The sequence below is a fragment of the Pseudomonas prosekii genome (genome assembly GCF_900105155.1).
Lineage (GTDB): Bacteria > Pseudomonadota > Gammaproteobacteria > Pseudomonadales > Pseudomonadaceae > Aquipseudomonas > Aquipseudomonas prosekii.
Genome location: NZ_LT629762.1, coordinates 3,984,450 through 4,215,135, shown reverse-complemented (window position 1 = coordinate 4,215,135; position 230,686 = coordinate 3,984,450). Strand labels below are relative to the sequence as shown.

General features: G+C 57.9%; 204 protein-coding genes, 1 tRNA gene, 1 other RNA gene and 10 pseudogenes (1 of these 216 running past the window's edge). 91 read left to right on the top strand and 125 right to left on the bottom strand.

Annotated features, from left to right (window positions below):
- The first annotated feature begins 542 nt into the window (after nt 1–542).
- The 9 genes from lon to cmoB all read left to right on the top strand — a co-directional run bounded on the left by lon (nt 543) and on the right by cmoB (nt 8,451).
- Entirely contained in the window at nt 543–2,960 is a 2,418-nt protein-coding gene (lon, locus tag BLU01_RS19295; RefSeq protein ID WP_092278521.1) for an endopeptidase La, read from the top strand.
- A gap of 194 nt (nt 2,961–3,154) precedes the next feature.
- Nucleotides 3,155–3,655 (top strand): hypothetical protein, encoded by a 501-nt coding sequence (locus BLU01_RS19290; protein ID WP_092278519.1) that lies wholly within the window; start codon nt 3,155–3,157, stop codon nt 3,653–3,655.
- A gap of 118 nt (nt 3,656–3,773) precedes the next feature.
- Nucleotides 3,774–4,214, top strand: a complete 441-nt coding sequence (locus BLU01_RS19285) for a hypothetical protein (protein ID WP_092278517.1) — start codon at nt 3,774–3,776, stop codon at nt 4,212–4,214.
- A gap of 163 nt (nt 4,215–4,377) precedes the next feature.
- Entirely contained in the window at nt 4,378–4,785 is a 408-nt protein-coding gene (locus BLU01_RS19280) for a protease inhibitor I42 family protein (RefSeq protein WP_092278515.1), read from the top strand.
- A gap of 2 nt (nt 4,786–4,787) precedes the next feature.
- The gene (locus BLU01_RS19275; RefSeq protein WP_197675564.1) at nt 4,788–5,444 is read left to right on the top strand and encodes a lysoplasmalogenase; all 657 of its coding nucleotides are present in this window, start codon (nt 4,788–4,790) and stop codon (nt 5,442–5,444) included.
- 112 nt (nt 5,445–5,556) lie between these two features.
- Nucleotides 5,557–6,003 carry a hypothetical protein gene (locus BLU01_RS19270; RefSeq protein ID WP_092278511.1) on the top strand — a complete coding sequence of 149 codons (447 nt, stop codon included), beginning with the start codon at nt 5,557–5,559 and terminating at the stop codon, nt 6,001–6,003.
- 78 nt (nt 6,004–6,081) lie between these two features.
- Nucleotides 6,082–6,558: a hypothetical protein gene (locus tag BLU01_RS19265; RefSeq protein WP_092278509.1), complete on the top strand. Its 477-nt coding sequence runs from the start codon at nt 6,082–6,084 to the stop codon at nt 6,556–6,558.
- 160 nt (nt 6,559–6,718) lie between these two features.
- Entirely contained in the window at nt 6,719–7,498 is a 780-nt protein-coding gene (cmoA, locus tag BLU01_RS19260; RefSeq protein ID WP_178076565.1) for a carboxy-S-adenosyl-L-methionine synthase CmoA, read from the top strand.
- A complete protein-coding gene (cmoB, locus tag BLU01_RS19255; RefSeq protein ID WP_092278507.1) occupies nt 7,495–8,451 on the top strand; it encodes a tRNA 5-methoxyuridine(34)/uridine 5-oxyacetic acid(34) synthase CmoB in 957 nt (318 codons plus the stop codon). The genes cmoA and cmoB overlap by 4 nt, the downstream gene beginning before the upstream one ends.
- A gap of 130 nt (nt 8,452–8,581) precedes the next feature.
- Here the strand turns inward: cmoB and tadA are convergent, their stop codons facing one another.
- The 7 genes from tadA to treP all read right to left on the bottom strand — a co-directional run bounded on the left by tadA (nt 8,582) and on the right by treP (nt 18,278).
- Complete coding sequence (gene tadA, locus BLU01_RS19250; RefSeq protein WP_092278504.1) at nt 8,582–9,079, bottom strand: tRNA adenosine(34) deaminase TadA; 498 nt, start codon at nt 9,077–9,079, stop codon at nt 8,582–8,584.
- Nucleotides 9,079–10,455 carry a multicopper oxidase family protein gene (locus BLU01_RS19245; protein WP_092278502.1) on the bottom strand — a complete coding sequence of 459 codons (1,377 nt, stop codon included), beginning with the start codon at nt 10,453–10,455 and terminating at the stop codon, nt 9,079–9,081. Before BLU01_RS19245 ends, tadA begins: the two co-directional genes overlap by 1 nt.
- 357 nt (nt 10,456–10,812) lie before the next feature.
- Nucleotides 10,813–11,115, bottom strand: a complete 303-nt coding sequence (locus BLU01_RS19240; protein ID WP_092278500.1) for a PTS transporter subunit EIIB — start codon at nt 11,113–11,115, stop codon at nt 10,813–10,815.
- A gap of 2 nt (nt 11,116–11,117) precedes the next feature.
- Nucleotides 11,118–13,661: a phosphoenolpyruvate--protein phosphotransferase gene (gene ptsP, locus BLU01_RS19235; RefSeq protein ID WP_092278498.1), complete on the bottom strand. Its 2,544-nt coding sequence runs from the start codon at nt 13,659–13,661 to the stop codon at nt 11,118–11,120.
- A gap of 62 nt (nt 13,662–13,723) precedes the next feature.
- On the bottom strand, nt 13,724–14,947 hold the full coding sequence (locus BLU01_RS19230) for a maltoporin (protein WP_092278496.1): 1,224 nt from the start codon (nt 14,945–14,947) through the stop codon (nt 13,724–13,726).
- Between the two features lie 106 nt (nt 14,948–15,053).
- Nucleotides 15,054–16,703, bottom strand: a complete 1,650-nt coding sequence (gene treC / locus BLU01_RS19225; protein WP_092278494.1) for an alpha,alpha-phosphotrehalase — start codon at nt 16,701–16,703, stop codon at nt 15,054–15,056.
- A gap of 132 nt (nt 16,704–16,835) precedes the next feature.
- Complete coding sequence (treP, locus tag BLU01_RS19220; protein WP_092278492.1) at nt 16,836–18,278, bottom strand: PTS system trehalose-specific EIIBC component; 1,443 nt, start codon at nt 18,276–18,278, stop codon at nt 16,836–16,838.
- Nucleotides 18,279–18,515: 237 nt separating this feature from the next.
- On the opposite strand from treP, the gene treR reads away from it, so the two are divergent.
- A complete protein-coding gene (treR, locus tag BLU01_RS19215; RefSeq protein WP_092278490.1) occupies nt 18,516–19,220 on the top strand; it encodes a trehalose operon repressor in 705 nt (234 codons plus the stop codon).
- A gap of 111 nt (nt 19,221–19,331) precedes the next feature.
- Here the strand turns inward: treR and guaA are convergent, their stop codons facing one another.
- From guaA to BLU01_RS19195, 4 genes are all read right to left on the bottom strand, one after another.
- The gene (gene guaA / locus BLU01_RS19210; RefSeq protein WP_092278488.1) at nt 19,332–20,909 is read right to left on the bottom strand and encodes a glutamine-hydrolyzing GMP synthase; all 1,578 of its coding nucleotides are present in this window, start codon (nt 20,907–20,909) and stop codon (nt 19,332–19,334) included.
- 98 nt (nt 20,910–21,007) lie between these two features.
- Nucleotides 21,008–22,477: an IMP dehydrogenase gene (guaB, locus tag BLU01_RS19205; protein ID WP_092278486.1), complete on the bottom strand. Its 1,470-nt coding sequence runs from the start codon at nt 22,475–22,477 to the stop codon at nt 21,008–21,010.
- 209 nt (nt 22,478–22,686) lie between these two features.
- Nucleotides 22,687–23,235 carry a sugar ABC transporter ATPase gene (locus BLU01_RS19200; RefSeq protein ID WP_092278484.1) on the bottom strand — a complete coding sequence of 183 codons (549 nt, stop codon included), beginning with the start codon at nt 23,233–23,235 and terminating at the stop codon, nt 22,687–22,689.
- A gap of 162 nt (nt 23,236–23,397) precedes the next feature.
- Nucleotides 23,398–24,165 (bottom strand): sulfite exporter TauE/SafE family protein, encoded by a 768-nt coding sequence (locus tag BLU01_RS19195; protein WP_092278482.1) that lies wholly within the window; start codon nt 24,163–24,165, stop codon nt 23,398–23,400.
- A gap of 184 nt (nt 24,166–24,349) precedes the next feature.
- Between BLU01_RS19195 and xseA the strand changes: the two genes are divergently transcribed.
- The 3 genes from xseA (at nt 24,350) to leuA (ending at nt 28,667) form a co-directional block, all read left to right on the top strand.
- A complete protein-coding gene (gene xseA, locus BLU01_RS19190) occupies nt 24,350–25,729 on the top strand; it encodes an exodeoxyribonuclease VII large subunit (protein ID WP_092278480.1) in 1,380 nt (459 codons plus the stop codon).
- Nucleotides 25,730–25,732: 3 nt separating this feature from the next.
- On the top strand, nt 25,733–26,566 hold the full coding sequence (locus BLU01_RS19185; protein WP_092278478.1) for a peptidoglycan DD-metalloendopeptidase family protein: 834 nt from the start codon (nt 25,733–25,735) through the stop codon (nt 26,564–26,566).
- A gap of 421 nt (nt 26,567–26,987) precedes the next feature.
- Complete coding sequence (gene leuA / locus BLU01_RS19175; protein ID WP_092278475.1) at nt 26,988–28,667, top strand: 2-isopropylmalate synthase; 1,680 nt, start codon at nt 26,988–26,990, stop codon at nt 28,665–28,667.
- A 204-nt stretch (nt 28,668–28,871) separates the two neighbouring features.
- On the opposite strand, the gene BLU01_RS19170 is transcribed toward leuA, so the two are convergent.
- The 21 genes from BLU01_RS19170 to trmJ form a co-directional block, all read right to left on the bottom strand.
- The gene (locus tag BLU01_RS19170) at nt 28,872–29,663 is read right to left on the bottom strand and encodes an amidohydrolase (RefSeq protein WP_092278473.1); all 792 of its coding nucleotides are present in this window, start codon (nt 29,661–29,663) and stop codon (nt 28,872–28,874) included.
- Entirely contained in the window at nt 29,651–30,799 is a 1,149-nt protein-coding gene (locus BLU01_RS19165) for a pyridoxal phosphate-dependent aminotransferase (RefSeq protein ID WP_092278471.1), read from the bottom strand. Before BLU01_RS19165 ends, BLU01_RS19170 begins: the two co-directional genes overlap by 13 nt.
- A gap of 160 nt (nt 30,800–30,959) precedes the next feature.
- Nucleotides 30,960–32,429, bottom strand: coding sequence for a ribosome biogenesis GTPase Der (gene der, locus BLU01_RS19160; protein WP_092278469.1), 1,470 nt, complete (start codon nt 32,427–32,429; stop codon nt 30,960–30,962).
- Nucleotides 32,430–32,564: 135 nt separating this feature from the next.
- On the bottom strand, nt 32,565–33,716 hold the full coding sequence (bamB, locus tag BLU01_RS19155; protein WP_092278467.1) for an outer membrane protein assembly factor BamB: 1,152 nt from the start codon (nt 33,714–33,716) through the stop codon (nt 32,565–32,567).
- Nucleotides 33,709–34,350 carry a tetratricopeptide repeat protein gene (locus BLU01_RS19150; RefSeq protein ID WP_092278465.1) on the bottom strand — a complete coding sequence of 214 codons (642 nt, stop codon included), beginning with the start codon at nt 34,348–34,350 and terminating at the stop codon, nt 33,709–33,711. The genes bamB and BLU01_RS19150 overlap by 8 nt, the downstream gene beginning before the upstream one ends.
- Before the next feature lie 40 nt (nt 34,351–34,390).
- Nucleotides 34,391–35,680, bottom strand: a complete 1,290-nt coding sequence (gene hisS, locus BLU01_RS19145; protein ID WP_092278463.1) for a histidine--tRNA ligase — start codon at nt 35,678–35,680, stop codon at nt 34,391–34,393.
- Nucleotides 35,681–35,716: 36 nt separating this feature from the next.
- Nucleotides 35,717–36,826, bottom strand: coding sequence for a flavodoxin-dependent (E)-4-hydroxy-3-methylbut-2-enyl-diphosphate synthase (gene ispG / locus BLU01_RS19140; protein ID WP_092278461.1), 1,110 nt, complete (start codon nt 36,824–36,826; stop codon nt 35,717–35,719).
- Between the two features lie 3 nt (nt 36,827–36,829).
- Nucleotides 36,830–37,846: a RodZ domain-containing protein gene (locus BLU01_RS19135; protein WP_092278459.1), complete on the bottom strand. Its 1,017-nt coding sequence runs from the start codon at nt 37,844–37,846 to the stop codon at nt 36,830–36,832.
- Nucleotides 37,846–38,604: a type IV pilus biogenesis/stability protein PilW gene (gene pilW / locus BLU01_RS19130; RefSeq protein ID WP_092278457.1), complete on the bottom strand. Its 759-nt coding sequence runs from the start codon at nt 38,602–38,604 to the stop codon at nt 37,846–37,848. Before pilW ends, BLU01_RS19135 begins: the two co-directional genes overlap by 1 nt.
- A gap of 12 nt (nt 38,605–38,616) precedes the next feature.
- A complete protein-coding gene (gene rlmN / locus BLU01_RS19125; RefSeq protein ID WP_092278455.1) occupies nt 38,617–39,765 on the bottom strand; it encodes a 23S rRNA (adenine(2503)-C(2))-methyltransferase RlmN in 1,149 nt (382 codons plus the stop codon).
- A gap of 28 nt (nt 39,766–39,793) precedes the next feature.
- Nucleotides 39,794–40,219: a nucleoside-diphosphate kinase gene (gene ndk / locus BLU01_RS19120; protein ID WP_007916882.1), complete on the bottom strand. Its 426-nt coding sequence runs from the start codon at nt 40,217–40,219 to the stop codon at nt 39,794–39,796.
- 87 nt (nt 40,220–40,306) lie between these two features.
- On the bottom strand, nt 40,307–40,507 hold the full coding sequence (iscX, locus tag BLU01_RS19115) for a Fe-S cluster assembly protein IscX (protein ID WP_092278453.1): 201 nt from the start codon (nt 40,505–40,507) through the stop codon (nt 40,307–40,309).
- Nucleotides 40,508–40,521: 14 nt separating this feature from the next.
- Nucleotides 40,522–40,863, bottom strand: coding sequence for an ISC system 2Fe-2S type ferredoxin (gene fdx / locus BLU01_RS19110; RefSeq protein WP_092278450.1), 342 nt, complete (start codon nt 40,861–40,863; stop codon nt 40,522–40,524).
- 2 nt (nt 40,864–40,865) lie between these two features.
- On the bottom strand, nt 40,866–42,728 hold the full coding sequence (gene hscA, locus BLU01_RS19105; protein WP_092278448.1) for a Fe-S protein assembly chaperone HscA: 1,863 nt from the start codon (nt 42,726–42,728) through the stop codon (nt 40,866–40,868).
- Nucleotides 42,729–42,779: 51 nt separating this feature from the next.
- Nucleotides 42,780–43,301, bottom strand: coding sequence for a co-chaperone HscB (gene hscB / locus BLU01_RS19100; protein WP_092278446.1), 522 nt, complete (start codon nt 43,299–43,301; stop codon nt 42,780–42,782).
- An 8-nt stretch (nt 43,302–43,309) separates the two neighbouring features.
- Nucleotides 43,310–43,633 carry an iron-sulfur cluster assembly protein IscA gene (gene iscA / locus BLU01_RS19095; protein WP_007903589.1) on the bottom strand — a complete coding sequence of 108 codons (324 nt, stop codon included), beginning with the start codon at nt 43,631–43,633 and terminating at the stop codon, nt 43,310–43,312.
- A 34-nt stretch (nt 43,634–43,667) separates the two neighbouring features.
- Nucleotides 43,668–44,054: a Fe-S cluster assembly scaffold IscU gene (gene iscU, locus BLU01_RS19090; protein WP_007929523.1), complete on the bottom strand. Its 387-nt coding sequence runs from the start codon at nt 44,052–44,054 to the stop codon at nt 43,668–43,670.
- A gap of 83 nt (nt 44,055–44,137) precedes the next feature.
- Nucleotides 44,138–45,352 carry an IscS subfamily cysteine desulfurase gene (locus BLU01_RS19085; protein ID WP_092278444.1) on the bottom strand — a complete coding sequence of 405 codons (1,215 nt, stop codon included), beginning with the start codon at nt 45,350–45,352 and terminating at the stop codon, nt 44,138–44,140.
- Between the two features lie 50 nt (nt 45,353–45,402).
- Nucleotides 45,403–45,894, bottom strand: a complete 492-nt coding sequence (iscR, locus tag BLU01_RS19080) for a Fe-S cluster assembly transcriptional regulator IscR (RefSeq protein WP_092278442.1) — start codon at nt 45,892–45,894, stop codon at nt 45,403–45,405.
- Nucleotides 45,895–46,160: 266 nt separating this feature from the next.
- Nucleotides 46,161–46,937, bottom strand: a complete 777-nt coding sequence (gene cysE / locus BLU01_RS19075) for a serine O-acetyltransferase (RefSeq protein ID WP_092278439.1) — start codon at nt 46,935–46,937, stop codon at nt 46,161–46,163.
- 2 nt (nt 46,938–46,939) lie between these two features.
- Nucleotides 46,940–47,710, bottom strand: coding sequence for a tRNA (cytosine(32)/uridine(32)-2'-O)-methyltransferase TrmJ (gene trmJ, locus BLU01_RS19070; RefSeq protein WP_092278437.1), 771 nt, complete (start codon nt 47,708–47,710; stop codon nt 46,940–46,942).
- 146 nt (nt 47,711–47,856) lie between these two features.
- Here trmJ and suhB point away from each other — a divergent pair, with 146 nt between their 5' ends.
- A complete protein-coding gene (suhB, locus tag BLU01_RS19065) occupies nt 47,857–48,675 on the top strand; it encodes a type III secretion system regulator SuhB (RefSeq protein WP_092278434.1) in 819 nt (272 codons plus the stop codon).
- Nucleotides 48,676–48,927: 252 nt separating this feature from the next.
- On the opposite strand, the gene BLU01_RS19060 is transcribed toward suhB, so the two are convergent.
- The 6 genes from BLU01_RS19060 to queA all read right to left on the bottom strand — a co-directional run bounded on the left by BLU01_RS19060 (nt 48,928) and on the right by queA (nt 55,031).
- On the bottom strand, nt 48,928–49,476 hold the full coding sequence (locus BLU01_RS19060; RefSeq protein WP_092278432.1) for a glycine zipper 2TM domain-containing protein: 549 nt from the start codon (nt 49,474–49,476) through the stop codon (nt 48,928–48,930).
- Nucleotides 49,477–49,598: 122 nt separating this feature from the next.
- A complete protein-coding gene (secF, locus tag BLU01_RS19055; protein ID WP_092278430.1) occupies nt 49,599–50,513 on the bottom strand; it encodes a protein translocase subunit SecF in 915 nt (304 codons plus the stop codon).
- A gap of 9 nt (nt 50,514–50,522) precedes the next feature.
- Nucleotides 50,523–52,391 carry a protein translocase subunit SecD gene (secD, locus tag BLU01_RS19050; RefSeq protein ID WP_092278428.1) on the bottom strand — a complete coding sequence of 623 codons (1,869 nt, stop codon included), beginning with the start codon at nt 52,389–52,391 and terminating at the stop codon, nt 50,523–50,525.
- Nucleotides 52,392–52,454: 63 nt separating this feature from the next.
- Nucleotides 52,455–52,793 carry a preprotein translocase subunit YajC gene (gene yajC / locus BLU01_RS19045; RefSeq protein WP_003185175.1) on the bottom strand — a complete coding sequence of 113 codons (339 nt, stop codon included), beginning with the start codon at nt 52,791–52,793 and terminating at the stop codon, nt 52,455–52,457.
- A 43-nt stretch (nt 52,794–52,836) separates the two neighbouring features.
- Entirely contained in the window at nt 52,837–53,952 is a 1,116-nt protein-coding gene (tgt, locus tag BLU01_RS19040) for a tRNA guanosine(34) transglycosylase Tgt (protein ID WP_163019375.1), read from the bottom strand.
- A 14-nt stretch (nt 53,953–53,966) separates the two neighbouring features.
- Nucleotides 53,967–55,031 carry a tRNA preQ1(34) S-adenosylmethionine ribosyltransferase-isomerase QueA gene (queA, locus tag BLU01_RS19035; protein ID WP_092278426.1) on the bottom strand — a complete coding sequence of 355 codons (1,065 nt, stop codon included), beginning with the start codon at nt 55,029–55,031 and terminating at the stop codon, nt 53,967–53,969.
- A gap of 108 nt (nt 55,032–55,139) precedes the next feature.
- On the opposite strand from queA, the gene BLU01_RS19030 reads away from it, so the two are divergent.
- The 11 genes from BLU01_RS19030 to BLU01_RS18975 all read left to right on the top strand — a co-directional run bounded on the left by BLU01_RS19030 (nt 55,140) and on the right by BLU01_RS18975 (nt 64,675).
- Nucleotides 55,140–55,224 (top strand) — tRNA-Leu (locus BLU01_RS19030).
- A 165-nt stretch (nt 55,225–55,389) separates the two neighbouring features.
- Nucleotides 55,390–56,631 (top strand): tyrosine-type recombinase/integrase, encoded by a 1,242-nt coding sequence (locus BLU01_RS19025; protein WP_092278424.1) that lies wholly within the window; start codon nt 55,390–55,392, stop codon nt 56,629–56,631.
- A gap of 245 nt (nt 56,632–56,876) precedes the next feature.
- Complete coding sequence (locus BLU01_RS19020; RefSeq protein ID WP_092278422.1) at nt 56,877–57,815, top strand: hypothetical protein; 939 nt, start codon at nt 56,877–56,879, stop codon at nt 57,813–57,815.
- A gap of 83 nt (nt 57,816–57,898) precedes the next feature.
- The gene (locus BLU01_RS19015; RefSeq protein ID WP_092278420.1) at nt 57,899–58,153 is read left to right on the top strand and encodes a helix-turn-helix transcriptional regulator; all 255 of its coding nucleotides are present in this window, start codon (nt 57,899–57,901) and stop codon (nt 58,151–58,153) included.
- Complete coding sequence (locus BLU01_RS19010) at nt 58,150–58,758, top strand: hypothetical protein (RefSeq protein WP_092278418.1); 609 nt, start codon at nt 58,150–58,152, stop codon at nt 58,756–58,758. Before BLU01_RS19015 ends, BLU01_RS19010 begins: the two co-directional genes overlap by 4 nt.
- The gene (locus BLU01_RS19005; RefSeq protein WP_092278416.1) at nt 58,755–59,060 is read left to right on the top strand and encodes a hypothetical protein; all 306 of its coding nucleotides are present in this window, start codon (nt 58,755–58,757) and stop codon (nt 59,058–59,060) included. Before BLU01_RS19010 ends, BLU01_RS19005 begins: the two co-directional genes overlap by 4 nt.
- Nucleotides 59,061–59,594: 534 nt before the next feature.
- Nucleotides 59,595–59,879, top strand: a complete 285-nt coding sequence (locus BLU01_RS19000; protein WP_092278414.1) for a hypothetical protein — start codon at nt 59,595–59,597, stop codon at nt 59,877–59,879.
- Nucleotides 59,876–60,148: a DUF3077 domain-containing protein gene (locus BLU01_RS18995; protein ID WP_092278412.1), complete on the top strand. Its 273-nt coding sequence runs from the start codon at nt 59,876–59,878 to the stop codon at nt 60,146–60,148. The genes BLU01_RS19000 and BLU01_RS18995 overlap by 4 nt, the downstream gene beginning before the upstream one ends.
- Nucleotides 60,145–63,051 (top strand): DUF927 domain-containing protein, encoded by a 2,907-nt coding sequence (locus BLU01_RS18990; RefSeq protein WP_092278410.1) that lies wholly within the window; start codon nt 60,145–60,147, stop codon nt 63,049–63,051. Before BLU01_RS18995 ends, BLU01_RS18990 begins: the two co-directional genes overlap by 4 nt.
- A gap of 93 nt (nt 63,052–63,144) precedes the next feature.
- On the top strand, nt 63,145–64,089 hold the full coding sequence (locus BLU01_RS18985) for a coiled-coil domain-containing protein (RefSeq protein ID WP_092278408.1): 945 nt from the start codon (nt 63,145–63,147) through the stop codon (nt 64,087–64,089).
- Nucleotides 64,090–64,309: 220 nt separating this feature from the next.
- A complete protein-coding gene (locus BLU01_RS18975) occupies nt 64,310–64,675 on the top strand; it encodes a histone-like nucleoid-structuring protein, MvaT/MvaU family (RefSeq protein WP_092278404.1) in 366 nt (121 codons plus the stop codon).
- Between the two features lie 332 nt (nt 64,676–65,007).
- Here BLU01_RS18975 and BLU01_RS18970 read toward each other — a convergent pair whose 3' ends face one another.
- The 3 genes and pseudogenes from BLU01_RS18970 to BLU01_RS28345 all read right to left on the bottom strand — a co-directional run.
- Nucleotides 65,008–65,547 (bottom strand): DUF7673 family protein, encoded by a 540-nt coding sequence (locus BLU01_RS18970; RefSeq protein WP_092278402.1) that lies wholly within the window; start codon nt 65,545–65,547, stop codon nt 65,008–65,010.
- Nucleotides 65,548–65,747: 200 nt separating this feature from the next.
- Nucleotides 65,748–66,185, bottom strand: a pseudogene (locus tag BLU01_RS28350) (methyl-accepting chemotaxis protein); the annotation flags it as partial.
- A gap of 99 nt (nt 66,186–66,284) precedes the next feature.
- Nucleotides 66,285–67,058 (bottom strand): annotated as a pseudogene (locus tag BLU01_RS28345) (PAS domain-containing protein); the annotation flags it as partial.
- Between the two features lie 851 nt (nt 67,059–67,909).
- Between BLU01_RS28345 and BLU01_RS18960 the strand changes: the two are divergent.
- Nucleotides 67,910–69,919, top strand: coding sequence for a putative bifunctional diguanylate cyclase/phosphodiesterase (locus BLU01_RS18960; protein ID WP_092278398.1), 2,010 nt, complete (start codon nt 67,910–67,912; stop codon nt 69,917–69,919).
- A gap of 328 nt (nt 69,920–70,247) precedes the next feature.
- Here the strand turns inward: BLU01_RS18960 and BLU01_RS18955 are convergent, their stop codons facing one another.
- Both BLU01_RS18955 and BLU01_RS18950 read right to left on the bottom strand, forming a co-directional pair.
- Nucleotides 70,248–70,502 (bottom strand): bacteriocin immunity protein, encoded by a 255-nt coding sequence (locus tag BLU01_RS18955; protein ID WP_092278396.1) that lies wholly within the window; start codon nt 70,500–70,502, stop codon nt 70,248–70,250.
- Between the two features lie 7 nt (nt 70,503–70,509).
- Complete coding sequence (locus BLU01_RS18950; protein WP_092278395.1) at nt 70,510–71,835, bottom strand: S-type pyocin domain-containing protein; 1,326 nt, start codon at nt 71,833–71,835, stop codon at nt 70,510–70,512.
- A gap of 1,480 nt (nt 71,836–73,315) precedes the next feature.
- Between BLU01_RS18950 and BLU01_RS27610 the strand changes: the two genes are divergently transcribed.
- The 3 genes from BLU01_RS27610 (at nt 73,316) to BLU01_RS18940 (ending at nt 74,918) form a co-directional block, all read left to right on the top strand.
- Entirely contained in the window at nt 73,316–73,750 is a 435-nt protein-coding gene (locus BLU01_RS27610) for a hypothetical protein (protein WP_157720172.1), read from the top strand.
- A 287-nt stretch (nt 73,751–74,037) separates the two neighbouring features.
- Nucleotides 74,038–74,370, top strand: coding sequence for a hypothetical protein (locus BLU01_RS18945; RefSeq protein ID WP_092278393.1), 333 nt, complete (start codon nt 74,038–74,040; stop codon nt 74,368–74,370).
- 2 nt (nt 74,371–74,372) lie between these two features.
- On the top strand, nt 74,373–74,918 hold the full coding sequence (locus BLU01_RS18940; protein ID WP_092278391.1) for a hypothetical protein: 546 nt from the start codon (nt 74,373–74,375) through the stop codon (nt 74,916–74,918).
- 370 nt (nt 74,919–75,288) lie between these two features.
- Here BLU01_RS18940 and BLU01_RS18935 read toward each other — a convergent pair whose 3' ends face one another.
- The 3 genes from BLU01_RS18935 to BLU01_RS18925 form a co-directional block, all read right to left on the bottom strand.
- Nucleotides 75,289–75,651, bottom strand: coding sequence for a DUF7079 family protein (locus tag BLU01_RS18935; RefSeq protein ID WP_092281664.1), 363 nt, complete (start codon nt 75,649–75,651; stop codon nt 75,289–75,291).
- Between the two features lie 118 nt (nt 75,652–75,769).
- The gene (locus tag BLU01_RS18930; RefSeq protein WP_092278389.1) at nt 75,770–76,267 is read right to left on the bottom strand and encodes a DUF4411 family protein; all 498 of its coding nucleotides are present in this window, start codon (nt 76,265–76,267) and stop codon (nt 75,770–75,772) included.
- Nucleotides 76,264–77,400, bottom strand: a complete 1,137-nt coding sequence (locus BLU01_RS18925; RefSeq protein ID WP_092278387.1) for an ImmA/IrrE family metallo-endopeptidase — start codon at nt 77,398–77,400, stop codon at nt 76,264–76,266. Before BLU01_RS18925 ends, BLU01_RS18930 begins: the two co-directional genes overlap by 4 nt.
- Before the next feature lie 693 nt (nt 77,401–78,093).
- Between BLU01_RS18925 and BLU01_RS18915 the strand changes: the two genes are divergently transcribed.
- Nucleotides 78,094–78,411, top strand: coding sequence for a DUF3077 domain-containing protein (locus BLU01_RS18915; RefSeq protein ID WP_092278383.1), 318 nt, complete (start codon nt 78,094–78,096; stop codon nt 78,409–78,411).
- Between the two features lie 152 nt (nt 78,412–78,563).
- Here BLU01_RS18915 and BLU01_RS18910 read toward each other — a convergent pair whose 3' ends face one another.
- Nucleotides 78,564–78,932, bottom strand: a complete 369-nt coding sequence (locus tag BLU01_RS18910; protein WP_092278381.1) for a PH domain-containing protein — start codon at nt 78,930–78,932, stop codon at nt 78,564–78,566.
- A gap of 32 nt (nt 78,933–78,964) precedes the next feature.
- Nucleotides 78,965–79,453: a hypothetical protein gene (locus BLU01_RS18905; protein WP_092278379.1), complete on the bottom strand. Its 489-nt coding sequence runs from the start codon at nt 79,451–79,453 to the stop codon at nt 78,965–78,967.
- A gap of 373 nt (nt 79,454–79,826) precedes the next feature.
- On the opposite strand from BLU01_RS18905, the gene BLU01_RS18900 reads away from it, so the two are divergent.
- Genes BLU01_RS18900 through BLU01_RS18885 form a run of 4 tightly spaced genes read left to right on the top strand, consistent with a single transcriptional unit; the run spans nt 79,827 to nt 84,941 of the window.
- On the top strand, nt 79,827–80,303 hold the full coding sequence (locus BLU01_RS18900; protein WP_092278377.1) for a formate dehydrogenase subunit gamma: 477 nt from the start codon (nt 79,827–79,829) through the stop codon (nt 80,301–80,303).
- The gene (locus BLU01_RS18895) at nt 80,300–81,844 is read left to right on the top strand and encodes a formate dehydrogenase beta subunit (RefSeq protein WP_092278374.1); all 1,545 of its coding nucleotides are present in this window, start codon (nt 80,300–80,302) and stop codon (nt 81,842–81,844) included. Before BLU01_RS18900 ends, BLU01_RS18895 begins: the two co-directional genes overlap by 4 nt.
- Nucleotides 81,841–84,723, top strand: a complete 2,883-nt coding sequence (gene fdhF / locus BLU01_RS18890) for a formate dehydrogenase subunit alpha (RefSeq protein WP_092278372.1) — start codon at nt 81,841–81,843, stop codon at nt 84,721–84,723. Before BLU01_RS18895 ends, fdhF begins: the two co-directional genes overlap by 4 nt.
- Nucleotides 84,720–84,941 (top strand): formate dehydrogenase subunit delta, encoded by a 222-nt coding sequence (locus tag BLU01_RS18885; protein ID WP_092278369.1) that lies wholly within the window; start codon nt 84,720–84,722, stop codon nt 84,939–84,941. The genes fdhF and BLU01_RS18885 overlap by 4 nt, the downstream gene beginning before the upstream one ends.
- A 61-nt stretch (nt 84,942–85,002) precedes the next feature.
- On the opposite strand, the gene BLU01_RS18880 is transcribed toward BLU01_RS18885, so the two are convergent.
- On the bottom strand, nt 85,003–85,752 hold the full coding sequence (locus tag BLU01_RS18880) for a tetratricopeptide repeat protein (RefSeq protein ID WP_092278367.1): 750 nt from the start codon (nt 85,750–85,752) through the stop codon (nt 85,003–85,005).
- A gap of 202 nt (nt 85,753–85,954) precedes the next feature.
- Here BLU01_RS18880 and BLU01_RS18875 point away from each other — a divergent pair, with 202 nt between their 5' ends.
- Complete coding sequence (locus BLU01_RS18875; protein WP_092278365.1) at nt 85,955–87,226, top strand: VWA domain-containing protein; 1,272 nt, start codon at nt 85,955–85,957, stop codon at nt 87,224–87,226.
- A 71-nt stretch (nt 87,227–87,297) separates the two neighbouring features.
- Here the strand turns inward: BLU01_RS18875 and BLU01_RS18870 are convergent, their stop codons facing one another.
- The 13 genes from BLU01_RS18870 to BLU01_RS18810 all read right to left on the bottom strand — a co-directional run bounded on the left by BLU01_RS18870 (nt 87,298) and on the right by BLU01_RS18810 (nt 98,820).
- Complete coding sequence (locus BLU01_RS18870) at nt 87,298–87,876, bottom strand: TerD family protein (RefSeq protein WP_092278363.1); 579 nt, start codon at nt 87,874–87,876, stop codon at nt 87,298–87,300.
- 30 nt (nt 87,877–87,906) lie between these two features.
- On the bottom strand, nt 87,907–88,482 hold the full coding sequence (locus tag BLU01_RS18865; RefSeq protein ID WP_092278361.1) for a TerD family protein: 576 nt from the start codon (nt 88,480–88,482) through the stop codon (nt 87,907–87,909).
- Nucleotides 88,483–88,515: 33 nt separating this feature from the next.
- Nucleotides 88,516–89,550 (bottom strand): TerC/Alx family metal homeostasis membrane protein, encoded by a 1,035-nt coding sequence (locus tag BLU01_RS18860; protein WP_092278359.1) that lies wholly within the window; start codon nt 89,548–89,550, stop codon nt 88,516–88,518.
- Between the two features lie 12 nt (nt 89,551–89,562).
- Nucleotides 89,563–90,012 (bottom strand): tellurite resistance TerB family protein, encoded by a 450-nt coding sequence (locus BLU01_RS18855; RefSeq protein ID WP_092278357.1) that lies wholly within the window; start codon nt 90,010–90,012, stop codon nt 89,563–89,565.
- A 47-nt stretch (nt 90,013–90,059) separates the two neighbouring features.
- Nucleotides 90,060–91,244, bottom strand: coding sequence for a TerD family protein (locus BLU01_RS18850; RefSeq protein WP_092278355.1), 1,185 nt, complete (start codon nt 91,242–91,244; stop codon nt 90,060–90,062).
- Entirely contained in the window at nt 91,241–91,828 is a 588-nt protein-coding gene (locus tag BLU01_RS18845; protein ID WP_092278353.1) for a TerD family protein, read from the bottom strand. The genes BLU01_RS18850 and BLU01_RS18845 overlap by 4 nt, the downstream gene beginning before the upstream one ends.
- Nucleotides 91,809–92,588, bottom strand: coding sequence for an HAD-IB family hydrolase (locus tag BLU01_RS18840; RefSeq protein WP_092281662.1), 780 nt, complete (start codon nt 92,586–92,588; stop codon nt 91,809–91,811). The genes BLU01_RS18845 and BLU01_RS18840 overlap by 20 nt, the downstream gene beginning before the upstream one ends.
- Nucleotides 92,585–93,535, bottom strand: coding sequence for an HpcH/HpaI aldolase/citrate lyase family protein (locus tag BLU01_RS18835; protein ID WP_092278351.1), 951 nt, complete (start codon nt 93,533–93,535; stop codon nt 92,585–92,587). The genes BLU01_RS18840 and BLU01_RS18835 overlap by 4 nt, the downstream gene beginning before the upstream one ends.
- Nucleotides 93,535–94,629 carry a cysteine protease StiP family protein gene (locus tag BLU01_RS18830; RefSeq protein ID WP_092278349.1) on the bottom strand — a complete coding sequence of 365 codons (1,095 nt, stop codon included), beginning with the start codon at nt 94,627–94,629 and terminating at the stop codon, nt 93,535–93,537. The genes BLU01_RS18835 and BLU01_RS18830 overlap by 1 nt, the downstream gene beginning before the upstream one ends.
- A complete protein-coding gene (locus BLU01_RS18825; protein ID WP_092278347.1) occupies nt 94,622–95,380 on the bottom strand; it encodes an HAD family hydrolase in 759 nt (252 codons plus the stop codon). The genes BLU01_RS18830 and BLU01_RS18825 overlap by 8 nt, the downstream gene beginning before the upstream one ends.
- A complete protein-coding gene (locus BLU01_RS18820) occupies nt 95,370–96,506 on the bottom strand; it encodes a phosphoribosyltransferase domain-containing protein (RefSeq protein ID WP_092278345.1) in 1,137 nt (378 codons plus the stop codon). The genes BLU01_RS18825 and BLU01_RS18820 overlap by 11 nt, the downstream gene beginning before the upstream one ends.
- Nucleotides 96,507–96,574: 68 nt before the next feature.
- Nucleotides 96,575–97,714, bottom strand: a complete 1,140-nt coding sequence (locus BLU01_RS18815; protein WP_092278343.1) for a trypsin-like peptidase domain-containing protein — start codon at nt 97,712–97,714, stop codon at nt 96,575–96,577.
- A 107-nt stretch (nt 97,715–97,821) separates the two neighbouring features.
- Complete coding sequence (locus BLU01_RS18810; protein WP_092278341.1) at nt 97,822–98,820, bottom strand: ATP-grasp domain-containing protein; 999 nt, start codon at nt 98,818–98,820, stop codon at nt 97,822–97,824.
- 151 nt (nt 98,821–98,971) lie between these two features.
- On the opposite strand from BLU01_RS18810, the gene BLU01_RS27605 reads away from it, so the two are divergent.
- Together BLU01_RS27605 and BLU01_RS18805 are read left to right on the top strand one after the other, a co-directional pair.
- Nucleotides 98,972–99,133: a hypothetical protein gene (locus tag BLU01_RS27605; RefSeq protein WP_157720171.1), complete on the top strand. Its 162-nt coding sequence runs from the start codon at nt 98,972–98,974 to the stop codon at nt 99,131–99,133.
- Nucleotides 99,134–99,217: 84 nt separating this feature from the next.
- A pseudogene (locus BLU01_RS18805) lies at nt 99,218–100,192 on the top strand (alkaline phosphatase family protein); the annotation flags it as partial.
- Nucleotides 100,193–100,403: 211 nt separating this feature from the next.
- Here BLU01_RS18805 and BLU01_RS18800 read toward each other — a convergent pair.
- Nucleotides 100,404–101,554, bottom strand: a protein-coding gene (locus BLU01_RS18800) for an IS3 family transposase (protein WP_092271200.1) whose coding sequence is annotated in 2 segments (ribosomal slippage) — nt 100,404–101,320 and nt 101,320–101,554 — 1,152 coding nt in all. Because the reading frame shifts where the segments join, the coding sequence is not laid out codon by codon here.
- An 11-nt stretch (nt 101,555–101,565) separates the two neighbouring features.
- On the opposite strand from BLU01_RS18800, the gene BLU01_RS18795 reads away from it, so the two are divergent.
- The 7 genes from BLU01_RS18795 (at nt 101,566) to BLU01_RS18765 (ending at nt 112,860) form a co-directional block, all read left to right on the top strand.
- Nucleotides 101,566–102,927 carry an AAA family ATPase gene (locus BLU01_RS18795; RefSeq protein ID WP_092278339.1) on the top strand — a complete coding sequence of 454 codons (1,362 nt, stop codon included), beginning with the start codon at nt 101,566–101,568 and terminating at the stop codon, nt 102,925–102,927.
- Between the two features lie 196 nt (nt 102,928–103,123).
- A complete protein-coding gene (locus BLU01_RS18790) occupies nt 103,124–104,422 on the top strand; it encodes a hypothetical protein (protein WP_092278337.1) in 1,299 nt (432 codons plus the stop codon).
- 675 nt (nt 104,423–105,097) lie between these two features.
- On the top strand, nt 105,098–105,613 hold the full coding sequence (locus BLU01_RS18785) for an Hcp family type VI secretion system effector (protein WP_054051032.1): 516 nt from the start codon (nt 105,098–105,100) through the stop codon (nt 105,611–105,613).
- Nucleotides 105,614–105,744: 131 nt separating this feature from the next.
- Complete coding sequence (gene tssI / locus BLU01_RS18780; protein ID WP_092278334.1) at nt 105,745–107,790, top strand: type VI secretion system Vgr family protein; 2,046 nt, start codon at nt 105,745–105,747, stop codon at nt 107,788–107,790.
- Nucleotides 107,763–108,653 (top strand): DUF4123 domain-containing protein, encoded by an 891-nt coding sequence (locus BLU01_RS18775; protein WP_092278332.1) that lies wholly within the window; start codon nt 107,763–107,765, stop codon nt 108,651–108,653. The genes tssI and BLU01_RS18775 overlap by 28 nt, the downstream gene beginning before the upstream one ends.
- Nucleotides 108,650–111,925 (top strand): toxin VasX, encoded by a 3,276-nt coding sequence (locus tag BLU01_RS18770; RefSeq protein WP_092278330.1) that lies wholly within the window; start codon nt 108,650–108,652, stop codon nt 111,923–111,925. Before BLU01_RS18775 ends, BLU01_RS18770 begins: the two co-directional genes overlap by 4 nt.
- Entirely contained in the window at nt 111,922–112,860 is a 939-nt protein-coding gene (locus tag BLU01_RS18765; protein WP_092278328.1) for a DUF6708 domain-containing protein, read from the top strand. The genes BLU01_RS18770 and BLU01_RS18765 overlap by 4 nt, the downstream gene beginning before the upstream one ends.
- Nucleotides 112,861–112,969: 109 nt before the next feature.
- Here BLU01_RS18765 and BLU01_RS18760 read toward each other — a convergent pair whose 3' ends face one another.
- From BLU01_RS18760 to BLU01_RS18740, 5 genes are all read right to left on the bottom strand, one after another.
- Nucleotides 112,970–113,170 carry a hypothetical protein gene (locus tag BLU01_RS18760; protein WP_197675563.1) on the bottom strand — a complete coding sequence of 67 codons (201 nt, stop codon included), beginning with the start codon at nt 113,168–113,170 and terminating at the stop codon, nt 112,970–112,972.
- A 56-nt stretch (nt 113,171–113,226) separates the two neighbouring features.
- Nucleotides 113,227–113,640, bottom strand: a complete 414-nt coding sequence (locus BLU01_RS18755) for a nuclear transport factor 2 family protein (protein WP_092278326.1) — start codon at nt 113,638–113,640, stop codon at nt 113,227–113,229.
- A gap of 82 nt (nt 113,641–113,722) precedes the next feature.
- The gene (locus BLU01_RS18750) at nt 113,723–114,322 is read right to left on the bottom strand and encodes an NADPH-dependent F420 reductase (RefSeq protein ID WP_092278324.1); all 600 of its coding nucleotides are present in this window, start codon (nt 114,320–114,322) and stop codon (nt 113,723–113,725) included.
- Nucleotides 114,323–114,415: 93 nt separating this feature from the next.
- Nucleotides 114,416–115,183: an SDR family NAD(P)-dependent oxidoreductase gene (locus BLU01_RS18745; RefSeq protein ID WP_092278322.1), complete on the bottom strand. Its 768-nt coding sequence runs from the start codon at nt 115,181–115,183 to the stop codon at nt 114,416–114,418.
- 82 nt (nt 115,184–115,265) lie between these two features.
- The gene (locus tag BLU01_RS18740) at nt 115,266–116,000 is read right to left on the bottom strand and encodes an SDR family NAD(P)-dependent oxidoreductase (RefSeq protein WP_092278320.1); all 735 of its coding nucleotides are present in this window, start codon (nt 115,998–116,000) and stop codon (nt 115,266–115,268) included.
- Nucleotides 116,001–116,140: 140 nt separating this feature from the next.
- Here BLU01_RS18740 and BLU01_RS18735 point away from each other — a divergent pair, with 140 nt between their 5' ends.
- Nucleotides 116,141–117,127: a LysR family transcriptional regulator gene (locus BLU01_RS18735; protein WP_092278318.1), complete on the top strand. Its 987-nt coding sequence runs from the start codon at nt 116,141–116,143 to the stop codon at nt 117,125–117,127.
- Nucleotides 117,128–117,545: 418 nt separating this feature from the next.
- On the opposite strand, the gene BLU01_RS18730 is transcribed toward BLU01_RS18735, so the two are convergent.
- Nucleotides 117,546–118,439: a LysR family transcriptional regulator gene (locus BLU01_RS18730; RefSeq protein ID WP_092278316.1), complete on the bottom strand. Its 894-nt coding sequence runs from the start codon at nt 118,437–118,439 to the stop codon at nt 117,546–117,548.
- 132 nt (nt 118,440–118,571) lie between these two features.
- On the opposite strand from BLU01_RS18730, the gene BLU01_RS18725 reads away from it, so the two are divergent.
- From BLU01_RS18725 to BLU01_RS18690, 7 genes and pseudogenes are all read left to right on the top strand, one after another.
- Nucleotides 118,572–118,994, top strand: a complete 423-nt coding sequence (locus BLU01_RS18725; RefSeq protein ID WP_092278314.1) for an ester cyclase — start codon at nt 118,572–118,574, stop codon at nt 118,992–118,994.
- A gap of 342 nt (nt 118,995–119,336) precedes the next feature.
- A complete protein-coding gene (gene umoC / locus BLU01_RS18720) occupies nt 119,337–119,768 on the top strand; it encodes a lysozyme inhibitor LprI family protein (protein ID WP_092278312.1) in 432 nt (143 codons plus the stop codon).
- 376 nt (nt 119,769–120,144) lie between these two features.
- On the top strand, nt 120,145–121,857 hold the full coding sequence (locus tag BLU01_RS18710; RefSeq protein WP_092278308.1) for a peptidoglycan D,D-transpeptidase FtsI family protein: 1,713 nt from the start codon (nt 120,145–120,147) through the stop codon (nt 121,855–121,857).
- A 256-nt stretch (nt 121,858–122,113) separates the two neighbouring features.
- Nucleotides 122,114–123,274, top strand: a complete 1,161-nt coding sequence (locus tag BLU01_RS18705; protein ID WP_269457987.1) for a D-alanyl-D-alanine carboxypeptidase family protein — start codon at nt 122,114–122,116, stop codon at nt 123,272–123,274.
- Nucleotides 123,275–123,509: 235 nt separating this feature from the next.
- Nucleotides 123,510–124,373: pseudogene (locus BLU01_RS28455) on the top strand (D-alanyl-D-alanine carboxypeptidase family protein); the annotation flags it as partial.
- A gap of 256 nt (nt 124,374–124,629) precedes the next feature.
- Nucleotides 124,630–126,296, top strand: a pseudogene (locus BLU01_RS18695) (BCCT family transporter).
- A gap of 90 nt (nt 126,297–126,386) precedes the next feature.
- Nucleotides 126,387–127,535 carry a mechanosensitive ion channel family protein gene (locus BLU01_RS18690; protein ID WP_092278304.1) on the top strand — a complete coding sequence of 383 codons (1,149 nt, stop codon included), beginning with the start codon at nt 126,387–126,389 and terminating at the stop codon, nt 127,533–127,535.
- Nucleotides 127,536–127,559: 24 nt separating this feature from the next.
- Here BLU01_RS18690 and BLU01_RS18685 read toward each other — a convergent pair whose 3' ends face one another.
- Together BLU01_RS18685 and BLU01_RS18680 are read right to left on the bottom strand one after the other, a co-directional pair.
- Nucleotides 127,560–128,279: a 3'-5' exonuclease gene (locus BLU01_RS18685; protein ID WP_092278302.1), complete on the bottom strand. Its 720-nt coding sequence runs from the start codon at nt 128,277–128,279 to the stop codon at nt 127,560–127,562.
- Complete coding sequence (locus BLU01_RS18680) at nt 128,276–130,156, bottom strand: DUF294 nucleotidyltransferase-like domain-containing protein (RefSeq protein WP_092278300.1); 1,881 nt, start codon at nt 130,154–130,156, stop codon at nt 128,276–128,278. Before BLU01_RS18680 ends, BLU01_RS18685 begins: the two co-directional genes overlap by 4 nt.
- A 331-nt stretch (nt 130,157–130,487) precedes the next feature.
- Between BLU01_RS18680 and BLU01_RS18675 the strand changes: the two are divergent.
- Nucleotides 130,488–130,652, top strand: a pseudogene (locus BLU01_RS18675) (cation:proton antiporter); the annotation flags it as partial.
- A 28-nt stretch (nt 130,653–130,680) separates the two neighbouring features.
- Here BLU01_RS18675 and BLU01_RS18670 read toward each other — a convergent pair.
- Both BLU01_RS18670 and nhaA read right to left on the bottom strand, forming a co-directional pair.
- The gene (locus tag BLU01_RS18670; RefSeq protein ID WP_092278296.1) at nt 130,681–131,949 is read right to left on the bottom strand and encodes a DUF2254 domain-containing protein; all 1,269 of its coding nucleotides are present in this window, start codon (nt 131,947–131,949) and stop codon (nt 130,681–130,683) included.
- Nucleotides 131,950–131,999: 50 nt separating this feature from the next.
- A complete protein-coding gene (gene nhaA / locus BLU01_RS18665; RefSeq protein ID WP_092278294.1) occupies nt 132,000–133,349 on the bottom strand; it encodes a Na+/H+ antiporter NhaA in 1,350 nt (449 codons plus the stop codon).
- Nucleotides 133,350–133,562: 213 nt separating this feature from the next.
- Between nhaA and BLU01_RS18660 the strand changes: the two genes are divergently transcribed.
- A protein-coding gene (locus tag BLU01_RS18660) for an IS3 family transposase (protein WP_092271200.1) occupies nt 133,563–134,713 on the top strand; the annotation gives its coding sequence in 2 pieces (ribosomal slippage) (nt 133,563–133,797 and nt 133,797–134,713; 1,152 coding nt in all).
- Here the strand turns inward: BLU01_RS18660 and BLU01_RS18655 are convergent.
- Entirely contained in the window at nt 134,649–135,203 is a 555-nt protein-coding gene (locus BLU01_RS18655; protein WP_167370412.1) for a hypothetical protein, read from the bottom strand. The two genes, BLU01_RS18660 and BLU01_RS18655, sit on opposite strands and share 65 nt — an antisense overlap.
- 45 nt (nt 135,204–135,248) lie before the next feature.
- On the opposite strand from BLU01_RS18655, the pseudogene istA reads away from it, so the two are divergent.
- Together istA and istB are read left to right on the top strand one after the other, a co-directional pair.
- A pseudogene (gene istA / locus BLU01_RS18650) lies at nt 135,249–136,733 on the top strand (IS21 family transposase); the annotation flags it as partial.
- 7 nt (nt 136,734–136,740) lie between these two features.
- Nucleotides 136,741–137,544, top strand: coding sequence for an IS21-like element ISPsy20 family helper ATPase IstB (istB, locus tag BLU01_RS18645; RefSeq protein WP_092278289.1), 804 nt, complete (start codon nt 136,741–136,743; stop codon nt 137,542–137,544).
- Between the two features lie 170 nt (nt 137,545–137,714).
- Here istB and BLU01_RS18640 read toward each other — a convergent pair.
- Nucleotides 137,715–138,080, bottom strand: a pseudogene (locus BLU01_RS18640) (transposase); the annotation flags it as partial.
- 238 nt (nt 138,081–138,318) lie between these two features.
- Here BLU01_RS18640 and BLU01_RS18635 point away from each other — a divergent pair.
- Complete coding sequence (locus BLU01_RS18635; RefSeq protein ID WP_092278287.1) at nt 138,319–139,164, top strand: AraC family transcriptional regulator; 846 nt, start codon at nt 138,319–138,321, stop codon at nt 139,162–139,164.
- 43 nt (nt 139,165–139,207) lie between these two features.
- On the opposite strand, the gene BLU01_RS18630 is transcribed toward BLU01_RS18635, so the two are convergent.
- From BLU01_RS18630 to BLU01_RS18610, 5 genes are all read right to left on the bottom strand, one after another.
- On the bottom strand, nt 139,208–139,717 hold the full coding sequence (locus BLU01_RS18630; protein WP_092281660.1) for a YkgB family protein: 510 nt from the start codon (nt 139,715–139,717) through the stop codon (nt 139,208–139,210).
- 1,209 nt (nt 139,718–140,926) lie between these two features.
- The gene (locus BLU01_RS18625; RefSeq protein WP_092278285.1) at nt 140,927–141,400 is read right to left on the bottom strand and encodes a DoxX family protein; all 474 of its coding nucleotides are present in this window, start codon (nt 141,398–141,400) and stop codon (nt 140,927–140,929) included.
- A 20-nt stretch (nt 141,401–141,420) separates the two neighbouring features.
- The gene (locus BLU01_RS18620) at nt 141,421–142,188 is read right to left on the bottom strand and encodes an HvfC/BufC N-terminal domain-containing protein (RefSeq protein ID WP_092278282.1); all 768 of its coding nucleotides are present in this window, start codon (nt 142,186–142,188) and stop codon (nt 141,421–141,423) included.
- The gene (gene bufB, locus BLU01_RS18615; RefSeq protein WP_092278280.1) at nt 142,185–143,039 is read right to left on the bottom strand and encodes an MNIO family bufferin maturase; all 855 of its coding nucleotides are present in this window, start codon (nt 143,037–143,039) and stop codon (nt 142,185–142,187) included. Before bufB ends, BLU01_RS18620 begins: the two co-directional genes overlap by 4 nt.
- A 29-nt stretch (nt 143,040–143,068) precedes the next feature.
- Complete coding sequence (locus BLU01_RS18610; RefSeq protein WP_010461569.1) at nt 143,069–143,341, bottom strand: BufA1 family periplasmic bufferin-type metallophore; 273 nt, start codon at nt 143,339–143,341, stop codon at nt 143,069–143,071.
- Nucleotides 143,342–143,591: 250 nt separating this feature from the next.
- Between BLU01_RS18610 and BLU01_RS18605 the strand changes: the two genes are divergently transcribed.
- Both BLU01_RS18605 and BLU01_RS18600 read left to right on the top strand, forming a co-directional pair.
- Nucleotides 143,592–144,164 (top strand): sigma-70 family RNA polymerase sigma factor, encoded by a 573-nt coding sequence (locus BLU01_RS18605; protein ID WP_092278277.1) that lies wholly within the window; start codon nt 143,592–143,594, stop codon nt 144,162–144,164.
- Nucleotides 144,161–144,802, top strand: a complete 642-nt coding sequence (locus BLU01_RS18600) for a DUF1109 domain-containing protein (protein WP_092278274.1) — start codon at nt 144,161–144,163, stop codon at nt 144,800–144,802. Before BLU01_RS18605 ends, BLU01_RS18600 begins: the two co-directional genes overlap by 4 nt.
- Before the next feature lie 314 nt (nt 144,803–145,116).
- Here the strand turns inward: BLU01_RS18600 and BLU01_RS18595 are convergent, their stop codons facing one another.
- Both BLU01_RS18595 and BLU01_RS18590 read right to left on the bottom strand, forming a co-directional pair.
- Complete coding sequence (locus tag BLU01_RS18595; protein ID WP_456238998.1) at nt 145,117–148,671, bottom strand: Ice nucleation protein; 3,555 nt, start codon at nt 148,669–148,671, stop codon at nt 145,117–145,119.
- Nucleotides 148,672–149,328: 657 nt separating this feature from the next.
- Nucleotides 149,329–149,613: a hypothetical protein gene (locus BLU01_RS18590; RefSeq protein WP_092278268.1), complete on the bottom strand. Its 285-nt coding sequence runs from the start codon at nt 149,611–149,613 to the stop codon at nt 149,329–149,331.
- A gap of 186 nt (nt 149,614–149,799) precedes the next feature.
- On the opposite strand from BLU01_RS18590, the gene argP reads away from it, so the two are divergent.
- From argP to BLU01_RS18560, 6 genes and pseudogenes are all read left to right on the top strand, one after another.
- Nucleotides 149,800–150,699, top strand: coding sequence for an HTH-type transcriptional regulator ArgP (gene argP, locus BLU01_RS18585; protein WP_092278266.1), 900 nt, complete (start codon nt 149,800–149,802; stop codon nt 150,697–150,699).
- 358 nt (nt 150,700–151,057) lie between these two features.
- Complete coding sequence (locus BLU01_RS18580) at nt 151,058–153,442, top strand: PAS domain-containing protein (RefSeq protein ID WP_092281658.1); 2,385 nt, start codon at nt 151,058–151,060, stop codon at nt 153,440–153,442.
- A gap of 377 nt (nt 153,443–153,819) precedes the next feature.
- A pseudogene (locus BLU01_RS18575) lies at nt 153,820–154,770 on the top strand (alkaline phosphatase family protein); the annotation flags it as partial.
- 116 nt (nt 154,771–154,886) lie between these two features.
- Nucleotides 154,887–155,471, top strand: coding sequence for a DedA family protein (locus tag BLU01_RS18570; protein WP_092281656.1), 585 nt, complete (start codon nt 154,887–154,889; stop codon nt 155,469–155,471).
- A 125-nt stretch (nt 155,472–155,596) separates the two neighbouring features.
- Nucleotides 155,597–156,610, top strand: coding sequence for a sensor domain-containing diguanylate cyclase (locus tag BLU01_RS18565; protein ID WP_092278264.1), 1,014 nt, complete (start codon nt 155,597–155,599; stop codon nt 156,608–156,610).
- A 165-nt stretch (nt 156,611–156,775) separates the two neighbouring features.
- On the top strand, nt 156,776–157,480 hold the full coding sequence (locus BLU01_RS18560) for a hypothetical protein (RefSeq protein ID WP_092278262.1): 705 nt from the start codon (nt 156,776–156,778) through the stop codon (nt 157,478–157,480).
- A gap of 103 nt (nt 157,481–157,583) precedes the next feature.
- Here the strand turns inward: BLU01_RS18560 and BLU01_RS18555 are convergent, their stop codons facing one another.
- Both BLU01_RS18555 and BLU01_RS18550 read right to left on the bottom strand, forming a co-directional pair.
- The gene (locus tag BLU01_RS18555) at nt 157,584–158,078 is read right to left on the bottom strand and encodes a RidA family protein (RefSeq protein WP_092278260.1); all 495 of its coding nucleotides are present in this window, start codon (nt 158,076–158,078) and stop codon (nt 157,584–157,586) included.
- Between the two features lie 145 nt (nt 158,079–158,223).
- Nucleotides 158,224–158,709: a RidA family protein gene (locus BLU01_RS18550; RefSeq protein WP_092278258.1), complete on the bottom strand. Its 486-nt coding sequence runs from the start codon at nt 158,707–158,709 to the stop codon at nt 158,224–158,226.
- Nucleotides 158,710–158,833: 124 nt separating this feature from the next.
- Between BLU01_RS18550 and BLU01_RS18545 the strand changes: the two genes are divergently transcribed.
- Nucleotides 158,834–160,252 (top strand): aminotransferase-like domain-containing protein, encoded by a 1,419-nt coding sequence (locus BLU01_RS18545; protein ID WP_092278256.1) that lies wholly within the window; start codon nt 158,834–158,836, stop codon nt 160,250–160,252.
- Nucleotides 160,253–160,398: 146 nt separating this feature from the next.
- Here BLU01_RS18545 and BLU01_RS18540 read toward each other — a convergent pair.
- The 8 genes and pseudogenes from BLU01_RS18540 to hmpA form a co-directional block, all read right to left on the bottom strand.
- A pseudogene (locus BLU01_RS18540) lies at nt 160,399–160,485 on the bottom strand (transcriptional regulator); the annotation flags it as partial.
- A 1,237-nt stretch (nt 160,486–161,722) separates the two neighbouring features.
- Nucleotides 161,723–162,610: a heme o synthase gene (gene cyoE, locus BLU01_RS18535; protein ID WP_092278254.1), complete on the bottom strand. Its 888-nt coding sequence runs from the start codon at nt 162,608–162,610 to the stop codon at nt 161,723–161,725.
- 11 nt (nt 162,611–162,621) lie between these two features.
- A complete protein-coding gene (gene cyoD, locus BLU01_RS18530) occupies nt 162,622–162,957 on the bottom strand; it encodes a cytochrome o ubiquinol oxidase subunit IV (protein ID WP_092278252.1) in 336 nt (111 codons plus the stop codon).
- Nucleotides 162,957–163,583: a cytochrome o ubiquinol oxidase subunit III gene (locus tag BLU01_RS18525; RefSeq protein ID WP_092278250.1), complete on the bottom strand. Its 627-nt coding sequence runs from the start codon at nt 163,581–163,583 to the stop codon at nt 162,957–162,959. Before BLU01_RS18525 ends, cyoD begins: the two co-directional genes overlap by 1 nt.
- A gap of 3 nt (nt 163,584–163,586) precedes the next feature.
- Nucleotides 163,587–165,617: a cytochrome o ubiquinol oxidase subunit I gene (gene cyoB / locus BLU01_RS18520; RefSeq protein WP_092278248.1), complete on the bottom strand. Its 2,031-nt coding sequence runs from the start codon at nt 165,615–165,617 to the stop codon at nt 163,587–163,589.
- A gap of 3 nt (nt 165,618–165,620) precedes the next feature.
- On the bottom strand, nt 165,621–166,565 hold the full coding sequence (gene cyoA / locus BLU01_RS18515) for a ubiquinol oxidase subunit II (RefSeq protein WP_092278246.1): 945 nt from the start codon (nt 166,563–166,565) through the stop codon (nt 165,621–165,623).
- An 810-nt stretch (nt 166,566–167,375) separates the two neighbouring features.
- Nucleotides 167,376–167,885: a disulfide bond formation protein B gene (locus BLU01_RS18505; RefSeq protein ID WP_092278244.1), complete on the bottom strand. Its 510-nt coding sequence runs from the start codon at nt 167,883–167,885 to the stop codon at nt 167,376–167,378.
- A gap of 256 nt (nt 167,886–168,141) precedes the next feature.
- Nucleotides 168,142–169,323: an NO-inducible flavohemoprotein gene (hmpA, locus tag BLU01_RS18500; protein WP_092278242.1), complete on the bottom strand. Its 1,182-nt coding sequence runs from the start codon at nt 169,321–169,323 to the stop codon at nt 168,142–168,144.
- Between the two features lie 148 nt (nt 169,324–169,471).
- Here hmpA and norR point away from each other — a divergent pair, with 148 nt between their 5' ends.
- The 5 genes from norR (at nt 169,472) to BLU01_RS18475 (ending at nt 173,916) form a co-directional block, all read left to right on the top strand.
- Nucleotides 169,472–171,022 (top strand): nitric oxide reductase transcriptional regulator NorR, encoded by a 1,551-nt coding sequence (gene norR, locus BLU01_RS18495; RefSeq protein ID WP_092278240.1) that lies wholly within the window; start codon nt 169,472–169,474, stop codon nt 171,020–171,022.
- A gap of 216 nt (nt 171,023–171,238) precedes the next feature.
- On the top strand, nt 171,239–172,141 hold the full coding sequence (locus BLU01_RS18490; protein WP_092278238.1) for a chemotaxis protein CheV: 903 nt from the start codon (nt 171,239–171,241) through the stop codon (nt 172,139–172,141).
- A gap of 27 nt (nt 172,142–172,168) precedes the next feature.
- Entirely contained in the window at nt 172,169–172,627 is a 459-nt protein-coding gene (locus BLU01_RS18485) for a GNAT family N-acetyltransferase (RefSeq protein ID WP_092281654.1), read from the top strand.
- A gap of 128 nt (nt 172,628–172,755) precedes the next feature.
- Nucleotides 172,756–173,082 carry a hypothetical protein gene (locus BLU01_RS18480; RefSeq protein ID WP_092278236.1) on the top strand — a complete coding sequence of 109 codons (327 nt, stop codon included), beginning with the start codon at nt 172,756–172,758 and terminating at the stop codon, nt 173,080–173,082.
- 84 nt (nt 173,083–173,166) lie between these two features.
- Entirely contained in the window at nt 173,167–173,916 is a 750-nt protein-coding gene (locus tag BLU01_RS18475) for a YkgJ family cysteine cluster protein (RefSeq protein ID WP_092278234.1), read from the top strand.
- Between the two features lie 203 nt (nt 173,917–174,119).
- Here the strand turns inward: BLU01_RS18475 and BLU01_RS18470 are convergent, their stop codons facing one another.
- Complete coding sequence (locus BLU01_RS18470) at nt 174,120–175,262, bottom strand: transporter substrate-binding domain-containing protein (protein WP_092281652.1); 1,143 nt, start codon at nt 175,260–175,262, stop codon at nt 174,120–174,122.
- Nucleotides 175,263–175,404: 142 nt separating this feature from the next.
- The gene (locus BLU01_RS18465) at nt 175,405–175,659 is read right to left on the bottom strand and encodes a hypothetical protein (protein WP_092278232.1); all 255 of its coding nucleotides are present in this window, start codon (nt 175,657–175,659) and stop codon (nt 175,405–175,407) included.
- A 369-nt stretch (nt 175,660–176,028) separates the two neighbouring features.
- On the opposite strand from BLU01_RS18465, the gene BLU01_RS18460 reads away from it, so the two are divergent.
- The 9 genes from BLU01_RS18460 (at nt 176,029) to BLU01_RS18425 (ending at nt 188,031) form a co-directional block, all read left to right on the top strand.
- Nucleotides 176,029–177,189, top strand: coding sequence for an efflux RND transporter periplasmic adaptor subunit (locus BLU01_RS18460; protein WP_092278230.1), 1,161 nt, complete (start codon nt 176,029–176,031; stop codon nt 177,187–177,189).
- Nucleotides 177,186–180,290, top strand: coding sequence for a multidrug efflux RND transporter permease subunit (locus BLU01_RS18455; protein WP_092278228.1), 3,105 nt, complete (start codon nt 177,186–177,188; stop codon nt 180,288–180,290). Before BLU01_RS18460 ends, BLU01_RS18455 begins: the two co-directional genes overlap by 4 nt.
- A 9-nt stretch (nt 180,291–180,299) precedes the next feature.
- Complete coding sequence (locus BLU01_RS18450) at nt 180,300–180,977, top strand: heavy metal response regulator transcription factor (RefSeq protein WP_092278226.1); 678 nt, start codon at nt 180,300–180,302, stop codon at nt 180,975–180,977.
- On the top strand, nt 180,967–182,331 hold the full coding sequence (locus tag BLU01_RS18445; RefSeq protein ID WP_092278224.1) for a heavy metal sensor histidine kinase: 1,365 nt from the start codon (nt 180,967–180,969) through the stop codon (nt 182,329–182,331). Before BLU01_RS18450 ends, BLU01_RS18445 begins: the two co-directional genes overlap by 11 nt.
- Before the next feature lie 483 nt (nt 182,332–182,814).
- Complete coding sequence (locus BLU01_RS28035; protein WP_231987094.1) at nt 182,815–183,117, top strand: transposase; 303 nt, start codon at nt 182,815–182,817, stop codon at nt 183,115–183,117.
- Nucleotides 183,114–183,950: an IS3 family transposase gene (locus tag BLU01_RS18440; protein WP_331716149.1), complete on the top strand. Its 837-nt coding sequence runs from the start codon at nt 183,114–183,116 to the stop codon at nt 183,948–183,950. The genes BLU01_RS28035 and BLU01_RS18440 overlap by 4 nt, the downstream gene beginning before the upstream one ends.
- A 617-nt stretch (nt 183,951–184,567) precedes the next feature.
- Nucleotides 184,568–184,792 carry a hypothetical protein gene (locus tag BLU01_RS18435; protein WP_092278222.1) on the top strand — a complete coding sequence of 75 codons (225 nt, stop codon included), beginning with the start codon at nt 184,568–184,570 and terminating at the stop codon, nt 184,790–184,792.
- 244 nt (nt 184,793–185,036) lie between these two features.
- Nucleotides 185,037–186,305: an OprD family porin gene (locus BLU01_RS18430; RefSeq protein WP_408003144.1), complete on the top strand. Its 1,269-nt coding sequence runs from the start codon at nt 185,037–185,039 to the stop codon at nt 186,303–186,305.
- Between the two features lie 226 nt (nt 186,306–186,531).
- Nucleotides 186,532–188,031 (top strand): sensor domain-containing diguanylate cyclase, encoded by a 1,500-nt coding sequence (locus BLU01_RS18425; RefSeq protein ID WP_092278218.1) that lies wholly within the window; start codon nt 186,532–186,534, stop codon nt 188,029–188,031.
- A 175-nt stretch (nt 188,032–188,206) separates the two neighbouring features.
- Here the strand turns inward: BLU01_RS18425 and lpxC are convergent, their stop codons facing one another.
- The 18 genes from lpxC to rsmI all read right to left on the bottom strand — a co-directional run bounded on the left by lpxC (nt 188,207) and on the right by rsmI (nt 207,772).
- The gene (gene lpxC, locus BLU01_RS18420) at nt 188,207–189,118 is read right to left on the bottom strand and encodes a UDP-3-O-acyl-N-acetylglucosamine deacetylase (protein WP_054045542.1); all 912 of its coding nucleotides are present in this window, start codon (nt 189,116–189,118) and stop codon (nt 188,207–188,209) included.
- A gap of 112 nt (nt 189,119–189,230) precedes the next feature.
- Nucleotides 189,231–190,433: a cell division protein FtsZ gene (ftsZ, locus tag BLU01_RS18415; RefSeq protein ID WP_092278216.1), complete on the bottom strand. Its 1,203-nt coding sequence runs from the start codon at nt 190,431–190,433 to the stop codon at nt 189,231–189,233.
- Between the two features lie 75 nt (nt 190,434–190,508).
- The gene (ftsA, locus tag BLU01_RS18410) at nt 190,509–191,768 is read right to left on the bottom strand and encodes a cell division protein FtsA (RefSeq protein ID WP_046048247.1); all 1,260 of its coding nucleotides are present in this window, start codon (nt 191,766–191,768) and stop codon (nt 190,509–190,511) included.
- 15 nt (nt 191,769–191,783) lie between these two features.
- Nucleotides 191,784–192,653 carry a cell division protein FtsQ/DivIB gene (locus tag BLU01_RS18405; RefSeq protein WP_092278214.1) on the bottom strand — a complete coding sequence of 290 codons (870 nt, stop codon included), beginning with the start codon at nt 192,651–192,653 and terminating at the stop codon, nt 191,784–191,786.
- A 4-nt stretch (nt 192,654–192,657) separates the two neighbouring features.
- On the bottom strand, nt 192,658–193,617 hold the full coding sequence (locus tag BLU01_RS18400) for a D-alanine--D-alanine ligase (RefSeq protein WP_092278212.1): 960 nt from the start codon (nt 193,615–193,617) through the stop codon (nt 192,658–192,660).
- Nucleotides 193,614–195,074, bottom strand: a complete 1,461-nt coding sequence (murC, locus tag BLU01_RS18395) for a UDP-N-acetylmuramate--L-alanine ligase (RefSeq protein WP_092278210.1) — start codon at nt 195,072–195,074, stop codon at nt 193,614–193,616. Before murC ends, BLU01_RS18400 begins: the two co-directional genes overlap by 4 nt.
- The gene (gene murG, locus BLU01_RS18390; protein WP_092278208.1) at nt 195,067–196,137 is read right to left on the bottom strand and encodes an undecaprenyldiphospho-muramoylpentapeptide beta-N-acetylglucosaminyltransferase; all 1,071 of its coding nucleotides are present in this window, start codon (nt 196,135–196,137) and stop codon (nt 195,067–195,069) included. Before murG ends, murC begins: the two co-directional genes overlap by 8 nt.
- On the bottom strand, nt 196,127–197,344 hold the full coding sequence (gene ftsW, locus BLU01_RS18385) for a putative lipid II flippase FtsW (protein WP_092278206.1): 1,218 nt from the start codon (nt 197,342–197,344) through the stop codon (nt 196,127–196,129). The genes murG and ftsW overlap by 11 nt, the downstream gene beginning before the upstream one ends.
- Nucleotides 197,341–198,687, bottom strand: coding sequence for a UDP-N-acetylmuramoyl-L-alanine--D-glutamate ligase (gene murD, locus BLU01_RS18380; RefSeq protein WP_092278204.1), 1,347 nt, complete (start codon nt 198,685–198,687; stop codon nt 197,341–197,343). Before murD ends, ftsW begins: the two co-directional genes overlap by 4 nt.
- 5 nt (nt 198,688–198,692) lie before the next feature.
- Complete coding sequence (gene mraY / locus BLU01_RS18375; protein ID WP_092278202.1) at nt 198,693–199,775, bottom strand: phospho-N-acetylmuramoyl-pentapeptide-transferase; 1,083 nt, start codon at nt 199,773–199,775, stop codon at nt 198,693–198,695.
- Nucleotides 199,775–201,142 carry a UDP-N-acetylmuramoyl-tripeptide--D-alanyl-D-alanine ligase gene (locus BLU01_RS18370; RefSeq protein ID WP_092278200.1) on the bottom strand — a complete coding sequence of 456 codons (1,368 nt, stop codon included), beginning with the start codon at nt 201,140–201,142 and terminating at the stop codon, nt 199,775–199,777. The genes mraY and BLU01_RS18370 overlap by 1 nt, the downstream gene beginning before the upstream one ends.
- The gene (locus BLU01_RS18365) at nt 201,135–202,598 is read right to left on the bottom strand and encodes a UDP-N-acetylmuramoyl-L-alanyl-D-glutamate--2,6-diaminopimelate ligase (RefSeq protein ID WP_092278197.1); all 1,464 of its coding nucleotides are present in this window, start codon (nt 202,596–202,598) and stop codon (nt 201,135–201,137) included. Before BLU01_RS18365 ends, BLU01_RS18370 begins: the two co-directional genes overlap by 8 nt.
- Nucleotides 202,598–204,337, bottom strand: a complete 1,740-nt coding sequence (locus BLU01_RS18360; RefSeq protein WP_178076543.1) for a peptidoglycan D,D-transpeptidase FtsI family protein — start codon at nt 204,335–204,337, stop codon at nt 202,598–202,600. The genes BLU01_RS18365 and BLU01_RS18360 overlap by 1 nt, the downstream gene beginning before the upstream one ends.
- Entirely contained in the window at nt 204,337–204,630 is a 294-nt protein-coding gene (gene ftsL / locus BLU01_RS18355) for a cell division protein FtsL (RefSeq protein WP_092278193.1), read from the bottom strand. Before ftsL ends, BLU01_RS18360 begins: the two co-directional genes overlap by 1 nt.
- Nucleotides 204,627–205,574: a 16S rRNA (cytosine(1402)-N(4))-methyltransferase RsmH gene (gene rsmH / locus BLU01_RS18350; protein WP_167370437.1), complete on the bottom strand. Its 948-nt coding sequence runs from the start codon at nt 205,572–205,574 to the stop codon at nt 204,627–204,629. The genes ftsL and rsmH overlap by 4 nt, the downstream gene beginning before the upstream one ends.
- Entirely contained in the window at nt 205,571–206,026 is a 456-nt protein-coding gene (gene mraZ / locus BLU01_RS18345) for a division/cell wall cluster transcriptional repressor MraZ (RefSeq protein WP_092278191.1), read from the bottom strand. Before mraZ ends, rsmH begins: the two co-directional genes overlap by 4 nt.
- A 409-nt stretch (nt 206,027–206,435) precedes the next feature.
- Nucleotides 206,436–206,790, bottom strand: an RNA gene (gene rnpB, locus BLU01_RS18340) — RNase P RNA component class A.
- Between the two features lie 76 nt (nt 206,791–206,866).
- Entirely contained in the window at nt 206,867–207,772 is a 906-nt protein-coding gene (gene rsmI, locus BLU01_RS18335) for a 16S rRNA (cytidine(1402)-2'-O)-methyltransferase (protein ID WP_167370436.1), read from the bottom strand.
- Nucleotides 207,773–207,949: 177 nt separating this feature from the next.
- Between rsmI and BLU01_RS18330 the strand changes: the two genes are divergently transcribed.
- The 4 genes from BLU01_RS18330 to BLU01_RS18315 all read left to right on the top strand — a co-directional run bounded on the left by BLU01_RS18330 (nt 207,950) and on the right by BLU01_RS18315 (nt 211,417).
- Nucleotides 207,950–209,782 (top strand): penicillin-binding protein activator, encoded by a 1,833-nt coding sequence (locus BLU01_RS18330; RefSeq protein ID WP_092278189.1) that lies wholly within the window; start codon nt 207,950–207,952, stop codon nt 209,780–209,782.
- A complete protein-coding gene (locus BLU01_RS18325; protein ID WP_092278187.1) occupies nt 209,782–210,144 on the top strand; it encodes a YraN family protein in 363 nt (120 codons plus the stop codon). Before BLU01_RS18330 ends, BLU01_RS18325 begins: the two co-directional genes overlap by 1 nt.
- A gap of 104 nt (nt 210,145–210,248) precedes the next feature.
- Nucleotides 210,249–210,842: a phosphoheptose isomerase gene (locus BLU01_RS18320; RefSeq protein WP_003216190.1), complete on the top strand. Its 594-nt coding sequence runs from the start codon at nt 210,249–210,251 to the stop codon at nt 210,840–210,842.
- Entirely contained in the window at nt 210,839–211,417 is a 579-nt protein-coding gene (locus BLU01_RS18315) for a BON domain-containing protein (protein ID WP_092278185.1), read from the top strand. The genes BLU01_RS18320 and BLU01_RS18315 overlap by 4 nt, the downstream gene beginning before the upstream one ends.
- Before the next feature lie 114 nt (nt 211,418–211,531).
- Here BLU01_RS18315 and BLU01_RS18310 read toward each other — a convergent pair whose 3' ends face one another.
- The 7 genes from BLU01_RS18310 to rplM form a co-directional block, all read right to left on the bottom strand.
- Entirely contained in the window at nt 211,532–211,945 is a 414-nt protein-coding gene (locus BLU01_RS18310; protein WP_092278183.1) for a ClpXP protease specificity-enhancing factor, read from the bottom strand.
- A gap of 16 nt (nt 211,946–211,961) precedes the next feature.
- Nucleotides 211,962–212,579 (bottom strand): glutathione S-transferase N-terminal domain-containing protein, encoded by a 618-nt coding sequence (locus BLU01_RS18305; protein WP_047303097.1) that lies wholly within the window; start codon nt 212,577–212,579, stop codon nt 211,962–211,964.
- Between the two features lie 148 nt (nt 212,580–212,727).
- On the bottom strand, nt 212,728–213,507 hold the full coding sequence (locus BLU01_RS18300; RefSeq protein WP_092278181.1) for a cytochrome c1: 780 nt from the start codon (nt 213,505–213,507) through the stop codon (nt 212,728–212,730).
- Nucleotides 213,507–214,718 carry a cytochrome b gene (locus BLU01_RS18295; protein ID WP_092278179.1) on the bottom strand — a complete coding sequence of 404 codons (1,212 nt, stop codon included), beginning with the start codon at nt 214,716–214,718 and terminating at the stop codon, nt 213,507–213,509. The genes BLU01_RS18300 and BLU01_RS18295 overlap by 1 nt, the downstream gene beginning before the upstream one ends.
- Nucleotides 214,718–215,311 carry a ubiquinol-cytochrome c reductase iron-sulfur subunit gene (gene petA / locus BLU01_RS18290; RefSeq protein ID WP_092278177.1) on the bottom strand — a complete coding sequence of 198 codons (594 nt, stop codon included), beginning with the start codon at nt 215,309–215,311 and terminating at the stop codon, nt 214,718–214,720. Before petA ends, BLU01_RS18295 begins: the two co-directional genes overlap by 1 nt.
- Nucleotides 215,312–215,578: 267 nt before the next feature.
- Nucleotides 215,579–215,971: a 30S ribosomal protein S9 gene (rpsI, locus tag BLU01_RS18285; protein WP_003216038.1), complete on the bottom strand. Its 393-nt coding sequence runs from the start codon at nt 215,969–215,971 to the stop codon at nt 215,579–215,581.
- 14 nt (nt 215,972–215,985) lie between these two features.
- Nucleotides 215,986–216,414, bottom strand: a complete 429-nt coding sequence (gene rplM, locus BLU01_RS18280) for a 50S ribosomal protein L13 (protein WP_092278175.1) — start codon at nt 216,412–216,414, stop codon at nt 215,986–215,988.
- A 248-nt stretch (nt 216,415–216,662) separates the two neighbouring features.
- Here rplM and BLU01_RS18275 point away from each other — a divergent pair, with 248 nt between their 5' ends.
- Nucleotides 216,663–217,703, top strand: a complete 1,041-nt coding sequence (locus BLU01_RS18275; protein ID WP_092278173.1) for an NADP(H)-dependent aldo-keto reductase — start codon at nt 216,663–216,665, stop codon at nt 217,701–217,703.
- A gap of 102 nt (nt 217,704–217,805) precedes the next feature.
- Here BLU01_RS18275 and BLU01_RS18270 read toward each other — a convergent pair whose 3' ends face one another.
- Nucleotides 217,806–218,942: an acyl-CoA dehydrogenase family protein gene (locus tag BLU01_RS18270; protein ID WP_092278171.1), complete on the bottom strand. Its 1,137-nt coding sequence runs from the start codon at nt 218,940–218,942 to the stop codon at nt 217,806–217,808.
- A 244-nt stretch (nt 218,943–219,186) separates the two neighbouring features.
- On the opposite strand from BLU01_RS18270, the gene BLU01_RS18265 reads away from it, so the two are divergent.
- From BLU01_RS18265 to BLU01_RS18245, 5 genes are all read left to right on the top strand, one after another.
- Entirely contained in the window at nt 219,187–220,083 is an 897-nt protein-coding gene (locus BLU01_RS18265; RefSeq protein ID WP_178111799.1) for a GlxA family transcriptional regulator, read from the top strand.
- 259 nt (nt 220,084–220,342) lie between these two features.
- Nucleotides 220,343–222,286, top strand: a complete 1,944-nt coding sequence (locus tag BLU01_RS18260; RefSeq protein WP_092278167.1) for a flavin monoamine oxidase family protein — start codon at nt 220,343–220,345, stop codon at nt 222,284–222,286.
- Between the two features lie 153 nt (nt 222,287–222,439).
- Nucleotides 222,440–223,327 (top strand): nitrilase family protein, encoded by an 888-nt coding sequence (locus BLU01_RS18255; RefSeq protein ID WP_092278165.1) that lies wholly within the window; start codon nt 222,440–222,442, stop codon nt 223,325–223,327.
- Between the two features lie 16 nt (nt 223,328–223,343).
- Nucleotides 223,344–224,546 carry a hypothetical protein gene (locus BLU01_RS18250; protein ID WP_092278163.1) on the top strand — a complete coding sequence of 401 codons (1,203 nt, stop codon included), beginning with the start codon at nt 223,344–223,346 and terminating at the stop codon, nt 224,544–224,546.
- A 77-nt stretch (nt 224,547–224,623) separates the two neighbouring features.
- The gene (locus BLU01_RS18245; RefSeq protein WP_092278161.1) at nt 224,624–225,601 is read left to right on the top strand and encodes an asparaginase; all 978 of its coding nucleotides are present in this window, start codon (nt 224,624–224,626) and stop codon (nt 225,599–225,601) included.
- Between the two features lie 195 nt (nt 225,602–225,796).
- On the opposite strand, the gene zapE is transcribed toward BLU01_RS18245, so the two are convergent.
- The 3 genes from zapE to BLU01_RS18230 all read right to left on the bottom strand — a co-directional run bounded on the left by zapE (nt 225,797) and on the right by BLU01_RS18230 (nt 228,992).
- Nucleotides 225,797–226,891, bottom strand: coding sequence for a cell division protein ZapE (gene zapE, locus BLU01_RS18240; protein ID WP_092278159.1), 1,095 nt, complete (start codon nt 226,889–226,891; stop codon nt 225,797–225,799).
- Between the two features lie 91 nt (nt 226,892–226,982).
- Nucleotides 226,983–228,338, bottom strand: coding sequence for a tryptophan--tRNA ligase (locus BLU01_RS18235; protein ID WP_092278157.1), 1,356 nt, complete (start codon nt 228,336–228,338; stop codon nt 226,983–226,985).
- 24 nt (nt 228,339–228,362) lie between these two features.
- Nucleotides 228,363–228,992 (bottom strand): alpha/beta hydrolase, encoded by a 630-nt coding sequence (locus tag BLU01_RS18230; RefSeq protein WP_092278155.1) that lies wholly within the window; start codon nt 228,990–228,992, stop codon nt 228,363–228,365.
- Nucleotides 228,993–229,136: 144 nt separating this feature from the next.
- Between BLU01_RS18230 and BLU01_RS18225 the strand changes: the two genes are divergently transcribed.
- A complete protein-coding gene (locus BLU01_RS18225) occupies nt 229,137–229,571 on the top strand; it encodes a YhcB family protein (RefSeq protein WP_092278153.1) in 435 nt (144 codons plus the stop codon).
- Between the two features lie 252 nt (nt 229,572–229,823).
- Here the strand turns inward: BLU01_RS18225 and BLU01_RS18220 are convergent, their stop codons facing one another.
- Together BLU01_RS18220 and BLU01_RS18215 are read right to left on the bottom strand one after the other, a co-directional pair.
- Entirely contained in the window at nt 229,824–230,555 is a 732-nt protein-coding gene (locus BLU01_RS18220; protein ID WP_092278151.1) for an OmpA family protein, read from the bottom strand.
- A 97-nt stretch (nt 230,556–230,652) separates the two neighbouring features.
- A protein-coding gene (locus BLU01_RS18215; protein WP_092278149.1) for an MBL fold metallo-hydrolase crosses the window boundary here: on the bottom strand, nt 230,653–230,686 show its 3' end. It continues 623 nt past the right edge of the window; the window shows 34 of its 657 coding nt (coding positions 624–657); its start codon lies off the right edge, out of view; it ends in the stop codon at nt 230,653–230,655.

Below are 230,686 nucleotides of genomic sequence, written 5' to 3'. Positions count from 1 at the left end.
TGAACGTGTCCTCCTCGATGAGCACACCACCCAAATCTGCGGTACCCCAGGAAAGCTGTCTACTGTCATAAATAACAGCACATTCGTGCACGGGCCTCGCAAGGAACCGTCAATTGTTCGAACTGGGCACACTGACCGGCAACATCACCTTCGACGATCTCTCAGCGCTTACCGAGCAGCCCTGGCCGAGCAGATTGTTGAGGCAGAACGCGAGTTGCAGAGGATGATTCCCGGTTGCATACGAACTGTTTGAATTATCAGCAGACATTGAATGAAGGCGTTTCCGGAGAGGGAGTCGGCTTTTTTGTGGGCGCTGGATTTATGGGGGGCGGCGGAAGGGGTGTGTCAGGTGGATGGATTTTGGGGGATCGATTGCTATCGCGAGCAGGCTCACTCCTACAGGGGATTGGGGGAATACATACCCACCCCCCAAGAACATGGTCGGCCCAAAGGCCGCCACGCCCCCAAGAAAAACCAACAGCCATTGAAACCACCCCCCACCTGCCCCATCTAAGACCCATACTCCATTGCGCAGGTGCCCCATGAGCGACCAGCAAGAATTCCCCGAAGACCCCACCGAATTCAGCGAAACAGACCACATCGAACACCACTCCACCGGCAAAGGGCTCGCCCTGCCTGGCCAGAACCTGCCGGACAAGGTTTACATCATCCCGATCCACAATCGCCCGTTCTTCCCGGCCCAAGTGCTGCCGGTGATCGTTAATGAAGAACCGTGGGCTGAAACACTGGACCTGGTAAGCAAATCCGATCACCACTCCCTGGCCCTGTTCTACATGGACACGCCACAGGAAGATCCGCGCCATTTCGATACGGGCGCGCTGCCCGAATACGGCACCCTGGTCAAAGTGCACCACGCCAGTCGCGAAAACGGCAAACTGCAATTCGTCGCCCAAGGCCTGACCCGCGTCCGCATCAAAACCTGGCTCAAACACCATCGCCCGCCGTACCTCGTCGAAGTCGAATACCCGCACCAGCCCACCGAGCCGACCGACGAGGTCAAGGCCTACGGCATGGCGCTGATCAACGCGATCAAGGAACTGCTGCCGCTCAACCCGCTGTACAGCGAAGAGCTGAAAAACTACCTCAACCGCTTCAGCCCCAACGATCCGTCGCCGCTGACCGACTTCGCCGCCGCGCTGACCTCCGCCACCGGCAGCGAACTGCAAGAAGTGCTCGACTGCGTGCCGATGCTCAAGCGCATGGAAAAAGTCCTGCCGATGCTGCGCAAGGAAGTCGAAGTCGCGCGCCTGCAGAAAGAAATCTCCGCCGAAGTGAACCGCAAGATCGGCGAGCACCAGCGCGAGTTCTTCCTCAAGGAACAACTCAAAGTCATCCAGCAAGAACTCGGCTTGACCAAGGATGATCGCAGCGCCGACATCGAACAGTTCCAGCAACGCCTCGAAAGCAAGAAACTGCCCGCGCAGGCGCAGAAACGCATCGAAGAGGAAATGAACAAGCTGTCGATCCTCGAGACCGGATCGCCGGAGTATGCGGTCACGCGCAACTACCTCGACTGGGCGACCTCGGTGCCGTGGGGCGTTTACGGCGACGACAAACTCGACCTCAAGCACGCGCGCAAAGTGCTCGACAAACACCACGCCGGCCTCGACGACATCAAGGACCGGATCCTCGAATTCCTCGCGGTCGGTGCTTATAAAGGTGAGATCAGCGGTTCCATCGTGCTGCTGGTCGGCCCGCCAGGCGTGGGCAAAACCAGCGTCGGCAAATCCATCGCCGAATCGCTGGGCCGGCCGTTCTACCGCTTCAGCCTCGGCGGTATGCGCGACGAAGCCGAGATCAAGGGCCACCGCCGCACCTACATCGGCGCGCAGCCGGGCAAACTGGTGCAGGCGTTGAAAGACGTCGAAGTGATGAACCCGGTGATCATGCTCGACGAAATCGACAAGATGGGCCAAAGCTACCAGGGCGACCCGGCCTCGGCGCTCCTGGAAACCCTCGACCCGGAGCAGAACGTCGAATTCCTCGACCACTACCTCGACCTGCGCATGGACCTGTCGAAAGTCCTGTTCATCTGCACCGCCAACACCCTCGATTCGATTCCCGGCCCGTTGCTCGACCGCATGGAAGTGATTCGTCTGTCGGGCTACATCACCGAAGAAAAGATCGCCATCGCCAAGCGTCACCTGTGGCCGAAACAGCTTGAGAAGGCCGGCGTGTCGAAAGGCAGCCTGAGCATCAGCGACAGCGCATTGAAAGCCTTGATCGACGGTTATGCCCGCGAAGCCGGGGTGCGCCACCTGGAAAAAGAGCTGGGCAAACTGGTGCGCAAAGCCGTGGTCAAGTTGATCGACGAGCCAAAAGCGGTGATCAAGATCGGCCCGAAAGACCTCGAAGCGTCACTCGGCCATCCGGTGTTTCGCAACGAACAAGTGCTGTCCGGCACCGGCGTCATCACCGGGCTGGCGTGGACCAGCATGGGCGGCGCGACGTTGCCGATTGAAGCGACGCGGATTCACACGCTCAACCGTGGCTTCAAACTCACCGGGCAACTGGGCGACGTGATGAAAGAGTCGGCGGAAATCGCCTACAGCTACGTCAGTTCGAACCTGAAGTCGTTTGGCGGTGACCCGAAATTCTTCGACGAAGCCTTCGTTCACCTGCACGTCCCGGAAGGCGCGACCCCGAAAGATGGCCCGAGCGCCGGCGTGACCATGGCCAGCGCCCTGCTCTCGCTCGCACGTAATCAGGCGCCGAAAAAAGGCATCGCCATGACCGGCGAGCTGACGCTGACCGGGCATGTGCTGCCGATCGGCGGGGTGCGCGAAAAAGTCATCGCCGCGCGGCGGCAGAAGATTTTCGAATTGATCCTGCCGGAGCCGAACCGTGGCAGTTTCGAAGAATTGCCGGACTACCTGAAAGAGGGCATCACCGTGCACTTCGCCAAGCGCTTTGCGGATGTGGCGAAGATCTTGTTCTGATCCTGATACGCCCCCACAAAAAATGGCCAAATTAAAACTTGGCCATTTTTTATTTCAGTGACGAAATATAGGCACATTTGGTTGAACCTATAGCAAAACGGCCTATTCAACTGTTAGTTCTGACAGTAGACGCTCACCCCACCAAGCCTTCCAATAAGCATCGACTCTTCTTATCAGTGCCAGGCAGAAAAAAAATGAGCAACTTCGCCGTTTCTACCTATCGCGCCACTCAGTTCGCCAACATTACAGGTGAATTCAACGCCAGTTTTCCTCGCAAGGACGACACTGGAGTAACAAAACGCCGGGCGAATTTTCATACTCAACAAGTAGAGTACGTGTCGGACGGCAAGGAGTTCATGGTAACGGCTATTGCGGAGCGCGGAGGCCGCCACAGCGAGCGGCGAATTTCCTTGCATCTTAGCGGCGACATCACTTCCGGCACCTATTCCTTCAACAAAGACGATACGAGCGGGCCGATCATTCAGTTGGCTTACTCTGAAATGCAAAATATCGGAAACCAGCATTTTCTCGTGCCATTCGAAACAACAGAGGGAACGCTTGAGCTGGAAGTATCGGAGAATTTCGAATACTACACCGCCAGACGCCTGAACTTTACCGCTGCCTCTAGAACAGGACTCAAGCTGGAGGTTGAAGCCGATTTTGAAGTTTGGCTGGCAGTCATTCTCATTGGTTGAGTCATCCTCGCTCTTTGTCTCAACTTCAGTTTTGCTCGACGCTCGTCGTGAATACCTGAATTTCTCACCTGCGGGCGCCAGCTCGCTCCCCCTTAACCACCTATGAGATTGATTGTTCATGGACACGAATATCAACGGCAAAATAAGCTTCAACACGAACCATCGAGTCCCGTTCGAATCAACGGACTTATTCATTCATACGCTGTTTGACCCGCAAGACTACTCGCTGACGTTTTATGTCAACCAAGGACAACCCTACAGCGAGAGGCATATTTCATTTTCTCTTCTTGGCAACATTGCCAGCGGAACATACCCGCTCCAACAGGGTTCGGCATTCTCCTCCGCCGGTTACACGGAGCATACTTATGACGGGACAAAGCAACGGCCTAATCAATACACCATCACATCAGGTGCCTTGAGGATCAAGGTGACAGGCGCGGGAACACCAAAGCGCACTTATGAAGTTGAAGAGTTCACCATTGTGGCGAAGTCCGGGCTCGGCACCGCCACTCGGGAGTTGAAGGGTAACTTCACGTTTTATATTGAAGGGATGAATTAAGCCGCCCGGAGAGTTATGGCATACCTGCATCACCGCTGTGGCAGAAAACCAAACGCGGCGATGCGGCAATCCGGCTCGCCGCCCATCCCTGACTGACTGTCACACTTTGTCTCATCTTCAGTTATGCTCGCCGTTCGTCGTGAATGCCGGAGCCTCTGACCTTATGTCCCCCACCCGCCTGTTTGTTCCCCTCGCTGCCGCGCTGATGGCAGTCGCTTTGCTGGCCGGTTGCGCCTCGCAGACCAGCCAGAACGTGACCGTGGAAAAACAAAGCGAATGCCCGGCGAAACTGCACAACGGGCAAAACCTGATCGTGATGCTGCCGAGCAACCCGACCACGGGTTATCGCTGGTCGATCCAGGATTCCGCCGGTGGCGTGTTGCGCGCATTGAGCCCCGAGGTCTACAGCAATCCGGAAGACGCCGGCATCGTCGGCAGCGCCGGGGTTTCGACCTGGCGTTTCCAGTCGTTCGCCAGCGGCACCGGCCGTTTGCGCCTGACGTACTCACAACCGTGGGCACCAGAGGTGCCAGCGGTGCAAACTTTCGACTGCGCCATTTCGGTTAACTGATCGTGGGTTGGCTGATCCTCGCGCTGATGGGCGCGGTGACTTTTCTCTACGGTTTGAGCGTGCACGCCGCGCTGCTTTGCCTGCTGGTCAAGCCATTGCCGGTGCTGGCCCTGCTCGGTTGGCTGCACGACGCGCCGCCCACCGAATATCGGCGCTGGATCAGCCTCGGGTTGATTTTCTCGCTACTCGGCGACGTGCTGCTGGCATGGCCGGGGGATCTGTTTGTGTTTGGGCTCGGGGCGTTTCTGGTCGCGCATCTGGCGTACCTCAAAGCCTACTTGAGCGATTGCCGGCGCCTGGCACTCTTGCCGCTGGTCATCGCCCTCGGCGTCGGTGCGCTGCTGCTCGGCATTCTCATATCGAACGGCCTCGGCCCCTTGCTGGTGCCAGTGATCGTCTACGCCATGGCGATCAGCGCGATGCTCTGGCGCGCCCTCGCCCGGCTCGGCACCGACGTGCCGAAACGCTCTGCGCTGCTGGCGGCGGCGGGCGCGCTGGCGTTCGTCTTCTCCGACAGCGTGATCGGTATCAACCGCTTCGTCACGCCGTTCAACGCCGCGCCGTACGTCATCATCCTCAGTTACTGGTTGGGCCAGTGGGGCATCGCCGCCTCGGCATTCTCGAAAAGACTGCCACGCGATACCGGCAACACTGCCTGAAACAGCAACCCTCCTGACGACATTTGCAACTGGTATTTCTGACAGTAGCGGCCTTGAAGCAACCACCCTATCCTCCCGGTAATGGCGAACACCGTTATCAGGGAGATGTTCTGTGCAAATCGCTTCAGAAGACCAGGAAAGGGAAGCGGCGGGCCGCTGGCTGATGACGACCAGCACCGGCGAAAGCTTTTCGACGTCCAGATTGATCATCAGTGAAACCAACTGGCTGAAACTCGAGTGCCGCGCCTGGGAAGAACGCCTTCCCGGCGACACCACCGTGTGCAGTGTCCTGCTGAAGAAGGACGGCTCGCAGTTGCCGGCAAACGGCTTTCACCCTTATCCCAATGACTATCTGTTGCTGGGATACGCAGGACTCAGAAACTACACATTCTTTCGGACCCGACCACTGACGGGCTCGGTTTATCTCAACCTGGATCCGCACAGCAACGTGTATTCCGCCACGTTCGATGTCGATTTCGAATTGGACGATGTCGAGGATGCGGCTCCCGAAGTCTTCAAGGTTGAGTGTGCGTTTACCCTGCGAGCCTGTCAGATCTGACAGTACCCATGAACCTTCACGCAGCCTAGTATCCGGCGTGGCACTCAAGCCACACTGATTTCTACAGGGAAGGTACTCATGAATATCTTTAACGAAGCGCCAGTCACACGCAGTGTCTCCGTCAGCGCCGAATTTACTGCCGTCGTTTCCGACCGTGTGCCCTTTTTCAGCCAGGCTGTCCAATTCGACGCCGACCCCAACAGTTCACTGATTTCTTTTATCGCCTGCGCCAACGCCGAAGAAATCTCCGGGGCATCGAAAAAAGGCTTCAGCCTGGTCTTCGACAAAAACATCAAATCCGATACCTACCAGGTCGGCGATGCCAACTTTCCGTTTAATACCGTCGACTACTTCGAGACCGCCGCGCTCCCGGGCCTGATCACCTCGTTGCAGTACAAACCGAAGAGCGGCTCGTTCTCGGTGATGTCGATCGAGAGCAGCGAGAGCAAACTGCATTACACACTGAGTTACGACTTCAAAGGCGTTAACGCGAGAAACGAAGAATTAAAAATCGTCGGCAAAGCGACCCTGATCGTATTGCTGCGCCCACTGTAAAAATCAGCTGTGAATGGCCAGATCTGGTTTCGGGTTTAGCCATTCCGCCATTTTGACCCTTGCAATACGCTGTCCGCCGCTCTCGCCCCACGAGTACCCCCATCGACTTTCCCCACGGTTTATCAGACAACCCGCGCATCCCCCGGGCAATTTGGCTAAAATGCCGGCCTTTTCCACCTATGCCGCTGGAACCGCCGTGAGCAAAGAACCCGATCGCCTATTCGCCCAGCCTTTGGCCCAGGTGCCTGACTTCGCCTTCAACGAGGACGTGGTGCGGGTGTTCCCGGACATGATCAAGCGCTCGGTGCCGGGTTACCCGACCATCGTTGAAAACCTCGGCGTGCTCGCCGCGCAATTCGCCCAGCCGAACAGCGTGCTCTACGACCTCGGCTCGTCGCTGGGGGCGGTGACTCAAGCGTTGCGCCGGCATGTGCGCACCGACGGTTGCCGGGTGATCGCTGTGGATAACTCGGCGGCGATGGTCGAGCGCTGCCGCGAATACCTTAATGGTCAGGACTCGATGTTCCAGGAGTTGCTGCCGGTCGAGGTGATCGAAGGTGACATTCTGGCCCTCGACTTTCAGCCGGCCTCGGTGGTGGCGCTGAACTTTACCCTGCAATTCATCGCCCCGGAGCAGCGCACCGCGTTGCTCAGCCGCATCCGCCAATCGCTGTTGCCGGGCGGCGCGCTGATTCTGTCGGAGAAGCTGCGTTTCAATGATCTGGAAGAGCATGCGCTGCTCACCGATTTGCACGTCGCGTTCAAGCGCGCCAACGGCTACAGCGAACTGGAAATCGCCCAGAAACGCAGCGCCATCGAAAACGTCATGAAGCCCGACAGCCTCGAAGAACACCGCGAACGCCTGTTGGCCGCCGGGTTCTCGAAAGTCGTGCCGTGGTTCCAGTGTCTTAACTTTGCCTCGTTGATTGCCTTGCCATGATTGATCTGTCCCCCCTCGCCCGCCGTCTGGCCGGCACGCCGCTGGCCGATTGGGCCAACACGTTGCAGGCGCAACTCGACAAGAAAATGGAAAAGGGTCACGGCGATCTGGAGCGCTGGCAAAGCGCGCTGGACGCGTTACCGAAGATTCAGCCGAGCGAAGTCGATCTGCTTAACGGTCTGACGCTCGATACCGATTGCGACGATGCCACCCGCGCGCAAATGCGCACGGCGCTGATGGGGCTGTCGCCGTGGCGCAAGGGACCGTTCGACCTGTTCGGCGTGCACGTCGACACCGAATGGCGCTCGGACTGGAAGTGGTCGCGGGTCGCGCCGCATCTGGACTTGCAGGGCAAACGCATCCTCGATGTCGGCTGCGGCAATGGTTATTACATGTGGCGCATGCTCGGCGCCGGCGCTGACAGCGTGATCGGCGTCGATCCGAACTGGTTGTTCTTCTGCCAGTTTCAGGCGGTTCAGCGTTACTTGTCAGAGCCGAATGCCTGGCATCTGCCGTTCCCGTTCGAAGACTTGCCGCCGAATATGGAAGGCTTCGACACGGTGTTTTCGATGGGCGTGTTCTATCACCGTCGCTCACCGATCGAGCATTTGCTGGCGCTCAAGGATTGCCTGGTCAAGGGCGGCGAACTGGTGCTGGAGACATTGGTGATTGCCGGCGATCAGCAGCAAGTGCTGGTGCCGGAGGACCGTTATGCGCAGATGCGCAACGTGTGGTTCCTGCCATCGGTGCCGGCGCTGGAATTGTGGCTGCGCCGCGCCGGATTCAGCGACGTGCGCTGCGTGGATGTGAGCACGACGACGGTCGAGGAGCAGCGCGGGACGGAATGGATGAAGTATCAGTCGCTGAGTGATTTTCTTGATCCGGACGATCACAGCAAAACCGTCGAAGGACTGCCGGCGCCGATGCGTGCCGTGATCGTTGCCCGTAAATAAACCCCGATCTCCCAGTCACCAAAAAACCTGTGGGAGTGAGCCTGCTCGCGATAAGGACCTTTCAGCCAACAAAGATGTTGAAGGTTGGTCCGCTATCGCGAGCAGGCTCACTCCCACAGTAATTCGGTGTTTACTCTGCGGGTTTAGCCCTTCGGGCCTTGAAGAATTCGCTCAGCACTGCCCCACACTCATCCGCCAATACCCCGCCTTCAAACACCACCCGATGATTCAAAAAGCTTTGGGTAAAGAACTGCCCCTGGCTCTGCACGATCCCGGCTTTTGGCTCCAGCGCGCCGTACACCACCCGCGCAATCCGCGAGTGCACGATCAGCCCGGCGCACATGCTGCACGGTTCGAGTGTCACGTAGAGCGTGCTGCCCGGCAGGCGATAGTTGCTGGCGGCGGTGGCGGCGGCGCGGATCGCGACCATTTCGGCGTGGGCGCTGGGGTCGCTGCCGCTGATCGGGCAGTTGAAGCCGCGCCCGATGATCTCGCCGTTTTGCACCAGCACCGCGCCGACCGGCACTTCGCCGAGGGCCGCGCCTTGAGCGGCGAGCGCCAGGGCTTCGCGCATGAAATCGCGGTCACGGCTGCGGTCGATGATCGCCGCGGGACGAATCTGCCGCATCACGCCACCTCGATGGCGGCCATCAGGCCGGTTTCCATGTGGTCGATCACATGGCAGTGGAACATCCAGACGCCGGGGTTATCCGCCACCAACGCCACTTGCGCGCGCTCGTTTTTGCCCAACAGATAGGTGTCGGTGAAATACGGAATGACCTTGTGCCGATTCGACGCGATGACTTTGAAACTCATGCCGTGCAGGTGAATCGGGTGCTGGTATTGCGTCATGTTTTTCAATTCGAAAATGTAGCTTTTGCCCTTTTCGAGCTTGGCAATCGGGCGGTCGGCGCAGGTCTTGTCAGTGATGTCCCAAGCCTTGCCGTTGATCTGCCACAGGCTCGGCGGCTTGCCGTTGTCGACGTTGACCGAAACCGAGCCGACCCATTCGAAATTGAAGTTGAGTTTCTCGGCATTCGCCAGGTCCGGCTCGGACACCGGATTGGCCGGCAGCGCCGGTGGCCACTGGGTCGGCGCGTCATTGTTGGCCACCGAACGCAGGGTGCCCAGTCGCACCGGGCCGTTGCGCAACGACAATTCTTCACCGGCCGCCGGGGCCTTGATTGCCAAGCAAATGCGCATGCCCGGGCCAAGCCAGTATTCCTTGCCCAGCGGGCGCGGTGTGATCGGGTTGCCGTCCAGCGCGTAGATCTGCGCTTCGACGCCGGGAATGTTCAGGCGATAAGTCAGGGTGTTGTCGAGGTTGAGCACGCGCACGCGAGTGATCTGCCCGGCGGGCAAATCGATCACAGGCACCGGCACACCGTTGATGGTCGACAGCCGCCCGGCGGTGCCGCCGCGCGCCGCTTCACGGGGAATGCTGAACGCGACGAACGCGCCCTCTTCATCGACGTGCCAACTCTTCAGGCTCAGGGTTTTTTCGTACTGGAAACCGGTGGGCTCGCGCTCTTCGACGATCAACGGACCGACGAGGCCGCGCCCGAGTTCTTCGCTGCTGTTGACGTGCGGGTGATACCAATAGCTGCCAGCGTCGGGCACGCGGAATTGGTAGTCGAAGTATTCGCCCGGCAGCACTGGGAGCTGCGAGACGTACGGCACGCCGTCCATTTCCAGCGGCAGGCGAATGCCGTGCCAGTGGATGGTGGTCGCGACCGGCAAGTGATTGATGAAGCGCACCCGCAGCCATTCACCCTGACGCACACGCAACTCGGTGCCCGGCGCCGACGGGCCGAACGCCCAGGCTTGGGTTGTGTGCCCGGCGACCAGTTCGACGTCGAGCGGCGCGGCGATCAGTTCATAGTCGTGGCCGGCCTCTGCGTCGGCCATCTTGCCCAGCCAATAACGCGACGCACCCCCGGCCCCCACGCCAACCACCACAAGACCGGCCAGACCACCGAGTATTTGTCGACGGGTAAAGGACATGAACTCAACTACCTCACGTATCAGCGACAGACCTGGGGCCTGCAAAAGGCGAATACGATACACCTGCGGTTGAGAAACAGTAAGGGCCACCCCTCACCCTAACCCTCTCCCCAGAGGGTAGAGGGGACTGACCGAGTTGATCTTGGAGCTGCATCGACCTGAAAAACCGAGTCGAACTCAGGTTTGTCAGAGTTGATCCTGGAGCTACATCGACCTGAAAAACCGAGTCGAACTCAGGTTTGTCTTCGCGATTTAATGTCGAACTCTGAACCTGAAAACCATGGAGATCTGCTCCCTTTCCCCCTCTCCCCTCTGGGGAGAGGGCTGGGGTGAGGGGTCGCTCTTGACCCTGCCCACCTAACGCCCAGCAACCACCAATCCCATCAACAAATGCACCACCCCGTTATCCAGTGTCATCACCCCCGCCACACCCGCCGCGTCCAGCGCCAAGCGATCCATCCGCGCCACATCGCGCAACTCCACGCGTACTCGGGTCAGCGCCACCGGCTGTTGCGATTTGAGGTTATCCGCACCACCCAACGCCGCGACAATCGCCGGCGCCAAGCCCTCTTTCATCACCGGTGCCACAACCTTCGGCTCATCCGCTATCAGGTCCGGCGTCAGCGCTTTCCAGAACGCCAGCTGCATTTTCTCGAACATGTTCAGTCCTCCAGAACCAGTGAAGTATCGACCGTCGCCGCGTGGTAGACGCGCAACGCTTCGCGCACCTGTTCAGCGCTTTCCAGCCCCAGCACTTGCTGGGCAAGCGCCTGGCAATCGACCCGATTGACCTCGCGCACCGCCGCTTTTACCGCTGGAATCAGCGGCACGCTCACCGACAATTCATCGACCCCGAGCCCCAGCAACAGCGGCGTCGCCAGTGTTTCCGAAGCCAGCGCACCACACACGCCGACCCACTTGCCGTGCGCATGCGCAGCGGTGACGGTGCTCGCGATCAAGCGCAGCACGGACGGATGAAAACTGTCGGCCTGACTGGCCAGACGCGGATGATCGCGGTCCATGGCCAAGGTGTATTGGGTCAGGTCGTTGGTGCCGATCGAGAAAAAATCCACTTGCGGCGCAAACAGATCCGCCATCAACGCCGCCGCAGGCACTTCGATCATGATCCCCAGCTTCGGCAACTCCGCGAGGCCCAGCGCCAGCGCTTCTTCCTCCATCAACTGCCGAGCCATTCGCAGCTCTGAAAGCTGCGTGACCATCGGCAGCATGATGTGCAAACGGCTCAAACCGGCGCTGGCGAGGATCGCCCTGAATTGCTCGCGCAGCAATTGCGGGCGCTCCAGGCACAGGCGAATCCCGCGCATGCCGAGGAACGGATTGCTCTCGGCGGCCATCGGCACGTAGGCCAGCGGTTTGTCGCCGCCGACGTCCAGGGTGCGCACCACCAGATTGCGCGTCGGCCCCAAGGCGCGGGCGATGGCGCTGTAAGTGGAGGCTTGCTCGTCATGGCTCGGCGCGTGATTGCGATCCAGGTACAGGAACTCCGAACGCAACAGCCCGACGCCCTCGCCGCCCAACGTCAGCGCCTGCTCGGTTTCGCTCAACGAGGCGACGTTGGCCGTCACTTCGATGCGATGACCGTCGCGGGTACACGCCGCGAGCGCAGCGTTGGCCAATTCGTGTTGCTGGCGTTTTTGTTGTAGCTGACGGTCGGCTTGCAGTTGTTCGATGGCCGCCAGATCCGGGGCGAGGTGCAATTCGCCCTTATCGGCGTCGAGCAACACCTGTGTGCCGTCGGCCAGGTCCAGCACTTGCAGCGGCAAACCGCAGATCGCCGGCAGGCCAGCGGCGCGCGCAAGGATCGCGACGTGGCTGGTCGCGCCGCCGCCGACCGTGGCAAACCCCAACACTTTGCGCGTATCGAGCCCGGCAGTCTGCGACGGCGTCAGTTGTTCGGCGATCAGGATCGCGCCGTCCGGCAACGCCAGCGCGCGATCCTCGACCCGGAGAATGCGCTTGAGCACCCGTTGGCCGACGTCCGCCAAATCCGCCGCGCGCTCGGCCAGCAGCGCGTTGCCGAGGCTTTTGAACAAGCTTGCGGTGGACTCGGTGGCCGCGCGCCAGGCAAACCCGGCGCTCTTGCCTTCGTTGATCAGCACGTGCGCCACTTCCAGCAGGCTTGGGTCTTCGAGCAATTCCTGATGAGCCTTGAAGATATCGGCCTGGGCCTCGCCCACTGCGTTGTCGCGCAATTGCTGCAAGTCCGCCAGCGCTTCGGCCAAGCCCCGCGCGAGGTCATCGCGCTCAACCTGCGGCGTGGCGCCGAGCTCGGTGACCGGCAGCGGTGGCTCGGCGATCTGCACCACTTGGCCAAACGCCGAACCGGCCGACGCGCACACCCCACGCAGCACAGTCGAGGATTGAGCTTCGCTAGCGCTCGGCATCATCGGCACCAGCGGCGCCGGACCTGCCCCGGCTTCGCCGCAGCCATTGTTCAGCAACTCGCTGAGTATTTCGATGGCCGCTTCGGCGTCCGCACCCGCCGCGCTGACGTGCACGACATCACGGTGCGCGGTCTGCAACGTCATGATTGCTACCAGCGATTTCGCGTTCACCCGCTCATGCTGCTTATGCAGGAACACACTGGCGGCGAACCGTTTCGCCGCTTGCGCAAACACCGCCGCTGGACGCGCGTGCAAGCCGTTGGGGTTGCTCAGCGTTATCGGTTTGGACAGCAGCGCCTCGCCTTCTCCCGGCAACGATTCGTCCGTGGTTTGCGCATTAGTCTGCAAGCTCAACAATGGCTGACCGCTGTCCACCGCGCCCGTTTCCGCTACCAGCCAGGTAAACGGCTCGCCGCTGACCACCACTATCAACGTCAGCAGGCTGCGGGCATTCAATGCGAGAAAATCGGCGTCGAATTCGATCAGCGACTGACCAACGTCAACCTGCTCGCCCTCCTCGACCAAACGGGTAAAGCCCTTGCCCGCGAGGTTCACCGTGTCGAGGCCAATGTGCATCAACACTTGCAGGCCATTTTCCCCGGTGACGGTAATCGCATGCCCGCTGGCCTGCACATTGCTGACAACCCCGGCCACTGGCGCGCACAAGGTGCTTGAAGTCGGATCGATACACACGCCGTCGCCGATCACCCGACTTGAAAACACCGGATCCGGCACCTGGTCCAGCGGCATCAATACGCCGGACAACGGCGCGTGCAATTGCAAAGGTTGGGGTGTTGCCATGACGTCACCTGCTGTTTTGTTCTTTGAAGTGCCGAGAGAGCGCGAGGCCCCGACAGCATCGCTTATTTCCACCAATACTCGACCTGCATGCCGACGTTCGCGCCGTGGCGCGCCGTGCCGAACGTGCCGGTGTCGGACAGCGCCGAGCCTGCGGCCAATTGATTCGCCGCGCGTTTGGCGGCCTGGTTCCAGGTCGCATAGGTGTAATACAAACGCACCTCCGGGCGTTCCCAGAATTCCGGGCCTTTGGGTGACCAGGTCGGCGCGAAGGTGAACTTGCTCAGCTTGCGCGTACCACCCGGCGCCTGCACTTGATCGTGGCCCAACTCGGTCACCAGTTTGAACTGATCGGTGATCGCGTAGGCCGGCCGAACGCCGAGGGATAACCAGTTCTGGTCGTTGCCGTCCGGGCGAATGTCTTTTTGATAAACCGCTTCGATCTGCCCGCCAAACCGTGGGGTTACTTGCCAGTCGAAAAACTCCACCACGCGATAACTTTTGTTGCTGTCATCAAGCTTCACGTTACCGGTATAGCCCAATCCGGTGCCGGGGCCTTCGCCGTACTGGAAGGCGAGTTTGTTCTTGCCGCCGAGAAAGCCTTTTTGCACATGTTGCGCGGTAACCGCCCAGCCACGGTGGGCGTCGCGGCTGTCGGGTTTGTCGATATAGCTGAGGCCCAATTCCAGTTCACCGCCGGGGTTGGTGTTGAAGCCGCCGACGTTGAAGTCATGCCGATTGATGTAGTCCTTTTGGTAAAGGTTGTCCTTGCGTGAATAGGCGTAGCTGTATTTCAGATCGCCGATCAACACATCTTCGACACCGCCGCCGGTGGCGCTCTGATTCCAGTAATAGAAGTCGGAAATATGGATGTCGTTACGTTTGTAGTAACGCCGACCGGCCCACAACGAACCGCCGTTCAAACTCGGCATGTTTGACCATTGCGCGTACAGCTGCGGCAAACGCACCGAGCCGTTATCGCCGTTGAATGTCAGGTCTTTGTCGTACTGGTTATACAACGACGCCATGCCGTCGACGCTGAGGACTGAGCCGTCGTCAAAGGTGCGCAAATCCTGACGAAGTTCAAGTTCACCGTACTGTTCACATTCGTTGCCCAACCGGTATTTGGTCTGTGCGCCGGGTAATTGGAAACACTGTTGTTTGCCGCTGTTGAGCGATGTGCCAACGCCGCTGCGCAAGTAACCGCCGAACTCCAACGCCTGGGCCGAGAACGGCAACGCCAGGCACACGCCCGCTGTTGCCAGGCTGCGATTTATCATTGTTTTCATGAGCCACTCCATTATTTTTATTGTGTCTCGCAGCAAAAACAGCGCGCAAAACTCCCCCGCGCAGTGTTCTGCGTGTTTTTTGAAACGGTGTTGTTGAGCGCTGTTTTTAGTGGTCGGTCAGGTGCAGTACCAACGACTCAAAGGGCCGTAGAAATACCTGCCGGGTTCGCGGCGGATTGTCCGGGTAGTTGCTGATCAGCAAGCGTTGCGTCATTGCTGGGCTGATGACTTGCTCTGGCAATTCAACTTCACACGGTGTGCCGTAGAAGTTGTTCAGCACCAGCAAACGCTCCCCGTCACCTTCACGCACATACGCCCAGACTTGCAGATGTTCGGGCAGCAGTTGCCGGTACACGCCATCGGAAATCAGAGCTTCGCTGCGGCGCAAGGCAATCAGCTGGCGGTAGTGATGCAACACTGAATCCGCGTCATCGAGCTGGCTGGCGACGTTGATCTGCGCGGCGTTGGCCGGCACGCTGATCCACGGTTCGGCGACGCTGAAACCGGCGTTCGGCTCGGCATTCCAGTGCATCGGCGTCCGCCCGTTGTCCCGCGATTTCTGCATGATCGCCGCCATGTTGTCGGCGTCGCTGACCCCGGCGTTGCGTTGCAGGCGATGAATGTTCAGCGTCTCGACATCGCGGTATTGATCGATGTGATCGAAGCCCGGATTGGTCATGCCCAACTCTTCGCCCTGGTACACAAACGGCGTGCCCTGCAGGAAGTGCAGCGCCGTGCCGAGCATCTTCGCCGACACCACGCGATGTTCGCCGTCATGGCCGAAACGCGAGACCACGCGCGGTTGATCGTGGTTACACCAGAACAACGCGTTCCAGCCGCCACCGGCCTGCATGCCGGTTTGCCAATCGGAAAGAATGCGCTTGAGTTGCAGGAAGTCGAAGTCGGCGCGAATCCACTTTTGCAGGTTCGGGTAGTCAACTTTCAAGTGATGGAAGTTGAAGGTCATCGACAACTCTTTCGACTGCGGCCGCGAGTAGCGAATGCAGTGTTCGAGGCTGGTGGAAGACATCTCGCCGACATTGATCAGGTCGTGCCCTTCAAACACTTCGCGGTGCATCTGCTGCAAGTAGTCGTGGACGTTCGGGCCGTCGGTGTAGAAGCGTCGACCGTCGCTGTTGTCTTCGGGGAAATCTGCCGGTTTCGAGATCAGGTTGATCACATCGAGACGGAAACCGCCGACGCCTTTGTCGCGCCAGAAGCGCATCATCTTGAACACTTCGGCGCGCACGTTCGGGTTGTCCCAATTGAGGTCAGCCTGGGTGTGGTCGAACAGGTGCAGATAGTACTGGCCGGTCTGCGCTTCATATTCCCACGCCGAGCCGCCGAACTTGGATTCCCAGTTATTCGGCTGGTCGCGCCAGATATAGAAGTCGCGGTAAGGGTTGTCGAGACTGCTGCGCGCCTGCTGAAACCATTCGTGCTCGATGGAGGTGTGGTTGACCACAATGTCGAGCATCAACTTGATCCCGCGCTTGCCAGCCTCGGCGATCAGCAACTCGCAGTCAGCCATGGACCCGTAGCTCGGATCGATGGCGTAGTAATCGCTGATGTCGTAACCGTTGTCGCGTTGCGGCGAACGCAGGAATGGCGTAATCCACAGGCAATCGACGCCCAGCCAGTGCAGGTAATCGAGCTTGGCGACCACGCCGAGCAAATCCCCGGTCGGATTGCCGGCGTGGCTGTGAAAGCTTTTCGGGTAGATCTGGTAGATCACCGAACGTTGCCAGTCTTGCATGGCTGAGTTCCTTCAATTGGTTGTGTATTGGCCTTTATGACCTCTTCGCGGGCAAGTCGGAACGCCGCCCGCTCGCTCCTACATTGGAACGCGTACTCCCGTGGGAGCGAGCTTGCTCGCGATAGCGATCTATCAGGCGACCCGAAACCCCGGCCGAACAATCTTCATGCTCAACCCACACGTCAGAACAAACGGCACAACCATCGCGATGATCATCCCGATCACGAACATCGGGATGAATTGCGGAATGATCGAGATGAAACCGGGCAAACCACCGACGCCAATCGCCGAGGCCTGGATCTTGTTTAACGAGAGGAAAATGCAGCCCATCGCCGAGCCGATCAGCGCGGCATAAAAAGGAAATTTGTAGCGCAGGTTGACGCCGAACATTGCCGGTTCGGTGATGCCGAAATAAGCGGAAATCGCCGAGGTCGAAGCCATGCTTTTATCGCGCGCATTGCGGGTCATGTAGAACACCGCCAGCGCCGCGCTGCCCTGAGCGAGGTTGGACATGACGATCATCGGCCAGATGAAGGTGCCGCCCTGCGTCGAGATCAACTGCAAGTCGACGGCGAGGAACATGTGGTGCATGCCGGTGATCACTAGCGGCGCATACAGCAGCCCGAAAATCATCCCGCCGACCATTGGCGCCAAGTCAAACAGCGTGACCACGCCTTCGGTGATCAGAATCCCCAGATGCCGGGTCACCGGGCCAATGATCGCCAGCGCCAGCACGCCGGTGACGACGATGGTGGTGATCGGCACCACGAGCAATTGAATCGCGTTCGGCACTCGCGCCCGCAGCCATTTTTCGATGACGCTCATGACGTAGGCCGCCAGCAATATCGGCAGGATCTGCCCCTGATAACCCACCTTTTCGATCTGGAACAGGCCGAGGATGTCGAAGTACGGCAGGCTCTGGCCGTCGAGCCCGGCGACCGCTTTGCCGTAGTTCCAGGCGTTGAGCAGGTCCGGGTGAACCAGCATCAAGCCGAGCACAATGCCGAGGATTTCGCTGCCACCAAAACGCTTGGCCGCCGACCAGCCGACCAGCGCCGGGAGGAACACAAACGAGGTGTTGGCCATCAGGTTGATCAGGCTCCAGAGGCCGTCGAGGCTCGGGTACGCCTCGAGCAAGGTCTGGCCTTCGATGAACATGCCCTTGGCGCCGATCAGGTTGTTGAACCCCATCAACAGGCCGGCGACGATCAGCGCCGGCAGGATCGGCATGAACACGTCGGAAAACACCCGCACCAGCCGCTGCATGGCGTTGATCTTGTCCGCGCTCTTCTGTTTGACGTCGGCAATCGTCGAGGCCGCCAGACCGGTCTGTCGACGCAGTTCGGCATAGACCTTTTCCACTTCGCCGGGGCCGATCACCACCTGGAACAGGCCGCCGGTGAAGAACGAACCCTTGACCAGATCAATCTGGTTCAGCGTGGCACTGTTGACCAGGCTTGGGTCCTTGAGGGCCAGGCGCAAGCGCGTCACGCAATGCGCGGCCTGCTCGAGGTTGTCGCTGCCACCGAGACTCTGCAGCAGCTCGCGGGCGATATTCGGATAGTCGTGGCTCATGCTTGATCTTCCGCTGTAGTTTTTTGTTATTGGCAGCACGCCGATACGAAACGTACTCGTCTGTACGAGTTAATGCAACAACTCGTACAGACGAGTTTGGTTTTAATGTGTGTCGAGCTTGATCGCCGAAGAAACTTCCTACCTGCAAAGTCAAAGAAACCTCGCCTCGCATGGACAAACTCCTACCCTGCCCTTAAGGTTCAAAACCTTGAGTGCAGCGCGGCATAGAGCCATCCCATGAGTAAATACAACCAGATCTACACCGATCTGCTTGCCAGCATCACCACCGAACGTCTGGAACGTGGCGCGCGGTTACCTTCCGAAACCGAGTTGATGGACAGCTACCAGGCCAGTCGCGGCACCGTGCGCAAGGCTATCGAGCAATTGCAGGAACGCGGCTTCGCGCAGAAAGTCCACGGCAAGGGCACCTTCGTACTGTCGACCAACCCGATCGAATTTCAATTGGGCGGCATCGTCAGTTTTCAGGAAACCTACCCGCGACTGGGCAATGACGTCAGCACCGAAGTGGTCGAGTTCGAGCAGATGCCGCTCGAAGGCGCGTTGCTTGAACACATCCAGGCCGAAGCAGGCAGCCTGATCACGCGGATCAAACGCGTGCGGCGGATCGACGGCAAACGGGTGATCCTCGACATCAACCATTTCGTCAGCGACGTGATCCCCGGCCTGTCCCGCGACATCGCCGAGCACTCGATCTACGCCTTCATCGAACAAACCCTGCAACTGCAAATCGCCTACGCCCAGCGCACCATCGAAGCGGTGCCGCGCGGCAAGGACGACCAGACACACCTCGACCTCGACGGCCAGAGCCATGTGATCGTGGTCAGCAACCAGACGTTTCTGCAGGATGGCCGGCAGTTCGAATACACCGAATCGCGGCATACGCTGGACAAGTTCTACTTCTCGGACGTGGCGCGGCGCTGAAACGCAAAAGGCCCCGTGAATTCGCATTCACGGGGCCTTTCAGGTGTTGCGGACAGATGTTACGAACCGGTGCTACGAACTGGTGCTACGGACGATCAGTGAAGACCGGGATCACTCCCACTCAATCGTCGCCGGCGGCTTGCTCGACACGTCATAAGTCACGCGCGAGATACCTTCGATTTCATTGATGATGCGACCGCTGACAGTTTCCAGCAGTTCGTAAGGCAGGTGTGCCCAACGCGCGGTCATGAAGTCGATGGTTTCTACCGCACGCAGGGCCACGACCCAGGCGTAACGACGGCCATCGCCTACAACGCCAACCGATTTCACCGGTTGGAACACTACGAAGGCCTGGCTGACTTTGTGGTACCAGTCGGCTTTGCGCAGTTCTTCGATGAAGATGTGGTCAGCGCGACGCAGCAGGTCGGCATATTCCTTTTTCACTTCACCGAGGATCCGCACGCCCAGGCCTGGGCCCGGGAACGGGTGACGGTAGACCATGTCGTACGGCAGGCCGAGTTCCAGGCCCAGACGACGGACTTCGTCCTTGAACAGTTCGCGCAGCGGCTCGACCAGTTTCAGGTTCATTTCTTCCGGCAAGCCACCCACGTTGTGGTGCGACTTGATCACGTGGGCCTTGCCGCTCTTGGCGCCAGCCGACTCGATCACGTCCGGGTAGATGGTGCCTTGGGCGAGGTACTTGATGTTGTCCAGTTTGTTGGACTGGGCATCAAACACGTCGATGAAGGTACGGCCGATGATCTTGCGCTTCTTTTCCGGGTCGCTTTCGCCAGCCAGATTGTTCAGGAACTGATCTTCAGCATTGGCGCGGATCACTTTGACGCCCATGTTCTCGGCGAACATGGCCATCACTTGCTCGCCTTCGTGCAGACGCAGCAGGCCGTTGTCGACGAAGACGCAGGTCAGTTGGTCGCCGATGGCTTTGTGCAGCAGCGCGGCAACTACCGACGAATCGACGCCGCCGGACAGACCGAGCAGAACGTTGTCGGTGCCGACCTGGGCGCGAACGTTGGCGATCGCATCTTCGGCGATCTTCGACGGCGTCCACAGGGCTTCGCACTCGCAGATGTCGAGGATGAAGCGCGACAGGATGCGGCCGCCCTGCTTGGTGTGGGTCACTTCCGGGTGGAACTGCACGCCGTAGTAGCCGCGAGCGTCGTCGAACATGCCGGCAATCGGGCAGCTCGGGGTGCTGGCGAGGATGTGGAACTCCTGCGGCATCTTGGTGACTTTGTCACCGTGGCTCATCCACACGTCGAGGCCGAACAGGCCGTCGGCGTCGATGTGGTCTTCGATGCCGTCGAGCAGGCGGCTCTTGCCGACTACGTCAACGCGGGCATAACCGAACTCACGCAGCTCGGAGCCTTCGACCTTGCCACCCAGCTGTTCAGCCATGGTTTGCATGCCGTAGCAGATACCGAAAACCGGTACGCCCAAGTCGAACACCGCTTGCGGCGCGCGCGGGCTGTCAGCAACGTGTACCGACTCGGGGCCGCCGGCGAGGATGATCCCCTTCGGTGCGAATTCGCGAATCGCTTCGTCGTCCATGTCGAACGGATGCAGTTCGCAGTACACGCCGATTTCGCGCACGCGGCGGGCAATCAGCTGGGTGTACTGGGAACCGAAATCGAGGATCAGGATGCGGTGAGCGTGAATGTCGAGGGCCATGATTCAGTCTCGTCTAAGTAATTCAGAAACAGTCGTGATTCAGAAACAACTCGGGGCTGAATAAAACAGCCCCGGTTATGTAACGTTTGCTTGAAGCCTCAACCTACGCGGTAGTTTGGCGCTTCTTTGGTGATTTGTACGTCGTGCACGTGGGACTCGGCCATGCCAGCGCCGGTGATCCGCACGAATTCAGGCTTGGTGCGCATTTCTTCGATGTCGGCACTGCCGGTGTAGCCCATCGAGGAACGCAGACCGCCCATCAGTTGATGGATGATCGCGCTCAGGGTGCCTTTGTAAGGCACGCGGCCTTCGATGCCTTCCGGAACCAGTTTCTCGGCGCCTGCCGAGGAATCCTGGAAGTAACGGTCGGAGGAACCTTGAGCCTGGGACATGGCGCCCAGCGAACCCATGCCACGATAAGCCTTGTACGAACGACCCTGGAACAGTTCGATCTCGCCCGGCGCTTCTTCAGTACCGGCAAACATCGAGCCCATCATCACGCAGGAAGCACCGGCCACGATGGCCTTGGACAGGTCACCGGAGAAACGGATGCCGCCGTCGGCGATCAACGGCACGCCGGTGCCTTCAAGGGCGGCGGCGACGTTGGCGATGGCGCTGATTTGCGGCACGCCGACACCAGCGACGATGCGCGTGGTGCAGATCGAGCCTGGGCCGATACCGACTTTGACCGCGTCGGCGCCAGCTTCGGCCAGTGCCTTGGCGGCAGCGCCAGTGGCAATGTTGCCGCCGATAACCTGCACGTCAGGGAAATTCTGTTTGACCCAGCGAACGCGGTCGATCACGCCTTTGGAGTGACCGTGTGCGGTGTCGACCACCACCACGTCGACGCCGGCATGGACCAGGGCGGCAACACGATCACCGGTGTCTTTACCGGTGCCGACTGCAGCGCCTACGCGCAGACGACCTTGATCGTCCTTGCTGGCCAGCGGGTAAGCCTTGGCTTTTTCGATGTCGTTGACGGTCATCATGCCTTTGAGGGCGAATTTCTCGTCGACGATCAGCACGCGTTCGATGCGGTGTTTGTGCAGCAACTCGCGGACGTCGTTTTTGTCGGCGCCTTCCTTGACCGTGACCAGACGCTCTTTAGGCGTCATCACTTCACGGACGCTGACGTCCATGCGGTTTTCGAAACGCACGTCACGGGAAGTGACGATGCCGACCAGGTCGCCATCGTGCAGTACCGGAACGCCGGAGATGTTGTGCATGCGGGTCAGTTCGAACAGTTCACGCACCGAAGCGTCAGCCTCGATGGTGATCGGGTCCTTGACCACGCCGGCTTCGTAACGCTTGACCTTGCGCACTTCGGCAGCTTGCTGCTCGATGGTCATGTTCTTGTGGATGATGCCGATGCCACCTTCCTGAGCCATGGCGATTGCCAGTCGGGCTTCAGTAACGGTGTCCATTGCGGCAGAAACCAGAGGAATATTCAGCTCGATGCCACGGGTTAGGCGGGTCTTGAGACTGACTTCGTTAGGAAGCACCTCGGAATAACCGGGCACTAGGAGAATGTCGTCGAATGTCAGAGCTTCTTGGCTGATACGCAGCATCGCGGGGGCTCCCGAGCGGGAAAATGGAAGCGCGCCATTATAGTCAGACACCCCCTCGGGTTCAATGTAAAACTCTGCCTATTATCGAAGCAGTGATCGACGGGTTCATTCGCAACAAAATCGGTGGGAGCAAGGCTTGCCCGCGAAGGCGTCCGTGAGATCGCTATCGCGGGCAAGCCTTGCTCCCACAGCCACAGTTCCAGCGACCGCTACAACTCGACTTTGACCAGGCTCACGGGCTGATCCAGCCAATCGGCGAATTCGTCGATGAAGCTCTGCTTGAACCCCGCCTCCGCCCAGTTGTTGAAGATGAAACCGAGGTTGGAGAAACCGCATTCCTGCAGGAACAGAAATCCGTTGATGTCGTCTTCGTGCCCGCATTCCGGGCAGGTGAAGTTGTCGGTGCGCCCGGGCATCCACTCTTCCAGGCTCTCGAACAGCGCTTCGCCGACTTCCTTGCGGCACTCGGCGCAGCCCGCTTCGCCGAGAAAACCCTTGGCCGGGGTATAGATGCAGCGCTTGGTGATGATTTCCAAGCCATTGATGGCCTCACCGAACGGCAACGCTTCCGGGTGCAGGACCACCGCCCGCGCGCCGTCCGCGAGGGCGTAACCCATGCGATTGCCGGTGCGCCCGCAGGTGCTCAGGTCTTCCTTGACGATGTTCTTGCGCACCAGCCACCGCACGATCGCCCGGGCCCGGGGTTCGTGCACCGGCAAAGTGGAGATTTTCGGGACGATGATGCTTTGGGAATTCATGCTGCAAGCCTACTGCGTCAAATGGGGAGTTTTGCGGCGTGGCGGGTGGCGCTTTCGCGGGCAAGCCTCGCTCCTACAGGTTTCGCGCAGATCCTTGTAGGAGCGAGGCTTGCCCGCGAAGACGTCAGAACGGCCGGCAGCTTAATCCCTGAGACACTCAGGTCAAGTACTCAAATACCGCACGATCAAGGCAATCCCGCTGGCCAGCACCAGCCAGGTGACCAGCCGCACAAACGCTTCGCGGGACAACTTCATCACCAGTTGCCGACCCAGCCACAAGCCCAGCGCCATCGCCGGCAACAAACACGCGGCCAGCATCAACAAGGGTAGCTCGGCATACACCCCGGCGACGACGAACAGGCTCAAACGCACCACCGTGCTGCAACTGATCAACGCACTTTGCGTCGCCCGCGCCGCGTCTTTGGGCAAGCGACTGTTCAGATAGATCGCATATAAAAAACCGCCACTGCCGAACAACGCGCCAAACATCCCGCCAACTGTGCCCATCGGCAGCGCCCACGCCGCGGACAATTGTGCTGGCCGGGCTTTTACCCACAGGCTGTAAATCGCATAGGCGCTGATGAACAGGCCCATCAATAGCAGCAACAGCTCGGAATGCAGGCTCAGCAGAAAGATCACCCCCAGCGTGCAACCCACCGCCATGCACGGCAGCAGACGCAGCAATTCGGGCTTCGACACATCGCGCCGCGACGGCAACAAATTGCCGAATGCCGCGACAAAATCCAGCAACACCAGCAACGGCACGATCTTCGACAGCGGCATGAACAGAATCAGAATCGGCCCCGCCACCAGCGCCGTCCCAAACCCGGCGACACCGAAGACGACGTAGGCCAGGACGATGGCCATCCCGATCACCACCCAGTCCACCACGCCGAATGGCCATTGATTCATCAGTTCAAACACATTCATCTGCACTTCTTCCTTGAATACAGGCGCTGACTTTAAACCTGTGGGAGCGAGCTTGCTCGCGATAGCGGTGTATCAGTCACAAGAATATTGGATGTCACGCCGCAATCGCGAGCAAGCTCGCTCCCACAAGGGATTTGTGCGCGCGCATGGAGATTGTTCATCGAATGCCTTTAAACTGCGCCCCATGATTAAAGATCCCTTTGCAAGACTCGGCCTGGACCGTGAAGTCCTGACTGTCAGCCAGCTCAACGGCCGCGCGCGGGTGTTGCTGGAAGACGTGTTCAGCAACATCTGGGTCGAAGGCGAAATCTCCAACCTCGCCCGCCCGGCGTCGGGCCACGTGTATTTCACCCTCAAGGACAGCGGCGCCCAAGTGCGTTGCGCGCTGTTTCGGCAGAACGCTGCGCGGGTTCGCCAGGCGCTGAAGGACGGCTTGGCGGTCAAAGTGCGCGGCAAGGTCTCGTTGTTCGAGGGCCGTGGCGACTATCAGTTGATCCTCGATACCGTCGAACCGGCCGGTGATGGCGCCTTGCGCCTGGCCTTCGATGCGCTGAAAGAAAAACTCAGCGCCGAAGGCCTGTTCAGCGCCGAGCGCAAAGTACCGCTGCCGGCGCATCCGCAACGCATCGGCATTATCAGTTCGCCGACCGGCGCGGTGATTCGCGACATCATCAGCGTGTTCCGCCGCCGCGCGCCGCAGGTGCAATTGACGCTGATCCCGACCGCCGTGCAAGGTCGCGAAGCCACCGCGCAAATTGTCCGCGCGCTGAAACTGGCCGATGCGCGAGGTTTCGACGCACTGATTCTGGCGCGTGGCGGCGGCTCGCTGGAAGACCTCTGGTGTTTCAACGAAGAAGCCGTGGCCCGCGCCGTGGATGCGTGTGTGACGCCAATTGTCAGCGCGGTCGGACATGAAACCGATGTGTCGATCAGCGACTTCGTGGCTGACGTGCGCGCGCCAACGCCTTCTGCCGCCGCCGAACTGCTGGCCCCGGATTCCAACGATCTGGTGCGCCGCGTCGAAAGCCTGCATCGGCGTTTGGTCATGCGCATCCGCGACCGATTGATGCGTGATCGCCTGCGCCTGGAAGGCATGGCGCGCCGTTTGCGGCATCCCGGCGAACGCCTGCGTCAGCAAGCGCAACGCCTGGACGACCTGGACATGCGCATACGCCGCGCTTTCGAGCGCAGCCTCAATACTCGGCGCGAACGCTTGATTCGTCTCGAAACCCGTCTCGCCGGGCAACATCCCGGACGGCAACTGGCGATGCTCCGCCAGCGCCTCGACAGCCTCGCCGAACGTTTGCCACGCGCCATGCGCGACGGGCTCAAGGGCCGTCGTCTGCAACTGCACAGTCAGATGCAAACACTGCACGTGGTCAGCCCGTTGGCGACCCTCGGACGTGGTTACAGCATTTTGCTTGACGAGCGCGGCCACGCGATTCGCAATGCCGCCCAGACTCATCCCGGCCAGCGCCTCAACGCACGGCTCGGCGAGGGCGAACTGCAAGTGCGCGTCGAAGACAATCACCTGACGCCTGTCACCCTTTCTCTACTGGATTGACCCATGCCGCGTTTTCTCGCTTCACTGTTATTGCTGGGCCCGCTGCTATGCCTGACCGTCAACGCGCACGCCGACAGTTACATCACTCGACTGCTGAACAAACCGGTGCCGGGCGGCGTTGCCGTGGTGGATCTGGGCGCCGCCGCCCAGGCGCCGAAAGCCACGTATCAGGGCAAACCGGTGCTGGTGGTCAAGGAACAGAACAATTGGCTGGCGATTGTCGGCGTGCCGCTGACGGTTAAACCGGGCACTCAGCAAATCAGCAGCGCTGGCCGCGAGTTGAGTTTTATCGTCGGCAGCAAGAAATACCCGGAACAACGCATCACGTTGAAGAACACCCAGCAGGTCAATCCGAACCCGGCGAACCTCAAGCGCATCGAGGGCGAACTGGCCGAGCAGGTTCAGGCGTATCGCAGTTTCAGCCCGAATACCCCGAGCAATCTGCTGCTGGACAAACCGGTCAACGGACCGCTGTCGAGCAAGTTCGGCGTGCGCCGCTTCTTTAATGGCGAGGAGCGCAATCCGCACGCGGGCCTCGACTTCGCGGTGCCGGCCGGAACGCCGATCAAGACCCCGGCGGCGGGCAAGGTGATTTTGATTGGTAACTACTTCTTTAATGGCAACACGGTATTTGTCGACCACGGGCAAGGTTTTATCAGCATGTTTTGCCACATGTCGAAGATTGACGTGAAGGTTGGCCAGCAGATGGCGCGTGGCGGCGTGGTTGGCAAGGTTGGCTCGACGGGCCGCGCGACCGGGCCGCATATGCACTGGAATATCAGCTTGAATGATGCACGGGTGGATCCGGCGATATTTATCGGCGCGTTTCAGCCCTGAACCGATCCGTAGGAGCAAAGCTTGCTCGCGATGGCCGTTACGCGGTCTGAATGGGGCGTCGCGTCATCGTTCATCGCGGGCAAGCCATGCTCCCACAGGAATTGCGCACCAGGAATAGACAGCGCAATCTGATTGATTAATAGCGATCATAACCAGCACACAATCTCGCAAAACCAACCTTTTCGACTATTCCTCTCAATTTTTTTCGACTGCTTGCCAACCTCAATCCCGGCGGTTAGGGTTGAGGGCATGAAAATCTCTCACACCCTTATTCAGCTTCGCCAGCACCGTAGTCTGTGCCTCGTCAGTGCACGACTATCGGGCTGAATTGCGGTGCCTCGCCTTACACGTTTTCCCAAACACTTTTGATCCACCGGCAGGCCGCCTCTTTTCGGCCCACACCAAAAATAAGGATTTCCCGATGAGCATGCTCAAAGACCCGTCTTCGAAGTACCGCGCGTTCCCGACCATCGATATCCCGGACCGTACCTGGCCGTCGAAGACCATCACCGCCGCGCCGATCTGGTGCAGCTCGGACCTGCGTGACGGCAACCAGTCGCTGATCGAGCCGATGGACGCGGTGAAAAAGCTGCGCTTCTGGAAAACCCTGGTGCAGGTCGGCGTGAAAGAAATCGAAGCGTCGTTCCCGGCGGCGTCGCAAACCGACTTCGACTTCGTGCGTACCCTGATCGAAGACGGCCACATCCCGGACGACACCACCATTCAGGTGCTGACCCAGGGTCGTGAAGATTTGATCGAACGCACTTTCGAATCGTTGCGCGGCGCCAAGAAAGCCATCGTGCACTTGTACAACGCGACCTCCCCTTCCTTCCGCCGCATTGTCTTCAATCAGGACAAGGACGGAATCAAGGCCATCGCGGTCAACGCGGCCAAGCTGTTCGTCAAATACGCCGCGCAGCAACCGGACACCGAGTGGACGTTCGAATACTCGCCAGAAACCTTCAGCGCCACCGAACTCGAGTTCGCCAAAGAAGTGTGCGACGCGGTGATTGAAGTCTGGAACCCGACGCCTGAGCACAAGGTGATCCTCAACCTGCCGGCCACCGTCGAATGCGCCACCCCGAACATTTACGCTGACCAGATTGAATGGTTCGGCCGTCACATCAACCGTCGCGACAGCGTGATCATCAGCCTGCACACCCACAACGACCGGGGTACTGGCGTGGCCGCCACCGAGCTGGGCCTGATGGCCGGCGCCGACCGTGTCGAAGGTTGCCTGTTCGGCAACGGCGAGCGCACCGGTAACGTCGATCTGGTCACCGTGGCGCTGAACCTCTACACCCAGGGCATTCACCCGGAGCTGGATTTCTCCGACATCGACGGCGTGCGCAAAGTCGTCGAAGAGTGCAACCAGATTCAGGTGCACCCGCGTCACCCTTACGTCGGCGACCTGGTTCACACCGCGTTCTCCGGCTCGCACCAGGACGCTATCCGCAAAGGCTTTTCGCAGCAGAAACCGGACACCTTGTGGGAAGTGCCGTACTTGCCGATAGACCCGGCCGACATTGGCCGCAGCTACGAGGCGGTAATCCGCGTCAACAGCCAGTCGGGCAAGGGCGGGATCGCCTATCTGCTGGAACAGGAATACGGCATCAGCTTGCCGCGCCGCATGCAGATCGAATTCAGCCAAGTGGTGCAGCGTGAAACTGATCGCCTCGGCCTGGAGATGACGGCGCAGCAGATCCACGCGTTGCTGCACAGCGAGTACTTGCAGGCGAATACGCCTTACGCGCTGGTCAGCCATCGCTTGCAGGAAGAGAACGGCAACAGTGCGGTGGAAGTCGAAGTTTCGGGCAAAGGCCAGGGCGAAACCAACCTGCACTGGCGCGGCAAGGGCAACGGCGCACTCGAAGCGCTGGTGGCCGGCCTGCCGATTCCGGTGGAAATCATGGACTACAACGAACACGCAATCGGTGCCGGCACCAACGCCAAGGCTGCGGCCTACATCGAACTGCGGGTTGATGGTCAGCGTGCGGTGCACGGCGTCGGGATCGATGAAAACATCACCACGGCGAGCTTCAAGGCCCTGTTCAGCGCACTTAACCGCTCGCTGAGCCAACCGGAAGCGAAAGCGGCGTAAGTCTTCGCGGCAATGCAAAAGGCCCCACGGTGCGAATCTTGGGGCCTTTTTGTTTGCCTGATGTTTATGCGGAGACCGCAAGTCCGCTATCGCGAGCAAGCTCCCTCCCACAGTGAATCTGGGTGTACATCCAACTTGTGTTCACATTGATCAAATGTGGGAGCGAGCTTGCTCGCGATAGCGGCAGGTCAGCCAGCGAAGATCTCAGGTGAACTCGAACGTGTCGGCATCCAGATTAGCCGGGAATCGGGTCCGGTACGCTTGCAGGTCGGCAGCATTCAGAACGGCGTGAAACACCCCATCCGCCTCCCCCGCGCTGAGCAAGGTCTCGCCCTGGAAATCCAGCACCTGACTGTCGCCGGTGTAGGCAAAGCCCTTGCCGTCCGTGCCGATCCGGTTCACCGCCGCCACATAACACAGGTTCTCGATAGCCCGCGCCGGCAACAAACGGTTCCAGTGCAAGCGCCGCGCGCCTGGCCAGTTCGCCGTGTACAGCAGCAAATCAGTGTCCTGCGCATCACGGCTCCACACCGGGAAGCGCAGGTCGTAACAAATCAGCGGCCGAATGCGCCAGCCCTTGAGCTCGAACTGCACCTGGCGCTCGCCGGGGGTGTAGTGGTTGTGCTCGCCAGCCATGCGAAACAGATGGCGTTTGTCGTAATGCAGCACTTCGCCGTCCGGCCGCGCCCACAACAGGCGGTTGCGGTGACTACCATCGGCCGCTTGGACGATGATGCTGCCGGTGATCACCGCGTCATACTTCGCCGCTTGAGCCCGCAGCCATTTGCTGGTCGGCCCGTGTTCGGCCTCGGCCAGCGTCTCCGATTCCATCGAGAAACCGGTGGTGAACATCTCCGGAAGGATGATCAGGTCAGCGCCGCGAGCCTGTTCCAGCAACTGCTCGAAATGCTCCAGATTAGCCAGGCGGTCGTGCCAGGCCAGAGTGGTCTGGATCAGCGCGATGTTCAGATTGGGCAGCGCAGTCAAATCACGCATAGTTTTTCCGCTGCTTCACGCAGGGTCTCCTCGCGTTTGGCGAAGCACAGGCGCACCAGGCGCTGGCCTTCGGGCGGCGTCTGGTAGAACACCGAAATGGGGATGCTGGCCACTCCGTGTTCGCGGGTCATCCACAGCGCCATATCGACGTCATTGAGGTCCGGGCGAATCTGCGAATAATCGACCAACTGGAAGTAGGTGCCGGCCACGCGATTGAAACTGAAACGCGACGGCGCCAGCAGATCACAGAACAAATCGCGCTTGGCCTGATAGAAACCCGGCAGCTCTTCGACGTGCTCCGGGTGGTCGGCCATAAAGTCGGCCAACGCAAACTGCAGCGGCGTCACGCAGCAGAAACTCACGTATTGGTGAACCTTGCGCAGCTCGGCGGTAAGGGCCGGCGGCGCGACCACGTAACCGGTTTTCCAGCCAGTGACGTGGTAGGTCTTGCCGAACGAACTGATCACGAAAGCCCGCTGATACAGCTCTGGGTGATTGAGCACGCTGACATGCGCCACGCCGTCGAACACCAGGTGTTCGTAGACTTCGTCGCTGATCAGGTAAATGTCGCGATCACGGATCAGTGCCGCCAGTTGATCCAGCTCGGCGCGGCTGATCAGCGCGCCGCTCGGGTTGTGCGGGGAATTCAGCACGATCATCCGCGTGCGCGGGGTGATCGCGTCGGTGAGCTTCTGGAAATCGATGGAAAAATCGTTCAGCCCCAGTTGCACATGCACGCATCGACCGCCGGCCAGTTCCACCGAGGGTTCGTAGCTGTCGTAGCACGGATCAAAAACGATGACTTCGTCGCCGGGCTGGATAACCGCCTGAATCGCGCAGAAGATCGCCTGGGTGGCGCCGGGGGTGATGGTTACTTCGTGATCGGCATCGACATTGACGCCATAGCTGCGAGCGATTTTCGCCGCCACTTGCTGGCGCAGCACCGGCAGGCCGGTCATCGGCGAATATTGGTTGTGGCCCTTGGCGATGTGCTGGCCGACCGCATCGCACAAGGCTTGCGGGGCATCGAAATCGGGAAAGCCCTGGGACAGGTTGATCGCCCCAGTCTGCGCCGCGAGCTGAGACATCTGCGTGAAGATAGTGATGCCGACATTCGGCAGCTTACTGGTGATCATCGGTAGCCCCTTGCAGGTGAGCCGCAAGTTTCAAGCCGCAAGCGGCAAGAGGTCAAGCGGCAAGACCTCACGCAGCAAACCCTCAGACGCAAAAAAGGGCCCTGATCAGGACCCTTTCCGCTGTTACTCGCAGCTTGTGGCTTGCCGCTTGCAACTGCTTTTATCGCTTGTCGCGGCGCTTTTTGTCGGCTTTCTTGTGGTGCGACATCATGCGGCGCTTCTTGTTGACCTGACGGTCGGTGAGCGAGGTCTTGTTACCTTCGTACGGGTTCTCGCCGCCCTTGAACTCGATGCGGATCGGCGTACCGACCAGCTTCAAGACACGACGGTAAGTGTTTTCCAGATAACGCACGTAAGACTTCGGCACCTTCTCGATCTGGTTACCGTGGATCACGATGATCGGCGGGTTGGCACCACCCAAGTGGGCATAACGCAGCTTGATCCGGCGGTTGTTGACCATCGGCGGCGCGTGCTCGCTGACCGCATCTTCGAGGATCGTGGTCAGGCGGTTGGTTGGCCAGCGGGTAACCGCGGACTTGAACGAGTTCTGTACGGAGGCGTAGAGGTTGCCCACGCCCGTGCCGTGCAGCGCCGAGATGAAGTGGATGTCGGCGTAGTCGACGAAGAACAGCCGACGTTGCAGTTCAACCTTGACGAACTCGCGCTCGCTAGGGGTCATGCCGTCCCACTTGTTGATCGCGATCACCAGCGCACGACCCGACTCAATGGCGAAGCCCAGCAGGTTGAGGTCGTGGTCGACCACGCCTTCGCGGGCGTCCATCACGAAGATCACCACGTTGGCGTCTTTGATCGCCTGCAGGGTTTTGACCACGGAGAACTTTTCAACTTCTTCGTGGATCTTGCCGCGCTTGCGCACACCAGCGGTGTCGATCAGCGTGTACTTCTCGTCGTTACGCTCGAACGGGATGTAGATACTGTCGCGGGTGGTGCCAGGCTCGTCATAGACGATCACCCGGTCTTCACCGAGCATGCGGTTGACCAGGGTCGACTTGCCGACGTTCGGCCGGCCGATGATGGCGATCTTGATCCCGTCTTTTTCGCTAGGGCCAGGAATGCGCTTGGCTTCCTCGCCTTCGGCAACGATCTCTTCCTCGCCTTCTTCCAGCTCGTCATCGTCTTTCGGGAAGTCGCTCAGGGCGATTTCCAGCATCTGCGTGATGCCACGACCATGTGCACCGGCGATCGGGATCGCGTGGCCCATGCCCAACGGAGCGAACTCGGCGCGGGCCATTTCCGGGTCGATGTTGTCGACCTTGTTGGCAACCACGTAGGAACGCTTGTTACGTTTGCGCAAATGCTCGGCGATCATCTGGTCGGCGGCGGTAAAACCGGCCTTGGCATCTACCAGGAACAGAACGACATCGGCTTCTTCAATGGCCAGCAGCGACTGCTCGGCCATTTTTTCGTCCATACCGTGCTCATCACCGGAGATACCGCCGGTGTCGACCAGAATGTAGGAACGCCCTTGCCACTTGGCCTCACCGTATTGGCGATCACGGGTCAGACCGGACAAGTCGCCGACGATGGCGTCGCGAGTCCTGGTCAGGCGGTTGAACAAGGTGGACTTGCCGACGTTCGGTCGGCCCACCAGGGCGATTACGGGAACCATGCGGCTCTCCACTTCGTTATTTCAGAAAATACAAAAGCCGCTGCGAGGCAGCGGCTGGTGCTCGGGGCAACGCTTGAAAGCGCTGCGAGCCTTGCAGAGCAAGGCCGCTTGGGGGTTAAACCCCAAGCATAGTTGTTACTTGATGGTCAGGGCTTCCAGTTTGCCACTGTTGCCATACACATAAATCGTGTCACCCACCACCAGCGGACGAGCGCGCAGGCCGTCGCTGTCGATGCGTTCGCGGCCGACGAAGCGACCGTCCACCTGGCTCAGCAGGTGCAGGTAGCCTTCCATGTCGCCGACTGCAACGTAGCTGGAGAACACTTCCGGAGCCGACAGTTGACGGCGAGCCAGCGAATCGTTGCTCCACAAGGCTGTGGTGGAACGTTCGTCGACGCCTTCAACGGTGCCCGAAGACAGGCTTACGTAGACGCTGCCAAAACCCTGGGCGACACCGGCGTAGCTGGAAGCATCACGCTGCCACAGCTGACGACCGCTTTGCAGGTCCAGTGCCGCAACGCGACCCTGATAGCTGGCGACGTACAGCGTTTCGCCGGACAACAGCAAGCCGCCGTCGATATCGACTACGCGCTCCAGTTCCGAGCGACCTTGCGGGATCGCCACTCGTTGTTCCCACACCGGCACGCCGTTGGAAATATCGAGCGCAACCACTTTACCGGTCGACAGGCCAGCCACCGCGAGGCGGTTGGTGACGATTGGCGCACTGGTGCCGCGCAATGTCAGGACCGCTGGCGTGCTGTCATACAACCAGCGCTGCGTACCGGTCGCCGCGTCCAGGCCGATCAGGCGATCGTCCTGAGTCTGGATCACCACAACGTCGCCGTTGTTGGCCGGCGGTGCGAGCACTTCGCTGGACACGCGAGCGCGCCATTTCTCTTCACCGCTGCTGGAATCCAGCGCGACGATTTCGCCCTTGAGCGTACCGATCATGACCAGACCGTAACCCACACCCACGGCGCCGGAAACGGGCAGATCAAGATCCTGTTCCCACTTCACGTTGCCGGTGCTGCGATCCATCGCCATGACGACGCCAGTGACGTCGGCCGCGTAGATGGAATCGCCTTCGATTGCCGGAACCAGCATGTTGTAGGTTTCGCCCTGACCGTCACCGATCGAACGACTCCACTGCTTTTGCAGGACCACTTCTTCTTTGAAGTCGACCAGCTCAGCCGGCGGCAATTCTTTTTTGCTGTTGCTGCTGCAACCCGCGGCCAAAATGGCCAGAGCCAGCAATGCTGCATGTTTCCAACGGATCACGTCACGCATCCCCTTTGGCCAGGTCGTCCAGCTTGATTTGGAGGCCGCCGACTGCCGCTTCGTCCGACAGTGCTGCCTTGGCTTTTTGATACGCCGCGTTGGCTTCATCAGTACGACCCAACTGCACCAGCAGGTCGCCCTTGAGTTCTTCGCGAGTGGCCAGGAACGACTTGTCGGCATCGCCTTCAAGCAGTTTCAGGGCCTCTTCGACCTTGTTCTGCGCAGCCAGCACTTGGGCCAGACGCTGACGGGCGATTTCGCCCAGCGCCGGGTTGGCTGGTTTGTCGTGGACCGCTTTCAGCTCGGTAGCGGCGTCATCCAGCTTGCCGCTGTCGACCGCAACTTTGGCCACGAACAGGCTGCCGTATTGCGCGTAGGCAGAACCGCCGTACTCGCTGTTGAGCTTGCCAGCCAGTTCCGAAACCCGCGCCGCATCAGGCTTGCCGTCAGGCGTCAGCGTGGTTTCCAGCAGTTGCTGATAGAGAATCGAGGCGCCTTGCGACTGGTTGCCCTGATATTTGTGCCAGGCCTGCCAGCCGAACACGATGACCAGCGCCAACAGGCCGCCAGTGACCAGGGGCTTGCCGTTGCGTGTCCACCAGTCCTTCAAATCCGCCAGTTGTTCGTCTTCGTTACTCGACACCCCAATACTCCTTAATCGCTAAATCGGCTGTTTGACAGCTTCAACCCTGCACGACGCAGGTGGCCAGGTGTGCAGCGAGCGCATCCCAGGCAATGCTTTGTTGTTCGCCTTGGCCACGCAAGGGTTTGAAACCTACCACTTGCTGGGCCATCTCGTCGTCACCGAGGATCAGCGCAAACAGCGCACCGCTCTTGTCGGCTTTCTTGAACTGGCTTTTGAAACTGCCGGCGCCAGCATTGACTTGCAGGCGCAGGTTGGGCAATTGGTCACGAACGCGTTCACTCAGGGCCAATCCGGCCAGCTCGGCGGCTTCACCGAAGGCGCAGAGGTAGACGTCGACCTGACGGGAGATCTCTTGCGGGATCTGCTCCAGGGTTTCCAGCAACAGCACCAGACGCTCGATGCCCATGGCGAAACCAACGCCCGGGGTCGGCTTGCCGCCCATCTGCTCGACCAGTCCGTCGTAACGTCCACCGGCACACACGGTGCCTTGAGCGCCCAACTTGTCGGTAACCCATTCGAAAACGGTCTTGCTGTAGTAATCGAGCCCGCGAACCAGCTTCGGGTTGATCACGAAAGGTACGCCGGCCGCATCGAGGCGCGCCTTGAGGCCCTCGAAATGCACGCGCGATTCGTCGTCGAGGTAGTCGGCCATTTTCGGCGCATCGACCAGAATCGCCTGAGTATCAGCGTTCTTGGTGTCGAGCACGCGCAGTGGATTGGTCTTCAGACGACGCTGGCTGTCTTCGTCGAGCTTGTCCAGGTGCGCGGACAGGAACTCGACCAGCGCTTCGCGATAACGGCCGCGCGACTCGCTGGTGCCCAGGCTGTTGAGTTCAAGCTTGACCGCATCACGGATACCCAGCTCACCCCACAGGCGCCAGGTCAGGATGATCAGTTCGGCGTCAATGTCCGGACCGTCGAGGTTGAACACTTCGACGCCGATCTGGTGAAACTGGCGATAACGGCCTTTCTGCGGACGTTCGTGGCGGAACATCGGGCCGATGTACCAAAGCTTCTGCACTTGGCCGCCGCCGGTGATGCCGTGTTCGAGCACCGCACGCACGCAGGCCGCCGTGCCTTCAGGGCGCAGGGTCAGCGAATCGCCGTTGCGGTCGTCGAAGGTGTACATCTCTTTTTCGACGATGTCGGTCACTTCACCGATGGAGCGTTTGAACAGCTCGGTGAACTCGACGATCGGCATGCGGATCTGCTTGTAACCGTAGTTATCCAGCAGACGCGAGACGGTGCCCTCGAAATGACGCCACAGGGGCGTCTGCTCGGGCAGGATGTCGTTCATGCCACGAATGGCTTGCAGAGACTTGCTCACTATAAATCCTTAAATTCGTTCGGCTCTTCAGTCGGCTCAGCCGCGCACGATAACCGCTGCGTCAGCTTCGACCTTCTCGGCCGCTTTCTGGCGGATCAAGCGTTCAAGCTCATCCACCAGATTTTCATTCGTCAGTTTCTGCGACGGCTTGCCGTCGATGTAAATCAGGTTGGGCGTGCCGCCGGTCAAGCCGATATGGGCTTCCTTGGCTTCACCCGGCCCGTTGACCACGCAACCGATAACCGCGACATCCAGCGGCACCAGCAGATCTTCGAGGCGCCCTTCCAGCTCGTTCATGGTTTTGACCACATCGAAGTTCTGCCGCGAGCAGCTAGGGCAGGCGATGAAGTTGATGCCACGGGAACGCAAGTGCAGGGATTTGAGAATGTCGTAGCCGACTTTCACTTCCTCGACCGGGTCAGCCGCCAACGAGATGCGAATAGTATCGCCAATCCCTTCGGCGAGCAGCATACCGAGGCCCACGGCGGATTTCACCGTGCCTGAACGCAAACCACCGGCTTCGGTGATGCCCAAGTGCAGCGGCTGGACGATTTCCTTGGCCAGCAAGCGGTAGGCGGCGACGGCCATGAACACGTCGGAAGCCTTCACGCTGACCTTGAAGTCCTTGAAATTCAGGCGTTCCAGGTGTTCGACGTGGCGCAACGCCGATTCCACCAGCGCGGCTGGCGTCGGCTCGCCGTATTTCTTTTGCAGGTCTTTTTCCAGGGAACCGGCGTTGACGCCGATGCGGATCGGAATCCCGCGGTCACGGGCGGCATCGACCACCGCACGCACGCGATCTTCACGCCCGATATTGCCCGGGTTGATGCGCAGGCAGTCAACGCCCAGTTCGGCTACGCGCAAAGCGATCTTGTAGTCGAAATGGATGTCGGCCACCAACGGCACTTTGACCAGTTGCTTGATCTTGCCGAAAGCCTCGGCAGCGTCCATGTCCGGCACCGAAATGCGCACGATATCGACGCCGGCAGCTTCCAGGCGGTTGATCTGGGCCACGGTGGCGGCCACGTCATTGGTGTCGCTGTTGGTCATGCTCTGCACAGCGATGGGCGCATCGCCGCCAACAGGCACGTTACCGACCCAAATCTTGCGGGATTCGCGACGTTTGATTGGAGATTCGCCGTGCATGACTTATTGACCCAACTTCAGGCGAGCAGTCTCGCCACTGGTGAACGGAGCGACATCAACCACTTGACCGTTGTAACTGACCTGCGCGCCACGGGCGAAGCCCAGACGCACAGCAAACGGCGGTTTGCCGCTGACGGAAACGTTTTCGCCTTTGCGCTTAAGACCGCTCAACAGCACTTTGCCGTTGCCATCGGTCACTTGCGTCCAGCAATCAGCAGTGAATTGCAATTGAACCTGACCTTCGCCGGCCACTGGGGCGGCGGCAGGTGCAGAGGGTGCAGCAGGTGTCGTAGCGACGACCGGAGCGCTCGCTGCCGGTGCAACAGGTGCGGCCGGAGCCGGTGTCGCAGGAGCGGCAGCAACCGGAGCAGTCGGCGCGGCGGCCGGCGTAGTCGGTGCAACTGCTGGCGCGGTCGCTTCAGCTTCGGTCGACGATTCGGTTGATGCTTCGGATTGCGGCAGCGCCAGCGCGGTGCCGGCCTCGGTCTGACCTTCGACGACGGCCTGATCCTCCGGCTCGTCGAGCGGATGCGATTGCGTGGTGCCGTCAGCGCCTTCGATTTCGACATGCGCCGGGGTGGTGCTGGCGATGTCCTGATTGCGCTGGGAGGTTTGATCCTGCCACCAGAAAAAACCGCCGACGACCACGGCGACCAGCAACAGCAGGCTGACAATGCGCAAAATAGTGTGGGAAACCCGCACCGGCTCTTCGATACGGCCCAGGCTGTGGACGTTGCTGCCTTGGGAGTCGGTGCCGGTGGACTGGTCGAATTGCTGAACCAGAACGGTCTGGTCCATGCCGAGCAATTTGGCGTACGCGCGAATGTAACCGCGAGCGAAGGTATGCCCCGGCAGCTTGTCGAAAGCGCCGGCTTCCAGATTGCTCAGGGAATTGACGGTGAGGTTGAGCTTGAGGGCCACTTCGGCCAGCGACCAGCCATTGCTTTCGCGGGCCTGGCGCAGTGTTTCACCGGGATTAACGCGATTCGCTGCTACAACTTCGGGATGCGCCGCTTTCATCATTGCTCCGACAGGTATTGCTGATATTCCGGCGTACCGGGATAGAGTCGTTTTAATTGCAGGCCAAAACTGGCGGCCTTGTCGCGATCTTCAAACACTTTTGCCAGCCGAACGCCGAGCAATAGACTACGTGCATTTTGTTCGGTGAGCAGGCTAAAACGGTCGTAATAGTCACGCGCGGGCACATAATGCCTGTCTTCGTAAGACAACTCAGCCATTTCCAGCAATGCGCGTGGTTGTTGGCGGTTCAAACGCAGGGCTTTTTCCAGTTGCTGCTGCGCCAGATCACGCTGGCCAAGCCTGGAAGCGGTCATGCCGAGGTTCTCGAAAACCCGCGAACGCTCAGGATACAGGGTATCGGCGGCGGCTTGCTCAAAGCGCTCGTAAGCTTCCTTGTAACGCTTTTCTTCGAAAAGAAAACTGCCGTAGTTGTTGAGGATGCGAGCGTCTTTGGGGCGCGAGGACAGCGCCTTGCGAAAATGCTGATCCGCCAGCTCCGGTTCCATTTCGGCCTGAAACACCAGACCCAGCGCCGCGTTGGCGTCCGGGTCGGAATCATCCAGCTCCAGCGCCTTTTTCAATGGCACTTTCGCCCGTTCAGTCATCCCTTGCTGCAAGTATCCCAGCCCCAGCTGCACGTAGGCGGCACGCGCTTCGTCGCGGCCCTTGCTGGTCTTCATCGGGTTGAAATCGCCCGACAGGACACAACCAGCACACAGGCTGGCCAACAGCACAAGCAGCGCAAAGCGCAGGGACATAGAGACCCTCTCTTAGTTATTGTTCGCTGCGTTTTGCGCCATATCGTTGTCGGCGCTCAATTCACGCACCGCGATATAACGTTCGCTGCGACGGGTGCGATCCAGCACCTGTCCTACCAATTGGCCACACGCGGCATCAATGTCTTCACCACGCGTGGTGCGCACGGTGACGTTGAAGCCGGCATGGTGAAGCTGATCCTGGAAACGGCGAATGGCGTTGTTGCTTGGGCGCTCATAGCCGGAATGCGGGAACGGGTTGAACGGAATCAAGTTGATTTTGCACGGGACATTTTTCAGCAGTTCGATCATCTCGACCGCATGCTCAACCTTGTCGTTGATGTCCTTGAGCATGGTGTACTCAATGGTCAACACACGCTTCTCGCCCAAGGTCGCCATGTAGCGCTGGCAAGATTCGAGCAGCATCTTAAGCGGATACTTCTTGTTGATCGGCACCAATTGGTTACGCAATGCGTCATTCGGTGCGTGCAGCGACAACGCCAGGGAGACGTCGATGTGCTTGGCCAGCTCATCGATCATCGGCACCACGCCCGAAGTGGACAGGGTCACGCGGCGCTTGGAAATCCCGTAGCCCAGGTCATCCATCATCAGATGCATGGCGGCCACGACGTTGTCGAAGTTCAGCAGCGGCTCACCCATGCCCATCATCACCACGTTGGTGATGGCACGGTCGGCGGTCGCCGGGATGCTGCCGAACGATTTATTGGCAATCCACACTTGGCCGATGACTTCGGCGGCGGTGAGGTTGCTGTTGAAACCTTGCTTGCCGGTGGAGCAGAAACTGCAATCCAGGGCACAGCCTGCCTGGGACGAAACGCACAATGTGCCGCGTTTGCCCTGGGGAATGTAAACGGTCTCGACGCAGCTGCCGGACGCCACGCGCACCACCCATTTACGGGTGCCGTCGGTGGAAATGTCCTCGCTGACGACTTCAGGACCGCGAACTTCAGCAATCGCCTTGAGCTTGTCGCGCAAGGCTTTGCTGACGTTCGTCATGGCGTCGAAATCATCGACGCCAAGGTGGTGAATCCATTTCATTACCTGACCGGCACGGAAACGCTTCTCCCCGATTGAGTCGAAGAATTTTTCCATTTCCAGCTGAGTCAGACCCAGCAGGTTAGTTTTTACAGTCGATGTAGTCATGGATTCACCTTCACTCATAAGCCAATGCTTAGCGAGTGGTTACTTCAGTAGCTGCGAAGAAGTACGAGATTTCGCGAGCAGCAGCGGCTTCGGAGTCCGAACCGTGCACAGCGTTGGCGTCGATGGAATCAGCGAAGTCAGCGCGGATGGTGCCGGCAGCAGCTTCTTTAGGGTTGGTAGCGCCCATCAGCTCACGGTTCAGAGCGATAGCGTTTTCGCCTTCCAGAACCTGAACAACAACCGGGCCGGAGATCATGAAAGCAACCAGGTCGCCGAAGAAACCACGAGCGCTGTGCTCAGCGTAGAAGCCTTCAGCTTCAGCTTTGGACAGTTGCTTGAGTTTCGAAGCTACAACGCGCAGGCCAGCTTTTTCGAAACGAGTGGTGATCTCGCCGATGACGTTTTTTGCAACAGCGTCAGGCTTGATGATGGAGAAAGTACGTTGAACAGCCATGGTGTAACTCCAGAAACGGTAATTTGCGAAAAATTAAACCCGCGAATTATACGCGGGTTCTTGGGTATTGCCTAACCTGCGGGACGATCAGTCCAATTCTTTGGCCCAGAGCTCCTGAACCGCTTCCAGCACCTTCTCGCCGACACGGCCAGAGGTGCCATCGAAGTCAGGCAGTTCCAGGATCATCTGCTGCAGACGAACGAACCCTACAGAATACGGATCGACATCGGAGTGGGCCTCGGCCAACTCTTCTGCAATACGTTGAACATCATTCCAACCGTAGCTCATGACAGTCTTACCAGTCAGTGCGGCGCTTCGGCCGCATGGTTAAGCGAATATTTCGGAATCTCAACGGTCAGGTCTTCAGTCCCGACAATCGCCTGACAAGCCAGGCGCGACTGCGCTTCCAGGCCCCACGCACGATCGAGGAAGTCTTCTTCCAGCTCGTCGGCCTCTTCCAGCGAGTCGAAACCCTCGCGAATCAGGCAATGGCACGTGGTGCACGCGCAGACGCCGCCGCAAGCGTTTTCCATTTCGATATGGTGCTCGTGCGCCAGATCAAGAATAGACGTTCCTGGCTCAGCTTCGACAACCATGCCGTCCGGGCAAAACTTCTCGTGTGGCAGAAAAATGACCTGCGGCATCGTTATTCCTCAATCTCATTCAGGTTGCGCCCCGCCAGCGCGGCTTTCACCGTCGAGTCCAGGCGGCGGGCAGCAAAGGCATCGGTCACTTGCGACAGACGCTTGGTCTGCTGCTCGATGGCGAAACCATCGGTGCCTTTCATCAATTCGGTCAGTTCCTGCATCTGCATTTCGATGACCATGCGCTCTTCGGCGTCGAGCAGGCTTTCGCCATCGACATCGAGGGCGCCCTGCACGGCTTCGAGCAGACGCTGGGCATCGACTTGCTGCTCGCGCAATACGCGGGCGACTTTGTCGTCGTTGGCGTATTCGAACGAATCCTTGAGCATCTTGGTGATTTCGCCGTCGGTCAGGCCGTAGGACGGCTTGACCTGAATGCTGGCTTCAACACCCGAGCCCAATTCACGCGCCGCGACACTGAGCAGGCCGTCGGCATCGACCTGGAAGGTCACGCGAATCTTCGCTGCACCGGCGACCATTGCTGGAATGCCACGCAATTCGAAGCGTGCGAGGGAGCGGCAGTCGCTGATCAGCTCGCGCTCACCCTGCAGAACGTGAATCGCCATGGCCGACTGGCCATCTTTATAAGTGGTGAAGTCCTGGGCGCGAGCGACGGGGATGGTGGTGTTGCGCGGAATCACCTTCTCCATCAGGCCGCCCATGGTTTCCAACCCGAGGGACAACGGAATCACGTCGAGCAGCAGCAATTCGCCGCCATCGCGCTTGTTGCCCGCCAGCGTATCGGCCTGGATCGCGGCACCGATGGCCACCACTTGATCCGGATCGATTTCAGTCAGCGGCTGGCGACCAAACGCTTCAGCCACCGCATCGCGAACGCGCGGTACACGGGTCGAACCGCCAACCATGACCACCGCGTGCACTTCATCCAGTTCGATACCGGAATCACGCACGGCGCGACGGCAGGCTTTCAGGCTGCGGGCGACCATTGGCTCGATCAGCGCATCAAAGGCTTCGCGAGTCAGTTGGGCTTTCCAGTCACCGTAAGCGACTTCAACGCTGGCGACCGTGGTCAGCGCTTCTTTGGCCGCGCAGGCGGTTTGCAGCAAATGGCGTTGCGCGCCGGGATCGAGATCAGCGGACAACCCGGCGCTCTCGATGATCCAGCCAGCAATGGCGTGGTCGAAGTCATCGCCGCCCAGGGCGCTGTCGCCACCGGTGGCCAGCACTTCGAAGACACCGCCGGTGAGGCGCAGAATCGAAATATCGAAGGTGCCGCCGCCCAAGTCGTAAATCGCGACCAGGCCTTCAGCGTGTTGATCCAGACCGTAAGCCACGGCAGCAGCGGTCGGCTCATTGAGCAGACGCAGCACGGTGAGGCCGGCCAGTTTGGCGGCATCCTTGGTGGCTTGGCGCTGAGCGTCGTCGAAATAGGCCGGAACGGTAATCACCGCGCCGACCAGCTCACCACCCAACGTCGCCTCGGCGCGCTGACGCAGCACCTTGAGGATTTCGGCGGAGACTTCGACCGGGCTTTTCGGGCCCTGCACGGTGTCGATGAACGGCATGTGCGATTCGCCGCCGACAAAGCGGTACGGCAGTTGATCGCCCAATTGCTTGACGTCGGACAGACCACGACCCATCAAGCGCTTGACCGACAGCACGGTATTCAGGGGATCGCCGGCGGCAGCCAGTTTGGCGGATTCGCCAACTTCGACGTGATCGGCGTGATAGCGCACCGCCGACGGCAGGATGACCTGCCCGTCGGCGCCGGCCAAAGGTTCGGAAAGACCACTGCGCAATGCAGCGACCAGCGAATTGGTAGTGCCCAAGTCGATCCCCACAGCCAGACGACGCTGGTGCGGTTGAGGACTTTGGCCGGGTTCGGCGATCTGCAGTAGGGCCATCGTGATCAGGACTTATCTGTATATCAGGCGTGCGACCGGAGCGGCACTGGGTTAATCGTCGAGGCGCTCTTCTAACTGGCGCACTTCGTAGGTGAGCTTGTCGAGGAACTGCATGCGCCGCATCAGGCGTTCGGCCTGTTCACGTTGCGCTGCGTCATCCCAACAGGCTGCGAAGCTTTCGTTCAGTTCATCCTGCGCGACCTTCAAGCGGCGCTTGAAAACGACAATGCCGTCCATGTCCGCGCTGTCTTGCAGGTCTTCGAGCTCTTCGCGCCATTGCATCTGCTGCAGAAGAAACTCCGGATCATGCACCGTGACTTCCAGCGGCAACTCGCGACCACCCATGGCGAGCAAGTAGCGCGCGCGTTTCGGGGGGTTTTTGAGCGTCTGGTAAGCCTCGTTGAGGTTCGCGGATTGCTCGAGCGCCAGCCGCTGCTCACGCTCGGAAGCGTCGGCAAAGCGGTCCGGATGAACACCACGCGCCAACTCACGATAGCGCGTAGCCAACTGCTCGAGATCCAGACGGAAGCTCGGCTGCAGTTCAAATAAGGCGAAATGACAAGGAGTACCCACGCGCAGCCTCAGATGTTGAAGCTTTCGCCGCAGCCACATTCACCGCGTACGTTGGGATTGTTGAACTTGAAGCCTTCGTTCAACCCTTCCTTGACGAAATCGAGCTCGGTGCCGTCCAGGTAAGCGAGGCTTTTCGGGTCGATGATCACTTTCTCGCCGTGACTTTCGAACACCTGATCCTCTGCCACTACCTCGTCGACAAACTCCAGCACGTAGGCAAGGCCGGAACAGCCTGTGGTGCGAACACCCAGGCGAATCCCTTCACCTTTGCCGCGCCCGTTGAGGGAGCGTCGCACGTGTTGAGCTGCCGCTTCTGTCATGCTGATAGCCATCGGTGACTCCTTACTCGTCGCCAAATCTTGAAAGTCAGATCAAGCCTTTCTTCTGCTTGTAGTCGCGAACGGCCGCCTTGATAGCGTCTTCAGCGAGTACGGAGCAGTGAATTTTCACTGGCGGCAAGGCCAGTTCTTCGGCCAGCTGAGTGTTCTTGATGGTCTCTGCTTCATCCAGAGTCTTGCCTTTCATCCACTCGGTCGCCAGGGAGCTGGAGGCGATTGCCGAACCGCAGCCGTAAGTCTTGAACTTGGCGTCTTCGATGATGCCTTGCTCGTTGACCTTGATCTGCAGACGCATCACGTCGCCGCACGCCGGAGCGCCGACCATGCCAGTGCCGACATCCGGGTCTTCCGCGTTCATCTTGCCGACGTTGCGCGGGTTCTCGTAGTGGTCGATGACCTTTTCGCTGTAAGCCATGATTCTTAATCCTCACTCATCAGAGAGTCGCTCTTGAGCCTTGAAAACCTGGGTTTACAAGGCCGGTTTGCGGCGACTTGAAATCAGTGTGCCGCCCACTCGATTTTCGAAATGTCGACACCGTCTTTGTACATGTCCCACAGCGGCGACAAGGTGCGCAGCTTGGTAACGGCCTCGCAGACTTTCTGCGCGGCGTAATCGATTTCTTCTTCGGTGGTGAAACGGCCGAAGGTGAAGCGGATCGAGCTGTGTGCCAGTTCGTCGTTGCGGCCCAGGGCGCGCAGTACGTACGAAGGCTCAAGGGACGCCGAGGTGCAGGCCGAACCGGACGAAACCGCCAGATCCTTGAGCGCCATGATCAGCGACTCGCCTTCGACGTAGTTGAAGCTCAGGTTCAGGTTGTGCGGTACGCGGGCGGTCATGCTGCCGTTGATGTACAGCTCTTCGAGGTCTTCGACCTGTTTGAAGAAGCGGTCGCTCAAGGCTTTGATGCGCACGTTTTCGGCAGCCATGTCTTCCTTGGCTACACGGAAGGCTTCACCCATGCCGACGATCTGGTGAGTTGCCAGAGTACCGGAACGCATGCCACGTTCGTGACCGCCGCCGTGCATGCCCGCTTCGATGCGAACACGCGGCTTGCGGCTGACGTACAGCGCGCCGATGCCTTTAGGGCCGTAGGTTTTGTGTGCGGAGAACGACATCAGGTCGACTTTCAGCTTCGACAGGTCGATTTCGACTTTGCCGGTGGACTGAGCAGCGTCGACGTGGAACAGAATGCCCTTGGAACGGGTCAGTTCGCCGATCGCTTCGATGTCGTTGATGGTGCCGATTTCGTTGTTCACGTGCATGACCGACACCAGGATAGTGTCTTCACGCAGTGCGGCTTCGATCATGGCCGGAGTAACCAGGCCATCGGTCTGAGGCTCGAGGTAGGTCACTTCGAAACCTTCACGCTCCAGTTGGCGCATGGTGTCGAGGACAGCCTTGTGCTCAATCTTGGTGGTGATCAGGTGTTTGCCCTTGGTCGCATAGAAATGCGCCGCACCCTTGATTGCCAGGTTGTCGGACTCGGTGGCACCGGAGGTCCAGACGATTTCACGCGGATCGGCGTTGACCAGGTCGGCGACCTGACGACGAGCGTTTTCGACGGACTCTTCAGCTTTCCAGCCGAATACGTGGGAACGGGACGCCGGGTTACCGAAGTTTCCGTCGACCAGCAGGCATTCACTCATCTTTTGCGCGACGCGCGGATCAACCGGGGTTGTCGCAGAGTAATCAAGGTAAATCGGCAATTTCATGGACTATCTCCTAAATCAGGCTGGCTGGCGTGCCGCTAGCTCTTTGGCTGTCATTCGACGGCGGACGCTTCAATCTTGTCCAGGCGTGGCGCCTTGCCATTGCAACGGCGCTGGTCCTGACGCTGGGCTACTTCTTGCACCTCACGGCGAGTCACAAGGTCAGCCAAGCTGATACCACTCAGAAATTCGTGAATCTGCAGGCTCAGATCACACCACAAGTGGTGGGTCAGACAGGTGTCGCCGGAATGGCAATCGCCCTGCCCCTGACATTTGGTCGCATCGACCGATTCGTTTACTGCATCGATCACCTGGGCGACCTGGATGCCCTGCATCTCGCGGGACAGCTGGTAGCCGCCGCCGGGGCCACGAACGCTGGAAACCAGATTGCTGCGGCGCAATTTGGCGAAAAGCTGTTCGAGGTAGGACAGGGAGATGCCTTGGCGCTCGGAGATATCGGCCAGGGACACCGGCCCGTGCTGCGCGTGCAACGCCAGGTCAAGCATGGCGGTCACGGCGTATCGGCCTTTTGTAGTCAGTCTCATGGACAATTACCACGGAGTTCGGAATGGGGGCGAGTATGCAATTCCCGAGTATTTAAGTCAACTATAAGACCTAGTACTTTAGTCAGGTTTACCCGCAAAAGAGCGCGCGCATCATAGCAAAGGCTGGCTGTGGACAGCCAGTGGAACCGAGTTATCGCTCATCGCGAGCAGGCTCGCTCCCACAGGGTCTCGGTTGAAACAACGATCGGGTGAACACCAAAAATCCCTGTAGGAGCGAGCTTGCCCGCGAACGGAACAACTCGGTCTCAGCTGGCCTGGCTCTGATCCTTGCCCTTGACGCAGTCGAAGTCTTCTTCGCGCAATTCAGGCAGGTCCTTCGCGCAGTAATTGCTGCCCAGGTCCTTCAACGCCCCGCACATCCCTTCCAGGCGCCCGTCGACCGCCTGCAAATGATCCAGCAACTGGCCAATCGCGCGAGCCACCGGGTCGGGCATGTCTTCGCCGACGCCGTAAGCATCAAAACCGATCTTCTCGGCCATGGCTTTGCGCTTGGCGTCCTGCTCGTCATCGGACTTGACGATGATCCGCCCCGGAATCCCGACGACTGTCGCGCCCGGCGGAACAGCCTTGGTCACCACCGCGTTGGAGCCGACCTTGGCCCCGGCGCCGACAGTGAACGGGCCGAGCACCTTGGCGCCCGCGCCCACCACAACACCATCTTCCAGCGTCGGGTGGCGCTTGCCTTTATTCCAACTGGTGCCGCCCAGCGTCACGCCTTGATACAGAGTGACGTCATTGCCGATTTCAGCAGTTTCGCCGATGACGATGCCCATGCCGTGATCGATAAAGAAGCGCCGACCAACCTTGGCGCCGGGGTGAATCTCGATCCCGGTCAACCACCGACCGAAGTTCGACACCAGCCGCGCCAGCCACTTCCAGCCGAAGCCCCACAGGGCGGCCGACAAGCGATGAATCCAGATGGCATGCAGGCCGGGGTAGCAAGTCAGGACTTCAAAAGCGTTACGCGCTGCCGGATCACGGTGGAAAACACTTTGGATATCTTCACGCAAACGCTCGAACATTTTTAATCCTTCCGCTTAAGAAGCTCACCACGGGCCGCTTTCTGGGTTTCCGTGAGGATGCCACGCAATATATTCATTTCCGCCCGGCTGACCGAGCTTCGTCCGTACAACCGGCGCAGGCGCGCCATCAAGTGCCGTGGTTTTTCCGGATCGAGGAATTCGATGGCCACCAGGGTTTGCTCCAGGTGCTCATAGAAGCGCTCCAGCTCATCCATGGTCGCCAGCTCAGCGCTTTTGACGGAGGCCACTTCTTCCTTCTCGACCTTGCTCGGCTGGCCTTGGGCCGCCAGCCAAGACATGCGCACTTCATAACTCAACACCTGCACCGCCGTCCCAAGGTTCAGCGAACTGAACTCAGGGTCTGATGGGATGTGCACGTGATAATGACATCGCTGCAGCTCTTCATTGGTCAGGCCGGAGTCTTCACGACCGAACACCAGAGCGATCTCTGCGCCACCCGCCGCTTCCTCGACGACTTTCGTACCGCATTCGCGCGGATCGAGCAGCGGCCACGGAATACGCCGGTCGCGGGCGCTGGTGCCGAGCACCAGATTGCAGCCGACCAAGGCATCTTCGAGGGTGGCGACGACTTGCGCGTTTTCAAGGATGTCGCCGGCACCGGAGGCGCGGGCGTCAGCCTCGTGGTGCGGGAACAGCCGCGGCTCGACCAGCACCAGCCGCGACAGGCCCATGTTCTTCATGGCACGCGCAGCCCCGCCGATGTTGCCGGGATGGCTGGTATTGACCAGGACGACACGAATGTTATGCAGCACGGGCAGCGCTCTCGAACACAATAAAGGGGAGCCGAATCTTACAGCTCAACCTACCGTTAAGCTATGAAAGCGAACACCGACCTTCTCCTGAACAAACTTTCTGATAGAATGCCCGGCTTTCTTTAACAACCTTAGGTGACACATCCATGCAGCCCATGCTGAATATCGCGCTGCGCGCCGCCCGCAGCGCCAGTGAATTGATCTTCCGCTCCATCGAGCGCCTGGATACCATCAAGGTCGACGAAAAAGACGCCAAGGATTACGTATCCGAGGTGGACCGCGCCGCTGAACAGAAAATCATCGACGCGCTGCGCAAGGCTTACCCGAACCACTCGATCCTCGGTGAAGAAACCGGCATGCACGCCGGCAACGGCATCGAAGGCGAAGAGTACCTGTGGATCATCGATCCGCTGGACGGCACCACCAACTTCCTGCGCGGCATTCCACACTTTGCTGTCAGCATCGCCTGCAAATACCGCGGTCGCCTGGAACACGCAGTGGTTCTGGACCCGGTTCGCCAGGAAGAATTCACCGCCAGCCGTGGTCGCGGCGCTCAACTGAACGGTCGTCGTCTGCGCGTCAGCGGTCGCACCAGCCTCGACGGCGCCCTGCTCGGCACCGGCTTCCCGTTCCGTGACGACCAGATGGACAACCTCGACAACTATCTGGGCATGTTCCGCGCTCTGGTTGGCCAGACCGCCGGCATCCGCCGTGCTGGCTCGGCTAGCCTGGACCTGGCTTACGTGGCTGCCGGTCGTTTCGACGCGTTCTGGGAGTCGGGCCTGTCCGAGTGGGACATGGCTGCAGGCGCCCTGCTGATCCAGGAAGCTGGTGGCTTGGTGAGCGACTTCACCGGCGGTCACGACTTCCTTGAGAAAGGTCACGTTGTTGCCGGTAACACCAAATGCTTCAAAGCAGTGCTGACGGCGATCCAGCCGCACCTGCCGGCTTCGCTGAAACGCTAAGCGAACAGCCCCAAAAAAAAGCACCTTTCGGGGTGCTTTTTTTATGCCTGGGATTTGCACCTGCCACACCGCTGCCCCCATGTAGGAGTGAGCCTGCTCGCGATAGCAATCTTTCATTCGAAACCAGTGGTGACTGATACATGGCTATCGCGAGCAGGCTCACTCCTACAAGGGTTTTGCTGTGTCGCTCAAATTGCGGGCACAAAAAAGCACCCTTTCGGGTGCTTCTTGTTAACGCTCGCAATCAGCCGATCAGTTTGCCGGCTCGTTCTGCGACAGGACCAGTTTGCCTTCCTTATCCACCGGAATCTGGTTACCCGGATCGCGATCCATGCGCACTTTGCCTTCCTTGCCATCCAGCGAATAACGCACGTCGTAACCTACTACCTTGTCGCTGATGTCATTCACGGTGTTACACCGGGTCTGCGTCGTGGTGTAGGTGTCGCGATTCTGCATGCCTTCCTGGACCTTGTTACCTGCGTAACCACCGCCGACTGCACCGGCCACGGTCGCAATCTTCTTGCCCGTGCCGCCGCCGACCTGGTTACCGAGCAGGCCGCCCGCCACAGCACCAATGGCCGTGCCGAGAATCTGGTGTTGATCCTTGACCGGCGCTTGCCGCGTCACTGCAACGTCCTTGCACACTTCACGTGGAGTCTTGATCTGTGTTTTAACCGGTTCAACGGCCAATACTTGCGCATACTCAGGGCCGCTTTTAACCAGGCTGTAGGTGGCAACAGCGCCCCCGGCAGTCACACCGACAGCACCCAATACCGCACCAACCAGCAACGACTTGTTCACATGAACCTCCTGATCATCACATGCGGGTCAATGCCCGCGCTTCTCCCAGCCTTGGAGCATAAAAAAAGGCGCGAGTTCAATACTCGCGCCTTTTCGGCCGACAGCTGGAGCGACGATTGCCGTTATGGGCGGTCGTCGACTTCCTTATCGGTCGCCGCAGGAGGAATCAAATCCTCGCTGCTCAGGTTAAGCCAGATCAGCACCACGTTGGCGATGTAGATCGACGAGTAAGTACCCGCCAATACACCGATAAACAGGGCGATGGAGAAGCCGAACAAGTTATCGCCACCGAAGAACAACAGCGCCGCAATCGCCAGCAAGGTGGAGATCGAGGTGGCCATGGTCCGCAGCAGGGTTTGCGTGGTCGAAATGTTGATGTTGTCGATCAAGCTGGCCTTGCGCAGTACACGGAAGTTCTCACGAACTCGGTCGAATACCACAATGGTGTCGTTCAGCGAGTAACCGATGATCGCCAATACCGCCGCCAGCACTGTCAGATCGAAGGTGATCTGGAAGAACGACAGGATACCGATGGTCACGATCACGTCGTGGATCAGCGAAACAATCGCGCCGACCGCGAACTTCCACTGAAAGCGGAAAGCCAGGTAGATCAGGATCCCGCCGAGCGCCATCAGCATGCCGAGGCCGCCCTGGTCGCGCAGTTCTTCACCGACCTGCGGGCCAACGAACTCGACGCGCTTGACCGTTGCCGGGTTATCGCCGCCAACCTTCAACAGCGCTTCGGCAACCTGGTGACCCAGTTGCGGGTCTTCGCCAGGCATACGCACCAGCAAGTCGGTAGTTGCACCGAAACTCTGCACGATGGCTTCGTGGTAACCCGACTCAGTCAGTTGGGTACGCACCTTGGTCACATCGGCCGGACGCTCGTAGGTCAGCTCGATGAGCGTACCGCCGGTGAAGTCCAGACCCCAGTTCATGCCCTTGGTGGCGACACTGAACAATGCCAGTACGGTAAGAAACAATGTGACGCCGAACGCGAAGTTGCGAACGCCCATGAAGTTGATTGTACGTAACATGGCAGCCCCTTAAATCCACAACTTCTTGAAGTCACGACCGCCGAAGATCAGGTTGACCATCGCGCGGGTCACCATGATGGCCGTGAACATCGAGGTAAAGATCCCGAGGGACATGGTCACTGCGAAACCTTTGACCGGGCCGGTGCCCATCGCAAAGAGAATCCCGCCGACCAGCAACGTGGTCAGGTTGGCGTCGAGAATTGCGGTGAATGCCCGGCCGAAGCCTTCGTTGATTGCACGCTGGATGGTCATGCCCGCCGCAATCTCTTCACGAATCCGCGAGAAGATCAGAACGTTTGCGTCGACCGCCATACCCATCGTCAAGACGATACCGGCGATACCCGGCAGGGTCAGCGTTGCACCCAGCAGCGACATCAGCGCCAGCAACAGCACCATGTTCACACCCAGCGCGACCGTAGCGATGACGCCGAAGAAACGGTAGATGGCAATGATGAACAGCGAGACAAACAGCATGCCCCACAGCGAAGCATCGATACCTTTGGTGATGTTGTCCGCACCCAGGCTCGGGCCAATGGTGCGCTCTTCAGCGAAGTACATCGGCGCGGCCAGACCACCGGCACGCAGCAACAGCGCCAGCTCGGACGATTCGCCCTGACCGTTGAGGCCAGTGATGCGGAATTGAGCACCCAGCGGCGACTGAATGGTCGCGAGGCTGATGATGCGCTTCTCTTCCTTGAACGTCTGAACCGGTACGTCTTTCTCGACACCGTTGACCATCTGCTTGGTGTAGGTGGTGATCGGACGTTGCTCGATGAAGATTACCGCCATGCTGCGACCGACGTTGCTGCGAGTCGCACGACTCATCAGCTCGCCACCGTGGCCATCCAGACGGATGTTCACTTCAGGCGTACCGTGTTCGCCGAAACCAGCCTTGGCGTCAGTGACCTGGTCGCCAGTGATGATCAAGCCACGCTCGATCTGCGCTGGAGGACGATTGCCCTCGCGGAATTCGAAACTTTCGGAAGTGGCTTTCGAAGCACCCGGCTCTGCAGCCAGACGGAATTCGAGGTTGGCCGTCTTGCCGAGAATACGCTTGGCTTCTGCGGTGTCTTGCACGCCCGGCAGCTCAACCACAATGCGGTTGGCGCCCTGACGCTGAACGATCGGCTCGGCAACACCCAGCTCGTTGACGCGGTTACGTACCGTGGTCAAGTTCTGCTTGATGGAGTATTCACGGATTTCCGCCAGCTTGGCCGGGGTCATCGCCAGACGCAGTACCGGTTGGCCATTGAGGTCGGCCGGAACAATGTCGAAATCGTTGAAGTTCTTGCGGACCAGCGCACGGGCCTGTTCGCGGGCAGCTTCATCGGTGAAGCCCAGCTGAATGGCACCGTTGAGTTGCGGCAGGCTGCGATAGCGCAGTTTCTCTTTACGCAACAGGCTTTTCACATCGCCTTCGTACACTTTCAGACGTGCGTCGAGGGCTTTGTCCATGTCCACTTCCAGCAGGAAGTGCACACCACCGGACAAGTCCAGACCCAGCTTCATCGGGTGCGCGCCAAGGCTGCGCAGCCATTGCGGGGTGGTTTGTGCCAGGTTCAGTGCAACGACGTAGTCATCACCCAATGCCTTGCGCACGACGTCTTTGGCCGGCAATTGATCTTCAGCCTTGACCAGGCGAATCAGACCGCCCTTGCCGCCCGCCGTCAGCGAAGTCGCCTTGACGTCGATCCCGGACTCTTTGAGCGCAACGCTCACACGGTCCAGATCAGCCTGATTGACTTGCAGCGCAGTGCTCGCACCGCTGACCTGAATGGCCGGGTCATCAGGGTATAAATTGGGAGCGGAATAAATCAGACCGACCGCCAGCACCGCCAGGATCAGAATGTATTTCCACAGAGGGTATTTGTTCAGCATCACGCCGCCCGCTTATGACGCGGGGCGCCTTGCGCGCCCCGTCGATTGAGTAGAAGTTGAAACTTAGATCGCTTTGAGCGTGCCTTTTGGCAGCGTGGCGGCGATGGCGCCTTTCTGGAACTTCATTTCGACAGTGTCGGAAACTTCCAGAACCACGAAATCGTCTGCCACTTTAGTGATCTTGCCGGCGATACCACCGGTGGTCACAACTTCGTCGCCTTTTTGCAGGCTGCCGAGCAGGTTTTTCTGTTCTTTGGCGCGCTTGGCCTGTGGACGCCAGATCATCAGGTAGAAGATGACCAGAAAGCCAACCAGGAAAATCCACTCAAAGCCGCCGCCCATCGGGCCTGCAGCTGCCGGTGCAGCAGCGTCGGCCATGGCATTAGAGATAAAAAAGCTCATTTAGCACTCCAGTTGCAAATGTTGAATCTTGGGGTCAGAAAACTCAGTCCAAAGGCGGAACAGGTAGCCCGCGTTTGGCGTAGAAGGCATCGACAAAGGCGGCCAATGTACCCTGTTGAATAGCCTCGCGCAAACCAGCCATAAGCACCTGGTAATGGCGCAAATTGTGGATGGTATTCAACATGCTACCCAGCATTTCGCCGCACTTGTCCAGATGGTGCAGATAAGCACGGGAGAAGTTCTGGCAGGTGTAGCAATCGCAGGTCGGATCCAGCGGCGAATCATCATGGCGATGGAACGCGTTACGGATCTTCAGCACGCCTGTATCAATGAACAGATGCCCATTGCGGGCATTACGGGTTGGCATCACGCAATCGAACATGTCCACACCGCGGCGCACACCCTCAACCAGATCTTCCGGTTTGCCAACGCCCATAAGGTAACGAGGTTTGTCAGCCGGCATCTGGCCCGGCAGGTAATCCAGCACCTTGATCATTTCGTGCTTCGGTTCGCCCACCGACAGACCGCCAATCGCCAAGCCATCAAAGCCGATCTTGTCGAGGCCTTCGAGCGAGCGCATGCGCAGATCCTGGTGCATGCCGCCCTGGACGATGCCGAACAGCGCCGCCGTGTTGTCGCCATGCGCGTTTTTCGAACGCTGGGCCCAACGCAACGACAGTTCCATGGAGATACGCGCGACGTCTTCGTCAGCCGGGTACGGCGTGCATTCGTCGAAAATCATCACGATGTCGGAGCCGAGATCGCGCTGAACCTGCATCGATTCTTCCGGGCCCATGAATACTTTGGCGCCGTCGACCGGAGAGGCGAAGGTCACGCCCTCCTCCTTGATCTTGCGCATCGCGCCGAGGCTGAACACCTGGAAGCCGCCGGAGTCGGTCAGAATCGGGCCTTTCCACTGCATGAAATCGTGCAGGTCGCCGTGCTTCTTGATCACTTCGGTGCCAGGACGCAGCCATAAGTGGAAGGTGTTGCCCAGAATGATTTCCGCGCCAGTGGCGGTGATATCCCGCGGCAACATGCCCTTGACCGTGCCGTACGTGCCCACCGGCATGAAAGCCGGGGTCTCGACGGTACCGCGCGGGAAGGTCAAACGACCGCGACGAGCCTTGCCGTCGGTAGCAAGTAACTCAAACGACATACGACTTTGGCGACTCATTCTGTTTCCTCGGGGCCCGATTCTTTAGGGGCAGTCGGCGCGGGATTACGCGTGATGAACATCGCATCACCGTAGCTGAAAAAGCGGTAACCGTGCTCCACCGCTGCTTTGTAGGCGGCCATGGTTTCGGGATAACCGGCGAACGCCGAAACCAGCATCAACAATGTGGATTCGGGTAAATGGAAGTTGGTGACCAAGGCATCGACTACATGAAACGGTCGGCCCGGGAAGATAAAGATGTCGGTGTCGCCACTGAACGGCTTGAGCACGCCATCGCGCGCGGCACTTTCCAGCGAACGCACGCTGGTGGTCCCCACCGCCACCACACGACCACCGCGCGCGCGGCACGCAGCAACCGCATCGACCACGTCCTGGCCGACTTCCAGCCATTCTGTGTGCATGTGGTGATCTTCAAGCTTTTCGACGCGCACCGGCTGAAACGTGCCGGCGCCGACGTGCAAGGTCACAAACGTGGTCTCGATGCCTTTGGCGGCAATTGCCTCCATCAGCGGCTGATCGAAATGCAGCCCCGCAGTCGGCGCCGCCACCGCGCCCAGGCGCTCGGCGTACACGGTCTGATAACGCTCGCGGTCCGAGCCTTCATCCGGGCGGTCTATATAAGGAGGCAACGGCATGTGCCCAACGCGATCGAGCAGCGGCAACACCTCTTCGGCGAATGCCAACTCGAACAACGCATCGTGCCGCGCGAGCATTTCTGCCTCGCCGCCGCCGTCGATCAAGATCTTCGAACCGGGCTTGGGCGACTTGCTGGAACGCACGTGCGCCAGTACGCGATGACTGTCGAGCACGCGCTCCACCAGAATTTCCAGCTTGCCGCCGGAAGCTTTCTGGCCAAACAGCCGCGCCGGAATCACCCGGGTATTGTTGAACACCATCAAATCGCCCGGGCGCAAATGCTCGAGCAAATCAGTGAATTGACGGTGTGCCAGGGCGCCGCTGACCCCATCAAGGGTCAACAGGCGACTGCCGCGTCGCTCGGCCAAAGGATGGCGAGCAATCAGCGAATCAGGGAGTTCGAAAGTAAATTCAGCAACGCGCATGATGGAGTTCGTCTAGCAGGGGCCGGAAGTCTAGCGGAAATAGTGAAAATAGACCATGAAAGGTGATTGACCAACGGTAATCTCATCTCTATACTTCGCCGCCATTGAGCCCTGATGGCGGAATTGGTAGACGCGGCGGATTCAAAATCCGTTTTCGCAAGAAGTGGGAGTTCGAGTCTCCCTCGGGGCACCATATAGCAGTATCTGAAAGTCTCTACCAGACTATCAGACCCAGAGAAACCGGCCACTTGAGCCGGTTTTTTTGTGTCTGGCTATCTACCCCTGTATCCCTTTATCCGTTGTATCCCTGTATCCCTGCTTGTATCCTGAGAAAAATACCGAACTTTGGGATACAAGGATGAAGCGCGCAGACATCAAGCGTCGCCCTCTCGCTGACACAACACTTGCGGGATTGGAGCCGGAATCAAAGGAATACCGAGAACTGGACGGCAACGGCCTCTACTTCAGGGTTAAACCTGATGGTGGAAAATCTTGGCAGCTCCGCTACAAACGTCCGACGGGCAACTGGGCTTGGATGGGGCTCGGGGGTTACCCAGAAGTAAGTGGTGCGTTGGCACGGGACAAAGCTGCCGAACTACGCAAGGTAGTTAGCAGCGGCGCCGATCCTCTCGAGCAGAAACGCTCCGCCAAAGCTGCCATTGACGCTGCCAGGACTCGGACCTTCAGAGCTGCTGCTGAAGCTTGGCTCAAGGCCAAAGAAGAAAAAGGCCTCGCTCCCTCCACTCTTAACAAAATCCGCACTTACCTCGACAAGGACATCCTCCCGGCATTGGGGGATAAGCCCCTCGACGAAATCACCCGTACCGACTGCGCAGAACTCCAGGCATCCCTCGAAGCCCGAAACGCACACAACGTGGCGGAAAAGTGCCGCACTTGGATCAATCAAATCTTCGGCCGAGCCATTGGCCTAGGGCTCACCGAAAACGATCCGGGCAGCCGCCTACGTGATATTGCAGCACAGGCTCCTAAGACCCAGCAGCATCCACATTTGCTGGAGCCTGAGCTGGCTGAATTCCTCCAAGCGCTCAGAAACACACCAAGCAGACTGACAGCCCGCACCGCTGCATGGCTTTGTATATGGACTGCATCACGACCCGGCATGGTTCGATTGGCTGAATGGAAAGAATTCGACTTTGAGAAAGCCATTTGGATCACACCTGCTGCCAAGATGAAGATGCGCCGGGATTTTGTATGCCCGCTTCCTCACCAAGCCGTTACGGCACTGAAAGAGCTGTACTGCTTAACCGGTCGCAACCGCTGGCTCTTCCCAGGAGTCGGAGCAAAAAATCCGACCATTAGTGAAAACACAATCAACAAGGTTTTCGCCACCATAGGCTACAAAGGTCGTCTTGTTGGACACGGGACTCGCCACACAGCGAGCACGTTGCTTCGCGAACATGGCTGGCCTAAAGAACACGTTGAGGCGCAGCTTGCCCACAAAGAGGAAGGTATTTCAGGGGTATATAACAAGGCTCAATATCTTGAACAGCGTGTTGTGATGATGCAGTGGTATGCCGACCACCTTGAGCAAATGGCAGCGGGTAATGTGGTGCAGGGACAGTTTGGAAAGGCAGTATGAATGCACGTAATCGCCCCCCCTCAAAAATCGGTGTAACTGGTGTTACAGGTGTAACGACTCAAGCTAAATCGTTGATAATCATGAGTTATTTATCAGTTACACGTTGTCCGCGTCTCGAACACCTCAAGTGTAACGACACGAGGTCGTGTAACAGAAATATCCTCGAGCACTTCCTGTCGGCAGTCGCTTTACCCAATCCACGACGCTGGAACAGCGCGCCGGTCTCGGGGCGAGGGGCAGCCTAAATGGATATCGAGCTAGGCATTGAAGCTGAAGAACTAGAAATCGCAGGGACTGACGTGAAGTGCCTAGTTTGGGACCTCGATGAGGTTGAACTAGCTGTGCGTGAGCTAGCGTTGTATCCCCATTTCCAGGAACATTTCCGAGAAGCTTTCTACCTCATCGACACTGCAACTTCGTTCTGGCTGGAGGATGGCTCCTATGTACCCTGCGCGGAATCCGTAACAAGAACCTTGTTCCGGCTCCGTAATGAAGTCAATGACCGTGCAAGCTCTGCGGAGGCCGCATCATTGCCTAACGTGATTCGAGGTTTTCTTGGGGTCGATCATCCAGCTACAAATTCACAACTCGCTGCAGCTTTTGCGCTGGTACTAGGCGTACAAGCTGTGGAAATACTTGCAAATTGGCTCTTCGAGCTGGAGCTCGCTACCTACGATATGGACGCGGATCTGATAGAGGGGCTAAGAAAAGACTCACCACGCCAATACGCGACCTTAATCGATAAAGAACGACATCGCCGCGCGGGGCTTGAAATAGAAGCGAGAGAGCAGTTTGCCACCTTAAAAGGTGAGGCTAATCAGACATTGTTGATGGCAAACCTCTATCGCCAGGTGGAGAGCATCGACGTATCCAAGAATGGCTTCAACACATCGAGTCTGATTCTCCAACTACTGGACGACGCTTTCTCAGCGAAGGCATCTAAGCGGGGACAAGAGGCTGGCAGAGGTAATCAAGATGCCAGCTCTAAAATACAAACAGAGACAATGTATCGGCGCTTGACCATAAAGGCAGCCGCTGAGCAAATTATTGCAGGTCGGCGAATCGAGAAACGAAACCTTACAGATGCAGAGCTAACCAACCTGCTGTTCGACCAGACCGTTCACGGCACCAAGAAAACCATCCGTGATCATTTGACTGCACTAGGTCTTCGACCACTCAAATAAAAAAAGGGAATGGACACAGTCCGCTCCCCTCCCTCTCCGTAGCGTATGGCCTGTCGTCTCAATAAACGCAGGTTTGGATCGCTATGACTACCGCAATAAGACACCTTGCTTCACACGACCCCGCCACGACTCTCATCCGCATGCCCGAGGTGGTATCAATCGTTGGGCTTGCTCGCCCGACTATCTACAAGCTCATGCGCCAACCTGAGAGTGGATTTCCGCTTCCAGTGAAGCTGAGTACCAGCAACGCCCGAAGTGCTCCGGTTGCATGGGTATTGGGAGAGGTACAGGCATGGACACGAGCGCGCATCGCTGCGCGTGATTTGGTGGCCGCATGAAGCGCAATTATTGCCCTTTCAAAGGGCCGTTTCTCGACTCGTACAGCATCGGATTCCGCCTCTATCAACCCGGCGCTATCAACTGGCGTCATCGGACCATCGCGGGCTTGAGTTGGAACGGCGAAGAGCAGGAAGCGTTCTTTTTCAGCCCTGACGGCCTCGTTCTACCGCTGAAAGCCAATCCTTGGGAACTCCCCGAACTGATCCGCAAAAACGCGGTGCGCAGAGAATTTTCGAGCGTCCACGGCACCGGTTATTTCGCGATGAGCCATAGCCGCCTCGCCTCACTGAAAACGCGAGGTATAACCGACTGGGTCACCTACTGGCTGGTGGATCAATCGGCTGGATACGCGAACGATCCGGCGGTCTGGCAGCGCATTACGGATGCGGATCTCGCAGTGGAAAAGACCGCTACCGAGAACCTTCACCACAGCTTGCGCTTGACCTCGGATCTGACCGAGTACGTGGACGAATGTCTGGCACAACGTCGCGATGTGATGGCCGTCAAATACCGCCGACGTTGCGCCGAGGACAGCAAGATACTGGCTTGGCTCAAAGGCGAAACACCAGCGCCGCTGTTTGCCTTGGCGCAGGAGGCAGCATGAGCCAAAAGAACGCCGACAACACCCTGATGCACCCATTTTCAGTACTGCGCCGAATTGGCTTTTCGCCCCGCCTCATGCAGCGCCTTGAGCGCTACCGCAGCCAGCAGGATAAACAAGGCCGTGTCGTTAGCGTACTCAGCTGGGCCGACGGCACCTGGTGCGCCCTCTCCCTCCACTGCGAAAAGACCGGAGCCGTGATCGTTGATGAAGGCCAGCAAACGCAAGCCTACGAAGACGCACGATCCATGCTCAACGGCGGCTTCCTGCCCCTCCTGTCCCTGCGCTGGGAAGCCCACGCCTGAAACGAAAACGCCTCCGGGGGCGATCCGAAGGCGTTGAGGTAAATCTACATGCACGAACAATTTATGCCGCACCTGAAAAAACCGCAAGTCATCAACGCAGTTGCACTTTCAAAAATCGGACGTTACTCTCTGGTCGTCGCTGCAAATTCAGCGATTGGGCTTGGCGGTCCAAACAGTACAAGGCGCAACAGCGCCCCCATTACGATTGCAGGCGCTTTTTTTGTGCCCGCATTCCCGTGTTATGGCGGGTTGCGTAGGAGCACCCTCGGGTGCGCCGGTCTCCTTGTACGCCGGTCCGCCAATCCTGCGCAATCCGTCACCCTAATCTGCTTGGCGGCAGACGGTGGCGGTTCCTCAGTACAAGGAGCCTTCACAAATGCAACACGCCCTCAATCCGTTCAAAAATCGCGCCGCTGCACATCGTGCAATGGCTCTCGCCGCTTTACACGCCAACTCCAGCCTCGCTACGCGCCTCTCCCGTTACAACGCTCACATGGCCAAAGCCCGCGCACTCGAAACCGCAGGCGGTGCCCAATGAACAACGCCTTGAGCTTTTCACTTCCTGAAGATTTGCTATGCGTTAATCCAACTGTTGAAGCCGGTGTACCGATCGACGCCATCACCTGCGCCATTGCTCGCGCCGACTCGGTGCTGACGCTGCTTGAGGAGCACTTCGAAAACGAATCCTCGCGCCTCGCCAATCATGTGATCGCAGCCGTCCTTTGGGACGTACGCGGCACCCTCGGCCTGATCAAAACCCTCGCTTTGCACGCTGACAACACCTCGACGCCTGCCATGCAAAAAGGCGGTGCGCTATGACCACTTCCACCACCCGTGGCCACGCCACATTCACTCGCGTAAATGCCACCGATTTGAAGCTGTTTCGGGTCAATGCCGGTGTTCCGGTCGAGGATGCACTGGAGATGGTTTCCCTGCTCCAGCATCACGCTAACCAGCTCAACTTCGACGCTGCCATGAGCGACCAAGGTGACCGTTTCAGTTGGCCTGCTCTGTACCTCGGCGAGATGGCCAAAGCCCTGATCGACGACATCAACGACGCGCTGTTTTTGTCGAGGGCTGACGCATGAGCCAACGCCCAAGCAACTCCGTGAAACGCCCGAGCTTTGCTGATGTGAAAAGCGCCGCGCTGAAAGATATTGGTCGTGTGCTGTCGCACTTGCTGCCCAATGGCAAGCGTGTGGACGGCGGCAAGGAATACACCGCTCCCAATCCGACCCGCAGCGACAAGCGCGCCGGTTCGCTGAAGATCAATTTGAGCAAAGGCACGTGGGCCGACTTCGCCACCGGCGACAAGGGTGGCGACCTGATCGATTTGGTGCGCTATCTGGACGGCGGCACCGACGTCGAGGCCTGCAACAAACTGGCAGACCTGCTCAAAGTTTCGCCCGGTGCCGCCAACTCAAATCCCGCGCCCGCCAAGTCGAAAGCGCCTGAGTGGAGTGCCATTCAGCCGATCCCGGCTGAGGCCATGAACAAGTGCCTGGTCAAGCACCGGCAGCACGGCGCGCCGTCCAAGGTGTGGATCTACCGTGATGCGCAAGGCCAACCGCTCATGGCGCTCTACCGCTTCGACCTCGCCCTTGACGAGGACGGCAAAACGAAGAAGGTGTTTGCACCCCTGACATGGTGTCAGCGTGCCGATGGCCAGACCACGCAATGGCGCTGGCAGGGCCTGCCGGATCCGCGTCCACTGCTGCGCCTTGACGAACTGACCCGGCGCAGTGACGCACCGGTTATTCTCTGCGAAGGCGAGAAAGCTGCCGATGCCGCCGCAGAACTGATGCCCGGTTACGTGGCCACCTGCTGGCCGAACGGTTCCAACTCCTGGCACAAAGCCGACCTGACACCGCTCAACGGCCGCGACGTATTGTTGTGGCCAGACAACGACGCCAGCGGCAAAGCCTGCATGGAAGCCGTCGCCGACAAGCTGCGCGAAATCGGCGCCGCCTCGGTTCGAGTCATCGCGCTGGAAGTGTTCAAACGCAAGCCCACGCTGAAGAACGAACGCGCTGCCTTTGCCAAAGGTGGTCAATGGGACGAAGGCGACGACGCCGCCGATGCGCTCGCTAAAGGCTGGACGGCGGCGCACTTCGCCGAGCTGGAAAGCAGCGGAGAACTGTTCGGTTTGGATATCCAAAAGACGGAGCCTGAGCAGGCCGAAACCAAGCCGGAACCGAAGACAAAAATAGCCACCAAGCGTCCCGCCAAACCGAAAAATGACCTGATGCCCGGTGGCTTTCGCCTCACGTCAGAGGGTGTATTTTATTCCGGCGATGATGGCGAGGCGCGGCCGGTGTGTTCGCCTCTGGAAATCCTGGCTCGTACCCGCGACGACAAAGGCCAGAACTGGGGTCTGCTGGTCGAGTTCGACGACCCCGACGGCGCAAAAAAACGCTGGAACATTCCGGCGCGCACCATGACCGGCGACTTCGGCAAGGATGTACTCGGCCCGCTGGTGGACATGGGTCTGCGTCTTGCCGGTAGTCGGTCAGGGCGCAATGCACGCAACGACCTGCAAAGTTACCTCGGCGGTTTCGACAGCGCGCAACGGGCACGATTGGTTACCCGGTTGGGCTGGCATGACAGCGCGTTTCTGCTGCCCGAGCAACAGGTCGGCGCGCACAGCGAACACCTGCACTTCTACGAGGCGGGCTCTCAGCTTCCGCCGATCAGCGAAGCAGGCTCCCTTGAGCAGTGGCAAGAGCAGATCGGCGCCTTGTGCATCGGCAACCATCGTCTGGCGTTTGTCGTCGGCGTGGCCTTTGCGGGGCCGCTGCTGCACATGCTCGGCCATGAGTCGGGCGGCTTCCACTTGTACGGCGACAGCTCAGGCGGCAAAACCACGCACCTGCAAGTCGCCGCCTCGATCTACGGCGGGCCGCGTCTGGTACGTTCGTGGCGCTCTACGGATAACGCGCTGGAATCCATCGCCGCCGCGCATTCCGACGGCCTTCTGGTGCTCGATGAAATCGGCATGTGCGATCCGCGCATCATTGGCGAGACGGTGTACATGCTCGGCAACGGCACCGGCAAGGCACGCGCCAATGATCGAGGGCAAGCAGGCCGACAGGTACAGGAGTGGCGTTTGCTGTTTCTCTCCACCGGCGAGAAGACACTGGCTCAGCACATGGCCGAAGCCAACAAGGAGCTGAAAGCGGGCATGGAAGTACGCATGCTCGCGGTCCCGGCCGATGCGAGCAAAGGCCTCGGCATGTTCGACGCACTCAACGGTTTTGAGGATGCGGCGGCACTCGCCGACGCCCTCAAAGCACGGGTAGCCAAATACTACGGCACACCGCTTACTGCCTTTTTGACCGCGCTGTGCGAACCGGGCAAACGTCACGGTTGGTCCGCCATCCTGCGCCACACGCTGGAAGGCTTTATCGCCCAGTCACTACCGGCCTCGGCCAGTGGGCAGGCACACCGCGCGGCTGCTCGCTTCGGCCTCGCGGCCGCAGCAGGTGAGCTGGCCACGGCGATGGGGATCACTGGCTGGCCTGATGGAACTGCGACCACCGCCGCTCGCGTGTGCCTCAACGCCTGGATGAATGAGCGTGGCGGCGCCGGGAACTTTGAAGGTGATGCGATCTTGGCGCGGCTGCGCCAGGTCATCGAGCGCTTCGGCGAAAGCCGTTTCACCCGCTGGGAATCGGCGGCGGCAAAAATCGACGAGCACGGCCCGCGCACCATCGACCGCCTCGGTTTTCGCAAGACGCTGGAGCACGGCTTGGGTGACGCCCTGCACACCACCAACACCTACTACGTGCTGCCCGAAGCATGGCGCTCGGAGATCTTCCGAGGGATGAACATCAATGCCGTGAACAAGGAACTGCTACAGCGCGGCGTACTGGAACCGGGAGGCGATGGCAAAGCGTCGAGTTTGATCCGGTTACCCGGTTTGGGCACGCAACGCTGCTACATCGTGAAAACAATTCCGGGATTGGCTGAGAGCGAGGCTCGGGCTGCCTGAGGGCATCTCTGCTGATCGAGGTAGCGCCGGCTGATTCCCGGCCTCGCCAGCCATGCAACCAACCCACATTCGAATTAGACAGAGGCAAGACAAATGAACGAGATTCAAGAGCTGAAAAACAGTCGCGACCAACTGCTGAGCGAGGCAGAACGACTGCACGCCGAAATGCTGCCACTTGAGGCCGTACTGGAAAGTGAAGACCTCATCGAGCCGGATCGCAAGCGCGAACTACGGAACAAGTACGACGAGCTGAAACGGAATTTTGATTCCCGCAACAACAATGCCGATCTTCTAAATCGGAAGATCATCCGCCGTGAAGACCTCGCCAATTGCGATTCCTTGATGGTGGGTTACATCGAGGCGATGGATAACTGGAAAGCGGATGAGCAGGAGCTCAACGAAAAGCGGCAGAGCCTCAGCACCCGCCTGGCACAGATCCAACAACAAGCAGTTGAGGACATGGCCAAAGCCCGTCAGGCCGAAACGGACGCAGCCACTGCGTACGCGCAGGCCGTCGCTTGGGGCGACACCGAAGGCGAGCAGACCGCCAACGCCGACGCACAAAAGGCCGCGAAGAATCTGACAGCCGCCGCCGAACATAACCGTCGGCAACACCTGATCATGGCTGCTCTGGAGCAGGAGCTGGTCACCGTAGATAAATACATCGCCGAAGCACAAGAAAAGCATCAAGGGATAGAACGTACCGCGCTCTGGCTTTCGCAGACAGTGCTGGAGGAGCAATGGAACGAGGCCGCAAAAGCGTTGTTAGAGGTGGGTGGCAAGCTGTGGGCCAACTACAACCTGCTGGGACATGACCCGGTAGGGCTTATGAAACTGGCCGTACCCGAGCGAGGCGAAAATCATGGGCGGTGGGGGTGGCACGAGCTAATAGACCGCTCTCGTCAATACAGCGCGCGGGACTTAGTCCAGCTCAACAGTCTGCCAATACCGCGACAGCCCGAAGATCTGAGCAATGCAGAACAACGCAAGGATGAACACAATGAACAAGCCACTACAGAACAGCGCGAGCTGGTCTGACACACTCAATACTCGGAAGGCTTACCTCAATGCCCTGCTAAAGACCATTAACGCGGGAGCGGGTCAAACCAATCAGATACAAACACTGACCATCAACGCGATTAACGCGGAAATGGCGCATATTGAGAGCCAGCTGAATCGCCGGAAATAGCGCTGATTTTGTAACGAGCACAACCTATCTTAATAACCACGCATGACCACTCTGAGCAAAGGAAACACAATGTCCAAAATCGCAGAATTTCGCCAACTGGAAAAACATCTCGCCGAGCAACTCCAGGCACTGGAAGCACTGAAAGGTGATGAAGGTCTGAAGAAAGAAATCGAGTTCGACACAAAGCTGCGCAAGCTGCTCGAGCACTATGGCTTCAGCCTGAAGCACATCATCAATTTGTTGGATCCGCAGCCAACGGCTCGTCGCCAAGCCGCAGCTCCGGCCGCCAGCATACGCAAGCCACGCGAACTGAAGATCTACAAAAACCCGAATACCGGTGAAGTCATCGAAACCAAAGGTGGGAATCACAAAGCTTTGAAAGAGTGGAAAGAAGAACACGGCGCCGACGTCGTCGAGGGATGGCTGAAGAAGTAAAAATAGCTTCACCTGAAAAAGGGCCCAGTCGGGCCCTTTTTGTTGCTGGCCCATAACCCAAAAATATCCACGTTGTCTGATAGCTTGGTGGCGACAATGTTCCGCAATTATAGCTTTCCCCGCGAGAGGGATTAACGAAAGTCTTCGGCCATATCGACCTTCGCGAAAGGCTGCTATCGGCCAAAAGCTGCCCTTCGCGAGACCGCACACGAACCTCTCATTCCGATGATTGAACGGAGGCTCACGAAGAGGCCCCCGCACCTGGCATAAGTTTGGGGGCCTTTTGAACATAAGCGACGTTATTGGTAACGCCTGATTGGAAAACACGTCATTCAGGCAGAGTCGCCGAACGCAGTCCCTAGGATCGCCGCCAGATCCCGCAACGGGTAGTGAAAGTCGCTAATCTCACAGCCATCGCAGTGTTCCAACGGAACGTGGGCATTGCTGGGCAATTGGGTGGCCAGGCAATAACTACAGCGTACGGCTTCGTCACTCATAAGCCACCTGTCATTCCACAGTCCCAGCGCAAAATTGCTTGTCGCCCTATCATCCACCGGCGACGCCAAATCGCGATTTAAAGTCATACTCCACCTTGCCAAGCGCTGGACAGCGCTTCCACTGGCGCCCGGGCTGCCAAATTGTTCGGCGAAAACTTTATTATTGTTCAGCCACGTAAATAGCTGGGCGCATGCGCGGGTGATCTCTGGATCCAACCCCCACAAGTCGGTCACGGCGGAGCGAACATCCCTTCCGGCGTTCCACAAGGTGAATAGAAAACTGGCTACCATGCGGCCCTGCTTGGTGTCGTTCTGAGCGGCAATCATCAGTTTCTCAAATGCCTGTTGAGTTTCTGGATCGAGAGTAAGTGACACAGCGTAATTTCCTTCTTACGTGAGCGATGGACGTGCGTAGAGCCGTTATGTGGGGGGGCTGGTGAATCCCTTGTCAGCAGCCTGCTTTCCGGTCAGACCTAAAAAAGGCCCTACCTCTAATTTAAGTGTAGGAGCCTTTTTGACAAAAGCGACGTTAAAATAGGTGAACGTGACGCTAATGAGTTTGGCCCCTACAGCCTTTATTTAAGCTGACTGGCGAAACGACCTACTGCGCTCACCACTTGCTTTGCACCCTCCTGAATCTCAACGATAACCAAGCCCGCTTGGTTCGCTAATTTCAGACCTTGCTCCGCTTGTTGCTTACTGCTTGCCATGTCCTGTATCGCTTTATTTACCAAGTCTTGGTTCTTGCCCACAACAGTGACAATCTCTTCTGTTGCAGCGCTAGTACGCCCCGCTAACTGCCTAACCTCATCGGCGACCACTGCAAACCCTCGACCTTGCTCTCCTGCTCGAGCAGCTTCTATCGCAGCATTAAGCGCTAATAGATTTGTTTGTTGTGCGATGCTTCCAATAGTTTGAACCATTGAGCTAATAAGCAGAGATTGTTTGCCCAGATCCTCGATACCCTGAGAAGCCGAGAGCATTACCTTTGATATACGCTGCATCGTGTCGACAGTTTCTCGAACTACCGAGGCTCCCTCCTGAGCAGTAGCATCGGTTTTCTGGGATATTTCGTAAGCGATACTAGCTGCGTCATTGACTTCTGCTTCGCGATTCACTTGATCAGTGATGACCGTGGCGAATTTCACGAATTTATAGAGTTTGTTTTGTGCGTCATACACAGGATTGTATGAGGCCTCTAGCCATACGGTAGCGCCATGGCTATTGATACGTTTGAAGCGACCGGTGGCAAACTGCCCCCTATTGAGTGAGTTCCAAAACTCAGTATAAGCCGGCATTGACGTTTCTTCAGGCTCACAAAAAATCCTATGATGTTTCCCCTTGATCTCATCAATTCTGTAATCCATAACTCTCAAAAATGGTTCATTCGCGCTCAATACCACACCATTAAGATCGAATTCAATCACTGCAGTCGAGCGGGACAATGCGCTTATCAATGCCTCATTTTCACGTGCTAAATTCATCGAATTGGTAATGATATTCCCAAAACATTTTATATTTATTAATTTCCCACTTGCGTCTCGGATAGGCTGCCAGACACCTCTTATCCATGCCAAGCTACCGTCGCCATGTAAAAAACGATAGTTATCACTAACCGAAGTTCCGTTCTTTACAGCGCTACGTAAATTTTTATAACATGGCAAGTCCACCACGTAGGCCGGAACAATCTCGCCGAGAGGGCGGCCTATATCTTTACTAGTGTAACCAAGCTCGCTGAGAAACTTTGAATTAGCATCTATAATTATAAAGTTCTCGTCAACTGTCAGCGCCATGGTTTCCTCATTAAGCGCATCAATTATCTGCTTATAGATCGCTAACTCTTTTTTGTTTTGCTCTAGTTCATTTCTTATAGCGCTATTAAACATGACTAACGTCCTTGATATTCAGCTGGTACTAGGCTATGTATTTATTTTTCCTGCATGAAGCTTTATGTATAGCGCAAAATATCTGCTTTGGACATTAGACTGAGAAAAGACGTCCCCCACCACAAACGTTCGCATTATTGCCATATTTTTACTGAAATGAGTAAATCTGCCCTCCTCGAAAGGCTGCTTCTGGCCGGTTGCTGCTCGTGGCGAAGGGCTGCAACCGACCCACACCCGCCCTCCGCGAAAAATAGCATTTCGGCGAAATGCCGATGTCGGGACAGTCAAAGAGTTCATTAAATGGGTAAAAACTCATTAATGAATCAGCTGAGACTTTGGAGGCGCTCACGATATTTCTGGTTGGATCCGTGCATTTTAGTACAGTCGGTGGGAGGGAATAGTGCTTTTTAGGAGTTCTTTCATCCTCGGAAAATTTTTCTATCAGTAGAGGACTATGCGTAATTAACTTATTACGAAAAAATACAGGATGACAACTCACGGAAATGTTTCCAAAAATCCTCAGTTCAAATATCAACGGAATAAATTATAAGAAATAACTTGCAGTTCTAGAATGAGAGTCGCATTCGGTCCGTTTGTCCGTTGGTCTCCAGAATACGGCTTAAGTCCAATAGAATCCATGGCGTAGACAAAATAGGTTTTGGGGGTTGGAATTAATCTAAATAAAAACTATTAATAAATGACTCTTATCAAATAGTTATTATTAATTGCAATGAATATCATGCGAAAAATTTCGCAGCATTTCAGCGTTAATTGCATTCTTCGTCTAAACTTAAATTTTGGTGGAAATTGCCAATAAGAATGGAATCATTCACGACTACGTGAGGTAACGCATGAGCAATTTACCGCCGGCAGGTTCGCAGGTTCCTGAAACCCTTGTGCAAGTGAGTGACACGCCTAATTTCCTCCGTTGGAGTAAAGCAATTCCCAGTAAGTGGGCGCGCCATGGTCTGGTTGGCGTGCTGCTAGTAATTAGCAGCTTCGCGGTATGGTCTTCCATTACCACCGGACGTCTGGGGGAGCAGGCGATTGCCTCGAGCGTTCTGTCTGACCACTACTCAGCGGCTGCGACTGCCGTGCTGGCCCTCGAGTCTTTAGAACACAAGTATCGGCTGGACCCCGGGCCTTCCATATTGCATAACTTCAACGATAGCCTAGCTCAACTCGGCACTGCGCTAGAGCGTGTTCACCGCTCCGGAACGCCTCCCGACCATCTGCTTGTCGAGGATGTTCGCACGTCACTGACTCCCTATCTGGAAAGCATCTACAAAATGTTCGATGCCGTAGATCATGGAGATGCCTTGCGGGCGCGCCGCATTGACAGCGAGGAGGCCGACCCGCTGTTCGAAAAGATTGAAAACGCCGTCCTGCAAGCAGCAGCCGCTCACCACCAGGAGTCGATCGTGGCGCTGGAGAAGCTGCGTTCACGGGAGTCCTTCAACGCCAGTACCACGCCCATCGTTTTTATCGCGGGACTGCTATTGGCCGGCTTGTTCGCCGAAGTGCTGCGGCGCACACGATTCGAACTCGACAGTCAACGCAAGAACGCCTTGCACGCTTCGTTGCATGACAAGCTGACAGGGCTCGCCAACCGAACACTGCTGGCGGACCGTTTCGAGCAGGCGATGCGCCTTGGCCGTCGCCAAGGGTCAACCACGGGCCTGTTGCTTATTGACCTGGATCGGTTCAAGGAAGTCAACGACACCCTGGGGCATCACTATGGAGACCGCCTGCTCGACCTGATCGGCAAGCGACTGATCAACGAAGCTCGGGAAATCGACACGGTCGCCCGGTTGGGTGGCGATGAGTTTGCAATTTTGCTTCCCTGCGTCGAAGGCTTGGAAGGCGCGTTGAAAGCAGCGCAACGGCTGCATACGGCGATTACCGCAGCGTTCGAAATCGATGGGGTCGAACTGGATGTCGAGGCCAGCTTCGGGGTAGTGGTGTCCGGGCTGCACGGTGACGATCCATCGACGCTCCTGCAGCGTGCCGACATCGCTATGTATGCCGCCAAAAAACAGGGAAAGTGTGTCCTCGCCTACGACCCGGGAACGGATCGGCGTTCTCCGGAACGCCTGGCCATGCTTGGCGAACTACGGCGAGGTCTGGAGCGCCGCGAATTGTTCTTGGAGTACCAGCCCAAGGTCAGCCTGAGCACAGGAAAAGTGACTGGCGTCGAAGCCTTGGTGCGCTGGCAGCATCCAGTGCGCGGCCTGGTGAATCCGGATGAGTTCATTCCGTTTGCCGAATTGACCGGGATCATCGGCACCCTGACTCAATACGTGCTGAACCTCGCGCTGTCCCAGGCGCGGGCCTGGATTGATGCGGGGCTATGCATACCGGTCGCCGTGAACATTTCTGCACGCAACCTGCTGGACGACAAATTGGTGGTTCAGATAATCGATCTGCTTGAGCATTATAATCTGACGCCGAACATGCTCATGCTCGAAGTGACCGAGTCCGCGATCATGCTCGATTCCTACGCGGCCCGGACCATCCTGAGACAGTTACATGGGATGGGCATCCACATCGCCATCGATGATTTCGGCGTCGGCTACACGAGCCTGGCTCAGTTGAAGGATTTGCCCATCAGCGAACTCAAGATCGACAAATCCTTTGTACTGGCGATGCAAAGCGATCAAGCCAACGAGCTCATCGTACGGAGCGTCGTCGATCTGGGTCACAACCTTGGCATGACGGTCATTGCTGAAGGCGTAGAAACTGCCGACGTGCTCGATGCGCTGGGCGATTATCATTGCGACATGGCCCAAGGGTTTCATGTCTGCCGACCGGTAAGTGCCGAAGCGTTCACGCAGTGGTATGTACAGCGAGAGCGCAAGTAGCTCGATCGCGTTTCACCATTAAAAAATTCTCGCCGATTTCGGCCTGCCACGTTCGGCGCATTCGAACGGCTCCTAAACCACAAATACCGGTCACTGTCCGTTATTGGCCGCTATCTGCCGGTCGCGACAGAGAGTCGTCCGCGAAACGGATGCACCTCCCTTGCAGGGGGATCGGGTGCATTAACGCGAGCGTGAATGCACTGTCTGCTGCCGCTGTTGCCACCAGTGCGCCCTACCCCAATCCGTGCATGTTGCAATCCTTCTGAATAAACGCAGCATTTACCGGGTGGTCTGGCAGCTAACGTCGCGTAATGGGCCAGGATCTGAATCAGTCCTCTTTGAATGCCGATAGCCCGTTAGCAGCGCGCCATTCCTTCACCGTCTTAGTGATACCTTCGGCAGAGTTGTCTGCACCGGGTTCTGGGTGAAAAATAAGGTCGTAACCATCTGGATGGCCCGCGAGCTTGCTGAACTGCACAAGCAATTCACCTAGCTCATCGTCCGTGCCGCCCTTGTTAACGACTCGTATGTTTTTGATGAAGGCGATGAATTCGACTTCGGTAAAATCAGAAATATCTTCCATGTTGTGCCTACTTTCTCTTGTGAAGGTCAATGTGGTTTCGTGGAGTATTCACCCTCAAGTTATCCGCGTCGTACACCGCCCCACCGTCTACGATTCGTTCGACATGGTGTATTTCGAACGTCACTCGTTTTCCTACCGAATCTCTGAATCGAACCGTAGGCGCATTACCAGTTAGCACACGCGCCTGATCGTCCTCGCTCAGTTGGCTGAGTAACTCCGGATCGTTACTTACAGCTTTCCAAAAAGCCCGCCTGAAGCTATCGAACGTTCCGAAACTTTGGCCTCGCAATGCGTCCGCTATCCGCGTAGGGATCGGCGCACCTAGCCCGACACTAGCATCTGCGAGCCAGACACCTGTTACATCCTCGCCCCTCCCTGTAGCTATCCCCGGCGCATGACGGGCACTGATAACGATGTATAGCGGCGAGATACCGGAGTCAGGCGGGAACACAAGGATGAAGTCTTTGTATTCATCGGGGTAGATCGGGCTGACGATGATGTTATCTGCCTGTTCCGTAGGCGGATAAATCCATATTTGGGGTGTTTGGGGTGCGCCCTCTAACGGTGGAATTCCTGAGGTGCTGGATGGGTCAATGGCTGGCGTCCAAATCAGCGTTACCCCGTTGCCAAAATCTGCCACCTGCTGAGAACTTTGCTCAACGAATTGCACCACCGGAATCATCTCCCAGTCGGCGCGCTTCTGAGTGTTGTACCCGTATCCCTTCAAGGTGCCATCTGCTTGCTGTTCGACATGTATCCGAACGCGTGTGCGGCCTTCTTTAAGGGATTTGAGCTGCTCGTCTGTATACAGGCTGCTATCGCCCAGGCTCGACGGCCACATCATGGCAACAATACCTGCCAAAGTACCTGCAGCCACACCCGCAGTGAGAACCCCGGTTCCACCAGCCGCCCCAGTTGCAGCAGATTCAGTGGCTACAGCAGCACCAGCAGTGCACAAACCACCACAGGAGACAGTAGCGGCTGATGCGGCAACCCCGCCTAAAATAAGTGTTCCCAGCGTTGCAGGTAGTGAACCGCTGATTTTCTTGAGTGGAATGTTTCCCTGTGCGTCCGTTTCATGGCCACCGAGAATGGCTAACTCACCGTAATTGCCTACCTTCTCAACAGGGATGAAGCCAGACGGCTTTTTGTGATCGATCACACCGTCAGGCAGATCGCAGCTCTTGGCGAACACACATCCCAAACTGTTTGGTTTGGGGTGGTCTTTGGTGGGAATGTCCTTGTACTCAGCCCAACGCCGGGCATGAGTGTCTTCAGGTTCTACACCGCTGTAGCGGAGGCCCTTGGGCGCGTTTGGCACGTAGCCGCTCAATCCTTGATTCCTTTTCTGTGTATGTGCAATTCCTTAGATCGCAAATGATACCCGGTACAGCCCGCCCCCATGAATGCCGGCAGAAGGCCATAGGGATGCATAGATAACCTTCGTAGGATTAATTGGACTTACCGCCGATCCGTGATGGGAGAACAGATCTCGTTTTGCTCGGTTGATCGATCAGCGCCATGCCCGCCAGTAACACGATCAGGTATGAAGAGAAAGCAAAAAGCACCTGTATTTGGCTGTCCGCTCAATGAGTCGCTCAGTGCCGTGGGACCGGATGCGGACCATGTCCGATTAAGCACGCAAGCTAAAAACGTTACACCTTTTGTAATTGTTACACCGAGAACCTCAGAAAGCGCGAGCAAGTGTAACGCTTACTTTATTCAATAAAATCAATAGTTTGAATTGAACCGCTACACCTGTAACACCAGTTACACGTCGTTTTCTGTACATCCGCCCCGCCCCCCTTAGGCAACGCGTTCCACCAGCGAAGATATTCCCTCAGAAGCCGGGGGCCCCTGAGCGAATGAGAGAGACACGGGGTCGGAAACCCGCGTGATCGTGTTAGCGGAAAAGTGCACAGCTTAGTGAACAGGTGAACCCGGTGAACTGCTGTTCACCTGTGCATTTGCCCTATCCCTTGGTAGCTCGCTGGGGACCCTGGGCATTTCGAATGGGTACGGGGCAAAGAACCCGCGTGATCTCGGTAGGGGCTGATTTTTTTACATTGGTTGACAGGTTGACCGGTTGACGGCCCAAGGTGTCCATAATCATCAACACAAAAGACCATCGTTACCGGTGCGGTAACGATGGCCTTTTTTCAGCAGAATTCTTTCGATTTCAATGGCTGAAATTTCAGTAACTTTGAAATCCTTCCACTAACGCAGTCCCGCGGGTTTCCGACCCCGTGTTGAGATAAAAGCCTCAGGGGCCCCGGCAGCTTTTTGTAGGACTGAAGCATGTTAAGTTACGGAAAGACTACGATTTTTGGAGAGGCAGGATGGAATCAGCTCGGGATAGGTACACAAAGGAAATTGTAGAGGCTGAAGACTTATGGATGCTTCCACACGTTGACCGGGATGGCTATGAATGTAGCGGGTGCAAGAAGCCCGTTTACCCGGCGTCGTATCTCAAAACTAATCTAAAGCGGCCGCACTTCAGCCTATTCCCTAAAACGGATCATGTAGAGGGTTGCGACGTAGATGGGGAACGGAAAACGGTTGCAAGCGGGCGCAAAGGCAGCGTTCGCAATGAATTGGAAACGAGCCCAGGCTTGTCCCCTTCGAGATTGATCCTTAAGGACGAACGTACTTCAGTAGACCCTACCTTGCCGAAGTCACCTGCACAGACTGGTAGCAAGAGCACCACCCGTACCAATTCGGATGATGGTACGACGAGGCCAGCCGGGCGAAGACCGTCCAACACGATCCGGCCGATTTGTCGTGCGTTCATCAATTTCCCCTTCGACAGAAACATGTCATTAGACATTCCCGGGATCGAGGATAAGACGTATCTGACTGCCTTTAAAAAATTGGGGGCTGCAAACGCAGGCATCGAGCAATTTTCTCGTTCAAAAGTTTTCTATGCGGAGCTTGCCTGGGCAAAGGCTCAAGCAATAGATGATTCATTGGTGATCCAGCTTTCTGCTGGTGAATGGAACTCCGAGCGACAGCTAGTGCGCAAATACATGCTTCGCATCTGTTGGTCCCAGTGGTCCAATTACAAACGGACGAAGGTACAGAATGAGATGGAGGTCGTGCGCGAGGAAGGTATCAAGGAGAAAAAAAGCAAATCCAAAAAACGCGCCTACGCATTTTTCATCGGAGAGCAAGACGAACAAGATCCGACTTATTTCAACGTCACCGATCATCGCCTCATCTGCGGGCTGGTCGCTGAACTCAGCTGGTAAGCACCGAGCTGATCGGGCATCATCAGGGCAGCAAAACTGAATTTGTATCCCTGCTTGTATCCCTAGGTGCATAACTTAGCTGCAAGCCACGGATTATATGGATGCCTACAGTCTCCCTCGGGCACCAAAATTAAGAAAGGTCTTGCTTTGCAAGGCCTTTTTTTTCGCCTGTAGAAAAGTGGATTGGCGGTGATTCGCTCCCTGAGGTGCTGGCCGGCGAGATTTTCAAGTCTCGCTTGCGCACCCCGCCCCTGAACCGCTCGGCTGATAAATCGAGGATTCACTCAATGGAACTGCTGCTGGAAACTGTCGCCCTTTTCGCACTTAAGCTGGCTTATGAGACCGAGGATGGGAGCCCGATACTGCGGGACGATCCGATCATGAGTGATTACGAGCGCGAGGTTTTTGGGTTGCTGGTGCGGCGGGGGGATGTTGAGGGGATTCGGTTTCGGGTGATGCATTGTGTTGGTGTGGCGCTGGAGGCTATCGGTGGTGTTGATACGCCGCTGGGTCGGGAGTTGGATCGGTTGGCTACTGATTTTGGTAATGTGCGGACGATGGTGGAGTTTGAGGCGCCGCTGGTTGCGTTAAAGGACTATCTGAAAGACATACAGTGGTGAGCATGCCCCTTGCACAACGGGCGTTTCCATCTTGTCTTGAACGAGAGGCGAAGGCTCTCGATCAGGTTATGGGCCGGTTTCGTCAGGCGCGATTGGCGACGGATCGATTCATACAGGTCAGCGTAGGTAGAGACGAGTTATTCATTCCCTACCGGGTTTATGACCAGAGTTATGACGGCGTCTTTGCCCACCTGACTGAAACTCAGAGCATTTTGTATTCCTGTCTTTTGACGCGACACCACGATGGCCATGTGCGCCAACAACATTTGGAACGGGTTATCTCAATCCGTGAAGCATGGGTGGTTCCGTTTGTGATGCAGCTGACGGGTGAGTACGTTATCCAGATTCTTGAGACAGTCGAGGCGCATCTGCCGACGCTTGACCCGGAGCTTTACGGTCGGTTCGTTCGGGATAATCAGGCGTACTTCCAAACGACGGAAGCACGCATGATCAGTTATTGGGATTGCTACTACCGACGTCTATATAAATATCCATCTGACTATGTCGGGCTTCGCGTGTTTGCCAAACTTCTTGAGTTTTCGAGATAGATGGCACCCGCATGGACTCATGCCAGAGTGTGTACGGAACAGTTTTGGAGGGGCTAGTGTAGGTAACTTCCATGTTCCACAAACAAGAAGGCCCGAACGTAATGCCGGACTAAGCCAGCACCAGAGGATCGGGCGCAATTTGGATGAATGCTGCCGTAGCCTGATGACTATGTCAAATCCGCATGTTATATAAAACTCAATAAACACTGGGCTTAAAGCGGATGCGACAGACGAGACAGCGCGCTTATGCGCAGCCTAGAATAGTGAAGTAGAAATTGTTGTCAGGGGGGGTCCGAGAGTGCGGTAGGAATATTCTCTTCGATACCAAGATCAGGTTTCCGGAGACCACAACATACAAGAACGGGACGGATTATTGTTCTAACCTTTTAAGAATCTCCGCCCAAACATACCCGTAGTTATATTTCAGCCAGCGTACAAGCACCTTATCAAACAACCTACGGAACCCATTATCCTCGCGGGCTAGACGCCTTTCTTCGATCATCGCATTGAGCGAGTCTGGATCGAAGCCGGTCCAGACAGTAGGCACTGCAGCCGCAATATTAGTGAAGCAAACGGGCGCCACTTCTGAATAGAGGATTTCGTAAAGTGTTTGATGGCCCACTCCGCTGACTTGCTCGGCGATGTAGTCGTAATCAACTGGAAAATCATTAAACGGCTCTGATAGAGCGGCTCTGACGCGTGTCAGTTCGGTTTGGCTTAGAGGATAGTTCAAACTGAGATCCCTCACATTTCTCATAAATCACCTCATCGCGCCGATGGTGTCTTAAACCATCGCGCAAACCAGGCAGCTGACCGAAGTAACACAAACCTCAGCAAAAATACAAACCATATCAAGCAGGCAAAACAAACCTGGCCTCAAGCCTGTGCAACAGCTCAAACGTATTCAGAAACTCAACACCTAATTCCCTGCAAATATTGGGAATAATAAATTTTCGCTTCGCATCAAGATTTAATACTTCATGCGTAACAACCACCGCCCCTGTAGTCATCGCTTTCGCAATCAGCCAGGGATCAGCACCCGCTAAAAACTCTTCCATGGCGCCGATTTTCATTCTGTGCGCCCGATCTGCTACAAGCTCGGCAATTTGCCCGAAGGCCAGTTGCGTCTCTTCATCTGTAGTGGAATGAAAGAAACCGGAGTTACCTTTCGCCCAGCCCGCCAAATCGTCATTGCCTTTGGTCAGCTCTTCCATAACCGGCGTAATACTGGCTAACGCCAATGCTTCATTTTTGAGTAACAGCCATTGCCAAAATCCAGGACAGATTGCCATCCCGTAGTAACGATTCTTTGCTTCGATCAGCGTGTTAGCGTCGAGTAAATGATTCATTCCGAGATCTTATTGGCGAGGGTCCTTAATTTGGCAGGTTGCACACCGAGCAAATTCCCTGCCTCGCGTAGCAGCATCCTGCCGCTCATTGCTTCAGTCAGCACTGCCTTGCTCAGGCGCGGACTGTTTTTTGCGGTGGCGTTACGGTAGTAGTCGCCCGCGCCACCCTTTTCATTCTGGAAAGCCTTGAGGATCATTCGATAGTAAGCGCTGTATTGTGCTTGGCTTATGTAACCCAAATCACAGGCGCGGCGACCGATCGCTAATTTACTGATGTGAAACCGAGTGGCTAGCGGCGCCAGGTTCTCTTCCCAATCTATTTCTGCGTTCCACAGCGCGCGGAATTGGACTTCAGGGGCGAGAAACTCACCGGCCACTGCGTTGCAGAATCGTTCTTCGTCACGACCATTTGCGCTGTTTCCGTCCGATACGCCACTGCTACCTATCCAGATATGGGCAAGTTCGTGGAGTAAGGTGAAGAGCCTGGCAGTGGGAGCATCGGAACTATAAATAAATACCACTGGCGCGAAGACATTGCTGATCGCAAAACCGCGGAATTCGCTGACTTCAAGTTTGCGATGAGTACTGCCCAGCGCAATGCCGCTGCGCATGACCAATAGGCCCGCCGCCTCTGCTGCTTCAATCAAGGCGCGGGTGTACTTGTCGTAATCCAGTCGAGCGATGTCGGGGTGAACGCCCAATGTCTGGCGGATATCGGCCACCACTTCTGCGACGCTGGAGCGGCTGTTGAAACGGCCGACAAATGCCAGCGGCTGATGCTCTTGGTGTTGCAGGTATTCCAGGTACCAGTCTCGTTTGCGAATGGAATCTCTCACGGTGTCCAACAGTTCCAGACTGGGACGTTGCGGAGCAATTCCACCGACGGTGCGCAGGTCCGGCAACGGCAGTTGTTCGGCGGGAGGTTGCTTGAGGAACAGGAAGCCGAACGGGATGTGCGCGAGGCTCGCCCACTTCTGCGCTTGTAGGAATGTTGGCTTGGCCTCGCCCGCCTCCCACTCTTCGACGCGATCCGGTTTAACTGGCAGCTTTTTAGCGACCTGCTCGGTGGAGAGGCCGGCGCGCTCACGCGACCATGTGAGCAGGCTTGGATTGACGAGCGCGGCTTGGCTCATAAGGTTGCAGACAAAGCAGATGGGGCCAGCAGACGTTCTACCGCATCCTTCGCAGAGGCAGCCGATTGACGCTGGTTCCAGATATCTGTCATTGCCTTTCTCCTTGGCTGTTTAAGTTGGGTTGCAGCGAATGAAGATTAGTCGAGAAGCTGAACTACCGACGATTGGAGCGCGGGATTATGGGGTAAATGCCCATCGAGCCGAAGCGTAAATATGTAACCCAAGACCAATGGTATTAACCTGTTTCAGCGCGTTTCGGACGCCAGTATTTACTGGGGTTGAGCACAATCACCCAGGTTTTCGAAGGTTGCGCTAAGAAGATCTCCACGATAACCTCCCCACCGTCGCTGCCAATTCAGCGACCGGGTGTGGTAACCCGTGTTATTCAAGGCGCTACAGCGCCCCATCACGATTGCAGGCGCTTTTTTTGTGCCTGCACGCGTGAGTTATGGCAGCTGTGCGTGGGACGTCTTCGGACGTGCCGGTTTCCTTGATTCCCGGTTTACCACCCTGCGCACAGCTGTCACCCATTCGTGTGGTAACGAAAGCGTGGCAGCTCCCGACATCAAGGACGTTGACCATGAAAACCACCAGCAATCCGTACAAATTTTGCCCTTCCCCACTACGCAATCCCCGATCGCGTATCGCCTCACCCGCCCTACCCCTTTGCCTCTCCACCACCGGAGAAGCCCAATGACTAACCCATCCGAGCTCAAAACCATCGGCCTCACTCCGGCCATTTACTGTTCCGATCAACCGCTGTTCCACATTACTCGCGGCGTGCCCATGGTCGACGCGTTGGCGATGGCTTCGGACTTTCTGTCCCTGGCTAAAGCGCTGACTAAGGATGCGGCTTATGCCAGCCATCCCGACCGGCAGGCGTGGGCGGCGCATTATTTGACGTCGTTGAGTAAGGCGGTGGTTGATGATGCGGTGAAAGTGATGGAGCGGGATCGGGATCGAGCGGGGACTGTGGCGCCGGAGCGGGCGGCGGAGGTGGTTGGGGGGTAGCCATTGGGGGATGGGGTTGCTTGCGAGGGGGTGTCAGTCGGGTTCGGTGTTGGCTGATGTATCGCTTTCGCGAGCAAGCTTTGCTCCCACAGATGTCGCCCCACCCCTATAGAGTATTTAGCCCCGAGTTTTCGGGGCTTTTTGCGTTGGGGTCAGAGCACGTGTTGGGAGATGAGTTTGGAGATGGCGACCGTTGATGTTCTGCCGGTGAATTCGAATTTCACTTTGCCCAGCGACGAGAAGTAGATCTCCAGCTCTGAATCCAGATCGAAGGTGCCGGAGGTTTCCACCGAGTACGCGACGATGTTTTTGTACGGCAGCGAGGTGAAGTCTTTTTTGCTGCCGGTGATGCCCTGCACGTTGACGGCGATGATGCGTTTGTTGGTGAACACGACGCCGTCGCGCATGGATTTGTAAGAGTCGATGACATGTTCGCCGTCGAGCAAAAGGTCGGACACGCGTTCGGCGTATTCCTCGTTCTGCTTGAGTTTGAAGAATCCCTTGTTGTTGAAATCAATCATGTGCCGCTCCTGTTGTTGAAGTGCTGTGCTGGCTATTCAATCTGAATCGGTCCCTTGGTGCCGGCATCGCTGTCCATCCAGTAATCCTGGTTTTGCAGGCGCCGGTCGCCCTGGAGGGTGAAGAGGAATTTGCCGTGGCGGAACTGCAACGTGCCGTCGGTGCGCTTGGCGTTGACGCGTTCGCCGTTGACCCAAACCTGTTCCTTGGCATCGATGCGAATCGTCGCGACGGTTTTGCCCGCCTCACTTTTGGCCACCCACTGCCCGGCGTAAGGCGTTGGCGTGGTTGCGGTGTCTGCGGCGGGGTCGGTGGCGGGGTCGGTGGCGGATTCCAGGGCGGGATTGGTGAAACCGGCCTTGGCGTTTTCCGCTTTGCTCTTGTGGATATCGCAGCCCTGGGCTTCGCTGACTTGCGTGCAGCCGGATTGCTCGAGTTGCTTGCGGTATTTGTCGTTGATGGCGTAGGCCGGGGCTTGCGCGGCGATCAGGATGACCAGCGCCGGCAGGATGGCTTTGTTCATGTGGGTTCCTCTGCGATCTCGTCGGGTTGCATCGTACGTTGACTATAGACAGCGGGTGCGCCGCGCTTGTGCCACAAAACATTTCCGACAACCCACGGCTTTGCCTGCGCTCTTCTAGACTTAACGCGAGGTCGTGGAAAGAACCGAGCACGTCGCTTTTGTGCAGTTGAATTGAAAGCGCCGTGGCAAGCTGCGATTTATGCCCTGAAGAGGTGCGGCGAAGACCGTACCGGGCCCAACAAGATGCCCGCTCAGGGTGCCTGGCCAACGGCCTGAAAATGCCACGAAACCGTGACGTGGTGTGAATGCCGCAGCCGACACTTTCGGACAACCGACGACCTTCTGGTATGTCCGTGACCGTGAGGAATGCTGTATGCCTGATGAGATGTTGAACCTGCCGATGGTCAACAACCTGCTGGAGCGCCACAAAGGCTCCCCCGGCGCGCTATTGCCGATCCTTCATGAGATTCAACAAGGCATCGGCTACATCCCCGATGCCGCGATCCCCGAAATTGCCCACGCGCTGAACCAGAGTCAGGCCGAGATCAGTGGCGTGATCAGCTTTTACCATGACTTTCGCACCGCGCCGCCAGCCCGGCACATTCTGCGTTTGTGCCGCGCCGAATCGTGCAAAAGTCGCGGCGCCGAGCAACTTGCCGCGCAGTTGCGCGAACGACTGCAACTCGATGATCACGGCAGCAGCGCCGACGGCAGCATCAGTTTGCGTCCGGTCTATTGCCTCGGCGCGTGTGCCTGTTCGCCGGCGCTGGAGCTCGACGGTCAGGTGCACGCGCGGCTGAATGCCGAGCGCCTCGATGCGCTGCTCGACACCTGCCGGGAGGACGTATGAACCTCTACTTGCCGAGTGATTCGCTGGCCCGCGCGGTGGGCGCCGATGCCGTGGCGTCGGCGCTGGCCAATCAGCCTGGGGATAACCATCTGCAACGCACCAGCTCCCGTGGACTGTATTGGCTGGAGCCATTGCTCGAAGTGAACACGGCGCAAGGCCGGATGGGTTTTGGTCCGCTGAGCGCTGCCGACGTGCCTTCCGTGCTCGCTGCGCTGAACGGTAACCCCGCCGCGCATCCACTGGCGCTGGGCCTGGTCGAAGAGCTGCCTTATCTGAAGTCGCAACAACGCCTGTTGTTCGCCCGCGCCGGAATCACCCGGCCGCTGTCGCTGGATGATTACCGCGAGCACGGTGGTTTCGAAGGTTTGAAAAGAGCCGTCACCATTGGTGGCGAACTCACCGCGACCGAGGTTTTCGACTCAGGCCTGCGTGGCCGTGGCGGCGCGGCATTCCCCGCCGGGATCAAATGGCGCACGGTGCGCGCGACCGAATCGGCGCAGAAATACATTGTGTGCAACGCCGACGAAGGCGACTCCGGCACCTTCGCCGACCGCATGTTGATGGAGGGCGATCCCTTCCTGCTGATCGAAGGCATGGCGATTGCCGGCATCACCGTCGGCGCCACCTACGGCTACATTTATGTGCGCTCGGAATATCCCCAAGCCGTCGCGACGTTGCGCGAAGCGCTGGAGATCGCCCGGGCCAACGGTTACCTAGGCGCCAATGTCGGAGGCAGCGGTCAGGCGTTTGATATGGAAGTGCGCGTCGGCGCCGGCGCTTACATCTGCGGTGAAGAAACCGCGCTGCTCGACTCACTTGAAGGCAAACGCGGCGTGGTCCGCGCCAAGCCACCGATCCCGGCGTTGAAGGGTTTGTTCGGTTTGCCGACGCTGGTGCACAACGTGCTGACCCTGGCCTCGGTGCCGTTGATTCTGGCCAAAGGCGCGCAGTTTTATCGCGATTACGGCATGGGCCGTTCGCTGGGGACGATGCCTTTTCAACTGGCCGGCAACATCCGCCACGGCGGTCTGGTGGAACGGGCGTTTGGCCTGACCTTGCGCGAATTGGTCGACGATTACGGCGGCGGCACCGCCAGTGGCCGACCGCTGAAAGCCGCGCAAGTCGGCGGGCCGCTCGGCGCGTGGGTGCCGCCGGCGCAATTCGACACGCCGCTGGACTACGAAGCGTTCGCCGGCATCGGCGCGATGCTCGGCCACGGTGGCGTGGTGGTCGCGGACGACACGCTGGACATGGCGCACATGGCGCGCTTCGCCCTGCAGTTCTGCGCCGAGGAATCATGTGGCAAATGCACGCCGTGCCGCATCGGTTCGACCCGTGGCGTCGAGGTCATCGACCGCTTGCTCGCCGCGCCGGACCAGAGCGCTCGCGATACGCAGGCGCTGATCCTCAAGGACCTGTGCGACACCATGCAATACGGTTCGTTGTGTGCGTTGGGCGGCATGGCCCCGTTCCCGGTGGTCAGCGCCCTCAAGTACTTCCCCGCCGACTTCGGTCTGCAGCCCTCGGAGGCCGACCAATGATCACCCTCTTCGACCCGAAAACCGACATTGACCTTGGAACGCCTGCGCGCGATAGCCAGGTGCAAGTCACGCTGAACATCGATGGGCGCAGCATCAGCGTGCCCGAAGGCACTTCGGTGATGCGCGCCGCCGCGCTGCTCGGCACGACCATTCCAAAACTCTGCGCCACCGACAGCCTCGAAGCCTTCGGCTCGTGCCGCATGTGCCTGGTGGAAATCGACGGCATGCGCGGTTATCCGGCGTCGTGCACCACGCCGGTCAGCGAAGGCATGAGCGTGCACACGCAGACGCCAAAACTGGCGACGCTGCGGCGCAACGTCATGGAGTTGTACATCTCCGATCACCCGCTGGACTGCCTGACGTGCTCGGCCAATGGCAACTGCGAGTTACAAACCGTCGCCGGGCAAGTCGGCCTGCGCGAAGTGCGTTACGGCTACGAGGGCGACAACCATCTGGCCGACGTCAAGGACACGTCCAACCCGTATTTCGACTACGACCCGAGCAAGTGCATCGTGTGCAACCGCTGCGTGCGCGCCTGCGAGGAAACCCAAGGCACGTTCGCCCTGACCATCACCGGGCGCGGTTTTGAATCGCGGATCGCGGCGGCCGGTGGCGACAACTTCCTCGACTCCGAATGCGTGTCCTGCGGCGCTTGCGTGCAGGCCTGCCCGACCGCGACGCTGATGGAAAAAAGCGTGGTCGAACTCGGCCAACCCGAACACAGCGTGATCACCACGTGCGCCTATTGCGGCGTCGGCTGCTCGTTCCGCGCCGAGATGAAGGGCGACCAACTGGTGCGCATGGTTCCGGATAAAAACGGTCAGGCCAACCACGGCCATTCCTGCGTCAAGGGCCGGTTCGCCTGGGGTTACGCGACGCACCCGGACCGCATCACCAAACCGATGATCCGCCAGCACATCAGCGACCCGTGGCAGGAAGTCAGCTGGGACGAAGCGGTGACCTACGCCGCCAGCGAATTCCGCCGATTGCAGCAAACCTACGGCCGCGACTCGATTGGCGGCATCACGTCCAGCCGTTGCACCAACGAAGAAACCTATCTGGTGCAAAAACTGGTGCGCGCCGCGTTCGGCAATAACAACGTCGACACCTGCGCGCGGGTTTGCCACTCGCCGACCGGTTATGGCTTGAAACAAACCTTGGGCGAGTCCGCCGGCACGCAGAGTTTCGATTCGGTGATGAAGGCCGACGTGATCCTGGTGATGGGCGCCAACCCGAGCGACGCGCACCCGGTGTTCGCTTCGCAACTCAAACGCCGTTTGCGTGAAGGCGCGCGGCTGATTGTTATCGACCCAAGGCGCATTGATCTGGTGGATTCGGTGCACGCGCGCGCCGAGCTGCATCTGGCCCTGCGCCCCGGCACCAACGTCGCCATGCTCAATGCCTTGGCGCACGTCATCGTCACCGAGGGTTTACTCGATCAGGCGTTTATCGACGCCCGTTGCGAGGGCAGCGATTTCGCCCGTTGGCGCGAACAGGTCAGCCGCGCCGATAATTCGCCGGAAGTGCTCGGCGAGATCTGCGGCGTCGCCCCGGCCGACATCCGCGCAGCCGCCCGCCTGTACGCGAGCGCCGGTAATGCAGCGATCTATTACGGCTTGGGTGTGACTGAACACAGCCAAGGCAGTACGGCGGTGATGGGCATCGCCAACCTCGCGATGGCCACCGGCAACATTGGTCGCGAAGGTGTCGGCGTCAATCCGTTGCGTGGGCAAAACAACGTTCAGGGCTCGTGCGACATGGGCTCGTTCCCGCACGAGTTGCCCGGCTACCGGCACATTTCCAATGAGGTGGTGCGCACGCAATTCGAACAAGCGTGGAACGTAACGCTGCAACCCGATCCGGGTCTGCGCATTCCGAACATGTTCGAAGCGGCGTTGGGCGGCAGTTTCAAGGGTTTGTATTGCCAGGGCGAAGACATTGCCCAGAGCGACCCGAATACCCAACACGTGACGGCGGCGCTGTCGGCCATGGAATGCGTGGTGGTGCAGGATATTTTCCTCAACGAAACCGCGAAGTTCGCCCATGTGTTTCTGCCGGGCAGCTCGTTTCTGGAAAAGGACGGCACGTTCACCAACGCCGAACGACGCATTTCGCGCGTGCGCAAGGTCATGGAACCGCTGGGCGGCAAGGCTGACTGGGAAGGCACGGTGGCGCTGGCCAACGCGCTGGGTTACCCGATGAACTACCAGCATCCGTCGCAAATCATGGATGAAATCGCCAGCCTGACGCCGACCTTCACCAACGTCAGCTACGCCGAACTCGACCGCCACGGCAGCCTGCAATGGCCGTGCAACGCGGCGGCGCCGGACGGCACGCCGACCATGCACATCGAGCAGTTCGTGCGTGGCAAGGGACGCTTCATGCTCACCGGTTATGTGCCGACCGAGGAGAAGGTCAACAACCGTTATCCGCTGCTGCTGACCACCGGACGGATCCTCAGTCAGTACAACGTCGGCGCGCAAACCCGGCGCACCGAGAACGTCGCATGGCACGACGAGGACCGCCTGGAAATCCACCCGACCGACGCCGAGAGCCGTGGCATCAACGAAGGCGATTGGGTCGGCATCGGCAGCCGCGCCGGGCAAACGGTGTTGCGCGCGCGGGTCACCGAACGGGTGGCGCCGGGCGTGGTGTACACGACATTCCACTTCCCGGAATCGGGGGCCAACGTGATCACCACCGACAACTCGGATTGGGCGACCAACTGCCCGGAATACAAGGTCACGGCCGTGGAAGTGAGCCGCGTCTACCACCCTTCCGAGTGGCAAAAACGCTATCAGGCGTTCAGCGACAACCAGCAACGCCTGCTCGACGAACGGCGCCAGGCCCGTGGCGCGAAAGCGGAGGTGCGCCGATGAGCACGGAGAATTTGATCAAGATGGTCAACCAGATCGCCCAGTATTTTGCCGGCCAGCCGGATCACGCCGAAGCCGTGCTCGGCGTACGCAATCACCTGCAGATGTTCTGGACGCCCGGCATGCGCAAGGAGTTGCTGGCCTGGCAAACCGAACATCACGGCGAAAATCTGCACCCACTGGCGCAGGAAGCGGTCAGCGGGGCGGGCTGGGAGGCTTAGCTTTTTGCGTGGAATCAGCCCCGAATGTTTCGGGGCTTTTTTATAGCTGCAGCTTTTCTGACTACAGCTCGACCCGGTGATAAACGCCGTCGGCGCCGACGTTGTGGCCAAAACCGCACCACTCGCCGGCCGTGCGTTTGACCGTGAGCTGCTCTTTCTGGATATCGAAATCGTAAGCGCAGTCACCATCGTCGTCAGCGCTCATGGCGTAATGCGCCTTGCCGTTATTGATCTCGACCAGTGCCGAAAACTCGCCAATGTTAGGCCCGGAATACATGGCCATCAGGCCGGCGTAATAACCCTGGAAGTCGATTTTGTAACGCTTGCCTTGTGGCTCGATGGTCATGCTGTTCCACAACGAAGCGCCTGCGTATTGCCAATACTGGCCTTCGGTTTTCGTCGGCAACTTGGCCAGCGCCTTGTTCACCTCGGCGCTGATTTTGCCGAGGTTGAAGATCGACTTTTTATCGTCGGGCAAGATGCTCAGCCATGCCCGCGCCTTGAGGTAGTTGCCCTCGTGGATGTAGGTCAGTGCGACGTTGTTATAGGCCATCGCAATTTTGTCTTCGTCGAGCTGACAACTCTCGGACCAGCCGACCTGCTGCTCGTACTGCGCCCGCGCCTTGGCGTATTGCTTGAGTTTGTAGAACTTGCCGCCCTCGGCGGAATACTCGCTGATCTTCTGGCAATTGTCGGCCACCTCTTCCTCGGTCACTTCTGCGTGAGCAACTAATGGCGTGAGCAGAAGCAGGAAGATCGCTTCGATTGTTATCAAGCGACGCAATGAAGGATAGAAGCGCTGAATGTTCATATAACTGTTCCCTGTTTGAACGGCGATTGGCCAAGCGGTGCGCAGATTAGCGTGGCCGCGCGGGCGAAACAATCAGCGCCGCTGATCCATTTGGTCCGGGCAAATGACGGGTTGCTCGCGCATAATCGGCTGCACTTTTATTCAATCGATGCCACTTCCAATCACCGCCGCTTGCACGGCGCAGCCATTACAGGGACGGAACATGCAAATCAGCCAAGGACAACGCCTGCCTTTGTCCAGCCTCATGTCAGGCTCGCAACTTATCCTCTCGATCAACGTTCAGTCGCCGCATGTACTCGACTTTGTGTGCTTCGGCATCGATGCCCAGGGCAAGCTGTCGGATGATCGTTACATGGTGTTTTTCAACCAACCGACGACGCCGTGCAACAGTGTGAGCATGGCCAATGGCGGCGATTTCACGCTGGACTTGGCGAAGTTGCCGGCAAGTATTGATCGGCTGGTTTTCACTACTTCAATTGATGGCGCTGGCGCGATGCGCGACATTCAGGCCAGCAGTTTCAGCATCAAGAGCCTGTCGGGCGAAGTGTTGGCGCAATGTCCGTTCTCGGGCGCGACCTTCGCCGACGAGAAAGCCATCATGGTCGTCGAGTTGTACCGCAAGTCGGGCGAATGGCGCTTGGCGTCCAATCTGCAAGGCTTCAACGCAGGCCTTGAAGCGCTGGTGAAACACTTCGGTGGTGATGTAGCGGACGAACCGGCCGCGCCAACGCCAACGCCAACGCCGGCACCCGCTGCGGTTACCAGCAGCGTTTCGCTTGAGAAGAAGATTGGCAGCGCCGCGCCGCACTTGATCAGCCTGGCGAAGAAAGCGCAGATCAGCCTCGAAAAAGCCAAGCTCACTGACGTTAAAGCACGGGTTGGCCTGGTGCTCGATGCGTCTGGCTCGATGAATCATCAATACACTTCCGGTCGCGTTCAGGAAGTGGTCAATCGCCTATTGCCGCTGGCGCTGCACTTCGACGATGACGGCACCCTCGATTGCTGGGCCTTCGGCGCCGAAACATTGCAGCTGTCCGCCGTGACCCTGGCCAACCACAAAGACTTCATCAACACCGATAGCCAAGGTTGGAAGGACTGGAAAATTGGCGCGCGTTACAACGAAGAACCGAAGGCGATCAAGAAGGTGATCGACTTCTATAAAAAGTCCCGCGACACCACGCCGGTGTACATCCTGTTCATCAGTGATGGCGGCGTGTCCGCGAGTGGCGCGATCAAAAAACTGATGATCGAAGCCGCCAAGCTGCCGATCTTCTGGCAATTCGTCGGCATCGGCGGACACAACTACGGGATCCTGGAAAAACTCGACACCATGACCGGCCGGGTTGTGGATAACTGCGGGTTCTTCGCCCTCGATGACTTGCACGACATCAGCGAAGAGCAGCTGTACGACAAGCTGATGGAAGAATTCCCGCAGTGGCTGAAGGATGCGAAGGCCAAAGGGATCATTCTCTGACGCCGCGCCCTTCAGCGCCGAGGCAAAAAAAAGCCCCGCTCGAAAGCGGGGCTTTTTTGCACCCGTGAGGGTTAGCCGATGCTCACACCGTGGGCTTCAGCCAGAGGCTTCAGGCCGCCAGCGAAACCTTGGCCGATTGCCTTGAACTTGAACTCTTCACCGCTGCGATACAGCTCGCCAAAGATCATCGCAGTTTCGGTCGAAGCGTCTTCGCTCAGGTCGAAACGTGCCAGTTCTTTGCCGTCAGCCTTGTTCATAACGCGGATGTAGCCGTTGGAAACCTGGCCGAAGTTCTGCTTGCGTGCATCGGAGTCGTGGATGGTGACAGCGAACACCAACTTCTTCACCAGCGGTGCCAGGGAAGTCAGTTTAACGGTCACTTGTTCGTCGTCGCCTTCGCCGGCACCGGAGCGGTTGTCGCCCATGTGTTCAACGGAGCCGTCAGCGGACTTTTTGTTGTTGTAGAAAATGAAGCTGTTGTCGTCGAGCACTTTGCCGTTTTCGCCAACGATGAAAATCGATGCGTCGAGGTCGAACTCGGTGCCGTCAGTTACACGTGGATCCCAACCCAGACCGACGATGACTTCGGCCAGGCCTGGCGCTTCTTTGGACAGGGAGACGTTGCCGCCTTTGGAAAGACTTACAGCCATTTTCAGATTCCTTATTCAGTAAACCGTGGGTTAGAAGTTCATACCGTAGGAGTTGGCGAGGGCTTTCAAGCCACCCGCATAGCCCGAACCAACAGCGCGGAATTTCCACTCGCCATTGTTGCGATACAGCTCGGCGAAGATCATTGCAGTTTCGGTTGAAGCGTCTTCTGCCAGGTCGTAACGCACAATTTCGGCGTTGGTGACTTCATTGACAACACGAATGAAGGAACCGCCAACCTGGCCGAAATTTTGTTTGCGTGCATCAGCGTCGTGGATGGTAACGGTGAACACGACTTTGTCGATGTCGGCCGGAACGCGGCTCAGATCGATTTTCAGCACTTCGTCATCGCCATCGCCAGCACCGGTGCGGTTGTCACCGGTGTGCTCGATGGAGCCGTCAGCGCTTTTAAGCTGGTTGTAGAAGATGAAGTCGGCGTCGCTACGCACTTTGCCGTTGGCACCCAGCAGGAACGCGCTTGCGTCCAGGTCAAACTCCGTGCCGTCGGTTGCGCGAGGGTCCCAACCCAGGCCGACCAGAATCTTGGTCAGCGTAGGATCGGTCTTCGATAGGGACAGGTTGCCGCCTTTTTGAAGAGTCAGTGCCATGAGTACAACTCCTTTTGGTTAATGCGTTTTCAATTACTGGTTATCGGCCTGCGTTACTTCCTTTTCCGGGAAGATCACGCTAGCGAGAATGCCGATGGCCAGTACCACAACAACGATGATCAGACTGGTGTTCGGATCGATGTTGTAGCCGTGGTGGAAGATGTGGTCGGTTGCGTTCAAGCCGAGTTTTACGGCGATGAAGAACAGCAGCGCGATAACAGCCTTTTCCAAGTGCACAAGGTAACGTTTCAGCGCTTCGAGCACAAAGTACATGGTCCGCAGGCCAAGAATCGCGAAGAGCATGGCCGAGAACACGATCAACGGCTCGCGGCTGACGGCGATAACGGCCGGCACGGAGTCGAAGGCGAACAGCACGTCGGACACTTCCATGACCACCAGGCACAGGAACAATGGCGTCGCGAACAGACCACCCTTGGCCGCCAGGGACATGCCTTGGTTTTCCGGTTTACTCAGTTCGCCTTCCAGCGTCTTGCGGCGCACGAAGAACGAATGGCCGTGCAGTTTCGGCCACACCGGGAACAGCTTCTTGGCGAAGCGGTAAGCCATGTGCGTCGAGTAATCCTCTTCCTCCTCGTCGTCACCGCCACCTTTGAGCATCATGACGGCTGTCCACGCCACGATCAGGGCGAAGACCACTTCGACCCACGGGCCGAGCGCCAGCAAACCGGTACCGATAGCCACGAAGATCAGGCGGAATACGATTGCGCCGATGATGCCCCAGTACAGTACGCGGTGGCGCAGGCCGTTGGGGATCTTGAACCAGGCGAAAATCGCCATGAACACGAACAGGTTGTCCACGCTCAAGACTTTTTCCAGCGCATAACCGGTGATGAACAGGGTGGCGACGTCCGGACCGTGTTCGTAGTACAGGAAGCCTGCAAAACCGAACGAGATCAGAATCCAGAAAATCGACCACGCCGACGCTTTGGCGAGGCTGATCGGCTGGTCACCGCGGTGGGTGAACATGTCGAGGATCATCGCGCCGAGTGCCAGCGCTACGAATACAGCGATGGTCAGCGGGGGGAAACCCAGGTGAGTAACTTCCACAGTGTGCGTTCCTTAGAGTTCAAAGTCTGCCGGGGGTAAACCCAGCTCAAGGCAAATCAGGCGGCAGACGGCCTTTTCCTTGTCATCGAAATTGCCATCCGAGGCGCCAATGGCGCAGGCAACACGAACGAGCAGGCGACCAGCGCCATCCTTGCCCTTTATTTTGCTGATAACTTTCAGAGCTTCGGCCTGGCCGATCTGGAAGTCGAATTCGAACTTGCCGCAAGCGTCATTGAAAACCTTGATGACGTCGGTCAGGTTGAACACTTTCAGTTCTGGCGAGTTGTTGATGAACCCGGTCATCTTCATCTTTTCAGCCGAGCTGACTTCACCATCCGCTGCCGCAACCATCGCGCAGCTGTTGGCTACCGCTTCCATGAACTCCTTGTTCTTGAACTTGCCCACTTCGGTGGACAGTTTCTCGCGGGCCAGCGCCGCGTTTGTTTTCAACCATGACAACATGTCGTTCACCTCTAGGGCGGACCGGATCGGCCCGCCGTTTCAAATAATTACTTGGAACCCGCCGCCCAGCGCATGCCCCAACCGTAAGCCTTGTCCATGACCGAATGACCTTTGTGGAAATCGACCCGACGACTTACTTTTACCCCGCCCGCCTCGTTTTCCAACAGCGCGATGGCACACATGCCGAGGCGCCCGCCTTCTTCGTTCAAGCGAACTTCGATCGGCGGCTGGTCCGGAACATATATTGTTACCACGCCATCCGTCTCGCGCCAGTTCGGGGCACCTTCATAAATGAAGGCAAACACCAGCACTCGGCGGACTTCACTCCAGTGACGGCCGTTGATGTGCAGCCATTCGCCATCGCTGACCGCGCCGGTGCGGTCGTCGCCCTTCAACTGAATGAAAGGCGCGTAATCCAGCTCGCCGAAGCAGTTGCCCAACGCCTGGACCACACCTTTGGTGCCGTCCTGCAACTCGTAAAGGCAACCGACGTCGAGGTCAATCGAAGTGTTGCGCGAGAAGAACCCGCCGCCCTTGCCTTTGTTCCAGTTGAGGTTGACCTTGATCTCGCCGAAGCCTGCAGCGGTTTTCTCCAGGCTGATCGAAGAGCGGGTCTTGTCGAGGGTGATTTTGCTCAGGCTGACCGACGACTTCACGGGTGCCGGTGCGGCAGGTGCCGCCACTGGCGCAGGAGCAGGCGCCGCGACCGGGGCCGGAGCAGGAGCTGGCGCGGCGACTTCGACGCCGAAGTGCTTGGCCAATGGCTCGAGGCCACCGGCAAAACCCTGCGCGACGCAGCGGAATTTCCACTCACCCTGGCGACGGTAGAACTCGCCAAGAATCAGCGCGGTTTCTTTCATGCCGCTGGTAGGAATTTGCGCGTCGATACCGCCAGTGACGCTCAGCGCCAACTGCGATACACGGTCAAAACTGGCTTTGTTTTCGTAGATGGTCGCGGTCAGCGCAACTTTGTCGACCACCGCGTCCAGACGCGACAGATCCAGCGTGAACACTGCGCGACCGGCAGACGACTCGGTCATCTGCACGGTTCCGCCCAGCACGTTGGTCTGGCCGTAGAAGCACATATCGGTGTCGCCACGGACTTTGCCCGCAGCGTTGAGGACGAAGGCAGATACGTCGATATCAGCACCCGGGATCGCCGAGTAATTGATCTCGACCCGTACCTGGCCGGTGGCTACCGGCGCGTTGCCGCCAGGAACCAGAGTCGTCATGCACGCACCGCCTGAACGGCCAGATTGACCAGATCGTCAGCGGTACGGCCGTTGGTCACCTGGCCAATGGCTTTGAAGTCCCAGCCGCCGTTGCCACGCACCAGGCTGGCCATGACCACGCCAGTGTGGCGACCTTTTTCGGAGAGGTTGAAGCGCGCCAGTTCAGTCTTGTTGCTCGCGTTCAGAATGCGGCAGTAAGCGTTGGCGATCTTCTCGAAGTTCTGGCCAGTGAAGCTGTTGACGGTGAACACCAGCGAGGTGACGGTGGCCGGCAGGCGCTGCAGGTCAACGGTGATGGTTTCATCGTCGCCATCGCCTTCGCCGGTACGGTTGTCGCCGGAGTGCTGGATCGAGCCATCACGGGAGGTCAGTTGACGGAACCACACCAGGTCCACTGGTTTGAGGTCGGCATCAAACAGAATGCACGAAGCATCGAGGTCGACTTCACCACTGTTACCCATCAAACGGCCCATGAACCCGGCTTTCTCCGGGTCCCAGCCGAGGCCAAGCGTGATCGCCGTGAGGCCACCGCCAGCGGTTTTTTCCAGGGAGATTGATTGGTTTTTAGTCAGAGTTAGGGCCATCGGTACGCTCCTTGTTGGTCGTCAATTGCTGGGGTTTTTCGTTGCTGTCCGCCACCGCGCGAGGGGTCAACGGCGCATTGCCGGTGGTTCTCGTCACAGCCTTGGTTAACCGAAAGCGTCCACGACGCCATGCGGGATGGAAATGTCGGTAATGCGCGTCTTGCGCGGCGGCCAGGAGTTCGTGGTCACCACGAGTGTCGCCCCAGGCGCGCAAACGGTATTGCGTGAGATCGCCGTAAACCGCTTCGAGACGCAGCACTTTGGCTTCGCAGCGGCAGTTGTCGCCGGAAATGCGCCCGGTCAGGCGTCCATCGACGACTTCCAGTTCAGTGGCAATCAGTTTGATATTGAGGCGATCGGCAAACGGTTTGAGCACCAGTGCCGGCGAGGCCGAACACAGGGTGACCTCGCTGCCGGCCTGCCTTTCTTCGGCCACGGAGGTCAAACCGGCTGGACGCATCAGGCGCGTCCAGTGCTGGCCGCAGAATTCGGCAGCCTTGTGCCGCACCCATTCTTCCTTGGTGTCGGTCAGGAACGCGGCGATCAGCCGGGCCTTGAGTTCATCGCGCGACAAACGCCGCGTCAGGTAACGCACGCCGGGCCCCGCGAGGCGCGGCAAGCGCTTGGCAAATTCGACTTTGCCAAAGGCAAATTTCAAAAATGGAACAAAGCTGTCATGCCGAGTCAATGTGCCATCGAAGTCGAAGACTGACAGTACCTTGGCCCCGGCAGGGCCCATTTCTAGCATTTCCTGGGTCATCGGCCCGCCTCCGCCAGACGAATGGATTGATCGGTTTGGCTCGGCTCCGCTTGCTTGACGCCGTGCCATTTGGCCCGTTCAAGGATATTGGTCGCCCATTTGTAGTGAGTTGCTGGTTCGCACATCGTGTCATTGTGATTGAAGACCGCGGGCGCGACTTCATTCAGCATTAATTTGGCACAATTTAGATCTTCGAGGCTCACGCGCAAGCTGTCCTGAATCGTGCTGATCTGGCTCGGATGAATCGCCGTTTTGCCGACCAGACCATGGGCAATATCGAGGTCCAATTCTTCCATCAGCAGGTGCGGCGTCGCCAGGCGTTCAAACACTGGCGCGGTCAGCGAAAAGCCTTGCGAGCCCATGACTCCGGCCAGCATCTGGATCACGTAACCCATCGGCGTGCTGTAAAGCGTGGTCGCCGGATTGCGGCGCAGGCCCAGACAACCGAGCAAGTCATTGCCGCCGATGCGCAGCGCAATAATGCGCGAATCAAGGTTCTGCTTGAGTGCCGCGCCCAGCTCGACCATCGCCACCGGGTTAAACACCTCGCGGGTTTCCAGGGTCGGCATCAGGAAAATATCGGGATTGGTCACCGCCAGTTCCCACGAACGCAGGTTGGACATGCTCAGCTTCGGCAGGACAAAACCGTCGACATGCACCATTAACGGCCAGTCGTTGAGCACCGCAGCCATCTGCGAGTCGCGCGGGCGCACGAACAACATCGGGCCGTCTTCGGAGCGGCCGCCCTGCTGATCGATGGACAGCAGCAACTTATGCAGGTTGCTCAGCGCGGTCTCGACGTCGATTTCGGCGACTGCGTCTTCCAGGCACACGACCATCGAGCGCAGTTCCGGGAGTTTTTTGTGCAGGACCACGTCGAGGATATCCTCGCGGGTTGCCGGCATGTAGAGCGTGGCGCCGAGTGCGTAGGGCGATAGTGTTTTCATCAGCTCAAACTCCGGATGACGGTCACTGCACGGTAGGGCCCCAATGCCGCGCCCATCTCTTCAACGGTGACGTTGGCCCGTTCGGTCAGGTGCATCAGCAACTGAACGTCCGGGTCGCTGCGATCGCGCACCAAAACATGATCCGGCACCCGGCGCAGCACCGCCCGTGTAGCTTCGGCAATGCCCGGCTTCACTCGGTTCAAATTGCTGATACCCCACTGGGCGGCAATCGCATCGATGACGCTCAGCGCCGAGGCTTGCAGCTCACTGCGCTGCGCTTCGGTCCACGGGGCAGCAGCCACGACCGGTGCTTGTGCCTGACGCACGGCTTCAATCTGCTCGATGAAATCGCGCGTGACGTCGTGTTCGTGCAAGTGATCGTAGACCACGCAACCATGCAGGCCACCGTTGGTCGGCCAGATCGAGCGTGAAACCAGCCCGGACACGGTCGCGCCGAGAATCCCCGACGGAATCACCCAATCTTCTGCGGAGGCCGCTAGCCAGGCGCGCCCACACGGGTCGGCGAGCACCACAAGGCGTGGCTGCTCGGGGAAACGCTCGTCGCCCTTGAGGCTGCGCTGGATTTCGCCGGAGATGGCGCCCTTGCCGGTCCAGCCATCGACGAAAACGATGTTTTCCGCGCCGTGAGCCTGAATCACCGCTTCGAGGGCAACCATGTCGATGCCGCGATCACGCACGATGCTGATGCCGTAATGGTGCGCGTCGCGCCCCAGATCCAGCAGCGCCCGGCGCAGCAACACGCCCAGCGGCAACCCGGCCCGCACGAACGACACCAGCGCGATCGACGGCCCGCTATAAGCCTGATCCAGCGCCAGCGCCAATGCCTGAACGTCACGCGCCATGCGTGCCGCGTTCTGCGACATCGCGCGCTGATACAGGCCTTTGTGAACCTCGGTCGGCGCCGATTCCAGGCTGATCATTTCCGAATAATGCTTCTGCTGCGTCTGGATCAGGCGCTCTTTCTCTTCAACGTCCGTCACTTCGATTTCGACGGGTTGCAGCAGAAAGTGCACGTCGTCCGGCGCGTAACTGCCACTGCCTACGGTGGTCAGATGGGCAAAGGCATTAACCATTAATCATTGTCTCCACGACTTTGGCCAACTGGCTATTGGCCGGTGTCGCCCAGAAATTGCATTCGCTCATGAAACCGAGGTCGGTGACGCTGTCGCCAAAGCCCAGCACCGGGCGCTCGCCGTTGCTGATGCGATCACGGCGCAGCAGCTCCTGGACCGCCAGACGCTTGGACAAACCATTCGGCAGGAACGCGAGATTGTTGCCGTTGCCGTGGATATGCATGTCATCCAGCAAGCCACGGGACTGCACTTCGGCGAGGACTTTGTGCAACACGCTGTCATCGGATTCGTTGTGTTTGGTTACCACATAATTCAACAGGCCCTGCTCTTCCACGACCCAGCCGCGCAGGGAAAAACCCATCTCTTCGCCAATCGCCAGTGTCGCTGCGCTCAACGCCGGAAGACGTGTTTGATACGCGGCCAAGGCCTCGCTCATCTGTCCGTGCCAATCACGATCCAGCGAGCCATCGGCTTGCAAAATCACGCCGCCGTGGGAGCAAACGGCGCCCGCGGTGAACGGTAATTGCACACGGCTGTAGGCTTCGACGCTGCGCGCGGTAACCGGCACAACATCCGCCGAGACCAGCAGCCATTCGACAAAACTCTTCTGCACCGCGCTCATGTAGCCATTCGGCTGACCGTCGACGTCCAGCGTCGCGGTGTGGCGTTCGGCGCCTTGCGGCATCTTGCGCGCGGTCTGGAACAAGGTGTCATCGAGATCGATGAGTATCAGGGGACGCTTATTGCTCATCGACAATCACCTCTGCGTTCAGCGCATCTATCAGCGATTGTGGAACCGCTTGCGCCGGCGTTTCGGTGCAGATCAACACTCGGTCGAACTGCCCTGGACGCACGTTATAAAGAAAATTCGGAATACCGAGGCCGTAGTTGTCGGAGAACGACAACGCGTGTCCGATCTCATGGCCCAAAGCAATCGGCGAACGGCTGGTGGAACTGAAATGCACGTCAGCCCCCGCTCGTTCAAGCCGTTCGGCCAGCAGAAACGGGCGCCAGACAAACTCGCTGGTGCCGATGACCATCACCCGCTCGCCGGGTTTGACCTGCATATCCGGGGCCAAGGTGTCTTCGACGTGCCGCACACCCAGACGTCCCCAGTCCTTACGCGGATCCAGCGGCCATTCGCCCACCGCCACTGCGCCGACATCCGGCATTTCCGGCAGCGGTGCATCCACGTCCTCGGAGAACCGATAAGCGCCCTGCAGCATCGATACCTGAGTTGCCGTTTCGCCGAGCAGATTGCGCACAGCGCCACGGGACCAGTCGGTGAGCACGCAGGTGACGACCCGCTCAATCTTGCTCAAACCGGCATCGATCAGCGCGCGGTGCAAATTGATGAACGTCTTGCCGGTCGAGGCTTCATCGTCAACCAGCACCAGCGAGCGCGCGGTCAGCATCATTTCCCGGATTGCCAGGTCAGTCGGCTGATGAATCAAGTGCGCACTGGCGTGACTGTGCTCTTCTTCGAAACGGGTAAACAACTCGGTTCCGACCGGATGCCGGGTGCTGACCATATAAATGGTATCGGGACGTGTCTTGGCGTAGGCGCGATGCACGCCGGCACCGAGGCCAACGGCGGTTTCGGCCATGCCGATCACCAGCACCGGGCCAGGCAAGTCTGCGGGGATCTTCGCCGCAAGGCTTTCATAGCTGGCCTGCATGACCGATGGGCGCACGGGAATGTGCCGGCCCAGCACGCGCGAGACGAACAGGAACGCACGCTTGGGGTTGCGGCGTTCGGCGAACCCGAACAACGAATGGGGTTCGATCACCGATTCATCGACGTCGACTTCCATCAACCCGCGTTTGAGCTGGGCGCTGAGTCGGGTGGTCGAGGTTTTTTCTACTGCGGATTCCATGTGCAACATTCCTAAAAGAGGCGAGTAGTGAACTGACAACCCTTCACTAGTGGTAAAGCAGGTTGCCTCTACGGATTTCGGGCTTCGATCCGCCAGAGTGACGATTGCGCTTCACGCGCCATTTCGGCGGTCGAGATTACTCGAACGGTTGGAGATTTGGGTGGCGAGACGTGGCAGGCATCGAGAAACGCCAATAACAACCCGGCTTTCACCGCGAAGTTCATGTTTTGCGCGTCCGGCAGCGATGACGTGACCATGCCGATGACCGCGCCGCTGGAATCGAACAGTGGACTGCCACTGGACCCCGGCTGAATGGCCGCGGTGAATTGCAGCAGGCTGGCATCATTGTGCAAACCGAACAACCCCGACACCCCGCCCTGCGTCACGTGCACACCGCCACCAGCCAGCCCTGCCATCGGAAAACCCAGGGCGATCACCGGCTCGCCCAGCGCACACCCGACGGCGTCCTTGAACACCACGGGCGTTAGCGGCGGACAATCCTGAATGCGCAGCAACGCCATGTCGTTGCGCTGATCGACCACCACCACTTCCGCGCGGTAACGGCCGGAGAACGAGGCGATGTGCAATTCCTGCATGTCTTCGATGACATGCGCGCAGGTCATCACGTGGCCCGGCGAGACAACAAATCCGGTGCCCGAGGCGGCGGTGCGGTTTCGAGGTGAATCACCGGAATAGGGCCGGCGCGTGGGATGCGCGTCATCAATCGTGATGCCCATCCGCCGGCCCATGGCGGCCAGACCGTAAGCCGAACCTTCGGCCAGCGCGCGGAATTTCCACTGATCGTTGCGGCTGTAGAACTCGCCAATGACGATGGCCGACTCGCCGTTGCTTTGCAGATCCAGCGACAGTTCGACCTGATTGTCGACTTGCAGACGCAAGTCTTTCAGATCGCTGACCGGACCGGCAGCGGCGAAGGTATACACCACCAGCAACAGACGCTCGCTGCCACCCGGCAGCCGCGACAAGTCCAGCGAACAGCCAATGGACGACGGCGTGCCGCTCCATTCCATCCATTGTTGAGTGACTTGAAACAACGCCGGATCACCGGTCGGCAAACGCTTCTCGGTGACCGGCAGCAACGCGACAGCTGCGTATTCGCCGAAGGCAGTCGCGTTGCTGCACTCCAGCGTCCATGCACATTTAACGCCCGAAATCGCTGCGTTCGCTCCAGGCGTTAGCGCCTTCATCCTGTCCTTCCTTGATCGATGGCGGGCAATTATGCCAAGACAGCAGCAATCATTCACTGCCTAGCATTAACTGAGAAAGCATTAACTCTATAAGTGGCTTTGTAATATCAGGAAGGCGCAACCACGGCAACAGTGATGGGCTTGACCCGAACGTTGTCGACCCACTGGCTCGCGGGTTCGGCCAAACCGAGCCGACGAGCGGCGAAAATCCCCGCCAGGTTTATCCCGGTAGCCCGTGTGTAACCAATGCCGCCGGAGTATCGCGGGTTGATTTCCAACAGGTGCGGGATGCCATCCTGGTCGTCTCGGGTCTGCACGTTGACCAAGCCGTCGCACTTGAAATGCGCCGCTGCTTTGAGCGCAAGTTCCACCGCCGCCGAATCGCGCTCGAAGGTCTGGTGATAACCCTTCTTCCGGCGACCCACAAACGCAACCGCTTTGCCCGCTTCGCAGACCATGTCCACCGAGCATTCGGCGCCGGACAGATAAGGCATGACCAACATGGGCGCCGGTTCTACGCCGCACTTGTAAATGCTCAGGTAGGTGGCGAAATCGATTTCCCGCGCGTCCGGGTTTTCCAGGCAACGGAACGGATCGACATCAGCCTTGAACCGCCAGAAACCTTGCCCATAAATGCCGACCACCGGTTTGATGCACACCTCGCCTTGCGCGGCCAGCAGCTCATAAGCGGCGGCCAATTGCTCGGCGTTGTTGACGGTCACCGCAGGAATGCACGGCAATCCAGCGCGCTCGGCCTCGGCGGTGAAACGGCTCTTGTCATCGACGTTTTCGAAGGTGTCGATAGACAGGCCACCGGTCACCAATTGCAAACCGGCTGCCACGAAACGCTCACGCGCCGCTTCATAGACGCTGCCGTTATGTCCGGCGACGATCACCTTGATCCCGTGCTCAAGCGCGGTGGCGATCACCCATTCAATGCGTTCTTCGCTGTCCAGCGGCTCTTGAAAACTGACATCGGCCTGACCGGTGATTTCCGGACGATCCCGACGGTGCGAAGCAAAAATCCTCACGTCCGCCGGCAGTGCTTCGCGCGCGCTGATGAGAACATCGCGCTGGCTGGATTGACCTTCGAGAAACCAGATCACGTTGACGCTCCTCAATGAATTTCGACCGTATTCGCCACAACTGCCGAGCAAGCAAATGCCGACCGCAGCTAAATTTCCCGTCACGATAACGGACAAAACACAAAAGGCTACTTAATTCCCCTGCGGCCCCGGCCCGGTGGGATAAATCAAATTGCCGCTGCTCGGCATTTCCAACCGCCGCGACGCAGCGGGCCGCGTGCTGGTGCGCTGGATCGAGCGCAGCCCCACGGTGTCGGTGAGCGATGTGTTTCGCTGGTTGGTGGCGAATGGCGACGCCGCGGTGATGCGCGCGGACAACCAATCGCGGCGATAACCTGAGGATCGCCAGCGATTGCAATTAATTGACATCCGCTGCGCTATTATCCGGCGCTTCTCCGTAGCCAGAACCCGGACGTCCATGTCTTCGCCACTGCCAATGCCCGCTGCCGATCAATCATTGCCACCGGTGCTCGCCGGCCCGCTATTGCGGCGCCTGGAGCCGTCGCGGCTGGTGTTTTGGCTGGTGGGCTCGCGTGCGTTGGCGCTGACCTTGCGCCTGCAAGGTGTCGGCGATATCGAGCTGGGCGCCGAGCACTGCACGCTGATTCCGGTTGGCACGCAGGCGTTTGTGCATTTGATTGATGTGCGCCTGGACAGCGCCCTGCCCTGCGACACGTTGATCGAGTACGACGTGTTGATCGATGGCGTCGGCATCGCCGAATGGGCGCCGCACTTGTTGTACGGCGAAGCGCGTTGCCCAAATTTTGTCCTGCGCGCGCGGATCGACCAGATCCTTCACGGTTCCTGCCGCAAACCGCATCACCCGGCGGCGGATGGTTTGCTGTGTGTCGATCGTCTGTTGGCGGCGCCGCATGAACCGAGCGAGCGCCCGGCGCTGTTGATGATGAGCGGCGATCAGGTCTACGCCGACGACGTTGCCGGGCCGACGTTGCGGGCGATTCATGCGTTGATCAAACGCCTGGGTTTGTTCGACGAGCACCTCGACGGTGCCGTGGTCAGCGACAGCGCTGCGCTCTACGAACATGTCGCCAGTTATTACCATCGTGCGGATTTGTTACCGGCGCTTGAGAGCAACGAGACATTGCGTGAGCGATTTTTCGGCGGATCGCGTAAGCCGATTTTCACCAGCAGCAGCGCCGACAATCATCTGGTGACGTTCGCCGAAGTCATGGCCATGTATTTGCTGGTGTGGTCGCCGACGGCATGGACGCTGATCGACCCGAAACCGCCGGCGCTGACGCCTGAACGAGGCAAGCGTTATGCGCTGGAGCAGACGCGCATCGACGCCTTCAAATCCGGTTTGGGCAACGTCGGCCGCGCGCTGGCGCACTTGCCGAGCCTGATGATTTTCGACGATAGTCCGAACGTAGACCTATTGACAGCATAATCCGAGTTAAGCACTGTATGCCCATACAGCAATTATTTTGGCGGATGAGTCATCGTGGCAAGAAATCAGATTAGGAGCAAAACCGGGCAAGGGCGCTACGACTCAACCGCACGGAGAGTCCTCATTTCCGAATTTAGGCCTGTAACGTTGTGCTTCCTCAAAACGCGTGATAGCGGGCTGAATCGCCCCGGGTTTTCTAGACACTCTCCAGGCTCGCTGCGTAACGCTTTTCAAACTCTACCGGTGACAGCTGATTGTTGAAACTGTGGCGTCGTTTTGGGTTGTAAAACATCTCGATGTAATCGAACACATCATCCCGAGCATCCTGGCGTGTAGTGTAGATTTTACGCTTGATCCGTTCCCGCTTTAGCAGCTGGAAAAAGCTCTCCGCCACAGCGTTGTCGTGGCAGTTACCTCGACGACTCATGCTGGCCACCAGGTTGTTAGCTTTCAAGAAGCTTCGCCAGTCTGAGCTGCTGTACTGACTGCCTTGATCTGAGTGGATCATCACCTCTTGCTTCGGCTTACGTCTCCAAACCGCCATCAGCAGTGCATCAATGGCTACGTCGCTGGTCATCTGCGACTTCATTGACCAACCAATGATCTGGCGTGAAAACAGATCGAGCACCACGGCCAAATACAGCCAGCCTTCATATGTTCGGATGTAGGTAATGTCTGTGACCCAGACTTTGTTGGGTTCTCTGACATCGAATTGGCGCTTCAGTAAGTTCGGTGAGGCAACGGCTGGTTTACCGCCATATTTTCCCGGCCTCCGTCGATACCCAGTCTGAGAACGTAAACCCTCAAGGCGCATCAACCTAGCCACCCGGTGACGGCCACAGCTCTCACCAACCTCTCGCAGGTCATCATGGATCTTGCGATAGCCATAAACGCCACCGCTTTCCAGCCAGGAGTGTTTGATCAATCCAAGCAGTCGCTGATCGTCCTTGGCTCGCGCAGATTTTGGTTCTGATAGCCACGCGTAGTAGCCGCTGGGATGAACCTTGAGCGTCAGGCAAAGCCGTCGAATCGCGTAATGACCCGATTGCTGCTTAATAAAGGCGTACTTCAGCCGCACTCCTTGGCAAAGTACGCGGCGGCCTTTTTTAAGATGTCTCGCTCCTCCGTCACCCGTTTCAGCTCGGCACGTAGACGACGAACCTCAGCGCTTTGATCATCCTCCTCAACGCGCTGTTCTTGGGGCTTGGTGTAGCGCTTAACCCAGGCATAGAGGCTGTGCACGGACACACCCAATCGTGCAGCCACCTCCGAGACAGGAAGCTGCTTTTCGGTCACTTGCTTGACCGCCTGGATTTTGAATTCTTCGGGATATCGCTGGTTGCTCATGGCACCTCCTAATGGGCCTCATTTTAAGGCTTGGAGGTGTCTACGAAACTAGGGGCGATTCAGACTTGGCAGATATTCTTGATAGTGATTACAGAGTTGGCGCGATATTTGAAACCATAAAATCAAGAAAAGAATACTTTGTACGGCCCAGCGATCAAAGTTGCGAATATCCTTCCGCGGAATTAGACGCTGATCTACTGTCGCAGAATTTGATAGAGTTGCTGAGCCAGAAAAGACAAGAACTATTGCAAACGATTTCCCCAGAAAAACATAAACAGAATGTCGGCAGGCGTACTGAGCTACAGTTAAACCGTACTTTGCACATATCTAAAAATTCGATCATTGAATATCGGCAATCGCTTGTGTTAAATAAAAAAATAGCCGACGCGTTAAATGCAATAAAAAACACGAAGCAGAAATTCTCCACCAAAGCTAAAGCTATAATCTCACAGCTAGTCACGCCAGATTTCATAGAAAATTTCAAGGCTGAGTTGGAGTTTATGAATGTTTCCCTTGATGTAAAAATCTCCCCAGTTGTGCGTGACTCTGATACCTCCCATAGTTTTTCTATAGCAACCAAACGGCCTGGAAAAATTCTCAGCGAGGGGGAACAGAAGGTAATCTCTCTATCAGCGTTCTTGGCGGAAATTAAAACTTTTAGAAACAACGCTCCAATAATATTGGATGATCCGGTCAGTTCGCTTGATCATATATACCGAGAAAAAATCGCCGAGAGGCTATCGAAAGAGGCACTAACTCGACAGATTATTATATTTACACACGATCTTTCCCTTATTATGGAAGTCGAGGGGAAGTGCGATGACATCGCTCTTAGCCTCGGAAAAGGACCCGCTCGCTCGACCTTTACAATACGCAGAAATGGTAAAGATTCAGGGTTTTGCTACAGCAAAGCACCGTGGCGCGGTATGAGTACCGCTCAACGTGCACAACAACTAGATGAAGATACTCATGCAATCAAGGGTTTTTACGAAAGTGATATTGGCAATTACAACCAGCGAGCAGCGCTGATCTACTGTTTGCTGCGGGAAGCGTGGGAAGCGCTAATAGAGCAAGATCTATTTTGCCAGATCGTAACGCGAGGAAGAAATAGCGTTCAAACCCTTAGACTGGATCGGCTTAGTATTGAACCTACAGATGCAAGTGTTATCACTCAACAAATGACTAAGACTAGCAATTGGATGTTTGGTCATGACAAATCTCGAGCATTAACAGAAAACCGGCCCGCTCCAACGGATATACTTGAAGATATAGCCAAACTTAGAGCATTCTCGAAAGAGGTTATTGCAAGAAGAAAAGCCGCGGAGAAAGAGTTCGGCGATCAATTTAAACCACCCGTGTGCGAGGTCGGCTGAAAAACGTTAATCGCAGTGAATCCTATCCCGAACTCAAAATGGTGCCGCATTTTGGCTGCACCAGTTGCGTGCCTACTAGCCTTTTCAAATCTGCTGCTTCAACCAACGCCACTGCGACTTTGGGCCGAGGTTTTGTAAAAACATCTTAGCGTAGAGCTGAAGTATAGAACCAAAGTGCATAGAGCGAGGTATAGATATGAATGAAGGCCTTTACGACATTGAGGTTTTGGCAAATCGGTGCAGATCCGATCAGTCTCGTGAACATGTAACTGAAGCTATTCGTTGTTATAAAGCAGGTGCATACAGGGCAACAATTGTAACTGCGTGGATCGCTATAGTATTTGACCTGCTTGACAAGATCAGGGAGTTGTCGCTGTCTGGGGATGCCGCGGCAAAACTACTAGAAGGTAAGTATGCTGGTTATATTGCTCAAATTAATAATCAAAGCCAAGACGGCATAAAAGGGGCGCTTGAGTTTGAGCGGAAAATCTTGGAAACCTGTCGAGATACCTTACAATTCTTTGATTCTCAACAATTTGTCGATCTTGAGCGCTTGCGCGAAGACCGACATCGCTGTGCGCACCCTTCTTTTCAGGATCTTGGCGTTCCTTATTATCCTTCAGCAGAGCAAGCGCGTTTGCATATTAGAAATGCGGTCATTCATGTGCTTGCTATGCCGCCGGTTCAAGGAAAATCGGCTCTCGCAAAGCTTAAAATTCTAATAGCATCAGATTATTTCCCACTGGATGTTAAGAGTGCTGAAGTGCATTTGCGAGGCTCTAGCTTGGGAAATGGAACCGACGCACTTTTTAAAAGTATTATTGATTCGTTAATTTTTGGCTTCGTCACCCTCAATGATCCTCTGCATCATAAACCACAAGTATATGCAGCGCTCAATGCCTTAATCGAAATGAGGCCGACTGTAGTTGCGGAACGACTGAAAAAAAATCTTAACAGCGTCGTAGTTAGCGCACCCGATAAAGACTTTACCAGCGCGGCTGCCTTGATTGCATGGGTCAAAGGCGCATTGGAGGTTTTGGATGCACCTGCTAAGGACAAAATTAAGAGATATGTTATGGTTGGCCCAACAGTTGCTTTATTAAGTCAACTTGAATCTTTCTATTTTATGCCTTCGCTAACTAGCGTGGTTGTTGATCGCATAGATAGCCTGTCTATTGATGAATTGGCCGTCGGGGTCACAAGTAATCTCAGGTATGCGGCAAAATGGCGTGCTATAGATTTGCTCGGGCTTGCCCGCAGCTGGAGTGCTGTTAACGATATTTTTGATAAATTGATACTGCCATTATTCGGCTATTTGACAGTTGAAGAAATCAAACTAATTATCAGAATGCCAAGCGAGACGGGGGCGGATCTTATAAGCGCGCACTCATACGCTTTGTTTATCGAAAATGTTAGGAAGCATTCACTACTGAAAAAAGAAGAATTAAACGAAATGCTTACGAAGCATCATGCGAGTTATTTAGTTGTGGTCTGATTCTTTATTGCATCTAACAGCTTAATTTCGCCTTGCCAGTCGTCGCCCAATCAGGTCGTCCATGAGCGGCTGGCGAGATGGGCTCTCTTCGGTACGCCCAGTGTCTGCTTTTGGCCGATTTCTGCCGTTCGTGACGGGCAGCAACCGGCCAAAAGCGGACGGTCAGCCCCTTCTTTTTAGAGCGTGGTTAAATTTCCGGCAAGAAACGAATATCGGCGACCATCTGCTTACAACTGCTGGCACTTTTCGGGAGGCGCACTGGGTATCGCAATGCCATTGTGCGCAAAAAGTTGCGCTCTTACTCGGTAAAAACAGCTACCGACTTCGCGCAATTCGTCGAGCAAATCGGCGCCAGCCCCTGAGTGATGGCGCATGGCCTTGACGCGCAAGAAGTTGCGCACTTATTTTGCGAAAATGCCCTCCAATATCGCTAAGCGCCAACCTCGCCGTGGCCTGTAGCCGAGTGCGCAAGAAGTTGCGCAGTACTGCGCAACTTCTTGCGCACTTTATGAGGTGATTTCCCTCCAAACTCACCCAAGCGCTTGAAAAACCTCGGCCATCCCCGCGGTTTATATAGCCCTCACTATTTCTGGCACGGCCCTTGATAACAGTTATGCACCCACCGGGCGATATCGCCTCCGGGCACCTCTATTTATCAAGCAAGGAGAGCATCCCATGGCAACACCTGCATACATGTCCGTCACTGGCGAAAAACAAGGCCTGATCACTGCTGGCGCATTCACCGCTGACTCCGTTGGCAACACCTACCAGGAAGGTCACGAAGACCAGGTCATGGTTCAGGCTTTCAGCCACGACGTGATCATCCCGCGTGACCCACAGTCCGGCCAACCCACCGGTCAGCGCGTTCACAAACCAGTTGTGATCACCAAGGTCTACGACAAGGCTTCGCCACTGCTGCAAGCTGCTCTGACCTCCGGCGAGCGCATGAGCGAAATCGTTATCCAGTGGTACCGCACTTCGGCCCAAGGGACCCAAGAGCACTACTACACCACCAAACTGGAAGACGCGATCATCGTCGCCATCAACAACAAAATGCACAACTGCCAGGATCCGTCGAACTCCCACTTCACGCACCTGGAAGAAGTACAATTCACCTACCGCAAAATCACCTGGACCCACGAAGTATCCGGTACTTCGGGTTCCGATGACTGGCGTCAACCAGTCGCTTAATCGCGGCTGACCGCTTTACGCATCGGCCAGCTCTGCTGGTCGATGTTGTTTACGCCTTTCCAGAATTTCGCGTCTGCTGATCCTTTGATCGGGTATTGGTTTACGCCGCAGCACTGCACGAGGAACAAGGGATGTTCGCGCCGGCCAATCAGACCCACTTTGCCCTGACTATCGAAGGCCTTTCCAACGACTTACAGGTCCTTGCCCTGCAAGGCCGGGAAGCCATCAGCCAGCCCTTTGTGTTTGAGGTGGAGCTGGTCAGTGAACAGCCGTCCCTGGACCTCGAAACGCTCCTGCACAAACCGGCCTTTTTGCAGCTCTCGCCTGACGGCAGCGGCATCCATGGCCAGATCTATCGCGCCGCCCAGGGTGATTCCGGCAAACGCCTGACCCGCTACGCGGTGACCCTGCGCCCGCAACTGTCCTACTTGGCGCACCGCATCAACCAGCGCATCTTCCAGAACATGACCGTGCCAAAAATCATCGGCAAGGTCCTCGAAGAGCACGGCCTGCAGGGCAACGCCTACGAGTTCACCCTCGGGGCGACGTATCCCGAGCGCATCTACTGCGTTCAATACGATGAGTCGGACCTGCAATTCGTCCAGCGTCTGTGCGAGGAAGAAGGTATCCACTACCACTTTCAGCACAGCACCACGGCGCACAAGCTTGTGTTCGGCGATGACCAGACGGTATTCCCGAAACTTGCGCCAGTGGCCTACCTGCAAGACTCCGGCATGGTCGCCAACGACCCGGTAATCAAGCGCTTCGACCTGCGCCTGGAAACCCGCACCAGCCGCACCACCCGCCGCGACTACGACTTCGAAAAACCACGCCTGACCCTCGAAGCGGAAAACCGTGGCGACGCCTTGCCCGACCTCGAAGATTACGACTATCCAGGTCGCTTCATCGACCGCGAGCGCGGCAAGCATCTGGCCAAACGCGCCCTCGAACGCCACCGCAGCGACTTCCGGCTCGCCGAAGGCAAAAGCGATCAACCGTTGCTCGTCAGCGGCCACTTCCTGGCGCTGACCGAACATCCAAAAGCCAAATGGAACGACCTGTGGCTGCTCACCGAAATCTTCCACGAAGGCAAACAGCCACAAGTGCTGGAAGAGTCGGTCACCAGCGACACCACCGCGCTCAAAGATGACTTCCACCAAGGTTATCGCAACCGCTTCCAGGCCACCCCGTGGGACGTGCCGAACCGCCCGCCACTCAATCACCCGAAACCGCGAATCCTCGGCAGCCAAAGCGCCGTAGTCACTGGGCCAAAAGGTGAAGAAATCCACTGCGACCAATATGGCCGCGTCAAAGTCCAGTTCCACTGGGACCGCGAAGGCCAGGCCGACGACAAAACCAGCTGCTGGCTACGCGTCTCCTCCGCCTGGGCCGGAGCCCACTACGGTGGCATCGCCATCCCGCGCATCGGCATGGAAGTGCTCGTCACCTTCCTCGAAGGCGACCCCGACCAACCGCTGATCAGCGGCTGCCTGTACCACAAGGAAAACCTCGTCCCCTATCCATTGCCGGCGAACAAAACCCGCAGCACCTTCAAAACCCTGAGCTCCAAGGGTGGCGGCGGCTACAACGAACTGCGCATCGAGGATAAGAAAGGTCAGGAACAGATCTTCCTGCACGCCCAGCGCGATTGGGATGAGAACGTCGAGCACGACCAGAAGATTCGCGTCGGGAACGAGCGGCACGATACGGTTGAGCAGAACAGCTACACGGAATTCAAGGCTGAAGAGCATCACACGGTTTATGCGGATCGCAAGGTCGAGGCGCGCGCTAATGACCACCTCACGGTCGGCGTTAACCAACACATCAAGGTCGGCACCGGCCAGTTCATCGATGCTGGTCAGGAAATCCACCTGAGCAGTGGTATGAAAGTCGTGCTCGAAGCCGGCGCCGAACTTACCCTGATCGGTGGCGGCAGCTTCATCAAGATTGATGCTGGCGGCGTGACTATGAGCGGCCCGGTGATCAACATGAATTCCGGTGGTGGTCCGGGTAGCGGCACGGGCGCTGCGCCGTTGTTGCCGGGGCCGTTGAAGCAGGCGGACAGCGACAAGGCCGGGCTGTTGTTGGGGCCGGCGTTGCGTCAAACCCTGAAACGGGCGGCCACAACGGCTCAGCCGGTCTGCGAGATATGCCAAAAACTGAAGGCGATGAAATGATCCCCGGTGCCACGCGTTATCTGCTTCTGGATGGAGCAAAGATCGAAAACCTTCCGGCCCGTTTGTACAGTCTGGACGACAGCCCTGTTGTCGAATGGCTATATCACGCAACGTCCTACCAAGAGGTATTTGATGTCGGCCCTGCGCTGGTCGTCTTGCGCGCCAACAGCGCACTTGAAAAGGCCTTCACTGATGACTGGCAAAACGATGCTGGCCTCATCATCGAAAGCGATGCGCCTCTACAGCAATTGACTGAACATCTGCGCAGCCTCATCCACGCGCGGGTGACCGGTGAAGCGTCAATGCTGTTTCGCTACTACGACCCGCGAGTCATGCGCCATTGGTTGCCGGCCCTGAACCCCGGGGAAAAAGATCACATGATGGGCCCGATCAGACGCGTACGCCTGCCAGCGCGAGAAGGCCAGGAAGAACAGTGGATCGTTCGTGAGCAGGATCGCCAAAGCGCCCAGCAATATGCTGAGCGTCCGTGGCTTTACCTCGATGAGCAACAGTTGCAACGGCTCAATCAAGGCAAGCTGGAAATGTTTGATCAACAGTTGCTGGAGCACGTTCGTACTTACTTTCCCGACTGCCTGGCTCAGCGCTCGGCCGTCGAACAGCAGCAATGGGCGGTGCTTTGCCGTGAAGGCGCCGCCAGCCACGGTTACTCGGCGCCCAACGAAGTGGCACGCTGGTCTGCTCTGGTTGCCGAGCACGGGACCGAGTTTCCCCAAGCGCCTGAACATCAGGCCTACCGCGAGATTCTTCAACAGTCGACGCTCAACGCCACACAACGCCTGGATGCCTTGTTGGTAGAACTGCATCGCCATTGGCTGCTGACTGACAAGGAGTCCATTGCATGACCACCGCACCACTCGATAAAAACCGCAACCTGGCCGCTGCCGATCAGGCAGCGCAATGCCAGTTCGGCGACGAAGAGTTGTCCAGCCCGGCTACTACCTGCCCTGCGCGCCAACCCGAAATATTCGTGGTTCCCAGCCGCTACGCAATGGCCGAACAGGCCGCTGAACACGCCGATTTCGCGCCTTCCAGCCCGACCAAAAGCCACCCGATGGCCTTGCGCCGCTTGCGCGCGGGTTACGTCTATCTATGGCATGCCGAAGGACCACTCAAACGCTACGCCGTCGCGTCTGATGGTTTGCTGGTTGAACAACCGCTGACGCAACCCCACTCTGCTCTGACGACCGGTGAAAACGCCGGAATCGCGTTGAACAAAAGCACCGACGCGTGGATGCTCTACAGCGAAGTGCCATTGGGCAAAGACGTCTGCGAGCGCCTGAAAAAGAACGGTGAACGACGCAAGCGTATGCGTCAGATCGCCCTCACTGACGTCGCCAAACGCCTGTCGGCCAAACACTGCCCGCCGCTCGAAAAAGCCCCGACACTGGTGGCCGAACTCATGCCGAAAGTGCGCGAAAAAACTCTCGCATATGAACATCAGAAGAACGGTGCGACTGACCGCGAAGGCGTGAAAGAACAACGCAAAACGGCGCAAGCCTCGCCCACTCAAGACAACATCAAAGCCTACTCCGCCAGCTCGGAATCTCTGCGCGAACGCGAACAGGCGGCCGGCACGCAACCACCGGGCGAGGCCGTGGTCGAGCCTGGGACTTGGAGCGCTACTCCTTGGGAACTGGCACCTACGCAAGTCTGGCTGGACAAAGCCAAGAGCGAGTCGGCTCTGCTATATGCGGTGTTTGCTGCGCTGGATGATGATCTGGGGGTGTTGCGGGATATCGACCACGAACAGAACAAGGTCGAGGCAGAACACGAAGAGTGGGTAGCCGACAATAGCTTGCGCCAGACCATCGGCAGCTTTATCCGCAACATGGTCACCGAAGACGGTGGCGAAGTTGCCAACCTGCTCAACTACCGGTATCGCGAACACAATCTGCAACTGACACCGGAACAGGGCGACACCCTGATCGACAGTCAGAAGCAGCTGAACACTCTGATGCTGGAAGAAACACGCATCAACCAACAACGCGGCCGACAGTATGGGCATGCCCAAGCGGATGGCCTGTTGGCAGAGGTTCGATCCCGAGAAGAAGCCGTACTGAACAAGGTGCGCAGCTTCATCCCAAGCGAATTGCATCAGGAAGCGCAACAGGTTGTGCGGGATTATCGCCAGGAAAAAGTCAGCAATCTGGAAGGTGGCGGCGGAACCAAGGTTGGTGAATACATCGACTTGGCGAGCATGGACCATTGGCTGGATCAGGAAGCGCCGCAGCACTTCAAACAGGTCGAAAAACGCCATCAATTGCTGTACGCCGATCGCAAAAACTACCTGCCACGCAACGACAGTGGTACTTGGTTTGTCGACCAGAGCAGCGAAGAACACCTCACTTGGCTTGAAAGTTTGACGGTCGCCTGCCTTAGTGCTCAGTGCAGCCGGAGCGAAGGCGCCAAACAGTTTGCCGATTACGTGAGCAGCGATGACCCCGGCTTGCTGCGTCTGGTGTTCCAGGCGTGGAGTCCGAGCCTCGAAGCGGCGGTGAACAACACTTCACGCCTCAACGAACTGGTCACGGCGCTCAGTCTGGAAAACCTTGCCGATTCCCGCGCAGCCGCGCTCAAGATTCTGGACGCGGACACCCTGCGCAATATCGAGCGGTTAACGAGCAATCTGGAAGGTGCCTGGACGGCGACTATGACCCGCCTCGGCGCGTCTTTGATTCATGCAAGCAAAGGCACGGCGATGGCAATGGGATTATTCCTGGTCATCCGCCTCGGCGATAACACCCGCCTTGTGCAGGGCGTAGAGAACGGTATCAAGGTCTGGCGCTTGGTCGGCAAGAACGCTGAAGCCCTCGGCCAATGGACCCGAAGCACCGCTCAGGCTATCAGCCTCGGTCGCGTCAACGGCATCGTCAACGCACCCTCGATCAAAGCCTCGGGTGGCCTACTGCCGCTGGCGGCGCTGGTGGTCAACATTCTCAACGCCGGCACTTATGCCGGGCAGGCAGCTGCTCTGGAAGGCAGCGATGCGCAACGGCATGCGGATAGCATGTCAGCGTATTTGTACGCAGGGGCAGCGTTCGGGGCGGTGATTCAGAATTGGATGATTTTAGGGAAGGGGATGAATGAGGTTAGCTTAGCTAAAGGCCAGCTCTCCTTTACTGCACCGACGCTAACTCTATTCGGCGCGATTGTGGGAGGCTTGTCAGGGTTTGCCGCGTACAACGAATGGAACTCATTGAACAGTCAGATCGAAAGTGCTCAAGAGAATGTCGATCCTTGGCTCAGACTCAAGCAAGTGGCCGTGACCGGCCAAGTTGCAGTGTACTTCGCGCAGGGACTACTAGGCCTTAGCCTTACCAGCCTGCGTCTAGCCAATACAATCAGCACTCCAATAGCAATACGCCGCTTCCGCTTGGGCATGGGCCCCTTGAATCTGTTGCTGGTGGCGCTCGGGGGGCTTTACCTGTTCGCTTGGTTCCGCCAAGCGAGCCCATTGCAAAGCTACCTTGCCAACTGCTGCTGGTCCCATCGCCGGGCCAAAACTAACAAAGACATCGCACCTCAGGCCCAACAAGATGAAATCAACGAGTTGATGATTCTGCTCTACCAGCCCCGTCTAGCTATGGAGACGCGCGAAGTGCGTATCGGTGGTTCATTGGGAGACACGATTACACAGGATGGAATCTGCCAACTGACAATTGATCTACCCGGTGCAGCCCCCGGCGCAGCACAAATCGACTTGGCCATGAGTGGCAACCTAACCCCTGTTTCCGCCGGTTTGGGTACTGGCACCCGGGGAACACCGACAGACCTCGGAGCCACTTGGCTGAATGCCACCGAATGCAACTGGATTCCGGTAGATGCGGGTCAGGGGCTGCGCCTGAGCGGAAGCTTCCCACAACCTCTCACACGACTATCCTTACGCCTGTGTTACCTCAGTCCGGTGGCGCTGCTCGCGGGTGTCGGCGCTACCATCGGCGGCGCCAAAGGCGTAGCCTATACACTATCGCCAAATGGCGGCCTGCTGAGCCCTGACGGCGAAATCATCACTTTACGTTCCGGCGAACCGACTCCTGAATTGGATCGGGCCATCGTTCATCGATTAGGCCCTCAGCAGAACTCAAGCTATTTGACACCCAAGGAAAAGGTATGACTTCACCTTCGCCCAACAGCCGCAGGGGTGAGCTCTCGCGGGAGGACTACCTAGCACCACTTGCCGTTCCAACCGGACAAACACCCAAGGATGTACTCAATACTATCTGGCGCAAGAACGAGGTATATCTTGATATTGGCTCCTACAGCATTGGCTCTGCTGTCATGGTGCTGTGGCCGGTGATAATGCTCTGTTTACTCATGATCTACATAGAGCGAAATGGCGAGAGGCTGGTGGGAACAGCCCTATTGTCGTTGGTGCTAGTTGGTATTCCGATATTGATCCTTTTACATGGGCTGACTAAGCCCGTGCCGCTACCTGTACGCTTCAACCGCCAGCGCCGCGAGGTCTGCGTGCCATTCAATGACGGACGTTACTGGATCGTCCCTTGGGAGCAGGTTACTGCTCAAGCGGTAGCAATGCACTCCGTCGGTCAGCACGGTAAAACTACTCAAGGCCTATTGGTCGTAGGCTTTCGCAATCCCGACCCAGATGCACCGGAGAAGGAACGAGACTTCAGCTTGGGATTCAGTTGCGGCGGCGGCGAAACGGCCATGTGTCTCTGGGAGTGCATGCGCAGCTACATGGAGGTTGGGCCTGAAGCCGTTCCGAAGTGCAACTTCGAGGGAGAGAACAGCAAAAAGGGCTTGATCAGCTGGACCGTTAGCATTTTGTTTGACGCATTGAAGTCTGCTGCCAAGGGAGACTTTAAATCTGCCATTAATGATGTTTTCTTCACTGTTTTTTTAGGTGCTCCCTTGGGTTTTTATTTGCAAGAACGCAAGCTGGTTCCGCCGCCTGACTTGACCGCCCCGGAAATAAAAGAATGGTCCAAAACACTGCCGGCCGAGCAATGGGCCAAGCGCTCCCCGGAGTTGGAAGTGGCTATTGCCAAGCGTGAAGCAGAGCTGGAGGATTCAGCACAAGTCGCATGACTTTCAACACTAAGGAGCGCGATTGGGGAAGAATCCCCACTGTCCGGCACTGACTCGCCTCTAATTCTGTAGGTACCTGTGAACGACCGCATTTGGCCGCTGGCAGCCGTCACGGCTTCACAAACCGGTAGACGAAGCGATCGGTCTCGCCCTTGATCGGGGGATCGAACACCTTGATTGATCGCGGATCATCCTTGTTCGCGAGCATGTTGCTTTCCGCGTCCAGCAGGAAGCCGGCCGCCTCCACCTCGTTCCGGACAGAGGCGGGGTCGATCCGGTGCAGCGACTGGGCCTTGGATGGGTCGTACATGGGAGTCTCCTTCAAGGTTTGGTATTCCAATGGCGAGGGGCCGCAGACGGTTTTTGCTACGTGAGCCCGGATGCGTCGATCTGCGAGGCTCGCGCCAGTGCCTGCGTGTCAATGTACTCGCGGATCTTCGTCAGTCTGCCGTCGCGGACCGTGATGGCGAAGATCCAGTCATCTTCGAACGTCTTGTTGGTGGCTTTGATCTTGCCCTTGGCGAAACCGACGACCAGCACCCGGTCTCCCTGCGCGATGAACTCCCGGGGCTCGGTGGACGTCTCCATCGACCTGGATGCGGTCGCGAGCAAATCCGCAAGCCCCGCGTGACCGTGGCGCGTACCGGCCAGAGGCCAGTCTTCGCCCGGGATGATCCACTCGATGTCTTCGGCGACCAGCGCCAGCAGACCGTCCTTGTCGCCGCGGCCAATGGCCGCAAAGAAGTCCTTCACGGTCTGGACGTTTTTCTCGGTATTCATGGGGATTTCTCCGCGTCGATCAAGTCGACTTGCGCTCGACCCGAGCGCGTTCGTTGTGTTGTTGTCGTTGGGTACGTCCTGCTCAACCGGCGAAAGTGACGAGGTCCTTGAAGATCAGTCGACCCCAGCTATTTCCGCGTGCGTGGACCAGCAGCCCGCCCTCGGAAAGCCTGCCAAGTTGGACCGGCGAGAAACCGAGATTTTCTGCAAGCGCACCGATCTCGGCCGCGGCCTCGTCATCGTCGCTGGCCAGGAACACGACCCGCCTGCCGCCATGAACGGCCGGATCCTGGGCGAGGACGGATGCACCCAGATGGTTGAAGCCTTTGACCACCGTGACACCCGTGAAGGACCGCGCAACGACCATGGAAGAAGGCTGTCCTCCCAGTTCCTCTGGGGGCACTTGGGTGTTGGTTACATCGACGATGGTCTTGCCTTTCCAGGTCGACAGCGCGTTGGCGACATCCTGGTGCGAGTCGAAACGGACGGCCAAAAAGATGATGTCAGCCTTGACCGCTTCCGCCAGTGTTTTGGGAAGGATCGTGGGACCGATCGCAGCGGCGACGGAAGCAAAGCTTTCCGGGTCGCGCGTGGTGGCCACGGATACTTCGATGCCCTTGCGGGCAAACGCCTTGGCCAGTGCCTGGCCGATAGGGCCGAAGCCGATAATTGAATAGGTCATAGGAGTTTTCTCTGAGTTGGGTTGGATCCTGCTTGAATAAGCACGGCCTCACGGCTTGCCGCTAGGGTGGTCAGCCAAGGGACCGCATTGGGGTCAGACCTGCGCCAGGCCGCCATCGACGGGAAGATCGATACCCGTGATGAACGAACTTTCCTCGGAGGCGAGGAATACGACGGCAGCCGCGATTTCCTCCGGCTTGCCCCAGCGACCCATGGGAATCTGCAAGGCGTACTGGGCGGCCGCTTCCTTGGCCTGCTCGGCGGTAAGGCCTGCGGTCTTTTGCAAAGCGCCCGTCTCGGTGGGCCCGGGACTGATGCAATTCACGCGGATCTGGCGATCTTTCAGCTCCATCGTCCAGGCACGCACGAAGTTGCGCACAGCCGCTTTGCTTGCGCCGTAAGCGCTGAATCCAGCCGTTCCCAGGACGTTGGTGACCGAAGAGGTCACGATGATCGAACCGCCGTCTTTGAACAGCGGAAGGGCCTTCTGCACCGTGAAGAAGGTGCCCTTGACGTTCACGTCGAAGGTCTGGTCGAAATGAGCCTCGGTAGCGGCCTCCAGTGGCGCGACCGTACCCGCGCCCGCGTTGGCAAAAAGCACATCGATGTGACCATGCTTCTCTTTCACGACAGCAAAGAGCCGGTCCAGATCTTCCAGGCGGGACACGTCGCCCACGACCGTCGTAACGTTTCCCTTCAAGGTCGCTGCCGCCTCTTTCAGTTCGTCCTCCCTTCGCCCAGTGATCACGACGTGCGCACCTTCTTCAAGGAAGCGCTTGGCCGTGGCCAGGCCAATCCCGCTGCTTCCACCGGTCACGACCGCAATTTTCCCCGCCAATTTTTGTGCACTATGGTTGTTCATCTATTTTCCCTTTCTGATTTTCGTTATTGAGCAGACCCTGCGGTGCTCCGAACCATCGAACGGAGCGCCGAGGCGTCGTGGGTCAGAGTTGCGCCAGGCCGCCGTCGACAGCGACTTCGCTCGCGGTCATGAAGCTGCTGTCCGACGAGGCGAGAAACACCGCTGCCGCCGCGATTTCCGAGGGCTCGGCCATGCGCAGCAGGGGCGTCATCGCGCCATAGGCCTTCTGGCCCTCCTCGCCGAGCGCCGCCTTCGCGAGTTCGGTTGCCGTCGCGCCAGGCGACAGCACGTTGACCCGGATGCCGGTGCCCTTCAGATCCTCCGCCCAGGTCCTAGCGAAGTTGCGCACGGCCGCCTTGCTCGCGCTGTAGGCGGTGAATCCGGGAGCCCCCGTGGTGCCGGCGCTCGATCCGGTCAGGATGATCGAACCGCCTTCGCCCATCAGCGGCAGCGCCTTCTGGACCGTGAAGATGGTGCCCTTCACGTTGGTTTCGAAGGTTTCGTCGATATGGGCGGCGGTGATCTCGCCCAGCTTGAGTGGGCCGCCGGTGCCGGCATTGGCGAAGAGGATGTCGAGGGTTCCGCGCTCGGCCTTCACTGCCGCATAGAGTCGGTCTAGGTCGGCCTCATCGGAGACCGAGCCCGTTATGGCGCGGGCCTTAGGTCCAAGCTCGGCCACGGCAGCGTCGAGCGCTTCCTGCCGACGGCCGTAGATGAAGACGAAGGCGCCTTCCTCGATGAAACGCTTTGCCGCCGCGAGACCGATGCCGGTCGCGCCACCAGTGATTACTGCGGTCTTGTCAGTTAGTCTGTTCATGTTCATATCCTTAGCTTCAGCGGTGGAGGCAGTGACCTTCGTTTGCTGTTGAGACCAATCTAGTCCAGCCGCTGCCAGCCGATTAGTCGGCTTTTTTGTGAATAATTGTTCCACCAATGGAATAATCGCTAGGATGCTCCATGAATCGAGATCTCAATGACACCTTGGTATTCGTCAAGGTTGTGGAGTTGGGCAGCTTCACGGCTGCCGCGAACACGCTGCACATGCCCAAGGCGACCGTGAGTCGTAAGGTGCAGGAGCTGGAAGAGCGACTGGGTGCGCAGCTACTGCATCGCACAACCCGTAAGCTCGGCTTGACCGAGGCGGGCAACATCTATTTCGCGCATTGCCAGCGCATTGCGCGCGACCTAGACGAGGCGGAGAGCGCCGTCAGTGAGTTGCAGAGCGGGCCACGAGGCTGGCTGCGCGTCACTGCATCTCATCCGGTGGGCAACACTTGGGTCGCGCCCTTACTCAGCGAATTCCACGCACGCCATCCGGACGTTCGCGTGGAACTGCTGCTGAGCAACGACCAGGTCGACATCATCGCCGGCGAAATCGACGTGGCGATGCGCGTGGGCACGCTGGCGGATTCCAACCTGGCGGCGCGCAAGCTCGCCGTGTTCCGTACCGCGATCTACGCCACCCCCGGTTACATCGAGCGTTTCGGCGAGCCGCTGCATCCCGACGACTTGATCCACCACCGGGCAACCGTGCAGACCAATCACCGAAGCGCCCACGGCTTCGCCTGGACCCTCGACGATGGAAACGGAAAGCTGCGCGAGGTCCCGGTCGACCCCGTCGTGATCGCCAGCGATCCGAGCGCCCTTCGCACTGTGATGATGGATGGAGAAGGCCTGATGCTGACCAGTGACGTCTTTGTGCGGGCGTTCGTCGAGCAGGGTCTGGTGCAGCGCGTGCTCCCCGGCTGGCGTGGCACGGACCTCGACCTGCATGCGCTGTTCCCGCGCGGTAAGGTGCAGTCCCCGAAAGTGCGTGCCTTCGTCGACTTTCTAGTCGAGCGGCTGAATATCGAGGAGGGCTACCTGGAGGTGTTGAACGGCGATACCGCGGATGGTCCGCCCTGCGGCCGCGGTGGAAGCCCCAGCGACGGCAGCGGCAGATAGGCACGGATGCAATCTCAGTCAGCGCCCGAGTCAGGGCCGGCAGCCGCACGCGGTAAGGGCGAGGGATCGCGCACGACCGTCTAGCTGTATGAGCCCAGCACTTTGTCCAGTCGTATCGGCGAGATAGATAAGAGGTCGTCGAAGCTGGCGTGAGGCCGATTCCAGTTGCCCTGCGCGAAGAACGCATTCGATGTCGCGTATGGGTTGCCTGCCGTTGGAGACCAGCGAAGCTGAATCCTCAGCAACCGACACTGCTGGACAACGCCGCAACGAGGGTCGACGAACTAGTCATCGGATTCTGCAACCCCTTGGGATCGAGTGGCCGCTATGGGTTGATTTCAGCCGATGGCGACAGGCAGAAATCGGCCAATAGCAGTCATTGGATGTGTCTCGGACGTCAAGGGAGATTCACATTGCGTTAGTCTAAATGCTGAAATTCTTTGACGATGAAGTCAATGAATGCACGCGTTTTCGCAGGAAGATGCAACCTGGACGTATAAACGAGGTTGATTGCTAATCTGGGCAGGCTCCAATCGGTTAAAACTGGAATTAATCGTCCCGCGACAATATCGTCGTATATCACATACGTGGGTTGGGCAAGAATCCCTAAGCCCTGCAGTGCTGCGGCCCGCAAGAGCTGACCGTCGTTGGACTCAAGCGACGCCTTTGTGGAGATCGTGATCGACTCCTCATCTCGCTGAAAAAACATTTCATAAGGGGCGGTGGCGTAGGTGTAAAGCAGGAGTTGATGGTCAGCCAAAGCCTTAGGGTGTTTTGGCGAGCCATAACGGCTCAAATAATCAGGCGATGCGGCTAGCATGCGGCGAGTGTCGGTCAAGCGTCGAACCACCAAGCTTGTATCAGGTTCACTTTCACGAGTCCGAAGCGCCACATCTATGTTGTCGTCAATGATGTCGTAGTAGCGATTTTCAGCAACGATGTCCAAGCGAACATCGGGGTACTGCTGATTGAATTTTGGCAGCAGGGGCAATATATGCTGCAAACACAGCGATAAAGAGGCGGTGATGCGTAACACACCCATTGGGTGGCTTTTGGTCGCGGAGACTGCGTCTGTGGCGCCTTGCATCGTCTGTAGCGCGGCCTTGGAGTTAATGTAGAAGTCCTTTCCTACCTCTGTCACAAACAGTCGACGAGTACTGCGCTCTATTAACCTAGCCCCAAGGCGATCCTCCAGCGCAGCCAAGTGACGGCTAGCAGCGGCATTGGACAGGCCCAACGCCTCTGCTGCTTTGCTCAAACTGCCTAGCTCTGTGATCGTCACAAACAGTTCATATTCAGTCCAGCGATCCATCAGTATTATTCCGTTGAGCGAAAATGTCATTTCCAGTTTTAGGCTTTTTCATTGTAATTGCTACTACTAACCTATCTCTATCCCTTGCAGCAGAGGTTTTCCGAGCTGAAGGCGAATTGATAGGAATTAAAATTGAGCACTAATTTGGAAGTAGTAAGAAACTATTTTAAATTCTGCGTTGATGGAAAGGATGTAAATCGCGTGACGGATTACTTTGCGGACGATGTTGTAGTTCATCGGCCGGAGTGCGCTACTCCTATCATGGGAGTACGGCTTTTTAAGGAGGCGTTGGCCCTGAATGTTACTGATCGATACGAATCGATATGCACAACCTTCCAGAAAGAAATTGTTGCTGGAGATGTAGTAGTAGTGGCATTGAAGCACCAGGCCAAAGGATCTAACACGTGGCACGGATTTGATGTCGCAGGAAAAGACCTCGAGTGGACAGCGCTAACGTACTTTCGATTTAATGCAGATGGCAAGATTATTGAGGAAATTGTTGAGCGAAATGAATTATTCATGGCTAAACAGCTAGGCATTATTGAATACGTTTAAGTAACTTGTGTCGTCTGTGCTTTTTTCTCCAAGAAGCCAGTTGGTATTCGATGCTTCTGAATCAGGCGAGCTTCAGGCAGTCTAGACGCCGGCACACGAGTCGAGACCTAATTGCTTGGTGTCGGCCAGAGCTTGGCCGATATACCTAATTTCCCGGACGCTGCAACTGTTGCTGGCGCTTGTTCCTAACTGGATGAACAGTTTGCCTAAGATGCAGTACAAGCCTGAAATTATGAGCGATACCAAACACCAACGTTATCAATCCTGCGGCCCAACACCCGATCGGCCTAGCATTCAAGCTTGTTTTTGCCCCTCGAAAATGCACGCAAAAGGATAAAAAAAATGAACAAACTTATTTCTGTGGTTGTTGTAGCGACTTCATTTGCCGTTGGTACGGCATTCGCTCAAGTACCCGCAAAACCTGATGTGGCCGGCGACGATCAAGCTGGAGTATTAAACGAATGCTACAAAATCGTTGGCGTTCAGCCCCGGACAGCGTTGCAGCCTTGCCTTGAGCGTATGACTCGCGAAGCCACGTCACAAATGAATATCGCCTACAAAAAAATGGAAGCTGATACAAAGGCGATCGATTCGAGTGCAACGGCCAAAGCCCTTACCTCGCTGCTCGCTTCTCAGAAGGCTTTCGAGAAGTTCAAGGATGCACAGTGTCAGTGGGAAGGTGACGCCTCCATGGGGGGCTCGGGCTCTGGAGATGCTGCAAGTTCCTGCAAAGTCGATTTGATCCGCTGGAGAACGAAGCAACTTTCCGATTAAATTCATTGATATAGTCGGCTGGTCAGCCCTCGCACGAGACCTGTTCGCCATTGAAGCCACGATCATGGAGCTGTCAAACTGGTTTGAGGCGCGTGGCTCAGCCGATGTCGTCGACAACGTTCGTGGCATCTTAGACACCATCGACAAGAATGAAGAGTTCACCAGCTATATGCAGGTATTCATCAATTAGCAATGAAATGTTAGCGAGCCAGGACTGACCGGGTTTTCAGCGTGATCATCATCCGATTCAAGACCACAGCACCCAATATGCTGGAAATCAATCCGCATTTGAAAAATCGTTTCTTGATATTACAAAGCAAAATGATAATAAGTTAGTTAAGATGGTTTTTTGCCGTACGTTTAAATGGAATGCTGTATGAGGCTCCTAGGGCAAAATCCGCGGTTCACGATTGTTTTAGCTATTTTTTGCTCCTTCTCAATGGTACTTGCGGCGAGAATTACTTACCTCGCGATTTTCTCTCATGAATTTCTGAATAACGAAGGCCGCAAACGCTCCACGCGAATTATTGAAACCGTCCCCATTCGCGGCACCATATTTGACCGATTCAATGAACCCTTGGCGGTTTCCACACCCGTCAGCACTCTATGGGTAAACCCTAAACAGTTCGCCCCAACCAAACAGCAGGCAATACTATTAAACGAGCATCTTGATATTGATGCCTCGCTGGTTGGCCATTTGAGCTTGAACACCCAAGGCAAGTCCTTCGCTTACCTGGCCAGAAGGGTTGATCCACAGATTGCAAGCAAAGTAGTAAAACTGTCGATCCCCGGCATCTATGAACGCCATGAGTACAAACGATATTACCCGCAGTCTTCGATGGTGGCTCAGACATTAGGCTTTACCAACATTGACCAAAAAGGCATTGAAGGCCTCGAACTACTGTACAATCATCAACTTTCCGGCACGGCCGGTCTGGAAGAACGGACTTTAAACTTACACAAGCGACTCACCAGCGAAATCCTTGTACACAAGCCCGTCATACCCGGAGACGATCTGTTTTTAACCATTGACTCCACGCTTCAGTACTACGTTGAAAAAGCATTACTGAAAAGCGTCAAGGAGAATGCTGCCCGGTCGGCAAGTGCCATTCTTATAAACGCCAAAACCGGAGAGATATTAGCACTGTCCACAATGCCCTCGTTCAACCCAAATGCGCGTAAAAGCTTAAGCACGAACGCCATCCGGAATCGTGTATTTACGGATATATATGAACCAGGTTCAGTCATAAAACCATTCAGCATGGCCGCCGTTCTGACAGCAGGCATCGTTGACAAGAACGCAATCATTCAAATAGCACCCGGCTTCGTCAAGATTGACGGATATACGATTCGAGATGTAGGCAGGGACAAACAGTTAGACCTACCGGGCATTATTCGCCGCTCTTCTAATGTGGGTATGAGCAAGGTTGCGATTCCGACGGGAGGAGCAGCCATTTCACGATTATTGATCGAGCTGGGATTCGGAGAGAACACCTCGATCTACTTTCCGGGGGAAAGTGTTGGGACTGTTCCAACCAGGCAAGTATGGTCAGATATCGCCACAGCAAGCCTTTCGTACGGCTACAGCTTATCGGTCAATCTGGCTCAACTTGCTCAGGCTTATACCGTCTTTGCCAATGATGGAAACCTGGTTCCATTATCGATCATCAAAGGTGAGGCACAGCAACCCCGCAATGTCATAAGCCCGGAGGTCGCCAACAGTATTTTGGACATGATGGTGCATGCAGTCGATGGACCTGGAGCAGGCGGAAAGCGCGCAGCTATCGAAGGTTATGTCATTGCGGGTAAAAGTGGAACCTCTCGCAAGGCATCCGGTGGCGGATATCAAAATAATACCTACAGAGCCATGTTCGTGGGTATCGCTCCGGCCAATGCACCTGAGTTCATTATGGCTGTATGGGTCGACGAGCCCTCCGCCAAGGGTTACTTCGGGGGAGCGATTGCAGCACCGATTTTTAAGGAGGTACTTGAAGATGTCCTTCGTATCAGAAATGTACCGAGTAGCCAAAGTCAAAATTTACCAGCAGCCCCAGGCACCGTTGGCGCAGAACGTTCCGGCCCGGTCTAGATACCCGTCGGCTCAGAGCAGTAAGGCCGCTGGCGATCGTGCGGCTTATTGATCAGCACAAATCCCTGTGTGCTTGGTGAGCACGAAGCGCTTATCGCCCACTCGCCTAATCCAGAAAATTCTCATGTCGTCTTCTCAGATATCGCCATAGCAGGCATGAGTGGGATCGAGTTGTTCGAACGTGCATATGCCAATTCGTTAAATTCGGTAAATACTGATCAAAACCACAAAACAAGTTTATTAATTAAGGGATATTGTGAAATCGATACTTACGCTTTTCTGTTATATTACTTTCGTTTCATCTCCCTTGGCCGCAGCCGCCCTTAGCGCACCTCCCTCTATCGAAGCAAGAAATTATATTTTAGTGGACGTCGACTCCGGACAAATTCTCGCCGCCCGCAATCCGGATGTCCGCGTCGAACCCGCTTCGACCACAAAGTTGATGAGCGCCTATCTGGTGTTCCAAGCCCTCAAAGAAAACAGGATTGCCCTGGACCAGCGGATCGCGGTTAGCGATACGTCTTGGAGGAAGCCAGGCTCAAGCATGTACATCGACCCCAGAATGCATGTGCCGGTGGACGACCTCATCAAGGGCATGCTTGTGCAATCCGGCAACGACGCTACCAATCTTCTAGCAGAAACGTTAGGTGGTACTACAGATGGATTTGTATCCGTGATGAACGCCCAGGCGCGCTTACTGGGGATGAGCAACACGACCTTCAAAAACCCGGATGGGTTGCCGACGCCTGGACACCTGACCACGGCACGCGACCTAGCCATACTGGGCGTCAGAATCCTTCAGGATTTTCCTGAGTATGCTCACTATTTCTCTATCAAACACTATTACTACCCCGGCACTCCATCATCCAACGACACCAATCGAAACCAACTGCTGTTTCGTGATCCCTCCGTTGAGGGTTTGAAGACCGGCCACACGAATGCTGCTGGATATTGCCTTGTGGCATCGGCCGCAAGAAACTTTGGTGATTACGGAAAGCGGCGAATCGTTGCCGTGGTACTTGGCGCGGCGAGTGACAGAAAAAGAGTTAATGAGACCCAGAAGTTAATGAACTGGGGCTTCCGCGCCTACAATGCTGTCAGGCTCGATATCAAGGGCAGCACATATGAAACTATGAAAATATGGAAAGGTGAAAAGGACTTTATCAAACTTGGGATTACTCCGTCTGCTATTGCAGTACCTGCAGGATCAGTACCAGATATCGAAACGCAGTTTGATATCCCTCAGCCACTATCCGCCCCAATCGCCGTGGGTCAGCAGGTGGGGCTCATGAAGGTGAGTTTGAATGGTCAACTATTGCGAGAGATCCCAGTTACAGCGCTCGAAGAAATTAAAGAAGCGAATTTTTTCGTGCGGCTTTGGGATAGCCTATTTCTTCTTTTCAAAAATATGTTGTGAATAACCTGATATTGGTGTTCATCTCTGCTTCGTCTCATACCCTGCACAAGACGGCTTGACGAGCCCATGCCTTCGAAGCTGAATGTCTGCTTCTGGCCGGAAGCGGCCAGCCAGCAGTGACAACAGAGACTGCGAATTTCATCAGCCAATTCCATGATTCACGAGCACTTGGTCGTGACCGCCCAGCCGTGAACCAGTGGCTAATGCAATCCCCGAGCTGAACCTATCGTTGACTGCCAGCCTGACCAAATTGATGACCGTGTACGTCGCGACCAATGAGGTACAGGGCGGCCGATTACGATCCGACGATGAAGTCACCGTCAGTGAAAACGCTTGGCACACCGAGCGGTCGCGCATGTTCTTCGATCCGCAAAGTAAGGTTGCCATCCATGACCTGTTGCGCGAAATTGTCATCGACTCGGGCAATGATGCCAGCGTCGCACTCGCCGAGCATATTGCCGGCGATCAAAACAGCCTCGCCAGGTTAGAACGTCACAGCGAAGCGGCTGGGGCTTCGCGACAAGCACTTCAAGAACCCTACCGGTCTTCCTGCGCCGGAACATTATTCTTTAGCGCTAGATATGGCGAAGCTCGCACGGACGATCATCAACGATGAGTCGGCTTACTACTCGCTCTATAAGCAGAAACACTTCACCTGGAATGGCATACGCCAACCCAATCGAAATTTGCTGTTGTGGCAGGACGAGCCCGTGGATGGCTTGAAGACAGGCCTCGGAGGCTGCGGGTTGCTGCATGGTCTATGTGAAGGCCGGTCAGGTCCTGTCGGAGCCTATTCTTTGGAAAGGGATAGATCGTACGCTGCACGTAGGTCGCTGGATGATATCTCCCTGACCTTGCCAAAGGATCGGAATCGTAAAGTCGAAGTTCGCGTCAAAATCGACCACCCTCTCATGGACCCTCTCGCCATGGGTACCATCGTGAGCAGTCTGGAAATTTACGACGGCGAAAAGAAACTGGCCTCGAGGCCTCTCATCTCGTTGGAAGAAGCCCGGGCGGGGGGTGGTGGAAACGTGCTGAGGACTCCCTGCATCAGTTCTTTCTAAACATGCCCGTGAGACAGAATTCACCCTACAAATAAATCGCAGCCCTCTTCGCAATGGGTCGGGCGAACTGTTGCGGTGAACAGGTACGATCTGGAGTCAGGCTGAGCTTAGTTTGAATTGTTTGACCTCTCATCGCTTCTTCCAGAGTCAAACTGGCTAAGGTGCTGGTCGGGCCCACCAGGCACCGGCCGATGTCTTTTGTTACGATGGAAGTTCATCCCTCCGGTTATGCCACTCAGTAAGGTGACAAACGACCATCACGCATCAGTGTTTTCGAACAAGGAGCCCCTCATGGGTAAAGAACCTGTGGATGATCCGACCATTACAGGTCATTCCGCCAGTGATGAAGGCATCCCAGCCCCTAGCGGAGCTGCCAACCTCATTGATACCGATTATGTTATCGGGCAAGACAACATCAAGGGGGAGTTCTCTTTCTCCCTCGATATCCACGGCAAAGTATTCATCATTTCTGCCGCTGCGATTTTGCTTTTCGTCGTCTTAACGCTGGCATTGCAGAATGAAGTGGAGCCCCTATTCAGTGCGATTCGCAACTGGCTGACCGGTCACCTTGCGTGGCTCTTCATGAGCATCGCTAATATCTTTGTCGTGTTGTGCCTGGTGCTCATCGTGTCACCTTTGGGTAAGGTCAGACTGGGTGGCAGAGACGCCAAACCGGATCACAGTTATGTCGGCTGGTTTTCAATGCTCTTCGCCGCGGGCATGGGCATTGGCCTGATGTTCTACGGCGTTGCCGAGCCGATGTCCCATTTCGCAGCGTCTATGGGGGGTGTCACGGTTGATGCCAGCGGAGCCCGCACTGACTGGGCACCATTGAACGGAGCGGCAGGGGACGCCAAGGCTTCAGCGGACCTGGCAATGGCGGCCACGATCTTTCACTGGGGTTTGCACCCATGGGCTATCTACGCAATCGTCGCGCTGTCGCTGGCCTTATTCTCCTATAACAAGGGTTTGCCGCTCTCGATCAGATCGGTTTTCTATCCGCTGCTCGGGGAGCGCGTGTGGGGTTGGCCGGGACACATCGTCGATATTCTCGCCGTTTTTGCGACCCTGTTCGGCTTGGCAACTTCCCTTGGCATTGGTGCAGAGCAAGCCGCCGCCGGTCTCGAATACCTGTTTGGTATTCAGTCCACGAACGTCAGCAAGGTCATGTTGATCGTAGGGATCACGCTGGTTGCGCTGTGGTCCGTGCTTTCCGGTTTGGACAAAGGCGTAAAGATGCTTTCCCAGATCAACATGGGGCTAGCTTTGCTGCTGTTGATGTTCATTATCGTGGTTGGCCCCACACTGGCGATCTTCACCGGCTTCTTCAAAAACCTGGTGACGTACGTGGAGTATCTGCCTGCGCTGTCTAATCCCTTCGGACGCACCGACAGTGAGTTCACGCAGGGCTGGACTGCCTTTTACTGGGCCTGGTGGATCAGTTGGTCGCCATTTGTCGGCATGTTCATCGCCCGTGTGAGTCGCGGCCGTACGGTGAGGGAGTTTCTTATCTCGGTACTGCTCGTGCCCTCAGTGGTATCGGTGCTATGGATGACCACCTTCGGGGGCACCGCCATTGATCAGGCCACCATGCAGGGGCTGGTTGGTGTCAAAGACGCAGTCCTGGAGTTGAAACTGTTTGCGATGCTTGAGGGCCTGCCACTTAAAGAGATCACTTCGTTTCTGGGCATCATCCTCGTGATAGTGTTCTTCATCACTTCGTCGGATTCCGGGTCATTGGTGATCGACACCATTACCGCTGGCGGCAAGGTCGATGCGCCTGTCCCGCAGCGGGTATTCTGGGCGGTTATCGAAGGTGTGATCGCGATCGCATTGCTGTTGGGGGGGGGCTTGTCGCCCTTCAGGCGATGGCGGTGTCAACCGGTTTGCCGTTCGCCATCGTGCTGATGATCGGTTGTGTCTCATTGGTGAAAGGACTCATGTCGGAGCCTCGATAGCGAGGCTATTGATTCTCTACCCTTCCCCAACGTTCAAAGGCAGGGGTGCCGCCCATTCGGGTCGCGCCTCGGCATCAGACCGAGGACCGCATGTTTCAAGAAGTCGTCAGCTTTTTCATCAATTACACATTTATGGGCATTTCTTTAGCCAACTGGATTTTTGCGGGGTCGCTGATCGTCATCAGCTTCGTGCTGGCGCGGACAGTGATCGGATTCTTCCTCAGGAGAATCGGGCAGCAATCAGCCCAGCCGAAAGCGCATCTGAGTCAAATCACTGTCGAAGTGCTATCGGGCACCAGTAATACTCTGCTTTTGCTAGCCTCGATCCTTATCGGTGTCGGCGTTCTGGATCTACCCGAGCGCTGGCTGGGGCGCGTGAGCAGTCTCTGGTTTGTGGTCGCTGCCTTGCAAGTTGGGTTGTGGGTTAACCGAGCCCTGGCGCTGGCACTTGCCCGGTATTTCCGCCGCCACAGCACTGCGGAAACCTACCAGGGCAGCGCGCTGGCAACGTTGAGCCTGTGGGGCGCCAAAGTATTTCTTTGGGTGGTTGTAGTCTTGGCGATGCTTTCCAATGTCGGCGTCAACATCACAGCATTCGTTGCCAGTCTGGGTATGGGGGGCATCGCGGTTGCGCTGGCGGTGCAGAACATTCTGGCAGACGTCTTCGCGTCGCTGTCCATCGCAGTCGACAAGCCTTTCGAGGTGGGGGATTTCATTGTTGTGGGCTCGCTGTCAGGAACAGTAGAGCACGTGGGCCTGAAGACCACGCGCATCCGCAGCCTGGGAGGTGAGCAGATTGTAATGGCGAATGCCGAGATGATCGGGAGCACGATTCAGAACTACAAGCGTCTGCGAGAGCGCCGAATTGTGTTCGATCTGGCGTTGACTTATGGCTGTTCAGCTCAACAGATCCGCGAGGTCCCGCAACGTATCGAAGGCATCATCCGGCAGCAAAAGCTCGCCCGCTTTGACCGCTGCCATTTCCGCAACTTTGGTAGCAGTGCCTTGGAGTTTGAAACGGTCTACATCGTGCTCGACCCTAGCTACAACGTGTACATGGACGTTCAACAAACAATTAACCTAGCCATTGTCGACGCCTTCGCTGAATTGGGCGTGACCTTTGCCCACCCTTCCCGCACGGTGTTCATCGAAAGCGTCCCGACCAGGAATAGGCTAGACAGTTACGCGACCGGGGGTCATGAGCAGACTGCCAGCCATCCTGACAGGACTGACCATTGATGATCCAGGCATGCGTTACGCCGCTTAGCTCCAAAGCGATCCTAGAGGCGTTGAGTGGCTGTGGTGCGTCGCGACCTGAGCCTGCAATAGCTCGGCCGCCGCCAGTGCATCGGTGAGGGCATGATGGGCATGGTACATCGGCAGGTTGTACCGGGCCCGGCTGTCGGCGAGGCGGATCGACAGCTGAGGGCGGCGCAACAGTCGCCCCAGCCAGCCGAGTTTCTGCCGGTACAATCTTGCCTCCAGTTGCATTGTGTCGATAACCGGAAATTGCAGTCCTTCGCCCAAATGATCCAGAAATGCCCGATTGAGGAATGCACGCTCAATGTTGCGGTAATGGACAACCATCACCTTCCCGGCCATCGCTTTCAGAAGCGTCTCGTAGATCGCCTCGAACGCTGGCGCGTTAGCAACCTCTGCGTGGGTGATGTGGTGGAACGTGACTGATTTTCCGCTCAGCTCTGAAACGGGCTGTATGACCTGGTAGTGCGCATGCTGGCATTGAATACGCCGAAGGGTAAACGGCAGCAGACCGATGCTGACAATGCTGTGCGCTTGTGCATCAAGGCCCGTAGTTTCCACGTCCAGTGCCAGAAAATGCACGTGCTCGACAGGCGTGTGTGCAGCCACCACACCGGCTCGATAAAACCGCCGCAGCGCAGGATGTCTCGCTTGCTGTGACAACTCGCCGAATCTGGCTGGCCAGTCCAGAACGGCATCAGTGCTGGGTTTGGCTATTGTCATTTCGGCAATCGTCCCTTGGGCGGATATCGAAAGCGCAGGAAATTCTGGCCGTTGCTAAGCACTTGAAACGCTTCTTTGAGATTGTGCCGCTCACTGTGAGTGAAACGCTCGGGCTCGATGTAGTTGTCAGGGGTCATGCCGTGCTCCACCGCATCTGCCTGGTGCCGGATGCGTACCATGGACAGAAACTCAAGGGCATACTTTAGGTGCTTCACGGCATCGGGTGGCATCATGTTGGCTGCTGCAATCGCGTCCAGCCGATCAAACGAGTTTTGCGCCGTGCTGCCGCAGGCGAGTGCGTGGATGCGGATCAGATCCGTCAGCGGTGCAGTGCCCCGTCGTTTGAGGTTGATGATGCGTTTTTGCTGGCCGTCCGTTTCGACGACAAACGTGCGGAAGAAACCCAAAGGAGGGGTCCGGTTGAGCGCTATCCTTGCCAGTGCACTCAGAAAGCCGGGGCTGGACGATGATTGGCTGGCGCACAGTACCTTGAGTTCCTGAATGAGATCGAGCTTCCCGTAAACCCCATCCAGATCAAAAAAGATGCAACTGTGCAACAGCGCCGAAGGGCTTGGTTTGTTTATCCACTGCCAAAAGTAATTGCGCCACACGCTGATGGGTTGGCGCCATTGCTCATTGGTCGCCATGATGCCGCCCTTGCAATAGGCGTAGCCGCATTCGGCCAGACCATCGCTTACAAAGCTCGCCAGGCTTCGAAAGTACGCATCGTGCAGGGTCGCGTCGTAGCTATCGTCCAGGACAAGGGCATTGTCCTGATCCGTCACCAGCAACTGCTCGTCCCGCGCCATCGAACCCAGCGCCATAAAACAGTACGGCACTGGCGGCGGGCCATATTTCTTTTCGGCCAGTTCAAGCAGGCGCTGTGTAAACGCCCTGCCGATTCCAGAGATCGCGCTGCCGATCATATGAGCCGTGGCGCCATCGCGGACCATGCGAATGTAGGTACCCCTCAGATCCGTCAGCAGTGATCGCAGGCTTTCGACAGAGGTCTGGTTTGATATTCTGCTGACGAGGTACAGGCTGCTGTGGGACTCGTAGCGGATGATGTCCGACAGGTTGATCAGCCCCGCCGGTCTGCCATGCCTCAGCACAGGCAAGTGGTGAATGTTGCGGCGGAGCATTACCAGCATGGCCTCGAAAACCGAATCGTCAGCGTCGATCGACACAGGATCCTTCGTCATGATTTCGCTGACGCGGGTTTGCTCGCCGTCGATCCCGGCTGCCACGACCCGGGTACGCAGGTCCCGGTCGGTGACAATGCCGCAGATTTGGGGCGATTCCTGCCCGACAGCCATCATCACCACCACGCACGCCACGCTTTGCTCAGCCATTATCCTGGCCGCGTCCCCTACGCAGGCGTCAGAGCCTACCCAAACCAGTGAGCGCGACAGCAACGCGCGGCATCGAAGTTGAATCAACTCGCTGGCACGGCCCTGGGCCTCCACAGCAGACTTGAGCCTGGAATGGCCCTCGGCTTCGACAAAGTCAGCGAAAGCGTCATGGTGCGCGCAGAGTTCTGCGAACACTCCTGCCGGGATGAAGTAGATGAGGCTGTCTTCCAGCGCTCTCGCCGGAAAGCGCACTTTGTTACTTCGCAGCAGCCCCGCCTGGCCGAAGATATCGCCCTCGACCAGCCGGTTATACAACTCGCCGTTGCGGCGGTAGATCTCAACCGCACCGCTGCGTACATAATGCAGGTCCTGGATGGTGGCCCCGGCTTCAAGAATCTCGCTACCGGCTTTGAAATAGCTGACTTCAATCCGCCGCGCGATGGTCTCGACCACCTCCTTTGGAAGAACATCGAAGGGAGCGAAACGGAGCAGATGGTTGATGATTTCTTCTATTTCAACTTGCATGAAACCTCATATCGAGCGGGGCCAGGCCTAAGGCTTCGCCTCATCAGAGATGCTGATTCTGCCTGACATCATTGCCACGGGATCACATCTTTTTGCGAGCGACAAGTCGGACACTCAAGGGAACTGAAATTCCGGACCTGGCGTGGACTGTGATTTGTGCATGTTAACGTTGAACCTTTCCTGCGCAGCGTGCCCACATAACGGGTGCGTAGCTGTTCACCGCAACGCCCTCATGCTCTTCATACATGGAGCTTGTAGACCGATGTTGGACACCGTCGCATCATTTCTCAGCATCACTGCGGTGCTAGCATTTCTCAACAGACGTTATGTGGGTTTACGTGGAGGTATATCAGTAGCACTGGTACTGTCACTTCAGGCGGGGCATGCGCGGTACGCGGTGGTATCGCTGACCTACATGGTCGTGGTGTTCTCCATTCTGGTTCAGGGCATGAGCATCGGAACGCTGGTGAAGCGCGTTATTCCTTGCAGGAAATGAGCACGGGTCGCCAGGGCTGACGGCGGTTTCACGGGAGCGAGGCGGCAATGCACGCTCTCAACCGCGCCTTGTCAGCGTCAAGCGTCATCGCCGACTCCGCCCGTTCGAGGATGACGCCGATATGACGGGCGCCCACGTCGGCGTATAAAGCCGGGCTGGAGTGCGCAAGGCTTGTAAGCGCTTTGACAAGACGAATGTTGACCTCGATGAGTGCTGCGCCGTCACGCGCAATCGGCGAAAAGAAGTCATCAAACATGTCTTCCACGGACAGCCCGTGCGCATGCACGCGGCTGTATTGTGCTTCAGGCTTTTCCAACGTGCCATACATCGCCTGTGCATTGAACGCGCGAATTCCCCTGCCGATGACATCGATTGCTGTGCCCGGGTCATTCACGGCGGGCGAAAGCGCCCTCGATGCGATCTCGGACAATACGGACAGACCAAAGCGAGGGTCATGCTCGAAGGTTCTACGAACGCCAAGGGTGACAGCGGACAGGATTTGCCTTACCTGAGATTCATCCGGCGGCTCGGTGCTTGTTCTCATTACCCGTGCTAGCAGCTCGCCCTCATTTACAAAGCTGCCGGGCAGTATCTCAAGATAAATAAGCGCAGCATGTCTCTGCGCAAAAGCGTCCAGCGCAGGCACGTCGATGTGCTGCACGTAGCCCACTTCCCGACTGCGAATCGGGAGCAGTGGCAGAACCTGCACCGGTCGCTCCGGGTAGGCGCATCCGCCAAGGTAAGGCAATCGGCGGCGTTCCGTGAGCGCACTGATGGTGGCGGCCTCAACCCGGTCGATCGTCTCACCTACCCGGCCAAGCCTGGACAGATGGTCGATCCATCGCAGCAAGGTGTAGACGATCAGGACCACCACGGCAAGAGTGACCGCGAACAAGATGACCCGCCCCTGAGCGCCATACGCACCCGTACTTAGAGCGATGATGCCGACCAAGCTAAACAGGAACGAGCCAATGAAGGTCGACAGCGCGTTCTGAGTGGTCGAGTCCTCCATAACAAGTGTTGTAGCGCGCGGGGTGGTGCCCGTGCTGGCTGCTCCGTAGGCTGTGACCATGGTGCTTAGAGAAAATGTAGTGACGGCCAGCATGCTGGACGCGATGATGCCGAGAATCTTGTCGACGGCATCAGCGCCTATCTTGCCCGGCAGGTCTAGAGGAATGTGGTCTCTGAGAACGACAGCCAGCAACGCCGTCACAACGCCTAGCATGGAAAACAGTCCCGCTCTGAACCACAGACGTCTGGTTGTCCGAATCAACAGCCATTGCCACCGAGCAACCATTGCGAAACTCCGCTGTTTCGTGAGGATGAGTTGGATGATATCTGTAGCAACTAATGACTAGGCGGCTTTCTGAAGTTGAACAAGCCCCACAGCAAACCTACCACTGCGGACGCAGAGGAAGCGCACAGCACGCTCAGCTTCGCTGCTGCCAATAAACGGTCGTCGTCATAGGCCAAACCTGCGATGAAAATCGACATCGTGAAGCCAATGCCGGCGAGAAGACCTACGAGAATCACACCGCGCCAAGTTACCTGTTCCGGCAGCTTGCAGAGTCCAGTGCGAACCAGCAGGAAGGTAGCGAGCACCACGCCGATAGGTTTGCCAAACACTAACGCTGTTACGACGCCATAAACAACTGGAACCACAGATGCATCGCTTAGCTGAGCGCCATGAAAACTGACTCCAGCATTCGCAAGCGCGAACAGCGGCATGATGACGAAAGCGACCCACGGATGGAGAGCCTCCTGAACTCGTTGCACAGGAGGCATCACTTCACGCTCGGCAAGCCGGATTTGCTTGAGTGGTGCTGAGACCTTTTTCTCGCCCTGGTCTACCTGGTGCGTGAGATCTCGGAATGCCTGAGACATTATTTCGAGTGGCCGCTCGCGGGACGGTGCAGACCATACAGGAGTTACAAGCCCAAGGATCACTCCGGCCAGTGTTGGATGTACACCGAGCTTGAGAAGGCCTCCCCATACAATCGCGCCCGGCAACAGATACAGCCAAGCCGATCCGATTCCCATCCTCTGCATGACAAAGACAAGCGCGAAACCTGTGCCTGCGATCGCCAGACCCACAAGGTGCAGGTTTGCGGTGTAGAACAGTGCAATGATGAGGATCGCAGCGATATCGTCGATGATTGCAAGGGCCAGCAGGAAGACCCGCAAGTTGGCTGGAATTGATTTGCCCAGAAGAGCAAGAACCCCCACGGCGAACGCGATATCGGTTGCGGTCGGGACTGCCCAACCGTGGGCAGACGCCGTACCCACGTTGTAAGCAAGGTAGATTCCCGCGGGAACCAGCACTCCACCCAGTGCCGCACCTAAGGGGAGCGTTGCCAGCTTTGCGTTGGACAGAGCGCCGTCTTGGATCTCTTGGCGAATCTCCATTCCGACCACGAGAAAGAAGATGGTCATCAAGCCGTCATTGACTAAGAAGTGCAGCGACTGACCTACGCTAAGAGATCCGATGGTAACGGCGACTGGAGTGTGCCAGAAGGCCTCATAGGAAAGGCTGGGCGCGCTGTTGGCCCAGAGCAATGCAATGATAGCGGCTAGTACAAGAACGATGCCGCTGAGGGCTTCGATATGACTGAATCGCTCGACCGCAGCCAGTGCTCGGCTGGTGAGAATCTGTGGTCGAGGGATGACAGTTGATGCGGGCGTATTTGGCGCAGGCACGGTTATTCCTCACCAGCGGCCCGACCAGTATTGGAATTTAACCTGCGGATCAGCACATTGCCTTACGCACCCAGGTGGATTGTACGCACGGACTAATGACTATCGCAAAGGTTAGAGGATTCTTAGATATGAGCGATTGTTGAGGAATGAGTGAATCGCCCCTAGTTTCGTAGACACCTCCAAGCCTTAAAATGAGGCCCATTAGGAGGTGCCATGAGCAACCAGCGATATCCCGAAGAATTCAAAATCCAGGCGGTCAAGCAAGTGACCGAAAAGCAGCTTCCTGTCTCGGAGGTGGCTGCACGATTGGGTGTGTCCGTGCACAGCCTCTATGCCTGGGTTAAGCGCTACACCAAGCCCCAAGAACAGCGCGTTGAGGAGGATGATCAAAGCGCTGAGGTTCGTCGTCTACGTGCCGAGCTGAAACGGGTGACGGAGGAGCGAGACATCTTAAAAAAGGCCGCCGCGTACTTTGCCAAGGAGTGCGGCTGAAGTACGCCTTTATTAAGCAGCAATCGGGTCATTACGCGATTCGACGGCTTTGCCTGACGCTCAAGGTTCATCCCAGCGGCTACTACGCGTGGCTATCAGAACCAAAATCTGCGCGAGCCAAGGACGATCAGCGACTGCTTGGATTGATCAAACACTCCTGGCTGGAAAGCGGTGGCGTTTATGGCTATCGCAAGATCCATGATGACCTGCGAGAGGTTGGTGAGAGCTGTGGCCGTCACCGGGTGGCTAGGTTGATGCGCCTTGAGGGTTTACGTTCTCAGACTGGGTATCGACGGAGGCCGGGAAAATATGGCGGTAAACCAGCCGTTGCCTCACCGAACTTACTGAAGCGCCAATTCGATGTCAGAGAACCCAACAAAGTCTGGGTCACAGACATTACCTACATCCGAACATATGAAGGCTGGCTGTATTTGGCCGTGGTGCTCGATCTGTTTTCACGCCAGATCATTGGTTGGTCAATGAAGTCGCAGATGACCAGCGACGTAGCCATTGATGCACTGCTGATGGCGGTTTGGAGACGTAAGCCGAAGCAAGAGGTGATGATCCACTCAGATCAAGGCAGTCAGTACAGCAGCTCAGACTGGCGAAGCTTCTTGAAAGCTAACAACCTGGTGGCCAGCATGAGTCGTCGAGGTAACTGCCACGACAACGCTGTGGCGGAGAGCTTTTTCCAGCTGCTAAAGCGGGAACGGATCAAGCGTAAAATCTACACTACACGCCAGGATGCTCGGGATGATGTGTTCGATTACATCGAGATGTTTTACAACCCAAAACGACGCCACAGTTTCAACAATCAGCTGTCACCGGTAGAGTTTGAAAAGCGTTACGCAGCGAGCCTGGAGAGTGTCTAGAAAACCCGGGGCGATTCAATTCCTCACGAGATTTACCCACAATCCGTTCGTTGGTCTCTGGGTACCCGACGCAGAGAACCACTTGATTGTCTTCCACACGACGTAGTCTGGCCACAACAGGCTCGCTAAGAATCTCCCAACGTTCTGTGGTCTGCGCCCGATCTATGAGAATTGTATTAATTCGGTACGCCCCGATGTTCAACTGGTGACTGGCCTTGCCTGCCAGCGGCGCCAGGAATGCTGCTGTATCAAGCCCGGGTAACAGCAGATGGATATCGCCGATTTTGGCTCGCAGCAGCAGATTTTTCCACCAGGAGTCGTATTCGACACGACCTACCTGCACAGAAGGTGCCTGCATTATCGCTATTAGAGAGCGTTGGTATTCAGCAAGACTCAGAGATTTGCGTTTGCTCGCATCCTTGTTGCCGCTGACCGAAAACTGACCCAGTAAAGGCTGTTCTGCCGACTGAAAACTGACCCAGGTGTTCAACTGCTTCTGCTCACTTTTCGAGCAGGAGAACACAGGGTGATCAGCATGGAAATGTTGGGAAAAATCCGGCGGATGTACTTCCGCGACAAGCTCTCGCTGCATCAGATAGCCAAGCGTACCGGGCTGTCGAGAAACACCATCCGAAAGTGGGTCAGAGCGCCCGAAGCCACTCAGCCGGCGTATCAACGGTGCGCAATCTTCAACAAACTCAGCCCATTCCACGACACGCTAGAACAGGCGCTGAAAGCCGATTCGTTCCGGGCAAAGCACAACCGTAGAAGCGCCAAAGCACTTTTCGAACAGATTAAGGCTGAGGGCTACGGCGGCGGCTACAGCCAGCTCACAGCGTTTGTGCGCACTTGGCGAGGTGAGCAAGGCAAGTCTTTACGCGCTTTTGTGCCACTGACTTTTGCTCTGGGTGAGGCCTTTCAATTTGACTGGAGCGAAGAAGGTCTGCTGATCGGCGGGCTGTTTCGCCGCATCCAGGTCTCCCACATGAAGCTGTGTGCCAGTCGCGCGTTCTGGTTGGTTGCCTATCCCAGCCAAGGGCACGAAATGTTGTTCGACGCCCATACGCGCTCGTTTGGAGCGCTTGGCGGAGTGCCGCGTCGCGGCATTTACGACAACATGAAAACGGCTGTCGACAAGGTCAACAAAGGCAAAGGCCGCACGGTGAATGCCCGGTTTGCTGTCATGTGTGCCCACTACTTGTTCGATCCCGATTTCTGCAACGTAGCCTCCGGCTGGGAAAAGGGCATCGTCGAAAAGAACGTACAGGACAGCCGGCGGCGTATCTGGCTCGATGCTCAAAACTGCATGTTCCACACCTTTGAAGAACTGAATACCTGGCTCGGTCAACGCTGCCGGTCACTCTGGAGCGAGCTGGTGCATCCGCAGTACAACGGGCTGACGGTGGCGGAGGTCTTGGAGCTGGAACGGGTCGAAATGATGCCGATGCCGACAGCGTTTGATGGCTACGTCGAACGTACTGTGCGGGTCTCCAGCACCTGCCTGATCAGCGTGGCGCGAAATCGTTATTCAGTGCCATGTGAGCGCGTCGGCCAGTGGGTTAGCAGTCGTCTTTATCCATCCCGGATCGTGGTTATCGCCGATGAAACGGTGATTGCCAGTCACGAGCGCCTCTTTGATCGAGATCAGGTCAGTTTTGACTGGCAACATTACATCCCGCTTATCGAACGCAAGCCCGGTGCACTGCGTAATGGTGCGCCATTTGCCGATCTACCGAAGCCGTTGCTGCTTCTCAAGCGGGGATTGAGGCGTCACACCAACGGTGATCGAATCATGATGCAGGTACTGGCTGCTGTGCCTATCGCCGGTCTCGAACCGGTGCTGGTGGCGGTGGAGCTGGTACTTGAGTCGGGAAGTCTGAGCGCCGATCACATCCTCAATGTCCTTGCCCGCCTGACCTCCACGGCACCACCTCCCTGCGTAGAAACCAGCCTGCAACTCAAGGTGGCGCCTGTTGCCAATACGGCTCGCTACGACCGGCTTCGTACGACCGATGAGGAGAACCGCAATGCGGGACTTAATGACAGAACTCAAAGAACTGCGCCTGCACGGCATGGCCAGTGCTTGGGACGAACTGGTCTCTCAAGGAACCGCCTCGACGGCTTCATCGAAATGGCTGCTGGAGCATCTGCTTCAACAGGAACAGGCGGATCGCGTGGTGCGCTCGGTGAACCACCAGATGAACATGGCAAAACTCCCCATGCACCGTGATTTAGCCGGCTTTGACTTCAGCGCTTCCAGCGTTGATGCCCGGTTGGTCAGCGATCTATCCAGCTTGGCATTCACTGAGACCGCGCAGAATGTCGTGTTCATTGGTGGGCCGGGAACTGGAAAAACACACCTAGCCAGTGCCTTGGCTGTATCCGGAATCACGGCCCACAACAAACGCGTGCGCTTCTTTTCTACGGTGGATCTGGTGAATCTGCTGGAGCGTGAAAAGTACGATGGCAAGGCAGGACGGATCGCCCAGGGGCTCCTTCGCACAGACCTGGTGATACTTGATGAGCTGGGGTATTTGCCCTTCAGCCAAAGCGGTGGAGCCCTGTTATTTCACCTGCTGTCCAAACTGTACGAGCACACCAGCGTGGTTATCACCACCAACCTCAGCTTCTCAGAATGGTCGAGCGTATTTGGTGACGCCAAGATGACTACAGCGTTGCTGGATCGGCTGACACACCACTGCCACATCGTCGAAACGGGCAACGAGTCTTACCGCCTTCAACACAGCACCTTGGCCGCCCAGACAAAGATCAAATCACGAGAACGAAAGCGCAAGGATGGAGATGATATCGAGGACGATCAGCCGTTTTGATCCACTTCTTAAACGCCCTGCTGCATGCCTACATGGGGTGGGGCTGGATGCGTCTTCAACTAGAACACTGCTGCTAAGCTTATCCACAATTGCTGGGACAAAAATCAGCAATCCGTCCTGGGTCAATTTTCAATCGGCAGGGTGGGTCAGTTTTCAATCAGCGCCGACAGACAGACGCCTCGAATGGCCTTGCTGTTGTCTTTTCGGAAGTTGGCGATGGTCTTGAAGTCCGGCATCAAACGCCCGGTCAACCACATCAGTTCGACGTTGCGTTGAGCTTCTCGCTCCAGCCGTCGGCTCGACTGGATGCGGTTGAGATAGCCGTAGATGTAGATCTTCAGCAAGATCGCGGGGTGGTAATCCGGCCGGCCAGTATCGGCTGGAATGGCACCTTCAAAACCCAGATTGATCAGGTCCAGTTCGTCGACGAAGACGTCGACTACGCGCACCGGATTGGTATCGCTGACGTAGTCGTCGAGGCTCTCGGGAAGTAAGGTGCCTTGGCCTCGATGTTCACCTTGGATAAAGCGCTTCATGGGCAATCCCTGCGATGAAATCCTCAGAAATCATAGCAAGGGTTCGCGAAGGCGTTTTTACACACTCTGGGCCGATTGCAGCCCTTCGTCAGAGGCATCAATCGACCTTGAGCGACCGTCACTTCAGGCAAAGATGAATCGATGAAGGGTAAACAGGTGGTACAGCATCGAAGCCACGATGATGCGCATTTCGTCGGTGTTATGATCCGAGCGTGTGTTTCTTGCCAAGAGATTGCCCATGGATCGCTTGTCTACCTTGTTGTCGCAGTTCGGCGTGCGCGCAAACCTGTTTTTCAACGGCAAACAGTGCGGCTTGGCGTCTTACGACGGCGCTGAAGGACGTGGCTATATCCACCTACTACAGGCTGGCAGTGTTAATTTACTGGGAGCCGATGGTAGGGGGTTATTGCTGACCCGGCCCAGCCTGATTTTTATGCCGCGTCCCAGCCGGCATCAACTGTTTGCCGGTGAATCCGAGGGCGCTCAGTTGTTGTGTGCATCGATGGAGTTTGGGGGTGGGGTCGATAACCCGCTGTCGGCTTCATTACCCGACTGTCTGGTGCTGTCCCTGGATGACCTGCCAATGCTGGCCGATACGCTGAAATGGATGTTCCGCGAGGCGGAGGGCTCGCACTGTGGCAAGGAGGCAGCGCTGGAACGGTTGTTCGAACTGCTGGTCATCCTGTTGTTTCGACATTTACTTGATCACCACCAGTTGCATACTGGGATGATGGCTGGACTGGCTGACCCGAGGTTGTCGCGCTCTCTTTCGCAGATTCACAACGCACCTCATCTTGCTTGGTCAATTGCGGGACTGGCGAGCGAATCGAACATGTCTCGCGCGGCGTACGCAGTGCATTTCCGGGCTGTTATCGGGCAGACGCCCGCCGATTATCTGTTGAGTTGGCGTATCAGTCTGGCGCAGAAGCGACTTCGTGAAGGCCGGTCGATTACATTGATCGCCGCCGAAGTCGGTTATGAAAGTCCCTCGGCACTTGCACGCGCGTTTCGACGCAAGACTGGCTACAGTCCTCGGGACTGGATCAAAGACGTGGCAGGCGGAGAATTGGGGGCGATGACCTGAAAGCATTGAACCACTCCAGGCCTTTCCAGTGGCAATCATCGACTCATCGGCGTTCCAGCGCCATGAGCGAATGACCGGCCACAAATATCGAGGCGGCAAGCAGCCCGATATCTTTGAGTAGAAACTGGCCTGGAGCGACTGAAATAGCGGGAAAACCGAGGCCGGGCTCAATCACGCCGGGAGTCGAGAACATGAAGCTCAAGGTGGTGAAAAACAGTCCGGCAGACAGCGCGCCACCTATCAAAGAAAGCTTCGGTGACAGCAAGCGACCTGCAATCAGTGTACCGATCGAGACTTCCAGCACGCCAAGTAGACTGGAGAAGGTATCGACGCTGAAAATGTCATAAACCCAGCCCAGAAATGGGTTGTTGCTCACCAGCGGAACAAGCCCGGCCGCTTCGTAGTGCGTGAACTTCATTCCGCCGAACCAGAAGAAAATGACGGCGAGCGCAAAATAGGCCCCATAGATACCAAGCGCCATGATTTTGAACCCGGGCGTTGAAGGGGTTTGTACGTTGTTGGTTTCGTAGTTTTCGATTCTTAAGGTTTTCATGATCAATGCTTCCAAGAGTGTGATGAGGAACGCTGACTTACAACCCTGCGCCGTGTGCGATGGGAGTAGAAACAGTGTTGCCTTTGTTTGCACGCTCGTGGCGTTTGAACGTATTGCATTCAATGCAGATCGTCTTGACTCATCCAGATTGAAGACAATCGCTGTATCGTATGGCGCCATCATTAAGTATGCGTCCGGCCAACACACATTCCTGACCCCAATACCAAAAACTATGGTGTCCACTTAATCCGCAGCGCGGCCACCCTGCTGGACGCCCTGCGCGCGGCGGACCGCGCCGGAGGTTTTGTCCTAGGCATCGAGACCCTCCGCGTGCTGAACCCGGATGACATCGAAGGCCTGTACCTGGTGTTTAACCGAGCTTTCCAAGTCCGACAAGCGGAGCTGAGCGCATGACCGGCGACGGCATCCATGAAGACGCGTTGCGCTACTTGGTGAAGTAACACGCGGTACGTGAGTGATCGTCGGCCGCATCAATGACGGTCCAACTTGGGGGCTGTCGATTCGCCTTGGCGGCACCGGCGGTCTGTCGCTAATGATTGCAATTGGCTGACTCCCGCCTGTCGGTACCGGAGGTGCTACCACTGATCACGGCGACTCGCTACAGGCTACGGGCTGCTATAACTTAAATAGGCAGGACAAAAGCAAGCAGCACGAAAGGATAAATCATGAAACCAAACATGAAACCTCCATCGACTACTGACGCCATCATCTACTGGACGCAATTAATTTGCATATTGGGTACTTTGATCCTGGTTGTAGCTTGGCTCTCTTAAGCCAGTATGGTTTGCGCCGTGTTGCTTAGCTCGTCCGACCCAAGCAGACTCACCGTCCGCTTTTCGCCAAAAGCGGTCACTCACTTTGATTAAAAGACCAGGGCGACTTATTTTCTGAGTCATTCAGGCAATACGTTTGAGGAACATTATTTGAAATTAGCGGAGGAGTTATTGAAGTTGCATGACGCGATTTGCGTCAAAGATGAATTAGCTGAAGATAAATCGGCTGATTAGCTTGTGTAGTTGCGTATTGCATACGCAATACGCGTGCAAGCCCTGTGATTGCCCACATGTGGCAGCCGAAGTATTGTTAGCTAGAACAAAGGGAGTTCTTGGAATGACGGCGAACTTCACGCTGATGTGGGCGATAACTACTTGCAGACTCCTGCTAGATAGTTCTCCATACGTTAATGGATCACCGGATGCCCAGTCTGTGATCCAGCGAAAGTGCTCCTGCACCGCGCGCGATGATGATTAGCAGCAATCCCGCCCAGGATAGGTGCGTCGGCCAGGCATCGGGGTACACGAAAACCTCAATAACAAAGGTCATACCCAGCAATGCCAAGGCGGATAGGCGGGTGAACAGCCCGAGCACCAGCAGCAGTGGAAATAGGTGCTCGCTGTAGGTCGAAAGGTGTGCCGCCAGTTCTGGAGAGATGAGAGGCAAGGCGTATTCCGTACGGAACAGCTCGTAGGTGCTCGGTGTAATTGTCAGAATGTCGCTGACTTTGGTACGCCCAGACATGAAGAAAATGGCGGCAATGCCGATGCGCGCCACTAACACCAGAAACGAATCGCTGATCAGATTGCCCAAACGGGTTGCAAAGCGGTTCCAGAGGCCACGCAGGGAATTGTCGGCGGCAGGTGAGCGGGTGTTGATGGTATCCATGCTGTGCTCCGTTGATGGCTTCAGCAACTAGTTGTCAGGAGTTCCGCCGTTACAAACGCGTCAGCACTCACCAGGCGAATAATGAGGTTTTCCAGATTCAGGTCAGACTCGACATCAATGGCCCAGTCGGCGGCGACATTGAGGGGCAGGTGAGCGGCGCAGGCGTCGAGAAAGGCACAGTCTGCGGCGCTGGCAGCTTGCCAATACACGCGGCCGGCCCTGCGTGTCAGTAGTGCGCCTTCACCTTGCCATTCGAGTTTTTCAGGCATTTCCCGTTGTTCACGATTGACGCACCAAATCGTGTAGGCGGGACAGTCCGGTAACCAGACCCAACGGGCGGTGTCCCGTGGTTTAAGCCGCAAGTTTCCCAATTCCGTAGCGGGAATCTGCGCCAAGTCCTTCAGCCCAAGACCAGGCTCATCAGCGGCGCAATGAACCTGTGTCCAGAGCAGATCCAGACGGGAGACGTCGCCCAGATAAGGCATGTCTTGCGCGTGCTCGAATTTGTCGAGAAAGTCGGGGAAGCCCGCTCCGTAATTCAGTAAACGTGCATCTGTTGGCGGTGAAAGCCGGGCATGTATGGCTGCGGCGCTTTTAAGCCAGTCAGTGCCCACCAGGCGCTCTACGGTAGGGAAGTTGCCTAGCAACGCATCCGTCGAGCCTTTGAGTACGGTATTGCGATAGACCGCAAAGCCTGGTTGTTGGGTCAGCGAATCCATCGTGGATGATTCAGTTCCAAACAACGCACTCACGAAGGCATCCTGAAAACTTGCGAGTGAGGGCTTCATATCGCCACCTTCAATTGCAGGGTTTGCCCAAGGTTCAATAACGTCTGCGCTCGGTTGCGCTCGGCCAGTAAAACGTCGAAAGCGGGGATGTGGTCGTCGCGTTCGATCAGTGTTGGACGCTGGCCAATCCGTTCAATCAGCCGCTGGTACAGCGACCAGACATCCTCGGCGACAGGGGCATCATGGCTGTCGATCAGTAACGTGGATTCACCCGGATCCTTAGTGAACCCCGCCAGATGGATCTCCATGATGGCGTCGGCCGCAAAGGCATCTAGATAGTCGGCGGCGCTAAAACCCAGGTTGTGCGCACTGATGTGCACGTTGTTGACGTCCAGCAACAAGCCGCAGCCAGTCACCGTGCTCAATTCGGTGAGAAATTCCAGTTCGCTGTAGTCATGCCCGTCCAGGTGCAAATAATGGGTCGGGTTTTCGATGGCAATGCGACGCCCGAGGGCGTCTTGTGTGCGCTGGATGTTGTTTGCGATACGCTGTAACGCTTGGTGTGTGCGAGGAAACGGCAACAGGTCGGGGTGGTATTGGTCGCGCCAGGCTGACCAGGCCAGGTGCTCGGAAATCAGTGCCGGTTGAACGCAATCAGCGAGCTGTTTCAGGCGTTTCAAGTGCTCCGGGTCCGGCGCGCAATCAGCCGCCAGCGAAAGTGACACCCCGTGCAACGACAATGGGTGCCGCTCGCCAATGGCCTCCAGCCATGCCAGACGGGGGCCGCCACCAACCATGTAGTTTTCCGGATGAACTTCGAACCAGAGACCTTCGACCGTGCAGTCGTGGGCCTCTTGGTAATGGTTCGGTTTGAGGCCAAGTCCGGCCCCGATCTGGAATGCCTTGTTCATGATAAGTACGTGCCCCCGTGGAGTTGACGTTACATTGGTGTGAGTGTGCCGGTGCCTTTTGGCGTCTTGATGGTGGTGCAAGTGCCAGCGGGAACGTTTTTCCAGGCGTTAGGCTGGTAATCCATTTTTGCCGTACCTGCGCACGTGGTACCTGCACCCGCCTTGCAATCGTTGTGACCGGCCATGGCGACGCCGTAGCATTTTTCCATGGCGCCTGCGGCGGCTGGGGTCTCGGCGGCAATGGCGCCGGCAGCAAAGGAGGAAAAGGCAACGGCGATGGCAGCAAGCTTCAGATTGTTCATGGTTATTCTCCGGGAGAATGAGGGTGGGTCGTCGCATCAGTGCAGGAGTACGCTGTGCTTCAGATCCGAAAGGTAGTTCGCTGAGTTTTCAAATCCGGTTACAGCCATCGCAAAAAATATTTTTAGAAACGCAAAATGAATCTGCTTGTTGCCATATGCCTTTGGCGGCAAGCATGATCCATCGCCAGTTATCGGCGCTGGCGTTATGCAACTACAGAATATTTTCATCCTCGTGTAACCAGAGTGGACGATGGAACGAACTTCACATAACGACGCATTGCGCAGCCGGGAAATCCATCTTCAGACCTTGTTCCTCGCGGGCCTGGGTGGAGACGAGCGGGCTTATGGCACTTTCCTCAAAGAGCTGAGCGGTCATGTACGCGGCTTTCTTCGAACCCGACTTCAGCGGCAACCGGGTGAAGTCGAGGATTTGCTGCAAGAGGTGTTGCTGGCTGTCCATAACGGTCGACAAACTTACCGTGCGGATCAACCGCTGACGGCCTGGGTGTTTGCCATCACCCGCTACAAACTCACGGATTTTTTTCGTAGCAGGTCGCGCAATGAACTGCTCAATGACTCGCTCGACGATGTGGCAGAGCTGTTTACCGAGTCGCTTCTGGAGCCGGAGCAGGCCCATCGCGACCTCGGCAAGTTACTTGAGCAACTGCCTGAGCGGCAGCGCTTGCCGATCCAGCAGGTGAAGCTTGAAGGCCTGTCGGTTGCCGAGTCCGCTCAACTGACCGGGCTTTCGGAGTCAGCGGTAAAGATTGGCATCCATCGCGGGCTTAAGGCGTTGGCCTACAGGATTAGAGGTACACGATGAAAACTGACGATCTTATTTCCATGCTGGCGACCGGGGTTACACCGGTCGACCGGCATGCGCTAGCCAAGCGTTTCGGCGTCGCTGTGCTGGTAGGTCTGATAATGGCATTCTTGCTGGTGATGGCCATGTTCGGCGCACGTCCGGATCTGGCCGAAGTGGCGGCAACTCCGATTTTCTGGGCAAAGATTGCCTTGCCCCTGTGCCTGATGGTCGGCGCGTTGAGCCAGGTTGTGCGCCTGGCGAGGCCCGGACTTACGCAAGGCGCTGGACAACTGTTGGTCATTGCTGCGGTTGCAGCGGTGTGGGCCGGCGCCCTCTATGGCCTGATGACAGCAGCCCCGGACGTGCGTGCTTCGATGATCTTCGGTAAAACCTGGCGCGTGTGTTCGCTGAACATCAGCTTGCTTTCGATTCCGGGGTTCATTGCGGTCTTTTGGGCGCTGCGCGGGTTAGCACCCACTCGCCTGAGACTGGCCGGCGCCTGCGGCGGACTGCTTTCAGGGGCGATGGCTACCATTGCCTATTGCCTCCATTGCCCTGAAATGGAAGCCCCGTTCTGGGGCGTCTGGTACTTGCTTGGCATGTTGATACCAACCGTTATCGGTGCACTGCTCGGACCGCGCTGGCTCCAATGGTAGTGGGGTTGAAAATCGCTAGTCATCCAGCGACTCCAACACTGCCCCTTCCGATCTGGCTATGGCCGCCAGCTGCCGCACGCCATAGGCAACTCTTGGCCAGAAGCGCAACGTCGTGAATGTCCAATACCGGCCAAAAGCGGTCGTTCGAGGGTCTGAAAAAACAGATGCAATTCAATATACCTGCTGACATTAGCCGTCAAATGTGCACACCGTGGTGTTCAAACTGGTGCTAAGGGCAAGGTTCCATTTCATAAGCCACTAATTGCGCTCAGATGGTGCGTTTCGTATACGTCTTATCTTGAATAAAGACATTCTCACGGCTGAATTTGAGCCTGCTCTGCCACGATCTCGCTGTTGTCTTCAGCCTTAATCAGGACATTGTTATCCTCATCTATTTGATACGGAACATCAGCCTCTACACCGTCGGTTCCCGTCTTGACGACCACATTTGTGTAGCGCTTGCCATCCCAGCAGCGGAAAACTAGAGTCGAATTTTCCCCTCCTGAAAGCGTCGAGCCGAGGCTCCCGATGAGTCTGCTGTCGGCGCCGGCGGTCAATATGCAGTTCTTGCCAGCCGTCAGCTTGCTGCGATCTCCTGCCATCAGTACGCAATCATCACCAGCAGTGAGTTTGCTCCGGTCACCAGCCGTGAGGTAACTGTTGCTGCCCGCTAGTAGCTTGCTGCGATCGCCCGCAGTCTGAGTGCTGTCGTTGCCAGCAGTGAGCTTGCTACGATCACCCGCCATCTGGATGCTTTTGGCGCCGGCTATCAACGTGCTGCGAGAACCCGCTGTTTGCGAACTACCCTTGCCAGCAATCAACATGCTCTTATGTCCGGCAATCTGCGTGCTGTCCTGGCCCGCAATCAATGAACTTTTATGACTGGCAATCTGGTTGCTTCCATAACCGGCAGTAAGACTGCTGTGCATGCCGGCTGTCAGACTGCTGCCGTAACCTGCGGTCAGCACGCTTTCAAGACCACTGATCAGCGTGCTGCCATAGCCCGCTGTAAGAAAGCTATTCATGCCACTAGTCAACGAACTGCCGTAACCGGCAATCAGTGAGCTGTTTTGTCCCGCTGTACCGGTACTTCCGTAACCCGCGGTGAGCGTACTGTCGCGCTCCGCCATTTGGGTACTGCCATAACCCGCAGTCAACGTACTTTGGTAACCGGCGGTCTGCGAACTGCCGTAGCCGGCCATCAGCGAACTGCCAAACCCTGCTATTTCCGTACTGCCGTAGCCTGCGGTGAGCGTACTGCTATCCAGAGCGGTGAGCGTACTTCCGTAACCTGCGGTCAGGATGCTGTCGTAACCCGCAGTCTGGGTGCTGCCATAACCCGCGATCAGCGAGCTTTCATAGCCTGCCGTCGAAGTGCTGCCATAACCTGTCGTAAGACTGCTGTTGTATCCGGCAGTTTGAGTGCTGCCATAGCCTGCAACAAGCGTACTGCTGTAGCCCGCAGTTGAAGTGCTGCCGTAACCGGTGGTCAGCGAACTTTCTTCTTGGGCGGTTTGAGTACTGCCGTAACCTGCGGTCAGTGTGCTTTTAAAGCCCGCAGTTTGTGTACTGCCGTATCCGGCAATCAGCGTGCTTTCGAAGCCAGCGGTTGATGTACTGCCGTAACCGGTAGTTAAACAACTTTTCTCTTGAGCCGTCTGGCAACTGCCATAACCCGTGGTGAGCGTAGATTCGTAGCCTGCTGTCTGGGTGCTGCCATACCCAGCAATCAGCGAACTCTGGTAACCCGCAGTCGAGGTACTGCCGTAGCCCGTGGTCAGCGAACTATTTTCCTGGGCGGTTTGGGTACTGCCATATCCGGCAGTCAGCGTGCTGTCATAGCCCGTTGTTTGAGTGCTGCCGTAGCCTGCAATCAACGAACTGTTGAACCCGGCAGTCGAAGTACTCCCATATCCTGTGGTAAGAGAACTATCTTCTTGAGCCGTTTGGGTACTGCCGTAGCCTGCTGTGAGCGTGCTTTCATGACCCGCAGTTTGAGTACTGCCATAACCTGCGATTAACGAACTTTCAGGGCCAGCGGTGCTCGTACTGCCGTAACCTGTGGTAAGTGAGCTGCCTTCCTGCGCCGTTTGGGTGCTGCCATAACCGGCAGTCAGGATGCTGCCGTGGCCGGCGGTTTGCGTGCTGCCGTAACCGGCAATCAATGAACTGTCGTAACCGCCGGTTTCAGTACTGCCGTAGCCGGCGATGAGGTCGCTGCTCTCCTGGGCTGTCTGAGTGCTACCGTAGCCCGAGGTCAGAATGCTTTTGTAGCCCGCCGTCTGAGTGCTGCCGTAACCTGCGATTAATGCACTTCCGTGCCCGGCGGTTTGCGAGCTGCCGTATCCGGCAGTCACCATACTCCCAGATCCAGTAGTAGCCGTACTGCCGTAGCCGGCGGTGAGATCACTCCCTTCCTGAGCCGTCTGCGTACTACCGTAGCCGGCGGTCAGGGTGCTTTCTCCCCCCGCAGTTTGGGTGCTGCCATAACCCGCGATCAGCGAACTGTCGGAGCCAGCGGTGCTCGTGCTGCCGTAGCCGGCAGTGAGATCGCTACCATATTGAGCTGTTTGCGTACTGCCATAACCAGCGGTCAGGGTGCTATCTTCCCCTGCAGTCTGCGTACTGCCGTAACCGGCGATCAACGAACTGTCGGAGCCCGCAGTGCTCGTACTGCCATAACCGGCAGTGAGCTCGCTGCCCAATTGAGCTGTTTGAGTACTGCCATAACCGGCCGTCAGGGAGCTGTCTTCTCCGGCGGTCTGCGTACTGCCATAACCTGCAATCAGCGAACTGTCTGAGCCAGCGGTACTCGTACTGCCATAACCAGCAGTCAGATCGCTACCCAACTGAGCGGTTTGCGTGCTGCCGTACCCGGCAGTCAGAGTGCTGTCTCCGCCGGCAGTTTGCGTACTTCCGTAACCTGCGATCAGTGAACTGTCGGAGCCCGCAGTGCTCGTGCTGCCGTATCCCGCAGTAAGATCACTACCTTTCCGAGCAGTTTGGGTGCTGCCATAACCAGCAGTAAGGGAGCTTTCTCCGCCAGCGGTTTGCGTGCTGCCGTAACCTGCGATTAGCGAACTATCCGATCCGGCGGTACCAGTACTGCCGTAGCCAGCGGTGAGATCGCTGCCTACCTGAGCCGTTTGGGTACTGCCATAACCGGCAGTGAGTGAGCTGTCTCCGCCGGCAGTCTGTGTGCTGCCGTAGCCCGCTATAAGTGAACTGTCGGAGCCTGCGGTGCCAGTACTGCCGTAACCAGCGGTGAGATCACTGCCTACCTGAGCCGTTTGGGTACTGCCATAACCAGCGGTCAGCGAACTTTCCCCTCCCGCAGTTTGCGTACTGCCATATCCGGCGATAAGCGAACTGTCGGAGCCCGCAGTGCCAGTACTGCCATAACCAGCGGTGAGATCGCTACCCACCTGAGCTGTTTGGGTACTACCGTAACCGGCGGTCAGGGAACTTTCGCCCCCAGCAGTTTGAGTGCTGCCATACCCAGCAACGATCGAGCTGTCGGAGCCGGCCGTACCAGTGCTGCCATACCCCGCGGTGAGGTTACTGCCCAAATTGGCTGTTTGTGTGCTCCCGTACCCTGCCATCAAGAAGCTTTCATCGCCGGCGGTTTGTGTACTGCCATAGCCGGCAATAATCGAACTGTCGGAGCCCGAAGTTCCTGTGCTGCCATATCCCGCAATAAGCGTACTGCTATTTCCAGCGGTCTCAGTGCTGCCGTAGCCTGCAATAAGCTGACTTTGATTGGCACCGGTGAGCGTACTACCATAAACAGCCGTTTCCAGTGTTTGCACAGCACGCACAGTTGTCCGGCGTCTGGCGGTCACGGAAGGACTGTCAGCTGTCTGCGCCAAGACGGGAATTACGGCACCGGTGTCTGGCTGCACTTCAGGGAACTCAATTGTTTCAACAAAATTCTTCGTCGATGACTCATATTTTGAGGCATTCTCAGAAATATAATCTAAAGCACTGCTTCGTGTGCCCACATGAACTACTTCAGCACGGGGGAACTTCACTCCCTCATCGTCATCCAGGAAAATCAGGTCACCCACAGCCACTTCGCAGACGACCCACTTCGCGTCTGCTTGCATGCTTAACTGAGCATCCGCGCCTTGTCCCCACAGAGCGCCAGCCAAACCATTTTCGAGCTTTACAGTGGGTTCCCAAAACTTGCACTCGACCAACCCAGAAACAGGCCAAATCAGACCACCGTGGTCGGTCATATTATTGGTGCATGTCCGCAGAGCCAGAACTTTTTCGGATTTCATTTTTCAATACCTTCACAACTAATTTCTCTAAAATCCCTTGGAGGCAAACGTCCATGACATGTACATATACAAATCCAAGACGGCCGGCTACTCTCGCAATGACAAATTGATTTGCCTGCGTCACACTGCAAACCGAACGATTAGATATTTAAAACGTAGAATGGCTGCTACTACTATAATTAACAGCAGGCAACTCGATAGACTAGCGGAGTTGCTATTACAAATTATAAGAATTTCCGGAGTTCATTCCCCGACATATCCCTTAAGATGCATGCAATCATTGACAAGCTCAACCTGCTTTTCAGCAATGATAATGCCATCTCCAACGGCATTACCCATGCCGTGTGTCTCGTCGTTGGCCGACGGCGAGGAATGGTAGCTTGCCGTCGCCCCTTTGGCTTCGTACTGACATTGAGCCTTGTCATGAGCCATATCAGTGGTGCGCCCATCTGTTCTTGTCCAGTTCTGGACAGCGGTCGTGCAAGCACATAACGTCAAAGTGAAGAAAATCATAAGCATAAGTTTCATGGCTTACTCCTACGCCCCCTCCCTCACTCTGCCATCCTTCATTGTGGATGGCGATTGGGTTAAGCATTGCACTTGCGAAAAATACTATGTCGTCATGCAGCTATCATTAAACGAATCAAGAAAAAAGTGAAGTAAAACGAAGTATATTTAATTGCCAATAAGAAATACTTAACCAGGAATAAGATCATGAAGCTTGATGCGAAGCAAATGCAGGCATTTCTTGCCGTCATCGAAAATGGCAATTTCGAAAAGGCAGCTGAGCATCTAAACGTTACTCCGTCAGCAGTATCCCAGCGGATACATGCACTGGAGGTTTCTTTGGGCAGTTCGGTGGTGCTTCGAGGACGGCCTTGCGAGCCGACTGAGATGGGAAAAAAATTAATGGGTTATCTTCGTCGTGCCACGGTCCTGGAGGACGAACTGCTTAAGGATTTAGCAGGTGATGAAAAAGACTGTTTACGTTTGGTTATTGGCGTCAATGGTGACACCTTGAATACTTGGTTTTTTCCGGCACTGGCCGAAGTTTTTATCAGCAAAAACATACTCTTGGATATCGTCGTCGATGATCAGGATCACACGTATGCCCTGCTGGAGCGGGGGCAAGTCATTGGCTGCGTCGGCACACGATCAGTGCCCATGCGTGGCTGCTTTGCAGAACGTTTAGGGTCGGTTAACTACCAACTGGTGGCAACGCCGGCTTTTCGAGCACGGTGGTTTGCCAAAGGACTGACGCGCGAAGCCGCACGCAAAGCGCCAGTATTTGCCTATTCCCGCAAGGATACGCTGCAGTCAGATTATATCCAGTCGCGTTTCGGCTTGCTTTCGGACGCATTCCCGAGTCACTACCTCCCGCTTCCAGAGGCACGTTTTCAGGCAATACGGCATGGGCTCGGATACGGAATGGTTCCACACATGCAAGCTCGCGCTCTGCTCCAAAGTGGAGATCTGGTTGATCTGGTGCCCGGTCATTTCTCCGAGGTGACTTTGTACTGGCATGCCTGGGCGTTGCAATCTCCCCGAATGGAAGCGCTCTCGCAGCATGCTGTGAATGCCGCTCGCCGAATATTAGATTCCAAGGAAAAGTAAGAGTCCACAGTCGGCATGCCCGTAAAGCAGATATTGGAACCCTCCGAAATATGTAGAATTCCCCAAGGACGTCCAGCACCTTTGACCCCCCCCTCCAGGAGCTTCGTCGCTATCGGCCAAAAGCGGCCATTCGAAGGTGTTACGAATCTTGGGACGATTCAATTCATGCATTACGTTGGACAACATCAGAAATTGATTCCGAAACCGACCGAAGGCACCTCTCAGTTTTTTTATATATGGCTGTGCAGCGGGCATAAATGACATCATGCGCGCTCGATTCACGCTGCGTATTGGCCCGCTGGCCAAGGGAGTTTTCAAGTACATGGTTTCGTTCGACCTCCCTGCTGGTGGCGGAGATATGGGGCGCCTCATACGCGAAACGGATTGGTCCGCAACCCCTCTGGGGCCTAGAGAATCCTGGCCTACGGCACTCAAAAGCTCACTTAGTTTGATGTTGAACTCCCCTGAGAGCATGTACCTCGTGTGGGGAGACGCCCTGCAACTATTCTTCAATGACGCTTACCTCATCAACCTCCCGTGCGAACCACAAGTTGCTTTGGGCGCACCAATTCATTTGATTTGGGGGGACGCATGGGAGCAAGTACGCCCAATCGCGCAAAGCGCGTTGGAGGGGCAGGCAAGCCGCTTTGAAAACCATCCGATCACACTTGTTCGGGAGGGGGCAACCGAGCTGACTTTCTGGTCATTCTCGTTCTCGCCACTGCATGGGGATACTGGAAAGCCTGAGGGAATGTTCTGTCTTGTCCACGAAACCACAACGCAGGTTCGCGGAACTCTGAAACTGGAGGAGAACGAGGCGTTCACCGAACGAGTCCTCGCGAGCATAAACGACTGCATCAAGGTACTGGATCTGGACGCCCGCCTGACCTTCATGAGCGAGATGGGTAAAGAGATCATGGAGGTCAGCGACTTCAACGAGATACGCGGCTGCCCATGGCCTGACTTCTGGCAGGATCAGGGAAACGTAGATGCCAAGGCTGCCGTGCAATCTGCTCGCGACGGTAAGAGTGCCAGCTTTATGGGATCGGCTCGCACCATGGGTGGGACGCTGAAATGGTGGCACGTTCAAGTCAGTCCTATTTTTGGCAAGGATGGGAAACCTGAAAAAATTCTCAGCGTTTCCCGTGATATGACAGCGCTGCGTAATGCTCAGGATGCATTGGCCAAACTCAATGAGTCGTTAGAGCAGCAGGTTGTCGAGAAAACCCAGGATCGAGATCGAATTTGGCGGCTTTCCGCAGACCTCATGCTAGTGGCTCATTTCGATGGGAGGATCTCAGCAATCAATCCTGCGTGGAGTAAAACGCTGGGATGGCCAGAAGAACATCTCATAAATACTCAATTTCTAGACTTGGTTCACCCTGATGACTTAGAGCGGACGATTGCTGCAATGGCAGATCTGAAGCAAGGGGAGAATTTCCCTGCGTTCAAAAATCGCTACCGGCATTCGGATAACTCATATCGCACCATCTCGTGGACAGCTGTGCCGGATAAAGACTTTATCCATGCTGTAGGCCGGGATACGCAAGCAGAAGAAGATGCCAATGAGGCATTGAAGCTGTCAGAGGAGGCGCTTCGGCAATCGCAAAAGCTGGAAGCTATCGGGCAACTCACGGGTGGTGTCGCCCATGACTTCAATAATCTGCTGACGGTGATCAAGTCGTGTACGGATCTTCTTAACCGCCCAGCCTTATCAGAAGAGCGCCGCGATAAATACATCAGGGCGATTTCAGGTACGGTTGAGCGCGCGGCGCGTTTGACGAGCCAGTTGTTAGCCTTTGCTCGCCGTCAAACGCTTCAGCCAGAAGTCTTCAATGCGTGTGAGAGTGTCATACGCATAGGCGAGATGATGGACACGCTCACCGGTTCACGGATCAGTGTGATCATCAATATTTCTAATGAGCCGTGCTTTATCAATGCCGATGGCAACCAGTTCGATACCGCGTTAGTAAACATGGTTGTTAATGCTCGTGACGCAATGGGCGGCGTTGGGGAGCTGTCAATCAAAGTGAATACGAGTAAATTGCTCCCCGCAGTGCGCTCACATGCCGAACGTCCTGGAAATTTCGTAACCGTTTCGATATCTGATACAGGCACCGGCATTTCAGCAGACAAATTAGGGCGCATCTTTGAACCCTTCTATACAACCAAAGGTGTGGGGCAAGGTACCGGACTTGGTCTATCTCAAGTCTTCGGGTTTGCGAAACAATCAGGTGGAGAGGTCTTGGTCAGTAGCTGTGAGGGTGTTGGGAGTACGTTTACTCTCTATCTGCCACTGGTCGAGGCAGTCGCGCAACACACCATTGTTGAAGCACCTGATGTCACGGAGTGCGTCGCAGGATGTGCAGTGCTGGTTGTCGAGGATAATGAAGATATCGGGATTTTTACTTCAGATACATTGCAGCAACTGGGGTATACCGTGCATTGGGTACCTGGTGGACACGAAGCTCTCATCGCGCTCTCGCCTAATCCGGAAAATTTTCATGTCGTCTTCTCTGATATTGCCATGCCGGGCATGAGTGGGATTGAGCTGTTCGAACGTATCGAAGCACTTTATCCATGGTTGCCAGTGGTTCTGACCACAGGCTACAGCTCCGAGTTTGCCAAAATTGAGCATGGAGCTCAGCGGTTCGAGCTATTGCAGAAACCTTACTCAATCGAATCGCTATCCAGCTTGCTTGCCAAAGTGGTAAAGCGCCGAGCTTCACTTCGGTCGAAATAAATAACGCCTGAACCTCAACTGGCTTTATAGAGAACGAGTGACCGTTTCTGGCCGTTTGCTGCCTGTCACGAAGGGCAGCGAACGATCTTTAGCGGAAATTAACGATCAGTCGCCCCGCCCATTGCTGCCGTTCATGAACGGTTGAGATTGGCGAAAGCGAACGTGACGTGTCCAGAATATATGCTCTTTCGCTATAACCTCTGGAAGCCCTATGGTTTTCGTGGTCTAAGATCAGGCACTGGCGAGAGTTTGATATGGACAAAGGTGCGAGTGAATGTCCATACGCGATTAATGTCCATACGGACAGAGGCCGACTTCTTGAAAAGCCGCGGTTTTACTGATCCTGAGGCGTTGTCTTCACCTCTCTGGCATTGGACTACGATGGTCACGATGTCACCGATGACTGGAATCTTTCTGCGCAATGGGAGGAAACGGCTTACGGCCATCCGTTCTCCAAACGCATCATCGGCAACGCGCTGCTGGCCTATATGGTGTGTCAGGGCTGGGGCAATAACCCGGATGTGTTCGGCGAAATACTGGCGAAAACCCGGCAGTTGAGCGCCACCCAGCGCTACCTCGACAGCCCGCTGCAGGACGCCTTGATCGATGATCTGCTGAGTTTTCAGAACTGGCATTACGTGCTGCCGACCTCGCCGGCGCTGGTGGTGCTCGACACCCGCACCCGCCGCTGGCGCAGCGAGATGACTCTCAAACAACCGTCGGGTTTGCTCGACTGGGAGGCCTTGAGCGAGTTGCAGCAGGATTTGCTCGATCACCCGTCGGCGATCATCGTTTCACCGGCGCCGATCTTCGGCGTCAAGCTGATCGAAGCCGTGCAACGGGTGTTCAGTTGGTGCGGTTTTCCGTTGCTGGTCGATGCGGAAAACTGGATGGCGCATCGCGGCGCAGCGCAGGTGATCCTGAATATTTTCCGCCACTCGCGCACGCCGGGTAACTACGTGGTGCTGTCAGGCGACGTGCATTATTCCTTCGTCTACGAGGTCCTTATCCGACACCGCAAGGGCGGTCCGCGGATTTGGCAGATCACCAGCAGCGGGATCAAAAACGAATTCCCGCCGGCGCTGCTGGAATGGTTCGACCGCCTCAACCGCTGGCTCTATTCGCCGCGCTCGCCGCTGAACTGGTTTACCAAACGCCGACTGATGCGCATCGTCCCGCATACGCCGGAGCATGCCGAGGCCGGTGAGCGGCTGTGGAACTCGGCGGGCATTGGTCAGGTGCTGTTCAACGACAAGGGCCAACCACGCGAGATCTACCAACACAACGCCGACGGTTCGCCGCGCACGCGCATGGTTGCGCCTGAGTAATTGCCGTTCCGCACGCTCGAAACTTGAACTGAGCGATAGCGCCGACATCAGAGCATTCATTAACGCCACTGAAGCCCACAGTGGAATTTGATTGCCCGTACACCAAGGATTCGGCTTTGTTTGAACACATAGATTTCAACTACCTGCTCAGCACATATGGTTACTGGGCGGTGTTTTTCGGTTGTTTGCTGGAAGGCGAAACCATCCTGATTCTGGCCGGCATGGCCGCGCATCAACACTTGCTGCAACTGTGGCCGGTGATTGCCTGGGCCGGCCTCGGCGGCATGCTCGGCGATCAGTTGCTGTACTGGAGCGGCCGACATTTCGGCGCTCGGCTGATGCCACGTCTGAAACGCAAACAGGCAAGCATCGACCGCGTGACCGAGCTGATCAAACGCTACCCGTCGACCTCGGTGTTTGCCGTGCGCTTTCTCTACGGCATGCGCTTGGTCGGCCCGGTAGTCATCGGCGCCAGCGGCCTGTCGCCGCTACGCTTTGCACTGCTGAATGCGCTGGGCGCGGCGGTCTGGGCGACAGTCTTCGCCAGCGCCGGCTACTTTGCCGGCGAAGCGCTTGAGACGATGCTGGGCAATCTGAAACCTTATCGCTTGCCGATTGCGCTCGGGGTTCTGGTGCTGGCGGTAGTGATTGGGCTGGTTCGGCATTGGCGGGCGAAGAGCAAGGCTGGGCGGGTTGGCTGAGCACAGTTGAGTAAGCCCAGCGCCCCTCTTCATATGTCGCTAACCCACTAGCCGCGCCAAGCTGCCATGGACTAATCTGCTCGACGGGCGGGGCACATTGGTTCAGGGCGGCAAGGAGAGCGGAGATGGGCGAAGCATCGAATCTCGAAGCGTTGAAGTTCAATCTGTCGGACTTCAACGAAGACATGCTGCACACGATTATGGAACTGGTCAGCGACGGTATCTGGGACTGGAACGCCAACACCGGTTTCGTTTACCGCAATCCCGGCTGGTACGAGATGCTCGGTTATTCGCCGCACTCGCTGGAGAACACCGTGCTGACGTGGGAATCGGTGATGCATCCCGACGATTATTCGCGGGTCATGGCGGCGTTCGATGCCTATCTCGCTCAGCGCGCTGGCGGCTATCAGGCTGAATACCGTTGCCGCAAGCAGGATGGATCGTACATCTGGATCGAAGACCGCGGCTTCATTCTGGCGCGCAATGCCGATGGTTCGGTGGCGCGGATGATCGGCGCGCACCGCAGCATTGAAGACAAAAAACGTCTGCTCGAAGAACTTGAGCGGCGCAATCACTCGCTCGAAGCGCTGGTCGAAGAGCGCACCCGGGAGCTGTCTCGGGTCAACCAGCAGTTGCAAATCCAGCTCGAAGAAAACCGCAAACTCGCCGAAACCGATGCCCTGACGGCAATTGCCAACCGCTATCGCCTGGAAAAAGCTCTGCCCCAGGAATGCGACCGTGCCCAGCGCTTCCGCCAACCGCTGGCGCTTATCGCGATGGACATCGACGATTTCAAGATCATCAACGACCACTATGGCCACGCGCTCGGCGATGCGACGTTGGTGCAAGTGGTCGAGTGCCTGAAAAAACAGCTGCGCGACGGCGACTTGCTGGCGCGTTGGGGCGGCGACGAATTCATCATGATTCTGCCCAATACCGCACTGGCCGACGCTCGCGCAATCGCCGAGCAGGTCCGCCATGGCCTGACCGACCTGCCGCCGGTGGGCGACTATCAAGTGACCATGAGTTTCGGCGTGGTCCAGCGTTTTGACGAGGAACAGCAAACCGGGCTGCTGGCGCGGGCGGATCAGGCGCTGTATCGCTCGAAAGTCATGGGCAAGAATGTGATTTCGGGGTGACTGGCAGGAGTGAGGCTGCGCCCACAGGTTGCAGATGACCGCAGTTTTTGCCCCGCTCGCCTGTTCGGTCGTGACAACGCCGCGCCGGTCCAATAGATTAGGCGGCCGGAAAAGGCCTGGCGCTTTTTCGCCTCAATTCAAGTTAAAAGAAGTAGTGAAATTTCAATGTCCGATTCCAACACCGCTGAATCCGTAGTCACCTTGTCATCCAAAGCGGAATACGAAAACTCCATCAATCTTTCACAGCACGTGCCTCAGGCCAAGACCATCAGCGAGATGGTCCTGGACGCGTTCCAGTCGACCCGCGAAAGCGACCAGATCCGCGAACTGCGCGCCGCCATTCGCCAGGCGCATGACAGCTTCGATGACGATAAAGCCTACGAACTGATGGGCGAACTCAAGCAACTAAAAGATGCCGAGGCCTCAGACATCGCCGCCCTTGAAGACTTGAGCAGCAAGTTCCCGATCAGCCGCATCCTGTCGAGCTTCAAGGATGACCCGGCGTTCCAGGAAATCGTTTACGGCTTGGCCCTGAAAGTGCTGAACCAGACCCATCAAGCCATCAGCAACCCAAGCAGCGGCAAGAGCAAAGTTGCTCGCGCGAAGAAAGAAGTCGAAGTGTTCACCATCAGCAAGGATGGCGTGAACGTTACGTTGCCGCTGCGCACGCCGCGTTCGCGTTTGAACGTTGACCGTGAAGCGCTGGAGTTCCTCGGTTTCACGTTTGTGGGCGAAGGTGACGAAGCGGAACTGGAAAGCGAAACTTTCCTCGACAATGCCGGCACCGAACAAGCGATCAACCGCAAGAACATCATCACCGCGCTGCAACAGCAAACCGCGTTCGACGGTTACAGCATCGCCGCGCAGTAATTTGACCGGCTGACGCTGCACAACGAAAGCCCAGCACTGAATTTCAGCGCGGGGCTTTTTATTGCTGGTCTATTAATGGTCGAGCTCGTTGTTCAGCCTGGTTTCATAACGGCGCGGGGCGTAATGCGACGATCATGTCCATTTCTACCGCGGCGTTATTGGGCAGTTGATACACGCCGATGGTGGTGCGGGTATGTTTGCCGGCATCGCCCAACACAAGCCTGAACACATCCGACGCACCGTTGGCCACTTCGCCCAGTTCGGCAAAGTCGGCGGTGGACTTGATGTAGACGTTGATCCGCAACAGCGACTTGATCTTGTCCAGCGAGCCAATGGTGTCGACGATCAACGCCAAACCGCGCATGGCACTGATGCTTGCGGCCAGTTGCGCATCGGCCAGCGACAGCTCCAGCCCTACTCGGCCGGGATACTGAACCTTGCCGTGTTTACGCGGCACCAGGCCGCTGACATACAGTTCATCGTCATGCCGAACCAATGGTTCGAAATGCCAACCGGTGTTGCTCTCACTGTAGATGTCGTAATCGAGTTCCCTGGCCAGTGCGATAAAGCGTTCATCGCACGTCATCTGCTCAGTCATTCCACTTAACTCCGGCTTTTAACCCATCGGTTAAATCTCATTTTCGACAGATTAGCCCAAGCCGACTTTGACCACGACCCTCAATCAGAAAACCCCGCAGTTCTTTTGAAGGCGAGGTTTTGCAGGAACATTTGAATGACGCTGGCTACGGCTGTAAAGCGACGATCATGTCCACTTCTACCGGGGCGTTTTTCGGTAACTGGTAAACACCGACTGTGGTACGTGTATGTTTACCGGCATCGCCCAGAACATGGGTAAAGATATCCGAAGCGCCGTTGGCGACTTCACTGAGGTCGATAAAGTCAAAGGTGGATTTGACATGCACGGTGACGCGAATCAGCGACTTGATCTTATCCAGTGAGCCGACCGCATCCATGATCAGCGCCAATGCGCGAATGGCACTGATGCCCGCCGCGGCTTGGGCGTCCGCCAGGTTCAGTTCCAGCCCTACGCGGCCGGGGTATTGGATTTTGCCGTTCATGCGCGGAACCAGGCCGCTGACATACAGTTCATCGCCATGTTGCAAGATCAAAGAGTAATGCCCGCCGGCAGTGTTCTCGTCGTAGATGTCGAAGCCATGTTCCTTGGCCAGATCGATAAAGCGTTCATCACGGGTAATTGGCTTATTCATTTGCTGAACCTTCTAGATCAATAACGCACACAACTCGCTGCCGAGAGTAGGCACAGTCGGTTGCGTTGAGCAGAGCAAGTTCGTATAGAATCCAGCGAACTTTACTGCCAGGGATACCAGTAAAATGCAGGCTCAACGCGCCGTGATCGCCGCCATCGAGCTCCAGCCGGGCGTGCCGCTGGTGCAGCAGATCGTCGATCAGCTGTCGAACGCCATCAGCCAGGGAGGCTTGCCGCACGGCGCCAAACTGCCGCCGATCCGCGAACTCGCCGAGCTGTTGAGCGTGGGCAAATCGACGGTGGTCGACGCCCTCGACCACTTGCGCGCCAAAGGCCTGGTGGTGTCCCGCCAGGGTTCGGGGCATTACGTGCACCGCTCCAGAACCACGCTGCCGAGCGCCGCCGCGCCGGACTTGCAACCTCAAGATACGCTCAGCGTGGTGCGCCGCGCGGTGCTGCTGGACAACGGCGCGCTGCGCCCCGGCTGCGGATTTCTGCCCTCCTCCTGGCTCCCCGCCGAGGAACTGCTGAAAGCGGTGCGCGGCACGCTGCGCGCTTCGGCCCTGCGCATGGGCGAATACGGCGTCACTGGCGGCTACCTGCCGCTGCGCCAGGCGTTGCGGGTGAAACTGGCGACCTTCGGCATCGAGGCGCCGGTCGAACAAATCATCACCACCGCCAACACCATGCAGGGCATCGACCTGCTGATGCGCCTGCTGCTCAAACCCGGCGACAGCGTACTGCTCGACGACCCGTGCTACTTCAACATGCACACCAACCTCGCGCTGCACGGCGCCAAAGTCGTGACCATTGCCCGCCAGTGCGACGGCATCGACATGGACGCCTTCGAGCAACAAGTCATCGCGCACAAACCGGTGCTCTATCTGACCAACAGCACGCTGCACAACCCGACCGGCCACTCGTTCTCCCCGGCCCAAGCCTACCGTTTGCTGGAGCTGAGCCACCGCCACGGCTTCCATATAGTAGAAGACGATTTGTACGGCGACCTGCAACAACGTCGCACCCCGCGCCTCGCCGCCAGCGGCCTGGACAACGTCAGCTACGTGTCCGGCTTCTCGAAAACCCTGACCGCCAACAGCCGCGTCAGCTACGCGGTGCTCTCGCCGCAACTGGCGGCACGCCTGATCAACCTGAAAATGGCCTGCGGCGGCGTGACCTCGGAATTCGCCGAGCAAATCACCTGCACCCTGCTCAGCAACGGCAGCTACGCCAAACACACGCGGCGCACGGTCGATCGGCTCTACGAATCGAGCAGCCGCGTAGCGCGCTGGCTGGTCGAGGCCGGGTGTTCGGTGTCTTCGTTGCCGGGCGAAGGTTTGTTTATCTGGACGCGTTTACCCAGCGGGGTGAATGCCGAGACGCTGGCGAGGAAAGGTCTGGAGAAGGACGTCGCACTGGCGCCGGGGACGTTGCTGAGCAAAGCGGCGGATGCGAGTGAGTTCATGCGATTTAATGTGGCGCACAGTGATGATCCTGAGGTGCGGGAGCGGTTTTTTCGGTTGTTGGATAAGGGCTGGGCATAGCTGATTGCCCCATCTACGATCGTCGTGCCTGTATTGGTGGGCCGTGTATCGGCAACCGGAACGCGGCCATGTAGGCGTGGGAAGACTCACTTTCCGTGCTTGAATGAAAAAGCCCCGTATTTCTCTCGAAGACGGGGCTTTCGGTTATTGCACAGCGTGATCTTTCCCTCACGCTGAGCTGCCATCTCATCGACGCCCTGCATTAGCTCTTCGAACAGGTTGCGCTTTTTCATGGGGTATCCCGTATTTTCAACTGGTTCAATCCTACAGTTGAATCCGGTAAATCTGAAAGAGACTGGTTGGCTGTCGGCCGCTATCGCGAGCAAGCTCGCTCCCACATTTGGGTTTGTGTGCATCTGGCGAGGAATGGGTCGGCTGTTAGAGAGCTATCGCGAGCAGGCTCACTCCTACAGGGATTGCGTACAGCCGGGAGAACCAGGTCGGCTATCAGGCCGCCTCGCGGTACTGTTGCGGTGCCCGCCCCCTCGTGAGGCCGAGCGCAGGTTCTGCGTAGTGGGCAACCCGGCAAGGATGCCGGGTTAGCCGCCCCCGGCCAGGGATGGCCGATGGCGGCGGGCCCACGGAGCAGGACCGGAGCGAGGGCATGCCGAGCCACGGCGAGGCACCGAACGAAAGGGGCAAGAGCGCTTTGGTTACTTTCGCGCTTCTCGAAAGTGACTCGCTGTAAGAGCGAAACCTTATGCAGCCGTGACCGCAGGAATGGATATGTACACCTGACACAAACAAGTTGGCTGTTAGAAAGCTATCGCGAGCAAGCTCGCTCCCACAATTGGATCTTTGTACATCTGGGAGAACTCGGTCGGCTGTTGGAGAGCTATCGCGAGCAGGCTCACTCCTACAGGGATTGCGTACATCCGGGAGAACCAGGTCGGCTATCAGGCCGCCTCGCGGTGCTGTTGCGGTGCCCGCCCCCTCGTGAGGCCGAGCGCAGGTTCTGTGTAGTGGGCAACCCGGCAAGGATGCCGGGTTAGCCGCCCCCGGCCAGGGATGGCCGATGGCGGCGGGCCCACGGAGCAGGACCGGAGCGAGGGCATGCCGAGCCACGGCGAGGCACCGAACGAAAGGGGCAAGAGCGCTTTGGTTACTTTCGCGCTTCTCGAAAGTGACTCGCTGTAAAAGCGAAACCCAATGCAGCCGTGACCGCAGAAATGGATATGTACATCCGACAAGAATAGGTCGGCTGTGAGGGAGCTATCGCGAGCAAGCTCGCTCCCACAATTGGATCTTTGTACATCTGGGAGAACTCGGTCGGCTGTTGGAGAGCTATCGCGAGCAGGCTCACTCCCACATTTGGATCCTTGTACATCTGGGAGAACTCGGTCGGCTGTTAGGGAGCCATCGCGAGCAGGCTCGCCACCACAGTGAATCGCAGTAGCGCACCAGAATCCGGGCAATAAAAAACCCCGCTCTCCTCTCGAAGGGCGGGGTTTTTGATTCGGCGGCTGGCGCTTAAGGCGCGTAAGTCAGCAACAACTCACCCGGCACCTTGAAGTCCAACGACATCATCACACTCAACGCAGTAATGGTGAAAATCGAGAACACAAACAACTTGCGTGCCCACACCGTGTCATCCACTGCCTTGTAACCGGTCCAGGCCATGTACAACCAATACATGCCCATGGCCGCGGCCACCGCGAGGTAACTCATGCCGGCGTAACCGCTGAACGTCAACATCAACGTCGCGACCAGGAACGCCAGGATGTACAACAGAATGTGCTTCTTCGCCACCTGAATCCCGCGCTTCACCGGCAACACCGGAATCGATGCCGCCCGATAATCATTGAAGCGGAAAATCGCGATCGCATAAGAGTGCGGCATCTGCCACAAACTGAACATCACCAGCAACGTCAGCGCAGCCATGTCGAAACTGTTGGTCACAGCAACGTAACCGATCACCGGCGGCATCGCGCCCGACAGACTGCCCACCAGCGTGCCGTGAACCGACTTGCGCTTGAGGTACAGGCTGTAGAAACCGACGTAGATGACAAAGCCGATCACCGCAAACAGCGCGGCCAACGGGTTAGCCACCTTGTACAACAACGCTACGCCGGCAATGCCCAGGACGGTCGCGTAGATCAGGGCCAGTTTCAGAGAGATCAAGCCCTGCACCAGCACCCGGTTCTTGGTGCGTTCCATCTTCAGGTCGATGTCGCGGTCGATGCAGTTGTTGAACACGCAACCGGAAGCCACTACCAGGGACGTGCCGATCATGGCGGCCAGGAATATGGCCAGATCGACATGCCCTTTCGAGGCCAGGAAAAATCCGCCCGCCACAGAAAGCACGTTACCGAAAATGATCCCCGGTTTGGTGATTTGGATAAAGTGCTTAAAGGACATCCGGACTTTCCTCAGTGCGCCATCATGACGGTGTGGATGCTGAACATGATCCACAGCGACAAGCCAACCAGCAGGACAATCACCATCGCCGCGAAAACAAACGCAATCACGTTGTTACGCTGGGCGGCGGAACGGTCCAGGTGGAGGAAGTACACCAAGTGCACCAGCACCTGGATCACTGCGAAGGCGAGGATGATCCACAACGTCCAGACTTTCGGCAGCGATGGGTACATCACCAGGCCGAACGGAATGATCGTCAGGATCACCGACAGAATGAAGCCGATGGCGTACGACTTGACGCTGCCGTGACCGGCATCGTGGCTATCGTGGGAATGTGCATTAGCCATTACAGAGTCCCCATCAGGTAAACAACGGTGAATACGCAGATCCAGACCACGTCCAGGAAGTGCCAGAACAGGCTCAGGCAGCTCAGGCGGGTCTTGTTGGTCGACGTCAGGCCGTGCTTGTTGACCTGATACATCATGATCGCCATCCAGATCAGACCGCTGGTCACGTGCAGACCGTGGGTGCCGACCAGGGTGAAGAACCCGGACAGGAAGCCGCTGCGGCTAGGGCCGTAGCCTTCGGAGATCAGCAGGTGGAACTCGTTGATCTCCATGCCGATGAAGCCCAGGCCGAACAGGAAAGTGATGGCCAACCAGCCCAGCACCGCTTTCTTGTTGCCCTTGAACAACGCCAGCATGGCGAAGCCGTAGGTGATCGAGCTGAGCAACAGGCAGGCGGTTTCGCCCAGCACGTATGGCAGCTCGAAGATGTCGTGGCCCGACGGGCCACCCGCTACGTTGTTAACCAGTACCGCGTACACCGCGAAGATCGACGCAAACAGAATGCAGTCGGTCATCAGGTAGAGCCAGAAACCGAATACGGTCATCTCGCCCGAGTCATGGTGATGGTCATCGTGCCCATGTTCATCGACATGAGCGTGTCCAGCATTGGTCACTAAGTTCGACATGGTTTAAGCCTGTTCCAACGAGGTTTCAACACGGGTGGCGCCAGCAGGGATTTTCCCGGCCGCTACCAGACGCTTGTGCTGCTCGGCTTCGATACGCTCGATCACGTCGACCGGCACCATATAGCCCTGATCATCACGTGCAGCGTGGATCACGAAGTACACGACAGTGCCGACCAGACCGAAGATCGCCAGCCACCAGATGTGCCAGATCATTGCGAAACCGAACACCGTCAACAGAGCACCCATGACCACACCGGTCGCGGTGTTGTTTGGCATGTGGATGGGCTCGTACTTGGCCGGAACCTGGTACGCGGTACCGTTTTCCTTGGCTTCAGTGAACGGGTCGATGCCTGGTGCTTTTGGCAGTACCGCGAAGTTGTAGAACGGTGGTGGCGACGAAGTCGACCATTCCAGCGTGTGGGCATTCCACGGATCGCCATGCTCGCACATGTTTTCCGGCTTCTTGCGGTCACGAACGCTGACGTACAGCTGGATCAACTGGCAGGCAATACCGACCGCGATCATCACCGCACCGAACATTGCAACGTGCAGGTAAGGCACCCACTCAGGGTTGGTGGTGGCGTTCAGACGACGGGTCATGCCCATGAAGCCCAGTGCATAGAGCGGCATGAACGCGACGAAGAAGCCCGAGATCCAGAACCAGAACGCTGCCTTGCCCCAACCTTCGTGCAGCTTGAAGCCGAACGCTTTAGGGAAGAAGAAAGCGAAGCCGGCGATGTAGCCGAATACCGCGCCGCCGATGATCACGTTGTGGAAGTGAGCGATCACGAACAGGCTGTTGTGCAACACGAAGTCGGCACCCGGGATGGCCAGCAATACGCCGGTCATGCCGCCGATGGCGAAGGTCACCATGAAGCCCAGGGTCCAGAGAACCTGGCTGGTGAACTGCAGACGTCCGCGATAAATAGTGAACAGCCAGTTGAATAGCTTCACCCCCGTCGGGATCGAAATCAGCATCGTCGCCAGCCCGAAGAAGGCGTTGACGCTTGCACCCGAACCCATGGTGAAGAAGTGGTGCAGCCAGACCATGAAGCCCAGGATCGAGATCGCGCCCGAGGCGTAGATCATCGAGTGGTGGCCGAACAGACGCTTGCCGGAGAAGGTCGAGATGACTTCGGAGAAAACCCCGAACGCCGGCAGAATCAGGATGTAAACCTCGGGGTGACCCCAGGCCCAGAACAAGTTGACGTACATCATTGGATTGCCACCAAGTTCATTGGTGAAAATGTGGAAATCCATGTAACGGTCAAGCGTCAGCAGTGCCAGGGTAGCGGTCAGGATCGGGAACGAAGCCACGATCAGCACGTTGGCCCAGGTGCAGGTCCAGGTGAAGATCGGCATGTCCATGATCTTCATGCCCGGGGTACGCATTTTCAGCACGGTGGCCAGGAAGTTGACCCCCGTCAGCGTTGTCCCCAGACCTGATAACTGCAGTGCCCAGATGTAGTAGTCAACGCCAACGCCCGGGCTGTAGCCCAGTTCCGACAGCGGTGGATACGCAACCCAACCGGTACGGGCGAATTCGCCGACACCCAGGGACACGTTCACCAGCACAACGCCGGACACCAGCAGCCAGAAGCTCAAGGAGTTCAGGAACGGGTAGGCAACGTCACGTGCGCCGATCTGCAGCGGCACTGCAAGGTTCATCAGGCCGGTGAAGAATGGCATCGCCATGAAGATGATCATGATCACACCGTGAGCGGTGAAGATCTGGTCATAGTGTTCAGGCGGCAGGTAGCCAGGCGAACCTTCGGTGGCCAGGGCCAACTGGGAACGCATCATGATCGCGTCGGCAAAACCACGCAGCAGCATGATCATGGCAACGATGATGTACATCACACCGATTTTCTTGTGGTCGACCGACGTCAGCCACTCGGTCCACAAGTACGTCCACTTCTTGAAGTAGGTGATTGCAGCGAACACCGCCAAGCCGCCGAGCGCGATCATGGCGATGGTAATCATCACAATCGGTTCGTGGAACGGGACCGCTTCCCAACTTAATTTACCAAACATCGTTTACTCCTCTGCCCCGGCAGCTGAATGCGAACTCATGTCCATTCCTTCCATGGCGGCCATATCGTCTTCTTTCTTCTCGTGATGCATCGGCGCGCCTGGTTTCATGCCTTCGTACTTGTCGACGATGGTCTGGAACAGGTTTGGCGTGAACGAGGAATAAAGCTCGACTGGGTTGTTCTGGCTTGGTTTGGAGAGGGCTTCGTATTCAGCTTTTTCCAGCTGTTTAGGTGCCTTCTTGACATCACTGACCCACGCATCGAAATCCGCCTGGGAAGTGGCGATAGCTTTGAACTTCATGCCGGTGAAACCCGCGCCGCTGTAGTTGGCGGAGATACCGTCGAATTCAGCGTTCTGGTTGGCAATCAGGTGCAGCTTGGTCTGCATGCCCGCCATCGCGTAGATCTGGCCACCCAGGCCCGGGATGAAGAACGAGTTCATCACGGTGTCGGAGGTGATTTTGAAATTGATTGGCGTGTTGGCCGGGAACACCAGTTTGTTAACGGTGGCGATGCCTTGTTCCGGGTAGATGAACAGCCATTTCCAGTCCATCGAGACCACTTCAACAGTGATCGGCTTGACGTCCGATTCCAGCGGCTTGTACGGGTCCAGTGCGTGGGTCGACTTGTAGGTCACGTAACCCAGGGCAATGATGATCAGGACCGGAACAGCCCACACCGCGATTTCGATCTTGGTGGAGTGCGACCATTTAGGCGCGTACACCGCGTTCGGGTTCGAAGCGCGATATTTCCAGGCGAACAGGAACGTCATGACGATGACCGGCACAACGACCAACAGCATCAGCAGCGTTGCGGTGATGATCAGGTTTCGCTCATCCAGGCCCACCTGGCCCTTGGGGTCGAGCAAGGTCATGTTGCAGCCTGACAGCAACAACGTGCCGAGCAGCGGCAATAAGCCTAGTAGTCTGGGGTACCTGTTTTTACTCATCTCACGACCTCTAAAGCAGCTTGCGCAATGCAGTTGGGTTTTGATCGCCAACACTTCACCCTGCCAAGGGTTGGCATTTTCTTGGATTGAATAAGGGCTGCCCGTCGCGCGTCAGACGCTGTTCGACAAATCCTGGGCTAGCGGTGAGTTCTTATTCGAATTCGTGGTCAAAGGCCTTGTTACAGACCAATTCCATTTGGTGCGGATAGTCGGAAAGGCACCGACACCTGGGAGTCGCATGAAGCCAGCAGGCTTCTCGACGCCCTGTTAGCTCAGTAGAGAGCAGCGCCGGGGATTCAGTGCGGGCGATTGTAGATACGTCGCGACGCATAAACCATGTCTCATCCCGAAATAATTTTTATCCGTTCCAGCAACAATCATTAACGGATTTCGCAAAAGTTCAGCATGGTATCGAAATTGATTCTCAACAAAAACACCAAAATTTGTGGGGCTACCACGCGCAGTTCAGACAGCCTTGATGGCTTCATGCCTTCGCAGTGATGCTTGAAAGCCCCGATCAGCAAGGGCTTGAGCGATTACTCGGCGCCTGTTAAAACTGCCTGCTTCCCCACAATGGTGCATAAATCGTCCGCTGCTCAAACGCGGGCAAATCGTTGCGTAGCTAAGCACCAATTCCGGACTTTGAAATGAGTTGCGACACTCCAGCTGTGACAACATGTCGCACACGTTGCGCACCCTTGGCTGTCGCACATCACGATCTGTTTACCTGAGTTCTGAAATGCAAAACGCCCCGGCCCTCTTATCGAGGCCCGGGGCGTTTTTGTTTACGGCGAGGCGTTGGATGAAGGGTTAGCGCAACGCTTTGCGATTACGCGAAACCAGCACCGGCACCAGCACCACCACCAGCACAAACGCTACCAGCGCCCATTGCGCCAGCGACAGCCCGAGGATCGGCGGATACGGCGTTGAGCAGAACCCGTCGACCTGGAAGCCCAGCGGGAAGATCTTCGCCAGCGGCAGATCATCGACGATCGGTTGCAGCACATCGATGCCACAGCTGACCGTTGGGTAGAACTGCGTATAAACGTGATGCCCGGCAACCGCGACACCGCCCAGAGCGCAGATCACCACCAGGGTTTCGAACACCGTCAGGCTGCGTCGTGTGCGCATCGCCGCGCCGATGAAAGCGAAGATCGCGATCAGCAACAACGCGTAACGTTGCAGGATGCACAACGGGCACGGCGCCTCTTCCAGCACGACTTGCATGTACAGCGCGCCGCCGATCAGCGCCAGGCAGATGATGCCCAGCAACACCAGATAACGCCGCTCACGGCCCAATCGCATTGTTTCGTCACTCATCGCGTTTCCCTTCCGAATATCAATTGCCCGCAAGTCTACACGCAGGCCCAAAGCTTTAAGAGCCTGACGCGCGCCGGGGGATGTCGGGGAATAGACGACAGGCTGGTTAAGGAGGGATTAATTGAGAGGTCTGAACCGAGGTGCAGTTATCGCGGGCAAGCCTTGCTCCCACAGGGGGCATGCCACAAATCCTGTGGGAGCAAGGCTTGCCCGCGATTGAAGCGGCGCGGTGAGACTGACTCACCGCGCCCACCAATTACTCCAAAGCAGAAGCCGGCCCAAAAAACTCATAACGGCTCTGTTTCTCCGGCACGCCCAGTGCTTTCAAATGACGCTTGATCGCCGCCATAAATCCCTTCGGCCCGAGGAAGTAAGCATCCAGGTCACGCTGTTGCGGCAGCCATTCGCCCAGCTGTTCCTGACTCAACAGCCCGACCTTGTCCGCCGCCGGGCTCACGCCGTCATCTTCGGCGTAGCAATAGAAGCGCTTGAGTTGCGGATGGCGCGCGGCCAAACCATCAATCCAGTCACGAAACGCATGCACGCTGCCATTACGCGCGCAGTGGATAAAGTGCACCGGCCGCTCGGTGGCCAACGCCGCTTCAAGCATCGCCAGAGTCGGGGTGATGCCGACGCCACCGCTGATCAGCACCAGCGGTTTGTCGCTGGCGGTCAGGGTGAATTCGCCCGATGGCGGAAACAGCTGAATGCTCGAGCCGACGTGCAGGCTGTCGTGCAAGTGATTGGAAGCGCGACCACCGATTTCGCGTTTGACGCTGATGCGGTACTGGCCCTTGTCCGAAAGCGATGACAGCGAATAATTACGACGAATCTCTTCGCCATCCAGAATCAGCTTCATGCCGATGTACTGGCCAGGCTCGGCGGCGAGGATCGGGCCTTTGTCGGCCGGTTCGAAGTAGAAGGAAGTGATTTCCGCGCTTTCCTCAACCTTGGCCGCGACGATGAACTCCCGCGCCCCACGCCAGCCGCCCGGTGCATGTTGTTTCTGGTCGTAAATGGCGGTTTCGGCACCGATCAGAATGTCGGCCAGCTGGTTATAGGCGGCGCCCCATGCGGCGATGACTTCTGGTGTGGCGATTTCTTCGCCGAGCACTTCGGCAATCGCCCGCAGCAGGCAGGTGCCAACAATCGGGTAATGTTCCGGGAGAATTTGCAGGGCCACGTGTTTGTTGATGATCTTCGCCACCAGATCGCCCAGTTGATCGAGCTGATCGATGTGCCGCGCGTACATCAACACGCCGTTCGCCAGGGCGCGGGGCTGATCGCCGCTGGCCTGGTGGGCCTGGTTGAACAATGGGCGGACTTGCGGGTATTCGCAGAGCATCATGCGGTAAAAGTGAGTGATCAACGCTTCGCCACCGCTTTCGAGCAGTGGCACGGTGGATTTGACGATGGCACGATCTTGAACGCTGAGCATAAGGGCGACTCCTGAGCTTTTATGTGAATGCCTTATGCTTATCAGTTTCCATGCCAAAAATTAAATCGTTATAGATCAATCGCTTAAGTCAACGGTAGTCATATCGACACAGGCTGACTTATAGTCACGACGACTACACGGAGTCAATATGACCGCAAAATCGCTGCTGACTGCTTTGCTTCCCCTGGTCTCCGACCTGTCCCGCGAACTGCCCGAGGGCGAGCGCTATCGGCGTTTGCTCGAGGCCATGCGCGCTCTGCTGCCCTGCGATGCCGCCGCACTGCTGCGCCTCGACGGCGATTGGCTGGTGCCGTTAGCGGTGGACGGTTTGAGTACCGACACCTTGGGTCGGCGCTTCAAAGTCAGCGAACACCCGCGCTTCGAGGCGCTGCTGAGCAGTCCCGGGCCGACACGTTTCGCCGCTGACAGCGACATGCCCGACCCGTATGACGGCTTGGTCGACGGCCTCGACGATCATCTGGAAGTCCACGATTGCATGGGTTGCCCGCTGTTTATCGATGAACGGCCGTGGGGCCTGTTGACCCTCGATGCGCTGGACCCGGAGCAATTCGAGCCGATCGAACTCGACGCCCTGCAAGCCTTCGCCAGCCTCGCCGCCGCGACGGTGAACGCCGCCGAGCGCATCGAACGCCTGGCCAATCGCGCTGAAGACGAACACCAGCGCGCCGAGGTGTACCGTCAGGCCAGCGGCCAGCAGAACCGCGAGATGATCGGCCAGAGCAAGGCGCACAAACGCCTGGTGGAAGAAATCAGTCTGGTCGGCGGCAGTGATTTGACCGTGCTGATCACCGGCGAAACCGGGGTCGGCAAAGAGCTGGTGGCGCAAGCGATTCACGCCGCCTCGCCGCGCGCCGACAAACCGATCATCAGCCTCAACTGCGCCGCACTGCCGGACACCTTGGTCGAAAGCGAATTGTTCGGCCACGTGCGCGGCGCCTTCACCGGCGCGACCAGTGATCGTCGCGGCAAGTTTGAACTGGCGAATGGCGGCACGCTGTTTCTCGATGAAGTCGGCGAGCTCTCGCTGACGGTGCAGGCCAAGTTGCTGCGCGTGCTGCAAAGCGGTCAATTGCAGCGCTTGGGCTCGGATAAAGAGCATCAGGTCGATGTGCGGCTGATCGCGGCGACCAATCGGGATCTCGCCGAGGAAGTGCGCAGCGGCCGTTATCGTGCGGACTTCTATCATCGCTTGAGTGTTTATCCTTTATTGGTCCCGGCATTGCGCGACCGTGGGCGGGACGTGTTGCTGCTCAGCGGTTTTTTCCTTGAGCAGAACCGCTCGCGCATGGGCCTGAACAGCCTGCGTCTGAACAGCGATGCGCAAGCGGCGTTGCTTGCGTATGCGTGGCCGGGGAACGTGCGGGAGCTGGAGCACTTGATCGGCCGCAGCGCGCTGAAGGCGCTGGGCAATTGCAGGGAACGACCGAAGATTCTCAGTTTGAGCGCGGCGGACCTGGACTTGCCGCACGGCAGCGTCGAGCCGGCGGCTGAAGCGGTGGCGGCCAGCGCGGTGGTGTCGGTGTCGGGGGATTTGCGTGTGGCGACCGAGAATTATCAGCGGCAGTTGATCAGCGCCTGCCTGGAACGCCACCACAACAACTGGGCGAGCGCGGCCCGTGAGCTAGGCCTCGACCGGGCGAATCTTGGGCGCATGGCCAAAAGATTGGGGATGAAGTGATGACGCCATCGCGAGCAAGCTCGCTCCCACCATTGATTTTCAGGAGACACAAATATTGTGTACGCCGCAAATCCCCTGTGGGAGCGAGCTTGCTCGCGATGGCGCCCGACCATTCACCCGATTTTCTAAAGCCTGCCCGCAACAAGTCGATAACCCGGCATCAATAGCTTTTGGCGACTAACCCTCGCCCATCACCTTTCTCCAAAGAAGGTTTTTATGTCCACCACCAAAGCCCGCGCAGATTCACTTTCGCTTCTGCTGTTTACCTTGCGCAGCGGCAAGTTGATGGCGATCAACCTGCTCAAAGTCAGTGAGATCATCCCCTGCCCGCCGCTGACCAAACTCCCGGAATCGCACCCGCACGTCAAAGGCATCGCCACGTTGCGCGGCGCATCGCTGTCGGTGATCGACCTCAGCCGCGCCATCGGTGAGCGGCCGCTGGAAGATCCCAACGGCGGGTGCCTGATCGTCACCGACGTCAGCCGCTCCAAACAGGGGTTGCACGTGCAAGCGGTGAGCAAGATCGTCCATTGCCTGACTACCGACATTCGTCCGCCGCCGTTCGGTTCCGGCGGAGTGCGCTCGTACATCACCGGCGTGACCTCGGTCGACGGCGTGCTGGTGCAAGTGCTGGATATCGAAAAAGTCATCCACGGCATCGCCCCGGCGCAGATCGAAGTGGCGCCGACCGAGCTGAGCATGGAAGACGCCGAGGTGCTCGGCAACGCGCGGATTCTGGTGGTCGATGACAGCCAGGTGGCGCTGCAACAATCGGTGCACACCTTGCGCAACCTCGGCCTGCAATGCCACACCGCGCGCAGCGCCAAAGAGGCCATCGACTGCCTGCTCGACCTGCAAGGCACGGCGCAGCAGATCAACCTGATCGTCTCGGACATCGAAATGTCGGAGATGGACGGCTACGCGTTCACCCGCACCCTGCGCGAAACCCCGGACTTTTCGCACCTGTATGTGCTGCTGCACACCTCGCTCGACAGCGCGATGAACAGTGAAAAAGCCCGGCTGGCAGGGGCCAACGCGGTGTTGACCAAGTTCTCCTCGCCAGAACTGACCAAATGCCTGATCGCCGCCGCCAAGGCGGTCGCCGAGCAGGGCCACTGAGTGGTGGCCGAGCAATTCTGTTTTCTGCTGCGGCGCAACCTCGCCGAGCCGCTGCCGCCGGTTGTCTGGCCGACCGGCATCGAATTGAGCCAATACCGTCCGCAACTCGCCGAAGCCGTGCACCAGTTGATGGAGCTGGGTTATCGCGAGGGCGGTGGTCGCGTGCCGGCGCTGGACGCCTGGCAGCAGCGCTTTGAAACCGATCCGGAATATGACCCGAGCCTGTGTTTTATTGCTTTGGATGGCGAAGGGATCGTCGGCGTTTGCCAATGCTGGACCAGCGCTTATATCAAAAACCTGGTGGTGCACCCGCGCGCGCAAGGTCGTGGACTGGGCCGGGCGTTGTTGCTGCATGCGTTCACGGTGTTTGCGCAGCGGCGTGAAGGGTTTGTCGATTTGAAGGTGTTGGAAGACAACCTGCGGGCGCAGCGGTTGTATGAAAGCGCCGGCATGCGCGTGGTTCGCCGGGAAGCGGTGCCAACCTGATTGATCGCCTTCGCAGCCAAGCCTTGCTCCTACGCGGGAATGGTTTGCAATGTGGGAGTGAGCCTGCTCGCGATGAGGCCATCAGGCATACTCCATCCTCGGCCAATAACCATAAGGATGCTGCCCCGATGAAACTCACTACCCTGCTCGCCCTCAGCTTCACTGCCCTCGCCTCTCAGGCCCACGCCTCCAGCCCGGACGCCTGGGCCGCTTTCGACAAAGCTGTACTCGCCAGTTGCACCAAGGCCAGTGGTCTCAAAGACGCGAAACCTGTCGGCAACGCCGCGCAATTCGATGATCGCGTCGGTTACGTCGCTGTTCTCCTGCAAGGTCAATACCCGCAGAAACACATGAAGGGTCAGCAAGGCAGCGAGCTGTGCCTCTACAACAAGCAGAGCAAAACCGCCTATGTCACCGAGTGGGACTCGATTCGCCCTGCCGCGAAAAAACCCTGAGTGGCGCATAACTTGCTTCGACGGCTGTCTGTGCGGTGGCTTTCCGTCGCCACTTGATGCACTCACATTTGGCCGGTCGAACAAATGAACACGACGTTTTCCTGCGTAGGTTGCGGCAAATGCTGCACTGATCACCACGTGCCCCTGACCCTGAAGGAAGCCCGTATGTGGGCGGCTGACGGTGGTCAGGTGATCGTGTTGGTCGAAGGGTTTTTGAGCAATGGCCTGGGCCTGCCGCTGCAGCAGCGCGAGCATGCCGAACGGCGCTCGGTGCGGGTTCGCAGCGGTGCCAGCGAGGCCTATGTGGCGATCACTTTCGCCGCTTACAACGTTGGCGCCTGTCGGAATCTTGACGAAGACAATCTCTGCCGCATCTACGAACGCCGGCCGCTGGTGTGTCGTATCTATCCGATGGAAATCAATCCGCACATTCCGCTGAACACGGCGGTCAAGGAATGCCCGCCGGAGTCCTGGGAGCGAGGCCCAGACCTGATCGTGGGTGGCGAATTGGTTGATCAGGAACTGCTGACGCTGATTCAGCGCTCACGTCAGGCTGACCGCGATGAGGTGCAGACCAAGGATGTGATTTGCGGCTTGCTGGGGATTCGCACCGCGGCGTTGAAGGGTGACGGGTTTACCGCGTATCTGCCGCAGATGGACGCGTTTGCGTCGATTGTTGATCAGGTCGCGGCGCAGCAGCCGCAAGCGCCGGGCGGTGACTGGGTGTTTCACGTCTCGGGCGATGACATTGCCGGGCAAGTGTTGGCTGCTGGGGCTGAAGTGGCGACCGAAGTGCCGGTCAACTATGCGTTTATCTCGCTGCGGGCGGCTTGATCCCAGAGATGTGCTGGCAGTGACTGCCTCATCGCGAGCAAGCTCGCTCCCACAGGGATTTGGGAGCGCCATAGACCTACTGTGGGAGCACAGCTTGCTCGCGATGGCGCCCGACCTGCCCTCCATCTATCCCGAAGCGTTCACAACCCCCCTGTGGGAGCGAGCTTGCTCGCGATGGCGCCAGACCGGCCACCACCGCTCTATCAGCGAACAGCCACCGCCAGACACTCAACCTCGACCCGCGCACCCAACACCAATGCTTTAGCGGCAAACGTCGTACGCGCCGGCAAGCGGTCTGCCGGGAAGTAGCGTTTGTACACTTCATTCATCGCGTTGAATTCCTTGATGTCAGCCAGAATCACCGTGCACTTGGCCACGTTATCCAGCGAAGAACCATGGCTTTGCAGCGCGGTGCGCAGGTTTTCCATGGTCTGGACGGTCTGCGGGCCGATGCCGCCCTTCACCAGTTCGCCGTCAGCGCCCGAGCCAAGCACGCCGGACAGGTAAACCGTATCGCCAATGCGCACCGCATCCGAGAATGGCAGGCCTTCGTCGTTGGGAAAGTAGATCGGCGAATCGACTGCTTCGGCCGGCAAGTAGCGCTGGGTGATCATCTGGTACTGGCCATTCTGCTTCAGGCGTTCCAGCGCCGCGTTGAGCTTGTCGCGCAATGCCGTGTCGCTTTTGCGCACCGCCATCGCTACGCCACTGCCGAGCATCGGATCGTCGAGCGCCGGGCCGGCGAAGGCGAATGCCTGACCCTGCGGCTGAGCCAGCAACGCATGGCTGATTTCAATCGAGTCTTGCAGCGTGGCGTCGATTTCACCGGCCTGCAGGCTGGCAATCAATTGATCGTTGAACCTGAAACTGCGCACCGTCACCCCGGCGACCTGCCAACGCGCCTTGGCGAACGCCTCGCGGCTGGTGCCCGTCAGCACGCCAATACGCTGGCCTTTGAGTGATTCGGCAGTTGGCTGTAGCGCAGAACCCTGGCGCGCCACCAGACGGCTGCTCAGCGGGTAAAGGTTTTCGGTGAAATCGATGCGCTCGCGCCGCGCAGCCGTGGCGGTCATCGGCATGATCACGTCGAAACGCTTGGCTTCCAGCGCTTCGATGTTGGTGGCGTAATCCTGATCGACCCAGACGCAGCTGGATTTCAATTGCGCGCACAGCGCGTTGCCCAACTCGATGTTCAACCCGACTAGTTGACCATTGTCGTCACGACTTTCGAACGGTGGGACCAACGCTTCGACGCCGAAGCGGATCTGCGGCTCGACCGCAGAAGACACGCAACCGGTGGTCAAAGCCACCAGCGACAGCACAGAGAGGATTTTCAGCAGAGGCATTTCAGTGGCCTTCATCGAACATTCACGAGGAGTGAATCTTCGACGAGTGACCACCGACTTTCCCAGAGGACAAATCGCTCATTCCTGTGGGAAGAATCTTTAAAACACGCAGACTTTTTTCAGGCCAATGGCCGGCTAAACGTCAGCGTTTGCCCATCGAACGACGCGTACCCGGTGGCGCTGCGCCAGGGGTTTTGGTGTGGCCGTTCTTGGCGCCGTTCTTGTACCACGGCTGATTGGCATTCTTGGCGGCGGCCAGTTCGCCCGGTTTGAACGGAAACTTGAACGCCGGGATCGCGGCTTTTTCGCTGTCTGCGCTGGAGTCGACGCTGTCTGGCAGGTCTGCCGGCTCATCGCTCAAAGCGTCGGCGACCGGCGGTTGTGTCGGGGAAGTCATGAAAGCTCCGGGTGGTGCACAAAGAGTCGGGCCCGATGGGTGGACCGCGAAAGGCGCGAGTATACCTGTGTCGGGAGCGGCAAGCTGCAAGCGGCGAGTTTCAAGCGACAAGTATTCGGTCTGTGGGTTTGGCGGTGACGGGTCTGACGCCTTCGCGGGCAAGCCTCGCTCCTACAGGGAATGCATTCCAAATGTAGGAGCAAGGCTTGCCCGCGATGAACGATAACTCGTTCTATTTGGCGAAATACGCCTGCCAAACTGACAGCCGCGTCAGTTAGCAGTCACTTTCCTGACCGGGTCACAGGACTATAACGGGAGGTATAAAATCCGACGCTATTCCCGTCCCTCCAGCCCCGGCGCCTCTTTCGCATGCGAATCCACAAAAAATCCGCGTTGATCGCTGTCCCGCTGATCGTCCTGACGGCGCTGGTCCTGTGGTACGCGACTAAACCGGCCACCGCCAAACTCGCCGCGCCGACCGCGATTCCGGTGCGCGTGGTAACAGTTGCCGCGAAAGATGTGCCGCGTTACGTCAGCGGCATCGGCTCGGTGCTTTCGCTGCACAGCGTGGTGGTCCGGCCGCAGATCGACGGCGTTCTCACCAAGTTGCTGGTCAAGGAAGGTCAACTGGTCAAGACCGGCGACCTGCTCGCCACCATCGACGACCGTTCGATCCGCGCCAGCCTCGATCAGGCGCGCGCGCAACTCGGCGAGAGCCAGGCGCAGCTGCAAGTGGCGCAGGTCAACCTCAAGCGCTACAAGCTGTTGAGCGTCGACGACGGCGTGTCCAAGCAGACTTACGACCAGCAACAAGCGCTGGTCAACCAGCTCAAAGCCACCGCGCAAGGCAATCAGGCGTCCATCGACGCCGCGCAGGTGCAGCTTTCCTACACGCAGATTCGCTCTCCGGTCACCGGTCGCGTCGGTATTCGCACAGTCGATGAAGGCAATTTCCTGCGCATGACCGATACCCAAGGGTTGTTCACGGTGACGCAGATCGATCCGATTGCCGTGGAGCTTTCCCTGCCGCAGCAAATGCTGCCGACCCTGCAAGGCCTGATCGGTGACCCGCAACGCGCGCAAGTGAAGGCCTACATCGGCGCCGACACCGATGGCGAAACCGGCAACCTGCTGGGCGAAGGCCACCTGACGCTGATCGACAACCAGATCAACGCCAACACCGGGACGATTCGCGCCAAGGCTGAATTCAACAACCCGGGGCAAAAGCTCTGGCCGGGCTTGCTGGTCACGGTAAAAATTCAGACAGCGTTGAGTAAAGATGCGCTGGTGGTGCCGCCGACAGTCGTACAACGTGGGCTCGATCAACACTTCGTCTACCGGGTCAACGGCGACAAAGTCGAAACTGTGCAAGTGCAAATGGTCTATCAGGGCAGCGGCCAGGACATCATCAGCGGGGTCAAACCCGGCGACATACTGGTCAGCGACGGGCAGTCGCGGCTCAAACCGGGGTCCACCGTGCAAGTCCTCAGCGAGCCGCCGCAAGTGGTGCAAACGGAGCCCAAGCGATGAAAGGCCCTTCGGCGTGGTGCATCGATCACCCGGTCGCGACCATTCTGCTGACGTTTGCCCTGGTGCTGCTCGGCGTCATCGCGTTCCCGCGTTTGCCGATTGCGCCGCTGCCGGAAGCGGAATTCCCGACGATTCAGGTCAACGCGCAACTGCCCGGCGCCAGCCCCGACACCATGGCGTCGTCGGTGGCAACGCCGCTGGAAGTGCAATTCAGCGCCATCCCCGGCATGACCCAAATGACCTCGAGCAGCGCCCTCGGCTCGACCCTGCTGACCCTGCAATTCACCCTCGATAAAAGCATCGACACCGCCGCTCAGGAAGTTCAGGCAGCGATCAATACCGCCGCCGGCAAACTGCCCAAGGACATGCCGACGCTGCCGACCTGGAAGAAGGTCAACCCGGCCGACAGTCCGGTGTTGATCCTCAGTGTCAGCTCGACGCAGATGCCCGGCACCGAACTCAGCGATCTGGTGGAAACTCTGCTCGCGCGTCAGATAAGCCAGATCGACGGTGTAGGGCAAATCAACATTACCGGTCAGCAACGTCCGGCGATTCGCGTCCAGGCCTCGGCGGACAAACTCGCCGCCATCGGCCTGACCCTCGCCGACATTCGCCTGGCGATCCAGCAAACCAGCCTCAACCTGGCCAAAGGCGCGTTGTATGGCGAGTCGAGCATTTCGACGCTGTCGACCAACGACCAACTGTTTCACCCCGACGAATACAGCCAACTCATCGTTTCCTACAAGGACGGTGCACCGGTTCACCTGAGAGATGTCGCCAAAGTCGTCAACGGGTCGGAAGATGCCTACGTGCAGGCCTGGGCCGGTGATCGGCCGGGGGTCAATCTGGTGATTTCGCGGCAACCGGGGGCGAACATTGTCGAGACCGTGGATCGCATCCAAGCGGCGTTGCCGGGGCTTGAAGCGATGCTGCCGGCCTCGGTTGAGGTCAAAGTGCTGATCGACCGCACGCAGACGATTCGCGCATCGTTGCACGAGGTGGAAATCACCTTGCTGATCGCGGTCCTGCTGGTGGTGGCCGTAATGGCGCTGTTCCTGCGTCAATGGTCGGCGACGCTGATCGTCTCGGCGGTGCTCGGTGTGTCGCTGATCGCCAGTTTTGCCCTGATGTACGTCATGGGTTTTAGCCTGAACAACCTGACGCTGGTGGCGATCGTGGTGGCCGTGGGGTTTGTGGTCGACGATGCGATTGTGGTGGTGGAGAACATTCACCGGCATCTGGAGGCCGGCGACGGCATGCGCGAAGCGGCGATCAAGGGTTCCGGCGAGATCGGTTTCACCGTGGTTTCCATCAGTTTCTCGCTGGTCGCGGCGTTTATTCCGCTGCTGTTCATGGGCGGCGTGGTCGGGCGGCTGTTCAAGGAATTCGCCCTCACTGCGACCTCGACCATCATGATTTCGGTGGTGGTTTCGCTGACGCTCGCGCCAACGCTGGCGGCGCTGTTCATGCGCGCGCCGGTGCACCACGCCAATAGCAAAAAGACCTTCGGCGACCGTTTGCTCGCAGGGTACGAGAAAGGCCTGCGCCGCGCCCTCGCCCATCAGCGCTTGATGATCGGCGTATTTTTCCTGTCGCTGGGCTTGGCGGTGGCCGGCTACATCTTTATCCCCAAGGGTTTCTTCCCGATCCAGGACACCGGTTTTGTCCTCGGCACCACCGAAGCGGCCGCGGATATTTCCTACGGCGACATGGTGAAAAAACACTTGGCGATGGCCGAAATCGTCGCAGCGGACCCTGCCGTGCAAGCGTTTTCGCACTCGGTTGGCGTCTCCGGCAGCAACCAGACCATCGCCAACGGGCGTTTCTGGATTGCCCTGAAAAAACGCGGCGACCGCGACGTCACGGCCAGCCAGTTCATCGACCGGATTCGCCCGCAACTGATGAAAGTTCCCGGCATCGTTCTTTACCTGCGCGCCGGCCAGGACATCAACCTCAGCTCCGGCCCAAGCCGCGCGCAATACCAATACGTGCTCAAGAGCAACGACGGCGCAACGCTGAGCACCTGGACCCAACGCCTGACCGACAAATTGCGCAGCAACCCGGCGTTTCGCGATATTTCCAACGACCTGCAACTGGGCGGCAGCATCACCCACATCAGCATCGACCGCAGCGCCGCCGCGCGTTTCGGCTTGACTGCCAGTGATGTCGACGAGGCGCTGTACGACGCTTTTGGTCAGCGGCAGATCAACGAATTCCAGACTCAGATCAATCAATACAACGTGATTCTGGAGCTCGACACCCAACAACGCGGCAAGGCTGAAAGCCTGAATTATTTCTACCTGCGCTCGCCGTTGAGCGGGGAAATGGTGCCGTTGTCGGCGCTGGCCAAGTTCGACGCGCCGACCATCGGCCCATTGTCGATTGCCCACGACGGGATGTTTCCGGCCGCCAACATGTCCTTCAACCTGGCGCCCGGCGTGGCGTTGGGTGATGCGGTGATTCTGCTGAATCAGGCCAAAGCGGAAATCGGCATGCCGACCGCGATCAGCGGCAATTTCCAGGGTGCGGCGCAGGCGTTTCAGAGTTCGCTGGCCAGCCAGCCTTGGCTGATTCTGGCGGCACTGGTGGCGGTCTACATCATTCTCGGCGTGCTTTACGAGAGCTTCGTGCACCCGCTGACGATCATCTCGACCCTGCCGTCGGCGGGCCTGGGCGCAGTGATCATGTTGTGGATCTGCGGTCAGGACTTCTCGATCATGGCGTTGATCGGCCTGGTGTTGCTGATCGGCATCGTCAAGAAAAACGGCATCCTGATGATCGACTTCGCCCTCGAAGCGCAGCGCAGCCGGGGCTTGCCGCCGGAAGAGGCGATTTATCAGGCGTGCATCACGCGGTTCCGGCCGATCATCATGACCACCCTCGCCGCCCTGCTCGGCGCGCTGCCGCTGATGCTCGGTTACGGCACCGGCGCCGAGCTGCGCCAGCCGTTGGGGATCGCGGTGGTCGGCGGTTTGCTGGTGAGCCAGGCGCTGACGTTGTTCACCACACCGGTCATATACTTGTGGCTCGAGCGACTTTTTCATAGACACTCCCACCCACCAGCACCCGCGCCTGCAACGGCGTTGGCGACCACAGACTGAGGCGGGGTCATGCGCGTTCTGATTATTGAAGACGAGGAAAAAACCGCGGATTACCTGCATCGCGGCCTCACGGAACAGGGTTACACCGTCGACGTGGCGCGCGACGGCGTCGGAGGTTTGCACCTGGCGCTGGAAAGCGATTACGCGGTAATCGTTCTCGACGTAATGCTGCCGGGGCTCGACGGCTTCGGCGTGTTGCGTGCGTTGCGCGCGCGCAAACAGACGCCGGTGATCATGCTCACCGCCCGCGAGCGCGTTGAAGACCGGATCAAAGGCCTGCGCGATGGCGCCGACGATTATCTCGGCAAACCGTTTTCCTTCCTCGAACTGGTCGCGCGCCTGCAAGCGCTGACCCGCCGCAGTGGCGGCCACGAACCGGTGCAAGTGAGCATCGCCGACCTGTGGATAGATTTGATCAGCCGCAAAGCCACGCGCGCCGGCGCCCGACTGGACCTGACCGCGAAAGAGTTTTCGCTGCTCAGCGTGTTGGCCCGGCGCCAGGGTGAAATTCTCTCGAAAACCGCGATTGCCGAGATGGTCTGGGACATCAATTTCGACAGCGACGCGAACGTCGTCGAAGTCGCGATCAAACGCCTGCGCGCCAAGCTCGACGGGCCGTTCGACGAGAAATTGCTGCACACAATTCGCGGCATGGGTTATGTGCTGGAGAGCCGTGGTGTCCAGTAATTCAATCGCGCTGCGCCTCAGCGGGATGTTCACGCTGGTGGCGGCGCTGGTGTTTCTGTTGATCGGCTGGGCCTTGTATCAGCAGGTCGACAAAGGTTTGGGCTTGTTGCCCGAAGCCGAGCTGGACGCGCGCTACAGCGTGCTCGAATCCACGGTCGGCCGGTATGGCACGCCCGAGCATTGGGTGAAGATCAACAACAAGCTCAAGCTGCTTGGCGAAGAAGACAAGCGCATCAGTTTCTGGATTGTCAGCGGCGATCCGCAGTACGAATACGGCCACATCACCCCGCAGATCCGCGACTTCGCCGCAGGGCCGTTGGGCCGCCGCGATTTGCATTTGCCGGGGCATGATTCGCCGCTGAAAGTGTTGGTCAGTCAGTTCCCGGCCAAGGACCAGCGCCCGCCGTTGCGCTTTATGATCGGCATCGACACCGAGACGATTTTGCAGACCCAGCACCACTTGCTGATCGCCCTGATCAGCCTGGCGATTGTCGGCGTGTTGCTGGCGTCGGCGCTGGGTTATTGGGTGGCGCGAATCGGCCTCAAGCCGTTGATCAAACTGTCCCAGGAAGCCCAGCGGCTGGCGCCGCCATTGCGTTCGGGACGTTTGCGTCTGTCGCCATTGCCGCCGGAACTGGACCAATTTGTCAGTTCGTTCAACGCGACGCTGGAGCGAGTCGAGCAGGCCTATTCGCGGCTGGAATCATTCAATGCCGACGTCGCGCATGAATTGCGTTCGCCGCTGACTAACCTGATTGGCCAGACCCAGGTCGCGCTGACCCGCGGGCGTTCGGCGGAACACTATTTCGAGGTGCTGCAATCCAATCTCGAAGAGCTTGAGCGGCTGCGTTCGATCATCAATGACATGCTGTTTCTGGCCAGCGCCGATCAGGGCAGCAAAGCGACAAAACTGACCACGACCTCGCTGGCCGATGAAGTGGCGACGACCCTCGAATATCTGGATTTCATTCTCGAAGATGCGCAGGTTGAGGTGCAGGTAAGCGGTGACGCGCAGGTACGGATCGAGATCGCGCATCTGCGCCGGGCGTTGATCAATCTGCTCAGCAACGCGGTGCAACACACCGAGCCCGGGCAGGTGATTCAGGTGCGGATCGAGGCGGCGGAGCATCAGGTGAGCATCGGCGTGGCCAACCCCGGAATGCCGATTGCCAGCGAGCATCTGCCGCGCTTGTTCGAGCGCTTTTACCGCGTGGACGCGTCGCGCAGCAACAGCGGCAATAACCATGGCCTCGGTTTGGCCATTGTGAAAGCGATTGCGCTGATGCACGGCGGGGATGTTTTTGTGCGCAGTGATCACGGGGTTAACACCTTCGGCATTCACCTGCCGGTCTGACTCGGATCGACTCTGAATCCACCCCTCACCCTAACCCTCTCCCCAGAGGGTAGAGGGGACTGACCGAGTTGTTCTTAGAGCCACATCGACCTGATATATCGAGTTGAACTCGAGTTCTGAAAAGCCCCCGATCGGCACCCTTCCCCCCTATCCCCTATGGCGAGAGGGACTGACCGAGTTGTTCTTAGAGCCACATCGACCTGATATATCGAGTTGAACTCGAGTTCTTAAAAGCCCCCGATCGGCTCCCTTTCCCCTATCCCTATGGCGAGAGGGGACTGACCGAGTTGTTCTCAGAGCCACATCGACCTGATATATCGAGTTGAACTCGAGTTCTGCAAAGCCCCAGATCGGCTCCCTTTCCCCCTATCCCCTATGGCGAGAGGGGACTGACCGAGTTGCTCTTAGAGTGAACTGGCCTAATGATTTTGGACACTTCAATCGGGCGCTATGATGGCGCCCAAATCTGAGGTGTTTTTGGATATGCGTAATTCTTATTCAACTGAGTTCAAACTCAAGGCTGCTGGCATGGTGCTGGATGAGGGGATATCGGTTCCCGAGGTTTGCGCCAGTTTAGATATTGGCCCTACCGCCTTGCGTCGCTGGGTCGATCAGGTGCGTAAAGAACGCCAGGGTTCGACCCCGGTGGGAGCCAAAGCGATCACGGCTGACCAGCGAGAAATCCAGGAACTCAAAGCCTTGCTCAGGCAAAAAGACCGGGATATCGAAATCCTAAAAAAGGCCAGTGCTCTCCTGCTTTTGGACGCCAAAGATCATTCTCACTGATCAATGAGCTGGGTGAGCGATACGGCGTTAACGACTGCTGCCGGGTGTTTGAAGTCAGCCGCAGCAGTTTTTATGCCTGGCGTCAGCGCCAAGGCAAGGTGAACCCTGAGCGGGAGAAACTCAAAGCCATGCTGGTCGAGCATCACAAGGAATCCAGAGCTTCCGCGGGGGCGCGCACCCTTTCCAGGGAGCTGCAAGCCAAGGGGCATCGCGTCGGGAGGCACATGGCTCGCAGCTTGATGCGAGAAGCCGGCGTGGTCAGTCGTCAGCGCCGACGTCACAAATACAAGTCATCTGGCGTTGAAGCCTTGGTGGCGCCGCACGTGCTTAAGCGCGAGTTTGATGTCACGGCGATCAACCAAGTGTGGTGCGCGGACGTGACGTACATCAAGGTCGGCACGCGGTGGATGTATTTTGCAGCGGTTCTGGATCTGTTCGCCCGCCGGCTCGTGGGGTGGGCGTTTTCGATGATCTCGGATGCGGAGCTGACCTGCGAGGCCCTACGGATGGCGGTTGAGCTGCGAGGCAAACCCAAAGACGTGCTGTTTCACTCCGATCAAGGCTGCCAGTACACCAGCCATAAGTTCAGGAATGAGTTGCTGGCGAATGGACTGCGGCAAAGCATGAGTCGTAAAGGCGAATGCTGGGATAACGCCCCGATGGAGCGTTTCTTTGGAAGTCTGAAATCAGAGTGGGTGCCTGAAGCCGGTTACCGCTCGGAGTATGAAGCCCGGGCTGATTTGCAGCGCTACGTGGTGCGCTACAACAACTTCAGGCTCCATAGCTACAACGATTACCGTTCACCGGTCGCCATGGAGAAAATGGCGGCGTGAAAAAACCGTAATTGGTGTCCAGGATTACTTGACCAGATCAGAGCCACATCGACCTGATATATCGAGTTGAACTCGAGTTCTGAAAAGCCCCCGATCGGCTCCCTTTTCCCACTCTCCCCTATGGCGAGAGGGGACTGACCAAGTTGCTCTTAGAGCCACATCGACCTGATATATCGAGTTGAACTCGAGTTCTGAAAAGCCCCCGATCGGCTTCCTTTCCCCTATCCCCTATGGCAAGAGGGGACTGACCGAGTTGCTCTTAGAGCCACATCGACCTGAAATATCGAGTTGAACTCGAGTTCTGAAAAGCCCCCGATCAGCTCCCTTTCCCCACTCTCCCCTATGGCGAGAGGGGACTGACCGAGTTGTTCCTAGAGCCACATCGACCTGATATATCGAGTTGAACTCGAGTTCTGAAAGGCCCCCGATCGGCTCCCTTTCCCCCTCTCCCCTATGGGGAGAGGGCTGGGGTGAGGGGTGGTTCTTCCAACCGACGCAAAACCCAACTATTGCCGCGCACGCAATAGTCCTTTCTGAAATCAGCTCTGTTTCCCTGCGCCACAGCGCCTTAACCTTCGCGCACCAAACAGCACTTGCCAAGCAAGAAGGTTTTAAAGATGTCCAACACTATGGGTATTGCCAGCGCTTTCGTCATGTCCGCCTTATTCCTGTCCCCGGTTGCCATGGCGGAAGAATCGCCAGCCTTCGTCGCGCAAAACGCGGCGCGGGAAGACGCCTTCCAGGCGCATCAGACAGAAATGACCGCCAAGGCCCAAGACGCTGCGCAAACCCCTCAAGCGTCGACTTCTGCTGCCCGGCCACAGGTTGAGAAAGACAGCTGATTACGCGTATCGCACCGTTTCCCTCGACACTTTTCATCGGCTCTTCCCGTTGAAAAGTTGTCTTCAAAGCCGCTGCTATCAGCGGCTTTTTTTCGTTGTGCAGAAAACACGTTTCAAAACGTCTCCCTAAACAAGAAATAAAAAACGTCGATCCATGAACTGACGTTGATGACCAAAAGGAGCTGTACCGCACGTGTCTTTTACTCTAAAGCTGAGCCCGCTGTTCATTGCAATTGCTGCAACGATGTCCGCCAACACCCAAGCCGCCGATGAGGCGAGTCAAGAAGGTTTTGTCGAAGGGTCAAGCCTTAACCTCAACGCTCGCAATTACTACATGAACCGCAATCGCCTGCAGAACGCCGATGACAACATCGAGTGGGGCCAGGGTTTTCTCGGTCGGTTTGAATCCGGTTTCACCCAAGGCACCGTCGGTTTCGGCATTGACGCCCACGCGATGCTCGGGTTGAAACTCGATGGCGGTGGCGGCACCGATGGTTCGAGCATCCTGCCGATCGGCGCGGGCAACGGCAAAGCGCCGGGCTCGTTTTCCACGGCCGGCGCTGCGTTGAAAATGCGCGCGTTCGACACCGAATTGAAGGCCGGCGACTTGTTCCTGACCAACCCGGTGATCGCCGGCGGCGACACCCGCATGTTGCCGCAGACCTTTCGCGGGGTCAGCCTGACCAACACCAGTTTCGATGGCTGGATGATCGAAGGTGGCCAAGCCAGTTTCACCAAACCGTACAACCAGAGCGGCCATAAACGCATCGGCGCCTCCTACGGCACTCTGGCCGACGGCGACAACAGCGAGCACCTGAACTGGGCCGGCGTGGTCTGGAGCGGTTTGCCGGGTTTGACCAGCAGCCTGTACGCCGCTGAGCTCAAGGACATCTGGAACCAGTACTACTACGATCTGGATTACACCTACGCGGTCAACGAGATGGTCAGCCTCAACCCGGGCCTGCATTTCTACCACACGCAAGACACCGGCGACGCGTTGCTGGGCAACATCGACAACAACACTTACAGCCTGCATTTCACCGTCGCTGCCGGTAACCACAGCGTCACCGCCGCGTATCAGCGGGTCAACGGCAACACGCCGTTCGACTACATCAGCCAGGGCGACAGCGTATTCCTCGACAACTCGCAGCAATACTCGGACTTCAACGGCCCGAACGAGCGCTCGTGGAAACTCAAATACGTCTACGACTTCATTGGCGTCGGCGTGCCGGGCCTGACCTCGGCAGTGTCTTACTCGCGCGGTGAAACCGATCTGACCAAGGTCGACCCGGACAGCAAGGGTTACGCCTCGTGGTACAGCGCCGATGGCAAACACGCCAAGCACTGGGAACGCGATATCGATTTGAAATACGTGGTCCAGCAAGGCCAGGCCAAAGACTTGTCGCTGCGCCTGCAATGGGCCACCAACCGTGGCGGCAATGGCTACGGTGCGCTGGATCAGGACACCGACGAATACCGCGTGATCGTCGATTACCCGTTCAACGTGTTCTGAAACCCGGCTGACCAGCTAACGCAAAAACTGTAGGAGCGAGCCTGCTCGCGAAAGCGTTTTGTCAGCCAACATCGTTGCTGACTGACACGGCCTCTTCGCGAGCAGGCTCGCTCCTGCAGGCTGCCCACCCAATACTCATGACTGTTTGCAGCAATAAGCGCGCGCCCTTCGGCAACGGCGGATATGCAACTAAGCTTATTAAGCCTTTTCAGCAGACAGCCAAACCATGATCGCCAGCCGCATCCCCGACATCGCGCACAGGATCCGACGGCCAGAATGGCTGCTGCTTCTCGGCAGCTGCCTGACGGTGATCGCGATTGTCAGCATCGTCACTTTCCTGTTGATCCGTGAACACGCGAATGCGCGCCAGGAAGCGACGCGCAGTGCGACGACCGTTGCCCAACTGATCGACGCCGACGTGCTGCGCACCGTCGAGCTCTACGACTTGACCCTGCTGGGCCTGATAGCCGCTTCGCAACGCGATGACTTGAAGCAGATGTCGCCGCAAGTGCGGCATCTGGTGCTGTTTGATCGCTCCACCACCGCGCGCTTCAAGGGCGACATTCTGTTGCTGGACAAGCACGGCGAGGTGCTGGCCGACTCGTCGCTGATCCAGCCGAAACCGGGCAACTTCGCCGATCGCGATTACTTCCTCGCGCATCTCTCCAGCCGCGACAGCGGGATGTTTATCAGCCGCCCGTTCAAAACCCGCTGCGATTGCGAGGACCACGACCAGTGGCGCATCAGTTTCAGTCGACGCATCACCTCGGCCACCGGCGAATTCCTCGGCGTGGCGGTGGCGTCGATGCGCCTGGCGTACTTCGACGAGCTGTTCAACAGCCTGAACATCGGCAACGACAGCACGCTGAACATCATCAACAACGACGGCCTGCTGTTGGCGCAAAAGCCCTATTTGCTGAGCGATTCGATTGGCAAAAGCTTCGCCAACCGACCCAACGTCGAGCGCATCCTGCGCGAGGGCAGCGGCAGTTTCAGCAGCGTGTCGAGCATCGACCAGCAGCACCGTTTGTACACCTTTTCCCGAGTAGGCAATTTGCCGTTGACGGTGATCGTCGCGCTATCCAGCCGCGAAGTGTTCGCCACGTGGCAACGCACGGCGCTGGTGGTCAGCGGCGCCACCGGTGTGTTGTGCATCGGCCTGCTGTGGTTGGCCTGGTTGCTTTCGCGCGAACTGCGCCTGCGCCACAACGCCGAGCGCGAATTGGCGCAACTGGCGGCCACCGATGCGCTGACCGGCACGGCCAACCGTCGAATGCTCGATCAGGTGCTGCGCCACGAGTGGTTCCGGGCGCAACGTTCCGGCAAACCTTTGTCGGTGCTGATGATCGATGCCGATCATTTCAAGGCGTTCAATGATCGGCACGGCCATCCGTGCGGCGACGAGGCATTGCGCGCGGTGGCGAAGGTGATCAGCAGCCATGTCCGACGGCCGGCGGATCTGGTCGCGCGTTACGGCGGCGAGGAGTTTTCGGTGATCCTCGCGGAAACCGACAGCGCCGGCGCACAACAGATCGCCGAGCACATCCGCGCCGGCGTCGAGCGGCTGCCATCGGTGGCGGGCGCGGATTCGCCGATTACTGTCAGTATCGGCATCAGCACCTGGACCACGGCCAGCGACATGAGTCTGGAGCGGTTGCTGTTTGCGGCGGACAAGGCGTTGTATCAGGCGAAAGAAGGTGGGAGGAATCGGGTGGTTGCCGACTGACTTTTATGCTGCGTCGGCGGGTCTTTTCGGGGGCAAGCCTCGCTCCTGCAGGTTTTAGCGGATCCCCTGTAGGAGCGAGGCTCGCCCGCGAAGGGGCCGTAATGTTTGCCACAAAATCCAGGCATAAAAAAAGGCCACCCGAGGGCAGCCTTCAAAAACTAGAGAGGTTTTTTGCTTACACGGCCGCAACAGGACGCATGTAAGAGATCGGTGCAGTGCTGGCGTCTTCGAAAGTCACGACTTCCCAAGCATCTGTCTGCTCAATCAACTTGCGCAGCAGCTGGTTGTTCAATGCGTGGCCGGACTTGAAGCCCTTGAACTCACCAATCAGGCTATTGCCCAGCAGGTAGAGGTCACCAATTGCATCGAGGATCTTGTGCTTCACGAATTCGTCTTCATAACGAAGGCCGTCTTCGTTCAGTACACCATCCGCGTCGACCACAATAGCGTTTTCAACGCTGCCGCCGAGTGCGAGGTTGTGCTTGCGCAGGTACTCGATGTCACTCATGAAACCAAAGGTACGGGCGCGGCTGACTTCTTTTACGAACGAAGTGCTGGAAAAATCCACGCTTGCACTTTGTGTGCGGTTACGGAAAACCGGGTGATCGAAATCGATCTCGAAGCTCACTTTGAAACCTTCGAAAGGGACGAAAGTGGCGCGCTTGTCGCCGTCTTCCACTGTCACTTCCCGCAGGATCCGGATGAACTTCTTGGCCGCGTCCTGCTCTTCCAGGCCGGCCGACTGAATCAGGAATACGAAAGGTCCAGCGCTACCATCCATGATTGGAACTTCGGACGCGGAGAGCTCGACGTAGGCGTTATCGATGCCCAGGCCAGCCATGGCCGAGAGCAAGTGCTCCACCGTATCCACTTTGACGTCACCGTTGACCAGCGTGGTCGACATCGTGGTTTCGCCAACGTTTTCCGCGCGAGCGGGAATCTGCACCACAGGGTCCAGATCGGCACGAACAAACACGATGCCGGTGTCGATAGGTGCGGGCTTGAGGGTCAGGTATACCTTCTCCCCGGAGTGCAGGCCTACACCTGTGGCACGGATAATATTTTTCAGTGTGCGTTGTTTAATCATGGCTTGGGCCGCTTCAGCGCAAATTGCGAACTGGTATCAACAAAGGCTGGCGATAATAGCAGACCAGACCTTTGCTGAACACCAATCACCTTCATAGCCCTGATACATTCCATCAATCAGCCTGACGACGCAGGAATGCCGGGATGTCCAGGTAGTCCAGATCGTCTTGCGGATTCATCTTCGCGGCAGTCGCAGCACCGGCCTGAGCCTGGTTGCGCATGACGGTCGGACGGTCCAGGTCACGATAGTTGACAGCAGGCGCTTCCTGACGCGAAGGCGCTTGTTGCTGCTGCTGTTGCGACTGCGAAGCCACGGACGTGTGCATGGTGTTGTCGATAACCTTTACCGGCTTCTCGATTTTCGCGCCCAGACCAGTGGCAACCACGGTCACGTGCAATTCGTCGCGCATGTCCGGATCGATAACGGTACCGACCTTGACCATTGCGTGCTCGGAAGCGAAGGCTTCGATGATGCTACCCACGTCGGAGTACTCACCCAGGGACAGGTCAGGACCGGCGGTGATGTTCACCAGGATGCCGCGTGCACCTTGCAGGTTCACGTCTTCGAGCAACGGGTTGCGAATGGCCGCTTCGGTGGCCTCGCGTGCACGGTTCGGACCGCTGGCGCAGCCAGTGCCCATCATCGCCATGCCCATTTCGCTCATGACAGTCCGTACGTCGGCAAAGTCGACGTTGATCATGCCCGGGCGCTTGATGATGTCGGAGATACCGCGAACGGCACCGGCCAGTACATCGTCAGCCTTGGCGAAAGCCGACAGCAGGCTGGCGTCTTTACCGAGGATGGTCAGCAGCTTCTCGTTGGGAATAGTGATCAACGAGTCGACGCTTTCAGACAGCAGACGGATACCTTCGTCGGCGATCTGCATACGCTTGCGACCTTCGAACGGGAACGGACGAGTCACCACCGCAACGGTGAGAATCCCCATTTCCTTGGCCACTTCAGCAATGATCGGCGCAGCCCCGGTACCGGTGCCGCCGCCCATGCCAGTGGTGATGAACACCATGTTGGTGCCCTGCAGGACTTCGGCAATGCGCTCACGATCTTCGAGAGCGGCCTGACGACCTACTTCAGGGTTGGCGCCGGCGCCCAGACCTTTGGTCACGCCGGTGCCGAGTTGCAGGATGGTCCGCGCGCCGATGGATTTCAGCGCCTGGGCATCAGTGTTGGCGCAGATGAATTCAACGCCTTCAATGTTGCTCTTGACCATGTGATTAACAGCGTTTCCGCCGCCACCGCCAACACCGATAACTTTAATAACCGGGCTTGCGGGGATGTTGTCTACGAGTTCGAACATTTTCCCTCTCCTTTACGTTCTCTAGTTTTTTCGCCTACTGCGTTTGTTGCGGTCTTGCGGTGTTGCGGTAATTCTTCAGAAGTTGCCTTGTACCCAGCTCTTGATGCGATCGAGCAGAGCGGCTTTCGGTTCTTCATTGCTGTAGCTGTCGCGGCTGCTGATGCCCGAGAACGAAATCCCGTCGGACTGCTTTTGCAGGCCGTACATCAACAAGCCAACGCCAGTCGAATAAATCGGGTTGCGCACCACGTCATCCAGACCTTTCACGCCGTGAGGCACGCCCAGGCGTACTGGCATGTGGAAGATTTCCTCGGCCAGTTCGACCGCGCCTTCCATTTTCGACGTGCCGCCGGTCAGGACGATGCCAGCCGGGATCAGGTCTTCGTAGCCGCTGCGACGCAGTTCGGCCTGGATCAACGTGAACAACTCGTCGTAACGCGGCTCGACCACTTCGGCCAAAGCCTGGCGGGACAGTTCGCGCGGTGGACGATCGCCAACGCTTGGGACCTTGATGGTTTCACCGGCGCCGGCCAGTTTGGCCAGGGCGCAGGCGTAGCGAATCTTGATTTCTTCGGCGTACTGGGTCGGGGTGCGCAACGCCATGGCGATGTCGTTGGTCACCTGATCGCCAGCAATCGGGATCACTGCGGTGTGACGGATCGCGCCTTCGGTGAAGATCGCGATGTCAGTGGTGCCGCCACCGATGTCGACCAGGCACACGCCCAGCTCTTTCTCGTCGTCGGTCAGCACCGAGTAGGCGCTGGCCAGTTGCTCGAGAATGATGTCGTCGATTTCCAGACCGCAGCGGCGCACGCATTTTTCAATGTTCTGTGCGGCGTTGACGGCGCAGGTCACCACGTGGACCTTGGCTTCCAGACGTACGCCCGACATGCCCAGTGGCTCACGGACGCCTTCCTGGTTATCGATCACGTAGTCCTGCGGCAACGTGTGCAGCACGCGCTGGTCAGCCGGGATCGCCACGGCTTGAGCGGCGTCGAGCACACGCTCAAGGTCGGCGGCGCTGACTTCGCGATCACGAATCGCGACGATGCCGTGCGAGTTCAGGCTGCGGATGTGATTGCCAGCCACGCCGACAAACGCCGAGTGGATCCGGCAACCGGCCATCAGCTGCGCTTCTTCGATGGCGCGCTGGATCGATTGCACGGTGGACTCGATGTTCACCACCACGCCTTTTTTCAGGCCACGGGACGGGTGGGTGCCGATCCCGACGATTTCCAGCGTGCCGTCGTCCGAGACCTCGCCGACCAGCGCCACCACTTTGGAGGTGCCGATATCGAGACCGACGATCATTTTGCCGCTTTGCACGTTTGCCATGGGTCCTGCCTCTTCTTAATTCTTCGCGACAGCGGGTTGGGCTGTCGTGGGCGCTACAGGTTCCCGCCAGCCAACAGCAAGGCCGTTGGCGTAGCGCAGATCGATGCGCGCAATGTTCGTAATCTGTTCTTTAAGCGTCTTGTCGTAGATGGCAATGAAGCGGCGCATCTTGTCCACCAGGTTGCCGCGTCCCAGCAGCAGTTCGATTCCCGGGCCAGCGCTGCCGGCGCCGGTGGTCAGGAACCAGCTGCCTCGTTCACGCAATTCCAGGCGTGCAATCGAGAAGCCCAATGGCCTGAGCATCTGGCTCAGCACCTGGTATTGCTGCATCACTTGCTGCTGGGCCCGCTGTGGGCCGAACAGTTGTGGCAAATGTTCGTAGTTCGCCAGTTCACGCGGGGTGAACGCCTGGCCCTGGTTGTTCAACAGCGACTCATCGCCCCAACGGGCCACGGGCAGTTGTTCTTCCAGGCGAATCACCACTTGATCCGGCCAGACCCGACGCACTTCGGCGTGGGCAATCCATGGCATGGTTTCCAGCTCGGTGCGCATGCTTTCCAGGTCGATGGTGAAGAAGCTCGACGCCACGTACGGGGCGATGCGCTGCTGCACGGCTTGCTGGCTGATGTAACTCAAATCGCCCTGCACGTTGATCTTGGTGATCGGCCGGTCGGCGTAGGGCAGCAACCGCTGCGCGCCTTCGTAGGTACCGAAGCCCAGCGCGACCAGCAACACTGGCCAGAACAACGCTTTGAGAAAACCAAAATTGGCTTTCGGCAGGCGCGCAGACATCGGCTCTTTCGCCACCATTCGGCTGGCACCACGCGGCACCGGCTTGCGGCCGGGAGGTGCGGGGGGCTGATGTCGCAAATGCGCGCCTTGCATGGTCTTACCCTCGCGGCTCTTCAATGCTGGCGGCCAGAATCGCCAAAACCAGTTGCTGGAAATCCAGACCGGCAGCACGGGCCGCCATCGGCACCAGGCTGTGATCGGTCATGCCCGGCGCGGTGTTGACTTCGAGAAACCAGAACTGCCCTTCGGCGTCCTGCATCACGTCTGCCCTGCCCCAACCGGCAATACCCAGCGCCTCACAGGCTTTGGCCGTGAGGTCGATCAATTCCTGCTCTTTGTGGCTGTCGAGGCCGCACGGGATCCGGTACTGCGTATCGGCAGCCACGTACTTGGCGTCGTAGTCGTAGAAACTGTGCGTCGTGCCCAGGGCAATCGGAGGCAACACCTGGTCACGCAGGGTGGCGATGGTGAACTCCGGACCTTGAATCCATTGCTCGACCAACACTTGCGAATCGTAGGTAGCGGCCGCTTTCCACGCGTCGATCAACTCCGACGCAGAACTCACTTTGGCCATACCGATACTTGAACCTTCATGGGCCGGTTTGACGATCAAAGGGAAGCCCAGTTCCGTCGCCGCAGAAATACAATCGGCCTCGCAGCTAAGTACCGCATGGCGCGGCGTCGGAATGCCGAGGCTGTGCCAGACCTGCTTGGTGCGCAGCTTGTCCATCGCCAATGCGGACGCGAGGATGCCGCTGCCGGTGTAGGGAATTCCCAGGCATTCGAGCAGGCCCTGCATGCTGCCGTCTTCACCGCCACGACCGTGGAGAATGATGAAGGCGCGATCGATTTTTTCGTTGAGCAAACGCTGCAGCAGGTCATCGCCGACGTCGAGGCCGAACGCGTCCACGCCAGCGCTTTGCAGTGCTTCAAGCACCGCGTTGCCGGACTTCAGCGAAACCTCACGCTCGGCACTTTTGCCGCCGAACAGCACGGCGACGCGGCCGAAGTCTTTCGGCGCGATCGTGGAGGCGAGGTTGGCGTAAGCAGCAGTCATTTCAACTTCCCCACAGTCGGCGCGGCAACCGCACCGGCGAACAACGGACTGGCGAGCAATTTCGGCGCAAGGCCACCGATGTCTCCAGCGCCCTGGCACAGCAGGATGTCGCCGGCACGCAGCAGCGGTTTCACCAGTGGCGCGAGGTCGACACCGCGCTCGATGTAGATCGGGTCCAGCTGACCACGCTGACGGATGCTGTTACACAATTTGCGGCTGTCGGCGCCCGGGATCGGCTCTTCGCCCGCCGGATAGACTTCCATCAGCAGCAGGACGTTGGCATCGGCCAGGACATTGACGAAATCGTCGTACAGGTCGCGTGTGCGGCTGTAACGGTGCGGCTGGTAAACCATCACCAGACGACGCTCCGGCCAGCCACCTCGTACGGCTTTGATCACTGCCGCCACTTCGGTCGGGTGGTGACCGTAGTCGTCGACCAACATCACGTTGCCGCCGTCGACCGGCAGCTCGCCGTAGACCTGGAAGCGTCGGCCGACACCCTGGAACCCGGACAGGCCCTGGACGATGGCTTCATCGCTGACGCCTTCGTCGGAAGCGATGCAGATGGTCGCCAGCGCATTCAATACGTTGTGGTTGCCCGGCATGTTGACCGAAACGTCCAGCGGCTCGCGCTCCGGGCGCAGCACGGTGAAGAAGGTCTGCATGCCTTGCTGGCGCACATTGATTGCGCGCACATCGCAGTCATCGCCGAAGCCGTAAGTCACGGTTGGGCGTTTGACCAACGGGAGGATTTCACGCACCACCGGATCATCGAGGCAGACCACCGCCAACCCGTAGAACGGCAGGTTGTGCAGGAACTCGACGAAGGTTTTCTTCAGTTTGTTGAAGTCGCCGTCGTAGGTCGCCATGTGGTCGGCGTCGATGTTGGTAACCACGGCCACCAATGGCTGCAAGTGCAGGAAACTGGCGTCGCTTTCATCGGCTTCGGCGATCAGATAACGGCTGGTGCCGAGCTGGGCATTGGTGCCAGCAGCATTCAGACGACCACCGATGACGAACGTCGGGTCGAGGCCGCCGGCGGCGAACACCGAAGCGATCAGGCTGGTGGTAGTAGTTTTGCCATGCGTACCGGCGACGGCGATGCCGTGGCGATAGCGCATCAGCTCGGCGAGCATTTCGGCACGCGGCACCACCGGGATCCGGCGTTCCAGGGCGGTGGCGACTTCCGGGTTGGAAGTGTTCACGGCACTCGAAGTGACCAGCACATCGGCGTTGGCGGCGTTCTCGGCACGGTGGCCGATATAAATGTGCGCGCCGAACGATTCGAGACGTTCAGTCACTGGCGATGCTTTGAGGTCGGAACCGGACACTTCATAGCCCAGGTTCAACAACACTTCGGCGATGCCGCACATACCCACGCCGCCGATACCGACGAAGTGGATTTTACGGATGCGGCGCATTTCCGGGTGCGGCATGGCTTTCTGATTCTCAACCATGGGCCACCTCCAGGCAGGTGTCGACAACGTTACGGGTAGCATCAGGTTTCGCCAGACGGCGGGCCGCGTTGGCCATGTCATTGAGTCGTTGCGGTTGCATCAGGACCTCTGTCAGGCGTGCGGCAAGATCTGCGGCGCCAGTCGTTCTTTGTGGCATCAGGAAGGCTGCGCCTTCACGGGCCAAATATTCGGCGTTGCGGGTCTGGTGATCGTCAATCGCGTGGGGCAAAGGCACCAGCATCGAGGGCAGACCGGCGGCGGCCAGTTCACTGATGGTCAACGCGCCTGCACGGCACACCACCAGGTCGGCCCAGCCATAGGCTTGGGCCATGTCTTTGATGAATGGCTGCACTTGCGCCTCGACGCCAGCCTCGCGATAGCGCTGCGCAGTCACTTCATCGTGGTTTCTGCCGGCCTGATGAAACACTTCCGGACGCAGGTCGGCGGCGACTTGCGACAGGGCTTCAGGCAGCAACTTGTTCAACGGTTCTGCGCCCAGGCTTCCGCCGAGGATCAGCAAACGCGCCTTGCGACCGGCCAGGGCTGGTCGCGGTGTTTCGAGGAACAGCTCGGTGCGCACCGGATTACCGGTGGTCCGACGGCTGTTCGACAGGGTAAAGGTGTCGGGGAACGCTTCACAGACTCGGGCGGCCAACGGCATCAGCAACCGATTGGCGGTACCGGCGACGGCGTTCTGCTCGTGAACGATGACCGGCACGCCAGACAGTTTCGCCGCGACGCCGCCGGGGCCGGTCACATAACCACCGAAGCCGACCACGCACACCGGCCGCAGCCGACGAATGATCGCCCGCGCCTGCCAGATCGATTTGAGCAACATCAATGGCGCCTTGAGCAGCGACAGTTTGCCTTTGCCGCGCAAGCCGCTGGCATTGATCCGATGCAGTTCCAGACCGGCCGCCGGGACCAGGTCATTTTCGATGCCGCGCGGCGTGCCGAGCCAGTGCACGGTGTAGCCGCGCGCCTGGAATTCCCGCGCGCAGGCCAGCGCCGGGAACACGTGCCCGCCAGTGCCGCCGGCCATGATCAAAACGTTAGCGCCCATGGGTCGGCTCCTCGGCAAAGTCGCTCTCATGGAACTCCATCTCTTCGCTGCCCAAGTGGGTTCGACTCTCCCACTCGATGCGCAGCAACAAGCCGAGACAGGCACAGCAGATCACCAACGAACTGCCGCCGTAACTGAGGAACGGCAAGGTCAAGCCTTTGGTCGGCAGCAGGCCGACGTTCACGCCGATGTTGATCAGGAACTGACCAATCCACAGGAACGACAAACCGTAAGCCACGTAAGCGGCGAAAAACTGCTTTGCTTTCTCTGCCCACAAACCGATGTACATACCGCGAATACACACGAACACGAACAGCGCGACGGTGCACAACGAACCCACCGCGCCGAGCTCTTCGGCCAGTACCGAGAACACGAAGTCGGTGTGCGCTTCCGGCAGATAAAACTGTTTCTGCACGCTGTTGCCCAGGCCCACGCCCAGCCATTCACCGCGACCGAACGCGATCAGGGCTTGCGACAACTGATAACCGGCGCCGAACTGGTCGGCCCACGGGTCGGCGAAGTTGGTCAGACGCGCCATTCGATAGGGCTGCACTTGAATCAGCAACACCACCGCGCCAACCGCCAATACCACCATCAGCGAGAACCGGAACAGCCCGACCCCGCCAAGGAAAAGCATCGCTGCCGCTGCGCCCATCATTACGACGGTGGCACCGAAATCCGGCTCCATCAGCAACAGACCGGCCATTGGCAGCAGCACGATGAACGGCTTGAAGAAGCCCATCCAGCTCTCGCGCACTTCTTTCTGCCGACGGACCAGATAACCGGCGAGGTAAATCACCACGAACACCTTGGCGATTTCGGATGGCTGCACGTTAAAGAAGCTGAAGCCGATCCAGCGCATCGAGCCGTTCACTTCCCGGCCAATGCCCGGGATGATCACCATCACCAGCAAGCCGAACGCGCCGAGCAGCATCAGCCAGCCGAGGCGTTGCCACGTGGCGATCGGAATCATCATGGTGACGATGCAGGCACCGAGGCCCAGAACGATGTAGATCAAGTGACGGGTCATGTAATACAGCGCGCTGCCCGACTGCACGGCGGCCACTTCGGTGGAAGCCGAGGCAATCATCACCAGGCCGAGGCCGATCAACGCAAGGCAACCAACGAGCATCGGGAAGTCGAGGTCGATACCGCGCCCGGTAATGATCGGCGACGGATACGGTTTGATGATATTGCGCAGGCTCATGCCAATTCCTCCACAGCGCGGACGAACTGGTGACCACGGTCTTCATAATTCTTGAACATGTCGAAACTGGCGCAGGCCGGCGACAACAGCACCGCATCGCCGGGTTCGGCGATGGCGCGGCATTGGGCGACAGCTTCGTCCAGCGAGTTGACGCGAATCAGCGGCACGCCGTCGCCGATGGCCTGGCCGATCAAGCCGGAGTCGCGGCCCATCAGCACCACGGCGCGGCAGTTGGCCGCCACCGGATCACGCAGATCCTTGAATTCGGCGCCCTTGCCGTCGCCACCGGCGATCAGTACGAGCTTGCCGTCGATGTCCGCACCCAAACCTTCGATGGCAGCCAGTGCGGCGCCAACGTTGGTGGCTTTGGAATCGTTGTAATAGCTCACGCCATTCAGGTCGCGGACCCACTGGCAGCGATGCTCAAGCCCGGCGAAGGTGCGCAGGCTGGCGAGCATGGCGTCGAACGGCAGGCCGACCGCATGCCCCAGCGCCAGTGCCGCGAGGGCATTGGACTGGTTATGCGCGCCGCGGATTTTCAATTCGCGTACCGGCATCAGGTTCTGGAATTCGAAGGCCAGGTACTTCTCGCCGTCTTCTTCGCGGATGCCGAATGCCTTGAAATCAGGTTTGCTCAAACCGAAGGTCCAGCACGGCTGGCCCTCGCCCATCAACGGACGGCTCAAGGCGTCCTGACGGTTGACCACAAACTGCTTGGCGCCACGGAAGATCCGGTGCTTGGCCAAGTGATAGGCCGGCAGGCCGCTGTAGCGGTCCATGTGGTCTTCGCTGACGTTAAGCACGGTCGCCACTTCAGCGCCGAGGTGGTCAGTGGTTTCGAGCTGGAAGCTCGACAGTTCCATGACGTACAACTCGACGTCGTCGCTGAGCAAGTCCAGCGCCGGCACCCCGAGGTTGCCGCCGACCGCGACACGTTTGCCCGCCGCCGCTGCCATCTCGCCAACCAGCGTGGTGACGGTGCTTTTGGCGTTGGAGCCGCTGATCGCAACAATCGGCGCTTTCGCGTTACGCGCGAACAGCTCGATGTCGCCGGACAATTTCACGCCACGGGCGGCAGCAGCCTGCAGCGCTGGAGTCGCCAGCGCCAGGCCGGGGCTCACGTAGAGCTCGTCGGCACGGCAGAGGAATTCGACGTCGAGCTCGCCACAACGCACTTCCACGTGCGGATAGTCACGCTTGAGCGTGGCCAGTTCCGGTGGATTTTCCCGCGTGTCGGCGACGGCAAACGACGTGCCCCGGTTCGCCAGGAAGCGAACCAGGGACATGCCGCTCTTGCCGAGGCCGACAACGATGCGGAAGTGGTCAGAAGCGATCAGAGACACTCGTTCTACCTCAGCTTCAGGGTGGCAAGGCCAACCAGTACGAGAATCACGGTGATGATCCAGAAACGCACGATCACGCGCGGCTCGGGCCAGCCCTTGAGTTCAAAGTGGTGGTGTATCGGCGCCATGCGGAACACGCGGCGCCCGGTCAATTTGAAGGAGGCCACCTGGATGACCACCGACAGGGTTTCCATCACGAACACGCCGCCCATGATGAACAGGACGATTTCCTGCCGCACGATCACGGCGATGGTGCCCAGCGCGGCGCCGAGCGCCAGTGCGCCGACGTCGCCCATGAACACTTGCGCCGGATAGGTGTTGAACCAGAGGAAGCCCAGGCCCGCGCCGATCAATGCGCCGCAGAACACGATCAATTCACCGGCGCCGGGCACGTAAGGAATCAGCAGGTATTCAGCGAACTTCACGTTACCCGACAGGTAGCAGAAGATCCCCAGGCCACCACCGACCATCACGGTCGGCATGATCGCCAGGCCGTCGAGGCCGTCAGTCAGGTTGACCGCATTGCTCGAGCCGACAATCACGAAATAGGTCAGGACCACAAAACCGATGCCCAACGGGATGCTGTGATCCTTGAGCATTGGCAGGATCAGCGTGGTTTCCACAGCGCTCGGGGCGGTCATATAAAGGAAGATCGCCGCGCCGAGGCCAAACACCGATTGCCAGAAATACTTCCAGCGGCTCGGCAAACCCTTGGAGTTCTTCTCGATGACTTTGCGATAGTCGTCGACCCAGCCGATGGCGCCGAACAGCAAGGTCACCAGCAACACGGTCCAGACGTAACGGTTGCTCAGGTCAGCCCACAACAAAGTGCTGATGCCGATAGACGACAGGATCAGCGCGCCGCCCATGGTCGGGGTGCCGGATTTGGACAGGTGCGATTGCGGACCATCGTTGCGCACGGACTGGCCGATCTGCCGGTTCTGCAGAGTGCGGATCATCCACGGGCCGTAGCACAGCGACAAAACCAGCGCGGTCAGCACACCGAAGATCCCGCGCAGGGTCAGGTACTGAAAGACCGCGAAGCCTTTGTAGAACTGTTGCAGATACTCCGCTAGCAGCAGCAGCATTAATGATTCTCCAGACTGGACCCGCACAAAGCGGCGACGATGTTTTCCATCGCAGCGCTGCGCGAGCCCTTGATCAAAATGGTGGTGTTTGGGTCTTGCTCGGCGCCGAGGGCCTCGATCAGCTCAGCCTGAGTGCTGAAGTGACGAGCCTGCGGGCCGAATGCGTTCACGGCGTGAGCCATCATTGGCCCGACTGCGTAAAGCGCGGAAACCTTGCCACGGGCATATTCGCCCACGTCACGGTGCCCCTGCTCCGCCCAGTCGCCCAACTCGCCGATATCCCCGAGCACCAGGACGGTGCGGCCGGAAAAGCCGGCGAGTATATCAACGGCGGCGCACATTGAGGTGGGGTTCGCGTTGTAAGTGTCGTCAATCACGCGCATGCCGTTGGTGGCCAGTTGCGCCACGGTGCGGCCCTTGACCGGCTGCACCGCGCCAAGTCCGGTGGCGATGCCAAACAGCGACACACCCAAGGCGTGCGCGGCAGCGGCGGCGGCCATGGCGTTGACAACGTTATGCACGCCGAGCAGGTTCAGTTGCACGCGTTCCACGCCTTCAGGGCTGTGCAGATTGAAGGACGGGCAACCGCGCGCATCGCGGTCCAGCTCGCTGCCATAAAAGTCGGCACTTGGGTTGTTCAGTGCGAAGGTCAGCACTTGGCGTTCGCCAGCACGGGCCTTCCAGATGCCGAAAGCCTTGTCATCGAGATTGAGCACGGCGACGCCATCGGCATCCAGCCCTTCGATAATCTCGCCTTTGGCTTCGACGATTTTTTCCGGCCCGCCGAACTCGCCAACGTGGGCGGTTCCGGCGTTATTGAGGATGGCCACGTGGGGCTTGGTCATGGCCACGGTGTAGGCAATTTCGCCAAGGCGCGAGGCACCGAGTTCGATGACTGCGGCGGTATGTTCCGGCGCGAGTTCGAGCAAGGTCAGCGGCACGCCGAGGTCGTTGTTCAGGTTGCCACGGGTCGCGTGCACCGGACCGCGCGTGCGCAGGATGCTCGCGAGCATTTCCTTGACCGTGGTTTTGCCGCTGGAACCGGTGACTGCCGCGACCGGATTGCTGAAAGCGGCACGGTTCAGCGCGCCCAATTGGCCGAGGGCCTGGCGAGTGTCCGCGACCAGCAATTGCGGCAGCGTGCTGTCGGCGACTTCGCGCTCGACCAATGCCGCCACCGCGCCTTTGCCAGCGACGTCGTTCAGATAGTCATGGCCATCGAAACGTGGACCGGTCAACGCAATAAACAGTTGGCCCGGCTTGATCGCACGGCTGTCGATGCTGACACCGTCGAAACTGGCGTCGGCAGCAATCAGGCGCGCGTTCAGTGCACCGGCCAGTTCACTAAGCTTGAGGGCTTTAAGCATGGGCCACCTCCCACGCGGTCAAGGCATGATCGGCCTCGACCAGATCGGAGAAGGCGTGGCGCTGGCCGTTGATTTCCTGATAGTCCTCGTGACCTTTACCGGCCAGGACAATCACGTCATCGGCCGAGGCGCTGGCGATCAACTGCGCAATCGCCTGACCACGGCCAGCAACAAAGCTGACTTTATCCACGGCGCTGAAACCGGCGCGGATGTCATCGAAGATCACCGAAGGATCTTCAGTGCGCGGGTTGTCGTCGGTGACCAGCACGCCATCGGCCAGACGCTCGACCACTTCGGCCATCAGCGGACGCTTGCCGCGATCGCGATCACCGCCGCAACCAAACAGGCACAGCAACCGACCCTTGGCGTGTGGACGCAGGGCCATCAAGACTTTTTCCAGCGCGTCCGGCGTGTGCGCGTAATCGACCACCACCAGCGGCTGAGTACCGCCGCCCAAACGCTGCATGCGCCCGGCCGGACCTTCGAGTTTTGGCAGAACCTTGAGAATTTCGTCGAGCGCGTAGTCGAGGCCGAGCAAGGCGCCGATCGCCGCGAGGACGTTGCTCAGGTTGAAGCGCCCGAGCAGCGCGCTGCGCAGGTGATGCTGACCTTGCGGGGTGACCAGCGTGGCGCGCACGCCTTCGTCGTCGAACTGCGCTTCACGGCAATAAAGGTAGGCGCTGGAGTTTTCCAGGCTGTAGGTAATCAGGCGCGACTCACGTTTATCAGCGGCGAGTTGCCGACCGAATTCGTCGTCGAGGTTGATCACCCGGCATTTCAAATCGTTCCAGGCAAACAGTTTGGCCTTGGCTTCGCCGTAGGCCTGCATGGTGCCGTGGTAATCCAGATGATCGCGCGACAGGTTGGTCATCACCGCCACGTCAAACGCCAATGCGCTGACCCGGCCCTGATCCAGACCGTGGGAAGAAACTTCCATGGCCACGGCTTTGGCCCCGGCCTTCTTTAGGTCGGCGAGGGTCGCTTGCACGGCAATCGGGTTCGGTGTGGTGTGCAGGCCGCTTTCCAGCGCACCGTAGAAACCAGTGCCCAAGGTGCCGACGATGCCGCAATGCTGGCCGAGCAAATCCAGTGCCTGCGCGACCAATTGGGTCACGCTGGTTTTGCCGTTGGTGCCGGTGACGCCCACCAGATTCAGGTGATGGCTCGGCTCGCCATAAAAGCGCCCGGCGATGTCGGACAGCTGCGCCGCCAGACCTTTGACCGGAATCAACGGCACATCGGTGATCGGCAGCACAGTCGCGCCTTCGACTTCATACGCCACCGCCGCCGCGCCGCGTTGCAAGGCATCGGCGATGTGCGCACGGCCGTCGAACTTGCCGCCAGGCACGGCGAGAAACAAATCGCCGGCGCGCACATTGCGGCTATCAAGTGTCAGTTCGCGGATCAACAGATCACGACCGGCATGCGGAAAAATCTTGTTCAGACTAAGAGACATCAGCCGCGCCCTCCATTGGCTTTCAGCGGAACGACCGGTGCAGCGTTGGCTTGTTGGGTTGGCGGCAGATTGTCCGGCGTGATGTTCATCAGGCGCAGAGTCCCGGACATCACTTTGCTGAACACTGGCGCCGAAACCAGACCGCCGAAGTAACCGGCTTTGGTCGGCTCATCGATCACCACGACGATGGCGAAACGCGGATCGCTCATCGGCCCGAAACCGGCGAACAGCGAGCGGTAGGAATTCTCGGCGTAGCCTTTGGTGCCCACGGAAGTCTTGCGCGCGGTACCGGACTTGCCGGCCACGTGATACGCCGGCACCTGCGCACGGAATACGCCGCGCGGGGCCTCGATCACTTGGGTCAACATGCCTTGCATGGTTTTCGCGACGTTTTCCGGCAGCACTTGCGTGGTCTGCGGCGGCTTGTCGGTTTTGATCAATGTCAGCGGCGCGAGGCGACCGTTGTTGGCCAGCGCCGAGAAGGCGTGAACCAGCTGAATCGCCGTCACCGAAATACCGTAGCCGTAGGACAGCGTGGCGGTTTCAGCCTTGCGCCATTCGCGGTAGTTCGGCAGGTTGCCCACGCGCTCGCCAGGGAAGCCGAGGCCGGTGTCCTGGCCGAGGCCGACTTTTTGCGCGAGACGGAAAATCGTTTCGCCGCCGATATCGAAGGCGACTTTACTCATGCCGACGTTACTGGAGTTGATCAGGATGCCGGTCAGATCGAGCACCGGGCCTTCACTTTTCGAAACGTCTTTAATGGTGTATTTGCCGATCTGCAGCGAACCCGGATACACCTCGACGGTGTCGCTCGGCTTCCAGCGCCCGGTTTCCAGAGCGGCGCTCATGGAGATGGCTTTCATGGTCGAACCCGGCTCGAACACGTCGATCATTGCGCGGTTGCGCATCATCGCCGGTTGCAGGTTGCGACGGTTGTTCGGGTTGTAGGTCGGCTGGTTGACCATGGCGAGGATCTCGCCGCTTTTCACGTCCATGATCACCAGGCTGCCGGCCTTGGCGCCGTTCTCGATGATCGCGTTGCGCAGTTCGCGGTTGGCCAGGTATTGCAGGCGCAGGTCAATCGACAACGCCAAGGGCTTGCCGGCCTTGGCGTTTTTGGTGACCTGGACATCCTTGATCAGCCGACCGCGCCGATCCTTGATCACCTGGCGCTTGCCAGGGACCCCGGCCAGCCATTCGTCATATGCCAGCTCGACGCCTTCGCGCCCGTGATCGTCGATGTCGGTGAAGCCGACCATGTGGGCGGTGACTTCGCCGGCAGGGTAGAACCGGCGGAACTCTTCAATGCCGTAGACGCCGGGCACTTTGAGGTCGAGCACCGACTGGCCCTGCTCGGGGGTCAAACCGCGCACCAGATAGATGAATTCTTTATTGGCCTGGGCTTCAAGACGCTCGCTCAGGGCTTTCGGGTCCTGGCCCAGCGCCGCTGCCAGTGCCGGCCACTTCTCTTTGGCCTGCTGCATTTCTTTGGCATTCGCCCACAGCGTGGTGACCGGGGTACTCACGGCCAACGGCTCGCCGTTACGGTCGGTGATCAGACCACGGTGAGCCGGAATCGGAATATGCCGAACACTGCGCGCATCGCCCTGACCTTTGAGGAAGTCACGGTCGACCACTTGCAGGTCGATGATGCGCCAGCCGATCGCTGCCACCATGATCCCGAGCAAGCCCATGACCACGCGGAACCGCCAAGGAAACAGTGCACCTTCGAGTTTCATCATGGCGCCACCATCTGTACTTCGGCGGCGCCGGGAATGCGCATCTTCAGTTGTTCGGTGGCCAGCACTTCGATACGGCTGTGCGCAGTCCAGGTGCTCTGTTCAAGAATCAAACGGCCCCACTCAGCTTGCGCCTTGTCGCGCACACTCAGCTCGTTGTACAGCGAGTTCAAGAGCTGACGGTTCCAGTGCGCGCTATACGACACGCCGATGGCCGACACGAGCACGCCGATGAACAGCAGCATCATGAAAAAGCTGCCGCCAGGCAGTGGCTTGGCGAAAAGCTTGCTCACCGCAACTTCTCCGCAACACGCATGATGGCGCTACGGGAACGTGGGTTGGCTTTGAGTTCGGCCTCGGAGGCGGACTGCGCTTTGCCATGGACTTTGATTTTCGGTTCGAAAGCGACGTGACGCACCGGCAGGTTGCGCGGCAAATTGTCGGCCTCGCCTTTCACCAGTTTGCGCATGAAGAGTTTGACGATGCGGTCTTCCAGCGAGTGAAAGCTGATCACCACCAGACGACCGCCGATTTCCAGGCTTTCGAGCGCGGCTTCGAGGCCGGCTTCCAGATCGCCCAGTTCGTTGTTGACGTGAATGCGCAGGCCCTGGAACGCGCGGGTTGCCGGGTTCTTGCCTTTTTCCCAGGCAGGGTTGGCAACTTTCAGCACTTCGGCCAGATCGGCGGTGCGCTCGAACGGCTTGATATCGCGGCGTTCGGCGACGGCGCGGGCCATACGCCCGGAAAAACGTTCTTCGCCGTATTCCTTGAACACCCGGGCGATTTCTTCCACCGGCGCGGTGTTGACGAATTCGGCAGCGCTGATCCCGCGAGACGGGTCCATGCGCATGTCCAGCGGGCCATCGTTGAGGAAACTGAAGCCGCGCTCCGGGTCGTCGAGTTGTGGCGACGACACGCCGAGGTCGAGCAGCACGCCGCTGACCTGGCCGGCCAGACCGCGTTCGGCAACTTCCGAACCGAGCTCGGCAAAGCTGCGCTGCACAACGACAAAGCGGCCGTCTTCGGCCGCTAGCGTTTGCCCGGTGGCAATCGCTTGAGGATCTTTATCGAATCCGAGCAACCGACCATCGGGACCGAGCTGACTGAGGATCAACCGACTGTGGCCGCCGCGTCCGAACGTGCCGTCCAGATAGCAGCCATCAGGACGTACGGCGAGAGCCTCCACGGCTTCGTCGAGCAGTACGGTGATGTGGTTAAAGCCGCTATCAATAGTCACAGGATCAAATCACGCAGTTCATCAGGCATGGCGCCCGGTTGTTGAATGGCAGCCAAGTCAGCGGCAGAAACCGCATCCCAGGCATCCTCGTCCCACAATTGGAACTTGTTCAGTTGGCCTACCAACATTGCGCGCTTATCCAACTTGGCATATTCGCGCAGACGCGGCGGAACCAGAAAACGACCACTGCCATCGAGCTCGAGGTCGACGGCATTACCAATCAGCAAACGTTGCAGGCGACGGTTTTCTTCGCGAAGCGAAGGCAAGGCGCGCAGTTTGGTTTCAATAATTTCCCACTCATCGAGGGGGTAAACACACAAACATGGATCAACGGCATCAATGGTTACGATCAATTGGCCGGCACTACGCGAAACCAACTCGTCACGGTACCGGCTCGGCATAGCGAGACGGCCCTTTGCATCGAGATTGATAGCGTTAGCTCCGCGAAACACGTCAGCGTTTCTCCAATTTTTATCGTTTTGAGCTCAAAAAACCCACTTCATGCCACTTTCCGCCACTTGCGCACACTATAGGAATGCGCCCACCACACCGTCAAGGCGCGTATTCAAGGAAAAGCCTTACAGAACGGAGATTTAGCGACGTAAAAGGAGGGGTAACGAGAATCTGACGTATGTTTTATCTCAATAACTTGATTCAGCACGGATGGCTGCGCTCGAAAGTTAAAGTGATTTGTTAAGAGTAAGATTTTTTTGGTATTACGAGAGAGGTCTGCTGGTGTTTATGTTCGCGGGGAAAACCGAAGCGACAGCGGAGGTTTTTCAATGACTTGCAGCGAAGGCTAATCGATATCACGAAAGCCCGCTACAAGCACCTGCCCGATGATTCAAGCAGGAAAAAAAAGTGGAGAGTCGATCTGTAAGCCGGGTTCTGTCTTGAACAGTCATTCGTCTACGATGGCCATCACTGGACATCTTTAGCAACCTACCCGGTCCCAGCGCGGGCCACGCCTTGGGACCCTATTTGGTCTTGCTCCAAGTGGGGTTTACCTAAGCCACGAACTGTTGCCAGTCGCGCGGTGCGCTCTTACCGCACCTTTTCACCCTTACCGTCGCCGAAGCGCTTAGGCGGTTATTTTCTGTGGCACTTTCCGTAGGCTCACGCCTCCCAGGCATTACCTGGCACTTCGCCCTATGGAGCCCGGACTTTCCTCCCCCCCCTAATTTTCATAGAGGGCAGCGACTGTCCAATCGACTCTCCGGCGCGAAGGTTAACGGCAGAGCGCCCGAAGAACAAGCGCTAAACGCCTTTGGCAGCGCCTGCGCGTCGGGTTTTCACTCGCCCTTCTGTTTATCCAGTGCGACCTGGTAGAGCACATTCTTGCGCTCACCGGTAATTTGCGCGGCCAGGGCCGCGGCGCGTTTGAGCGGCATTTCTTCGAGCAGCAGATTGAGGATGCGCATCGCTTCGCTGCTCACCGCATCTTCGGTTTCCGGCGCCGACCAACCTGCGACAAGCACCACGCACTCGCCGCGCTGCTGATTGCTGTCGGACTCGACGAACTCGCGCAACTCGGCGAGCGGCAGGCCTTTCAGGGTTTCGAAGGTTTTGGTGATTTCGCGGGCCAGCAGTGCCGGGCGCTCGCCACCGAAAACCAGCTCCATATCTTGCAGGCATTCGAGAATACGGTGCGGCGCTTCATAGAAGATCAGCGTGCGCGGCTCTTCCTTGACCAGCTCCAGACGCGCGCGACGGCCGACCGCCTTGGCCGGCAGGAAACCTTCGAAAATGAAGCGGTCCGACGGCAGCCCCGCCGCCGACAGCGCGGCGATCAACGCGCAGGCGCCCGGCACCGGCACCACGTTGATGCCCGCCGCGCGCGCCTGACGGACCAGGTGATAACCCGGATCGGAGATCAGCGGCGTGCCGGCGTCGGAAATCAGCGCCACATCGTCGCCGGCCAGCAGACGCGTGATAAAGCGACTACCTTCATCCCGTTCGTTGTGTTCATGGCAGGCCGCCAGCGGCGTCGGAATACCGAAATGCTGCATCAGGCGTTGCGAGTGCCGCGTGTCTTCGGCGGCAATCAACGCGACGTCGCGGAGGATTTTCAGCGCGCGGGCACTGATGTCATCCAGGTTGCCGATGGGCGTCGCCACCACATAAAGCGAGCCAGCAGCGGAATTCAAAGCACCTGGAGCAGTCAAAGCGCACACCTCATGATCGGTAAAAGCCGCCATTGTAACGCGTAGTGACGCTGGCGACAGACACCAGCCGACCTCGGTTTTGCGACCCTTCGTGAAGCGCTGCAACATTTACACGAGCTAAATTGACCGTTTCACGCCACTAACATCGCGCCCCGGCCAGTGCTTGGGTACAATTCCACGCTAATTTGATCGAGTATCGGGAACACTTACATGATCGCTTGCCTGCGGCTGTTATCTGCCCTCTGCCTCGCTGCCTTGCTGGCGGCTTGCGCCAGCTCGCCCTCCTCCAGCCTTGGCGAACTTCCACGGACCCCGGACGCCAGCATCGAGCAACTGCTCGAAAAAGCTGCGCAAAGCAAAACCCCGGAACAAGCTGCGCTGTTTCGCCTGAGCGCGGCAGATCTGGCTTACAAACAGGGGAATGCCGGCCAGTCCGCGCAAATCCTCCAACAAGTGCCAATCGAGCAACTGAAGCCGGGCCAACAGGTGTTCGCCAGTACGCTGGCGGCCGAGCTGGCGATGACGCGCAATCAGCCGAAAGCAGCGCTGACCGCCCTCAGCCATCCGAGCCTGCAACGCTTGGGTGAGTTGCCGGTCGAGCAACAAGTACGCACCGGCACCGTTCACGCCCGCGCCCTTGAAGCTGATGGCCAGACCCTCGCCGCTGCACGCGAGCGCATCTTTATTGCGCCGATGCTCGAAGGTGAAGCCGCCGCCAAGAACCACGAAGCGATCTGGACCTTGATCGCCTCGTTGCCTACCGATCAATTGCAGCCGACCACCACCGACGACCTCGGTGGCTGGATCAGCCTGGCCCTGGCAGTGAAAACCGCCGGTACGCTGGAACAGCAGCAAGCGGCGATCGACACTTGGCGCGCGCAGAATCCAAAACACCCCGCCGCCGTGCAATTGCCGCTGCCGCTGACCAAACTCAAGGAACTGGCCAGCCAGCCCCTGAGCAAGATCGCCGTGCTGCTGCCTCAGGCAGATGGCCCGTTGGCCGCGGTCAGCAAAGCGCTGCGTGAAGGCTTCATGGCCGCGCACTATCAGGCCCAACAAGCCGGGCAGCAGCCGCCAGCCATCGTTTTCTACGACAGCTCGAAGATGACCTCGCAACCACCGCAGATGTCGCTGGACGAGTTCTATCGCAAGGCTCAGGCCGACGGCGTGCAATTGGTTGTGGGTCCGCTCGAGAAGCCGCTGGTCAAACAGCTCAGCGCTCGCCCGCAATTGCCGATCACTACCCTCGCGCTGAACTACAGCGAAGGCGAACAAGGTCCGGCGCAGCTGTTCCAGTTTGGTCTGGCGGCTGAAGACGAAGCGCGCGAAGTGTCGCGCCGTGCTCGCGCCGACGGCCTGCATCGCGCCGCCGCCATGGTGCCGAAAGGCGAATGGGGCGACCGCGTACTGAAGGCATTCAGCCAGGACTGGCAGGCCAACGGTGGCAGCATCGTCGCCGTCGAACGCGTTGATCAGCCGGTGCAACTGGCCCAGCAGATCGCTGACATGTTCAAGCTGCGTCAGAGCGAAGGTCGCGCCAAGTCCCTGCAAAGCACAGTTGGCTCGCAAGTCGCGGCCCAGCCTTCGCGCAGCCAGGACATCGAGTTCATCTTCCTCGCTGCCACTCCTCAGCAGGCGCAACAGATCAAGCCGACCCTGAACTTCCAATACGCGGGCGACGTGCCGGTCTACGCCACTTCCCACGTGTTCAGCGCCAGCGGTGACGTCAATCAGTACAACGACATGAACGGCGTGCGCTTCTGCGAAACGCCTTGGCTGCTGGATGCCAACGATCCGCTGCGCAAACAGGTCACCGCACAATGGCCACAAGCCGCTGGCAGCCTCGGCCGCCTCTACGCGATGGGCGTTGACGCGTATCGCCTGGCGCCACGCCTGGGCCAACTCAAGGCCCTGCCGGACAGCCGCATCGAAGGTGAGTCGGGCAGCCTCGGCATGACGCAGAACCAACGCGTAGTCCGCCAGTTGCCTTGGGCGCAGTTTGTCAGCGGTCAGGTTCAACGCCTGCCGGACACCCCGCGCTGATGCCTGACAGGTCACGCCAGCAAAGCGGCAAGGATGCCGAGCGCCATGCGCTCGAGCATCTGCAACAACACGGTCTGCGCCTGCTGGCGCAGAACTGGTTGTGCAAACGCGGCGAGCTTGATCTGGTCATGCTTGATGGCGATACAGTAGTATTCGTTGAAGTCCGCTACCGAAAAAACACTCAATGGGGCGGCGCGCTCGATAGCATCGATGGGCGCAAACGGCAGAAACTGATTTTCGCCGCGCAGTATTTTCTTCAGCGCGAGTCGCGTTGGGCCAATTCCCCTTGCCGCTTCGACGTGGTTGCCATCGACAGCAGCCTTGATCAGTTGAACTGGTTGCAGAATGCCTTCGACAGCTGATCGCTTGCACCCCGAACCGGACACCTTCACCCAACACTTTTGCTCTTTGCTTTGCGGGCTGCACATTCTTGTGCCAGGTAGCCGCGCTAATTAAGGTCACACAGATGGACATGCAATCCCGAATTCGCCAGCTTTTTCAGGCCAGTATCGACACCAAGCAGCAGGCGATGGACGTACTTGCACCGCACATCGAGCAAGCCAGCCAGGTGATGGTCAACGCCCTGCTCAACGAGGGCAAAATGCTTTCCTGCGGCAACGGCGGTTCTGCCGGTGATGCCCAGCACTTCTCGTCGGAGCTGCTCAACCGCTTTGAGCGTGAACGTCCGAGCCTGCCAGCCATCGCGCTGACCACCGACACCTCGACGATCACCTCGATTGCCAACGATTACAGCTACAACGAAATCTTCTCCAAACAGATCCGCGCGCTCGGCCAGCCGGGCGATGTGTTGCTGGCGATTTCCACCAGCGGCAACTCGGCGAATATTATTCAAGCGATCCAGGCCGCACATGATCGCGAAATGATTGTCGTAGCATTGACGGGTCGCGATGGCGGCGGCATGGCGTCGCTGCTTTTGCCTGAGGACGTCGAGATTCGCGTCCCGGCCAACGTCACTGCACGTATCCAGGAAGTTCACCTGCTGGCGATCCATTGCTTATGCGACTTGATCGACAGCCAACTGTTCGGGAGTGAAGAATGACCCCTAATCGCCTAGGCCTTCTGGCCTTGACCCTGTGCCTCGGCATCAGCGGCTGCACCTCGGTGGTTAAAGCCAGCCGTGAAGCGCCGATCGAAGATGACCGTGGCACGCGTACCTTCGGCAGCAAAATCGACGACTCGCTGATCGATACCAAGGTCGGCGTCAACGTCGCCAAGGCCGATCCGGCACTCGATAACGACTCGCACATCGTCGTCACCAGCTTCAACGGCGTCGTGCTGCTGGCCGGGCAAACACCTACCGCCGACTTGAAAGCCAAGGCTGAACAGGCGGCTTCCGCCGTGCAACGCGTGAAGAAAGTCCACAACGAACTGCAAGTGCTGCCGCCGTCCGGCTTCATCGCTCGTCAGAATGACGCGTGGCTGACCACTAAAATCAAAACCCAGATGCTCGCCGACGCCAACATCCCCGGCTCGCGCATCAAGGTTGTGACGGAAAACGGCATCGTTTATCTGCTGGGCCTGCTGACCAAACAGGAAGCCACTCAGGCGACCAATCTGGTGCAGAGCGTTGCTGGTGTGCAGAAGATCGTCAAATTATTCGAATACATCGACTGACACCCCTCCTGCAGGAACCAGACTTGCCGGCGATGGCGATTCCAAGTACGCCATCGCGAGCAAGCTTTGCTCCTACTGAAATAAAAAAGGCGATCCTCTCGGATCGCCTTTTTTTTATTTCACCACTTTCAAACTGGGTCGACCGCTGGGACGCGGCGGTTCGTTGTCGGGTGGCGGCAGCTCATCATCCGGCTCGATCTCGTCGTCGTCTTCCAGAGGCGACTCCAGATCGAACACCATGCCTTGGCCATTCTCCCGAGCGTAAATGCCCAGGATCGAAGCGATAGGCACGAACAGAGTATGCGGGACGCCACCGAAGCGCCCTTCGAAGCTGACCGCTTCGTTGTCCATGTGCAAATGACGCACGGCTGCCGGCGATACGTTCAGGACAATCTGGCCGTCACTGGCAAAACCTTGTGGCACCTGCACCGACGGATATTCGGAATTGACCAGCATGTGCGGGGTGCAATCGTTATCAACAATCCACTCGTAGAGCGCGCGGACCAGATAAGGTCGACTGGAGTTCATAGCGGCTCCTTAAGCCTTAGCGCATATCGCGTTCGACGCCAGACAGACTCGCCTGGAAAGCCTCACGCGCGAAAGAGCGCTCCATGTAATCAAGCAGCGGCTTGGCTGGCCGCGGCAGTTCAATACCCAGAATCGGCAAACGCCAGAGTATTGGTAATAGGCAGCAATCCACCAGACTTTGTTCCTCGCTGAGGAAAAACGGCTTGTCGGCGAACAACGGCGACACGCCCGTAAGGCTTTCGCGCAGCTCTTTGCGAGCAACAACGCGAGCGGCTTCCTTGGACTTGGGATCCAGGATCAGATCCACCAGGCCACACCAGTCACGCTGAATCCGATGAATCAACAGACGACTGTTCGCACGCGCTACAGGGTAAACCGGCAGTAAAGGCGGGTGCGGGTAACGCTCATCCAGATATTCCATCACCACGGTCGACTCCCACAACGCCAGGTCACGATCGACCAGGGTGGGCAAGCTGCCGTAAGGGTTCACTTCGATCAGTTTAGGCGGCTGACGACCAGCCTCCACGTAAATGATCTCGGCGCTGACACCCTTCTCTGCGAGCACGATGCGTACTCGGTGGGAATAGTGGTCGGCGGGGTCGGAGTAACAGGCCAACCGATTGGTCACGCCCATGGCGGTCCTCCTCGCTTGTAGAAATTATCGTAAGCGGAAAAACGAGCGCGCCCAGAGGGCGCCTCCCGTAACGTCTGCATGCAGACTCGTTACACCTTCAGAGGCGCCCTTGGGCGCGCGCGATTAACAGCAATTGCTTGAAGCTTTATCAGTGCACATCTTTCCAGTATTCGCGCTTGAGCAAGTAAGCGAATACGAAGAAGAACGCGAGGTACAACAGAACATACGTACCAATGCGCTGATGCTGCAGCTTAACCGGGTTAGCCGAGTAAGCGAGGAAGGTTACCAGATTCTTGACCTTCTCATCGAACTGCTCTTCGGTCAGGGTCCCGGTTTTCGGCACGATGGTCATTTGATCGCACGCTTCATGGGTCAGAGGCGTACCGGTCAGCGGATCATATTGCTTCTTGCCATCCTCGACGACCTGCACCTGTTTGCAGCCAATCACCTGACGACCTTGCAGACCGACGAGCACGTTAGGCATGCCGACGTTCGGGAACACCTTGTTGTTCACGCCCCACGGACGCGATGGATCTTCATAGAACGAACGCAGGTAACCGTAGAGCCAGTCGGTGCCACGTACACGTGCCACCAGCGTCAGGTCTGGCGGTGCGGCACCGAACCAGGTCTTGGCGTCTGCCGGCTGCATGCCGATGTTCATGTGGTCGCCGATCTTGGCGCCGGTGAACACCAGGTTGCTCAGCATCAGATCGTGAGGAATCCCCAGATCGTCGGCCACGCGCTCATAGCGCTGGAACTTGGCACTGTGGCAACCCATGCAATAGTTGGCGAACGTACGTGCACCATCCTGCATGGCCGCTTTATCGGAAACGTCGATGTCGACACTTTCCAGTTCCGCACCGTGTTCGGCAGCGAAAGAGAACACAGGCAAAGCAGCAAGAATCAGTACAGCAAATAGCTTTTTCATCAGCCAGTCACCCTTTCCGGAACCGGTTTGGTCTTCTCGAGCCTGGTGTAGAACGGCATCAGAATGAAGTACGCGAAGTACAGGAAGGTACACACCTGCGACAGCAACGTGCGCCCTGGCGTTGGGGCCAATACGCCCAGTACACCGAGGATCACGAACGAAATGCAGAACAGCCACAGCCAGATTTTGCTCAGCCAGCCCTTGTAGCGCATCGACTTGACCGGACTTCGGTCGAGCCACGGCAGGACGAACAGCACCGCAATCGCCGCGCCCATGGCGATAACGCCAAGGAGCTTGTCCGGAATCGCCCGCAAGATCGCGTAGAACGGCGTGAAGTACCAGACCGGAGCGATGTGCTCTGGGGTCTTGAAGGCGTTGGCCACTTCAAAGTTCGGCTTCTCGAGGAAGTAACCGCCCATTTCCGGGAAGAAGAACACGATCGAACAGAAGATGAACAGGAACACCACGACACCGACGATATCTTTCACGGTGTAGTACGGGTGGAAGGCAATGCCGTCCAGTGGTACGCCGTTCTCGTCCTTGAATTTCTTGATGTCGACGCCGTCCGGGTTGTTCGAGCCGACTTCGTGCAGCGCCAGAACGTGCAACACCACCAGACCGAGAATCACGATCGGCAGGGCGACAACGTGTAGCGCGAAGAAGCGGTTCAGGGTGATCCCGGAAATCAGGTAGTCACCACGAATCCACTGGGTCAGGTCGTTGCCGATGACCGGAATCGCGCCGAACAGCGAGATGATCACCTGGGCGCCCCAGTACGACATCTGGCCCCACGGCAGCAGGTAACCCATGAACGCTTCAGCCATCAGCGCGAGGTAGATCAACATGCCGAAGACCCACACCAACTCACGCGGCTTCTGATACGAACCGTAGAGCAAGCCACGGAACATGTGCAGATAGACCACGATGAAGAACGCCGAGGCGCCGGTGGAGTGCAACAGACGCAGGATCGAGCCGTACTCGACGTCGCGCATGATGTATTCGACGGAGGCAAACGCTTCTTCCGCCGACGGGGTGTAACTCATGGTCAGCCAGACACCGGTGACGATCTGGTTGACCAGAACGAGCAGTGCGAGGGAACCAAAGAAATAGAAGAAGTTGAAGTTCTTCGGGGCGTAGTACTTGCTGAGATGGTCTTCCCACATTTTGGTCGCGGGAAAGCGCGCATCAACCCAATCCATGAACTTGCTCATCACGCTTTCTCCGTATCGACGCCAATGACAATGATGTCATCGGTCTCATAGGAATGCGGGGGAACTGGCAGGTTCAAAGGCGCAGGTTGCGACTTGTAGACGCGGCCAGCCAGATCGTAGTGGGAACCGTGGCAAGGGCAGAAATAACCGCCCACCCAGTCTTTGCCCAGATCAGCAGGTGCCACTTCAGGGCGGAAAGTCGGCGAGCAACCCAGGTGCGTGCAGATACCGATCAGCAGCAGAACCTCTGGCTTGATCGAACGCGTTTCTGGATCGACGTAGGTCGGTTGTGTCGAGTTCTTGGAGGCAGGGTCAGATAACTGGCCCTCGATCTTTTTCAGATTGCCCAGGATTTCCTCGGTTCGGCGGACAATGAACACCGGCTGACCGCGCCACTCAGCAATCATCTGCTGACCTGGTTCGATTTTGCTGACATTCACCTTCACCGGTGCACCTGCGGCTTTCGCCTTGGCACTGGGAAACCATGACCCCACGAACGGGACCGCAGCCCCCACCGCTCCTGCAGCACCCACCACGGATGTGGCTGCTACCAAGAAGCGACGCCGGCCTGCATTCACGCCGTCATTGCTCATTCAGTCCTCTCCCATCAGCTTTGTGGCCTGTTAAATCAGGCATCTACTAAGTTAAATCTATGTACTTATAAAAATTTTGCCGAATGGTAATGAAAAGCCCCAATCCTGACAAGGTAATTACCCAAGGGCTCCAGTGCCAAGCCTTGCAGTATAGGGGCTCTACGGCTGTGGCAAGTTGTCACAGCGCAATTCTTTGATAAAACGCAGGCATAAAAAAACGCCCGGCTCCGTGAGGAGCAGGGCGTTCTTTTTGAACGTGTAAGCGAATTAACGCTTCGAGTACTGCGGACGCTTACGCGCTTTACGCAGACCAACTTTCTTACGTTCAACTTCACGAGCATCGCGAGTAACGAAGCCAGCTTTGCGCAGAGCGCCACGCAGGGTTTCGTCGTACTGCATCAGTGCGCGAGTGATACCGTGGCGGATTGCGCCAGCTTGACCACTTACACCACCACCGATCACGGTGACGTAGATGTCGAACTTCTCGACAGTCTCAGTCAGTTCCAGCGGCTGACGAACTACCATGCGGGCAGTTTCGCGGCCGAAGAAATTTTCCAGGGTGCGGTTGTTGATGGAGATGTTACCAGTACCCGGACGCAGGAAAACGCGTGCGGTTGCGGTCTTGCGACGGCCAGTGCCGTAATTTTGAGTCGCCGACATAATGAACTATTCCGTTAAAACTTCAGTTCTTGGGGCTGCTGAGCAGCATGAGGGTGAGCAGCGCCCGCATAGACTTTCAGCTTGCGATACATGTCGCGACCCAGTGGGCCCTTCGGCAGCATACCTTTAACCGCGATCTCGATCGGGGATTCAGGCTTCTTGGCGATCAGTTTTTCGAAGCTGATCGACTTGATGCCACCCGGGAAACCGGAGTGGGAGTAGTAGATTTTGTCGGTGGTTTTAGCACCGGTTACACGAACCTGCTCGGCATTGATAACGACGATGTAATCGCCGGTGTCAACGTGAGGAGTGTACTCAGCTTTATGCTTGCCACGCAGACGGCTCGCGATTTCGGTAGCCAGACGACCCAGGGTCTGACCAGCGGCGTCGACGACAAACCAGTCGCGCACAACTGTTTCTGGTTTTGCAGTAAAAGTTGTCATTCTTTAATAGCCTCAGGGGCCGCCCTGTAAATTAGACGGCGGATCTTACTGAATAGTGCGTGCTTTGACAAGTCAAAGGCAGCCGGATACAGACGCTATCGGGGGCTCGGGTCGGCGCGTCCGTTCAACGGCAAGATCTCTTCCGCAGGCGGCGCATCACTTCCACTGCATAAAGAGGTGGGCAATTATGCAGATTGCGAAAAAATATTCAACCTGCTTTTATGATTGTTTTGCCCAAGGAGCACCCGATGGATTATCGACAGCTAGGCCGAACCGATCTGAACGTGAGTGCAATCTGCCTCGGAACCATGACCTGGGGCGAGCAAAACAGCGAGGCTGAAGCCTTCGCCCAGATTGAACGGGCCAAGAGCGCCGGGATCAATTTCATCGATACCGCCGAAATGTACCCGGTGCCACCCAAGGCCGAAACCTACGCCACCACCGAGCGCTACATCGGCAATTACTTCAAGAGTCGCGGCGATCGTGCCGACTGGATCCTCGCCAGCAAGATCGCCGGCCCGGGCAACACCATCGACTACATTCGCGACAAAAACCTGCGCCACAACCGCCAGCACATCACCGAAGCCGTGGACGCCAGCCTCAAGCGCCTGCAGACCGACTACATCGATCTCTATCAATTGCACTGGCCGGAACGCAGCACCAATTTCTTCGGCCAGTTGGGCTACAAGCACAAGATCGAGGCCAACCTGACGCCGCTCGAAGACACCCTCGAAGCGCTCGACGAACAGGTCAAGGCCGGCAAAATCCGCCACATCGGCCTGTCCAACGAAACGCCGTGGGGCACCATGCGCTTCCTCGCGCTGGCCGAAGCCCGTGGCTGGCCGCGTGCGGTGTCGATCCAGAACCCGTACAACCTGCTGAACCGCAGCTTCGAAGTCGGCCTGGCGGAAATCGCCATTCGCGAACAGTGCGGTTTGCTGGCCTATTCGCCGCTGGCGTTTGGTTTCCTGTCGGGCAAGTACGAAGGTGGCGCGCGTCCGCCGAAGGGTCGTCTGAGCCTCTACAGCCGCTTCAGCCGCTATTTCAATGCGCAATCCGAGGCAGCGTGCAGCCGTTACGTGGCTTTGGCGCGTGAGCACGGCCTGGACCCGGCGCAGATGGCGTTGGCCTTCGTCACCCAGCAACCGTTCGTGACCAGCAACATTATTGGCGCGACCACGCTGGAGCAACTCGACAGCAACATCGCCAGTTTCGACCTGAAACTTTCCGATGAAGTGTTGGCGGGGATTGAAGCGATTCACAAGGATCATCCGAACCCGGCGCCTTGATCGATTCATCGCCCCAATCGCGAGCAAGCTCGCTCCCACATTGGAATGCGATCAATGTGGGAGCGAGCTTGCTCGCGAAGGCGCCCGTCCAGCCACCTCAGGTCAAAGCGACCGCGCAATAATCTCCTTCATGATTTCGTTGGTCCCCGCATAAATCCGCTGCACCCGCGCATCCGCCCACGCCCGCGCGACCGGGTACTCCCACATAAATCCGTAACCGCCGTGCAACTGCACGCATTCATCAAGCACCTTGCATTGCAGGTCGGTGCCCCAGTATTTGGCCATCGCTGCGGTCGGCACATCGAGCTTGCCCTGCAAGTGCAACTCCAGGCACTTGTCGACAAAAACCCGGCCAATCTGAATCTCGGTGGCCATCTCGGCGAGTTTGAAACGGGTGTTCTGGAAATCCGCAATCGCCTTGCCGAACGCTTTGCGCTCGCGGGTGTAATCCAGCGTCCATTGCAGCGCCGCCTCGGCCGAAGCCAGTCCGCCAATGGCCACCGTCAGCCGTTCCTGCGGCAATTCCTGCATCAGATAAGCGAACCCCATCCCGGCCTGACCCAAAAGGTTTTCCTTCGGCACACGTACGTCCTGGAAGAACAATTCCGACGTGTCCTGAGCCTTCATTCCGACTTTTTCCAGACGCTTGCCCTTGGCAAAACCCGGTGTATCGGCTTCCACCAGAAACAGGCTGGTGCCTTTGGCGCCGGCCTTCGGATCGGTCTTGGCGACGACGATCACCAAGTCCGCGAGATAACCGTTGGTGATAAAGGTTTTCGAACCGTTGATCACGTACTCATCGCCATCCAGCACCGCTGTGGTTTTCACTCCTTGCAGGTCGGAACCGGCGCCCGGCTCGGTCATGGCAATCGCCGTAACCATCTCGCCTGAGACCAGCTTCGGCAGGTATTTGTGCTTCAGCGCTTCGCTGCCGTAATGCAGGATGTACGGCGCGACAATATCCGAATGCAGCGAAAAACCGATCCCGGTCAGGCCCAGACGGCCCACCTCTTCAATCACCACTGTGCTGTAGAGGAAGTCCGCGCCGAGCCCGCCATATTCCTCCGGCAGATGCGAACAGAGCATCCCCGCCTCCCCCGCCTTGTTCCACAGTTGGCGGTCGATGTAGCCCTGTTTTTCCCATTGCCCATGGAACGGCACGGCCTCTTTTTCGAGGAACGTTCGCACACTGTCGCGAAAGAGTTCGTGCTCGGAGCTGAACAAGGTTCTGGGGATCATGCGGCACCTGTGGTTTTTATTAGCCGGGATTGACCTCCAGAGCCTAAGCCGCAGTCGCGCTACAGGACACTGGACACATCAGACAAAAAATAAGACGATCCAGCCGTCTGGTGACCACTTTCCCCTATAAGAATAAAGTTGAATTATGTCTAACCAAGTCTCCACGCCCCTGCGGCGCGTCAGTATCCTGGCTATCGACCGGGTTTTCGCTTCCACCCTCATGCAAGCCAAGGATTTCTTCCACTTGGCCAGCCTGCGCTACGGCAAGCAGCTGGGCCACGGCCTGACACCGGCGTTCGAAACCCGCCTGGTCAGCCCCGACGGCAAACCGGTGAACAGCTTCAGCGATGTGATCATGCCGGTCGACGGCGGCCTCGAAAACGCTGACATCATCGTCCTCCCGGCCTTCTGGGACGACTTCGACACACTCTGCAAACGTTATCCCCAAGTGCTGCCATGGCTGCGCGAGCAACACGCACGCGGCGCAGTGTTGTGCGGCGAAGCCACCGGGGTGTTCTGGCTCGCCGAGGCCGGGCTGCTCGACGGCAAGGAAGCGACCACTTACTGGCGTTTCTTCAACGCGTTTGCCGAGCGCTTCCCGCGCGTCCAACTCAATCAGGACAAGCACCTGACTGACGCCGACAACCTGTTTTGCGCCGGCGGCACCACCTCGGCTTGCGACCTCTACATTTACCTGATCGAACGTTTCTGCGGCGCCAACGTCGCCCAAGCCGTGGCCCGCGACATTCTCTACGAAGTGCAGCGCAGTTATGCGCCGGGCCGCATCGGCTTCGGCGGGCAGAAGTTGCACCAGGACGTGATCATCCTGCAGATCCAGCACTGGCTCGAAGAACACTTCGCCGACAAATTCCGCTTCGAAGACGTCGCGCGCGAACACGGCATGAGCATCCGCAACTTCATGCGCCGCTTCCAGACCGCCACCGGTGACAAACCGCTGCACTACCTGCAACGCCTGCGCATCGAAACCGCCAAGGGCTTGCTGTCCGGCAGCCGCAAAAGCATCAAAACCATCAGCTACGAAGTGGGCTACGACGACGCCAGCTTCTTCGCGCGCCTGTTTCGCCAGCACACAGAACTGTCGCCGAACCAGTACCGGCAGCAGTTCCAGCAAGCGGCTTGAGGCCAACCACCCTCCAGCAATGTAGGAGCGAGGCTTGCCCGCGAAGGCAGTGTGTCAGTCGAAACCTTATTGCCTGACACTGCGCTTTCGCGGGCAAGCCTCGCTCCTACAGGGGTTGCTTTGCAGCGCGGCTGAACAGGTATTTTTCCCACATAACAAACGGAATTCAGACCCTCTACGCGCGGCACTTGGCTGATATCCGCAGCCCGCTCGATCGCTCAAGATCTTACCCAGTCAACATCATCAGGGAAGATCGACAATGACCATCGGCTCAGGCTACAGCTACCCGTCATCCGTACTCGGCAGCCATCGAACCAAGCGCTCGGCCAAAGACAAGTGGAAAGCGCGTTTTCCCAATCCGCCTGACTTGTGCTTCGACTATCGAGCACTGGTTGAACAGGAAAACGGCATCGCCACGGCAACTGACCTGCAACACAAAATCTGCATCATCGGTGCCGGTGTCACTGGGCTCACGGCGGCACGCGAACTCTATCGATGCGGCTTCACCGACATCACCTTGATCGAGCAAGCCCGACGCATCGGCGGCCGCCACCTGACGGTTGCCGGAAGCGCGAAATCGAGCAAACCGCATACACCGTTTGAAATGGGCGCGATGCGTATGCCCTTCTTCAATCGCGCTGGCGAGGCAGCCACGGAAGGCCGCTCGCTGATGGCTTACTACGCCAAAGCCTTCGACCTCGCGCATGCAGACTTCGCCAACCCCGGCAGCCAATGGGTCAGCTCGACCGGGATCTATCTGCGCGAAGGCAGCATGGGCGACGGGCCAAGCCCACACATGCTGATCTGGAAGAACGCTGATGGCCAGACACCGCCACCCGGCGCAGACCTGCAAAGGGTCTATGCAAAGTGGAAAGCCTTCGCCGATCGCATGACCCGCCACGTCGCAGACGCTTACGCCGGCGAGGCGTGGGAAGCGATGTGGGCCGCCATCGTCGAAAAATACGAGAGGGTTTCATTCCGCGATCTGGTGCGCATGCCGGCCGTGCTCGCCTGGGATGAGCACGCGCCGGGAGACTTCGGCGGAATGGGCATGTCACCAGAAGAGTCGGCGATTTTCTACGCCATCGGCATCGGCGACGGCAGTTGGGGAGCGTTTTACGACGTCTGCTCGCTCTATCCATTGCGCACCGCCATTTTCGGGTTCAGCAGCCGGTTGCAATTGATCCTCGGCCGTGTGGACGCGATGGGCGAGCCGCTGGATTCGCCAAGTTTGCACGACGAAGCAGTTTTCGACTCCAAGGGCCTGAGCTTCGAGCGCCCGCGCTACGTCGGGCTCGCCGCGCTCAACGAATGCCTGCTGTTCATGCGAACCGAAGAAACCACGAAGTCTTTCTACGAACACTGCGCGGAACGAGGCAACGGCTTGCTCACCGACTCTTCCGTGACGAAACTGCAAAAACTGCCGAACCAGAAAATCCGCGTTTACTACGACTGGAAACACAGCCAACCCGAGCACGCGCTGGAGCAGTTCGATGACTTCGACTCGGTGATCATGACCCTGCCCTCCTGGCTGATCGAAACCCGGATTCGGCTCGAAAATTTCACCCCGCAAATGCTGCCCTTCGCGACCATCAACGCCTATAAAACCGCGCACTGGGAGACCAGTTGCAAAGTCTTTGCACCGTTAAAAAAATCATTCCTGTCGAAGAACACCAACATCCCGCAAGCCATCGTCACCGACAGCTTCATCCACGATGTCTACACCTACCGCTACAACGACAACTACAGCTACGACTGCATTTTGCTGAGTTACACCTGGGAGGATGACGCCAGCAAACTCGCCCTCTTCAGCGACAAGGAACTGGTCACCCGCTGCGCCAATGAACTGGACCGCATTCTGATGAACTCGGCCAATATCCAGGAAAAAATCTCGCCGTACATTGGCCTTGATCAAGCCGTGGTGCATCGCTGGATGAGCGATAAAAATGCGCTCGGTTGTGCCAAGTTGTACCGGCCCGGCACCTACTACGATGCGGTCAGCCTGATGAAGTACAACCGCGACTTCGGACACGTGTCGGGTCTGTATTTTTCCGGTGAATCATTCTCGGTGGATGCCGGCTGGACCGAACCGTGTTTTCGCGGTGCCGTGGATGCGGTCATCCATATTTGCAGCAAGACCGCCGCGACCTTCAACGGTGGTTTTGCGCTGAGTGACTACCCGCATTACGTCGTCAGGAGCTAATCCCCCCGACGCCCTGCCCGCAGAACAATTTGTACTTAAGGATAAGGACTACAAGTTAAACGGAAGTGGCTGACTTACACGCTTTTGCCGATTCGACTCTTATGAACACGCCAATCAAACAGCGTGAACAACAATAAAAAGAGGTCATCGGGAATGAGTGAGCCAACCAGCCCTGTTCGTGTAGCAGTCGTGCAATTCGATCCACAAGTCGGGCTAGAGAACCGCGAAGCCAATCTGCGCAACACCCTGGATTTAGCGCTGCAAGCAGCCAATGACGGCGCAAATCTGATCGTGCTGCCGGAGCTTTCAACCACCGGTTACTTTTTCAACAATCGGCAGGATGCGTTCGCGCATTCAGAGGCCGTACCCGCTGGCCCGACCGTGCAGAGCTGGGCGAATTTTGCTCGCCAGCACAACGTTTACCTGGTCGCCGGTTTGACCGAACGCGACGGCGCGCAGCTGTTCAACACCGGCGTGCTGGTCGGGCCTGAGGGCTTTATCGGCAAGTACCGCAAGGCGCATTTGTGGAACCTGGAAAAACTCTGGTTCACCCCGGGCAACACGGGTTTCCCGGTGTTCGACACACCGATTGGCCGCATCGGTCTGTTGATTTGCTGGGACATCTGGTTCCCGGAAGTACCGCGCATTTTGAGTCAGCAAGGCGCCGACATTATTTGCAGTTTGAACAATTGGGTATGGACCCCGCCGCCGCTGTTCGATGAGGCCGGCAAGTGCATGGCGTCGTACCTGACGATGACCGCGGCGCACGTCAACAATGTGTTTATCGCGGCGGCGAGCCGGATTGGCGAAGAGCGCGGGGCGCGTTACCTCGGTTGCTCGCTGATCGCCGGCACCAACGGTTGGCCGATTGGCCAGGTCGCGTCGGCGGACAAGCAGGAAATCCTGTTTGCCGACATCGACCTCACTAGTTCGCGCAGTGCACCGATCTGGAACAGCCTCAACGATTTGCATCGCGATCGTCGCGCCGACATGTATGACGCGATGCTCGGTTACACCCAGCACCCTTGTCTGCCGCGCTGATAAGGGGCCATGACTGATGGAAAACACAAAAGCGCAGAACCGCCTGGCCGGCAGGTCACCGCTGGACGTAACGATCATCTGGTTGTTGATCGGTACCGCCCTGTTGATCACCTGGCTTTCATTCACTTACCGCACAACCTGGTCGGCGCATTGGCCGGACTACAGTCACATGGTAACGAGCCTGCCGGAGCCAAGTGCCTGGTTGCGCTGGATCATCGGTGACATCAGCGAGGTCGCCTTCTACAAACATGAGTTCGCTTCAATCGGATTGCTCGCAGGCGCCTACCTCGCCTATTGGGCCAATCGCACCGGCAAAGCCTGGCAAGGCTTTGCGATCAGCTACGGCAGCGGCTTATGGCCATGGCTGGTCACCAGTTCGTTGCTCGGGCTGCTGCTGAGTAACCTGCTGTGGGGCTGGACCGTTACGGCCACCAGTTGGCAACCGATATTTGCCGCGTTTGTGTCGTTGCCGGCAGCGATGGTGCTGATATTCGGCGGCGGCTGGAAGGTCGCGATCAACGGCGCAATCATGGGCGCGGTGTTTGTCACGCCGTTGTGTTTGCTGATCGTCAATTACGTGTGCAATCCGCTGGGGCTGCCGGTGGTAATCGGCAACGTCATGGGCATGGCTGTCGCCAGCGTCGGCGCTTTTTTGCTCTGTCGCTACGTGCCGGGGCTGGTGAAGTCGGACTGGAGCGCAACGCCAGCCACTGCTGCGCCCTCGCCCGTCGTCGCGAAAACACCCGACTACGGCGTTGTGTGGACGCTGCGCCGGGTGTTGGCGGACTTTTCCGAAGCGCCATTCTTCGGCAATGAATGGGCCAGCCTCGGGTTGATCGCGGGCGCCTTGCTGGCGTTTACCTTGAACCCGACCAGTCCGGTGTATGGCACAGGTCTGCTCCCGCAATTGCTCGCGGCGCAGGCGTTGACCTCGCTGATCGGCGTGCTGATCTGGCGTCGCCACTGGATGGCGCTCGGCTGGTATCCCACCTACGTTCCATTGGTCTCGGTGGTGCCGGCAGCGGTTCTGACCCACGGCGGCAGTCTGGAGGTCATCGTGATGGGCGCGTTGCTCGGCGCATTGATCGCACCTCCGCTCGCCTGCGCGATCAGTAAACGCCTGCCGTCGTACATGCACGGTTTTATCGGCAATGTGTTGTCGATGGCCATCAGTACACTGCTGATCATTCCGTTTATCGGATTGCTGATCGCTCAATGATGCGCGTCGCCCTGGGGCTGTATTTCGCAGACACTGCGGATACAGTCCCGTCTCCTGACAGGCAATCGAGGTATCACATGGACCTGCCCAAACTGGCCATCGCAGCGCTCGGCGGCACCGTTAGCATGCAAGCCAGCCATGCCGGTGAAGGAGTTATCCCGACCGTCAGCGGTGAAACCTTGCTGCAATCGTTGCCAGAGTTATCGACGCTGGCCCGGATTAACGTGGAAACCCTCGGCCTGCTGCCCAGCGCTTCACTGGATTTCGAGTTCCTGTTGAGCGTGTTGCACTGGGCCAATGAGCAAATCAGCCAAGGTGCGGTGGGTGTGGTCATCACCCAAGGCACCGACACGCTCGAAGAAACCGCGACGTTCTTCGATTACCTGTGGAACCACAACGAGCCATTGGTCATGACCGGCGCCATGCGTTCAGCGGCCCAGGCCGGCGCGGATGGCCCGGCGAACTTGCAGGATGCCTGCCGCGTCGCACTGGCTGAAAACAGTCGTCATCGCGGTGTTCAAGTGGTGATGAACGGGCAGATTCACGCAGCCAACGCGGTGCGTAAAATCGATTCGCTGGCGCTGCAGGCGTTCGCCTCACCGGTGTCCGGCCCTGTCGGCCTGCTCATCGAAAACACCGTGCGCTATCTGCGCCCTCCCGCGCAGAGACGGGTTTTGCCGATGCCGCAACGCTGCGCCAAAGTCGCGCTGCTGGAAGCATCGCTGTCCGCCGACACGCTGTTACTCGAGAACATTGTCGATCTGGGCTACGACGGGTTGGTAATCGCAGGTTTCGGCGCCGGGCATGTTTCCGCGCAATGGGCGGCGGTGATCGAAGGCATTACGCAGAAAATCCCGGTGATCGTCGCCACGCGCACGGGGTCGGGTTCAACCGCGCAGTGCTCTTATGGCTTTATCGGCGGCGAGATGGACTTGATCCGCAAAGGCGCGGCAATGGCCGGATTTCTCTGCCCGCGCAAGCCGCGAATCCTGCTGTGGCTGCTGATCGGTTGCCAGCGACAGGGGGATTTGGCGCGTTACCTTAAAGACGAGTGAGATCTCCCAGCGAACCCATTCGCCAATGTAGGAGCGAGGCTTGCCCGCGAAGGCGGTGTGTCAGTCGAAACTTTGTTGCCTGACACTGCGATTTCGCGGGCAAGCCTCGCTCCTACAGGGGGTGGTGGTGAATCGGAAATTTCGACATAAAAAAAGGCCTGCATGTGCAGGCCTTTTTCATGTTCCGAAGATGCCCTACGGCTTGTGCGCGCGCGACAGGAATTCGTGCGATTGCATTTCCAGCAGACGGCTTAGCGTGCGCTGGAATTCGAAGTTCAGGCGACCGCCGGTGTAGAGGTCTTTGAGTTCGACTTCGGCCGAGATGATCAGCTTGACGTTACGGTCGTAAAACTCGTCGACCATGTTGATGAAACGCCGGGCGATGTCGTCGGTGGTGACGCTCATCTGCTCGACGCCGCTGAGCAGCACGGCGTGGAAGATTTTGCCGAGTTCGATGTAATCGTTCTGGCTGCGCGGGCCGTCGCAGAGTTCGCGGAAGTCGAACCACGCCACGTCATCGCAGGTGCGCAAGGCACGGATTTCGCGGTTTTCGATGATCAGTACATCGTTTTCGATGGCGGCGGTGCATTCCGGCGTCAGCGCGCGGAAGCTCTTGCGCAGGCTTTCGTTGGATTCCTCGTTGAGCGGGAAGTGGAACAGCTCCGCTTGCTCGAGGTGGCGCAGACGATAATCGACGCCGCTGTCGACGTTGACGATGTCGGTGTTCTGCTTGATCAGCGCAATCGCCGGCAGGAAGCGCGCGCGTTGCAGGCCGTCCTTGTACAAACCGTCGGGAACAATGTTCGAGGTCGCGACCAGGGTCACGCCGTTCTTGAACAATTCTTCCATCAACGTGCCGAGGATCATCGCGTCGGTGATGTCAGACACGAAGAACTCATCGAAACAGATCACCCGCGCTTCATCGGAGAAACGCTTGGCAATAATGGTCAGCGGGTTTTTCTCGCCGCCGAGGGTTTTCATTTCTTCGTGCACACGCTTCATGAAGCGGTGGAAGTGCGTCCGCACCTTTTCCTTGAACGGCAGCGCTTCGAAGAACGTATCGACCAGGTAAGTCTTGCCACGGCCAACGCCGCCCCAGAAGTACAGACCCTTGACCGGCGCCTGATCTTTCTTGCCAAACAGTTTGCCGAACAGGCCCGGCTTGACGTTCGAGGCCGCGACCAGATCGTCGTACAGGCGCTGCAAGTGACGCACAGCAGTTTCCTGCGCGGCGTCATGGAAGAAGTCCGGGCGTTTCAGATCAGCTTGATATCGTTCTAGGGGCGTCATAATTCGTTAGCAAGGCAACAAAAACGGGCCGTCACTGTAGCGACGGCCCGGGGGAATGGCAATCGGCCCTTGGTCGGGTCGAGCCGCGGATTTATTCCTGAACCGGTGTCAGTGCAACGCGCAAGGCCTCGATGGCCACGTCGCGTGCGGCGCTGTCAGCGAAGGCCGGGCTGTCGCCGACACACTCGCCTTGCAGCCAGACGCTGAAGCTCAAGTCTTCGCTGCGCACGTCCAGTGGTTGGCCGGCTTGCAGTTGTTTGGTCACCTGACCGGCGGTTTTACCGTCGGCGAAGTTGCGCGACAGCAGCAATTGCTCGCCATCGGCGGCCAGCAAACGGAAGCGGAAGCTGCCGTCGTCGTCGCGGAAACTGACAAAACGCGCGGCTTTCGCGGCTTTCTTCTTGGTGGTCGCCGCGACTTGGGTCTGCGCCACGAAAGACCGCAGGCCGACCGCTTCACGCAACTCCTGCAGGAACGGCGTGGCCACCGAACGGGCCTTTTTGGCGCCGATCTGCAGCATGTCTTCGAGGTCTGCCGGGCGTTCGATCAACTGGTGATAACGCTCGCGGGACTCGCCCAGCTCGCTGTCGAGCAGCTGGAACAAACGATTTTTCGCTTCGCCCCAACCCAGGCCCTGCAACAGTTCGCTGCGGAATTCGTCGGACTGCGCCGGGGTGGCGAAGGCCTGGAACAAGGTGAACAGGTGCGAATTGTCCGGATCCTTGGCTTCGCCCGGCGCGCGCGAATCGGTGACGATCCGCGAAATCGCGTCTTTCATTTCCTTGGCGCTGCTGAACAACGGAATGGTGTTGTCGTAGCTTTTCGACATCTTGCGACCGTCGAGACCTGGCAGCGTGGCGACGCTTTCTTCGATCAGCGCTTCGGGCATGGTGAAGAATTCTTTGCCCTGACCAAACAGATGGTTGAAGCGCTGGCCGATGTCGCGGGCCATTTCCACGTGCTGGATCTGGTCACGACCGACCGGCACTTTATGCGCGTTGAACATCAGAATGTCGGCAGCCATCAGCACCGGGTAGCTGTACAACCCCATGGTGATGCCGGCGTCCGGGTCTTCGCCGGTCTCGACGTTCTTGTCCACCGAGGCCTTGTAGGCGTGCGCGCGGTTGAGCAGGCCCTTGGCCGCAACGCAGGTCAGCAGCCAGGTCAGCTCGGGGATTTCCGGGATGTCGGACTGGCGGTAGAAGGTCACGCGGTCGACATCGAGGCCACCGGCCAGCCAGGTCGCGGCGATTTCCAGACGCGAGCGCTGGATGCGCAGCGGGTCATCGCATTTGATCAGGGCGTGGTAGTCGGCCAGGAAATAGAACGAATCGGCATTGCTGTCGCGGCTGGCGAGGATCGCCGGGCGAATGGCGCCGGCGTAGTTGCCCAGGTGCGGCGTGCCGGTGGTGGTGATGCCGGTGAGAATTCGGGTACGGGTCGTCATGGGTAATCGCTTGTCAGACTGCAATCAATTCGAAAGACGCGGCAGCACCAGATCCTTGAGATCGGTGAGCTTGCCATGAAAAAAGTGTCCGCATTCTGCCACTTTCAACAGCTCATGGGGGCGCTGGAGTTTTTCGGACCAGTCGTAGACCGCTTGTGGATCGATGACTTCGTCGGTTTCAGGCTGGATCACCGTCAGCGCGCCGTGTTCCGGCAGTGGGTCCTGATCACCGAGGCGCATCACTGCGGGTGCGACCATGAACAGATTTTTCAACTGCTCGCCCTGCGCTTCCAGGCGTCCGCCGAGACTTGCTGCAACAAATCCACCGAAGGAAAACCCGAACAGCGTCAGCGGCAGATCCGGGTGTTTGGCCCGCAGCCACGCGGCCGCGGCCTGGGCGTCGTCGACTTCGCCGGTGCCCATGTCGTGCGTGCCGGCACTGGCGCCGACGCCCCGGTAATTGAAGCGCAAGGTAATCAGACCGGCGTCGCGCGCGGTGCGCTGCAAGGTCGAAACGACTTTGTTGAGCATGGTGCCGCCCTGCACCGGGTTCGGATGGCAGATCAGCGCGATGCCGCGAGGTTCGTCGCTGCCCAGGTAAAGGGCTTCCAGTTGGCCGACGGGGCCATCAATCACTACAGGGGTTTCGCGCATAAGCAAGGAAGGAACTCCGTGACCTCGAATCGGGTCGACTCGTCTAGCAAATTGTCTGTGCCGATCTATTGCGAGTACATCGCGGTATACAGCGCAGGTTCGAGCCGTTAACGTAAAGCAAAGCCGTTTATAGAGGAAGGACTCGTGGAACACTCGCTCTTAGTTTGGTTGTTGCCGACTCTTGCCCTGGTTGTGGGTGTCGCCATTGGATTCCTGATCGCTCGTCTGGTGCCGAACGCCGCGCCTAACCGCACGCAACGTCAGCTGGATGATATTCAGGAACGTTTCGACAGTTATCAGAACGAGGTGGTTACCCACTTCAACAGCACTGCCACGCTGGTCAAGAAACTGACTGCGAGCTACCAGGAAGTGCAGGATCATCTCGCCGAGGGTGCCAACCGTCTGGCCCTGGACGAGCAGACTCGCCAACGCTTGCTGGCTGCGCTGCACGCCGACGCTGCTGTGGCGCCACGGGAGCGCCTGACGCCGCCGCGCAATCAGGAACCGCCTCGCGACTACGCTCCAAAAGCCCCGAACGCACCGGGCATGCTCGATGAGCATTACGGCCTGAAGAAGTAAGCAGGTTTCGCGCGATACAAAAAGCCCTCGGACAAGTGATTGTCCGAGGGCTTTTTTGTGGTTGATCGGATATTTGCGGTGCCCTGTCGGGCCTCATCGCGAGCAAGCTCGCTCCCACAGGAGTCGCGTCAAATTTGTGGGAGCGAGGCTTGCCCGCGATGGGGCCGTGTCAGGCGATAGTGTTGTCGTCTGACACGATGCCTTCGCGGGCAAGCCTCGCTCCTACAGGAATGGCGTTCGTCCATGGGTACGCTACGGGTATTGCTGCACGGTGCCTTGCTGCTGGTCGGCGCCGTACTGCTGGCCCGGGATGGCTTTCAGGTTGACTTCGACGCGGCGGTTTTGCGCGCGGCCGTTGACGTCGCCGTTGCTGGCAATCGGGTTGTCGGGGCCGGCGCCGCGGGCCGAGAGGTTGGCGCCGCTGACACCTTGCGAGGTCAAGTAAGTCGCCACGCTCTGCGCGCGACGCTGCGACAGGTCCATGTTGTGCTGACGGCTGCCAGTGCTGTCGGTGTAGCCGACGATCTCGATCTGGTTCTGGCTGAACTCTTTGAGCGAACCGGCCAGATTATTCAGCGGCTGGTAGAAGCTCGACGCGATATTCGCCGAATCGGTGGCGAACGTGATGTTACCCGGCATGATCAACTTGATCTGATCACCCTGGCGCTGCACTTCAACGCCGGTATTGGCCATGCTCGCGCGCAGCTTTTTCTCTTGCTGGTCGGCGTAATAACCGTAACCGGCAGCCGATGCACCCACCACCGCAGCGCCAATCAGCGCGCCTTTGCCACGGTTGTTATGGTCGATCGCCGCGCCGGCCAATGCGCCCGCGAGAGCCCCGAGGCCGCCGTATTTGGCGGTTTTGCTCACGCCTTGGGAGCCGCCATCGGCTTGTCCCTGGTTGTCGTAAGGATTAGGTGAAGCGCAGCCGGACAACAGGGCCACAGCAGTTGCGACAATAATCAAACGCTGCTTGGTGAACATGAAGAGCTCCTACTTTTGCATTCTGATATGCAGGACCAAGGCATCGGCCTATGCGGGCTTTGGATCGTCGTCGCGGGCAAAAATTCCCTGCTGCCAGTCACGCCCGCACAAACGGGTTCTCGCGCATTTCA

Bases quoted from the DNA above. Each gene is read 5' to 3' on its own strand.
- BLU01_RS19005 (WP_092278416.1), top strand. From the start codon at position 58,755: ATGAGCCAAAAGAACGCCGACAACACCCTGATGCACCCATTTTCAGTA.
- BLU01_RS18250 (WP_092278163.1), top strand. From the start codon at position 223,344: ATGGAAAACACAAAAGCGCAGAACCGCCTGGCCGGCAGGTCACCGCTG.
- BLU01_RS18975 (WP_092278404.1), top strand. From the start codon at position 64,310: ATGTCCAAAATCGCAGAATTTCGCCAACTGGAAAAACATCTCGCCGAG.
- BLU01_RS18635 (WP_092278287.1), top strand. From the start codon at position 138,319: ATGGATCGCTTGTCTACCTTGTTGTCGCAGTTCGGCGTGCGCGCAAAC.
- pilW (WP_092278457.1), bottom strand. From the start codon at position 38,604: ATGTCCCTGCGCTTTGCGCTGCTTGTGCTGTTGGCCAGCCTGTGTGCT.
- BLU01_RS18620 (WP_092278282.1), bottom strand. From the start codon at position 142,188: ATGAAGCCCTCACTCGCAAGTTTTCAGGATGCCTTCGTGAGTGCGTTG.
- BLU01_RS18255 (WP_092278165.1), top strand. From the start codon at position 222,440: ATGAGTGAGCCAACCAGCCCTGTTCGTGTAGCAGTCGTGCAATTCGAT.
- murG (WP_092278208.1), bottom strand. From the start codon at position 196,137: ATGGGCGCTAACGTTTTGATCATGGCCGGCGGCACTGGCGGGCACGTG.
- BLU01_RS18360 (WP_178076543.1), bottom strand. From the start codon at position 204,337: ATGAAACTCGAAGGTGCACTGTTTCCTTGGCGGTTCCGCGTGGTCATG.
- iscR (WP_092278442.1), bottom strand. From the start codon at position 45,894: ATGAGACTGACTACAAAAGGCCGATACGCCGTGACCGCCATGCTTGAC.
- guaA (WP_092278488.1), bottom strand. From the start codon at position 20,909: ATGGCCCTCGACATTCACGCTCACCGCATCCTGATCCTCGATTTCGGT.
- BLU01_RS18745 (WP_092278322.1), bottom strand. From the start codon at position 115,183: ATGAACAACCATAGTGCACAAAAATTGGCGGGGAAAATTGCGGTCGTG.
- BLU01_RS19290 (WP_092278519.1), top strand. From the start codon at position 3,155: ATGAGCAACTTCGCCGTTTCTACCTATCGCGCCACTCAGTTCGCCAAC.
- BLU01_RS18235 (WP_092278157.1), bottom strand. From the start codon at position 228,338: ATGACGACCCGTACCCGAATTCTCACCGGCATCACCACCACCGGCACG.
- BLU01_RS19135 (WP_092278459.1), bottom strand. From the start codon at position 37,846: ATGAAAGCGGCGCATCCCGAAGTTGTAGCAGCGAATCGCGTTAATCCC.
- BLU01_RS18275 (WP_092278173.1), top strand. From the start codon at position 216,663: ATGGATTATCGACAGCTAGGCCGAACCGATCTGAACGTGAGTGCAATC.
- BLU01_RS18790 (WP_092278337.1), top strand. From the start codon at position 103,124: ATGAATGAAGGCCTTTACGACATTGAGGTTTTGGCAAATCGGTGCAGA.
- BLU01_RS18735 (WP_092278318.1), top strand. From the start codon at position 116,141: ATGAATCGAGATCTCAATGACACCTTGGTATTCGTCAAGGTTGTGGAG.
- BLU01_RS18680 (WP_092278300.1), bottom strand. From the start codon at position 130,156: ATGCAAGTTGAAATAGAAGAAATCATCAACCATCTGCTCCGTTTCGCT.
- BLU01_RS18900 (WP_092278377.1), top strand. From the start codon at position 79,827: ATGCCTGATGAGATGTTGAACCTGCCGATGGTCAACAACCTGCTGGAG.
- BLU01_RS18785 (WP_054051032.1), top strand. From the start codon at position 105,098: ATGGCAACACCTGCATACATGTCCGTCACTGGCGAAAAACAAGGCCTG.
- treP (WP_092278492.1), bottom strand. From the start codon at position 18,278: ATGAGCCACGACTATCCGAATATCGCCCGCGAGCTGCTGCAGAGTCTC.
- xseA (WP_092278480.1), top strand. From the start codon at position 24,350: ATGATTAAAGATCCCTTTGCAAGACTCGGCCTGGACCGTGAAGTCCTG.
- hscA (WP_092278448.1), bottom strand. From the start codon at position 42,728: ATGGCCCTACTGCAGATCGCCGAACCCGGCCAAAGTCCTCAACCGCAC.
- istB (WP_092278289.1), top strand. From the start codon at position 136,741: ATGCGGGACTTAATGACAGAACTCAAAGAACTGCGCCTGCACGGCATG.
- BLU01_RS19265 (WP_092278509.1), top strand. From the start codon at position 6,082: ATGAATATCTTTAACGAAGCGCCAGTCACACGCAGTGTCTCCGTCAGC.
- BLU01_RS18850 (WP_092278355.1), bottom strand. From the start codon at position 91,244: ATGACGACTCTGGTTCCTGGCGGCAACGCGCCGGTAGCCACCGGCCAG.
- BLU01_RS18820 (WP_092278345.1), bottom strand. From the start codon at position 96,506: ATGGAATCCGCAGTAGAAAAAACCTCGACCACCCGACTCAGCGCCCAG.
- cyoB (WP_092278248.1), bottom strand. From the start codon at position 165,617: ATGTTTGGTAAATTAAGTTGGGAAGCGGTCCCGTTCCACGAACCGATT.
- der (WP_092278469.1), bottom strand. From the start codon at position 32,429: ATGGTTCCCGTAATCGCCCTGGTGGGCCGACCGAACGTCGGCAAGTCC.
- rsmI (WP_167370436.1), bottom strand. From the start codon at position 207,772: ATGGCGGCTTTTACCGATCATGAGGTGTGCGCTTTGACTGCTCCAGGT.
- BLU01_RS18435 (WP_092278222.1), top strand. From the start codon at position 184,568: ATGTCCAACACTATGGGTATTGCCAGCGCTTTCGTCATGTCCGCCTTA.
- cyoE (WP_092278254.1), bottom strand. From the start codon at position 162,610: ATGTCCTTTAAGCACTTTATCCAAATCACCAAACCGGGGATCATTTTC.
- BLU01_RS18590 (WP_092278268.1), bottom strand. From the start codon at position 149,613: ATGAAACTTATGCTTATGATTTTCTTCACTTTGACGTTATGTGCTTGC.
- BLU01_RS18840 (WP_092281662.1), bottom strand. From the start codon at position 92,588: ATGACCCAGGAAATGCTAGAAATGGGCCCTGCCGGGGCCAAGGTACTG.
- petA (WP_092278177.1), bottom strand. From the start codon at position 215,311: ATGAGCAATGACGGCGTGAATGCAGGCCGGCGTCGCTTCTTGGTAGCA.
- fdx (WP_092278450.1), bottom strand. From the start codon at position 40,863: ATGCCGCAGGTCATTTTTCTGCCACACGAGAAGTTTTGCCCGGACGGC.
- BLU01_RS18315 (WP_092278185.1), top strand. From the start codon at position 210,839: ATGACCCCTAATCGCCTAGGCCTTCTGGCCTTGACCCTGTGCCTCGGC.
- BLU01_RS19085 (WP_092278444.1), bottom strand. From the start codon at position 45,352: ATGAAATTGCCGATTTACCTTGATTACTCTGCGACAACCCCGGTTGAT.
- BLU01_RS18525 (WP_092278250.1), bottom strand. From the start codon at position 163,583: ATGTCGAACTTAGTGACCAATGCTGGACACGCTCATGTCGATGAACAT.
- BLU01_RS27610 (WP_157720172.1), top strand. From the start codon at position 73,316: ATGTCATTAGACATTCCCGGGATCGAGGATAAGACGTATCTGACTGCC.
- BLU01_RS18835 (WP_092278351.1), bottom strand. From the start codon at position 93,535: ATGAAAACACTATCGCCCTACGCACTCGGCGCCACGCTCTACATGCCG.
- BLU01_RS19280 (WP_092278515.1), top strand. From the start codon at position 4,378: ATGTCCCCCACCCGCCTGTTTGTTCCCCTCGCTGCCGCGCTGATGGCA.
- BLU01_RS19165 (WP_092278471.1), bottom strand. From the start codon at position 30,799: ATGATCACCAGTAAGCTGCCGAATGTCGGCATCACTATCTTCACGCAG.
- BLU01_RS18270 (WP_092278171.1), bottom strand. From the start codon at position 218,942: ATGATCCCCAGAACCTTGTTCAGCTCCGAGCACGAACTCTTTCGCGAC.
- BLU01_RS18925 (WP_092278387.1), bottom strand. From the start codon at position 77,400: ATGAGCCAAGCCGCGCTCGTCAATCCAAGCCTGCTCACATGGTCGCGT.
- BLU01_RS18405 (WP_092278214.1), bottom strand. From the start codon at position 192,653: ATGCAAGGCGCGCATTTGCGACATCAGCCCCCCGCACCTCCCGGCCGC.
- ftsZ (WP_092278216.1), bottom strand. From the start codon at position 190,433: ATGTTCGAACTCGTAGACAACATCCCCGCAAGCCCGGTTATTAAAGTT.
- BLU01_RS18325 (WP_092278187.1), top strand. From the start codon at position 209,782: ATGCCTGACAGGTCACGCCAGCAAAGCGGCAAGGATGCCGAGCGCCAT.
- BLU01_RS18370 (WP_092278200.1), bottom strand. From the start codon at position 201,142: ATGCTTAAAGCCCTCAAGCTTAGTGAACTGGCCGGTGCACTGAACGCG.
- BLU01_RS18740 (WP_092278320.1), bottom strand. From the start codon at position 116,000: ATGAACAGACTAACTGACAAGACCGCAGTAATCACTGGTGGCGCGACC.
- BLU01_RS18885 (WP_092278369.1), top strand. From the start codon at position 84,720: ATGAGCACGGAGAATTTGATCAAGATGGTCAACCAGATCGCCCAGTAT.
- ispG (WP_092278461.1), bottom strand. From the start codon at position 36,826: ATGCACGGCGAATCTCCAATCAAACGTCGCGAATCCCGCAAGATTTGG.
- BLU01_RS18625 (WP_092278285.1), bottom strand. From the start codon at position 141,400: ATGGATACCATCAACACCCGCTCACCTGCCGCCGACAATTCCCTGCGT.
- rplM (WP_092278175.1), bottom strand. From the start codon at position 216,414: ATGACAACTTTTACTGCAAAACCAGAAACAGTTGTGCGCGACTGGTTT.
- BLU01_RS18765 (WP_092278328.1), top strand. From the start codon at position 111,922: ATGACTTCACCTTCGCCCAACAGCCGCAGGGGTGAGCTCTCGCGGGAG.
- BLU01_RS18795 (WP_092278339.1), top strand. From the start codon at position 101,566: ATGGGCCTCATTTTAAGGCTTGGAGGTGTCTACGAAACTAGGGGCGAT.
- BLU01_RS18300 (WP_092278181.1), bottom strand. From the start codon at position 213,507: ATGAAAAAGCTATTTGCTGTACTGATTCTTGCTGCTTTGCCTGTGTTC.
- BLU01_RS18465 (WP_092278232.1), bottom strand. From the start codon at position 175,659: ATGACTTCCCCGACACAACCGCCGGTCGCCGACGCTTTGAGCGATGAG.
- BLU01_RS18600 (WP_092278274.1), top strand. From the start codon at position 144,161: ATGAAAACTGACGATCTTATTTCCATGCTGGCGACCGGGGTTACACCG.
- iscU (WP_007929523.1), bottom strand. From the start codon at position 44,054: ATGGCTTACAGCGAAAAGGTCATCGACCACTACGAGAACCCGCGCAAC.
- iscA (WP_007903589.1), bottom strand. From the start codon at position 43,633: ATGGCTATCAGCATGACAGAAGCGGCAGCTCAACACGTGCGACGCTCC.
- BLU01_RS18565 (WP_092278264.1), top strand. From the start codon at position 155,597: ATGGGCGAAGCATCGAATCTCGAAGCGTTGAAGTTCAATCTGTCGGAC.
- BLU01_RS18690 (WP_092278304.1), top strand. From the start codon at position 126,387: ATGTTTCAAGAAGTCGTCAGCTTTTTCATCAATTACACATTTATGGGC.
- bamB (WP_092278467.1), bottom strand. From the start codon at position 33,716: ATGCGTGACGTGATCCGTTGGAAACATGCAGCATTGCTGGCTCTGGCC.
- BLU01_RS18605 (WP_092278277.1), top strand. From the start codon at position 143,592: ATGGAACGAACTTCACATAACGACGCATTGCGCAGCCGGGAAATCCAT.
- fdhF (WP_092278372.1), top strand. From the start codon at position 81,841: ATGATCACCCTCTTCGACCCGAAAACCGACATTGACCTTGGAACGCCT.
- BLU01_RS18685 (WP_092278302.1), bottom strand. From the start codon at position 128,279: ATGACAATAGCCAAACCCAGCACTGATGCCGTTCTGGACTGGCCAGCC.
- BLU01_RS18940 (WP_092278391.1), top strand. From the start codon at position 74,373: ATGCCCCTTGCACAACGGGCGTTTCCATCTTGTCTTGAACGAGAGGCG.
- BLU01_RS18460 (WP_092278230.1), top strand. From the start codon at position 176,029: ATGCGAATCCACAAAAAATCCGCGTTGATCGCTGTCCCGCTGATCGTC.
- ndk (WP_007916882.1), bottom strand. From the start codon at position 40,219: ATGGCTGTTCAACGTACTTTCTCCATCATCAAGCCTGACGCTGTTGCA.
- BLU01_RS18845 (WP_092278353.1), bottom strand. From the start codon at position 91,828: ATGGCCCTAACTCTGACTAAAAACCAATCAATCTCCCTGGAAAAAACC.
- ptsP (WP_092278498.1), bottom strand. From the start codon at position 13,661: ATGGCAACACCCCAACCTTTGCAATTGCACGCGCCGTTGTCCGGCGTA.
- secD (WP_092278428.1), bottom strand. From the start codon at position 52,391: ATGCTGAACAAATACCCTCTGTGGAAATACATTCTGATCCTGGCGGTG.
- BLU01_RS19285 (WP_092278517.1), top strand. From the start codon at position 3,774: ATGGACACGAATATCAACGGCAAAATAAGCTTCAACACGAACCATCGA.
- BLU01_RS18560 (WP_092278262.1), top strand. From the start codon at position 156,776: ATGTCCGATTCCAACACCGCTGAATCCGTAGTCACCTTGTCATCCAAA.
- iscX (WP_092278453.1), bottom strand. From the start codon at position 40,507: ATGAGCTACGGTTGGAATGATGTTCAACGTATTGCAGAAGAGTTGGCC.
- BLU01_RS18875 (WP_092278365.1), top strand. From the start codon at position 85,955: ATGCAAATCAGCCAAGGACAACGCCTGCCTTTGTCCAGCCTCATGTCA.
- BLU01_RS18545 (WP_092278256.1), top strand. From the start codon at position 158,834: ATGCAGGCTCAACGCGCCGTGATCGCCGCCATCGAGCTCCAGCCGGGC.
- BLU01_RS18230 (WP_092278155.1), bottom strand. From the start codon at position 228,992: ATGCGCGAAACCCCTGTAGTGATTGATGGCCCCGTCGGCCAACTGGAA.
- BLU01_RS18400 (WP_092278212.1), bottom strand. From the start codon at position 193,617: ATGACTGCTGCTTACGCCAACCTCGCCTCCACGATCGCGCCGAAAGAC.
- BLU01_RS19015 (WP_092278420.1), top strand. From the start codon at position 57,899: ATGACTACCGCAATAAGACACCTTGCTTCACACGACCCCGCCACGACT.
- BLU01_RS18365 (WP_092278197.1), bottom strand. From the start codon at position 202,598: ATGTCTCTTAGTCTGAACAAGATTTTTCCGCATGCCGGTCGTGATCTG.
- BLU01_RS18555 (WP_092278260.1), bottom strand. From the start codon at position 158,078: ATGACTGAGCAGATGACGTGCGATGAACGCTTTATCGCACTGGCCAGG.
- BLU01_RS19185 (WP_092278478.1), top strand. From the start codon at position 25,733: ATGCCGCGTTTTCTCGCTTCACTGTTATTGCTGGGCCCGCTGCTATGC.
- suhB (WP_092278434.1), top strand. From the start codon at position 47,857: ATGCAGCCCATGCTGAATATCGCGCTGCGCGCCGCCCGCAGCGCCAGT.
- BLU01_RS28035 (WP_231987094.1), top strand. From the start codon at position 182,815: ATGCGTAATTCTTATTCAACTGAGTTCAAACTCAAGGCTGCTGGCATG.
- BLU01_RS18880 (WP_092278367.1), bottom strand. From the start codon at position 85,752: ATGAACATTCAGCGCTTCTATCCTTCATTGCGTCGCTTGATAACAATC.
- guaB (WP_092278486.1), bottom strand. From the start codon at position 22,477: ATGCTGCGTATCAGCCAAGAAGCTCTGACATTCGACGACATTCTCCTA.
- BLU01_RS18755 (WP_092278326.1), bottom strand. From the start codon at position 113,640: ATGAATACCGAGAAAAACGTCCAGACCGTGAAGGACTTCTTTGCGGCC.
- BLU01_RS18955 (WP_092278396.1), bottom strand. From the start codon at position 70,502: ATGGAAGATATTTCTGATTTTACCGAAGTCGAATTCATCGCCTTCATC.
- BLU01_RS18505 (WP_092278244.1), bottom strand. From the start codon at position 167,885: ATGAGTGACGAAACAATGCGATTGGGCCGTGAGCGGCGTTATCTGGTG.
- BLU01_RS18815 (WP_092278343.1), bottom strand. From the start codon at position 97,714: ATGAAGGCGCTAACGCCTGGAGCGAACGCAGCGATTTCGGGCGTTAAA.
- bufB (WP_092278280.1), bottom strand. From the start codon at position 143,039: ATGAACAAGGCATTCCAGATCGGGGCCGGACTTGGCCTCAAACCGAAC.
- cyoD (WP_092278252.1), bottom strand. From the start codon at position 162,957: ATGGCTAATGCACATTCCCACGATAGCCACGATGCCGGTCACGGCAGC.
- mraY (WP_092278202.1), bottom strand. From the start codon at position 199,775: ATGCTGCTGCTGCTAGCGGAGTATCTGCAACAGTTCTACAAAGGCTTC.
- rlmN (WP_092278455.1), bottom strand. From the start codon at position 39,765: ATGACTACATCGACTGTAAAAACTAACCTGCTGGGTCTGACTCAGCTG.
- secF (WP_092278430.1), bottom strand. From the start codon at position 50,513: ATGTTACGTACAATCAACTTCATGGGCGTTCGCAACTTCGCGTTCGGC.
- BLU01_RS19000 (WP_092278414.1), top strand. From the start codon at position 59,595: ATGAACAACGCCTTGAGCTTTTCACTTCCTGAAGATTTGCTATGCGTT.
- BLU01_RS18430 (WP_408003144.1), top strand. From the start codon at position 185,037: ATGTCCGCCAACACCCAAGCCGCCGATGAGGCGAGTCAAGAAGGTTTT.
- BLU01_RS18330 (WP_092278189.1), top strand. From the start codon at position 207,950: ATGATCGCTTGCCTGCGGCTGTTATCTGCCCTCTGCCTCGCTGCCTTG.
- treR (WP_092278490.1), top strand. From the start codon at position 18,516: ATGAGTAAATACAACCAGATCTACACCGATCTGCTTGCCAGCATCACC.
- BLU01_RS18775 (WP_092278332.1), top strand. From the start codon at position 107,763: ATGCCAAAAACTGAAGGCGATGAAATGATCCCCGGTGCCACGCGTTAT.
- BLU01_RS18630 (WP_092281660.1), bottom strand. From the start codon at position 139,717: ATGAAAACCTTAAGAATCGAAAACTACGAAACCAACAACGTACAAACC.
- BLU01_RS18985 (WP_092278408.1), top strand. From the start codon at position 63,145: ATGAACGAGATTCAAGAGCTGAAAAACAGTCGCGACCAACTGCTGAGC.
- BLU01_RS19230 (WP_092278496.1), bottom strand. From the start codon at position 14,947: ATGAAAACAATGATAAATCGCAGCCTGGCAACAGCGGGCGTGTGCCTG.
- cyoA (WP_092278246.1), bottom strand. From the start codon at position 166,565: ATGAGTAAAAACAGGTACCCCAGACTACTAGGCTTATTGCCGCTGCTC.
- cysE (WP_092278439.1), bottom strand. From the start codon at position 46,937: ATGTTCGAGCGTTTGCGTGAAGATATCCAAAGTGTTTTCCACCGTGAT.
- cmoB (WP_092278507.1), top strand. From the start codon at position 7,495: ATGATTGATCTGTCCCCCCTCGCCCGCCGTCTGGCCGGCACGCCGCTG.
- tssI (WP_092278334.1), top strand. From the start codon at position 105,745: ATGTTCGCGCCGGCCAATCAGACCCACTTTGCCCTGACTATCGAAGGC.
- BLU01_RS19195 (WP_092278482.1), bottom strand. From the start codon at position 24,165: ATGAATGTGTTTGAACTGATGAATCAATGGCCATTCGGCGTGGTGGAC.
- BLU01_RS19020 (WP_092278422.1), top strand. From the start codon at position 56,877: ATGGATATCGAGCTAGGCATTGAAGCTGAAGAACTAGAAATCGCAGGG.
- BLU01_RS18480 (WP_092278236.1), top strand. From the start codon at position 172,756: ATGAAACTCACTACCCTGCTCGCCCTCAGCTTCACTGCCCTCGCCTCT.
- zapE (WP_092278159.1), bottom strand. From the start codon at position 226,891: ATGACGCCCCTAGAACGATATCAAGCTGATCTGAAACGCCCGGACTTC.
- BLU01_RS19245 (WP_092278502.1), bottom strand. From the start codon at position 10,455: ATGTCCTTTACCCGTCGACAAATACTCGGTGGTCTGGCCGGTCTTGTG.
- BLU01_RS18760 (WP_197675563.1), bottom strand. From the start codon at position 113,170: ATGTACGACCCATCCAAGGCCCAGTCGCTGCACCGGATCGACCCCGCC.
- rpsI (WP_003216038.1), bottom strand. From the start codon at position 215,971: ATGTCGGCGACTCAAAATTACGGCACTGGCCGTCGCAAGACCGCAACC.
- lon (WP_092278521.1), top strand. From the start codon at position 543: ATGAGCGACCAGCAAGAATTCCCCGAAGACCCCACCGAATTCAGCGAA.
- BLU01_RS18295 (WP_092278179.1), bottom strand. From the start codon at position 214,718: ATGAGCAAGTTCATGGATTGGGTTGATGCGCGCTTTCCCGCGACCAAA.
- BLU01_RS18580 (WP_092281658.1), top strand. From the start codon at position 151,058: ATGGGGCGCCTCATACGCGAAACGGATTGGTCCGCAACCCCTCTGGGG.
- leuA (WP_092278475.1), top strand. From the start codon at position 26,988: ATGAGCATGCTCAAAGACCCGTCTTCGAAGTACCGCGCGTTCCCGACC.
- BLU01_RS18320 (WP_003216190.1), top strand. From the start codon at position 210,249: ATGGACATGCAATCCCGAATTCGCCAGCTTTTTCAGGCCAGTATCGAC.
- hmpA (WP_092278242.1), bottom strand. From the start codon at position 169,323: ATGCTCAGCGTTCAAGATCGTGCCATCGTCAAATCCACCGTGCCACTG.
- BLU01_RS18710 (WP_092278308.1), top strand. From the start codon at position 120,145: ATGAGGCTCCTAGGGCAAAATCCGCGGTTCACGATTGTTTTAGCTATT.
- BLU01_RS18730 (WP_092278316.1), bottom strand. From the start codon at position 118,439: ATGGATCGCTGGACTGAATATGAACTGTTTGTGACGATCACAGAGCTA.
- murC (WP_092278210.1), bottom strand. From the start codon at position 195,074: ATGGTTGAGAATCAGAAAGCCATGCCGCACCCGGAAATGCGCCGCATC.
- BLU01_RS18825 (WP_092278347.1), bottom strand. From the start codon at position 95,380: ATGAGCAATAAGCGTCCCCTGATACTCATCGATCTCGATGACACCTTG.
- BLU01_RS18930 (WP_092278389.1), bottom strand. From the start codon at position 76,267: ATGAATCATTTACTCGACGCTAACACGCTGATCGAAGCAAAGAATCGT.
- yajC (WP_003185175.1), bottom strand. From the start codon at position 52,793: ATGAGCTTTTTTATCTCTAATGCCATGGCCGACGCTGCTGCACCGGCA.
- BLU01_RS18995 (WP_092278412.1), top strand. From the start codon at position 59,876: ATGACCACTTCCACCACCCGTGGCCACGCCACATTCACTCGCGTAAAT.
- ftsA (WP_046048247.1), bottom strand. From the start codon at position 191,768: ATGGCAAACGTGCAAAGCGGCAAAATGATCGTCGGTCTCGATATCGGC.
- tadA (WP_092278504.1), bottom strand. From the start codon at position 9,079: ATGCGGCAGATTCGTCCCGCGGCGATCATCGACCGCAGCCGTGACCGC.
- BLU01_RS18550 (WP_092278258.1), bottom strand. From the start codon at position 158,709: ATGAATAAGCCAATTACCCGTGATGAACGCTTTATCGATCTGGCCAAG.
- BLU01_RS18910 (WP_092278381.1), bottom strand. From the start codon at position 78,932: ATGATTGATTTCAACAACAAGGGATTCTTCAAACTCAAGCAGAACGAG.
- BLU01_RS18425 (WP_092278218.1), top strand. From the start codon at position 186,532: ATGATCGCCAGCCGCATCCCCGACATCGCGCACAGGATCCGACGGCCA.
- BLU01_RS18895 (WP_092278374.1), top strand. From the start codon at position 80,300: ATGAACCTCTACTTGCCGAGTGATTCGCTGGCCCGCGCGGTGGGCGCC.
- BLU01_RS18490 (WP_092278238.1), top strand. From the start codon at position 171,239: ATGTCCACCACCAAAGCCCGCGCAGATTCACTTTCGCTTCTGCTGTTT.
- BLU01_RS18475 (WP_092278234.1), top strand. From the start codon at position 173,167: ATGAACACGACGTTTTCCTGCGTAGGTTGCGGCAAATGCTGCACTGAT.
- BLU01_RS19170 (WP_092278473.1), bottom strand. From the start codon at position 29,663: ATGCGTGATTTGACTGCGCTGCCCAATCTGAACATCGCGCTGATCCAG.
- BLU01_RS19025 (WP_092278424.1), top strand. From the start codon at position 55,390: ATGAAGCGCGCAGACATCAAGCGTCGCCCTCTCGCTGACACAACACTT.
- norR (WP_092278240.1), top strand. From the start codon at position 169,472: ATGACCGCAAAATCGCTGCTGACTGCTTTGCTTCCCCTGGTCTCCGAC.
- argP (WP_092278266.1), top strand. From the start codon at position 149,800: ATGAAGCTTGATGCGAAGCAAATGCAGGCATTTCTTGCCGTCATCGAA.
- BLU01_RS18915 (WP_092278383.1), top strand. From the start codon at position 78,094: ATGACTAACCCATCCGAGCTCAAAACCATCGGCCTCACTCCGGCCATT.
- BLU01_RS18450 (WP_092278226.1), top strand. From the start codon at position 180,300: ATGCGCGTTCTGATTATTGAAGACGAGGAAAAAACCGCGGATTACCTG.
- BLU01_RS18830 (WP_092278349.1), bottom strand. From the start codon at position 94,629: ATGGTTAATGCCTTTGCCCATCTGACCACCGTAGGCAGTGGCAGTTAC.
- BLU01_RS18750 (WP_092278324.1), bottom strand. From the start codon at position 114,322: ATGACCTATTCAATTATCGGCTTCGGCCCTATCGGCCAGGCACTGGCC.
- BLU01_RS18870 (WP_092278363.1), bottom strand. From the start codon at position 87,876: ATGGCTGTAAGTCTTTCCAAAGGCGGCAACGTCTCCCTGTCCAAAGAA.
- BLU01_RS19010 (WP_092278418.1), top strand. From the start codon at position 58,150: ATGAAGCGCAATTATTGCCCTTTCAAAGGGCCGTTTCTCGACTCGTAC.
- umoC (WP_092278312.1), top strand. From the start codon at position 119,337: ATGAACAAACTTATTTCTGTGGTTGTTGTAGCGACTTCATTTGCCGTT.
- ftsW (WP_092278206.1), bottom strand. From the start codon at position 197,344: ATGAGCCTGCGCAATATCATCAAACCGTATCCGTCGCCGATCATTACC.
- lpxC (WP_054045542.1), bottom strand. From the start codon at position 189,118: ATGATTAAACAACGCACACTGAAAAATATTATCCGTGCCACAGGTGTA.
- BLU01_RS18470 (WP_092281652.1), bottom strand. From the start codon at position 175,262: ATGCCTCTGCTGAAAATCCTCTCTGTGCTGTCGCTGGTGGCTTTGACC.
- BLU01_RS18245 (WP_092278161.1), top strand. From the start codon at position 224,624: ATGGACCTGCCCAAACTGGCCATCGCAGCGCTCGGCGGCACCGTTAGC.
- BLU01_RS18260 (WP_092278167.1), top strand. From the start codon at position 220,343: ATGACCATCGGCTCAGGCTACAGCTACCCGTCATCCGTACTCGGCAGC.
- queA (WP_092278426.1), bottom strand. From the start codon at position 55,031: ATGCGCGTTGCTGAATTTACTTTCGAACTCCCTGATTCGCTGATTGCT.
- tgt (WP_163019375.1), bottom strand. From the start codon at position 53,952: ATGTCGTTTGAGTTACTTGCTACCGACGGCAAGGCTCGTCGCGGTCGT.
- BLU01_RS18455 (WP_092278228.1), top strand. From the start codon at position 177,186: ATGAAAGGCCCTTCGGCGTGGTGCATCGATCACCCGGTCGCGACCATT.
- BLU01_RS18310 (WP_092278183.1), bottom strand. From the start codon at position 211,945: ATGAACTCCAGTCGACCTTATCTGGTCCGCGCGCTCTACGAGTGGATT.
- BLU01_RS18305 (WP_047303097.1), bottom strand. From the start codon at position 212,579: ATGGGCGTGACCAATCGGTTGGCCTGTTACTCCGACCCCGCCGACCAC.
- treC (WP_092278494.1), bottom strand. From the start codon at position 16,703: ATGCAAGACTGGCAACGTTCGGTGATCTACCAGATCTACCCGAAAAGC.
- BLU01_RS18990 (WP_092278410.1), top strand. From the start codon at position 60,145: ATGAGCCAACGCCCAAGCAACTCCGTGAAACGCCCGAGCTTTGCTGAT.
- BLU01_RS18770 (WP_092278330.1), top strand. From the start codon at position 108,650: ATGACCACCGCACCACTCGATAAAAACCGCAACCTGGCCGCTGCCGAT.
- BLU01_RS18945 (WP_092278393.1), top strand. From the start codon at position 74,038: ATGGAACTGCTGCTGGAAACTGTCGCCCTTTTCGCACTTAAGCTGGCT.
- BLU01_RS19240 (WP_092278500.1), bottom strand. From the start codon at position 11,115: ATGTTCGAGAAAATGCAGCTGGCGTTCTGGAAAGCGCTGACGCCGGAC.
- BLU01_RS18865 (WP_092278361.1), bottom strand. From the start codon at position 88,482: ATGGCACTGACTCTTCAAAAAGGCGGCAACCTGTCCCTATCGAAGACC.
- BLU01_RS18670 (WP_092278296.1), bottom strand. From the start codon at position 131,949: ATGGTTGCTCGGTGGCAATGGCTGTTGATTCGGACAACCAGACGTCTG.
- cmoA (WP_178076565.1), top strand. From the start codon at position 6,719: ATGCCGGCCTTTTCCACCTATGCCGCTGGAACCGCCGTGAGCAAAGAA.
- BLU01_RS18220 (WP_092278151.1), bottom strand. From the start codon at position 230,555: ATGTTCACCAAGCAGCGTTTGATTATTGTCGCAACTGCTGTGGCCCTG.
- BLU01_RS18855 (WP_092278357.1), bottom strand. From the start codon at position 90,012: ATGTTGTCATGGTTGAAAACAAACGCGGCGCTGGCCCGCGAGAAACTG.
- BLU01_RS18905 (WP_092278379.1), bottom strand. From the start codon at position 79,453: ATGAACAAAGCCATCCTGCCGGCGCTGGTCATCCTGATCGCCGCGCAA.
- BLU01_RS18960 (WP_092278398.1), top strand. From the start codon at position 67,910: ATGAGCAATTTACCGCCGGCAGGTTCGCAGGTTCCTGAAACCCTTGTG.
- BLU01_RS19200 (WP_092278484.1), bottom strand. From the start codon at position 23,235: ATGAATTCCCAAAGCATCATCGTCCCGAAAATCTCCACTTTGCCGGTG.
- BLU01_RS18610 (WP_010461569.1), bottom strand. From the start codon at position 143,341: ATGAACAATCTGAAGCTTGCTGCCATCGCCGTTGCCTTTTCCTCCTTT.